The organism is Tatumella morbirosei, from assembly GCF_000757425.2.
Taxonomy (GTDB): domain Bacteria; phylum Pseudomonadota; class Gammaproteobacteria; order Enterobacterales; family Enterobacteriaceae; genus Tatumella; species Tatumella morbirosei.
This window is the reverse complement of sequence record NZ_JPKR02000001.1, coordinates 1-230,686: the sequence shown is the minus strand read 5'-3', so window position 1 is coordinate 230,686 and position 230,686 is coordinate 1. Positions and strand designations below refer to the sequence as shown.

The 230,686-nt window shown below is 51.4% G+C and carries 194 protein-coding genes, 1 tRNA gene and 8 pseudogenes (1 of these 203 cut by a window edge); 92 read left to right on the top strand and 111 right to left on the bottom strand.

Features of this window, described 5'->3' with window-relative positions; all coding sequences use genetic code 11:
- The 3 genes from rbsK to HA49_RS01040 form a co-directional block, all read right to left on the bottom strand.
- Positions 1-756: the 5' portion of a ribokinase gene (rbsK, locus tag HA49_RS01050; RefSeq protein ID WP_038017297.1), read on the bottom strand. It extends 453 nt beyond the left edge of the window; 756 of the gene's 1,209 nt are visible here — the first part of the coding sequence; it begins with the start codon at positions 754-756; its stop codon lies beyond the left edge, outside the window.
- Between the two features lie 415 nt (positions 757-1,171).
- Positions 1,172-1,339, bottom strand: coding sequence for a DUF1427 family protein (locus HA49_RS01045; protein WP_038017295.1), 168 nt, complete (start codon positions 1,337-1,339; stop codon positions 1,172-1,174).
- Positions 1,336-1,902 (bottom strand): NADPH-dependent FMN reductase, encoded by a 567-nt coding sequence (locus tag HA49_RS01040; protein WP_038017292.1) that lies wholly within the window; start codon positions 1,900-1,902, stop codon positions 1,336-1,338. Before HA49_RS01040 ends, HA49_RS01045 begins: the two co-directional genes overlap by 4 nt.
- Before the next feature lie 136 nt (positions 1,903-2,038).
- On the opposite strand from HA49_RS01040, the gene HA49_RS01035 reads away from it, so the two are divergent.
- Positions 2,039-2,791: a helix-turn-helix domain-containing protein gene (locus tag HA49_RS01035; protein ID WP_038017409.1), complete on the top strand. Its 753-nt coding sequence runs from the start codon at positions 2,039-2,041 to the stop codon at positions 2,789-2,791.
- A gap of 36 nt (positions 2,792-2,827) precedes the next feature.
- Here the strand turns inward: HA49_RS01035 and lpxP are convergent, their stop codons facing one another.
- On the bottom strand, positions 2,828-3,748 hold the full coding sequence (gene lpxP / locus HA49_RS01030; protein ID WP_038017291.1) for a kdo(2)-lipid IV(A) palmitoleoyltransferase: 921 nt from the start codon (positions 3,746-3,748) through the stop codon (positions 2,828-2,830).
- A gap of 537 nt (positions 3,749-4,285) precedes the next feature.
- Between lpxP and HA49_RS01025 the strand changes: the two genes are divergently transcribed.
- Positions 4,286-5,524 carry a chloride channel protein gene (locus tag HA49_RS01025; RefSeq protein ID WP_038017289.1) on the top strand — a complete coding sequence of 413 codons (1,239 nt, stop codon included), beginning with the start codon at positions 4,286-4,288 and terminating at the stop codon, positions 5,522-5,524.
- A gap of 175 nt (positions 5,525-5,699) precedes the next feature.
- On the opposite strand, the gene HA49_RS01020 is transcribed toward HA49_RS01025, so the two are convergent.
- The 4 genes from HA49_RS01020 to HA49_RS01005 all read right to left on the bottom strand — a co-directional run bounded on the left by HA49_RS01020 (position 5,700) and on the right by HA49_RS01005 (position 12,977).
- Entirely contained in the window at positions 5,700-7,115 is a 1,416-nt protein-coding gene (locus tag HA49_RS01020; RefSeq protein ID WP_156994495.1) for an efflux transporter outer membrane subunit, read from the bottom strand.
- Positions 7,105-10,242, bottom strand: a complete 3,138-nt coding sequence (locus HA49_RS01015) for an efflux RND transporter permease subunit (protein ID WP_038017287.1) — start codon at positions 10,240-10,242, stop codon at positions 7,105-7,107. Before HA49_RS01015 ends, HA49_RS01020 begins: the two co-directional genes overlap by 11 nt.
- A gap of 9 nt (positions 10,243-10,251) precedes the next feature.
- Positions 10,252-11,388, bottom strand: coding sequence for an efflux RND transporter periplasmic adaptor subunit (locus tag HA49_RS01010; protein ID WP_038017285.1), 1,137 nt, complete (start codon positions 11,386-11,388; stop codon positions 10,252-10,254).
- A gap of 875 nt (positions 11,389-12,263) precedes the next feature.
- Positions 12,264-12,977 (bottom strand): DsbA family protein, encoded by a 714-nt coding sequence (locus HA49_RS01005; protein WP_084706337.1) that lies wholly within the window; start codon positions 12,975-12,977, stop codon positions 12,264-12,266.
- A gap of 316 nt (positions 12,978-13,293) precedes the next feature.
- Between HA49_RS01005 and HA49_RS01000 the strand changes: the two genes are divergently transcribed.
- The 9 genes from HA49_RS01000 to HA49_RS00960 all read left to right on the top strand — a co-directional run bounded on the left by HA49_RS01000 (position 13,294) and on the right by HA49_RS00960 (position 22,515).
- Complete coding sequence (locus HA49_RS01000) at positions 13,294-14,406, top strand: metallophosphoesterase (RefSeq protein WP_211259034.1); 1,113 nt, start codon at positions 13,294-13,296, stop codon at positions 14,404-14,406.
- A 108-nt stretch (positions 14,407-14,514) separates the two neighbouring features.
- Positions 14,515-15,309: an SDR family NAD(P)-dependent oxidoreductase gene (locus tag HA49_RS00995; protein ID WP_038017281.1), complete on the top strand. Its 795-nt coding sequence runs from the start codon at positions 14,515-14,517 to the stop codon at positions 15,307-15,309.
- 286 nt (positions 15,310-15,595) lie between these two features.
- Positions 15,596-16,462 (top strand): MurR/RpiR family transcriptional regulator, encoded by an 867-nt coding sequence (locus HA49_RS00990; RefSeq protein ID WP_038017279.1) that lies wholly within the window; start codon positions 15,596-15,598, stop codon positions 16,460-16,462.
- Between the two features lie 18 nt (positions 16,463-16,480).
- A complete protein-coding gene (ddpX, locus tag HA49_RS00985) occupies positions 16,481-17,065 on the top strand; it encodes a D-alanyl-D-alanine dipeptidase (protein ID WP_038017277.1) in 585 nt (194 codons plus the stop codon).
- Positions 17,062-18,624, top strand: coding sequence for an ABC transporter substrate-binding protein (locus HA49_RS00980; protein ID WP_038017275.1), 1,563 nt, complete (start codon positions 17,062-17,064; stop codon positions 18,622-18,624). The genes ddpX and HA49_RS00980 overlap by 4 nt, the downstream gene beginning before the upstream one ends.
- A gap of 64 nt (positions 18,625-18,688) precedes the next feature.
- A complete protein-coding gene (locus tag HA49_RS00975; RefSeq protein ID WP_038017273.1) occupies positions 18,689-19,711 on the top strand; it encodes an ABC transporter permease in 1,023 nt (340 codons plus the stop codon).
- Positions 19,708-20,601: a D,D-dipeptide ABC transporter permease gene (ddpC, locus tag HA49_RS00970; RefSeq protein WP_038017271.1), complete on the top strand. Its 894-nt coding sequence runs from the start codon at positions 19,708-19,710 to the stop codon at positions 20,599-20,601. The genes HA49_RS00975 and ddpC overlap by 4 nt, the downstream gene beginning before the upstream one ends.
- The gene (locus tag HA49_RS00965; protein WP_038017269.1) at positions 20,601-21,587 is read left to right on the top strand and encodes an ABC transporter ATP-binding protein; all 987 of its coding nucleotides are present in this window, start codon (positions 20,601-20,603) and stop codon (positions 21,585-21,587) included. The genes ddpC and HA49_RS00965 overlap by 1 nt, the downstream gene beginning before the upstream one ends.
- Positions 21,580-22,515: an oligopeptide/dipeptide ABC transporter ATP-binding protein gene (locus HA49_RS00960; protein WP_038017268.1), complete on the top strand. Its 936-nt coding sequence runs from the start codon at positions 21,580-21,582 to the stop codon at positions 22,513-22,515. Before HA49_RS00965 ends, HA49_RS00960 begins: the two co-directional genes overlap by 8 nt.
- Before the next feature lie 30 nt (positions 22,516-22,545).
- On the opposite strand, the gene HA49_RS00955 is transcribed toward HA49_RS00960, so the two are convergent.
- Positions 22,546-23,307, bottom strand: coding sequence for a GntR family transcriptional regulator (locus HA49_RS00955; protein WP_038017266.1), 762 nt, complete (start codon positions 23,305-23,307; stop codon positions 22,546-22,548).
- Positions 23,308-23,540: 233 nt separating this feature from the next.
- Between HA49_RS00955 and HA49_RS00950 the strand changes: the two genes are divergently transcribed.
- Genes HA49_RS00950 through HA49_RS00940 form a run of 3 tightly spaced genes read left to right on the top strand, consistent with a single transcriptional unit; the run spans position 23,541 to position 26,129 of the window.
- Complete coding sequence (locus HA49_RS00950; RefSeq protein WP_038017402.1) at positions 23,541-24,317, top strand: ABC transporter substrate-binding protein; 777 nt, start codon at positions 23,541-23,543, stop codon at positions 24,315-24,317.
- 3 nt (positions 24,318-24,320) lie between these two features.
- On the top strand, positions 24,321-25,298 hold the full coding sequence (locus HA49_RS00945) for an SIS domain-containing protein (RefSeq protein ID WP_038017264.1): 978 nt from the start codon (positions 24,321-24,323) through the stop codon (positions 25,296-25,298).
- Between the two features lie 9 nt (positions 25,299-25,307).
- Entirely contained in the window at positions 25,308-26,129 is an 822-nt protein-coding gene (locus tag HA49_RS00940) for a PfkB family carbohydrate kinase (RefSeq protein ID WP_038017263.1), read from the top strand.
- Between the two features lie 47 nt (positions 26,130-26,176).
- Here HA49_RS00940 and HA49_RS00935 read toward each other — a convergent pair whose 3' ends face one another.
- Positions 26,177-27,118: an FAD:protein FMN transferase gene (locus HA49_RS00935; protein ID WP_038017261.1), complete on the bottom strand. Its 942-nt coding sequence runs from the start codon at positions 27,116-27,118 to the stop codon at positions 26,177-26,179.
- Positions 27,115-29,910 carry a flavocytochrome c gene (locus tag HA49_RS00930; RefSeq protein ID WP_046791619.1) on the bottom strand — a complete coding sequence of 932 codons (2,796 nt, stop codon included), beginning with the start codon at positions 29,908-29,910 and terminating at the stop codon, positions 27,115-27,117. Before HA49_RS00930 ends, HA49_RS00935 begins: the two co-directional genes overlap by 4 nt.
- Positions 29,911-30,524: 614 nt before the next feature.
- On the opposite strand from HA49_RS00930, the gene HA49_RS00925 reads away from it, so the two are divergent.
- The 3 genes from HA49_RS00925 (at position 30,525) to ahr (ending at position 35,011) form a co-directional block, all read left to right on the top strand.
- Positions 30,525-32,039: an anion permease gene (locus HA49_RS00925; RefSeq protein ID WP_038017259.1), complete on the top strand. Its 1,515-nt coding sequence runs from the start codon at positions 30,525-30,527 to the stop codon at positions 32,037-32,039.
- Between the two features lie 150 nt (positions 32,040-32,189).
- Positions 32,190-33,836 (top strand): class I fumarate hydratase FumA, encoded by a 1,647-nt coding sequence (gene fumA / locus HA49_RS00920; protein ID WP_038017257.1) that lies wholly within the window; start codon positions 32,190-32,192, stop codon positions 33,834-33,836.
- 155 nt (positions 33,837-33,991) lie between these two features.
- On the top strand, positions 33,992-35,011 hold the full coding sequence (gene ahr / locus HA49_RS00915; protein ID WP_038017254.1) for an NADPH-dependent aldehyde reductase Ahr: 1,020 nt from the start codon (positions 33,992-33,994) through the stop codon (positions 35,009-35,011).
- A gap of 50 nt (positions 35,012-35,061) precedes the next feature.
- On the opposite strand, the gene HA49_RS00910 is transcribed toward ahr, so the two are convergent.
- From HA49_RS00910 to HA49_RS21920, 14 genes are all read right to left on the bottom strand, one after another.
- Positions 35,062-36,165: an oxidoreductase gene (locus HA49_RS00910; RefSeq protein ID WP_038017252.1), complete on the bottom strand. Its 1,104-nt coding sequence runs from the start codon at positions 36,163-36,165 to the stop codon at positions 35,062-35,064.
- A 33-nt stretch (positions 36,166-36,198) separates the two neighbouring features.
- Positions 36,199-37,671: an MFS transporter gene (locus HA49_RS00905; protein WP_038017250.1), complete on the bottom strand. Its 1,473-nt coding sequence runs from the start codon at positions 37,669-37,671 to the stop codon at positions 36,199-36,201.
- A 434-nt stretch (positions 37,672-38,105) separates the two neighbouring features.
- The gene (locus tag HA49_RS00900) at positions 38,106-38,918 is read right to left on the bottom strand and encodes a hypothetical protein (RefSeq protein WP_038017248.1); all 813 of its coding nucleotides are present in this window, start codon (positions 38,916-38,918) and stop codon (positions 38,106-38,108) included.
- 273 nt (positions 38,919-39,191) lie between these two features.
- On the bottom strand, positions 39,192-39,857 hold the full coding sequence (locus HA49_RS00895; RefSeq protein WP_046791618.1) for a DUF799 domain-containing protein: 666 nt from the start codon (positions 39,855-39,857) through the stop codon (positions 39,192-39,194).
- A gap of 1 nt (position 39,858) precedes the next feature.
- Positions 39,859-40,215, bottom strand: a complete 357-nt coding sequence (locus HA49_RS00890) for a DUF4810 domain-containing protein (protein ID WP_038017246.1) — start codon at positions 40,213-40,215, stop codon at positions 39,859-39,861.
- 12 nt (positions 40,216-40,227) lie between these two features.
- Positions 40,228-40,905 (bottom strand): CsgG/HfaB family protein, encoded by a 678-nt coding sequence (locus tag HA49_RS00885; protein WP_038017244.1) that lies wholly within the window; start codon positions 40,903-40,905, stop codon positions 40,228-40,230.
- Between the two features lie 446 nt (positions 40,906-41,351).
- Entirely contained in the window at positions 41,352-41,588 is a 237-nt protein-coding gene (locus HA49_RS00875) for a hypothetical protein (RefSeq protein WP_052752413.1), read from the bottom strand.
- 89 nt (positions 41,589-41,677) lie between these two features.
- The gene (locus HA49_RS00870; protein ID WP_038017241.1) at positions 41,678-41,962 is read right to left on the bottom strand and encodes a hypothetical protein; all 285 of its coding nucleotides are present in this window, start codon (positions 41,960-41,962) and stop codon (positions 41,678-41,680) included.
- Positions 41,934-48,995 carry a two-partner secretion domain-containing protein gene (locus HA49_RS00865; protein ID WP_046791626.1) on the bottom strand — a complete coding sequence of 2,354 codons (7,062 nt, stop codon included), beginning with the start codon at positions 48,993-48,995 and terminating at the stop codon, positions 41,934-41,936. Before HA49_RS00865 ends, HA49_RS00870 begins: the two co-directional genes overlap by 29 nt.
- 135 nt (positions 48,996-49,130) lie before the next feature.
- The gene (locus HA49_RS00860; protein WP_038017239.1) at positions 49,131-49,697 is read right to left on the bottom strand and encodes an Ail/Lom family outer membrane beta-barrel protein; all 567 of its coding nucleotides are present in this window, start codon (positions 49,695-49,697) and stop codon (positions 49,131-49,133) included.
- A gap of 855 nt (positions 49,698-50,552) precedes the next feature.
- A complete protein-coding gene (gene mtlR, locus HA49_RS00855) occupies positions 50,553-51,089 on the bottom strand; it encodes a mannitol operon repressor MtlR (RefSeq protein WP_072055901.1) in 537 nt (178 codons plus the stop codon).
- Between the two features lie 82 nt (positions 51,090-51,171).
- Positions 51,172-52,320 carry a mannitol-1-phosphate 5-dehydrogenase gene (locus HA49_RS00850; protein ID WP_038017237.1) on the bottom strand — a complete coding sequence of 383 codons (1,149 nt, stop codon included), beginning with the start codon at positions 52,318-52,320 and terminating at the stop codon, positions 51,172-51,174.
- A 96-nt stretch (positions 52,321-52,416) separates the two neighbouring features.
- Positions 52,417-54,342, bottom strand: a complete 1,926-nt coding sequence (locus HA49_RS00845) for a PTS mannitol transporter subunit IICBA (RefSeq protein WP_038017235.1) — start codon at positions 54,340-54,342, stop codon at positions 52,417-52,419.
- 399 nt (positions 54,343-54,741) lie between these two features.
- Positions 54,742-54,870 carry a hypothetical protein gene (locus HA49_RS21920; protein ID WP_281177677.1) on the bottom strand — a complete coding sequence of 43 codons (129 nt, stop codon included), beginning with the start codon at positions 54,868-54,870 and terminating at the stop codon, positions 54,742-54,744.
- A gap of 241 nt (positions 54,871-55,111) precedes the next feature.
- Here HA49_RS21920 and HA49_RS00840 point away from each other — a divergent pair, with 241 nt between their 5' ends.
- From HA49_RS00840 to yjiA, 3 genes are read left to right on the top strand one after another with little or no spacing between them, the layout of a single operon-like run.
- A complete protein-coding gene (locus tag HA49_RS00840) occupies positions 55,112-57,262 on the top strand; it encodes a carbon starvation CstA family protein (protein WP_038017233.1) in 2,151 nt (716 codons plus the stop codon).
- A gap of 49 nt (positions 57,263-57,311) precedes the next feature.
- Positions 57,312-57,515 (top strand): YbdD/YjiX family protein, encoded by a 204-nt coding sequence (locus HA49_RS00835; RefSeq protein ID WP_038017231.1) that lies wholly within the window; start codon positions 57,312-57,314, stop codon positions 57,513-57,515.
- Positions 57,516-57,528: 13 nt separating this feature from the next.
- Positions 57,529-58,494, top strand: a complete 966-nt coding sequence (gene yjiA, locus HA49_RS00830) for a GTPase (RefSeq protein WP_038017229.1) — start codon at positions 57,529-57,531, stop codon at positions 58,492-58,494.
- Here the strand turns inward: yjiA and btsR are convergent.
- Complete coding sequence (btsR, locus tag HA49_RS00825) at positions 58,489-59,205, bottom strand: two-component system response regulator BtsR (RefSeq protein ID WP_038017228.1); 717 nt, start codon at positions 59,203-59,205, stop codon at positions 58,489-58,491. The two genes, yjiA and btsR, sit on opposite strands and share 6 nt — an antisense overlap.
- Positions 59,205-60,893, bottom strand: a complete 1,689-nt coding sequence (locus HA49_RS00820; protein WP_038017226.1) for a sensor histidine kinase — start codon at positions 60,891-60,893, stop codon at positions 59,205-59,207. Before HA49_RS00820 ends, btsR begins: the two co-directional genes overlap by 1 nt.
- 337 nt (positions 60,894-61,230) lie before the next feature.
- Between HA49_RS00820 and HA49_RS00815 the strand changes: the two genes are divergently transcribed.
- The 4 genes from HA49_RS00815 (at position 61,231) to HA49_RS00800 (ending at position 65,845) form a co-directional block, all read left to right on the top strand.
- Positions 61,231-61,749, top strand: a complete 519-nt coding sequence (locus tag HA49_RS00815; protein WP_038017225.1) for a GNAT family N-acetyltransferase — start codon at positions 61,231-61,233, stop codon at positions 61,747-61,749.
- Positions 61,750-62,019: 270 nt separating this feature from the next.
- Entirely contained in the window at positions 62,020-63,537 is a 1,518-nt protein-coding gene (locus tag HA49_RS00810; protein WP_038017223.1) for an AAA family ATPase, read from the top strand.
- Positions 63,537-64,394 carry an HNH endonuclease gene (locus tag HA49_RS00805; RefSeq protein WP_038017221.1) on the top strand — a complete coding sequence of 286 codons (858 nt, stop codon included), beginning with the start codon at positions 63,537-63,539 and terminating at the stop codon, positions 64,392-64,394. The genes HA49_RS00810 and HA49_RS00805 overlap by 1 nt, the downstream gene beginning before the upstream one ends.
- A 593-nt stretch (positions 64,395-64,987) precedes the next feature.
- On the top strand, positions 64,988-65,845 hold the full coding sequence (locus tag HA49_RS00800; RefSeq protein WP_038017220.1) for a PhzF family phenazine biosynthesis protein: 858 nt from the start codon (positions 64,988-64,990) through the stop codon (positions 65,843-65,845).
- 82 nt (positions 65,846-65,927) lie between these two features.
- On the opposite strand, the gene HA49_RS00795 is transcribed toward HA49_RS00800, so the two are convergent.
- Positions 65,928-67,136 carry a pyridoxal phosphate-dependent aminotransferase gene (locus tag HA49_RS00795; RefSeq protein WP_038017218.1) on the bottom strand — a complete coding sequence of 403 codons (1,209 nt, stop codon included), beginning with the start codon at positions 67,134-67,136 and terminating at the stop codon, positions 65,928-65,930.
- A gap of 69 nt (positions 67,137-67,205) precedes the next feature.
- Between HA49_RS00795 and HA49_RS00790 the strand changes: the two genes are divergently transcribed.
- Positions 67,206-68,300 carry a glutamine amidotransferase-related protein gene (locus tag HA49_RS00790; protein WP_038017215.1) on the top strand — a complete coding sequence of 365 codons (1,095 nt, stop codon included), beginning with the start codon at positions 67,206-67,208 and terminating at the stop codon, positions 68,298-68,300.
- Here HA49_RS00790 and HA49_RS00785 read toward each other — a convergent pair.
- The 7 genes and pseudogenes from HA49_RS00785 to HA49_RS00755 form a co-directional block, all read right to left on the bottom strand.
- A complete protein-coding gene (locus HA49_RS00785; protein WP_038017212.1) occupies positions 68,284-69,207 on the bottom strand; it encodes a dihydrodipicolinate synthase family protein in 924 nt (307 codons plus the stop codon). The genes HA49_RS00790 and HA49_RS00785 overlap by 17 nt on opposite strands.
- Positions 69,208-69,216: 9 nt before the next feature.
- Positions 69,217-70,387: pseudogene (locus HA49_RS21995) on the bottom strand (M24 family metallopeptidase).
- Positions 70,371-71,474 carry a mandelate racemase/muconate lactonizing enzyme family protein gene (locus tag HA49_RS00775; RefSeq protein WP_038017209.1) on the bottom strand — a complete coding sequence of 368 codons (1,104 nt, stop codon included), beginning with the start codon at positions 71,472-71,474 and terminating at the stop codon, positions 70,371-70,373. The pseudogene HA49_RS21995 and the gene HA49_RS00775 overlap by 17 nt, the downstream one beginning before the upstream one ends.
- Entirely contained in the window at positions 71,471-72,646 is a 1,176-nt protein-coding gene (locus HA49_RS00770; protein WP_038017207.1) for a M20 family metallopeptidase, read from the bottom strand. Before HA49_RS00770 ends, HA49_RS00775 begins: the two co-directional genes overlap by 4 nt.
- Positions 72,647-72,659: 13 nt before the next feature.
- The gene (locus HA49_RS00765) at positions 72,660-73,406 is read right to left on the bottom strand and encodes an amino acid ABC transporter ATP-binding protein (protein WP_038017205.1); all 747 of its coding nucleotides are present in this window, start codon (positions 73,404-73,406) and stop codon (positions 72,660-72,662) included.
- A gap of 37 nt (positions 73,407-73,443) precedes the next feature.
- On the bottom strand, positions 73,444-74,127 hold the full coding sequence (locus tag HA49_RS00760; protein ID WP_038017204.1) for an amino acid ABC transporter permease: 684 nt from the start codon (positions 74,125-74,127) through the stop codon (positions 73,444-73,446).
- Positions 74,128-74,154: 27 nt separating this feature from the next.
- Complete coding sequence (locus HA49_RS00755) at positions 74,155-74,967, bottom strand: ABC transporter substrate-binding protein (RefSeq protein WP_038017202.1); 813 nt, start codon at positions 74,965-74,967, stop codon at positions 74,155-74,157.
- A gap of 185 nt (positions 74,968-75,152) precedes the next feature.
- Here HA49_RS00755 and HA49_RS00750 point away from each other — a divergent pair, with 185 nt between their 5' ends.
- Together HA49_RS00750 and HA49_RS00745 are read left to right on the top strand one after the other, a co-directional pair.
- Positions 75,153-76,052, top strand: coding sequence for a GntR family transcriptional regulator (locus HA49_RS00750; RefSeq protein WP_038017199.1), 900 nt, complete (start codon positions 75,153-75,155; stop codon positions 76,050-76,052).
- 51 nt (positions 76,053-76,103) lie between these two features.
- Complete coding sequence (locus HA49_RS00745) at positions 76,104-76,889, top strand: SDR family oxidoreductase (protein WP_038017198.1); 786 nt, start codon at positions 76,104-76,106, stop codon at positions 76,887-76,889.
- Positions 76,890-77,037: 148 nt separating this feature from the next.
- Here the strand turns inward: HA49_RS00745 and HA49_RS00740 are convergent, their stop codons facing one another.
- Together HA49_RS00740 and parS are read right to left on the bottom strand one after the other, a co-directional pair.
- Positions 77,038-77,496: an RES family NAD+ phosphorylase gene (locus HA49_RS00740; protein ID WP_038017196.1), complete on the bottom strand. Its 459-nt coding sequence runs from the start codon at positions 77,494-77,496 to the stop codon at positions 77,038-77,040.
- Positions 77,493-77,936: a type II RES/Xre toxin-antitoxin system antitoxin gene (gene parS / locus HA49_RS00735; protein WP_038017387.1), complete on the bottom strand. Its 444-nt coding sequence runs from the start codon at positions 77,934-77,936 to the stop codon at positions 77,493-77,495. Before parS ends, HA49_RS00740 begins: the two co-directional genes overlap by 4 nt.
- 179 nt (positions 77,937-78,115) lie before the next feature.
- On the opposite strand from parS, the gene HA49_RS00730 reads away from it, so the two are divergent.
- Positions 78,116-78,628: a GNAT family N-acetyltransferase gene (locus HA49_RS00730; protein WP_038017194.1), complete on the top strand. Its 513-nt coding sequence runs from the start codon at positions 78,116-78,118 to the stop codon at positions 78,626-78,628.
- 89 nt (positions 78,629-78,717) lie between these two features.
- Here HA49_RS00730 and HA49_RS00725 read toward each other — a convergent pair whose 3' ends face one another.
- On the bottom strand, positions 78,718-79,617 hold the full coding sequence (locus HA49_RS00725) for a LysR family transcriptional regulator (RefSeq protein WP_038017192.1): 900 nt from the start codon (positions 79,615-79,617) through the stop codon (positions 78,718-78,720).
- 230 nt (positions 79,618-79,847) lie between these two features.
- Between HA49_RS00725 and HA49_RS00720 the strand changes: the two genes are divergently transcribed.
- The 5 genes from HA49_RS00720 to HA49_RS00700 all read left to right on the top strand — a co-directional run bounded on the left by HA49_RS00720 (position 79,848) and on the right by HA49_RS00700 (position 84,194).
- The gene (locus tag HA49_RS00720) at positions 79,848-80,198 is read left to right on the top strand and encodes a cyclophilin-like fold protein (protein ID WP_084706342.1); all 351 of its coding nucleotides are present in this window, start codon (positions 79,848-79,850) and stop codon (positions 80,196-80,198) included.
- Positions 80,199-80,411: 213 nt separating this feature from the next.
- A complete protein-coding gene (locus HA49_RS00715) occupies positions 80,412-81,548 on the top strand; it encodes an MFS transporter (protein ID WP_038017381.1) in 1,137 nt (378 codons plus the stop codon).
- Between the two features lie 16 nt (positions 81,549-81,564).
- The gene (locus HA49_RS00710) at positions 81,565-82,611 is read left to right on the top strand and encodes an NAD(P)-dependent alcohol dehydrogenase (protein ID WP_038017190.1); all 1,047 of its coding nucleotides are present in this window, start codon (positions 81,565-81,567) and stop codon (positions 82,609-82,611) included.
- Positions 82,612-82,629: 18 nt separating this feature from the next.
- Positions 82,630-83,616, top strand: coding sequence for an aldo/keto reductase (locus HA49_RS00705; RefSeq protein ID WP_038017188.1), 987 nt, complete (start codon positions 82,630-82,632; stop codon positions 83,614-83,616).
- A 263-nt stretch (positions 83,617-83,879) separates the two neighbouring features.
- Complete coding sequence (locus HA49_RS00700) at positions 83,880-84,194, top strand: hypothetical protein (protein WP_038017186.1); 315 nt, start codon at positions 83,880-83,882, stop codon at positions 84,192-84,194.
- On the opposite strand, the pseudogene HA49_RS22025 reads toward HA49_RS00700, so the two are convergent.
- The 7 genes and pseudogenes from HA49_RS22025 to HA49_RS00665 all read right to left on the bottom strand — a co-directional run.
- Positions 84,191-84,321 (bottom strand): annotated as a pseudogene (locus tag HA49_RS22025) (DUF4225 domain-containing protein); the annotation flags it as partial. The gene HA49_RS00700 and the pseudogene HA49_RS22025 sit on opposite strands and share 4 nt — an antisense overlap.
- Before the next feature lie 103 nt (positions 84,322-84,424).
- Positions 84,425-85,462, bottom strand: a pseudogene (locus HA49_RS00695) (IS3 family transposase).
- A 217-nt stretch (positions 85,463-85,679) separates the two neighbouring features.
- Positions 85,680-86,033 (bottom strand): RidA family protein, encoded by a 354-nt coding sequence (locus HA49_RS00685; protein WP_072055900.1) that lies wholly within the window; start codon positions 86,031-86,033, stop codon positions 85,680-85,682.
- Between the two features lie 132 nt (positions 86,034-86,165).
- On the bottom strand, positions 86,166-86,885 hold the full coding sequence (locus HA49_RS00680; RefSeq protein WP_038017182.1) for an MBL fold metallo-hydrolase: 720 nt from the start codon (positions 86,883-86,885) through the stop codon (positions 86,166-86,168).
- A 33-nt stretch (positions 86,886-86,918) separates the two neighbouring features.
- Positions 86,919-88,250 carry an MFS transporter gene (locus tag HA49_RS00675; RefSeq protein ID WP_038017180.1) on the bottom strand — a complete coding sequence of 444 codons (1,332 nt, stop codon included), beginning with the start codon at positions 88,248-88,250 and terminating at the stop codon, positions 86,919-86,921.
- A gap of 26 nt (positions 88,251-88,276) precedes the next feature.
- A complete protein-coding gene (locus HA49_RS00670) occupies positions 88,277-89,287 on the bottom strand; it encodes a succinylglutamate desuccinylase/aspartoacylase family protein (protein ID WP_038017178.1) in 1,011 nt (336 codons plus the stop codon).
- 107 nt (positions 89,288-89,394) lie between these two features.
- Entirely contained in the window at positions 89,395-90,300 is a 906-nt protein-coding gene (locus HA49_RS00665; protein ID WP_038017176.1) for a LysR family transcriptional regulator, read from the bottom strand.
- Between the two features lie 737 nt (positions 90,301-91,037).
- Here HA49_RS00665 and HA49_RS00660 point away from each other — a divergent pair.
- The 6 genes from HA49_RS00660 to HA49_RS00635 all read left to right on the top strand — a co-directional run bounded on the left by HA49_RS00660 (position 91,038) and on the right by HA49_RS00635 (position 99,898).
- Entirely contained in the window at positions 91,038-91,586 is a 549-nt protein-coding gene (locus HA49_RS00660; RefSeq protein WP_038017174.1) for a hypothetical protein, read from the top strand.
- A gap of 172 nt (positions 91,587-91,758) precedes the next feature.
- Positions 91,759-92,730: a hypothetical protein gene (locus tag HA49_RS00655; protein WP_052752411.1), complete on the top strand. Its 972-nt coding sequence runs from the start codon at positions 91,759-91,761 to the stop codon at positions 92,728-92,730.
- Positions 92,731-92,808: 78 nt separating this feature from the next.
- On the top strand, positions 92,809-93,891 hold the full coding sequence (locus tag HA49_RS00650; RefSeq protein WP_038017172.1) for a LacI family DNA-binding transcriptional regulator: 1,083 nt from the start codon (positions 92,809-92,811) through the stop codon (positions 93,889-93,891).
- 110 nt (positions 93,892-94,001) lie between these two features.
- Positions 94,002-97,094, top strand: coding sequence for a beta-galactosidase (locus HA49_RS00645; protein ID WP_038017171.1), 3,093 nt, complete (start codon positions 94,002-94,004; stop codon positions 97,092-97,094).
- A 53-nt stretch (positions 97,095-97,147) separates the two neighbouring features.
- Entirely contained in the window at positions 97,148-98,398 is a 1,251-nt protein-coding gene (locus tag HA49_RS00640) for an MFS transporter (RefSeq protein ID WP_046791616.1), read from the top strand.
- Between the two features lie 237 nt (positions 98,399-98,635).
- Positions 98,636-99,898 carry an SfnB family sulfur acquisition oxidoreductase gene (locus tag HA49_RS00635; protein ID WP_038017169.1) on the top strand — a complete coding sequence of 421 codons (1,263 nt, stop codon included), beginning with the start codon at positions 98,636-98,638 and terminating at the stop codon, positions 99,896-99,898.
- A gap of 36 nt (positions 99,899-99,934) precedes the next feature.
- Here the strand turns inward: HA49_RS00635 and HA49_RS00630 are convergent, their stop codons facing one another.
- The 12 genes from HA49_RS00630 to ssuD all read right to left on the bottom strand — a co-directional run bounded on the left by HA49_RS00630 (position 99,935) and on the right by ssuD (position 113,482).
- Positions 99,935-101,287, bottom strand: a complete 1,353-nt coding sequence (locus HA49_RS00630; RefSeq protein ID WP_038017166.1) for an LLM class flavin-dependent oxidoreductase — start codon at positions 101,285-101,287, stop codon at positions 99,935-99,937.
- Entirely contained in the window at positions 101,284-102,492 is a 1,209-nt protein-coding gene (locus tag HA49_RS00625) for an SfnB family sulfur acquisition oxidoreductase (RefSeq protein ID WP_046791615.1), read from the bottom strand. Before HA49_RS00625 ends, HA49_RS00630 begins: the two co-directional genes overlap by 4 nt.
- Before the next feature lie 10 nt (positions 102,493-102,502).
- On the bottom strand, positions 102,503-103,714 hold the full coding sequence (locus HA49_RS00620; RefSeq protein WP_038017165.1) for an SfnB family sulfur acquisition oxidoreductase: 1,212 nt from the start codon (positions 103,712-103,714) through the stop codon (positions 102,503-102,505).
- Between the two features lie 10 nt (positions 103,715-103,724).
- Positions 103,725-104,933 (bottom strand): acyl-CoA dehydrogenase family protein, encoded by a 1,209-nt coding sequence (locus tag HA49_RS00615; RefSeq protein ID WP_038017163.1) that lies wholly within the window; start codon positions 104,931-104,933, stop codon positions 103,725-103,727.
- Entirely contained in the window at positions 104,926-106,389 is a 1,464-nt protein-coding gene (locus HA49_RS00610) for an MFS transporter (RefSeq protein ID WP_038017162.1), read from the bottom strand. Before HA49_RS00610 ends, HA49_RS00615 begins: the two co-directional genes overlap by 8 nt.
- Before the next feature lie 211 nt (positions 106,390-106,600).
- Complete coding sequence (locus HA49_RS00605; protein ID WP_038017160.1) at positions 106,601-107,476, bottom strand: MetQ/NlpA family ABC transporter substrate-binding protein; 876 nt, start codon at positions 107,474-107,476, stop codon at positions 106,601-106,603.
- Positions 107,473-108,177, bottom strand: coding sequence for a methionine ABC transporter permease (locus HA49_RS00600; RefSeq protein WP_038017158.1), 705 nt, complete (start codon positions 108,175-108,177; stop codon positions 107,473-107,475). The genes HA49_RS00605 and HA49_RS00600 overlap by 4 nt, the downstream gene beginning before the upstream one ends.
- Entirely contained in the window at positions 108,174-109,187 is a 1,014-nt protein-coding gene (locus HA49_RS00595) for a methionine ABC transporter ATP-binding protein (RefSeq protein ID WP_038017157.1), read from the bottom strand. Before HA49_RS00595 ends, HA49_RS00600 begins: the two co-directional genes overlap by 4 nt.
- 11 nt (positions 109,188-109,198) lie before the next feature.
- Positions 109,199-110,575, bottom strand: coding sequence for an LLM class flavin-dependent oxidoreductase (locus HA49_RS00590; RefSeq protein WP_038017154.1), 1,377 nt, complete (start codon positions 110,573-110,575; stop codon positions 109,199-109,201).
- A gap of 92 nt (positions 110,576-110,667) precedes the next feature.
- Entirely contained in the window at positions 110,668-112,083 is a 1,416-nt protein-coding gene (locus tag HA49_RS00585) for an FAD/NAD(P)-binding protein (RefSeq protein WP_038017152.1), read from the bottom strand.
- A 2-nt stretch (positions 112,084-112,085) separates the two neighbouring features.
- Complete coding sequence (locus tag HA49_RS00580) at positions 112,086-112,298, bottom strand: hypothetical protein (RefSeq protein ID WP_038017149.1); 213 nt, start codon at positions 112,296-112,298, stop codon at positions 112,086-112,088.
- Entirely contained in the window at positions 112,298-113,482 is a 1,185-nt protein-coding gene (gene ssuD / locus HA49_RS00575) for an FMNH2-dependent alkanesulfonate monooxygenase (RefSeq protein WP_038017146.1), read from the bottom strand. The genes HA49_RS00580 and ssuD overlap by 1 nt, the downstream gene beginning before the upstream one ends.
- A gap of 273 nt (positions 113,483-113,755) precedes the next feature.
- Between ssuD and HA49_RS00570 the strand changes: the two genes are divergently transcribed.
- Positions 113,756-115,663 carry a sigma-54-dependent Fis family transcriptional regulator gene (locus HA49_RS00570; RefSeq protein ID WP_038017145.1) on the top strand — a complete coding sequence of 636 codons (1,908 nt, stop codon included), beginning with the start codon at positions 113,756-113,758 and terminating at the stop codon, positions 115,661-115,663.
- A gap of 59 nt (positions 115,664-115,722) precedes the next feature.
- Here HA49_RS00570 and HA49_RS00565 read toward each other — a convergent pair whose 3' ends face one another.
- Both HA49_RS00565 and HA49_RS00560 read right to left on the bottom strand, forming a co-directional pair.
- Positions 115,723-116,061 carry a hypothetical protein gene (locus HA49_RS00565; protein ID WP_156994491.1) on the bottom strand — a complete coding sequence of 113 codons (339 nt, stop codon included), beginning with the start codon at positions 116,059-116,061 and terminating at the stop codon, positions 115,723-115,725.
- A gap of 66 nt (positions 116,062-116,127) precedes the next feature.
- Positions 116,128-117,225, bottom strand: coding sequence for a hypothetical protein (locus tag HA49_RS00560; RefSeq protein WP_046791614.1), 1,098 nt, complete (start codon positions 117,223-117,225; stop codon positions 116,128-116,130).
- A 950-nt stretch (positions 117,226-118,175) separates the two neighbouring features.
- Here HA49_RS00560 and HA49_RS00555 point away from each other — a divergent pair.
- The gene (locus HA49_RS00555; RefSeq protein ID WP_038017139.1) at positions 118,176-118,946 is read left to right on the top strand and encodes a carbon-nitrogen hydrolase family protein; all 771 of its coding nucleotides are present in this window, start codon (positions 118,176-118,178) and stop codon (positions 118,944-118,946) included.
- 26 nt (positions 118,947-118,972) lie between these two features.
- Positions 118,973-120,403: an APC family permease gene (locus HA49_RS00550; RefSeq protein WP_038017137.1), complete on the top strand. Its 1,431-nt coding sequence runs from the start codon at positions 118,973-118,975 to the stop codon at positions 120,401-120,403.
- 209 nt (positions 120,404-120,612) lie between these two features.
- On the opposite strand, the gene HA49_RS00545 is transcribed toward HA49_RS00550, so the two are convergent.
- The 3 genes from HA49_RS00545 to HA49_RS00535 all read right to left on the bottom strand — a co-directional run bounded on the left by HA49_RS00545 (position 120,613) and on the right by HA49_RS00535 (position 123,239).
- On the bottom strand, positions 120,613-121,338 hold the full coding sequence (locus HA49_RS00545; RefSeq protein ID WP_038017134.1) for a pirin family protein: 726 nt from the start codon (positions 121,336-121,338) through the stop codon (positions 120,613-120,615).
- Positions 121,339-121,578: 240 nt separating this feature from the next.
- A complete protein-coding gene (locus tag HA49_RS00540) occupies positions 121,579-122,472 on the bottom strand; it encodes a LysR family transcriptional regulator ArgP (RefSeq protein WP_072055899.1) in 894 nt (297 codons plus the stop codon).
- Positions 122,473-122,657: 185 nt separating this feature from the next.
- Positions 122,658-123,239: a CGNR zinc finger domain-containing protein gene (locus tag HA49_RS00535; protein WP_038017133.1), complete on the bottom strand. Its 582-nt coding sequence runs from the start codon at positions 123,237-123,239 to the stop codon at positions 122,658-122,660.
- A 91-nt stretch (positions 123,240-123,330) separates the two neighbouring features.
- On the opposite strand from HA49_RS00535, the gene HA49_RS00530 reads away from it, so the two are divergent.
- Positions 123,331-124,287: an alpha/beta fold hydrolase gene (locus HA49_RS00530; RefSeq protein WP_038017131.1), complete on the top strand. Its 957-nt coding sequence runs from the start codon at positions 123,331-123,333 to the stop codon at positions 124,285-124,287.
- Between the two features lie 486 nt (positions 124,288-124,773).
- Complete coding sequence (locus HA49_RS00525; protein WP_038017120.1) at positions 124,774-124,983, top strand: YdgH/BhsA/McbA-like domain containing protein; 210 nt, start codon at positions 124,774-124,776, stop codon at positions 124,981-124,983.
- 91 nt (positions 124,984-125,074) lie between these two features.
- On the opposite strand, the gene HA49_RS00520 is transcribed toward HA49_RS00525, so the two are convergent.
- Genes HA49_RS00520 through HA49_RS00510 form a run of 3 tightly spaced genes read right to left on the bottom strand, consistent with a single transcriptional unit; the run spans position 125,075 to position 126,845 of the window.
- Positions 125,075-125,536: a DUF943 family protein gene (locus HA49_RS00520; RefSeq protein WP_052752410.1), complete on the bottom strand. Its 462-nt coding sequence runs from the start codon at positions 125,534-125,536 to the stop codon at positions 125,075-125,077.
- A 26-nt stretch (positions 125,537-125,562) separates the two neighbouring features.
- Entirely contained in the window at positions 125,563-126,024 is a 462-nt protein-coding gene (locus HA49_RS00515) for a DUF943 family protein (protein WP_038017128.1), read from the bottom strand.
- Entirely contained in the window at positions 126,021-126,845 is an 825-nt protein-coding gene (locus HA49_RS00510) for a YPO3983 family protein (RefSeq protein WP_245610131.1), read from the bottom strand. Before HA49_RS00510 ends, HA49_RS00515 begins: the two co-directional genes overlap by 4 nt.
- A gap of 222 nt (positions 126,846-127,067) precedes the next feature.
- Between HA49_RS00510 and HA49_RS00505 the strand changes: the two genes are divergently transcribed.
- From HA49_RS00505 to HA49_RS00490, 4 genes are all read left to right on the top strand, one after another.
- Positions 127,068-127,277, top strand: a complete 210-nt coding sequence (locus HA49_RS00505) for a YdgH/BhsA/McbA-like domain containing protein (protein WP_038017126.1) — start codon at positions 127,068-127,070, stop codon at positions 127,275-127,277.
- A gap of 250 nt (positions 127,278-127,527) precedes the next feature.
- A complete protein-coding gene (locus HA49_RS00500) occupies positions 127,528-129,306 on the top strand; it encodes a hypothetical protein (protein WP_038017124.1) in 1,779 nt (592 codons plus the stop codon).
- Positions 129,307-129,327: 21 nt separating this feature from the next.
- Entirely contained in the window at positions 129,328-132,165 is a 2,838-nt protein-coding gene (locus HA49_RS00495) for a DUF4062 domain-containing protein (protein ID WP_038017122.1), read from the top strand.
- A 216-nt stretch (positions 132,166-132,381) separates the two neighbouring features.
- Complete coding sequence (locus HA49_RS00490) at positions 132,382-132,591, top strand: YdgH/BhsA/McbA-like domain containing protein (protein WP_038017120.1); 210 nt, start codon at positions 132,382-132,384, stop codon at positions 132,589-132,591.
- Positions 132,592-132,671: 80 nt separating this feature from the next.
- Here the strand turns inward: HA49_RS00490 and HA49_RS00485 are convergent, their stop codons facing one another.
- Complete coding sequence (locus tag HA49_RS00485; protein ID WP_038017118.1) at positions 132,672-132,992, bottom strand: darcynin family protein; 321 nt, start codon at positions 132,990-132,992, stop codon at positions 132,672-132,674.
- Between the two features lie 381 nt (positions 132,993-133,373).
- Here HA49_RS00485 and HA49_RS00480 point away from each other — a divergent pair, with 381 nt between their 5' ends.
- A complete protein-coding gene (locus HA49_RS00480; RefSeq protein ID WP_046791613.1) occupies positions 133,374-135,056 on the top strand; it encodes a DnaJ-like cysteine-rich domain-containing protein in 1,683 nt (560 codons plus the stop codon).
- Between the two features lie 61 nt (positions 135,057-135,117).
- Here HA49_RS00480 and HA49_RS00475 read toward each other — a convergent pair whose 3' ends face one another.
- Positions 135,118-136,536, bottom strand: coding sequence for a sugar porter family MFS transporter (locus HA49_RS00475; RefSeq protein WP_038017116.1), 1,419 nt, complete (start codon positions 136,534-136,536; stop codon positions 135,118-135,120).
- Between the two features lie 996 nt (positions 136,537-137,532).
- Here HA49_RS00475 and HA49_RS00465 point away from each other — a divergent pair.
- A complete protein-coding gene (locus tag HA49_RS00465) occupies positions 137,533-137,997 on the top strand; it encodes a helix-turn-helix domain-containing protein (protein WP_052752409.1) in 465 nt (154 codons plus the stop codon).
- Positions 137,998-138,244: 247 nt separating this feature from the next.
- Positions 138,245-138,562 (top strand): YdgH/BhsA/McbA-like domain containing protein, encoded by a 318-nt coding sequence (locus HA49_RS00460; protein WP_038017112.1) that lies wholly within the window; start codon positions 138,245-138,247, stop codon positions 138,560-138,562.
- A 206-nt stretch (positions 138,563-138,768) separates the two neighbouring features.
- On the opposite strand, the gene larB is transcribed toward HA49_RS00460, so the two are convergent.
- The 7 genes from larB to HA49_RS00425 form a co-directional block, all read right to left on the bottom strand.
- The gene (larB, locus tag HA49_RS00455) at positions 138,769-139,455 is read right to left on the bottom strand and encodes a nickel pincer cofactor biosynthesis protein LarB (protein ID WP_038017110.1); all 687 of its coding nucleotides are present in this window, start codon (positions 139,453-139,455) and stop codon (positions 138,769-138,771) included.
- A 3-nt stretch (positions 139,456-139,458) separates the two neighbouring features.
- Positions 139,459-140,307, bottom strand: a complete 849-nt coding sequence (gene larE, locus HA49_RS00450) for an ATP-dependent sacrificial sulfur transferase LarE (RefSeq protein WP_052752407.1) — start codon at positions 140,305-140,307, stop codon at positions 139,459-139,461.
- A complete protein-coding gene (gene larC / locus HA49_RS00445; RefSeq protein ID WP_038017107.1) occupies positions 140,307-141,590 on the bottom strand; it encodes a nickel pincer cofactor biosynthesis protein LarC in 1,284 nt (427 codons plus the stop codon). Before larC ends, larE begins: the two co-directional genes overlap by 1 nt.
- Positions 141,591-141,970: 380 nt before the next feature.
- Positions 141,971-142,954, bottom strand: a complete 984-nt coding sequence (locus HA49_RS00440; RefSeq protein WP_038017104.1) for a 2-keto-3-deoxygluconate permease — start codon at positions 142,952-142,954, stop codon at positions 141,971-141,973.
- Positions 142,955-143,047: 93 nt separating this feature from the next.
- A complete protein-coding gene (larA, locus tag HA49_RS00435; protein ID WP_038017101.1) occupies positions 143,048-144,331 on the bottom strand; it encodes a nickel-dependent lactate racemase in 1,284 nt (427 codons plus the stop codon).
- A 370-nt stretch (positions 144,332-144,701) separates the two neighbouring features.
- Positions 144,702-145,859, bottom strand: coding sequence for a CdaR family transcriptional regulator (locus HA49_RS00430; RefSeq protein ID WP_038017099.1), 1,158 nt, complete (start codon positions 145,857-145,859; stop codon positions 144,702-144,704).
- Between the two features lie 201 nt (positions 145,860-146,060).
- Positions 146,061-149,579 (bottom strand): AAA domain-containing protein, encoded by a 3,519-nt coding sequence (locus HA49_RS00425; protein WP_038017097.1) that lies wholly within the window; start codon positions 149,577-149,579, stop codon positions 146,061-146,063.
- 313 nt (positions 149,580-149,892) lie between these two features.
- On the opposite strand from HA49_RS00425, the gene HA49_RS20525 reads away from it, so the two are divergent.
- Complete coding sequence (locus HA49_RS20525; RefSeq protein WP_169748760.1) at positions 149,893-150,096, top strand: metallophosphoesterase family protein; 204 nt, start codon at positions 149,893-149,895, stop codon at positions 150,094-150,096.
- A gap of 215 nt (positions 150,097-150,311) precedes the next feature.
- Here HA49_RS20525 and HA49_RS00415 read toward each other — a convergent pair whose 3' ends face one another.
- From HA49_RS00415 to HA49_RS21705, 8 genes are all read right to left on the bottom strand, one after another.
- Complete coding sequence (locus HA49_RS00415; RefSeq protein WP_038017095.1) at positions 150,312-150,779, bottom strand: DUF943 family protein; 468 nt, start codon at positions 150,777-150,779, stop codon at positions 150,312-150,314.
- 222 nt (positions 150,780-151,001) lie between these two features.
- Positions 151,002-151,469, bottom strand: a complete 468-nt coding sequence (locus HA49_RS00410; RefSeq protein ID WP_038017093.1) for a DUF943 family protein — start codon at positions 151,467-151,469, stop codon at positions 151,002-151,004.
- Between the two features lie 222 nt (positions 151,470-151,691).
- Positions 151,692-152,159 carry a DUF943 family protein gene (locus HA49_RS00405; RefSeq protein WP_038017091.1) on the bottom strand — a complete coding sequence of 156 codons (468 nt, stop codon included), beginning with the start codon at positions 152,157-152,159 and terminating at the stop codon, positions 151,692-151,694.
- Positions 152,160-152,265: 106 nt separating this feature from the next.
- A complete protein-coding gene (locus HA49_RS00400) occupies positions 152,266-152,727 on the bottom strand; it encodes a DUF943 family protein (protein ID WP_038017089.1) in 462 nt (153 codons plus the stop codon).
- Complete coding sequence (locus tag HA49_RS00395; RefSeq protein WP_038017087.1) at positions 152,717-153,559, bottom strand: YPO3983 family protein; 843 nt, start codon at positions 153,557-153,559, stop codon at positions 152,717-152,719. The genes HA49_RS00400 and HA49_RS00395 overlap by 11 nt, the downstream gene beginning before the upstream one ends.
- Before the next feature lie 622 nt (positions 153,560-154,181).
- Positions 154,182-154,616, bottom strand: a complete 435-nt coding sequence (locus HA49_RS00390; RefSeq protein ID WP_038017084.1) for a hypothetical protein — start codon at positions 154,614-154,616, stop codon at positions 154,182-154,184.
- Positions 154,613-154,804 carry a hypothetical protein gene (locus HA49_RS00385; protein WP_038017082.1) on the bottom strand — a complete coding sequence of 64 codons (192 nt, stop codon included), beginning with the start codon at positions 154,802-154,804 and terminating at the stop codon, positions 154,613-154,615. The genes HA49_RS00390 and HA49_RS00385 overlap by 4 nt, the downstream gene beginning before the upstream one ends.
- 171 nt (positions 154,805-154,975) lie before the next feature.
- Positions 154,976-155,230 carry a DUF943 family protein gene (locus HA49_RS21705; protein WP_052752405.1) on the bottom strand — a complete coding sequence of 85 codons (255 nt, stop codon included), beginning with the start codon at positions 155,228-155,230 and terminating at the stop codon, positions 154,976-154,978.
- Positions 155,231-155,383: 153 nt separating this feature from the next.
- Here HA49_RS21705 and HA49_RS00375 point away from each other — a divergent pair.
- Both HA49_RS00375 and HA49_RS00370 read left to right on the top strand, forming a co-directional pair.
- Positions 155,384-155,515: pseudogene (locus HA49_RS00375) on the top strand (type VI secretion system tube protein Hcp); the annotation flags it as partial.
- A gap of 66 nt (positions 155,516-155,581) precedes the next feature.
- Positions 155,582-156,007 (top strand): hypothetical protein, encoded by a 426-nt coding sequence (locus HA49_RS00370; RefSeq protein WP_038017078.1) that lies wholly within the window; start codon positions 155,582-155,584, stop codon positions 156,005-156,007.
- A 269-nt stretch (positions 156,008-156,276) separates the two neighbouring features.
- Here the strand turns inward: HA49_RS00370 and fucP are convergent, their stop codons facing one another.
- Genes fucP through HA49_RS00335 form a run of 7 tightly spaced genes read right to left on the bottom strand, consistent with a single transcriptional unit; the run spans position 156,277 to position 162,391 of the window.
- Positions 156,277-157,503, bottom strand: coding sequence for an L-fucose:H+ symporter permease (gene fucP, locus HA49_RS00365; RefSeq protein ID WP_038017076.1), 1,227 nt, complete (start codon positions 157,501-157,503; stop codon positions 156,277-156,279).
- 40 nt (positions 157,504-157,543) lie between these two features.
- The gene (locus HA49_RS00360) at positions 157,544-157,894 is read right to left on the bottom strand and encodes an L-rhamnose mutarotase (protein ID WP_038017074.1); all 351 of its coding nucleotides are present in this window, start codon (positions 157,892-157,894) and stop codon (positions 157,544-157,546) included.
- Positions 157,891-158,667 carry an L-fucose dehydrogenase gene (locus tag HA49_RS00355; protein WP_038017072.1) on the bottom strand — a complete coding sequence of 259 codons (777 nt, stop codon included), beginning with the start codon at positions 158,665-158,667 and terminating at the stop codon, positions 157,891-157,893. The genes HA49_RS00360 and HA49_RS00355 overlap by 4 nt, the downstream gene beginning before the upstream one ends.
- A complete protein-coding gene (locus HA49_RS00350) occupies positions 158,645-159,502 on the bottom strand; it encodes an amidohydrolase family protein (RefSeq protein WP_038017070.1) in 858 nt (285 codons plus the stop codon). Before HA49_RS00350 ends, HA49_RS00355 begins: the two co-directional genes overlap by 23 nt.
- A 2-nt stretch (positions 159,503-159,504) precedes the next feature.
- Positions 159,505-160,791, bottom strand: coding sequence for an L-fuconate dehydratase (locus tag HA49_RS00345; RefSeq protein WP_038017068.1), 1,287 nt, complete (start codon positions 160,789-160,791; stop codon positions 159,505-159,507).
- The gene (locus HA49_RS00340) at positions 160,788-161,636 is read right to left on the bottom strand and encodes a fumarylacetoacetate hydrolase family protein (RefSeq protein ID WP_038017066.1); all 849 of its coding nucleotides are present in this window, start codon (positions 161,634-161,636) and stop codon (positions 160,788-160,790) included. Before HA49_RS00340 ends, HA49_RS00345 begins: the two co-directional genes overlap by 4 nt.
- 14 nt (positions 161,637-161,650) lie before the next feature.
- Complete coding sequence (locus HA49_RS00335) at positions 161,651-162,391, bottom strand: SDR family oxidoreductase (protein WP_038017065.1); 741 nt, start codon at positions 162,389-162,391, stop codon at positions 161,651-161,653.
- A 195-nt stretch (positions 162,392-162,586) separates the two neighbouring features.
- On the opposite strand from HA49_RS00335, the gene HA49_RS00330 reads away from it, so the two are divergent.
- Both HA49_RS00330 and HA49_RS00320 read left to right on the top strand, forming a co-directional pair.
- A complete protein-coding gene (locus HA49_RS00330; RefSeq protein ID WP_038017063.1) occupies positions 162,587-163,339 on the top strand; it encodes a FadR/GntR family transcriptional regulator in 753 nt (250 codons plus the stop codon).
- A gap of 1,250 nt (positions 163,340-164,589) precedes the next feature.
- Positions 164,590-165,105, top strand: a complete 516-nt coding sequence (locus tag HA49_RS00320; protein WP_046791612.1) for a hypothetical protein — start codon at positions 164,590-164,592, stop codon at positions 165,103-165,105.
- A 713-nt stretch (positions 165,106-165,818) separates the two neighbouring features.
- Here HA49_RS00320 and HA49_RS21340 read toward each other — a convergent pair.
- Positions 165,819-165,941: pseudogene (locus tag HA49_RS21340) on the bottom strand (antirestriction protein); the annotation flags it as partial.
- A gap of 101 nt (positions 165,942-166,042) precedes the next feature.
- Between HA49_RS21340 and HA49_RS00315 the strand changes: the two are divergent.
- From HA49_RS00315 to HA49_RS21335, 3 genes and pseudogenes are all read left to right on the top strand, one after another.
- Positions 166,043-169,246, top strand: a complete 3,204-nt coding sequence (locus HA49_RS00315) for an Eco57I restriction-modification methylase domain-containing protein (RefSeq protein ID WP_038017058.1) — start codon at positions 166,043-166,045, stop codon at positions 169,244-169,246.
- Between the two features lie 414 nt (positions 169,247-169,660).
- Positions 169,661-170,470 (top strand): annotated as a pseudogene (locus HA49_RS21095) (transposase); the annotation flags it as partial.
- 119 nt (positions 170,471-170,589) lie between these two features.
- Positions 170,590-170,887 (top strand): annotated as a pseudogene (locus HA49_RS21335) (integrase core domain-containing protein); the annotation flags it as partial.
- A 339-nt stretch (positions 170,888-171,226) separates the two neighbouring features.
- Here the strand turns inward: HA49_RS21335 and HA49_RS00300 are convergent.
- The 6 genes from HA49_RS00300 to HA49_RS00275 all read right to left on the bottom strand — a co-directional run bounded on the left by HA49_RS00300 (position 171,227) and on the right by HA49_RS00275 (position 177,447).
- On the bottom strand, positions 171,227-172,078 hold the full coding sequence (locus HA49_RS00300; RefSeq protein ID WP_052752403.1) for a hypothetical protein: 852 nt from the start codon (positions 172,076-172,078) through the stop codon (positions 171,227-171,229).
- 940 nt (positions 172,079-173,018) lie between these two features.
- Entirely contained in the window at positions 173,019-174,785 is a 1,767-nt protein-coding gene (locus HA49_RS00295; protein WP_038017054.1) for an ATP-binding protein, read from the bottom strand.
- On the bottom strand, positions 174,775-175,953 hold the full coding sequence (locus tag HA49_RS00290) for a hypothetical protein (RefSeq protein ID WP_038017052.1): 1,179 nt from the start codon (positions 175,951-175,953) through the stop codon (positions 174,775-174,777). Before HA49_RS00290 ends, HA49_RS00295 begins: the two co-directional genes overlap by 11 nt.
- A gap of 339 nt (positions 175,954-176,292) precedes the next feature.
- Complete coding sequence (locus tag HA49_RS00285) at positions 176,293-176,616, bottom strand: helix-turn-helix domain-containing protein (RefSeq protein ID WP_038017051.1); 324 nt, start codon at positions 176,614-176,616, stop codon at positions 176,293-176,295.
- Positions 176,600-176,959 (bottom strand): type II toxin-antitoxin system RelE/ParE family toxin, encoded by a 360-nt coding sequence (locus HA49_RS00280; RefSeq protein WP_038017049.1) that lies wholly within the window; start codon positions 176,957-176,959, stop codon positions 176,600-176,602. The genes HA49_RS00285 and HA49_RS00280 overlap by 17 nt, the downstream gene beginning before the upstream one ends.
- A gap of 403 nt (positions 176,960-177,362) precedes the next feature.
- A tRNA-Leu gene (locus tag HA49_RS00275) sits at positions 177,363-177,447 on the bottom strand.
- A 307-nt stretch (positions 177,448-177,754) separates the two neighbouring features.
- On the opposite strand from HA49_RS00275, the gene HA49_RS00270 reads away from it, so the two are divergent.
- A complete protein-coding gene (locus HA49_RS00270; RefSeq protein ID WP_038017348.1) occupies positions 177,755-178,270 on the top strand; it encodes a YjjA family protein in 516 nt (171 codons plus the stop codon).
- A gap of 249 nt (positions 178,271-178,519) precedes the next feature.
- Positions 178,520-179,194 (top strand): MarC family NAAT transporter, encoded by a 675-nt coding sequence (locus tag HA49_RS00265; protein WP_038017047.1) that lies wholly within the window; start codon positions 178,520-178,522, stop codon positions 179,192-179,194.
- Positions 179,195-179,242: 48 nt separating this feature from the next.
- Here HA49_RS00265 and HA49_RS00260 read toward each other — a convergent pair whose 3' ends face one another.
- From HA49_RS00260 to HA49_RS00250, 3 genes are read right to left on the bottom strand one after another with little or no spacing between them, the layout of a single operon-like run.
- On the bottom strand, positions 179,243-180,511 hold the full coding sequence (locus HA49_RS00260; protein ID WP_156994499.1) for a c-type cytochrome: 1,269 nt from the start codon (positions 180,509-180,511) through the stop codon (positions 179,243-179,245).
- Positions 180,512-180,524: 13 nt separating this feature from the next.
- The gene (locus HA49_RS00255; RefSeq protein ID WP_038017043.1) at positions 180,525-182,294 is read right to left on the bottom strand and encodes a GMC family oxidoreductase; all 1,770 of its coding nucleotides are present in this window, start codon (positions 182,292-182,294) and stop codon (positions 180,525-180,527) included.
- A gap of 31 nt (positions 182,295-182,325) precedes the next feature.
- Positions 182,326-183,054: a gluconate 2-dehydrogenase subunit 3 family protein gene (locus HA49_RS00250; protein ID WP_038017041.1), complete on the bottom strand. Its 729-nt coding sequence runs from the start codon at positions 183,052-183,054 to the stop codon at positions 182,326-182,328.
- A gap of 387 nt (positions 183,055-183,441) precedes the next feature.
- Here HA49_RS00250 and HA49_RS00245 point away from each other — a divergent pair, with 387 nt between their 5' ends.
- Complete coding sequence (locus tag HA49_RS00245; protein WP_038017039.1) at positions 183,442-184,941, top strand: helicase HerA-like C-terminal domain-containing protein; 1,500 nt, start codon at positions 183,442-183,444, stop codon at positions 184,939-184,941.
- 48 nt (positions 184,942-184,989) lie between these two features.
- Here the strand turns inward: HA49_RS00245 and HA49_RS00240 are convergent, their stop codons facing one another.
- Positions 184,990-186,252, bottom strand: coding sequence for an MFS transporter (locus HA49_RS00240; protein ID WP_038017037.1), 1,263 nt, complete (start codon positions 186,250-186,252; stop codon positions 184,990-184,992).
- Positions 186,249-187,679: a M20 family metallopeptidase gene (locus tag HA49_RS00235; RefSeq protein WP_038017035.1), complete on the bottom strand. Its 1,431-nt coding sequence runs from the start codon at positions 187,677-187,679 to the stop codon at positions 186,249-186,251. The genes HA49_RS00240 and HA49_RS00235 overlap by 4 nt, the downstream gene beginning before the upstream one ends.
- A gap of 154 nt (positions 187,680-187,833) precedes the next feature.
- Between HA49_RS00235 and HA49_RS00230 the strand changes: the two genes are divergently transcribed.
- The 3 genes from HA49_RS00230 to HA49_RS00220 all read left to right on the top strand — a co-directional run bounded on the left by HA49_RS00230 (position 187,834) and on the right by HA49_RS00220 (position 193,983).
- Positions 187,834-188,766, top strand: coding sequence for a LysR family transcriptional regulator (locus HA49_RS00230; RefSeq protein WP_038017033.1), 933 nt, complete (start codon positions 187,834-187,836; stop codon positions 188,764-188,766).
- Between the two features lie 98 nt (positions 188,767-188,864).
- Positions 188,865-190,157: a DUF445 domain-containing protein gene (locus tag HA49_RS00225; protein ID WP_038017031.1), complete on the top strand. Its 1,293-nt coding sequence runs from the start codon at positions 188,865-188,867 to the stop codon at positions 190,155-190,157.
- A gap of 187 nt (positions 190,158-190,344) precedes the next feature.
- Complete coding sequence (locus HA49_RS00220; protein WP_169748759.1) at positions 190,345-193,983, top strand: S6 family peptidase; 3,639 nt, start codon at positions 190,345-190,347, stop codon at positions 193,981-193,983.
- A 60-nt stretch (positions 193,984-194,043) separates the two neighbouring features.
- Here HA49_RS00220 and lptG read toward each other — a convergent pair whose 3' ends face one another.
- On the bottom strand, positions 194,044-195,120 hold the full coding sequence (lptG, locus tag HA49_RS00215) for an LPS export ABC transporter permease LptG (RefSeq protein WP_038017029.1): 1,077 nt from the start codon (positions 195,118-195,120) through the stop codon (positions 194,044-194,046).
- Entirely contained in the window at positions 195,120-196,220 is a 1,101-nt protein-coding gene (lptF, locus tag HA49_RS00210) for an LPS export ABC transporter permease LptF (RefSeq protein ID WP_038017028.1), read from the bottom strand. The genes lptG and lptF overlap by 1 nt, the downstream gene beginning before the upstream one ends.
- Before the next feature lie 266 nt (positions 196,221-196,486).
- On the opposite strand from lptF, the gene pepA reads away from it, so the two are divergent.
- From pepA to HA49_RS00150, 12 genes are all read left to right on the top strand, one after another.
- Complete coding sequence (pepA, locus tag HA49_RS00205) at positions 196,487-197,998, top strand: leucyl aminopeptidase (protein WP_038017025.1); 1,512 nt, start codon at positions 196,487-196,489, stop codon at positions 197,996-197,998.
- A gap of 121 nt (positions 197,999-198,119) precedes the next feature.
- Positions 198,120-198,578, top strand: coding sequence for a DNA polymerase III subunit chi (locus HA49_RS00200; protein WP_038017023.1), 459 nt, complete (start codon positions 198,120-198,122; stop codon positions 198,576-198,578).
- A 5-nt stretch (positions 198,579-198,583) separates the two neighbouring features.
- Entirely contained in the window at positions 198,584-201,439 is a 2,856-nt protein-coding gene (locus HA49_RS00195; RefSeq protein ID WP_038017021.1) for a valine--tRNA ligase, read from the top strand.
- A gap of 174 nt (positions 201,440-201,613) precedes the next feature.
- A complete protein-coding gene (locus HA49_RS00190) occupies positions 201,614-202,468 on the top strand; it encodes a MurR/RpiR family transcriptional regulator (RefSeq protein ID WP_038017019.1) in 855 nt (284 codons plus the stop codon).
- Positions 202,469-202,646: 178 nt separating this feature from the next.
- Positions 202,647-203,984 carry an aspartate aminotransferase family protein gene (locus HA49_RS00185; RefSeq protein ID WP_038017017.1) on the top strand — a complete coding sequence of 446 codons (1,338 nt, stop codon included), beginning with the start codon at positions 202,647-202,649 and terminating at the stop codon, positions 203,982-203,984.
- Between the two features lie 3 nt (positions 203,985-203,987).
- A complete protein-coding gene (locus HA49_RS00180) occupies positions 203,988-204,545 on the top strand; it encodes a carboxymuconolactone decarboxylase family protein (RefSeq protein ID WP_038017014.1) in 558 nt (185 codons plus the stop codon).
- Positions 204,546-204,817: 272 nt separating this feature from the next.
- A complete protein-coding gene (gene glnH, locus HA49_RS00175; RefSeq protein WP_084706328.1) occupies positions 204,818-205,570 on the top strand; it encodes a glutamine ABC transporter substrate-binding protein GlnH in 753 nt (250 codons plus the stop codon).
- A gap of 60 nt (positions 205,571-205,630) precedes the next feature.
- Positions 205,631-206,287 (top strand): glutamine ABC transporter permease GlnP, encoded by a 657-nt coding sequence (gene glnP / locus HA49_RS00170; RefSeq protein ID WP_038017012.1) that lies wholly within the window; start codon positions 205,631-205,633, stop codon positions 206,285-206,287.
- A gap of 2 nt (positions 206,288-206,289) precedes the next feature.
- Complete coding sequence (gene glnQ, locus HA49_RS00165; RefSeq protein WP_038017340.1) at positions 206,290-207,015, top strand: glutamine ABC transporter ATP-binding protein GlnQ; 726 nt, start codon at positions 206,290-206,292, stop codon at positions 207,013-207,015.
- Positions 207,016-207,036: 21 nt separating this feature from the next.
- Entirely contained in the window at positions 207,037-208,056 is a 1,020-nt protein-coding gene (locus HA49_RS00160) for an acyl-CoA--6-aminopenicillanic acid acyl-transferase (protein ID WP_038017010.1), read from the top strand.
- A gap of 177 nt (positions 208,057-208,233) precedes the next feature.
- Positions 208,234-208,503, top strand: coding sequence for a helix-turn-helix domain-containing protein (locus HA49_RS00155; protein WP_245610134.1), 270 nt, complete (start codon positions 208,234-208,236; stop codon positions 208,501-208,503).
- Positions 208,504-208,521: 18 nt separating this feature from the next.
- Positions 208,522-209,367, top strand: a complete 846-nt coding sequence (locus tag HA49_RS00150; protein ID WP_038017008.1) for a DUF4225 domain-containing protein — start codon at positions 208,522-208,524, stop codon at positions 209,365-209,367.
- Here HA49_RS00150 and HA49_RS00145 read toward each other — a convergent pair.
- The 4 genes from HA49_RS00145 to rraB form a co-directional block, all read right to left on the bottom strand.
- Positions 209,315-209,644, bottom strand: a complete 330-nt coding sequence (locus HA49_RS00145) for a hypothetical protein (protein WP_038017006.1) — start codon at positions 209,642-209,644, stop codon at positions 209,315-209,317. The genes HA49_RS00150 and HA49_RS00145 overlap by 53 nt on opposite strands.
- Positions 209,645-210,212: 568 nt before the next feature.
- Complete coding sequence (locus HA49_RS00140; RefSeq protein ID WP_038017005.1) at positions 210,213-210,422, bottom strand: YdgH/BhsA/McbA-like domain containing protein; 210 nt, start codon at positions 210,420-210,422, stop codon at positions 210,213-210,215.
- Positions 210,423-210,701: 279 nt separating this feature from the next.
- Positions 210,702-211,466: a tRNA isopentenyl-2-thiomethyl-A-37 hydroxylase MiaE gene (miaE, locus tag HA49_RS00135; RefSeq protein WP_038017003.1), complete on the bottom strand. Its 765-nt coding sequence runs from the start codon at positions 211,464-211,466 to the stop codon at positions 210,702-210,704.
- Between the two features lie 98 nt (positions 211,467-211,564).
- Complete coding sequence (gene rraB / locus HA49_RS00130; RefSeq protein WP_038017001.1) at positions 211,565-211,990, bottom strand: ribonuclease E inhibitor RraB; 426 nt, start codon at positions 211,988-211,990, stop codon at positions 211,565-211,567.
- Positions 211,991-212,168: 178 nt separating this feature from the next.
- Between rraB and argF (HA49_RS00125) the strand changes: the two genes are divergently transcribed.
- From argF (HA49_RS00125) to nrdG, 11 genes and pseudogenes are all read left to right on the top strand, one after another.
- Positions 212,169-213,176 (top strand): ornithine carbamoyltransferase, encoded by a 1,008-nt coding sequence (gene argF, locus HA49_RS00125; RefSeq protein ID WP_038016999.1) that lies wholly within the window; start codon positions 212,169-212,171, stop codon positions 213,174-213,176.
- Positions 213,177-213,790: 614 nt separating this feature from the next.
- A complete protein-coding gene (gene arcA, locus HA49_RS00120; protein WP_038016997.1) occupies positions 213,791-215,011 on the top strand; it encodes an arginine deiminase in 1,221 nt (406 codons plus the stop codon).
- Positions 215,012-215,028: 17 nt separating this feature from the next.
- Positions 215,029-215,943, top strand: coding sequence for a carbamate kinase (gene arcC / locus HA49_RS00115; protein ID WP_038016995.1), 915 nt, complete (start codon positions 215,029-215,031; stop codon positions 215,941-215,943).
- Positions 215,944-216,029: 86 nt separating this feature from the next.
- Positions 216,030-217,034: pseudogene (argF, locus tag HA49_RS00110) on the top strand (ornithine carbamoyltransferase).
- Between the two features lie 48 nt (positions 217,035-217,082).
- A complete protein-coding gene (locus tag HA49_RS00105; protein WP_038016993.1) occupies positions 217,083-218,486 on the top strand; it encodes a YfcC family protein in 1,404 nt (467 codons plus the stop codon).
- Positions 218,487-218,596: 110 nt separating this feature from the next.
- The gene (locus tag HA49_RS00100; protein ID WP_038017334.1) at positions 218,597-219,076 is read left to right on the top strand and encodes an arginine repressor; all 480 of its coding nucleotides are present in this window, start codon (positions 218,597-218,599) and stop codon (positions 219,074-219,076) included.
- A 247-nt stretch (positions 219,077-219,323) separates the two neighbouring features.
- The gene (gene pyrB, locus HA49_RS00095) at positions 219,324-220,259 is read left to right on the top strand and encodes an aspartate carbamoyltransferase (RefSeq protein WP_038016991.1); all 936 of its coding nucleotides are present in this window, start codon (positions 219,324-219,326) and stop codon (positions 220,257-220,259) included.
- Between the two features lie 15 nt (positions 220,260-220,274).
- Positions 220,275-220,739: an aspartate carbamoyltransferase regulatory subunit gene (gene pyrI, locus HA49_RS00090; protein ID WP_038016989.1), complete on the top strand. Its 465-nt coding sequence runs from the start codon at positions 220,275-220,277 to the stop codon at positions 220,737-220,739.
- A 78-nt stretch (positions 220,740-220,817) separates the two neighbouring features.
- Positions 220,818-221,204 (top strand): 2-iminobutanoate/2-iminopropanoate deaminase, encoded by a 387-nt coding sequence (gene ridA / locus HA49_RS00085; RefSeq protein ID WP_038016988.1) that lies wholly within the window; start codon positions 220,818-220,820, stop codon positions 221,202-221,204.
- Between the two features lie 184 nt (positions 221,205-221,388).
- Positions 221,389-223,527 (top strand): anaerobic ribonucleoside-triphosphate reductase, encoded by a 2,139-nt coding sequence (gene nrdD, locus HA49_RS00080; RefSeq protein WP_038016987.1) that lies wholly within the window; start codon positions 221,389-221,391, stop codon positions 223,525-223,527.
- Between the two features lie 4 nt (positions 223,528-223,531).
- Positions 223,532-223,996 (top strand): anaerobic ribonucleoside-triphosphate reductase-activating protein, encoded by a 465-nt coding sequence (gene nrdG / locus HA49_RS00075; protein ID WP_038016985.1) that lies wholly within the window; start codon positions 223,532-223,534, stop codon positions 223,994-223,996.
- Between the two features lie 54 nt (positions 223,997-224,050).
- Here nrdG and HA49_RS00070 read toward each other — a convergent pair whose 3' ends face one another.
- A complete protein-coding gene (locus HA49_RS00070) occupies positions 224,051-225,253 on the bottom strand; it encodes an acyltransferase family protein (RefSeq protein ID WP_052752401.1) in 1,203 nt (400 codons plus the stop codon).
- Positions 225,254-225,666: 413 nt separating this feature from the next.
- Positions 225,667-226,095, bottom strand: a complete 429-nt coding sequence (locus HA49_RS00065; protein ID WP_038016983.1) for a YhbP family protein — start codon at positions 226,093-226,095, stop codon at positions 225,667-225,669.
- Positions 226,096-226,175: 80 nt separating this feature from the next.
- On the opposite strand from HA49_RS00065, the gene HA49_RS00060 reads away from it, so the two are divergent.
- Positions 226,176-226,472, top strand: a complete 297-nt coding sequence (locus tag HA49_RS00060; protein ID WP_038016981.1) for a GIY-YIG nuclease family protein — start codon at positions 226,176-226,178, stop codon at positions 226,470-226,472.
- Here HA49_RS00060 and HA49_RS00055 read toward each other — a convergent pair.
- Together HA49_RS00055 and ubiT are read right to left on the bottom strand one after the other, a co-directional pair.
- A complete protein-coding gene (locus tag HA49_RS00055) occupies positions 226,463-226,963 on the bottom strand; it encodes a GNAT family N-acetyltransferase (protein WP_038016979.1) in 501 nt (166 codons plus the stop codon). The two genes, HA49_RS00060 and HA49_RS00055, sit on opposite strands and share 10 nt — an antisense overlap.
- Entirely contained in the window at positions 226,957-227,481 is a 525-nt protein-coding gene (gene ubiT, locus HA49_RS00050) for a ubiquinone anaerobic biosynthesis accessory factor UbiT (protein WP_038016978.1), read from the bottom strand. Before ubiT ends, HA49_RS00055 begins: the two co-directional genes overlap by 7 nt.
- 153 nt (positions 227,482-227,634) lie before the next feature.
- Here ubiT and ubiU point away from each other — a divergent pair, with 153 nt between their 5' ends.
- The 3 genes from ubiU to HA49_RS00035 all read left to right on the top strand — a co-directional run bounded on the left by ubiU (position 227,635) and on the right by HA49_RS00035 (position 230,644).
- Positions 227,635-228,630, top strand: coding sequence for a ubiquinone anaerobic biosynthesis protein UbiU (gene ubiU, locus HA49_RS00045; RefSeq protein WP_038016977.1), 996 nt, complete (start codon positions 227,635-227,637; stop codon positions 228,628-228,630).
- 8 nt (positions 228,631-228,638) lie between these two features.
- On the top strand, positions 228,639-229,541 hold the full coding sequence (locus HA49_RS00040) for a U32 family peptidase (protein ID WP_038017326.1): 903 nt from the start codon (positions 228,639-228,641) through the stop codon (positions 229,539-229,541).
- Between the two features lie 92 nt (positions 229,542-229,633).
- On the top strand, positions 229,634-230,644 hold the full coding sequence (locus HA49_RS00035) for a luciferase-like monooxygenase (protein ID WP_038017324.1): 1,011 nt from the start codon (positions 229,634-229,636) through the stop codon (positions 230,642-230,644).
- The last annotated feature ends 42 nt before the right edge of the window (positions 230,645-230,686 follow it).

Here is a 230,686-nt window from a genome sequence, read left to right as displayed (position 1 = left end):
TTTTGCCAGGCGAATCGCATTCAGGGTGGCATCGAAATTGTTTTCCAGCTGTACCAGTAATATTTCTGAACTTGCCAGCTCTTCGGCCATATCGGCAATTTCATCACTGGTCAGGGTTTTGTTCGCCCCCGGATAAATGGCAATCATATTTTCGCCATTGGCTTCAGAAACATAGATAATGGCGTTACCGGTCGGTTCCTTTTCTGACTGCCAGAGCCGCAGTGAATGAATGTCAGACGCTGTCAGGTGGTCAAAGGCAAACTGGCTGAACTGGTCGCTGCCCACTTTAGACACAAAATGGACTTTTGCCCCGGCACAGCTGGCAGCCAGTGCCTGGTTAGCGCCTTTGCCGCCCGGCCCCAGTGAACTCCCTTTTGCCAGCAGTGACTCACCGCCTTTGGGAAAACGCTCCACTCTGGCCACGATATCGACATTAAATGACCCAAGAATGCAGACCTTGCCGTTCATAGCTTCCCCTTGCAGTTTTTTCCGTGATTGTTGTTGATGATTAATTCTGGCCAGCAGTACTTCGAAGGTCTCTCCGGATTCTGCAATCAGCCGACTGTTCAGTGAGCGACGGATCACGGTAGCGCCGCCGTGGCAGCGTTCGATCCGTCCTTCCATCGCCAGCGCGTTCAGATCACTGCGGATAGTTTCTTTCGTCACGCCGAACTGCTCTGCAAGACCGGTGACCGTGGCCCGTTCATATTCTTCCAGCCATGCATAAATTTTCTGGCGTCTTTCGGACTGAAACATAATGACCTCTGTAGTTTTCAAAACAGACTAGGGGGTTAGAAGATGCAGTAAAGTGACTCCCTTCATAACTTACGGGGCAAAACGGAAACAAACAAAAATTGGCAAAAATTAGCGTAATAATATCCGGCGTCTTAAGTAATACCTGCCAGGAGAATAGTATGGTCGTTGAAGAGATGTGCTGCGGGTTTCAGGCGGGGACATTCCGGGCTCTGGCGGAATTATCCCGCCAGACAGCCCTGAAGGAGAACAGGAATTACAGGGAAGGTCATAAGGAGTAAGTACTCACCGGGTAGAGCTTCAGCCAGTGGCAAGACCGGGCCAACCCGAACAGAAACAGGCCCGACGCAGAACACGCTCTGCGACAGGCCCTTCGCGCAGACCCGCATTATCGGCTGTCACACCGGCGGCGGTCAGATCAATGAAAGTAACTGCTCAATGTGCGGAAAATAACGCTGCCAGCAAATACGCCAAAAGCCCCGACAATCCCGGTCATCGTCGGAGGGGCCGGCAAGGGGAGTTTCAGCCAGGTGAAGAATAATCCGACCGACAAGCCCGCCATCAATGCATAAAATAGCTGCATCATTGCGCTCCTCGGGCGGCATTCACCTGGCGCAGAAACTGCTGCAGGATTTTATCCAGATGCAGACAAGTGGCCTCATCTGTCAGTCGTCCTTGCGTCACCTTTTGACCGGCATAGGTAATCGCGACTTCCGGCAACGGATAGAGCTGGCACAGCATCGACGCCAGAGTTTCACGCATCTGATACTGTGCCCGCACTCCACCCAGCATCCCCTGCGACAGAGTGACAAAGAACACCGGTTTTCCGGCCATCACGCTATGAAAAGCCGGTCGGGATAACCAGTCGAGGGCATTCTTCAATACCCCCGGGATACCATGATTGAACTCTGGCACGACCATCAGCAATGCATCTGCTTCAGCCACCTGACGGCGAGCCCGGATGACCTGCGCCGGGCCATCAGCTGTTTCCAAATCCTGATTATAAAAAGGGAAATCACCAATGCAGAGGGCTTCGGTTTGGGTGCCTGCAGGTAGCATGCTGAACAGAGCGTTCAGCACTATCTTACTCAAAGAGTCCTGGCGCAGGCTGCCGGCATATCCGGCAATTCGTAAAGGGGTCGTTGTCATCGCTTAATCTCCCGGTTGGTTTTTCACCGTTCACTGTGACTGGCATTATGACGAAATAAGTGATAAAAACATTCGCGAATCGGACAAATTTTGCCGCGAGACAGCCATGTTGCCAGCTTTGCCGGAAATCAGGGAAGTGTTTCACCCTGCAGGCACCTCTCTCAGCCTTCATCAGCATCCTGAAGGACAGTTGACCTTTGTCATACAGGGAACGTCAACCATTATGACCCGTGAAGGCTGGTGGCTGGCCTCTCCGGGCCAGGCTATCTGGATCATTCCGCAATGTCCTCACCGTGCCTCGTACAGCGAATCTTCACAGGTGATTCAGTTGATGTTGCCAGAGTCGCTGGCAGGCGGCCTGCCCGCAGGCTGTAAGACACTGAATGTTTCCAGCTTGCTGCGGGAACTGTTACTGGAAGCCCTGACGTTTCGTCGCCCGGGACGTGACAGCAGTGATACCAGCCTTGTCTGGCAACTGATACTGCATCAGGTCACCCATGCTCCGGAGACCCTGACCCTGTTTATTCCCCAGGGGCAGGACCGGCGGTTACAACAAGTCACCTGGCATCTGAAGCAGAACCCGGGGAATGAGCAAACCCTGTCGGAACTGGCGGAGCAACATGGTTGCAGTAGCCGGACACTGGCACGGCTATTTCGTTCTGAAACCGGCATGACATTTACCCGCTGGCGCGATCATTTGCGGGTCATTACGGCGGTAGACAGGCTGAGCCAGGGACAACCCCTGCACAGGGTAGCAACAGAGCTGGGATATCAGTCAGCCAACAGCTTTTCGACCATGTTTAGCCGCTTGCTGGGGGCACCACCGGGGCGCTATATGAGACAACTGGCGGTCACAGAATCAATATCCGGCCGCCAGTCAGAGCGATAAAGCAGATTCCGGCAGAAAGGCTCTGCCGGAGGAAGATTAGACATACAGAGAGGCTTCACCCAGCGGTCGGGTTTTAAACCGCCGGTGGACCCACATGTACTGCTCAGGGGCACGCATGATCTCTTTCTCGATCACCCGGTTCATATAAGCCGCTGCCATCATTTCGCTGGATGGAAAATCCTGCAATGGTGCTTCGATGTGCAACTTATAGCCTTTACCATCCGGTTTACGCACCAGGGTAATGGTCAGCAGCGCGGCATGTGACAGTCGTGACAGCACATAAGTCCCGTTGGTCGTCGCCACATTATTCACCCCGAAGAACGGGACGAATGAACTGCCTTTACTGCCATAATCCTGATCAGGGGCAAACCAGACAGCTTCGCCCTGTTTTAATTTTCCGACCATGCCACGCAAATCACGGCGGTCAATCATCTCTTTATTGGAACGTAACCGGCCACGGGTCTGTACCCACTCCATCAGCGGATTATTGTGCGGACGGTAGGTGGCCATCATGGGCTGACAAATCCCCATCACCCTGCCGCCGAGTTCCAGCGACATAAAGTGAACACCCACACACATCACACCCCGCCGCCCGGACTGGGCATCACGCAGATTTTGCAGGCCTTCGACATCAAACCATTTGCGGATCCGTTTGTCGGACCAAAACCACGCCATGCCGGTTTCGATCAGTCCGAGACCGAGAGACTCAAAATTTCGTTGCAGAAAAATATCCTGATCCTGCTGACTCATGCCGGGAAAGCACAACCGGATATTCTGGCTGGCGATAGATTTTCGCCGTTTAAGAAAAGGCTGCGACCAGGAACCCAGCCGTTTGCCGAGAGCCAGCAGCAACGGATAAGGGAGCTTCACCAGACACCACAGAAAGCCAATGCCCAGCCACAACATTAAATACTTTGGATTCAAAAAGCTGAACCTGAACCCTTTACTCTTTTTCATACCACTACCACCAATTCATAAGCAGACATCGAGCTATGTCCGGTAACTCAGACAAACTGGCGGATAAATAATTCAGGAACCATAATGTAACAATTTAGGTCAGCAACTATATTGGCCAGCAATTCATGGTAGGTTTTTTAGCGAACAGAGGGAACTGGAAAAGTGAGTACTTACGCAGAATTACTGTTTTTTTACTTTATCCCTAACATTTGTGCTGATAATTGTAAAAAACAGCAGCAGAACAGGGCGAAACACTTGTCACTTCTGTAGCCAACCGCCGCTCTTTCAGTTCAAAATTTTTGCCGTTAATTGCCCTAAAAACAGATTTTTCTGTATGACCGGTTCACTCAGTGAGCTGTGATTTCAGTCAGTTTTCTCTGAGGGGCTGTTTATCATTCCGAAGCCGAAATGCATTAGAACAATAACTGTTTTTTCAGACTTTACCGGGATTCACCCACGTCGTTGTTTCCGGGTTGAGGCTAAAGCTGCGATAATCCCGTCCACTCAATGATTTTCCCCGGATAAAAAGGTGGCTGGATGACAAAGTCTGTTAAATTCGCCGGAGCTGTCGTACTGACAGGGATCATTTCCGGTGTGGGGGGAATGCTGCTGGCAATGTTATTACATGTCATTCAGCATCTGGCCTTTGGTTACAGTCCGGACACGATTATCAGTGCCGAAAGTTTTTTACAGGGTGTCAGTGACGCCAGCCCCCAACGCCGGGTCATTGCACTTCTCTGTGGCGGGCTGATCGCAGGGATTGGCTGGTGGTTACTGGCCCGTTATGGTAAACCCCGGGTGTCTGTGGATGCGGCAGTAAAAGATGTCAGCCGGCCAATGCCATTGATAACCACCTTTATCCATGCCCTGTTGCAGATTATCACTGTCGCCCTGGGGTCTCCGTTGGGCCGTGAAGTCGCCCCGCGCGAAATCGGCGCTCTGGGGGCCACTTCGCTCACCCGGGGACTGAAGCTGGATGCCGGACAGAGCAAAGTGCTTATCGCCTGCGGGGCCGGGGCTGGTCTGGCCGCCGTGTATAACGTGCCGCTGGCCGGGGCGATTTTTACTTTGGAAGTCCTGCTGATCTCATTTCGCTGGAACTACGTGCTGCCTGCGATGGTGACCTCATCGGTTGCGGCACTGGTCGCCAGCTTTGGTCTGGGAACTGGCTCCCAATATCACTTTTCTGCGCCCACTGCCGATACCACGCTGATTGTCTGGGCCATCGTGACTTCGCCGATTTTTGGTTATGCCGCACATCTGTTTCGTCGCTATACCGCTCATGCCCGCAAAGGTATTAAAACTAACTGGCAGATGCCAGTGCTGTGTCTGGTCAGCTTCGGCCTGACCGGCCTGCTCTCCGTATGGTTTCCGCAATTACCGGGCAACGGTAAAGGTCCGACTCAGCTGGCCCTGCACGGTGATTTACAGGGGATGCTGCCAGTGTTGCTGCTGCTGTTTAAACTGGTGCTGGTCTGGGGAGTGTTACGTGCCGGCGCCGAAGGTGGGGTGCTGACTCCGGGTTTTACGGTGGGTGCCTTGCTGGCCAGTATACTGTTTAGTCTGTGTTCCGGATTTCTGCCAGCGGCTGATCAAGGGTCGATAGCGCTGATCGGTGCTGCCGCGTTTCTGGCATCCTCGATGCAGATGCCATTAACTACGGTGCTACTGGCCGCAGAATTCACCCGCATGGACAGCTCGCTGGTCATCCCGGTCGTACTGGCCGTGGGCGGTTCATTTGCTGTCTGCTGTGCGATAGAAAAACGGGCCAAATAACCCGGGCACCCTGCCCCGGATAATCCCCTGTTGTCCGGGTGACAAAAATTAACCTCAGGGAATGGTGAAAAAACCAACGGGTAAAAAATAAAAGGCCTGACGGCAAGGAACAGTCCTTTTGGTCAGGCCTTAAGAGTGCAGTACGGGGCGCTAAGCGCTAAGCCCCGCTCTCCGGTCACTGGCGGGTTTGGGTCCAGCCACCACCCAGTACTTTATACAGGGTAATTTTCTGAGTCAGCATGCCCAGGTGTGCCGCAATCTGTGACTGCTCAGCAGTATACCAGGAACGCTGAGCCACCAGCACGGCCAGATAATCATCAATCCCTTCCCGGTAGCGTAGCTGTGAATAACGGTAATCACGCTCTCCGGCATCCGCTTCCTGAGTCACGGCCTGTAACTGGCTTGCCCAGGTATCCTGACCTGCCAGCTGGTCGTTAACTTCCTGGAACGCAGTCTGGATGGTTTTCTCGTAGTTCGCGATATCCACCCGTTTTTCCAGATTGGCGATATTCAGGTTCGCCTGGTTCACACCACCGTCAAAGATGGGCAGGCTGATGGTTGGCAGGAATTCCCAGGCACCGGTACCGCCCCCCAGAAGATGGCTTAATGAACCACTGGTCGATCCGCCGCTGGCGGTCAGGCTGATACTTGGGAAGAACGCTGCCCTGGCCGCACCAATATTGGCATTGGCCGCTTTCAGGGTATGTTCTGCCGCAATAATATCCGGGCGACGGGTCAGCAAATCAGAAGGCAGTCCGGCTGGCGTCGGCGGGAAGTTCCAGTGGTTGTTCAGTGTCGCCCCTGCCAAAAGCGTTGGAGGCAGGTCAGTACCCACCAACAACCGCAGGGCATCCACATCCTGACGCACCTGGCGGGTATAATTCGCGACATCTGCCTGAGCACTTCGCAGTGTCATTTCAGCTTCGGCCAGATCCTGATCACTGCTGACCCCGCCGTCATAACTCATTTTGGTCAGACGGTACGAGTCTTGCTGACTCTGCACGGTTTCCTGTGCCAGATGCAATAAATCGTTATCTGAACAAAGTGTCAGCCATGAGGTCGCCACTTCCGCAATCAACGAAATACGGGTGGCCTGCTCAGTGGCGGCTGTCGAAAGATAAGTTTCCTGTGCTTCATCTTTCAGGCTGCGTAAACGGCCGAAGAAGTCCAGCTCCCAGGAAGAGACCCCCAGTCCTGCATTCAGTTCATGGTCTGTGACCGCACCGGTACTCTTAGTGCTGTACAGGCCGGCCGGCAGGTGTTCGGTGGTAGAGGAAGCGTTGGCGGTAATAGTTGGCATTAACGCAGCGCGGTTGATGGTGACCTCATTGCGTGCCTCCTCCACATTCAGCGCCGCTACCCGCAGATCACGATTGTTATCCAGCGCCAGCTGAATCAGGTTCTGCAACTTCGGATCAGTAAAGAATTGCTGCCAGGACAAATCGGCCACATTACCTACCGGCGTTGCCATGTTGTAAGTGGCATCTACCGGCATGGCCGGACGTTTATAATCGGGCTGCAAAGAGCAACCCGCCAGCCCCAGGGCGGCTACCATCGGCAGCAGCTTCCATGAGAGAGGTTTAATCATCATGTTTACTCACCTCAACAGGGTGTTTGTTCTTCCTGCCAGAGAAAAATTGCGACACCACGACATAGAACATAGGCACAAAGAAGATTGCCAGGAAAGTTGCCGTCAGCATCCCCCCGACAACCGCTGTACCGATCGAATGCTGGCTACCGGCACCGGCGCCATCGGAGATAGTCAGTGGGAATACCCCAAGAATAAAGGCCATTGAAGTCATGATAATTGGCCGGATACGCATCTGAGCAGCATCTTTTGCGGCCTCAATAAACGACTTACCTTCCCGTTCATGAGCTTCTTTCGCAAATTCCACAATCAGGATGGCGTTTTTCGCCGCCAGCCCGATGGTAGTCAGCAACCCTACCTGGAAGAATACGTCATTACTCAGCCCACGAATTAACACGGCGGCAATGGTTCCCAGTACCCCTAACGGGACCACCAGGATCACCGAGAACGGAATTGACCAGCTCTCATACAGTGCTGCCAGGCACAGGAAGACCACCAGGATAGACAGCCCGTACAGCGCATAGGTCTGGTTACCGGAAGCCTGTTCCTCGTAAGAGATGCCGTACCACTGAACACGGAAACCAGACGGCAGTTGTTTCGCTATCTGCTCCATCGCTTTCATGGCCTCACCCGTACTGTAGCCGGGTGCCGGAGAGCCCTGAATCTCTTCAGACTGCAGACCGTTAAACCGTTCATAGTGCGGAGAACCACTGACCCATTTACCACTGCCGAAGGCAGACCACGGAACCATATCGCCGGCACTGTTACGGAAGTACCACTTATTCAGATCTTCAGGCGTGACACGGGAACTCGCTTTCCCCATCAGATAGACTTTTTTCACCCGTCCGTGATACATGAACTGGTCTACATAGCTGGAGCCCCAGGCGACGGAAATGGTGTTGTTAATATCCGTCAGACTTAGCCCCAGCGCGCTGGCACGTTCATCATCGATGATTAACTGGTACTGTGGCTCATCTTCCATACCGTTAAGGCGAACACCTGCAAGGCGTGGATCTTTGTTCGCCAGTTCAATCAGCTTATTCGCCGCAGCCATCATCTGCAGGTGACTGTGCGCGCCGGTATCCTGCAGGTACATGTCGAACCCGGTAGCATTACCCAGTTCCAGTACCGCAGGCGGAACCATCGCGATAATCTTCGCATTTTTATAATTGGCGAAATGCGCGGTCGTCCTGGCGGCCACATTGAACACACTGTCTCCGGCTTTAGTGCGCTTGCTCCAGTCTTTCAACAATACGAAGGCCATACCACTGTTCTGACCACGACCGGCAAAGTTAAAGCCGTTCACCCCAAATACACTGCCGACCAGACCCCCTTCATCCTTGAGCAAATATGCGTTCAGATCGTTGATCACCTGCTGAGTCCGTTGTGCGGATGCGTTGACGGGCAGCGTCATCTGCACCATCATCAGCCCCTGGTCCTCGTTAGGCAGGAAGGTGGTGGGTACCCGGGTAAACAGGAAGCCAGTCACTCCGACAATGACCAGATAGACCAGCATAAACAGACCACGGCGTGACAAAATACCGTTCACACCACGCCGGTACTGCAGAGTCCCGCGTTCAAAGTTGCGGTTGAACCAGCCGGCCAACCCACGGGTTTTGGTTTCTGCCGCGGTGGGTTTCAGGATAGTTGCACAGAGTGCCGGGGTAAAAATCAGCGCCATCAGCACCGACAGACCCATCGCCGAAACGATAGTTACGGAGAACTGGCGGTAAATGACCCCGGTCGATCCGGAGAAAAAGGCCATCGGTAATAATACCGCCGACAAAACCAGTGCAATCCCGAACAGTGCCCCCTGGATCTGTTGCATCGATTTTATGGTGGCAGCCTTCGGATCCAGGTGCTCTTCATGCATCACCCTCTCAACGTTTTCCACCACCACGATGGCATCATCCACCAGCAAACCTATCGCCAGCACCATACCGAACATCGTCAGGGTGTTGATGCTGTAGCCGAAGATTTCCAGGATACCGAAAGTTCCCAGCAGTACGACCGGAACCACCAGAGTAGTAATCATGGTAGCGCGCAGATTCTGCAGGAAGATCAACATCACGAAGAAGACCAGCACAATCGCTTCAATCAGCGTGTGTACCACATCTTTGATTGAGGCGCTCACCACCGGAGCGGTGGTGTACGGGTAAACCACCTGGACACCCGCAGGCAGCGAACTTTTCAGACCCTCGACCGTTTGTTGTACCGCTTTCGAGGTATCCAGCTCATTAGCTCCGGTCGCCAGTTCAATCGCAATACCGGCGGAAGGCATACCATTCAGTGTGGCGTTAATGGTATAGGCCTGCGGACCTAACGACACATTTGCCACGTCTTTCAGGCGGATTTGCGAACCGTCAGAATTGACTTTCAGCAGCACATTCCGGAACTGATTCACCGTAGTAAAACGGGACTTACCAAGAATGGTAGCCTGAGTTTTAGCGCCGGGAATGGTCGGTAAACCTCCTAACTGTCCCGCAGAGACCTGTACGTTCTGGTTGTCTATCGCGGTGCTGACATCGCTGGGAATCAGGTTGTATTTATACAGTTTGGCCGGGTCCAGCCAGATACGCATCGCATATTCGGCCCCCATCACCATAAAGTCACCCACCCCGGGGGTCCGGGAAATCGGGTCTTCCAGTTTAGACACCAGCAGGTCCGCCAGGTCACCATTACTCAGCTTGCCGTCTTTGGAAATCAGACCAACCACCATCATGTAGTTTTTCTGATACTTACGGATACGAATACCCTGATCCGTTACACTGCTTGGTAACTGCGATTCGGCCAGCGACACACGGTCCTGTACCTGCACCTGAGCGATATCGGGATTGGTTCCCTGATTAAAGGTGGCGATAATCTGGGCGCTACCATCACTGCTGGTCGTCGATTCCAGATAACGTAAACCATCCAGACCGTTTAGCTGCTGCTCAATAACCTGAACGACAGTGTTCTGGGTGGTTTCGGCGCTGGCACCCGGGTAAGTCACCGATACTGATATCGCCGGAGCAGCAATATTCGGATACTGGTTAACCGGCAGATTGAGCGTAGAAATCGCCCCCACCAGCATGACGATAATCGCAATGACCCAGGCGAAGACAGGCCGTTCAATAAAGAACTTAGACATCAGGCCTCCTTATTGTGCCGCAGCATCAGTCATCGACAAATTGACTTTGCCCGCCACCGGAGTGTCATTGGTATCCGCTGCCACCGTTTTGACTTTGCCGCCGACGTGTACACTCTGCAACCCGTTGACAATCACCTGCTGCCCGGCAGATAACCCCTGAGTGATCAGCCATTTCTCGCCAATCATCTCGCCGGTAGTCACACTCTGCTGAGCCACGGTGCCATCCTTCTGCACCAGATAAACATAAGGCAGCCCTTTGTCATCATGCATGATGGATTCCTGAGGCACCAAAATCCCCTGTTGCTGGATGGCCTGTGGCAGGCTGGCATGCACAAACATACCGGGTAATAACTCATCATGTGGGTTCGGGAAGACAGCCCTCAGCACGACGGTGCCGGTGGCCTCATTGACGTTAACTTCAGAGAAGGCCAGCTTGCCTTCCAGAGGATATTCGCTGCCATCTTCCAGTTGCAGACGAACTGCCGCTTCGTTATCTCCCACTTTCTCCAGTTTGCCTTCCGCCTGAGCACGGCGCAGACGCAGCAGATCGGCAGAGGATTCACTCACATCCACGTAAATCGGATTGAGTTGTTGGATAGTGGCCAGATAATCGGTCTGGCCGTTTGTGACCAGGGCACCTTCGGTATACAACGAACGACTGATATGGCCGGAGAACGGTGCTCTGACCTGAGTGTAATTCAGGTTAACACGGGCCGTTTCCAGATCAGCCTTCGCCTCACGTTCGGCGGCTACAGCATCCTGATATGTTTGCTGGCTGACTGCATGGGCGGCGGCCAGCGGCTGATAACGTTTGCTAAGCATCTCATCATTTTGCCAGGTAGCCAGGGCTTTATCATAAGCCGCCTGGTAAGTCGCCGGGTCAATCTGATACAAAGGCTGGCCCTGCTTAACTTCGCCCCCTTCGGTAAACAGGATTTTTTGAATGACACCACTGACCTGGGGTCTGACTTCAGCGGTTTTCACGGCATCTGTCCGGCCCGGTAACCGGGTAAATAAAGTCACTGGCTCACTTTTCAGGGTGATCGTACCAACCTCGGGTGGTGCCGAAGAAGCTGGCTGTGAAGCCCCCTGGTCACAGGCTGTCAGTAAAAATACCGCACTGACAGAAAGAAATTTCAATCTCATAATTTATCTCAACATGGACAGGGAAAGGAAAATGACCTGATTTTTTTCATGATATGCCATCAGAAAAAGGTAAATTTGACGCCTGTTGTAAAGATTTCGTGAAGCATCGTTGCAAAAAGAAACCATTCACAGACGGTCTCTGAAACGGCCGGATATGTCCGAAAAGACCGCCAGGAATAAGCTTTATCGTGATAATCCTGCGTTCAGGCATGATAATAAGCGGGTGTTATTATTTACGGGCAAGCTGAATTTACCGCTTACCTGATGGCAGAAATAAAATAACCTACATGAGTTGGCTGGCCGATGTCTCACATAAAACATCAAGCTTTTGATAATAAATATGAACAACTAAGAATTATGTTAATAGCCAGATATTGCGGGTGAATAATACAGCAGGTGTCGGGTGTGGGGATATTCAGGGGATTTATCGAAAAAAAATAACCCGGATGGCCGGAGGCTCCCTTAAACAGGATTCACCTAAAAATGACAGGTATTAGCGTATCCTGACGAGTTTCGTGGAGTTCATTTGTAACCACATTCACTTTTCGCTACATTTACTCTTATCATTTTACCGGTGATAGTTATCCCCCGGTTGTCCGCACCACTTATTACCGGCGCACACCCAAAACCTGAAAAAATAATCAGCAAGCCGTCATCAAGTAAAACAAAATCGATAAAGATGTAGCGATAAAGTAAAAATAAAACGTAAAGATGAATATCGCATTAAATGAAAAAATAAATTCTGATAATCAGTCTATACCGGTTCATTCAGAATTTCAGAAACAATAATCAGTTAAATGAAATAAGAAAATAATATCGCCGTCGGGTAAACTCATATTTACCCGACAGCCAGCAGATTATTATCCTGTCCCGCCTTATTCCTGCGCTTTTTTAATCGCTGCCCGAATAATATCTGCAGGGACAAATCCGGGGATCACTGTGACCTGGTCTGCTTTCGCATTACCGCCGGAAGGCATCACGACCATCGCCGGGGTGCCGCCAAATCCCAGCTTCAATGCGAGGCTGTTCACTGACTCCAGTTCCTTATCCACAACCGGTGCTATTTGCCCGGCAAATCCTGTGGCTTGTGCGGCCACACGGATATCATTGTCTGTCAGAGTACCCTCGGTTTTCCCGGAGGAAAACACTGCCTGGTGATACTGTATGTAGGCATCGTTCCCTTTCTGCCGCCAGATTTGCAACCCGGTTTTGGCGGCAGCCAACGAGGCAGGCCAGCGACTGGCAAAAATCGGCCAGTCCTTAAACACCACCCGAAGTTGAGGATTATTACGGGTCACTTCGCTGATTTCATTTTGCAACCGGCCACAATACATACACTGATAGTCAAAAAACACTACCAAAGTCACAGGGGCATCTGCCGGCCCCACCACCGGCGACACCGTTTCTCCGGTTAATAATTGTTGTTGTTCCACTGCAACTTTTAGCTGCCCGGGGTTGTTGTCCCGGTATTCCCATAACTGTGCGGCAGCGTCCTCAGACGCGCCATAGGCAAGTGGCATCAGGGTCAGACAACCTAACCCCGCCATCAGGGCAATACACAATCGCTGTATTCCTGTCACTTTATTCATTACTGATATTCTCGCTGTTGCCGGACTCAGCCTGTCGGCAGGCCCTGTGAAGAAAAATAGGTATAAACTGCTGCTATTTCGCAGGAATTTCACAGGATTGTAACTTATCTGTCGTTCGCCAATCCCTGCCGGGATCAAATTATGTTTAAAAATCACCCGGCAGAGCCCTGAAAACAGACAGTGGCTTAGCGGAAACGCCAGCAGGGAACCGGCAACATGAGTTAACCGATTGGGGGATCAGGGTCTGCGGATTTGTCCCTGTTATGGAAGGGCATGCTACTATGAATAGATGTCAGGCATTTTTACAGGAGTAGCCGTGCTTTCATTCGTTACCCCGATAATGGCGCTGGTGATTGGCTGGCGTTTTATCTTACATCTACCACTTCCTGCCACCCTCAGAGTTTTAATTTTTGTTTTTGTCCTGCTGATTGCGGAATGCCATCTGATCTACCGTCGGCTGTTCGGCAATATGTTTTCGCCGGAATTTCCACAACCGGTGATGGTGGCCATCAATGCACTGTTTGGCGCAGAAATTCTGTTTACTCTGCTGCTGGCGATTCAGGCATTGTGCAGTCTGGTTGCATGGCTGGCAGGACACCCGCTGTTACGCACCCAACAAATCAACGGTGTGTTGTTGCTGATTTCACTGGTGGTGGCCGGTTATGCCGCCTGGCAGGCGGTAAAGGTCCCGGCAGTAAAACAGGTGACCGTGAAAATCGCCCACCTGCCGGCAGCCTTTGAAGGCTATCGTCTGGTTCAACTGACAGACCTGCACGCCAGTTCCCTGTTGCGTAGCCAGTGGATGACACAGGTGGTGCAGCGGACTAATGCCCTGAACGCCGATTTAATTACCATGACAGGAGACATTGCCGACGGTACCGTAGAAAACCGCCGTCAGGACGTCGCCCCGCTGAAAGCGTTAAGGGCTAAAGATGGCGTTCTCGCCATTCCCGGCAATCACGAATATTACGTCGACTTTGACGGATGGATGAAAGAGGTCGCATCGCTGGGTATGCAGGAACTGCAAAACCAGTCGGTACGAATCTTCCGCGGCAGTGACAGTATTGTGGTGGCAGGTGTCACCGATGAAGCGGCTCTGCGTTTTTCAAAGCCAGGCCCCTCATTAGATGAAGCACTGCAGGGAGTTACGGCAGAGGATACAGTGATTCTGATGGATCACCGGCCAGTCAATGCCAGACAGAATGCGGAGGCCGGGGTAGATCTACAACTGTCGGGGCATACCCATGGCGGAATGGTGCCGGGGCTGGATTTACTGGTGAAGCGAGCCAATCATGGATTTTATTCCGGCGAATACCGGTTGGGCCGCATGCTGCTGTATGTCAGTAACGGCACCGGACTGTGGAATGGCTTTGCCTTGCGGCTCGGACATCCCTCAGAAATCACGCTATTTACTCTGCAAAAAGGCTAACGCACTGCCGCTTTTTTTACCGCTCAGTGCTGCTTTTTGTTAAGTCATTTTACTGCATCCTGCCAGGATGAAGGTTCCCGATGCCATCAATACTCAGAGGAACAGCTAATGAACATTGATCTTTCTGGAAAAACTGCTCTGGTCACCGCCTCCACCGGCGGTATTGGTTTCGCCATCGCCCGGGGGCTGGCCGAAAGTGGCGCCGAAGTGGTGATTAATAGCCGCAGCGAACAGCGGGTGCAACAGGCCATTGCCGACCTTCGGTCCCGCCTGCCGTCAGCAAAACTGCGGGGTATTGCGGCAGACTTAAGCCAGCCCGAAGGTGTGGAGCAACTGACGGCAGCACTGCCACACACCGATATTCTGGTGAATAATGCCGGGATCTACGGTCCTCAGGATTTTTTTGAGACCGATGATGCACTGTGGGAGAGTTACTGGCAGACCAACGTGATGTCCGGGGTGCGTCTGTCCCGCCATTATTTGCCGGCAATGACCGCGAATCAGTGGGGCCGGGTGGTATTTATCTCATCTGAATCCGCACGTAATATCCCTGCTGACATGATCCATTATGGGGTCAGTAAAACGGCGCAACTGGCTCTGTCCCGCGGTCTGGCGAAACGGGTGGCCGGCAGCGGTGTCACGGTGAACAGCGTCCTGCCCGGACCGACATTGTCTGAAGGTTTTCACGACATGCTGGCGGAAGAAGCCCGGCGTACCGGTAAAACTATCGAAGAGTTTGGCAAAGAATTTGTCATGGCTAACCGCCCTTCCTCGGTAATTCAACGTCCGGCAAGCGTCGATGAAGTCGCCAGCATGGTGATCTATATCTGTTCTTTGCAGGCATCGGCCACCTCCGGTGCCGCGTTACGGGTGGATGGTGGTGTGGTGGATGATATTCTCTGACATCGTCTGATACCTGCCCGCCCTGTCCTGGTGACTGGGCGGTTATCCCGTCACTTTTATCCCCTTGCTGTCCGTTTTTATCCATTTCCGCTGCACTACGTTGATTCAGTTGCACCGAAGCATGCTCTTTCTCCTGACCAGCCTCTCTGTTTTCATCCGACAGCAAAAACTCATCCCTATGATTTTAAATAATTTTAGCTCTTTTTTTAAAACTGGCATATATCCTGCTTTGTTAGCGGAGTGACAGAGTGCCACCGAATGACAGCTAACTAACATTGGGTCTGTAATGAACACCAGCTCCGGATTTTTCAAAACGATCGAAGAGGCTTTCAGCCATCAGACGCCGAGCGATAAGCGGATCAGTGCCTGGCTGCTCAGCAATCGCGAACAGATCCCGTATGAAACGGCCGATAGTATCGCCCGTGCCACCGGCACCAGTGGCATCACCGTTGGGCGGTATCTGAGAAAACTGGGATTCAGAAACCTGGAGGATGTAAAAAACATTCTGCGTGAAGTTCCGCAAACCTCCTACAAACCCTGGGGAGTGATCGACAGGCTGGACTCCTGGGAACAACAGAAGTCATTGCCGGACCGCGCCAGCCAGTCATTACAAATGGAGTTGGATGCGATTAAATATGTTTATCAGCTGGCGCAGTCTGAAATCTTTAGCCGCGTCAGCCAGCAGATCGCCACTGCCGATGCAGTCATCGTGTTAGGGGTGCAGTCCACCCGGGGTCTTGCCCATACCTTCTTCAGCCACCTGGAATACCTGCGACCCCGCGTCAGTTATGCCGATGGCAGTTCCGGTAGCTGGCTGGAATCGCTGAATTCTGAATATAAAAATCCGTATGTGATTCTGACCGACACCCGCGCTTATTCTGCGGCCGCCCGCCAGTTTTGTGAGGTCGCTTCAAGGTCTGGTGTTCCGACCGCGCTGGTTACCGATATCTGGTGCCCGTGGGCGCGGGATTACAGCGTCGATCTTCTGCAGGTAAAAACCGATACCGGCAACTTCTGGGACTCTCTGGCCCCCATAAGCTGCCTGTTTAATCTTCTGCTGTCGGCAGTGGTCGGACAAATCGGGCCGGGTATTTCAGACCGGCTTGCCCGCAACCGCCGTCTACAACAGGAATTTGGTCAGTTCGAACGCTAACCTCTCAGGGACTTTTAGATGACTCAGGAAACACAACTTGTCGATATTGCAGAGAAATTTCCGCAACTGCTGATCGATATGAAATATGCCACCGCCGATAATATTACCCATCAGCCGATTTACAGTACTTCGCAGTGTCTGCTGCATCCTGAAGCTGCCGCAGCGCTGTCCCGCAGCATCAATATCGCTGAGCTGTCAGGCTTCAGAATTCTGGTACTGGATGCCTACCGGCCACAACAGGCCCAGCAACTGCTGTGGGATGCCTGCCCGAATCAGGACTATGTGGTACCACTATCACAGGGTTCAAATCACAGCCGTGGCACGGCCATCGATGTCACCCTGGTGGATGACAGCGGGCAGATTCTCGATATGGGAACCGGCTTCGACGAAATGAATGAACTGTCTCACCCTTACCATCCGGCACTCAGCCAGAGATTCCAGCGTAATCGCCTGCTGCTCAACGCCATCATGTTCGGCGGGGGATTTACCGGAATAGCCACTGAATGGTGGCATTTCGAATTACCGGGAGCGGCGGCCTATCCGCTTATCGATGATGTTTTCCCTTGTATTAGCCCGGCACAGACTGACGGAGTATTTCCATGAAAATTAAGTTCACCGCTACCGGGGGCGTATTGCCTCTGCTTATCGCCGCTATCATCACCTCAGCGACTGCGCCGGTTCTGGCCGCAGTGCCAAAAAATATGTTGGTGATCGGTAAAGCCGCCGATCCTCAGACGCTCGACCCGGCAGTCACTATTGATAACAACGACTGGACCGTCACCTACCCGGCCTATCAGCGGCTGGTAAAATATAAAACCGAAAATGGCAAAGGAGCGACCGATGTCGAAGGTGACCTGGCACAAAGCTGGAAGAGTTCAGCAGATGGTAAGGTCTGGACCTTTACTTTACGTAAAGGGGAAGAGTTTGATGACGGGACCCCGGTGACCGCCGAAGCCGTTAAACTGTCCTTTGATCGCCTGATGCGACTAAAACAAGGTCCTTCGGAAGCCTTCCCTGACGGGCTGAAAGTGGAAGCCCTGGATCCGCAGACGGTGCAGTTTACTCTGCCTGCCCCATTTGCCCCCTTCCTGTTCACCCTGGCCAACGACGGTGCTTCAGTCATTAACCCGGCGGTCCTGAAAGCTAATGCCGCCGATGATGCCCGTGGCTACCTGGCAGAACATACCGCCGGTTCCGGAGCCTATATGCTGCAACGCTGGCAGAAAGGTCAGCAGTTGGTATTAGTCCCTAACCCACATTTTGCCGGACCGAAACCTGCCTTTAAACGGGTTGCAGTGAAAATCATCAGTGAAAGCGCCGCCCGTCGTCTGCAACTGGAGAAAGGCGATATTGATGTTGCCGACTCATTGCCGGTGGATCAGTTTGCCGCACTGAAGAAGCAAAATGAGGTGGCGGTGTATGACTATCCTGCCTTGCGGGTGACCTATCTCTATCTCAATAACAGCAAAGCCCCGTTAAACCAGCCGGATTTACGCCGCGCCATCTCCTGGGCTACCGACTATCAGGGCATGGTTTCCGGTATTCTCGGTGGCAATGGCAAACAGATGCGGGGCCCTATCCCGGAAGGGATGTGGGGTTATGATGCCAGTGCGATGCAGTACTCTCTGGATCTGACTAAGGCCAAAGCAGAGATGGCCAAAGTCTCCGATAAACCGGCCAGCCTGTCATTCCTTTATTCCGACAATGATCCGAACTGGGAGCCTATCGCTTTATCCATGCAGGCAAACCTGAAAAAACTGGGTATCGACGTGAAGCTGGAAAAACTGGCCAATGCCACCATGCGCGATCGTATTGGTAAAGGTGACTACGATATCGCCATTGGTAACTGGAGCCCGGACTTTGCTGACCCCTATATGTTTATGAACTACTGGTTCGAATCCGATAAAAAGGGCCTGCCTGGCAACCGTTCGTTTTATTCCAATCCACAGGTGGATGCGCTGCTAAAACAGGCAGTGGCAACCTCTGACCAGGCAAAACGTACCGCGTTATATCAGCAGGCGGAAAAAACGGTGATTGCTGATGCGGCCTACGTTTACCTGTTCCAGAAAAACTATCAGGTCGGTATGAACAAATCGGTAAAAGGCTACGTATTCAACCCGATGCTGGAACAAATTTTTAATATTGCAGAGATGAGCAAATAAAAAAATCTTAAGCAATTCGTCCTGATGGTTCGGGGCCGGCTTCGGCCCCGCTAAGGAAGCAATGATGAATTTCTGGAGTTTAATCAGACAACGGAGCTGGGGGTTACTGCTGGTTGTCGCCGGGGTGTGCGTGATTACCTTTATTATCTCGCATCTTATTCCCGGCGACCCGGCCCGTCTGCTGGCAGGAGATCGCGCCAGTGACGAAATTGTTCAGCATATCCGTGAACAGCTGGGGCTGAACCTGCCGCTCTGGCAACAGTTTCTCAGATACGTGGAGCAACTGCTGCACGGTGATCTCGGCACCTCAATCCGTACCGGACGACCGGTGCTGGAAGATCTAAAAACCTATTTTCCGGCCACGCTGGAACTGGCCTGTTGTGCATTGTTCATCGCCCTGCTGGTGGGTATTCCGTTAGGAGTGCTGTCTGCCGTGTATAAAAATCGCTGGCTGGACCATCTGGTGCGGTTGCTCGCCCTGACCGGCATTTCCACCCCCGCCTTCTGGCTGGGACTGGGAGTGATTGTGTTGTTCTACGGCAAACTGAATCTGCTGCCCGGAGGGGGGCGGTTGGATGACTGGTTAGATCCACCGCACCGGGTCACCGGTTTTTACCTGATTGATTCACTGATTAGCGGCGATATGGACGTGTTCGTCAATGCGCTGCAACATTTGATTTTACCGGCCACGACTCTGGCTTTTGTGCATCTCGGTATCGTCGCGCGGCAGATCCGTTCCGCCATGCTCGAACAACTGAGTGAAGACTATATCCGTACAGCACGGGCCAGTGGCCTGAGCCAGTTTAGCGTGGTGGTGCGTTATGCCTTACCTAATGCTTTGATCCCTTCGGTGACCGTGCTGGGACTGGCGCTGGGGGATTTGCTGTACGGTGCGGTACTGACCGAAACCGTGTTCGCCTGGCCCGGGATGGGGGCTTATGTCGTCAGTTCTATTCAGGCGCTGGATTTTCCGGCGGTGATGGGCTTTGCGATTGTCGTCTCGTTTGCTTATGTGCTGGTCAACCTGCTGGTCGACCTGTTGTATCTATGGATTGACCCGCGTATGGGTCGGGGAGCAGAGAAATGACCGTATCCGGCCCGTCAGTCGCCATCAAAAGCCCGTGCCGGCGTAATGGTGTCTGGAGACGACGATTCTGGCTTATCAGCAGAAGTCCGCTGACCCTGGTCGGCGGCGCGATTATTGCCATCATGTTGTTACTGATGATCTTTGGGCCGTGGATCGTTCCTCAGGATCCCGATGCCATTAACCTGGCGGCCCGTTTACAGCCGCCCGGCAGTGCACACTGGTTCGGCACCGATGAAGTGGGACGTGATCTGTTTAGCCGGGTGATTGCCGGCGCGCAGCAGTCCGTGGCCGCCGGGCTGGCCGTGGTATTGATTGCCGGGATAAGCGGGTCACTGCTTGGCTGTTTGTCCGGCGTACTGGGAGGGCGCGGCGATGCACTGATTATGCGGCTGATGGATATCATGTTATCCATTCCGTCGCTGGTACTGACGATGGCGCTGGCGGCAGCCCTGGGTCCAAGCCTGTTTAATGCCATGCTGGCAATCGCGATTGTCCGGATTCCGTTTTATGTCCGGCTGGCGCGAGGTCAGACTCTGATTGTCAGGCAGCATACCTTCGTCGAAGCAGCGAAAACCTTTGGCGCTTCCCGCTGGCACCTGATCAGCTGGCATATTCTACGCAATGCTCTGCCCCCGTTGGTGGTTCAGGCCTCGCTGGATATCGGCAGCGCCATTCTGATGGCCGCGACATTAGGATTTATTGGTCTGGGGGCCCAGCAACCCACGGCGGAATGGGGGGCGATGGTGGCCGTAGGCCGTAATTATGTGCTTGATCAATGGTGGTATTGTACCTTCCCGGGCGCCGCGATTCTGATTACCGCCATCGGCTTCAATCTGTTTGGCGACGGGATTCAGGATCTGCTTGATCCTAAATCCGGAGGGCGGAATTAATGAATCACAGAGTGTTAACCATCGAAAATCTGCGGCTGAGTTTTCCCGTTTATCAGGGTGAAGTCAGCGTACTCAATAATGTGTCATTGCATATTAATGCCGGAGAAATTGTCGGTGTGGTCGGTGAGTCCGGTTCAGGAAAATCAGTGACCGCCATGCTGTCTATGCGACTGATCCCACAAAACAGCTACCGGGTTCACAGTGGCAGTATAGAACTGCTGGGGACTGATGTGCTGCGGGCCAGCGAAACCGAAATGCGTAAACTGCGTGGCAATAAAGTCGCCATGATATTTCAGGAACCGATGACCGCCCTCAATCCGACACGACGTATCGGTCGGCAGATGGAAGACGTTATCCGCCAGCACCGCCCCCTGAACCGGAAACAGGCGCGGGAACGGGCGATAGAATTGTTAAGTGATATGCAGATTGCAGACCCGACCACCGTTATGCAACGTTACCCGTTTGAATTATCCGGCGGGATGCGTCAGCGGGTGATGATAGCTCTGGCCTTCTCCTGCGATCCTGAACTGCTGATTGCCGATGAACCCACCACGGCACTGGACGTCACAGTTCAGCGCCAGGTACTGCGTTTACTCAAACAAAAAGCCACAGCCACCGGAACCGCCGTGCTGTTTATCAGCCATGATATGGCGGTGGTCTCTCAGGTCTGTGACCGACTGTATGTAATGTATGCCGGTTCAGTGATAGAAAGCGGCCCGACCGCTCCCCTGCTCAGTACCCCTGCTCACCCCTATTCTGCCGGGTTACTGAGTTGTTCACCGGAAGGCAGCACTCCCCGGGCGGAACTGACCTCTATTCCCGGGACGGTCCCCAACCTGGCTAAGCTGCCGTCGGGCTGTGCTTTCCGCGAGCGCTGTTTTGCCGCCGGTACCGCCTGCGGTTCGATTCCGGCATTACAGCCGCAGACATCACCTGCCAGACAGGTTGCCTGCTGGTATCCTCAACCGGAGAACCCTCATGTCTGATACCTTATTAGCACTCAGTAACGTACAGGTTAATTTTCCGGCCAAAACCAACTGGCGGGGAAAAGCGACAGAATTTGTGCACGCCCTTAACGGACTGGATATGCAGATCCGGCGTGGCGAAACCTTAGGGATTGTCGGTGAGTCAGGATGTGGGAAAAGTACCCTGGCAAAATTGCTGATGGGCATGCTAAAGCCAAGCTCCGGCACGGTAGAACTCACCCGAACCCCAAACTCCTGGCTGGGGCGGGGAATGCAGATGGTATTTCAGGATCCACTGTCCTCGTTAGATCCAAGGCTGCCGGTCTGGCGAACCATAACCGAACCGGTGTGGATACAGTCTCACAGTTCTGAAAAACAGCGCCGGGCCCTGGCCGCCGAACTGGCGGAGAAAGTGGGAATACGTCCCGAGTATCTGGACCGGCCGCCGCACGCTTTCTCCGGCGGTCAACGGCAACGCATTGCCATCGCACGCGCCCTTTCAGGCCAGCCTGACATTATGGTGCTGGATGAACCCACTTCCGCGCTGGATATTTCGGTACAGGCACAGATACTGAATTTGCTGGTTGAACTGCAACAACAACGGAATCTCACCTACGTCCTGATTTCCCACAATGTGTCGGTGGTTCGCCATATGAGTGACCGGGTCGCGGTGATGTACCTGGGCCAGATCGTCGAAATTGGCGAGGCGGCTCAGGTGCTGGATTCCCCGCAACACCCCTACACCCGGCTGCTGATGGATTCTGTGCCACGCATTGGCGCAAGTCTGGAAGGCGTACCGGATAACAGCGAACTCCCGGGTAACCGTCACCTGCCGGAAGGATGCTATTTCAGGGAACGCTGCCCGTATGCCAGCGCTCAGTGCAGGCAACCGCAGCCGCTGCGTAACCTGTCTGACGGGCATGCGGTTCGTTGCCATTTACCGGAGTAAACGGCCTGAACATCACCAGCCCGCGACTGGCTAAGCGTTGATATCAGTCAGCGGCTGGTGAATCCGGAAAGCGACCTTATCAGGATGATTGACGGATACCAGATACTCCAGTGGAACCCCTGCAGAATCGCTGATTACGCCTTTATAAATCAGCGCAGGCGAATCGGGCGGAGCCTGTAATAATGACAACTCTTCCTCGTTCATCTTGCCGGCCCGAATCGTACCTTCATCCGCCGCAATAGTGACGCCGTAGTGCCCGGTCAGCAAGCGATACAGTGACCCATGTTGTTCCAGTATCTCTGCCGTCAGACCAGGCACCCGCTCTGCAGGCAGATAACTGGTTTCGATACAAAAGGGCACCCCATCCGCCATTCTCAGTCGTTTCAGCATAATGACCGGTGCAGTCAGCGGAATATGCAGGATTCTGGCCATGCCCTGACTGGCGGGAATCTGTTGGAAGTAAAGTAACCGGCTGCCTGCGGAGGCGCCATTGACGGTAGCTATCTGACTGATCCCCTGGATTACCGGCTGAATGAGTGGCCGCTCAAACATAATATTCTTCAGCCATGTTCCCTGATTGCCTCGTCGTTCGAGCACCCCCTGGTCAACTAACTCTGTTATCAGCTTACGCAGCGTTGCACGACTGACACCGATGAGTTCCGCCAGTTCGCGTTCGGCGGGGATCTGGTCTCCCGGGTTAAATTCGGTCCCGGATAGCAAGGCATGAATTTTTTCTCTGGCATCGAGATAACTTTTTCTGAGCCGACGCGGGGAATTCTGTGGGGTCATCATGGTCTGTTTTCAGTATCTGTCTGAAGGTTAAACGGCCCCCCATGGTCTGATTTAATTCCCTCTGTTGCAACTCTTTTTTTGGCCATCCCGGCACCCTCTACGCTCACCCAATCCAGACCACGATTCATATTAATTCCTTATATTTTAATATGTTATAAAATTTAATTGCATCTTACCCGGTGAAATAATATAACCACATGGTACTTTTTATGGTTCATTTTATGGAACTAAAAATGAAAAGATTATTATCTGTTATTACTCTGAGTATTGCCTGCCTGACATCCACCTCTGCCTTCAGTGCGGCATCTGAACTGAGGTTGGGCGTCGACGCGACCTTTCCTCCCTTTGAAAGCAAAGATGCCAGTGGTCACCTGCAAGGTTTTGATATTGATCTGGGCAATGCCATTTGCCAGCAGCTTCAGAGGAAATGTGTCTGGGTAGAAAATAGTTTTGACGGCCTGATCCCGGCACTTCAGGCCCGGAAATTCGATGCCATTATTTCTTCACTCTCCATCACTCCGGAAAGAGAGAAATCGATTAATTTCAGTGACAAACTTTTTAATACTCCCGCCTGGCTGGTCGCCGCAAAAGGGGGAAGCATTACCGATAATCCCGCCACACTGAAAGGAAAACGTGTTGGTGTGCAGCAGGGTTCGGTATTCGAAACCTATGCCAATACCTACTGGCGCCCGGCCGGGGTGGATGTCATTGCTTACCCGGATGCTAACTCGGTTTATGCCGATCTGGTGGCTGGACGATTAGATGCCACGCTGGATGACTCCAGTGTGATCAGCCAGACCCTGCTAAATCAGCCACAGGGCAAAGCATTTACCCGTATTCGTCAAATCAGGGATGACGCCATCTTTGGCCCCGGAACCGGCATCGGTATTCGCAAAAATGACACCGCACTGCAGACGCAACTGAATAATGCCATCCGTGCAATCCGTGCAGATGGAACCTATGAGCGTATCGCGAAAAAATACTTCAATTTCAATATTTATGGTGATTAACCTATGAATCCAGCCACTGTGATTAACGCCTTACTCGGGCAACATTTTCCTGATGACCGCCCATTAAAGCAGATAGCTTTAGTGGCCTGCGGCGGCTCGCTGGTCGATATGTATCCGGCTCACTATTTTTTAAATCGTGAATCCATTCAGCTCCGTAGTTACATGATGACAGCCAATGAATTTGTTCATGCGCCGCCCAAAACGCTGGGTTCTCAGACGTTAACTATCATCTGCTCACATGGCGGCAATACCCCGGAATCGGTGGCGGCCGCCCGGCTGGCAAAACAGAACGGAAGTATTACCATTACGCTGACGCACAACCCAGAGGCAGAATTACTCAAATGGTCAGACAGTAATGTGCTCTACGAATGGGGTGACGACAGCCAGGTCATCAATAATCCTATGGCTCAGATCCTCTGCTACTGTGTGGAAGCCCTGCAACAAACAGAAGGTTTTAAGGGTTATGATGCCTTTATGCAGGGACTGGAACAGATAGATGCCATCATTGCTGCCGCCTGTGAGAAAAATCAGACGGCCTGCCTGAGCTTTGCCCGGCGTTATCAGCACGAGAAGCTGTTTTATATCCTGTCCAGCGGTGCCTCTTATGGCCATGCTTATGGTTTTGCCATCTGTTCTTTAATGGAAATGCAATGGCTGAATGCTGCCAGTATACACAGCGGCGAATACTTTCATGGTCCGTTTGAAGTCACCGATGCGCAGACGCCCTGGATTGTCATGGTGAACGAAGGACAGACCCGGGCGCTTGATTTACGGGTCACCGAATTTTTACCGCGTTACGCCGAAAAAATTGAAGTGGTTGATGCACGGGCTCTGGGGCTGTCGGCGATTGATCCCGCAGTGGTTGATTATTTCAATCCGGTATTATTCTACAGCGTCATGTGTGGCTACCGGGCAGCCCTGGCCGATATCCGTCAGCATCCGTTGGAAACCCGGCGGTATATGGGTAAGACTCATTATTGAGGAGTGTCAATGAAAGTATTGGGTGTCGGCGACAATGTTATCGATCGCTATTGCCATATCGGAATGGGCTACCCCGGCGGCAATGCGCTGAATTTCAGTGTGTATGCGGCCATGCTGGCAGCAGACTCTGCTTACCTGGGGATTTTTGGCAATGATTTGCAGGCCCAACATCTGCAACAGGTGCTGACTCGTCGACAGGTAGATATCAGCCATTGTTTACAGGCAGAAGGTGAAACGGGCCATGCCAACCTGACATCGGTCGACGGTGAACGCATCTTTCTCGATTCAAACCAGGGCGGATTACGACGTCATATTGCCATGGATTTTATCCTGCAGTCTGCCGACTGGCTGGAACAGTTTGACCTGATGCACACCAGTGCCTACAGCTATATGGATCATCTGCTGCCTCAGTTGGCTGCACTCCCCGGAAAATTATCTTACGATTTTTCAGATGATTTCGACCTGCATCAGGTACTGCCGTTGTGTCGCTGGCTGGATTTCGCCTTTTTCTCATGCGCGGAGCATGATGATGAAGCCATCGTAAAATTGCTGACCGAAGTCCATCGTCAGGGATGTCCGGTAGTGGTTGCCACTCGTGGTGCAAAGGGCGCGCTGCTGTTTGATGGTGAGCACTGGCTGCAGCAGGCTCCACAGCCACTGATTCCGGTGGATACCCTCGGGGCAGGAGATGCATTTATCACCGCTTTCCTGCTACAACAACTGTCCGGGGCTGGGCTAACCGAAAGCCTGAAGTCCGCCAGCGATTTTGCCGGAAAAATCTGTGCACTGAACGGCTCTTTTGGTGACCCTCTGCCACTGGATTCACTGTGATCTGCCAGACGAATTGCGGTTGATACTGCAATGGGTAACCTGCTCCCCTATATTGGCCGGAAACTAAACTGTCGCTGCGACGGGCAAACTACCTGCCCGTCGCGGGTGATAAACAGCGCTTCCATTGACGGATGGTCAGACAGCCAGTCGCAGGCAGCCCGGAGTCCCATGCCATATAGCTGGGAACTGTAAATCTCGCCTTCTGTCGAACATTCGCTAATCACGGTCACACTGAGCAGATCGTTATCCAGAGGATAGCCGGTACGCGGGTCAAGGATATGGTGGTAATGGCGGCCCTGGTAAACAAAAAAGCGTTCGCCCACCCCGGAAGTCACCACCGAACGGTTGGCCACCTTGATTACACCGCACAATGCATTACTGGCAGAAAAAGGTTGCCGTACCCCGACACTCCAGCGTCCGGACGAACTTCCGTCAGGGGATCCCATCACCCGGAGATTGCCTCCCAGGTTGATCAGTGCGTTTTCTACCCCGCGAACCGCCAAACAGCCACACAACACATCGGCAATGTAACCTTTAGCAATCGCCCCGGCATCAATTTCCATGCCCGGCAGGGTGAGAAACAGCGAGCTGTTCTCCCGGTCAGCAATCACTGCCCGGGGATCTGTCAGTGCCAGCAGCGCCTTAATCTCAGCGGCCGGGGGCAGTGAATCACCGCCAAACCCTATTTTCCAGCGTTTGACCAGCGGACCGATCGCCAGGTTAAAGCAGCCGCCCTGCAGGCTGGCCTGCAGGGCAGTTTCAGTCAGCGAAAATACCTGAGGGTCCACCACCACCGGATGCTTACCCGCGGCACGATTGACCGCCATCAGCTGTGAATCCGGCCGGTTAACCGTCAGCAGATCTTCCAGTTGCTTAATTTTGGCAAATAACTGGCGTGCAAGTTGCGGGTTGTGTTGCGTAAGCTGTATTTCGATATCGGTGCCCATCAGCACCGCACGATAACTGCAACGGCCCTGCCCGTCGGTCATTTTTCCTCCCGGGCACGGCGACGGACATAATCTGCCGCACTGTCACCCGCAACACGCCCAAAAATCACGATATCGGCCACCGCATTACCGCCAATCCGGTTACCGCCATGGATTCCACCCACCACTTCACCGGCAGCAAACACCCCGGCCAGCGGTTGTTGTTGCTGATCAAGGACTTCAGCCCGGGTGTTTATGGTAACGCCCCCCATCGTGTGATGAACCCCTGGCGCAATACGGATAGCATAATAAGGTCCGTGATCCAGCGGTTGTCGCAGTGCGGTGGTCCGGCCAAACACATCCGGCTGTTGTTTCAGTACCACCCGGTTGTAATCTGCCATTGTCTCCTGCAATGCAGCGGCATCCATCTTCAGAGCATCGGCCAGTGCTGCCGGGCTGTCCGCGCTGATGACAAATCCCCGCGAAATATAGGTTTCGGTGGCTTTATTCTGTTCGCGAATCTGCTGGTCGAAGATAATCCACGCCGAATGCTCTGCTAAACCGATAATTTTTGCTGAGACTTTATCGCGGGTGTCCATTTCATTAATAAAGCGTTTCCCCTGCTGACTCACCAGTATCGCCCCGCCACCGCGAATCGCTTCTGAGATAAGGTAAGAGGTAGTCTGTTCGACCGTGGGGTGAATCTGAATTTCCCCCATATCTACCGTACCGGCACCCAGCGCCTGCAACAGCGCGATACCACTGCCAGTGGCTCCGGCATGGTTGGTGGTCACAAATCCTGCCAGTTCCGGACGGTAATGCACCACCATCTGCGGGTTAGCACTGAATCCACCGGTCGCCACAATTACACTGCGGGCCGGTATTTGCAGGGTTTCATTCTGAGCGGTTTGCACTGTGACGGCAGAGACTTTACCGGACTGGCAGTGGATTTCTGTCACACTGCTCTCCGTCATGATCTCAACCGAGGGCTGCTGCTGGACATTTTTTAGTAATCCGCTGACCAGATAGCCCCCGACCGCCGAGGCATCTGCCGGACGGTGAGTCCTGTCGATGCTCATGCCGCCGGTAATAGTGATATCACTTAATACAATGCCGTGGTCTGCCAGCCAGTCGATAGCCAGCGGTGCCTGTTCGACAAACGCGCGCAGCAATACGGTGTTATTCTTGCCCTGCCCGCCTTTCAGTGTTTCCTCATAGAACAGCTCTTTGCTGTCACGGATTCCCTTCACTGTCTGGAAACGGGTTTCAGCCGCATTCATGCCGACCGAAGCCTTCAGAGTATTCCCGCCCGGCACCGGCATTTTCTCGACGATCAGGACTCTGGCCCCCTGTTCACTGGCCTGAATCGCTGCGGTCAGCCCGGCACCACCGCTGCCGACCACCACCACGTCATAGCCGGAAGCGTCTTCCCCTCCTTCCTGCTTCTGCCGCTGGCGCGCCGACGCCATCATGACTCTGGCTACCGCTTGTTTCACTGCCTCACTCTGGGTGGTCGCGCCGGTGACTGCATCGACATAAGGGCTGTTGGCATCGATGATGCGTGAGCGTAACTCCATAAAATGGGTGGTAAATTCAACATCCGCCGTCTCAGGCAGTTCCATTGACAGATCGGTGATTCGCTCATCGGACAGGGTCACCGTCAGCCGACAATCCCCCTGTTGATCCTGCAATATCTCACTGAATTCTCCGGCGGCAAATTTCCCCCCCGCCAGACTCATATCCCGTACCATGGCCGCCACCTGCGGGAAGTACCACAGCGGCTCCGGAATAAACAACGCCTCGCGCTGACGACTGTCAATGGCAAATGCCAGACGTTGTCCGGCCAGCAGTTTCCTGCACCAGTCAGGGCTGGCAATGGCAGCCCTGCCGACAGCCACCAGCGCATAGCCATGTTCCAGCGCCTGTCTGGCCATTTCGCCACTGATAATCCCGCCGACCCCTATCACCGGCACCCGCTTCAGGGTGTCTGTACCCTCTGCCATATATTTATCAATCAGGGGCCGGGGATCATCGATATCGTTCAGAGAGCTGCGCAGCGTGTTGTTCATGGAGAAATGCAGGTAATCCAGCCCCTGAGCAGACAGCTTGTCCAGCAGATACAGGGTATCGGCAAAACGGATCCCCGGCTGTTCGGTCTCTTCCGGAGAAAAGCGATAGCCGATAATAAAACCGTCAGCGGCATATTGCCGGGCCATTTTCCTGGCCACCGCCAGCACCGCCAGCGGAAAGCGGGTGCGTTTTTCCAGGCTGCCGCCCCACTCGTCCTCACGGCGGTTAGCATGAGGAGAGAAAAACTGCTGAATCAGGTAAGTATTGGCGCCGTGCAGTTCTACGCCGTCAAAACCTGCACTAATGGCCCGGCGTACCGCCTGACCAAATTTATCCACCATCTCACTGACTTCTTCACCGCTCAGTGCCCGCGGCACCGCCATCCCTTCTCTCGGCATCGCCACCGCTGACGGGGCCACCGGCTGGCGCCCCCCAATCAGGAAAGGTTCGCTCATCCGTCCGCCATGATATATCTGCAACACGGCTTTAGATCCACGTTCTTTTATCGCCGTAGCAATTTTCTGTAAACCGGCAATTTTATTATCATTGTCGATACCCAGCGCCCCCGGAAAAGCCGGGCCGTTATCCTCAACATAACAGCATTCCACAATCACTGCGGCGGCATCACCGGCCCGCTGGCGATAGTATTCCACCAGTTCAGAGGTGACACTGCCATCATGAAATCCGGCACAGGTGGTCATCGGGGCCATTACAAAACGGTTTTTCAGGGTGGCGCCACAGGACAGGATTAACGGTTCTGAAGGCTGCAAATCAGGATGGGGCATGGGTTACTCCACAAAAGGTCAGATGCTTTAAATTTTAAGATCGCGGGATGGCATAATGCTTATCCATCCCTGTGACAGATATCAGAATTCAACCACAGACCAACCACCAGACATATGACGTAAATTAATTAAAACCGCAAAAAATGGAAAAAATAAACCCTCGATGCACATCAGGGTCGCTCATCTTTATCCGCGAGCTAATCTTAGCGGCGAATAATTTTAACAATTAATAAAAACATTAATAACAATAGCGGGGAATGATAAAAATACCTACCAAAACAAGTCATTATTTATTTACGGCTTTCAAATTTGCGGCAAGAAGATTTTTATTCTGTAACAGAATCAATCACTAATAATTAAAATGATATTTCACGGCCACCCTCAGTTTAATTTAAAAAATAAAAAATAATTATGTTTCGTTGATCCGGATCAACCGTAAAAAACAGAGAGCTACGATGATAGAAATACTTTATCCGTCAGTCAGATGAGGTACTATGCCAGCGTTAATCATCGCCTTTGGAAACACGGATAACCTGTGAAACCCGGCCGGCTCCAGACATAAAAATAATCTGTACGCTGCTCCCTGAATAATTAAACCACCTACAGAAAAGACTATGAACGTAAAATTAACCACTCCGCCGCCGGTGACAGGGACTCCCCCCTCCGCAGGCAAAAAAAATCGTCTGTTATTGCTGCTTCTGCCGGTCGTTGTCGCACTGCTGATATTATGTGTGCCGGTGCCCGAAGGATTACCGCCTTATGCCTGGCATTTCTTCGCCATTTTTGTCGGAGTGATCGTCGGTTTAATCTTTGAACCTCTGCCAGGTGCGGTGATCGGCCTGACCGGAGTGGTTGTGATAGCCCTGTTTAGCCAGTGGCTACTGTTCAGCCCGCAACAACTGGCCACCCCTGGCTTTAAACTGGCCAGTCAGTCGTTTAAATGGGCGGTCAGTGGTTTTGGCAACTCTACGGTCTGGCTGATTTTCGGGGCGTTTATGTTTGCCGCTGGCTATGACAAAACCCGGTTTGGTCGTCGGCTGGCCCTGATTCTGGTGAAATATCTGGGTCGCCGCAGCCTGACTCTGGGTTACGCGATTACCTTTGCCGATTTATTACTAGCCCCGTTTACTCCGTCTAATACCGCCCGCAGCGGTGGCACCATCTATCCGATTATTGCCAACCTGCCGCCACTGTATGGATCCAAACCTAATGACCCCAGCGCCCGGCGCATCGGTTCATATCTGATGTGGGTGGCCATTACTGCCGCCTGTATTACCAGTTCGATGTTTTTATCGGCTCTGGCCCCTAACCTGCTGGCCCTCGCGCTGGTGAAAAGCATTACCGGGATTACCATCAGTTGGGGCAACTGGTTTATTGCCTTCCTGCCGCTGGGGGTGATCCTGATACTGGTGATGCCGCTGCTGGCTTACCTGTTTTATCCGCCGGAAGTGAAACTGAACGACGAAGTCCCACGTTGGGCTACCCGCGAGCTGGAGAAACTGGGTAAGTTGTCCCGCAACGAAATCCTGCTGTTGGTATTCGTCTGTTGTGCGCTGGCGATGTGGATTTTTGCGGCCAGCTGGATTGAACCCGCCATGGCGGCACTGCTGGTCATTACCCTGATGCTGTGGACCGGCGTGCTGAACTGGAATGATATCACCGGCAACAAGGCCGCCTGGAATACCTTTACCTGGTTTGCCACCCTGGTGGCGCTGGCCGACGGCCTCTCATCGACCGGATTTATCGGCTGGCTGGGTAAAGAAGGTGGCGCACTGATGGGCGGGATCTCTCCCGGTGTAGCCTGCATTGTGTTAGTGGTGGCGTTCTACCTGCTGCACTATCTGTTTGCCAGTACCACCGCGCATACCACCGCCCTGCTGCCCGCCATGCTGACTATCGCCGCTACCATCCCGGGCATGGATATGCAGGTATTTTGTCTGCTGATGGTCACATCTTTGGGTGTAATGGGCATTATCACCCCTTACGGGACCGGGCCAAGCCCGATATACTATGGCAGCGGCTATCTGCCCACCGCCGATTACTGGCGCCTGGGGACCATTTTTGGTGCGATTTTCCTCGTCGCATTACTGGTCATCGGCTATCCATGGATGGTTATGGTGTTTGGCTGACAGAGCAGGTTTATCGCTGCAGGTATTCATGCGTTAAGAGATTATCCCCCCGCGGCAGGCTGAAGCCGTCAGACGGGGGGAAATAATAATTACCATCAGTATTTTGCGAAGCGCAACGGTGTTCCGTTGCCACCGGTTAAGTGAGAAAACATGTCGAATACACCGTTCCATTATCAGGACCCTTTCCCGTTAGCCAAAGACGATACCGACTATTACCTGCTGAGCAGTGATTATGTGTCGGTTGCTGAATTTGACGGCCGGGAAATCGTTAAAGTTGAACCACAGGCACTGACCCTGCTGGCACAACAAGCCTTTCATGATGCCTCTTTTATGCTGCGTACCGCGCATCAACAGCAGGTCGCGGCGATTCTGGATGACCCGGAAGCCAGCAAAAACGATCACTATGTCGCGTTGCAGTTTCTGCGCAATTCAGAAATTGCGGCCAAAGGCGTGCTGCCGACCTGTCAGGATACCGGTACCGCCATTATTATGGGTAAAAAAGGCCAGCAGGTCTGGACCGGCGGTGGTGATGAACGGCATCTGACTGAGGGTGTGTTTAATACCTTTCAGCAGGACAACCTGCGTTATTCACAGAACGCCGCACTGGATATGTATAAAGAGGTGAACACCGGCACCAACCTGCCGGCTCAGATTGATCTCTACAGTGTGGATGGTGACGAGTACAAATTTCTTTGTATTGCCAAGGGTGGCGGTTCCGCCAACAAAACTTACCTGTATCAGGAAACCAAGGCGCTACTTAGCCCGGGCAAACTACAACAATATCTGACCGACAAAATGCGTACCCTGGGAACGGCCGCCTGCCCGCCTTACCACATCGCGTTTGTGATTGGCGGCACCTCGGCCGAAAGTACCCTGAAAACAGTGAAACTGGCTTCAACCCATTACTACGACGAACTGCCGACCGAAGGTAATCAGTATGGTCAGGCATTCCGCGATACCGAACTGGAACAGGCATTGCTGAAAGAAGCTCAGAACCTTGGGCTGGGTGCACAGTTTGGGGGTAAATATTTTGCCCACGATATCCGGGTTATTCGTCTGCCTCGCCACGGCGCATCCTGTCCGATTGGGATGGGCGTCTCCTGTTCGGCCGACCGGAATATCAAAGCTAAGATTAACCGTGAAGGTATCTGGATTGAGAAGCTGGAGCATAATCCGGCACGTCTGATTCCTGAGCATCTGCGCGAGGCCGGGGAAAGCACTGTTGTTGAGGTAGACCTTAACCGACCGATGCCACAGATTCTGGCCCAGCTGTCTGAATATCCGGCCTCCACCCGCCTGTCACTCAACGGTACGATTATTGTGGCCCGCGATATCGCCCACGCCAAACTGAAAGAGCGGCTGGAAAACGGTGAAGGTCTGCCGCAGTACATTAAAGATCATCCGGTTTACTACGCCGGCCCGGCCAAAACCCCCGAAGGCTATGCCTCCGGCTCTCTCGGCCCGACCACGGCAGGGCGGATGGATTCTTACGTGGATCTGTTGCAGTCTCACGGCGGCAGCATGATTATGCTGGCGAAAGGTAACCGTAGCCAGCAAGTGACCGATGCCTGCCGTAAACATGGCGGTTTTTATCTGGGCAGCATCGGTGGCCCGGCCGCGGTACTGGCACAACAGAGTATAAAAAGCCTGGAATGTGTCGAGTATCCGGAACTGGGGATGGAAGCTATCTGGAAAATCGAAGTGGAAAATTTCCCGGCGTTTATCCTGGTGGATGACAAAGGCAATGATTTCTTCAGCCAGATTCTGCAGAATCAGTGTGCCGCCTGCACAAAATAACCGCAAACACTCCCGGCCTGCGACCTGCGCAGGCCATTTCCGCAATAACGGATAACCCTTCAGTTAACGAATGTCATACTCTCAGCGGCGATTTTTTTTGGTGGCTGTTGCACAATGTCCTACACTGACAGCCACATCCCCGACAGGAGAACATCATGAGCAAGATTAAAAGCTATGCCGCCGCACAAGCGGGTGCAGAACTTGAACTGTACGAATTTGACGCCGGCGAGCTGGCTGCCGAAGATGTTGAAGTGAAGGTGGAATACTGCGGTATCTGCCATTCTGACTTATCAATGATCGATAATGAGTGGGGCATTTCACAATACCCGCTGGTTGCCGGTCATGAAATTGTTGGCCGTGTCCATGCCCTGGGGAGTTCCGCGCAGAGCAAAGGCCTGAAAGTGGGCCAGCGGGTGGGTATTGGCTGGACAGCACACAGCTGTGGTCACTGCGATGCCTGTATCAGCGGCAGCCAGAGTAACTGTCAGCAGGGCACAGTACCCACTATTCTGAACCGTGGCGGTTTTGCAGAAAAAATCCGCGCCAACTGGCAATGGGTGATCCCGCTGCCTGAAGCTCTGGATATTGAATCAGCGGGGCCGCTGCTGTGCGGTGGTATCACGGTATTTAAACCGCTGTTGCAGCATAATATTACGGCTACCAGCCGTGTCGGAGTGATTGGTATTGGCGGTCTGGGCCATATTGCCATCAAACTGCTGCACGCCATGGGTTGTGAAGTCACAGCCTTCAGTTCTTCCCCGTCGAAAGAACAGGAAGTACTGGCGATGGGTGCCGATAAAGTGGTTAACAGCCGCGATCCACAGGCGCTGACCGCACTGGCAGGTCAGTTTGATCTGATTATTAACACCATTAACGTCGATCTGGACTGGATGCCCTACTTCCAGGCGCTGGCCTATAATGGTAGCTTCCATACCGTGGGTGCAGTGATGAAGCCATTCCAGGTTCCGGCATTTACCCTGATTTCCGGTGACCGCAGTGTTTCTGGTTCATCGACCGGTTCACCGCATGAACTGCGCAGCCTGGTGAAACTGGCGGCCCGCGCCGGAGTGAAACCACAGACTGAACTGTTCCCGATGTCGAAAATTAATGATGCGATTCAGCATGTTCGTGACGGTAAAGCCCGTTATCGCGCCGTGTTAAAAGCCGATTTTTGAGCCAACGAAAAAGGCCCGTGATACGGGCCTTTTTTTCAGCGGTTTGCCGGTTATTCGCCGGTTTTACCCGCCTGCTCTATCGCGGCCATCGCCTGATACAGGCTGTCGGCAGTCACTTTCACTGGCAGTAAATGGATGGTTTCATGCGAACGCAAAGTATGGGCAATCATCCGGTCCATCTCATCACGCTGATGCAAATTAACCCCCAACTCCGCCAGGGTGACCGGCAGTTTCAACTGACGATAAAAATGCAGCAGTTTGCGGATATCCTGTTGCTGGTTCAGTAACGCTGCCTGCACCAGAATCCCGTAAGCCACCTTAATCCCGTGCAGGATGGTATGCGTCTGCGGCAGTACCGTCAGTCCGTTATGCACGGCATGAGCGGCCGCCACCCGGGTAAAGCGTTCGCCCAGGCCACCAATCAGTCCGCCACCGGCAATAATGGCATCCACGACCGCAATAAAACGCGCGGTTAGCTGCTGTTGTTGCTGATCACGCAGTGCTCCGGCGCTGTCGCTGAACAACAGATCACGTAATCCTTCGGCCATTTTTAAGGCGGTTTTAGCCAGATAAGGCACACTGTCTGCCTGCTCATCCGGCAGCAGCACCCGCGCTTCGTACCATTTCGCCAGCGTATCACCAATCCCCGCCAACAAATATTCGGCAGGCGCCTGCAATATGATTTCCGGCTCGACCAGTACCAGATGATTAGACTGTTTGAAAATTTCGTACCCGACATTGCTGCCCGCGGCGTTGTACCAGACAGATAATGGCGTCCAGGCGGCACAGGTCGCGGCAATGGTCGGTATCAGAACCACCGGCAGTTTCAGCCGGTCGGCCAGTGCTTTGGCGGTATCCATCACGGTTCCGCCGCCGATACCAATAATCACTTTACGGCTGTCACCGGCCTGTGCAATCAGCTGGCTGATTAACGGTTCACTGCAATGCTCCCGTACACAATGCTTCTCTGCGGTAACGGCAGACCAGACCGGAGGCAGAAACGATTCTGTGGCCGCAATGGCACGCTCGCCATACAACCAGAAAGCCTGCTGCAGATCAGACTCTGAATAGAAGTTTTCCAGCTCACGTAATGCGTCGGGAAAGCAGTAATAGTTTGCCGGACCCGGGACAACCTGAATTTCTGTAAATGACATCATTAACTCCGTAACAGGTGTTTTTTATTAATTTTATTGAGTCACTTGCTGATAATCTTCAGCATCAACATCATAACCCGACGGTTCCCAGCGGATGACAAACAGCGCCAGCAGACCGATGACCGGGGACAATGCAATCACCCAGAACAACCCGGTATCCAGGTTAGCGGTCAGAATCGGGAACAGGAACAGGGCCAGCGTAGAGCTGAAACGGGTAATGGTCTGATTAAGCCCGACACCGGTACCGCGAATAGATGCCGGGTAGCTGAGAGAGGCGTATACCATGGTGTGAGCCCCCGGACCAAAGCCCTGGCCCAGCAGAAACAGCGCAAGGAAAGCACAGCAAATCATCGCCTGAGCGGTATCTTCCGGACGCCCTGCCAGCGCCAGTCCCAGTAAAGCCACTAACTGACATCCGTAACCGGCAATCGTCATACTGCGGGCACCCAGTTTCGGTACCAGCCGAACTGCGGCCATGCCGCCGGTAAAGGCGAACAACAGATTCAGTGCCAGTGATACCAGAATGGTGGTCAGCATCGACTGCTTAAATAGCGTCGAGATAATGATGGGCAGGCCGAAAGCGATAGCAGCATAGGCAAAAGGTGAAACAAACGACATCACACTGGTCAGAATGGTACGGCTCAGATAGCGCCCCTGTAACAACACCCCGTAGCTCTTCCAGCCCGCTTTACGGGAAGTCACCGGTGCACTGCTCTGCTGCGGAATATCCGCCGCCACTGTCGCCGGGATATTATAGGCCGTCTGAAGAATTTTCGCGGCTGAGGCTAAATCGCCCTGCTGTGCGGCCCATACCGGTGATTCTGTCATATAGCGTTTACGTACCGTCAGGATAATCAGGGCAGGCACTGCGCCGAACCCGACAATATAACGCCACAGATATTCACTCTGGGTGGCCGGCAGCAGATAGAATAAGCCGAGCACCAGCAGATAAGAGACCGAGATGGCGGCGTACCAGGTGGGGCACCACATTGCCACACTGGCGGCTTTATTCCCCCGCCCTTTAAGACGAGAAAACTCAGCGAGAAAGGCCATCGCCACCGGTAAGTCGATACCAATGCCCAGCCCCATAATAAAGCGACTGATCCCCAGCACCTCGGCATTCGGGGCCAACGCCCCCAGCAGAGCAGCGAACACGAAGAAGAACATATCGGCCATAAACACACGATAACGGCCGATTTTATCGGTCAGATAACCCCCGATCACCGCCCCGACAATTGCACCGATGGTGATGGCGGAAACCACCAGCCCGATACCTTCCGGAGAAAGGCCAAACTGGCGGGTGATATCTTTAACCCCGAACGCCAGTGCCCCAAGGTCATAAGCGTCCAGGAATACCCCGCCTAAAGCGATAGCCACGATGATCCGTGCGTTGGTTTTGGCATGAGTTGAATTGTTAACCAGCTGGCTGACATCCGCCGCGCTGCGAATAATATTACTGCCTGGTGTGGCGATATCCGGCGATAAGCCGGCAGAAAGTTGCGTCATAGTTTGCGAGTTTTATCAGTTATATTTTATCGGAAGAAGGTAAATCAAGACGTTTGGACGTCTTAATGTCCAGATTTCCATAATTCGCAAAAAATCGCAAGTTTTTTGGCCAGTGGCAAACGTTATTTAACGCTGATTCACCAGAGTTATCCTCATCAGTTCTGCCTGGCAATGGCTTAAACAAACCCGAACCGAGAGAGGATTTGCCGGGTTCCCCCCCCCTCACCCCCGGGGAGTACCACTCCATGAGTCACCGTACCTGTATCCTCGCAGGGATATTCGGGTAATCTCAGGCCTTTCGATGATTTCTGCAGAATGGAGTTATTTCCGTTATTTTTTAAGCACCAGGAGTGATTGCCTGAGCAGGCTGGACATCATTCTAAATACCCTGAAGCTGAAAGATCCCACCACCTTCGGGAAATGACTATTTTAAATTAATAAGATGACATCATCATGCGAGCAACACCCGCTGAGTTCTCATTGGGAAGGGCTAACATATAGCTCAGTAAATCCTGGTTAATTTCACAGGCAAGCTTATATTTACCCACACCTCGCTTAGGATCATAAATTATCTCTGTATCACTGCCATATTTTATCCTTAGCTTATTGAGTATATTAGCAAAATCACCCCTTGCCCTGAATAACTCATCATCCGTCACTATGTGTTTTTTCCTGCCGTATGAATTCTTAATCATTTCTGCATGTACAGATAATATTTTTGATTTCATTTTTTCAGGAAATATCTTCACAGAGTTAATATTGACAGAGGCTTCAGGGTAGAGTATTCGATAACATAATTCACCACTAATCCCTTTAGCATAGGCAAGCTGCTCCATATTTATTCTAAGAACAGAGACGATATCTTTATTGGTAGCAAACTTATATCGTTTACGTTGTATTCTTTCGATATCACTTTGTAAATCATCGATGTAACTTTGTTGATTTTTATTATCCGCAATCATTCTGGTGATTTTTTCCTTCATTTTATCAAATGACTCCGGATCATATTTTTTTATCACTGCCAGGATCGGTGTACGAAGCATCTGAGCCTCAATACCCTTGATATTCTGCTGTTGCCTGTTTACCTTTACCCGATAGAAATCACCGACATTCCATAAAACCACAAAGACTATAACGACAGAATATACTGTTTTATGACTTATCCATCCTTTTCGTCTGAACGCATCAAATACCAAAAACACTACCATTGCAGAAACCCCTGCAAGATAAATCCGTGTAAAATCCATAAAAAATCCTTTTTAATTTATTCAAAAACAATGAAGTACGTTCCGTAAGGCTCATCTGCGAAGGGGCGTTGGTGAATTTAACCACCACGACGTCATTAAGTTAGTCCGCATTTTCCAGCTTAATCAGTTCATCACAGGCGGATATGGATTTATCGCCCTGGTTAATCTTTTCGATAACTTCATCGGGTTTGTCAGAGGATGTCGTACTGAGGAAATTATTTTCATCAGGGTCACCAAAACATGGCTGACCCTGATGATGAAACGCAGTTAATTTTACAACTGCGTTTTATTATAATTTGGCGACCGGGGACCATACAACAGACCACCGTTTGAGCCTGCACTGAACATACGTGCAACAGTAATCTCTGCAATATCATGGGCTTTATCAGTGGATGAATTTGCAATTTGTGTGATGGCTGCCGCCAGCAAAACGCTAATCACCCCGCCACTACTATTATTCTGATTTTCATTGCTGGATGCCGTTGCCCCGCCAGTCCATAGCTCTTTACCAGTACGGGAATCCACCAGACGTGCAGTTGCTGTCACTCGTGTATCGCTATTCACCACCTGATAAGAGGTACCGTAATCGGTAATTGAGATATACATCACGGCATCGGCACCAAAAGTATCGTGCAATTTTTTAAGCGGGATAGAGCGAATGTCATCCGGGTGAGTCACTCCATTCTGTTTGAAGGTTTCGCTGACCAACGCAACCGGAAATACATAGTATCCGGACTCAGCCAGTGGCATCGTAACCACGCTGAGCAAACTGTTGCTGGCATCGACATCCGGTGACTGATTTTTAGGGGGCAACACCAGAATGCTGCGCGGCTTGCTCTCACGGAATGCCGAATAGTCTGTCGGTTTTTTATTTCCGGTAGTACAGCCGGTAATTAATAGTGCCAGAGCAAGAGTAAATAATGCAGATAATCCTTTCATATTATTGTCCTTTTATTTTCCTGGCCGTCAGGAAGTTAATATAAGATGCCGACTCCGGATACTGACTTTTTTCCGCATTAAACTCCTGCACAGCCAGTTCTGCATTTCCGGTATTACCGTAAAGCATTCCCAGTTGCGCATGAACACCCGGTGGAACTGGCTTATTGTTTGACTTCGACTGTTCAACCAACTTCTGCAAGGTCGCGATTTGTTGCTGCGGACTGGTTTCATTGGTGTAGAATTGATAAATAGCATCCTGATAGCCATTCCAGTTATAAATTTTTGGTGGCGTTTTTGCAGCACAGCCGGTCAGAATTAATATCGCGGTGTAAAGCATGACCTTATTCATTTTTCCCATTTTCAATTCCTTTTAATGAGTATTTCCTGGATTCCATGTGTTGTTGCCAATCGCCGCTACCAGGTTATTTACCGACTCCCGGATAGCCAGATCCAATACCTTGCCATTTAACGTCGAGTCGTAGCTGGCGGTACCGCCAAAGCCAAGGATTTCGCGATTAGACAGCTGATATTCTCCTGCCCCCTGAGTGGTAAATACCACTTCGGACGTTTTGACATTGACGACAGCAAGCGCCACTTTGGCATAGGCAACCTGCGATTTGCCTCGCCCTAAAATACCAAACAGCGCTCTGTCGCCGGTTTCTTTACGACCAAATTCAGTGATATCGCCAGTAATAACATAGGTCGCACCTTTCAGTGTCTGGCCTTTACCACTGATGTTTGCTTCGGTTTTAATCTCATCCATATTGGATCGATCCAGGATATTAAAGCGACCTGTTTGTTCCAGATGGGTGACCAAAATTGTTTTCGACTGATTACCCAGTCGATCCATGCCATCTGAAAATATGCCATTCATGTAGCCTGAGCGGTTATCGAATTTCCCCACCGCTATAAGAGTACGTTGCCCCTGCCAGACTGTTTGCGCTGTTTCAACTTTAGCGACTTCCACAGAGCGAGATGATTCTGTAGCACAACCGACCAGAAGTAACACGGTTAAGCTTAAAGAACCTGCTATCTTTTTTTTAATCATAGAGATAATTCCTTTTATATATTAGTAAAAAAATCCTTATTCATCCATTAATTATAATGATGTTTCAGTGTGAATTTTTCCGAACCAGTGTGAGTTCGATAAGTGGTAATCGCTGAACGGATAATTTCCGCAGAACTGTACACCAGTATTAACTCCCACATCAGTCTCGGCCCTAAAACCAGCATTATTATGCTATCGGTTCCTATTTTTTCTGCAATGCTGGTAGTAAATCCACCAACAACCTATTGCTCCGACGATGCCTCCTGCGATACTTCCTTTCAAAATTTTCAGATAGTCAATAGAAGATAAACCCAGAGTTGTTCCTTGAAAGAAAAAATAAAACAGTTTGATTAAAATCTGTGTAGTTGCAGAGGCAAAAAATATGCCAGAAGGCAGGAAAATAATCAGATAAATAAAAATTAAACACCATTTTGAGCCTGAAATTCTCATTTATCTCCTCCCAGTTTTTTGCCTGCCTGATCATTTCCATATTCAGTTTTTACAGAGCCAGCTATGTTTCCTGTAATACCTGGTGCTGGACTACCAGGTAAAGGCTTAGATATTCCCATACCAATATCAACCCATTCCCAGTTCTTCCAGTTTGGATTAAGCACCTTATCGAGCTGCCCTTGAACCAACTTACCTGCACCATAGCCCAGTCCCGATGCTTTACAGGCCTGCATCTCATTATCAAGCTGACGCGCTTCTGTTGAACTCAGATAGTTATTCTCAACAACAGCTCAATCACGGCCTGATGGGTGAGGATTGCAGTTTACTCATTTGGAGCTTTTTTAACCTGTTGCTCTTGCAATTTAGTTTTTACCCAAACACCTATGCCAGTCAAAACACCTGCAGAAATACCTATTCTTAAGGAATAAAAGAGGTCTTTGTCCCAATTCAAAAACCAAGCCCCTATTTTGATATAGGCTATAGCTCTGCCTAATAAACAACTTATTAACATAAGAACAGTAAAAGATAAGCAACAGATAATTATCAAAAAAATCAAGGTCATGACAGTAGCACCACCCTTATTTTTTATTGGATTTTTCAGCTTCATCAAGTACTCCTTTTACTGTATTCCCAACAGCTTCACCTGCAAGCGAACCACCAATGGAACTTATAGCTTCTGATGCGCCAGCTTTTACAGAAGAGCCTAAAACACCAGATATAACTGAACTCGTGCCACTTCCGCCTAAACTACCAAATCCAGCACCAATAATAGAATTAACTGGATCCTCCCCTTTAATTCCACTCCCTATTGCAGCACCACCCATATTGATTGCTGCCGATGCACCGATACCTTTACCGGTTGTCGCCGCTGAGGTTATCCCGGCCATAATCATATCGACGTAACTGAACGGATCTTTCCCTGTAAGCTGAACTCCGGAATTCACACCCACACCAATTGCCGCATTTAACGCCATACCTTCTTTTATCGTAGTACCCAGGACATTAGTACTAAACATCAGCGGCGCATCGCCAATGCTGGCATTCGATTTATGGTAACCCCAGGTATTCATAATGGTCTGAGCCTTTGCCATAGCCTCAGAATCAGGACTGCGTTTCATGTAATCCTGTCCGGAAAGCAGGCCTTTCACCAGTTCCTGTGATACCGCAGAGCCGTATTCCTTTTCCATCTCAGCGGCGTATACACGCAGATAACCCGCCAGTTCAGCCCGCTCAGTAGTACTCATTTGTGAAGGGTTTTTAGTAAATTTATCTACCAGCGCATCACTGCGCTTATCAGCATTTTCCAGCTTAATCAGCTCATTCGCGGCAGCCAGTGACTTATCACCCTGTTTTATTTTTTCCACGGCTTTATCCAGTTTTGCCGAAGAGGTATTCCCAAGGAAGTTATTCTCAACCGTAGTTTTCCCAGCCTGTGCTGCGGAAAGTGCTGCGCTGCTGCTGTCTCCGGTTACACCGCCCGCCAGTCCGGCGGCGAGGGTCGCCAGCGCGCTAACGGTTTGTTTTTCACCTTCACTCAGTTCACTCACCGGTTTGCCATAGGCATCGGTGGCAATAATCCCTGTGATCTCGCCGGCGGCGGCTCCCACAGCGCCGGCCAGTGCATTGTTGCCCTGTACTGCTGAGAATGCGGCATTTACCGCCGCATGGGCCAGGGTTTTGCCGGTAATGTCCAGCCCGCTGTTACCTATGACCCCGGCAATATAGGGCGCAGCGCCTCCGGCGACCGCCTGGCCGATATCGCCCCCTGCCAGTCCCTGAACAGCCGCAGCAGCGGCCTGAATCACTTTTTGAATGCCGCCACCGGTCCCCATTCCACTTTGGTTAAGTGACTGGTTATAAAAGTCATTATACAGCTGACCACTGATGTCCTGTTCGCTGGCAGTACTGCCAGGATTTTTTTGCTCCCAGCGGGCTTTGGCTTGCTCCCGTTGTTCAGGCGTTGCTGCAGCAGATTGCTGGCTGGCATCTTTACTGGCCATAATCGCCCCTTGTATCAGGACAATATCACTGATCTGCATGCCAATTTCGCTAATCAACTGAGCGGCTTTTAGCCGTTCCTGTTGCTGTTCTTTATTAAAGATCACTGATAATGCCTGATGCGCATTAGCAACATCACGACTGAGCGTATCAGGGTCCTGTGACTGCTGTTGAGTATCACGAATACTGAGAGTCCCGGCGCTGACAGCAGAACCAGTCACTGAGCTGTCACTGTCCGAATCGTTCATGCCACTCAGTAACTGGCTGGCCATGCTGGTGACCAGTTGTCCTGCCACCAGTTGCCCGGGATTGATACCGACACCTCCGGCAGCCCCACTTGCCTGATGACTCACACGGTATTCGGCCTGGTTTTGTATGTCGGAAAAACCCAGAGTACCGGTATTCAGGCTATTTTTTTCGGCCGATGCAGTGGAACTTATCACGGCACCGTTCAGCTGAGTATGTCCGCCGGTATCAATGGTAAATCCTCCCTGACCGGCAAAGATCCCGGTCTGCTCCTGTACCGACTGATAACGGCTACGCATGCTATCTTTGCTGGCGGTATATGACGCGCTGGCCGAGCCGCTACCGGCACTGGCTCCGGCACTGATATTTTTCTGCTGCATATCATAGTCATCACTGTCCTGTTCACTGCTCAGTGTCAGATGACTGCCCGCCCTGACGGTAACTGCATCTGCACTGGCCTGTGCCCCCTGCAGGGTAATATCACGACCACTACTGATATTCAGCGCATGCCCGGCATTTATTACCGTCTCACTGTGGGAGACTCCCTGCCCGTTCTCATGCCCTTTTCCCCGGTTCACCGAAGCATTAATCGTGAATCCGCCGCCGGTCACCGCAGCCCCCACCGAACTGCCATGACTCTCATTCCGGCCTTGCTGTTGCCAGCTGTTTTCTGCGGAGATTAAATTCACATCACGTTGCGCCTGCAGGTCGAGGGTATTTCCCGCCTGCAAACGGCTGCCCTGTATATTGATATCGCCGCCGGTGGCCTGAATTGTCAGATGATTTGCGGCGGCGAGGCTACTGCCCTCACTCACCACCTGTTGACTGGTCTGTTCCGAGGTTGAAGACTGGCTGCCATAAGAGAGATTTAGCCCAATCACACTGGTCACCCCGCCACCACTGGCCTCCGCCAGCCGGACACTCTGAACCGCCTGTGTCGCACTCAGGGCCGTTTTCATATTTTCCAGAACGGCAACCCGCCCGCTGCTTTGCTCTGTGGCTTGCTTAATCCCCGAAATCGCGGAATTCACCAGACTGCCTGCGGCGCCTGATATAGCCAGAGTAAAACCACTCTGTTTTTGTTCAACAGTACGCTTCTGCTGGCTGCGGGTTTCTTCCGCCAGAATATCGACCTGGCGGGCTGACAAACTAAGATCATTTCCGGCCAGTAAGTCAGCGCCACTCACAGTCAGAGTGTCACCGGCCCTCAGGTTGAGGTCCCCGTCGATACTGCCCAGCATACTGGCTTTGCTACCCTCAGAGGCTCCGCTATCGGTTATCTTCAGGCTTTGCGATCCTATGCTTACCCCTACGCCACCGGTACCGGACAGACCACTGCTCTTGAGTTTGCTCCAGTGAGTTTCTTCACGGCTTTCCGCCGCACCGCTCAGGATCAGAGAAGTCCCTGCAGAAAGACTGACATTGTTATCTCCGGCAACACGGCTTCCCTGAACTTTCAGCGATTGCCCCGAACGCAACTCGACCGAATGACCGCTAAACTGCGAGCCGGTTGCCTGACTGACCTGTATTTCATCGTGACTTTCGCGGGTTTCTTTGCTGATAGCGGAGCCACTGCTCTGCTTACTGTGTTCGGTCAGATGCCAGCGGGTATTCCCGGCCAGCAGTTGTAAATCCTGTCCGGCCGCTGCCGACAAATGCCCCCCGGCAATAACCTCTGCGGCCTGCGCCGTCAGATTACGCCCGGCAGAGAGTGTCATATCGCCACCACTGCTGACAGCCGTTGCTTTATCCTGTTGCCAGCTCAGGCTGCGGGTATTACTTCCGCCAAAATCACTGTATTCGCTGCCGGTGATGGTTAGCACATCCAGCAACAGGTCCTGTCCGGCCTGCAATACCACATTGCCGGCGCTGTTCAGCTGGCTGGCGGTCAGCCGGAGAGTATCTGCTGCCGATAAACGTAGTGTCCCTTCGGCATCCTGCAGATAAATGCCGGCCTGCCGGTCAATCATCTGTTGATCCTCTGTACTCGCCAGCGTACTACGGCTGATAAGATTGCCACCCGCCGCTATCTGCAGGGCTTTCCCTGCCTCCAATACTCCGCCCTGATTTATGACATCCCCCTGGCTGGTCAGGGTTAGCTGTTGTGCGGTCATCCTCCCGAGGTTAACCACCGAAGCGGCCTTAATGCTCAGATCCTGTTGTGCCAGCAGATTGCCACTGTTGATCAATGCCTGCCCGGTATCCATCACCAGCTGTTTCCCGGAGATAACTGCGCTGGTCAGAGGATGCCCGCGGGTAGTTTGCAGATAAAGCTGCGGCGTCAGTACGGTCTGCCGGCTGCCATCCGCAAGGGTTACCTCGCGTTTTACCATCCAGACCATATCACTGGTCAGTAGCGCCATCTGTTCAGCGGTGAGAGCTACCCCGGGAACCAGAGAATATTGCCCGGCAAAAGTTATCCCGGCATTCATCAGAGCCTTAAACTGGTCGTTATCATTGTGATAACCGTTAAGGTAACGCTGGCCGGTTTGTTGGGTTATCTGTTCGCGCAGTAGCTGTTGTTCGTAATAGCCATCCCCAAGCCGTTTAAGAACCTGATTGTGATCCTGTTTCAGCGCACTGAGCATGTAGTCACTGCCAATCCACTGCTGGCGTTGGGTAAAACGCGGATCGGTTTCCACCAGATAGCCGTTCAGCGCATCTGGCTGAACACGAAACAGACTACTTTCGGGTAAACGGGCAATTTCCAGCACCTCAGCCACAGAACGATCGCCAGGGATCCCTGCGCTACCCGCCACTGACTGATTCCCGACGATCCGGCTGACCCCGGGATCGATGGTCTCAGTGACCGCTTCCGGGTGATAACTGGTGCGCTTTTTACCCTGGGAGGTTTTTACCGATCCATTTTTTCGTTTTTTCTTTTTGGCGTACCAGTGAGTCAGCGATCCGCTATCACGGGTGATCCGCACTCCGGTCGTCGCGATATTGTTCATCGCCAGCCCCGCAGCTGCATTCAGCGAGCCACCGGCGATGATCTGGCTGTCATAATTATCCAGTTGTCCTCCGGACAACAGTAAATTGCCGCCCGCCAGAATCTTGCCGGGATCACTGAAAGTGACTTCAGTCTCTGTCACCACCCGCTGATAGTCATACTCGTAAAAATCATTATTCCGGCTGCCATCCGGCATAATGGCATCCTGAACGTTATATTTATTTTTATAGCTGGTATCAATATCGTCCCAGTGATAGCGGGTAATTTCGCCCTTCAGCACTGCCTCGTGATAACGGGCATTTTCTGTGACGGTCAGTTGAGTCTCCAGCCCCGCATTCCGGTTAACGATACTGTCTGCCGCCAGTGACAGGTTCCCCATGGCTTCCAGGGTTGCCGCATGATTCACCAGTGAAACAGCTGCACCTTCTGCCTGTCCGTGGGTATTCAGCCAGCCACCTATCCGCAGATCCCCGCCGCTATAGATCAGTGAATGGTTATCGTTATTAATCTGCTGTGCGCCAATATCCAGCTGCTGACGACCTGCCAGAGTGGCGGCAGTGTTATTCCGGGCCAGATTATCCAGAGTTACGGTGGCAACCGACAACCGGTCAGCGTAGATCCGGCCACTGCCCTGATTTATCAGATGCCCGCTCTGCACCCAGCTGTCTCCGCCATCAATCAGACCCTGGTTGGTGAGGGTGGAAACCGTGGTGATACGGGTGTGATTGCCAGTGATTTCACCCGCAATATCATTCATCAGCTCAGCAGAATTCACCTTCAGTCCCTCAGCGGCGGTGATTTTTCCGCGATTATCCAGCAGTCCGCTGACCGAAACTTCCGCACTGCCTGCTGTATTCAACTGGCTACGGTCGTTCAGCAAAGCGCCCCGGCTGGTCACTACAAGCTGGCGATGCGCCTGTACCAGGGTTTGGTTGCTGAGCCGCAGCCCCTGTTCACCGCTGTCAATTACTACCCTGTCCGCTGAAGTTTCGCTGCCATTCAGTACTATCTGCTGACCCCTGAGCGCCAGCTCGCCCCCCGCCAGCAATCGTCCTTCAGACTGCAGTTGATCACTGGCCAGAATACTGAGATTCCCGGTACGGTTAACCTGCCCGTCGGCACCCGCCCCTGCTGCTATCGCACTGCCCTGACGGGCGGCAAAGGTGGTACTACGCACCTGCAGATCACCCTTCGCCTTCAGTGTGCCGGAATTATCCAGCATCCTCTGACTGCTCAGTTGCGCATTACCGTTGGCATACATACTGCCGCTGTTGCTGATGTCAGACGCAGAACTCAGGCTTAACTGACTATCGCTGTAGATTGTTCCCTGGTTGCTAATTTTGCCGTCTGCAGATAACCCGACGTTGCCTGCGGCATACACCGCACCACTGTTGCTGATTCCCGTTGCAGAACTCAGGGCCAGGTTACCGCTGCTGTCAATATTTCCGCGGTTAACAATTTTCCCGTCCGCGGTCAGTTCGACATTCCCGGCGGAGACACCGATATTACCGGCATTATGGACACCAACCCCTTTTTCGGTGCCCAACAGTTTGATCTTATTGGCATACATTCCGCCCAGCAGCGCAACATCGATCGCCAGTGCCGGTCGGGTGCCAGAGTCACCCTGCAGGCTGGAAACCTGCCGGTTTCCTGCGTCCACCTGGTTACGCCCCGCAGTGATCCGCAGATCCTTTGCCCAGAGTGCCGCATTAATTTTGACGGTACGGGAGATCAGATCGGTATGATCCTGACGGCTGGTATCCATTCCCCCCGGACCAATGGCGATCTCACCCTGAGACACCCGATAGCCCGTCAGATTCCCCTCACTGATTTGTACCTGACCGGTAGTTAATGTGGCGCGGTTGGCGTTAATAAATCCGCAGCCACTGCAGGTAATGCCGGCCGGATTAGCGATCACTACCTGTGCCTGCTTACCGGCGACTTCGATAAAGCCGTTAAGCTGGCTGGGATCGCGGGCATTTACCTCATTGAGAATAATTTTAGCTTCGCCCCCGGCGAGCCAGGGATTGGCGGTGACCATTCCGGCAATACTGGTACGGGTATCGGCATGCGAATTGTTCAGCACGACCCCTTTACTGTCGACATCAAAACGGCTGAAGACATTGCGGGACACACCTCCGGCCCCCGGAGTACGAATATTTACCTGCTCCACACCGCTGGCAGTGCTAATCACCGTGGGTTGCTGGCCGGCAGGCGCCGTTCTGTCGGCAATAATCGCAGCCTGCGGGGTAAAACTGACGCAGTTCAGAGTCAGCAATATCGCAAACCGGAGACGACTTAGCAGACAAAGGCGGGAGGAGTCTCTGAGTGCTCGTCCGAAGGAAGATGAAGGAGAACGCCCCGCCAGACCGGCGATATCAGCCACCACCATTAACGACTGACGAGGCTGGCTGAAAATAATGCGATAACGTTGTTTATTCATGGTCGCATCCTGCGAAAAAAACCGCCGCTTCCGGGCCGGAGGGATCAAAAATGTTGACCAGACCGCCCGGAGCAGGAGCGGTCTGGTCATCACTTTAGCTTAAGGATAATCCCGGCTTACACCGGGATTTGAGGATCAGAAACGGTAGCCCACACCGAGGTTAAATCCATTAATCGACAACGTTTTTTCTGTATCTTTAAAGCTTGAACCTTCGTATCCGATATCGATGGAGACATTTTCCATCGGGTTTATCTGTACTCCGGCCCCGTACATTAACGCCGCTTTTTTGCTGCTGCCGGAGCTTTCCCAGCTACTGCCAGACAGCGTGGAGCTGCTGTAAGAGAAATCAGCCTTGTCATAGTTCACCCCTAACAGGCCATAGATACTGATATACGAATTGAACCGGTAGGCCGGGCCTGCCGACAGTGAATAATATTTCATGCTGGCATGGCTGCTATCGCTGCCCACTCCCGGAATGTCAATACTGCTGTTGCGCTTGCCACTCATATAGGTCAGTGAGCCGATAATACTCACCGGAGAATCCCATTCGTAACGATACTTCGCATTAACACCGCGGATATTTTTAAAATCCTGAACCTTACTCTGGGCATAGCCCAGTGAGAACGTCTGAGAATCTGCCATCGCTGGCAGGCTGCAGCCCAGAGTCGCGATGATAAGGGAGGATAAAATAGCTGACTTCATGGTTAAGTCCTTTTAGTTAAGGTGCTGTTATCAGCACTGTTTAATACTGTTTCCCTCCCACCTCAGAGTGGCCAGGATAGCGGAAACAGTTCCTTAAATGTCCGTAACGGACGGGGTCCGGCCGGCAAATCAATAAGGCCGGTCGGTCATACTGCCAGCAGCAACAGCGTTGGCACTGCCTGGAAATACGGAGTTTAGTGCCTGAATCCCCGGTTCTGATATCCCTGTTTCAGGGTAGGTCATTCCCCCGAAAATCAGGGGTTGGCTGCCCGCTATAAACACTATTCTGAGTTCGGTTTAGCGGCTTCAGTAGTCACTCCTGCGAGCGATAACCCTGGCGAACAAAAATCAGCTTCTGCGTCAGATAGCTACCGCAGATAGTCCGGATGACGGCAAAAAGCGGAAGACGACCCGGGCCCGGAAGAAAGCCATTGCCGGTTGGGCCACCGTGGTTTACTCATCATCAGTAGGCTTACTAAGAAAGCAGTGTAGATCTGCTCTGGTGACACCGGCATGCTATATCCTTATATCATGCTGTAAGGGATTATTTTTAAGCCAGACTCCGCTCGCCGTGGTGCATTAATACAAATTCCAGGTGGTCTTCACAAGCAAAAAACTCAGGTTTGTGAGCGATATCATATGTCGCGATGAATTTTGAGAAAATTACAATTTTACTGTAAAAATCAAAGCATTATAAAGTGCTGTCAGCAGAAAATAAGATCATTGCATTGAGCCAATGCTAATGGCTGGTAGTGTCGGTGACTGAGCGTGATAAGGACATTCTGAGGTATCTCTGATAATGGACTCAGGCTGCGCCATAAAAACCGGTGACCGGCAGGCAAAAAACAGCAGAGGTTACTTCGTAAAGGCGGGTTTCTGGCTGATACGGGCAATCAATGCGGTCAGGGAGAGCACCATGGTGGAACGGACAATCTGCTGATAGCGTTGCTGCTGCATGGCACGCAGGCCGGTATCATCACTGACAAAATCCGGTGGCGGCGGTAAGTCTTCAACACAATGGAGCTCACCAAACGGACCCAGAATTTCGTCATCAGTAAAACGATATTCGCTGCCATCATGATTCAGTTCTTCGCGAAGAGCCATCAGCAATTCACAGTCTTCATATTCATTACGGTTAATCACCCCCAGGCCATAAATCAGTTTAAGACGCACTGATAATTCCCCCAGCGGACCATCGCCCAGTAACAACGGTTCTACCGCATACTTCACCGCGTAATCATCTTTGCGGAACACCTTAACCACCAGAACATTCACCGCTTCTGCCAGCATTTCGACGGTCGCTATCAGAAAGCTTCTTACCGATTGCCCGGCATTCAGGCGCTCAAGCACCCGATTTTCAAAAGCCTGTGATTGTTCCATTTGTGCCTGCATATCAATAGTATCACCTGATAACACCCGCGCGGGCACAGCCAGGCTGTGCCCTGATATTTCGTCCCTTGGGAGCGTGGGGCCATTATACCATAGCGTTCCAGGCCTTAACTACCGCCCTGACCACAGGGCTGTCGGCATCCAGCCCGGAAATTTCAGCCAGAGCCGCGGCAACATTCTGCTGAGTGAGTAAACCCGCCAGTTCCTGCGATTGCGGGTCCTGCTCACTGCGAAAATGCAACGCCGCAGCAATCCCCGTCACCAGATGATCCTGAGATAACTCATATTCCAGAGTGCCGAGTGTCGGTTTGATCAGACGATCCCCGGCACTCAGTTTACGTAACGGCTGACGCCCTACCCGCTCGACATCATCTTTCAGATAAGGGTTTTCAAAGCGGCTGATAATTTTGTGGATATAAGCAGTATGTTTTTCGCGGTCAAAACCATAGCGGCGGATCAACACTTCACCGCTCTCCCGCATCGCCCCTTCCACCACATGACGAATTTTTTCGTCAAGGATCGCATCACGAATCGTTTTATGGCCCGCAAGATGTCCCAGGTAAGCCGTAATGGCGTGACCGGTGTTCAGGGTAAAGAGCTTTCTTTCGACAAACGCCATCAGGTTGTCGGTCAGTTCCATGCCCGGAATCGACGGCAGAGGCCCGACAAACTGGGTTTTATCGACAATCCACTCACTGAAGGTTTCAACGGTCACTTCCAGCGGGTCATGGCTGCCGGCTTCCGATGGCGGCACAATCCGGTCCACGGCAGAATCGACAAAACCGACATGTTGTTCCACCCAGTCATGATATTCCGCCGGCAGCGCCTTCAGCACATGGCCCTTGAGCTGGCTGGTCCCACGCACCATATTTTCGCAGGCTATAATATTCAGCGGTTGGCTATTGCCGTTGTCTTTACGTTTAACCAGTCCTTTGGCGAGGGTCCCGGCAATCCGTTCGAGGATTTGTGGGCCGACCGCGGTAGTCACCAGATCAACATCTGCCACCAGCGAGATCACCTGATCACTGGTGCTGTTGACCGCACTGACCCCTCTGACCATCTCGATTTTCGACTGCTCACCCACCACATGCACCGGATATTCTCCCCGGGCATTCAGGGCATCGACAACCATCTGATTAACATCGGCAAAAGTCACCGGAATACCCGCATCTGCCAGTAATTTACCGATAAAGCCACGGCCGATATTCCCGGCACCAAAATGTAATGCTTTCATAATTTGTCCCGTATTTTTGACGTAACCACCAGGAAAATCAGGGAGATATCGCCGAAAATGACCTGCGATATCTCCCCCCTGTTAAGCAAGAACGGATTATTCGCCGGCCTGACCGGACAACAGATCCAGCACTTCCTGCACACTGGTGGTGGTGGCCAGTCGGGCAATCACGCTGTCATCATCCAGCGCATTGGTCAGGCTGGTGATCACCTGAATATGTTCGTTATTGCGTGCAGCAATCCCGATGACCAGCCGGGCAATATCTTCCGGCTCTTCACCAAACAGCACACCCGCAGGGTACTGACAGAACACGATGCCGGTTTTCAGTACACGGTCTTTCGCTTCCACGGTGCCGTGCGGTACCGCTATCGACTCGCCCAGGTAAGTTGGGGTGAGTTTTTCGCGCTCCAGCATGGCATCCACATATTCAGGCTCGACATAGCCGCCTTTCACCAGTTGTTCACCGACAAAACGGATAGCCTGTTCTTTGTTATCTGCGTGGTTACCCAGCAACACATTGGCGGCGCTCAGTTTGAATAAGTGCTCAGGTGTAGGCTCGAAACTGTCCGCCAGCGTTTCAGTGACTCTTTCGCGGTGCTCTGCACTGCGGCCTGCCTGTTGCAGGCGTGCTGTCAGGTCGTTGTACAACCCGCTATCAAGGAAGTTAGTCAGCGAAATATGCTGGGCATGAGGTGCTTTGCGCATGGCCCGCTCGGTCAGATCACGGTGAGTAATCACCAGGTCTACATCGTCTGGCAGGCTGTTGATGGCGGTATTGGTGACAGAAATATGTTGCAGACCCGCTTCATTCACTTTTTTCCGCAGCACGCCTGCTCCCATAGCACTGGAACCCATACCGGCGTCACAGGCGACAATGATTTTGCGTACATGGCTCAGGTCATCCTGCACAGGCGCAGCCGCCGCAGCCACTGTCTGACCTTTAGCGGTGGCTTTCATCTCCTGCATACGGCGGGTCGCCGCATCGATATCGTCTTCTTCTTTCACTTTGCTGGTTTTCAGCAGGATAGAAGCCACCACGAATGACACCACAAAGGCCGCGATAATCGCGGAAATATTGGCGAAGTAGGCCCCTTTCGGCGTCATCGCCAGTACCGCCAGTATAGAACCCGGAGAGGCCGGAGAAATCAGCCCGCCATTCAGTACACTCAGGGTAAACACCCCGGTCATTCCACCGAGAATTACCGCCAGCAACAGACGCGGATTCATCAGTACATACGGGAAATAAATTTCGTGGATCCCACCAAAGAAATGGATGATGGCCGCACCGCCCGCAGACTGTTTGGCATTACCCCGGCCAAAGAACATATAGGCCATCAGTACGCCCATCCCGGGACCCGGGTTGGCTTCTATCAGGAAGAAAATCGATTTACCGGCCTGGCTGGCCTGCTGAATGCCCAGCGGCGAGAAGATACCGTGGTTAATCGCATTATTCAGAAACAGAATTTTTGCCGGTTCAACAAAAATAGAGGTCAGTGGCAGCAGGTCATGCTGAACCATGATATTGACCCCGGCAGACAACAGGTGTGATAACGCTTCGACCAGCGGGCCAATCGCCATAAACGACAGTAATGCCAGTAACATACCGATGATGCCGGCAGAAAAGTTATTCACCAGCATTTCAAAGCCGCTTTTAATTTTCCCGTCCACCAGACGGTCAAACGAGCGAATGGCCCAGCCACCCAGCGGCCCGGCAATCATTGAGCCAAGGAACATCGGCATATCTGCACCGACAATCACGCCCATGGTCGTGATAGCACCCACCACGCCACCACGGTCGCCACCCACCAGCCGCCCGCCGGTATAACCGATAAGTAATGGCAGCAAATAGGTGATCATTGGCGCGACCAGCTTAGCCAGCGTTTCGTTAGGTAACCAGCCGGTAGGAATAAACAGCGCGGTGATAATACCCCAGGCGATAAACGCCCCGATATTTGGCATTACCATATTGCTCAGAAAACGACCAAAGCTTTGGACTTTGATCCTGATATCTGATGAGGACATACAAACACCCCTTATTGATACGCGCCGGCAAATAAGAGAGCGCGATGATTTTTTGTTTTGGATCTGACGCTTTGCAGACATCAGAATTGCTCTGCTCAGGCGGACTCTAGCACGCAGATTTCGGCCCGAATATTGAGCAAAAAATTTGTGATCGGTATCACTGTCAGGCATGGGGGATGGGGGTGTTTTTGGTGATCTGAATCACATATATTCTGTAAAAAAATGCAGAATGTGCTTTTCCCTGGCTCAGATCAGAGCCTATATGTGATGTAGATCACATATTCTCACGTCATGTTTGTTTTGTTTTTGTGATCTGCTTAACAATTTATTTTCATCCATAATGCGCCGGATCACAGTTTGATAGCCGGTCGCTCAGCCGTAAATCTGTAGCCGCCTCTTTCATTCTGTCGCCTTTGGACCAGCTTCTGCTGATGACTGACTGTCGGTTAACAGATTAGCGTTAGCGGATAATGACCAGAGGGTCGCTTTACGCTGTCCATTTTCATTCACGTCAGTTGTGCCAGCCACCTGCTTCTGGCTGCGATCTGAATCACAGAAACCGCTGCGCCAGTCGCCCTCAGAAACCGTTCAATGCCTCCGGCAACCGCTCTCTGCGTCATATCGCCACTTAGCCATTTTTCTTCCCGCCTCCCACGAAAAATCGTCAGGATAGAGTCACCGGGAAAGGAAGTTCCGGTGCCAGCTATCTGGCATCTTCAACACGTGACCCCTGTCACCCTATAATTCAATATAAAACAGCAGGTTAAATATGGATAAACACAAAATACTCAGGCACGTTCCCTGGGTTCTCTTAGGGATTGTTGGTGCTTTTTGCCTTGGCGTGCTGGCATTACGGCGGGGTGAGCATATCAGTGCCATGTGGCTGGTCGTTGCCTCGGTGTCGGTCTACCTGGTGGCCTATCGCTACTACAGTCTGTATATCGCGCAGAAAGTGATGCAGCTCGACCCCGGCCGGGCCACCCCGGCAGTATTAAACAATGACGGACTGAACTATGTTCCGACTAACCGCTATGTGCTGTTTGGCCACCATTTTGCCGCCATTGCCGGAGCAGGCCCGTTAGTCGGCCCGGTGCTGGCCGCCCAGATGGGCTACCTGCCAGGCACTTTATGGTTGCTGGCCGGGGTGGTACTGGCCGGCGCAGTGCAGGACTTTATGGTGCTGTTTCTCTCGTCACGACGTAACGGTGAGTCACTCGGTGAGATGATTAAACAGGAGATGGGACGGGTGCCGGGGACTATCGCCCTGTTTGGCTGCTTCCTGATCATGATTATTATTCTCGCGGTACTGGCGCTGATTGTGGTGAAAGCCCTGGCAGAAAGCCCCTGGGGGGTGTTTACGGTCTGTTCGACCATTCCAATCGCGCTGCTGATGGGCATATATATGCGCTATCTGCGGCCGGGTCGCGTGCTGGAAGTTTCGGTGATTGGCCTGGTATTGCTACTGCTTTCCATCTGGTTTGGCGGAGTGATTGCCCGTGATCCCTACTGGGGACCGGCCCTGACCTTTAAAGATACCACCATTACTTTTGCGCTGATTGGCTATGCGTTTATCTCGGCACTGTTGCCGGTATGGTTAATCCTCGCTCCCCGCGATTATCTGGCTACCTTCCTGAAAATCGGTGTCATCGTCGGGCTGGCTATCGGCATTGTGATCCTCAATCCGGATCTGAAAATGCCGGCTCTTACCCCGTTTATTGATGGGACCGGCCCGTTATGGAAAGGCGCACTGTTCCCGTTCCTGTTTATTACCATTGCCTGTGGTGCGGTATCTGGTTTCCATGCACTGATCGCTTCCGGGACTACCCCGAAACTACTGGCAAACGAGCAGGATGCACGCTTTATCGGCTATGGTGCGATGCTGATGGAATCATTTGTCGCCGTCATGGCACTGGTCGCCGCCTCTATCATTGAACCCGGCCTCTATTTCGCCATGAATACCCCGCCAGCCACGCTTGGGATCACAATGCCTAATCTGCATCAGTTGGGCGGAGAGAACGCCCCGATGATTCTGGCGCAACTCAAAGACGTGACCGCCCAGGCGGCAGCCACCGTTAGTAGCTGGGGCTTTGTGATTTCGCCGGAACAGGTGATGCAAACCGCCAGTAATATCGGCGAGCCTTCGCTGCTCAATCGTGCCGGTGGGGCGCCGACCCTGGCGGTGGGAATTGCCGATGTATTCCATAAAATTATGCCGCTGGCTGATATGGGATTCTGGTATCACTTCGGTATCCTGTTCGAAGCGTTGTTTATCCTGACGGCGCTGGATGCCGGTACCCGGTCAGGACGCTTTATGTTGCAGGATCTGCTGGGAAATTTTGTGCCGTTCCTGAAAAAGACCAACTCTTTGCCGGCGTCAGTTGTGGGTACTGCCGGTTGTGTCGGGTTATGGGGCTATCTGCTGTACCAGGGAGTGGTCGATCCGCTGGGTGGCGTAAAAAGCCTGTGGCCGTTGTTCGGTATCTCAAACCAGATGCTGGCCGCGGTGGCGCTGACGCTGGGTGCGGTGATACTGGTTAAGATGAAACGCAGCCGTTACATATGGGTGCCGATGGTTCCGGCAATATGGCTGATTATCTGCACCAGTTGGGCATCACTGATGAAGCTATTCAGCACCAATCCGCAGATGGAAGGTTTTCTCTATATGGCGAGAACTTATCAGGCGCGGATTGATGCCGGTACCAGTCTGACCCCGGAGCAGATCAGCAATATGCGACAAATCGTGCTGAATAACTACACCAACGCCGCACTGAGTATTCTGTTCCTGGTGGTGGTCTACAGTATCCTGATATACGGAATAAAAATCTGGCGCCAGGCGGACAAAAATCCGCAGCGCACAGACCAGGAGACCCCTTATGTGCCGGTGCCGGAAGGTGGGGTGAAAACCTCCTCCGGTCACTAAAAACACCAGGGCTGTCAGACAAGGCAGCCCTGCCCCGACAGGAGCCATTATGTTTGGAAAGGCCGGTTCGGCATCAAAATATCTGGGTCAGGCCGCACGTATGCTGGTTGGCCTGCCGGATTATGACAACTACGCAGAGCATATGCGGATCAACCATCCGGACCAACCGGTGATGAGCTATGAGGAGTTCTTTCGTGAACGCCAGCAGGCCCGTTACGGCGGCGATGGTAAAGGAGGTATGCGTTGCTGCTGAAGGAGAATAACGGATGATACCGGTAACCGTCACATTGTTGAGTGGTTTCCTCGGAGCCGGGAAAACCACCTTGCTAAACAGCATTCTGCAGACCGAACACGGAATGCGGATTGCCGTTATCGAGAATGAGTTTGCCGAAGCGGACATCGACCGGCAAATCATCGGTGATCGCGCCAGCCAAATCACGACACTGGCCAATGGCTGTATCTGTTGCAGCCGCGCCAGTGAGCTGGAAAGCACACTGCTGGAGCTGCTGGATTCGCGCCAGTCGGGGTTGCTGAATTTTGACCGGCTAATCATCGAATCCACCGGCATGGCAGACCCGGGCCCGGTGATCCGCACTTTCTTCAGTCATCCCCGGCTGGCGGAAGAATATCAGCTGGATGGTGTGATTACCCTGGTGGATGCGGTTCATGCCGCACAGCAACTGGATAACTACAGCGTGGCACAATCCCAGATAGGTTACGCTGACCGGCTGTTGCTCAGTAAGACCGATATCGCACCGGACACGGCGGCCCTGATCGAAAGACTACAACGGATTAACGCCCGTGCCCCGATTGTCCGGGTGGTGAATGGGGATACCGATATCCGTTCGTTGTTTGATTTACGGGGATTTATGCTGGAACCCGCTACTGCGCCGGTGGTGCAGTACCGTTTTGTGCCGGATACCCCTGACAGGGTCAGATCACTGACACTCACTCTCGATTACCCGCTGGAGCTTAATGCACTTTCTGCGGTGATGGAATCCCTGCTGCTACGCTTTGCAGACAACCTGTTGCGCTATAAAGGCATGCTGTGGGTTAGCGGTGAAACTCACCGCCTGCTGTTTCAGGGCGTGCAACGGCTGTACAGTTCCGGCTGGGACCGTGCCTGGCAGCATGATGAAATTCCTGCCAGTACCCTGATTTTTATCGGTGTTGATCTGCCGGAACAGGAAATCCGCCAGGCCTTCGAAGCATTGCGGCCGGATAATTTATAGTCCCAGCGTCTCTTTAATGCGTTTCAGATAACGGCGGCTGACCGGCACGGTCTGGCCGCTTTTCATCCGCAGTTCCCCCTGACCATTTTCCTCCATGCGGATCTCGCGCAGCTGATCCATATTGATCATATGCTGGCGGTGGCAACGTAACAGAGGAGTCCGCTGTTCCAGCGTCCGCAGGGTCAGCTCAGTCGCACCCTCCTGTCCTGCACTGCTGGTGACAAATACCCCGCCGATACGGCTGCTGACACAGGCTACCTCTTCCATCGGCAACAGCCAGATACGATTCTGTCCGTTACACGGAATATATTTCAGTGGTGTCTGCAACACCGGCAGGCGTGTCAGATCCTGAGGATCACTGACCTGACGCAGCCGTTTCAGGCATTTTTCCAGCCGGGCGGGATCGGTAGGCTTCAGCAGATAATCAAAGGCGTCTTCATCGAAAGCCTGCAAGGCATACTCATCAAAAGCAGTCAGGAAAACAATATGCGGCCGCTGCTGAGGGTCCAGCATTCCGACCATCTCCAGTCCGCTGATGCGCGGCATCTGAATATCCAGAAACACCACCTGCGGCCGCAGCCGGTTAATCGCGGCCATCGCCTCAATGGCATTGGCAGCTTCGCCGGCAATCACAATATCGTCGTACTGCTGTAATAACAGCCGGAGATTTTCCCGCGCCAGTGGCTCATCATCAACAATCAGTACCTCCATTAACTTTGCTCCTCCGTGGGTAGCCGGATAATCACCCGCGTATAGTGGTCGGTGTGATAATCAACATTCAGCCCGCAATCGTCTCCAAAGCGCGCCCGTAAGCGTCGGTCCACCAGGCTCATTCCCATTCCTTGTCCTTTACCGGTCAGTGGCACAAACAGCCCTGCATTATCCTGCACCGAAACCTCCAGATATTGCTGGTGCTGACAGGCAGATATCGTAATTTCACCTGTCCCGAGTAACTGCGAAGTCCCGTGTTTGATAGCATTTTCCACCAGCGGCTGCAGAGTAAATGCCGGCAGCCGGTAATGTCGCAGAGCCTCAGGGATCTGTAAGTCCACCTTCAGCCGTGGCTGAAATCGTGCCTGTTCTATTTGCAGATAGGCGTTTACATGTTCCAGTTCATCTTCCAGCGTAGCCATCTCAGAAGAACGCTTGAGATTTTTGCGAAAAAAAGTGGACAGATACTGCACCAACTGCCCGGCACGCTGGCTGTCATTACGGATTACGGCCTGCAGTGTATTCAGTGCATTAAACAGAAAATGGGGGTTCACCTGAGCATGCAGCAGTTTTATTTCAGACTGTGCCAGCAGGGCTTTTTGCCGTTCATATTGCCCTGCCAGAATTTGTGCTGACAGCAGACGAGCAATCCCCTCACCCAGGGTCCGGTTAATCGAACTGAACAACCGGTTCTTCGCCTCATACAACTTAATAGTGCCAATCACCCGCTGATTTTCACCATGCAAGGGGATCACCAGCGTGGACCCCAGCTTACAGGCCGGATTAACCGAACAGCAGTATGGCACTTCATTCCCGTCAGCATAGACCACTTCTCCGCTGTCTATCGCCCGCCGGGTATAGTGGGAAGAGACCGGTTTACCAGCAATATGGTGATCATCACCAATGCCGGTAAACGCCAGCAGTTTATGACAGTCCGTAATCGCCACCGCGCCGATATCCAGCTCGCGGTGCAGCACCTGAGCCACCTTCAGGCTGTTTTCCTGATTAAACCCCTGGCGCAATATGCCCTCGGTGGCGGCCGCCACCCGTAATGCGGTGGCCGAAAACGCCGAGGTATAGCGGGCGAACATTTCCCGTTTATCCAGCAGAATCCGCATAAACAGCGCCGCGCCCAGGGTATTGGTAATAATCATCGGGGCCGCAATATGGCTCACCAGACGGCTGGCTTCAGGATAGGGCCTCGCAATCAACAGAATAATCACCATCTGTAGGGCTTCGGCCAGTAAAGTGACAGCCCCGGCCGTCAGTGGACTAAAGATCTTATCGGCACGGCCCCGCCGCAACAGCAGGCTGTGGGCGATACCTCCCAACAGCCCCTCGGCAATGGTCGACAGCATACAACTGAAGGCGGTGATACCGCCCAGCGAATAGCGGTGTAATCCGCCGGTGAGCCCGACCAGACCGCCCACCGCCGGCCCGCCCAGCAAACCGCCCATCACCGCCCCAATCGCGCGGGTATTGGCAATCGAATCGTCAATATGCAGCCCGAAATAGCTGCCAAGAATACAGAACACCGAAAAAGTGATGTAACACAGCAGCTTATGGGGGAGCCTGACCGTCACCTGCATCAACGGAATAAACAACCGCGTCTTACTCATCAGCCAGGCAATCACCAGAAACACACACATCTGCTGCAGCAACTGCAACACTAAGCGAAAATCATACATTGCGGGTGACCCAGGCCATCATAAAACCCGCAGCATAGCCGGTTCCGGCCGGAATTTCTTTGAAACAGCACCGAAAACCGGTCTCTGGCGAAGGATAACCAGGAGACGACATTGCAGAGTACCTGATACTTCCGGTAGATCCGCCACAGCAGTACGAGAACTGTCCCGCTTCCCGACTCTTTTTAGATTCTGGTCGGATTTACACTGGGTCAGTAACACATAGCGGTTTAGTGTCATGATCTGACACATCGTATATCTTGATATGTTGATTTATGTGGATAAGTTCAACGAAAGCATTGTTTCCAGGTAAATTGTTTCCAGGTAAGAGGATTTTCAGATGAATTTAGAGACTACGCGTTTAAGTCTTGAACCCTATAATGACTCACACTACGAAGGCTTAAGGGTGATGGATAACAATCCCAGCGTAATGAGGTATATCAGCAAAGGTATTGTTAAAACAGCAGAAGAGACCCGGGGAAGTATAAAAACTGTTCAGGCCCGATGGCATAAATATGGCTTTTCGTGGTGGGCGATTAAAGAGAAGTCCTCCGGAGCGGTTGTTGGAGCAGCATGCCTCCAATACCTGGCAAACATTGAGGGCGCACCCCTGGAGATTGGCTGGCGGCTTATTCCGGAACATAATGGCAAAGGCTATGCAACGGAAGCGGCTAAAGCGATTATTGATTTTGCGGCGGAGCACGTAGGCGCAAATTATTTAGTGGCTGTTGCCGACCCGGAAAATATCCCCTCTCAGCGAGTGATGCAGCGTTTAGGCATGACTTATAAAGCAATAGAACAGCATTACGATGAGCCATGCGTAGTTTATGAACTTACCCTTCAGTGCCCTGAATCGTAGTGGGAATGCATACCGATCGTCCGCTTTGTGGCGGGAGCTGCCTTTGCTAGAATCTTATTATTTCAAAAGTCTGACTGCGTATCATATGTAAATTATTTCAACTAATAATTAGAACTCCTGACGACACTTCCTTTAATTATTAGCGTAACCGAAAAAATAATTTTTGAGTTTTCTTGTATATTTAAGTTTCTCGCAGAATATATTTACACATCTGTTATTGTTTTTGATATAATTAGGTGAGTCTAAACAAAAAAGGTTTTCGGAAATCATATGGAAATCATTATTGTACCCCGAGAGCAACGTATTCCTACCGTAGGCATTAGTACGGCTTACCTGCATGTGGATCGTTGGAATGACTTTTCCTTCATTACAATGTTTTACATGTATCTGTTTGATCAGAAAGGTGAACGGCATGATATTGGGAATGTCAAGATTGGCTTTCAAGGACAAACTACTGAAAAATCAACTTACTCCACGTTAGGGAGTAAGTTTAGAATTCTCTCAGAAGGATATTTTTCCGTTGGTCAGGATGTCGACTATTATCAGAAAATTTCGAATTTACCAGAATCCGTCAAAGTTTCATTACTTGAGGCGCTCAAAGATATAGCTTATGCGCCAGAACTTATAGATCTTGTTAAGGATGAGGAGGTCTTTAAAACGTCTTTACTTCGGTATGTTAGTTTGTCTGTTATTAAAGGGCAGTTTGCGCGAGTGCTTGAGGGAAAGAATCCACTGACTAATTTTGAGTTTAAGTTCATTCGCCCTGCACAAGACAAGATTTCCGATATCGAATTATCATTTAAGGTGAACGTAGGAGAAAAACCAAGCACCAATATTCACGCGATCATAGGTCGTAATGGTGTGGGGAAAACGACAATTCTAAACGGAATGATTGAAGCTGTTACCAGTAAAGGTACGTCGAATGCAAAATTTTATGATCTGGAGGGGTGGAGTAATGATCCGATTGATAATGATTACTTTAGTAGTTTAGTCTCTGTGTCATTTAGCGCATTCGATCCATTCGAGCCACCAAGTGAACAGCCTGATCCATCAAAGGGAACTTGCTACTTCTATATAGGTTTGAAAAAAAAAGGAGAGTCGCTCAAAGGACTAAATGATATTCATGAAGACTTTCTACAAGCTTTGACGCTATGCTTTAGCCAGATTCCTAAGCGTGAAAGATGGCTGCAAGCTATTGATACTTTGGAGTCTGATGAAAATTTTGCAAACATGGAGCTGAAAAATCTAGCCGGATATAATGGTGAGATGCTCGTTAGTAATGCACGGAAACGTATAAAAAGAATGAGCTCCGGTCATGCGGTTGTATTATTAACACTTACACGTTTAGTCGCAACGGTGGAAGAAAAAACGTTAGTGCTAATTGATGAACCAGAGAGCCATCTTCATCCACCGTTGCTGTCTGCTTTTATTCGTGCGCTGTCTGATTTGCTACTTGATAGAAATGGTGTTTCTATTATTGCAACTCACTCACCTGTGGTACTTCAAGAGGTTCCTAAACGATGTGTTTGGAAAATCAATCGTTCAAGATTGTCTACCGAATCTCGCAGGCCAGACATTGAAACATTTGGTGAGAATGTAGGAATCTTAACAAGAGAAGTATTTGGTCTTGAAGTAGTCAAATCCGGTTTTCACGATTTATTAGTCCAATCAGTTATGTCAGGTGGAACATATGAGGATATAGTCGATGAGTATCGTAACCAGCTTGGTGTTGAAGCCCGAGCTCTATTGAAAGTGCTTGTCACACATAGAGATCGGAGTGTTAAGTGATGTTGAAACTTAAACAACCTGCTTATACATATAGCGATATGCTGACTAGCTGCCGCGAAGGCATAACTGGCAATCCGGGCTTGTTACTGAAAGTGGATGAAGCAATAACTGATTTGCAAACATTGGCAGCTTCATACCAAGCATCGGCATTAACTGGTGAACTTTATACAATACAACCACTGCAAAACAAAGATGAGGAAGACCCTATTGTTGTAGGTCGGTTAAAGAAATCTGACTTTGTTAAGCTTTATGGACATTATGTTGTTGGGAAGAAAAAACCTGCTCGAACTATTTATGATGCCCTGATGACTGCTGCTAATGAAAAATGCCCATTTTGTGGTGGGATTGGGCGCCCTCGAAATTTAGATCATTATTTGCCTAAAGCTCACTATCCTCAGTTTTCTATATTTCCTGTTAATCTTGTGCCAGCTTGTCGAGATTGTAATATGGATGGTAAAGGGGAAACTTTTGCAAGAAATGAAGCAGAACAGATATTACATCCCTATTTAGACGATAGCCGTTATTATGATGAGCAGTGGATATCGGCTAGATACTTGGTTGGCAAAAATGATGAACCTGGAGTTATTGAGTATTTTGTTTCTCCACCTGCTGATTGGGATAATGCACATAAACAAAGAGTGGAAAAACATTTTAACGATTTTGATTTATCTTTAAGATACTCGAAAGAAGCTGGTGCGAGGTTAGTTGTGCTTTTAGCTCTATATAACTCAGTACTACCAATCTCCGTAGATAAAAATGCTGCTAAAGACCTTATATTTCAAACAATAATAAATAAATCACCTTTTGTGAATCACTGGGAACGGATTATGTGTTTGGCTCTTATGTCAGACTTGTAGTAATGCTTGGAGTTTTTATTTCTGTTCTTATTGATCTGCTCTTCATTGATTAACACACCGCAATGTGAGTAATGCAACTATTTAGCTGTGAGATTAACTGCGGAGTTCCGCTTCTCGCTCAAAGCTGCCAGTCAACTTAGCAGGTGCTCTTCACTCATGATTTGTTGGCGATGCCCGGGTCATTTGCAATCGGGCAATCAGGAAAAATGCAATCACTCATCAACCACATTCTTTGACATTACTTCGTGCAGCGTGTCATTTGCCGGGCTGTTTGCCGAAATAAGCCTCAGACTATGAACAGCAATGAGCAGAGAGTTGTTCACCAGAGCGTCCTTCATTAAAACCACAGACCATTATTTCTGCGCTGTGCATCACGACTCAGGGGTTACATCCAACCAGCGAGCCCGCGCAATCGCCGCTGCTCCGGATGCGATTTCCGTTAAATAGCGCTTTCCAGCCATCATTCGCCAAAACAACAGCGAGCTCAGTGCATTAGAAAATTTTCCCTCACTGCCAGACCCTTTGATGCTATCTCCGCAAACATCAGTTATGGTAAAGCTTACCCCACCTGTTGCTTAACTTACGGAGTACTTATGCAATACCCTGCGTCAGAACTGGTTCATATTGCGGCGTTTTCAGATACCGGACAAGGCGGTAACCCGGCGGGAGTCTGGGTGGGAACGCAGTTCCCTACCGATGAAGAGATGCAGAAAATTGCCGCAGATGTAGGGTTTTCAGAAACCGCCTTTGCCGTACCGCTCGATGACACCCACAGACTGTGGCGGGTACGTTATTTTTCACCGGAAGCTGAAGTTCCGTTTTGCGGTCACGCCACTATCGCCACCACCACCGGCATTGCCGGGCGTTATGGTGCCGGGGATTACCAGTTTCAGCTCAACCTGACCAGCATTCCGGTCTCGGCACAGCCCGATGAATCCGGTAACTGGCAGGCCACGTTGCTTTCCCCGCCGACCCACAGTCAGCCGGTTGACCCGTCTCTGGTGGATCAGGCACTGCAACTGTTTGGCTATACCCGTGAAGATTTAGATCAGCGAATCCCCCCTGCCCGTATCCACGGCGGTGCCGACCACCTGATACTGACACTAAAACAACGCAGTCAGTTAGCCGCGATGCATTATTCGCAGGCAGAAGGCGGAGTATTGATGAGGGATAACGGCTGGGTCACTATTCTGCTGGTGGTGGCAGAGGACGAGCAACACTTTCATACCCGTAATCCGTTTGCTTACGGCGGGGTCTACGAAGATCCGGCCACCGGAGCGGCATCAGCCGCCTTTGCCGGTTATCTGCGCGATATCGGCTGGCCGCACCACGGGGAAATAGAGATTATCCAGGGCGAAGATATGGGAATACGCTCACGGATTATTGCGAAGATCACCGAACAGCCAGGCAGCCCGATTGCCGTATCCGGCCAGGCACGGCTGATGGAGTAACAACCTCAGTCCGGCCGGAATCGCCGCGCCACAATGCCCTGTCGCGCGGCTGCCCCGGCCGGTTTATCACCTGCCCTCAGACTTAGCTCAGTCGCGAAATCGCCTGTGACAACCGCTGGCAGGCCGTTTCCAGCACTGTGCTGTCCACCGCATAAGCAATTCGCAGATAACCCGGGGTACCGAACGCCGAACCGTGGATCACGGCGACCTGAGCCTCAGACAGCAGCCAGCTCGCCAGCGCCAGATCATCAGAGATCACCTCACCCTGTGGGGTACGGCGGCCCAGCAATTCACGGCAATTGACGAACAGATAAAATGCCCCCTGCGGCGCACTGGCCGACAGCCCATCGGTATCACTGGCCAGTTGCAGTACCCGCTGGCGGTGTTTATCCAGAACATTTAACCAGCCCGGCAGAAAATCCGCGGGCTGGTTAAGTGCCACCACCGCCGCGGCCTGTGATATCGATGACGGATTAGAAGTACTCTGCGATTGCAGCGTCTGCATGGCAGCAATCAGCCATTCCGGCCCGGCGGCATAGCCGAGTCGCCAGCCGGTCATGGCATGGCTTTTTGAAACACCGTTGACCGTCAGTGTTCTGTCCGCCAGCTCCGGTGCTACCTGGGCAAAGGTATAAAACGCAATGCCGTCATAACGTAATGGCTCATAAATATCATCTGCCATAATCAACACCTGCGGATAATCAGCCAGTACCGCCGCCAGCGCCTGTAACTCTGTTGCGGTGTATACCGCTCCGGTTGGGTTGCCCGGCGAATTAAGGATGATCCAGCGGGTCTGCGGAGTCAGTGCCGCTTTCAGCGTTTCCGGCTGTAGCTTCCAGCCATGCTGTTCTTCACAGGGCACAATCACCGGCTCACCTTCCGCCAGCGTGACCATATCGGGATAGGATACCCAGTAAGGGGCCGGAATAATCACCTGCTGTCCCGCATCGACGGTGGCCAGCAGCGCATTAAAAATAAGCTGCTTAGCTCCGCTACCGGCAATGATCTGTGAGTGGCGGTAATTCAGCTGGTTATCGCGGAGAAATTTAGCCGCAATCGCCTGTTTCAGCACGGCGGTACCGGCCACGGCGGTATATTTGGTCTGATGGCTGATAATTGCCTCAATACCGGCATAACTGATGGCTGGCGGCGTGGCAAAATCCAGCTCCCCTTCGCCCAGATTGATCACTGGCAGGCCTTCGGCCTCCAGACTCCTGACCTGGTCGGAAATAGTGGCGGTGGGAGAAGGACGAACCCGTTGCATTCTCCGCGCGGTCTGATGAGTATTCATAAATCCTCTTTGTATAATTTGATTCAAACAATACAATTACCCTCCCAAAACTACAGCAGGATAGATGCCGTGTTACCGTTCTTCATACTCGATGACTCACCGTTCCCGGCCTGCTTTGGCGTCACTGCCAGCCTGTGGGCTAACCAGTTAAACCTGCCGCTGTGGAGCCTGCGCCCGGAGTTTGAACAGCCGTTTGCCGACAGCCATCAGCATGTGATTTCGGCCGGGTATTGCGTGACCAGTGGTCTGTACCGCAGCAACACCTTGCAGCAGGAAGTCACCGATATCGCACAACTGCCGGACCGGGATGCCGTGATTGTGCTGGCCGCCTCGCAGGAGGCGCTCATTGCTTCATTGCCCGGTCCCCGGCTATATAGCCGTTACCGCCAGGGTGAGCTGAGCCTGGACGGCGCGCAATCGCCTCTGCATTGCTCAGCATCCGCCGACCGCTATGGCCGCTACGATGCAAAGCCTGCGAGCGCAGTGGCGGAATCAGCGCTGACCATCGCCATTGCCGGCCATGAAAAAGACCACCGTCAGGCCTATCCGGCGACACTTGCCGCATTGGGTGACGCCGCAGATGCTCTGGGCCTGTCCCCGGATATCCGCTTTGTTCCGCCGGAGATTTTGTCGTCTGAGCTCAGCGAATTAGCTCCGTTGTCCGGCATCATTCTGCCGGGCGGTTCATCGATGGCCGCCGTTATCGGGCAGATTCGCATTGCAGAGGCGACCCTGAACACTTCGCTGCCGGTGCTCGGACTGTGCCTCGGCATGCAGAGCATGGCCACCGCACTGGTCCGCCAGTCCGACGATTGCCGGCAGGCCATACTGGCGGAGGTCGACCCTGAGGCTGCGCTGCACAGTTTTATCCGCTTTGACGATGGCAGGCATCGCTGCGGTATTTTTCCGTTCAGCACTGCTGACGAGAGTTATCCGATGCATTACAACCATCGCTACCGGTTTAACCCTGCACTGACTGGCCCGCTGACTGTGGCTGGTGCCACCATCACCGCAGCCAGTGGCGATATTATCGAAGGCATTGCCCTGGCATTGGCGCCCTTCTGGCAGGGGGTGCAGGGTCACCCGGAATTACTGTCCCGGCCGGACGCCCCGCACCCGCTGTTTATCGCCTTTTTACAGGCTGCGGTTAACCGGCAAGGGTAACCCCGCTGCGTGGATCACTGGCCAGAGCTTTCATCACTCCGGTCAGTGCCTCGACAGCCTGTGCAGATACCGGCTGCAGAGGAGCCCTGACCGTACCGCCATTAAAGCCACGCAGGGCCATCGCCGCTTTCACCAGCTGGGGCTGACCATGCTGACGTGCCAGTTGGCGGTAATCGAACCATAACTGATGCAGGTCGCGGGCGGTGGCCGCATCGCCCTGCTCCAGCGCACGGTAAGTCGCCAGAATTAATTCCGGTAACGCGCCGCTGTTAGTGGTGCTGATGCCGTCGAATCCGGCCATCATCGGACCGGTAAATGCCAGGTCCGAGGCACAGAACAGGCGCAGACGCCCTTTCAGACGGTTAGCAATCTGATCGATTGCGGTCGGGTTTAAATCACCCTGTTTTATGCCCACCACACCCGGGATATCGGCCAGTTTCTCCAGCAACGCCGGAGAAAGCGTAATCCCGATACCCGGCGCGTTATACACCAGGATACCGGTGACCGACAGCGGCGCCATTTCACGGAAGTAGTTGATAATCTGATCATCGGTAATTTCGCTGACGTAAGGCGCAGTCACCATCGGCAGCCCGCCCAGTTCACCGGCCAGAACTGTCAGGTCACGGGCATCGCGCGGATCGGAACTGGCACTGCACAGCATGACCGGGATACGGTCCTGCACACATTCCATCACGCGGACAAACAGTTCGCGCCGCTCTGCCAGCGACATCACCGGAAACTCGCCGTAAGTGCCACCGATCAGGATGCCGTCATACCCCAGCCCGATCACCCGCTCAATGTTTTCGCACAGGGCGTTAAAGTCAGGTTCGCCCTGCGGGGTGAACGGAGTCACCGTGATGTTGAAAATGCCCTTCAGGCGTTCGCGACTTTCGTTAATATCTTTCATTTCTGTGCCTTACAATAAAGTTAATGGACGGGAGAGGCTGCCAAGCTGACGATAACCGTTATCGGTGACCACCACGGTTTCACTCACCCCGACGGTAAATTCGCCATAAATACGCAGCGCAGGCGGAATATGGAAAGTCATACCCGGTTGCAGTTCTGTGGTAATGCCGCTGTACAGGCTCAGGATGCCGCCTTCGCCCCAGTCAGGCGCAAACGACACCCCGATGGAGTAACCGGTACGTTTTTTGAAGTTATCGGTGAAACCCGCACGGTCGATCACCCGCTGACAGGCGTTATGCGGATCGGCACAGGTGGCTCCGGGGCGAATCGCATCCAGTGCCGCCTGCAAGGCTTCCTGGCAGACCTTTTCCATTTCAATGGCAATCGCCGGAGGTTTGCCGATCCAGGCAGAACGCATTAAGGCTGCGTGGTAGCGGTCATGGGATGCTGCCATTTCAAGGAATACCGGGTCGTTATCCTGCAATACCCGACGCCGCCAGGTACCGTGAGGAATGCCGCTGCGTGGACCACTGGACATCAGCGGCTCCATGCCAACATATTCCGAACCGGCCGCAATCGCGCCGCCCATCATCGCCGACACCACTGCGTTTTCGTCGGCGCCCTGACGAATCGCGCGGATACCGGCCCGCATCCCCTCATCCACATAGCGGGCAGCCTGCGAAATTTTTTTCGATTTCTGCGGCCGATTTCACCGCCCGCAGCGGTTCAATCACCCCGGCAGTATCCGCAATCTCACCCAACTGACTTTGCAGAGCTTCGTAAACCGCGACCGGTAAGAACCAGCCACGCTTATCCAGCCCGATACGTTTGTTTATCCAGCCGCACTGACGGATTTTTTCCACCAGAAATTCCACCGGATTATCACCATCCTGATATACCGCGGCATCGCTGATAAAGGTGTTGGCAATAAAGTTGAAATACTCCAGCTGGCGAATTACAAATACCGGATCCCCTTCCACCGGCAGAATTAACGCCTGAAAGGTGTAATAGCCCGGAGTCTGCTGACCGGTGAGCCAGAAGATGTTTTCCGGCCCGGTGACAATCATCACCTCAACACCGGCCTTGCTGAGCCGCTCACGGGTAAGGCGAATACGTTGCTGATACTCCTCAGCCTGAAACGCAGATTCGCTGCCCTGAATCACATTACCGGGTTTTTGCATCACTAAACTCCTGAAGTAAGGTTGCTGTTGTCATATCGAAGCGCACCCCCAGCCCGGGGATGTCAGAGGCCCGGATACGACCCTGTTGATAAGTTAATCCGCTGGCGGGATCGTCGGTTAATCCGTCAGCACCATAGAGTTCGGCAAAGGCAGGTTGCAGCAGATAACAGAGCTGCAATGCCGCGGCGGTGGCTGCATGCCCCTCGTTCATCTGGCCAATCATAAACGGCACCCCTGCGGCCTTAAGCTGCCTTGCCGCAGACACCAGCGGGGCGATCCCCCCCAGTTTGACCAGCTTCAGATGGCCCCATAACCGGCCTTCTGCCGCCATCAGCCGTTGCAGCGCCGCTTCGCTGTTCAGACTTTCGTCGAGCATCACCGGAATGCCATACTCCTGAAGCGCGGGCAGTTCAGCGTCCTGACTGGCCGCTAACGGTTGTTCGATATAGCTGAGTTGCAGTGGTTGCAGCCTGGCAAACGCCTGCCGGGCCTGCGGCAATGTCCACTGACCATTCACATCCACCGCCAGTGAAATCTGCTGACCGAAGGTGTCACGCAGCAGGGTTAAACGCGCCAGATCGGTGTCAAAATCGCTGATACCGACCCGCAGTTTTAACTGAGTAAATCCACGACTGACGTACTGATGCGCCTGAGTTAACAGTTGTTGTTCACTGCCCCAGAACAGGGTCTGGTTAGTGCTGAATTCCGCGTTACCGGCGGTTCCGCCCAGAAACTCAGCCAGGGTTTGCTGTTGGCTGCGGGCCAGGAAATCGTGGACCGCCATATCCAGCAGCATCCGTCCAGGCGCCAGCAGCGGGCTTTCCGGACCGTGAATCGCACTCAGCAATTCCTGACCAACTGGCAAAGTCTGCCAGTCAGACAGTACCGGCAGCAGGTTAGTGATCACCTGTTCAGCGGTGTAACCGTGCAGATAACTGATATTCAGGCGCACTTCCCCCAACCCGCACTGCCCCTGGTCTTCCAGGGTCAGCCACAGGGTGTCCAGCCCGCTGACCGGCCCGGAAGAGGCGGTATAGAGCGTGACGCCGGAATAGTGCAATTCGCCGCGCCATAAGCGGATTTTCACGATGCGTTCCCCGCAGGCAGCATCGCCAGCGCCACATCCAGGTAGATATAAGCGGCGGCGATAAACTCATCGACCGGGACAAATTCATCCGGTTTATGTGCCACTGCCAGAGCCCCCGGGCCAATCACCACGCCTTTGGCACCCAGTGAACGGAAGTGCACTAAGTCACAACCGCCCTGGAAGCCGTACGGACCAGGATCTGTGTTGCCATGTTTCTGGCAGGCCGCCAGACTGTGTTGAACAATCGCTTCCTGACTGTCAGTTTCGGTCGCGCCACCGGTGGTGGGCTGCCAGCCGATAATCTCCGCCTCGATGCCTTTTTGCTCACGGGCCTGGTCGAGTAACTGTTGGATTTCCTGACGTACCACGGCTTCGTCTTCTCCCGGCACCATCCGCCGATCAATCATCAGCTCACAACTCTCAGGGATCACGTTGTCGGCATGTCCGCCGTGAATACGGGTTACCGTCATGCTGGCATTACCGACCAGGGCATGACAGCGGCAACGCACCTCCTGATGGTGGCTCTGTTCAATCATCTGCAACAGCTGTCCGGCCTGATACACCGCATTCACACCCAGTTCAGGTGTTCCTGAATGGGCAGTCACCCCGTTGACCCGTACTTTCGGACGCAGGCTGCCTTTATGCGCCGAAAAGGTCGCATTCGAGGTGGGTTCACCGATCACCGCAAAGTCGATCGCGGGCGGCGCATCTTTCACATAGAATTTCGCCCCTTCACTGGCGGCTTCTTCATCGGCGGTAAATACCCCCATCAGGGTTCCGGACCATGTTTGCGGGGCAGCGGCCAGCATTCGCAGGGCTTCGACCATGGCCACTAATGGCCCTTTGGCATCACAGGAACCGCGACCATACAGCCGGCCATCGGTTTCGGTCAGGATGAAAGGATCGGTGCTCCAGCCTTCTCCGGCCGGTACCGTGTCCAGGTGGGTATTAAAGGCAAAACAGGGGCCAGGGCCATTTTTCAGTACCGCGATCACGTTGGTCCGGCCCGGCGCATATTCACTGAAGGAGAGATCGAATCCCGCCTGCCGCAACCAGCCAGCCACACACTCTGCCGCTTCACGTTCATGACCCGGCGGATTTTCGGTATTAATGGCGACCAGCGCCGCTAAATCCTGTTTCATCCGTCCACTGTCAGCCTGATAAGTACTCATAGTTGCTCCGTTCTTAATGTAAAATCTGGTCGAGAAAGCGTTTGGCGCGATCACTGACCTGACCAGAGAAGAAGTCGCGGGTATTGGCCCGTTCGATAATTTCCCCCTCCTCCATAAACAGAATCTGATTTGCCGCACTGCGGGCGAAGCCCATCTCATGGGTCACCACCATACTGGTCATCCCTTCAGCGCTCAGTTCAGCCATCACATCCAGCACTTCACGGATCATTTCCGGGTCCAGTGCCGAGGTGGGTTCGTCGTACAACATCAGTTCGGGTTTCATCGCCAGCGCCCGGGCAATAGCGACACGCTGCTGCTGGCCGCCGGAGAGTTCATCCGGAAAATGGTCAGCGCGTTCATTAATCCGCACCTTCGCCAGCAAATTTTCTGCCTGCTTGCGGGCGTCAATCCGGTTCACTCCCAGCACCGTCATCGGTGCCAGCATGATGTTTTCTGCAGCGGTCAGATGGGAGAACAGTTCGTAGTTCTGAAACACCATTCCGATACGCTGGCGCAGTTTATCGGCCGGAATTTCGCCACGGCTGATGTTCTGGTTACCAAAAAACACATCACCACTGTCGGCCGGGGCCAGCAGATTTACGCAACGCAGCAGGGTCGATTTTCCGGAGCCGGAAGGGCCAATCAGCACCACCGTGTCGCCACGTTCCACCGTCAGGGAGCAGTTTTTCAGCACTTTCTGGCGGCCAAAGGTTTTATCGATGCCGATCATTTCCAGCAGGGGTTTATCGGGGTGTTTCATAGCACCTCCCGGGTGTCACTGTTCAGGCCTGGCGGCACTAAGCGCAGCTTTTTGTTTTTTTACGACGGAGTTTCGGGTCCAGTACGCTTTCCAGCCACGACTGGAACAGCATGAAAAATGAGGTCAGAACGAGGTAGTAGATGCCTGCGGCACACAGCGCCTCAAAGTAACGGAAGCTGGCACTGGCCGCCTGGTTTGCCACCAGCAGCAGGTCCTGTACGGCAATCACCGACACCAGCGCGCTCGATTTCAGCATGCTGATCATCTGGTTACCCATTGGTGGCAGCACAATTCTGGCCGCCTGTGGCAGCACAATCTTGCGCATGATTTGTGCGCTGTTCATGCCCAGCGCCATACCGGCAGTGCGCTGGCCACTTTTCACTGCCTGCAATCCGGAACGCAGGATTTCCGCCATATAGGCGCCTTCATTCAGAGAAAGCGCCAGCACCGCGCAGGTAAAGGCGGAAAAACGGATGCCGAAACCTGGCAGGACGTTATAGACAAAAATAATCTGAAACAGCACCGGAGTGCCGCGAAACAGCCACAGATAGAAGAAGGCCAGCCATTTTCCGGGACGAAACGGAGCTTCCTGCAGCAATGCCAGAACCAGCCCCATAACCACACCGCACAGCAGTGAACAAAGGGTGATTAACAGCGTCATCCATGCACCTCTGAAAAACTCAGGTGAGATGAAGTACTGCCACATCAGATCAATCGACATAGTATTCTCCTGGAGTGCGGGTTCGGTTTAGAAAATGGAGACGGAGCCCGGGAAGTTCCATTTAGCAATCAGCTTGTGGTAAGTCCCGTCCTGCACCACCTCTTTCAGCCCCTTTTCCAGCAACTGACGGGTGTGGTTGTCGCCTTTACGGATGGCAAAAGCGATTTGGGTATTGTTTTCAAACTCAGGTCCGGTGGCCTCAAACACGCCGGGTTTTTCGCTGAACAGCGCAACGGTTCCCGGGGTAGACAGAAATTCTGCATCGGCACGGCCCTGCGCTACTGCCACTGCGGAGTCTGTCGCTGCAGGGAAGGTCATCACATTGATCGCGGCTTTTTTCGCGGCCAGACACTGGGTGTTATTCTCACGGGCTTCGCTCTCTTCGATACCGCCCAGAGTGACGGCGATATTTTTGCCGCACAGCGAGAGATCACGACCGGTAATGCCGGATGGGTTGCCTTTACGCACCACCACGCGGCTGCCGATTTTCAGGTAAGGAATAAAATCGACCTGAGCGGCACGCGTCGGATTGACATACATGGCCGAGTTAATCATATCCAGACGTTTACCCTGCAACGCCGGAATCAGCCCCTGGAAAGACATCTGCTGAGGCGCAGGGGTCAGACCAATTTTTTTGCTCAGCGCGGTGATCAGGTCAATATCAAACCCGGTCAGCTGGCCGTTTTTAACAAACTCAAACGGCATAAAGGTGGCGGCTGTACCATAGGTTAACTGCCCCGGGGTGACACTCTGGTCAGCGGCAACGGCGGCCAGTGGCCCAATCGCCAGGGCCAGTAACAGATTGCCGGCTACCCATTTGCGCAAAGATAATTTGTTCATGCTTGTCTCCTGGTGATTAAATTGGATTTTCTGACACTAAAAATACAATTAAAGAGATAACAAAATGCTTTCCTGTGGTGCATGGTGCACAAAATACGTGCATCAGAACCGCTTATTTAGCTGCAACCTGGTGAGTTATTATTGTATATTGAGCCGACAATAATACACTCCAGGGAACATGCTCCATGACACTGACTGACTCAACTGCCAGTAGTCGCCGGATAGCCCGGCAAATCCTTGACCTGATATATGATGCAAGATTCGATCCAGGTCACCATTTGCGTGAACAACATCTCGCAGATGCGCTGGGTGTTTCACGCAGCCCGGTCCGGGCGGGACTGAAGGAGCTGACCCGTCTGGGGGCCGTGGAAGCGCGGCCAAATCAGGGGTTTTTCCTGCTGAAAAGCATCGAAGAACTGCAGCGTCTGACCATTGAGCAGACCAAAAATAATGATCAGGAATTGTATGAACGGCTGGTCAGAGACCGGATTGCCGGAGTGCTACCGGAATCCTTTACCCAGACCGAAATCAGCCAGCGCTATGATGTTGATCGCGGGGTATTATCGCGGGCACTGGTAATGCTTTCCGAAGACGGGCTGATAGCCCGTAATGCGGGGCATGGCTGGCGATTTTTGCAGACCATAAATTCCGATGTGGCATTACAGAACAGCTACGGATTCCGGCTGATGATTGAACCGGCGGCCCTGCTGTCACCACGGCTGAGAATTGACCGCCAGCAACTGAAACGCCTGAGGGCTCAGCATCTGCGGCTGATCGGTCACGACGATATTACCCGGGTCCCGGCCAAAGAAATCTTTGAAACTGACGCTTCTTTCCATGAAATTCTGGCGGAAGCCAGCGGTAACCTGTTTGTATTACAGGCGATTCAACAGCAAAACCGTTTACGCCGCCTGCTGGAATTTGGCAGCTACCATAATAAACGTCGCGTAAAAGAGTGGTGTGAAGAGCATGTCGCGATCCTTGATGCGCTGCGCGATCATAAGCCGCAACTGGCCGCCGAACTGATGCGTAAACATCTGCAGTTTGCGTTTGACCAGGTCAGTTTTTCAAAACCGGACGCATAACCGGCATCAATTTTGCACATACTGATCCTGAAAATACAATCAGGAGAAGTTATGGACTTAAAAATAGCACAGCGTGTCGCACTGGTTTGTGGTGCAGGCAGCGGTCTGGGCCGGGCAATCGCCCTTTCGCTGGCACAGGAAGGTGTCAGGGTGGCCGTCACCGGTCGCAATGCCGATAAACTGGCAGAGACTGTCAGCCTGATCACGGCACAGGGTGGCACCGCACAGGCCTGGATTCTGGACCTGGCGGCACCACAGGATTTTGACCAGACTCTGGAGAGTATCCGCCAGCAGTGGGGCAATATTGATATTCTGGTCAATAACTCCGGTGGGCCACCACCGGCCCGCGCCACCGGAACCGATGCCGCCGTCTGGCAAAGCCAGTTTTCGCTGATGGTGGGTTCACTGATTCAACTGACAGATAAGGTGTTACCGGCCATGCTGGAACAGGGCTGGGGACGCATTATCACCAGCACCTCCTCCGGGGTGATTGCCCCGATTCCTAACCTGGCGCTGTCTAATGCCTTGCGCATGAGCCTGCTTGGCTGGTCAAAAACCCTCGCCAGTGAAGTGGCTGCAAAAGGGGTCACGGTAAACGTGATGGTTCCGGGGCGTATCGCCACCGACCGTGTCGGCCAGCTGGATGCACTGAAAGCGGGACGTGAAAATACCACCGCCGAACAGGTGGCTGAACAGAGCCGCAAAACCATTCCAGCCGGACGTTACGGCGACCCGGTGGAATATGGTGCGACTGCCGCCTTCCTTGCCGGAGAACCGGCGGGCTATATCACCGGCAGCGTTATCCGCGTCGATGGCGGATTAATCCCTTCCGTCTGATTAAACTGGCAGCCCGCAATGCCGGGTCTGCCGCTGTTATTGTGGCTTTTCTGCCGTTAACCGACAGAGAGGCCACGGCTCTAAAACTCCCCTCTTTCGGTTAACGGTTTATTGATGCCAGGCTGCGGCTTACCAGCCGTAAAACGGACTATTTCAGGCGGGAATCAAAACTAAACGGGATGGCCCGCACAGTGGGCATCAGACCAGCCACTGCCGGATGAAGTGGATTGAACAGAAAGTTAAATTCGACCGGGGAAAGTGCGCTGGGGATACGCAGCGCCACCGACTGAGCGCCCGCTGCCCAGTCGTCGCCGTATTGCGCCAGAGTAGCCGGGGCATCTTCGGCAGCCCAGTCCTCCGGCAGCATATCCTGATCAAATATCATTATCTGATTATCCGGCACCTCAATACTCAGCAGAGTAAAGGATCCGAGTAATTGGGGGGCATTCAGATGCACCAGCGTTTCCAGCATGGTCAGTGACGCCGTCTCCGACAGATAAACCATCGCAGTGCCGACACTGTTCCAACGGCCACCGGCTTCTTTCGCCCCCTGCCCGGACCAGGCAGATGACAAATAGCGGGTTTTGGTGAGCCGGTAGAGGATCATGAATAAACGCCGTGCTCAATCCGCGTAATCAGTCGCATCACCTCCAGCGCCCCGGTCTCTGACGACAGAACATCCGCAGGCTTCTGCCAGTTAAGGGCACGGTTTTTTTCATTCAGCCATTGGTTAGCGGCTTCCTTGTCCCCTTCAAACAGTTCAATGGCCCGCGCCAGCACCCGGATTACACGGATAATTCGCTCGCTCTGATCGGCGGTAAACCGGGCCTTAATGCTGCGGTTAAAGGTAGTATTAGGGATACCCGACATTTTACGCAGTTCACTGGCCGGAATATTGGTCCAGTCAGAAAAACGCCTGGCGATATCCCCTTCCAGACCCTCGCTGATTCTGCCCATCAGCGCGATCCCATCCTGTACCTCCAGCCCGACGACGCTCCACAGGTCAGCCGGCGGAACCCGGGCCACCGAAGGCGAAAACACTTTCATAGTCATAGCGAACCCTCCATTTGGTTTTTTAATTATACCATATGGAACAGAAGTGATGGAGTTTTAGTGGGTATGATGTGGGGTTATGTGCCAGAAGCGTATACTGCTGATATCGTGCTATGTTGTTTTATGTGGAGAAATTAACCGAACGTATTGTTTCCATGTAAAAGGATTGTCAGATGAATTTAGAGACTACGCGTTTAAAGCTGGAACCCTATAATGACTCACACTATGAAGGCTTAAGGGTGATGGATAACGATTCCGAAGTAATGCGGTATATCAACAAGGGTATTGTTAAAACGCCAGAAGAGACCAGGGAAAATATAAGACGTGTTCAGTCCCGATGGCATAAATATGGATTTTCATGGTGGGCTATCAAAGAAAAAGCCTCCGGAGTTGTTGTTGGAGCAGCCTGTCTCCAATACCTGGCAAACGTTGAAGGTGCCCCCCTGGAGATTGGTTGGCGGCTTATTCCGGAACATAATGGCAAAGGCTATGCAACCGAAGCGGCTGAAGCGATTATTGATTATGCGGCAGAGCACATAGGCGCAGATTATTTAGTGGCTGTTGCCGACCCCGAAAATATCCCCTCTCAGCGAGTGATGCAACGCTTAGGCATGACCTATAAGGCAATAGAACAGCATTACGATGAGCCATGCGTCGTTTATGAACTTAGCATTCCGCGCCCTTAACTGTAGTGGGAATGTGTGTAAATCGTCCGCATGGTGCCGGGAGCGGACGTTTACGTTCGTTCCTGAAATATTGGCCCGATAATTCAGCGTTAAATTTTCCGGTTAATACGCAACGCATCCACAACCAGTGAAAACGCCGGGGAAGGCTGTTTACGGCTGGGGTAATAAAGATAGTAACCGGGAAAAGGCCTGCACCAATCTTCAAGCACCCGGATTAGTTTTCCTTCCCGCAGACAGGTACCGAACTCCTCTTCAGGTAAAAAGGCAATTCCCAGTCCGGCAAGAGCTGCGTCAACAACGTGTTCCGATGTGTTAAACGTCAGTTGCCCTTCAACCCGAACATGAAATTTGCCGTTTTCCTGCTCAAACTCCCAGGCGTAAATTTTCCCCGATTGAACCATTCGCTCATTAATACAGCAGTGTTGCATAAGATCGCGTGGCGTCTGAGGGGCTGCACACCGGGCAAAATACTCAGGAGAAGCTGCAGCCGCCATGCGCAGTTTCGGGCCAATGGGTACGGCTATCATGTCCTTGTCGATGGTGTCTCCGAGCCTCACACCGGCATCAAACCGATCAGCAACGATATCCCTAAACCCGTGGTTGGCGTCAAACTCAATCTGAATATCCGGATATTCGCGTAATAGTGGTGTCAGCTTTGGCAGTAGCGTGGTCTTCAGGACATTGGGTCCACAGGTAATACGGACGGTCCCCGCAGGCTTATCACGCAATGCCGTCAACATGTCCAGTTCGGCTTCAATCTCATCAATACGATGGCCCACCGACTGCAGCAGACGCTCCCCGGCGGCAGTCACCGACACGCTGCGCGTGGTCCGGGTCAACAAGCGGATTTGCATCTTTTCTTCCAGTCCGGAAATCGCCTGGCTCAGTGCAGGTTGGGTCACCCCAAGCTGCGCAGCAGCGCGTGTAAAACTGCCTTCCCGTGCCACGGTGATGAAAGAGAGTAAGTCGTTGAGATTGCGTCTGGCCATGTTCGTTTCCGATCTATTTATAAAATTAACTTATAAGGTCATTAAGTATTCATTAGCTAGTTAACCCGCTGCATATTGGTAACAATAATGCGATGAAAAAGTCAACGCTAACCCTTATGCAAAACGCTTACCGCAGAACGTCACTGCTACTGCTCCTTGCCGGCCTGCTTTACCTCACGCAGTCCGCTATGGCGGGTGACAACGATCGGGGAGTGGCGCAGGAGACGCTTATGAAAATAGAGATCATTGTGGAGGGAGAAACCGCCATCGCCACCCTCTTTGACACCCCGACAGGCCGGGACTTTGCGTCTTTGCTTCCCCTCAGCCTGACGCTGGAAGACTATGACGTTATTGAGCGTATAAGCGACTTGCCGCGCAGACTTTCTACGGCACAGGCACCGGACGGCATGACGCCAGAAGCCGGAGATATCACTTACTACGCGCCCTGGGGTAACCTGGCTGTTTTTGCCGAGGGCAGAGCTTACGCCCGTTCACTGATCCCGTTAGGGAAAGTGGATTCCGGACTGCCTGTCCTGCAACGCCACGGACCTCTTGCGGTGCAAATCAGGGTCGCCAACTGACCCGCAGCACCTTCCGCACCGCGATTATCCCTGTTATCACAGTCCCGTCCCAGTATGCCGTTTCAGCTCTTACTGCAGCGATGAAGGCTCCCGGGCGCAGACTTCATGTTATCTACTAAAAAGAAATCCCTGAATGAGTAATAAGACAGACGAGAACAGAAAAAAATCCCCGAAAGCGGGAAACATCCCGCGCATTGGAGTGGCGTCTTTGCCATGACGCTGTGCGTCTTCGCCCTGATCGCTTCTGAATTTATGCCAGTCAGCCTGCTGACACCGATGGCGCAGACCCTGCATGTCACCGAAGGTATGACCGGACAGGGCATCGCTATTTCCGGGGCATTTGCAGTGGTAACCAGCCTGTTTATTTCCGTGTTGGCAGGCACGCTTAACCGGAAAACGCTGCTGCTCGGCCTGACCTGTATTATGGCGATTTCCGGTGCTGTTATTGCAATGGCACCCAATTACCTGACCTATATGGCGGGCAGAGCCCTGATTGGTATCGTGGTTGGCGGGTTCTGGTCGATGTCGGCCGCGACGGCAATGCGTCTGGTCCCGGTGCATCGTGTTCCACTGGCGCTGGCTATTTTCAACAGTGGCAATGCCCTGGCTACCGTCGTGGCTGCCCCTCTGGGCAGTTGGCTCGGATCGATGGTTGGCTGGCAGGGGGCCTTCTTCTGCCTGGTGCCGGTCGCCATCATCGCGTTTATCTGGCAATTGCTCAGCCTGCCTTCCATGCCGGTCACCCGTGAGGTGGCGGCTTCCCGCAACGTATTCACGCTGTTTCGTCGTCGGGTGGTCAGGCTGGGCATGATGGGTGTGGGGATCTTCTTTATGGGGCAATTCACGCTCTTTACCTACATTCGGCCTTTCCTTGAGACGGTGACACGAGTGGATGCCGCAACGGTGACCCTGGTCCTGCTGGTTATCGGTGTCGCAGGTTTTATCGGCACCACCCTGATTGCCCGGGTGCTGAAACGCGGGTTCTACCCAACCCTGATGGCTATCCCGGTGCTGATGGCCATCACCGCGATGGCACTGATTGCCTTCGGCAGTCAGGTGGCTATCGTGACCGCACTGCTCGGGCTGTGGGGGCTGATTTCCACTGCCGCACCGGTGGGATGGTGGGCATGGGTTCCGCGTACCTTCCCGCAGAACGCCGAAGCGGGCGGCGGACTGATGGTAGCGATGGTGCAGCTGTCCATTGCTCTCGGTTCGACGGTGGGCGGCCTGCTTTTCGACCATCACGGCTACCAGAGCACCTTCCTGGCCAGCGCCGCGATGCTGATTATCGCAACCGTACTGATCTTTCTGACCTCGCGCGCAGACACTTCTGCCGCAGACCATTCATAAACCCAGGAGTAATGCCATGACAGTTAAAGCTTATGGTGCCCATGCGGGCACACTGCCGCTGGAGCCGATGGATATCACCCGTCGTGTCCCCGGTGCCCATGATGTGCAAATTGATATCGCGTACTGCGGAGTCTGCCATTCGGATATCCACCAGGTACGCGCTGAATGGGCTGGAACGCTCTATCCCTGCGTACCGGGACATGAAATTGTCGGTCGTGTAGTGGCCGTTGGCGATCACGTCTCCGGTTTTTGTGCAGGGGATCTGGTGGGGGTCGGCTGCATTGTCGACAGCTGCCGGCACTGCGGTGACTGTGACGACGGGCTGGAGAACTACTGCGACCATATGACAGGGACATACAATTTCCCGACGCCGGACGCGCCTGGCCACACGCTGGGCGGATATTCGCAGCAGATTGTGGTGCATGAACGCTATGTCCTGCGCGTCACTCACCCGGAAGCGCAACTGGCCGCCGTGGCACCGCTGCTGTGCGCGGGTATCACCACGTACTCACCGCTGCGTCACTGGCAGGCGGGCCCCGGCAAGAAGGTCGGGGTGGTCGGTATTGGCGGACTGGGGCATATGGGGATCAAGCTTGCGCACGCCATGGGCGCGCATGTCGTGGCCTTTACCACATCTGAGTCCAAACGTGATGCCGCCAGGGCGCTTGGTGCAGATGAGGTGGTGGTCTCCCGTCACGCCAGTGAAATGGAAGCCCATGTAAAGAGCTTCGATTTTATCCTCAACACCGTTGCTGCGCCGCATAACCTCGACGTGTTCACCGCGCTACTGAAACGCGATGGCACGATGACCCTGGTGGGTGCGCCGGCCACGCCGCATGACTCACCGGAAGTGTTCAACCTCATCATGAAGCGCAGGTCGATTGCCGGGTCGATGATTGGCGGCATTCCTGAAACGCAGGAGATGCTCGATTTCTGCGCTGAACATGGCATTGTCGCCGACATTGAGCTTATCCGCGCCGATCAGATTAACGACGCCTATGAGCGCATGCTCATAGGCGATGTGCATTACCGGTTTGTCATGGATAACACCACCCTGGCTTAATGATAAGGAGCATCTGACATGAACTACCAACATCTGGGTCGTACCGGCCTGCGGGTAAGCCGCATCGGTCTCGGTACCATGAATTTCGGTGAGCTGACCGATGAGCCAACCAGCTTCAGGATCATGGATGAAGCCATGGATGCGGGTGTCAACTTTTTCGATACCGCTGACGTCTATGGCGGGCCGCAGTCACCGGATATGGCAAAAGGGTACGGGACATCCGAAGAAATCATCGGTAACTGGCTGGCACGCAGCGGCCAGCGTGACCGGATAGTGCTGGCCACAAAAGTGTACCAGCCGATGGACACGGGTCCGAACGACAAGTACCTGTCCGCCTACCATATCCGCCGGGCCTGTGAGGCCAGCCTGAGAAGACTGAAAACGGACCATATTGATCTCTACCAGATGCACCATATCGACCGAAACACCCCCTGGGAGGAGATTTGGCAGGCTATGGAGCAGTTAATCCGTGAGGGTAAAGTCAGCTACGTGGGCAGCAGTAACTTTGCCAGCTGGGATATTGCCACTGCACAGTGCAAGGCTGGCGCGCGCAATCTTCTGGGGCTGGCCTCTGAGCAGAGTCTGTATAACCTGACCCAGCGCACGGTTGAGCTGGAAGTCATTCCGGCGCTGCGTCATTACGGCATTGGCCTGATCCCTTGGAGCCCGGTCGGAATGGGGATGCTGGGTGGAGTTCTGAAGAAAATTGCGGGTGGCCGTCGGGCAACACCGCAACTGCAGGCGCAAATCAACCGCCTGCGGTCGCAACTGCAGGCCTGGGAAACACTGTGTGATGAGCTGGGGGAAACACCATCAGACGTCGCGCTGGCCTGGCTACTGCAGAACCCGGTAGTTAGCGCCGTGCTCAGTGGCCCGCGTACAGCTGAACAGCTCCGTCAGAATCTCAATGCCCTGACGCTGTCTCTTTCAGATGATACGCTCAAAAGGCTGGATACCATCTGGCCGGGACCGGGCGGGGAAGCACCTGAAGCCTACGCATGGTAAACTTTTATCAGGGTTAACCACTACCGGCCTTCGGGTCGGTAATTAGGTTATTTCAGCCAAATTGGTTACATGAAGATGTTGTACTTTTCCTTAATTCTTAGATGTCCGCTTCATGCTCTAAGCTGATGCTATGAATCAGTTGCAAGCTGGATGACTGAAGAACGAAGGCCTGATAAAGAGTATCCTTTTGTCGCCCTGCTGGCATGCAGATGTATAATTACGGCACAATAACGGCATATTTTCAGGATGAAAGGTGCAGGATTATGGAAGTTAGTGAAGCAGAGTTGCTGAGCTCGGGTTTTACTGACGTTGATCTGAGAAAAATTAAAAACAACGTTGAAAGCTATGGCGGAAGTCTTGGTGAGGCGGTCGTGGACCTGAAGAACAAATTCAGTGTGCTGCTCTGGATAGCTTCAGGTTGTGCAGTAGCGTTTGTCTTTTTACTGTGTTTTTCAACTAAGGCATATATTTTAGGGGGAGGCCTGTCTCTGCTATGTGGAGTCGCCCTCACGACATTGATTCAACCGCCAGTGCTGGCCTGGAAGTCCTGGCGTTACTGCCGGTTGAATAAACGCTAATGCGAGTGCTCATTTAGGTTGATTAAATCAAATATCACCTTAGCCTTAACACCCCAGCCAACGATTTTCATAGTTGCTTCGGTCGGCTCATAGTGTCAACTTTACGAATGTAATCCCGGGGCATCCACAACGCACCACTGATCTCCTCCCAATATCCCTGCCAGGCTAAATCAGAGAATCTGACCTTTTTGATGACTTCGGGCAAATTCCGCCGGAGTCAGGTTATTTAATTATGAATGCGGCCGGTAATGATTATATTCTTGTCGCCACTGTTCGATTTTTCCCGGGCATCCTCAGGCGACAGGAACCAGTGAACGTTCAGTCATTCATCCCTCAGGCTGCCATTAAAAGATTCGGCAAGTGCATTATCTGTGGGTTTTCCCGGACGGGAGAAGTCCATGATGACTCCGTTTTCACAGGCCCATCTGTCCATCGGTTTTGAGATAAACTCGCTGCCGTTATCCGTCTGCAGCCTTTGCGGGATACGCCCTGAGGACTGCTTTAAACGCTCCATTACGGCAACCACATCATCACCCCGTAGCCCCTTACCGACCTCGACCACCAGACATTCACGACTAAAATTATCCACTACAGTCAGCACCCTGATCCGGCGTCCGTTGAACAGATTATCAGCAACGAAATCCATGCTCCGGCACTGTTCAGCAGCAACCACTTGCGGCCGTGATTTCCTGTGCCTGCCGGTGACATGCCTGCGGGGACGTTTTGACCGTAAATTCAGTCCTTCCGGGCAGTAAATTCGGTGGGTTTTCTTATGGTTAACCCGCCAGCCCTCACGGCGAAGGAGGATATGAATACGCTCACAGCCATAGCGTATCCGGGTCTCTGCAATTGCCCTTATTCGCTGCGTCAGTGCCCGGTCGTCACGGCAACTGAGGTAGTGGTAAACCGTACGGTTCTGCATCATCAGTTCGCATCCCCGGCGACCCCCGACACGGTACGCTGCAAGCAGATATTCCACGGCCTCACGCTTCTGCACCGGCCTCAGAACTTTTTTCGGATGACATCCTGCAGCATTTCCTTGTCCAGGCTCAAATCAGCCACCAGACGTTTCAGGCGGTGATTCTCTTCCTCCACCAGCCTTAGACGGCGTAATTCAGTCCCCCCATGCCGCCGAATTTCTTCTTCCAGTTGTAAAAAGTCGCCTCAGATATCCCCATCTTTCTGCAGACTTCCTCCACCCGGATGCCGATTTCTGCCTGTTTCAGCGCAAAAGCTACCTGTTCTTCCGTATAACGTATCTTTTTCATGCCGGATGACCTCATTTACTGAGAGAAAGAAAAGCCGGAAACTCCACTTTATACTGGGACTGAACAAAGGGAAGAGATCAAACCAAAAGATATTCTGAACCGAAAGTTAAGGCCTTTAAATCTATAAATAATGACCTTTTTCTTAACGTCGTTTTTTTAATTATTGGCCTCGCCCCTCTATTACCACTGGGGTCCAGGACCTACATGCTCTTACGCTTCAAACCTTCGCTGCAACTACCTGAATTTCGATGAGATAATGGGGTTTGGCAAAGGCCGATTGTGTACATGCCCTGACTGGTGGTATTACATCTTTCAACCAAGCCTCCCAAATTTCATTCATCGCATCGAAATCATGCATATTTTTAAGCCAAATCTGTGCAGAGAGTAAATGGCTCTTGCTGCTTTGTGCTTCAGCCAGCAGATTATCAATACTTTGCAATATCTCCATCGTTTGCTGGTGAATATCTCCCTCATTTCGTGCTGTTTTACCGGAAAGATAAATCGTGCCGTTATGGATGACAACTTGGCTCATTCGCGAGTTACTGTGCATTTTTATTGTTGTATTCATCATTAATTACCGTTCAAACTTCAAGCTAAAATGGTCATTTTTTTCCGTGACGTAGCCTACGGAACTCTTATTGAAGTGACTTGTAAACACCGCTGCGCGATGAGTGTTGGCTAAATCTAGTAGCCAATTTCGAGATTAATTAGCCAGCACACAATCGCGGCCAAATACTGAACTCAAAGTGTTATGCTCAACCTGTAGTGGTGTGTGCATTATGTCGCCACAGAAGATGGATGTTTCCGCTTCACTTTCTAGCACAATACTCATGTGACCAATGCTGTGGCCGGGCGTCGGATAGAACGTTATTCCTAAAAAAAATATCGTGGCTGTATTTGGCAGAGTCACAACAGGCCCGCACTCAATGATTGGCGCGATACTGTCACCGAACACCACTTCCCTCGCAATACTCTGCTGTGACATAACAAAGTCGAGCACAACTTGTGGACATACCCAAGTTGCATGGATAAAAGCAGGGACCCACTGTTTACCATTCCATACGGTATTCCTACCGACAAGGTCAGTATGTAAATGGGGGTGCAAGACATAATCAATATCGTCTGGCCCAATAACAGTGCGTTTTAAATTATCCATCCATGGAGAATTCCGTTGATTGAACAGCGGGCTGAAAGAGCGATCTTTGCCATCCCCCATTGCAGTATCAATCAATACGCGCCCCTCTGGCCCATCGATGAACCAGCTGTTAACGCTCATTTCAACCTGAGCATCAACCTCCACGCCAACTGGCGAAAGATTGTTCTGACCTTCTGGCAGCAGTTTCACCAACTGCATACTAAAAAATTGTTCGGTAACTCGCTTGATTGCCACATTGCTGAGGTGATAAGAGTCTGCTGTCATCATAAATATTCCATAACTTGAATACACTGTTGAGAGTTAATCATTAGTGACAATATCAGGACAGTATTTGACGGACAGTGAGTAGAGAACCGCTGCTGCAATCGCGGCACCCGCACAGACTATTGCTAGTGCAATACCGAGTGCATTGGTGGTTCCATGCAATTGCTGACTTAAATAACCCACCAGAAGAGGTCCGCTTCCTCCTCCCAGTAAGTTAGTCATGAAAACAAGCAACGATATGGCGCGACCACGCATACGGTTTGGAACAGCAATTTGCAGCGGAATGGGGGCCAGCGCCATAACAATACTGGCGCAAAACAGAGTAACACCGTAAAAAGCAATAGCTGTAGAAAAAGGCATAATCGGTGCAATTGCAGAAAAAACAACCAGCCCCCCCGAAGCATAAGCTGACACTTTCAGTGCGCTTCTCAACAGATTTGCTTGCCATTTCATACTGACGAGCTTCCCGGCTAACAGCACGCCCGCTATACCCGCAAACATATAAGTAGGGCCACTGACCTGCCCAACATGTCCAGCCGTCAGACTGAAATGTCGGATCATGACAGTAGGAAACCAGGCCGTGAGCGAATAAAACAACATGATGAGACAGGAATAGGCAAAATAATAAGGCAGACAAAAGCGGTTTTTTACCACCAGCTCATGGACTACCGCCCGAAAACTCGGCACGTCGACCTCTGCCAGAGTATACTTGGCGTAAGGATTAAGTCGAGCTGGCTCACGGACAGTGAAAAACACTAATGCAGCCAGCAGTAACCCCGGAAAACCGACAAGTAAAAATACCAATTGCCAGGGATACATACCCACGAAACTGTTTTGAGCATTGAGCATATTACCTAACCAACCCAACAGCATTCCACCTCCGGTCAATGCCAGGCCGCTACCAATATAGGGACCTAGCATAAAGATCCCCGTTGCTCGGGTTAACCGGCTGGCGATGAACATATCCGCAAAAATCGACAAAACAGCCGGACTGAGAGCGGCTTCGGCAATGGCGGTACCTCCACGCCATATCAACAGCTCGGTAAAGCTGCTGGCCGTAGCACATAACATGGTTGAACAAGCCCAAATAGCAATGCATACCGCGATTAATTTAACGCGATTTGCACTATCCACCATTCGGGATATCATTACGCCAGCAGTGGCATAACAGAGAGTAAAAGAGAATCCTTGAAGGATCCCTATCTGGATATCTGAAATATTTAGCGTGGTTTTCAGGGACTCGACGAGAATGCTCAAAATTTGGCGGTCAAGATACGAGAATGCAAAGCACGCGAGAAATAACCCAATAGCATAGGCGCCACCACGAGAAGCGTTATTTATTACTTTCGTTATCGTTTCAGTGTTCATATGTCATGCCCTAGGAGAAAAATTAATCAGCACCATGACGAAGGTGACGCGATAACGGCCAGACAATCACCCGCAACGACATGAGAGAAAGTTCGCGTAACCATGATCTCACCTTCTTGGCTGAAATAATGCTCTGTCGCTGCCTCCCATGGAGCATCGATGTTAAAGAGTCGTCCTGCAAGCTGCCCGGGATGTACGTGATCGCCGAGCTTGAAACAGGGTTCAAAAACACCGCGTCCGCGGGAGAATAGATAGTGTCCGGCTCCTTTAACTTTCATGAGTCGCGTTTCACTCTGTTGTTGCGCGGGAGCATGGCTGATCACGTCCAAAGCCTGCAAAACGCGTCTTAATCCGGCTTCGACAATCTGGAGGTAATCAGGATTGCAGGATGCCCCACCGCCAAACTCACCGCAGAGGAAAAGTTTGCCATGACTCTCTGCCGCCGCGCCGTAAGTTCGATCTTCTCCCAGTAAATCCATGATCATGGTTGTAGGTGCATTGAAGGCGTTAACCAGCTTAATGTAATCATCATGCTGCGCCGTATCCTCAGGCAGGGCTGCCAATAGAACCGGAGCATGATTGAATGACGCTCCCCCCGCATGCATATCCAGAATGACGTCAGAGATCGGAAATAGTTCTGTGTCAACGTAATGGGCTATCATTTCGGTCAGACTTCCATTGCGATTACCTGGGAACATTCGGTTTAAATTGCCTTTATCCAGAGGAGATGTCCGTGTACCTTTTTGAAACGCAGGAAAGTTCAGGCCAGGGATCACAATAATTCTGCCGTTTATTTTCCAATTTTCCATCTCTTGCATGATTTTCATCAGGGCAATAGGCCCCTCTAATTCATCACCGTGATTACCGCCCGTCATTAAAACCGTAGGGCCGTTTCCTTGCTTCAATACGGCTACAGGGATGGGAATTCGCCCGTAGGCAGATGTATCATGTGAGTGGGGAAGCAGCAGAACACCCGTTTGATAACCATCGGCATCCCAATCTACCGTTGCACTGATAAGAGAACGTTGTGAGGTCATTTTATCTTCCTGAACTAGGTCGTTTGTAAATGAGACTCAGTATGGGATTACACTAGGTATTAATAAAAATACTAAATAGTAGATCTGCTGATGCCTTATGGGCATCACTAAGGATTAGATAAGGCTTTATGAGAAATATGTAGTGAATCTAAGAAGCGATTTAGCAATGGCGCATTATTTTTAGCCAGAAAGGAAAAACTCAGTGGCATCATAATATTTAGATCTGACAGTTTGATCAAATCTACCCCTACAGGCTGGCGAGAGATATTGGCAGAGTTGACCAATGCGGCACCAATGCCTGCGCTCACCAATGCCAGAATCGCTGACTCAGTTTGTTCTTCCTGTACAATCTTTAACGTCACGCCCAAATTGTGGCACGCAGACATGAGATGATCGTAATAGGCAGGATAAATTCGACGAGATGATGTGATAAAAGGCAGATGTGCAACGCGGTGTAATGATACGCTGTCACTCTCATCACACAATGCCCACGTCTTTGGCAGCGCTAACCTGATATCATGCTGGTGTAACTTAATAACCCTGCACTGATCAGACTGGGCTCCAAACTCATAAATAAAACCGCCATCAAGATTGCCCTTTTCAATAAGTGAGACCTGTTCAGGTGTATTTAACGGAATTAGCTCAAGTGTAGCCTGTGGGACTAACTGCTGAAAGTGGCGAAGTGTCGCGGGCACCACACCATCCCAACTGCTGTTTTCGACAAACCCGAGACGCAGATGCCCTTCGAAACCGCTGTCAATACGTTGGGCGTTTTCAATAGAAACATCCAGATCGGCCATTAGTTTTTTTACATCATGATAAAAGGTCTCTCCAGCAGGTGTGAGATCGAGTCCGCGCGGATGACGAATAAAGAGGTTAAATCCAACTTCTCTCTCCATATCCTGCAGTTGTCGTGAAATAGCAGGTTGAGTCACGTGCACATAATTTGATGCGAGACGGATACTTTTATGTTCAGCAACACTCAGAAAATAACGTAACTGCCGTAATTCCATGATTTATTCCAGAATGAAAATTAGGATTAACTAGAGAAGATTTGAACCGTTAATTTTTGTAATGATTTAAACCTACCAAGTTACGTTCACACCATGTCTGAGAGCTCCAGCCAGATCACAAAAAATATTAACCTGTGGGGTAATATTGGCCGACAGATTGTTGACAGAGGATACTCCGACACCAGCGCCTTGTTTGGGGTAAAAGTTAACATCTGATTTGAATGTTCATAACGTATAGGGAAAAGTAGATGTAAACGCTGATTACTTAAAGTGACCATCATTTTTTTAGAGGATTTTACTAAGCCTCTTATCAGCAGCATTCTCAAGTAATTCGCCAGGTCGTACCCCGGATAAACCAAGCACCGCCTTATCGCGATTGCCTTCCTTAGCGAGGCGACCGTGGCACTACTATGTTACTAATATGCGACTGCGAAAGTAAATCGTTTACATGCATTTGTTAACAGCGAACACCCGCTATTCGCTCAATGCAGAATTTCAACCATTTAGATCCCCAATCGTAATCATTTTCACCGGTCCACCTCAATAACACCTTATCGAGCCATTAAACCAACCTGCACTCCCGGGTATCCCGCTAATCCCACTCCCCCACTCCCCCTCATTTGCCTTCCGCTATAGGCCATGCGATGATTTGCCGACAACCATAAAACGCTTTTCGTTCCGGCAGCTACAGGCCGGGCTTTCACTGAGCCAGTCTCACGCTTCAGAAAGGATGTTGCATGCAAACCTGCCCCAAATGTCATCAGCAGATCATTAATGATTATTGCCCGTCCTGTGCCGAAAATGAACGTGCCGCTGACCGGCATGATAACCTGGGGAATTGGGCCGGTGAGCCTGATACCCGCCTGCCATCACAGAGTCCATCGCCGTCTCCGGCACCTTCTGCACAGCCCGCTCGCAGGTCAGCCCCGAAGCGCCCCCCGCTGCCTTTGGATAATTTCGCGGCCAGATTTATCTATGCCCGCATAACGCCGTTTATACTGATGCTGTTGCTGGCGTTTGAAATTGTCAGCAGCCTGAAATTCCTGCAAAGTTACCGGGATTACTACGGGCTTGGGCTGTTCACTATGCCGTTCCCGAAACTGTACGCGCCGCTGCTGGTACTATTGCTGGTAAATTTGCTGATGATGTTTAAATTCCGGGAGTTTCATCAGGCGAAAAGCCGTGAGCGTGGTCACCCGACCTTCTGCCTGTTTGTGTTCTTCTGGTTCTTTAACATGCGCAGTTTTGGCCTGACGGCCGGGTTCTGGCTGATTAACCACTTCTGATCTTATCCCCTTTGATTAGGTACTGCCGGTGTGCAACAGCCCCGGCAGTACTCTGCGATTGTTCTGCCATGCGGCGGATTATCACACAACCTCAGTTTCCGGGGGCTGCCCCCTACCACCGGTTAATCGGCTCTGCTAAGGTGTTGGTACTGTCCTCAGCGGGAACCACACTATGATGGAAGGCCGTCTTTATTTTTGTGCAGACCAGATTTTGCGTTTTAAATCTGACTTCGACGACGCCACCGCCCTGCCTCTGCTGTCTGTTCTGCGGACCCAGCCCGCTGATGACCCCTGGTTTTTGTTACGCTTCTTTCGGCACCCGGTGGTGATTGAACAGGGCACCACCCTGGCGGCAATCCTGATTGCGGTGGAAGCCTGGCAGGATCTGTTAACCGCCCTGCTGGACCGTGATGTCGCCGCTTATATCCGTGAAATGAAAAAACCGGCCCCATCGGCCAGCAACGGGCCTGACTGGATATGTATCCGCCGTCACAGCGCGGTGGTTCGTAGTTATCAGTATCTGCAACCGGGAGAAGAGGAAGACCTTAACGACTATTTTTCCCGTGAACTGGCACCCGCCGATGATTTCGATATCGAAACCGAATGTAGCGCTTTTGGCATCCGCTTTGACTCTGCACAACACTGGAGCCTGAGCGAAAATATCCATGATATTAAAAACCTGCCGGTAGTGATTGATAACCGACAGGCGCTGGAATTCCTGCCACAGGACGGGTTACTTCAGAAAGGGGTTACCGGTATTGACTATGATACCCACCGCCACCGGCTCTACAGCGAAACCGAATTAAGTTTTCGTGAACTGCTGGAAGCCATTTTTATCAGCGGGCTGTTTTATTACAGCCCGGCGGTGGCCGAACATAATACCCGGCAACTGCAACAGCTGCTGGCTGAACGGGATGAAGATCCGGACGAAGAACAAGAAGACGCAGAGCCCTTATCCGAAGACGACCCGCAGATAGCGGGGGAGTTCAGTATCGAATTCTCTGAAGAAGCCTTTGATTCCCTGACTGCCCACAATCGCCAGCAGACAGAAGAGTGGCAGGCGCTGAAAAAACGCTGTCGGCAATATTCGGGGCTGCCGGTGCGTATCGGTAATATTGCCCCGGCGCGCCCGCCGGAACCCTGACCCAACCACCGGACATAGCGACTCTGCAGAGAACTGTGGCATGATAGCCAGCGGACAGCCGGTAATCAGGGAGAACTCATGAAACCAGTCACACTGTATGATGTTGCAGACCTTGCGGGGGTCTCATACCAGACCGTCTCAAGGGTGGTTAATCAGGCCAGCCATGTTTCGGCCCGGACCCGCGAGAAAGTCGAAGCGGCGATGGCTGAACTGAACTATATCCCCAACCGGGTCGCTCAGCAGTTGGCAGGAAAACAATCCCCGCTGATTGGCGTGGCAACCACCCACCTGGCACTGCATGCCCCCTCCCAGATTGTCGCCGCCATTAAATCCCGCGCTGACCACTGTTCTGCCAGTGTGGTTATCTCCATGATTGAACATGCCGGATTGCAGGCCTGTAAAGCAGCCATTTATCATCTGCTGGCACAACGGGTGACCGGTATTATCGTTAACTTTCCACTGGATGATGATGATGCGCGGGAAGTGGCCAATGCCTGCGGCAACGTCCCGGTGCTGTTCCTGGATGTTTCAGACAGTGCCCCGGTCAACAGCATCATTTTCTCTCACCAGCAGGGACCGCAACTGGCAGCAGAATATCTGTTATCCCGGGGCCATCAGCAGATTGCACTGCTCAGTGGCCCGGAAAGTTCGGTCTCCGCCAGGCTAAGACGCAGCGGCTGGCTGTCATCCCTTGCCCGCCAACAGCTGCAACCGGTCGCCGAATTGCAGGGTGACTGGAGCGCCATGTCGGGGTTTTTACAAACCCGGCAGATGCTGGAGCGAGGTATCCTGCCGGGTGCCATGCTGGTTGCCAATGATCAGATGGCGCTCGGTGCCATGCGGGCTATCAGCGAATATGGTCTGCAGGTTCCGGCCGATATTTCGGTGATTGGCTACGATGATACCGATGACAGCTGCTGCTATATTCCGCCTCTCACCACCATTCGTCAGGACTTTCCGTTGCTCGGCAAAACCAGCGTTGACCGGCTGCTGCAGTTATCGCGTGGCGAACAAGGCACTGAAAACCAGCAACTGCCCGTCAGCCTGGTGGTACGTCATACCGTACAGCCACCGGGCCGTGATGCCGTCTCTGCCAGAGAGCTTTCCGCTTCACTGATCCGTCTGGCCCGCCAGGTCTCGCGCCTTCCCTCCGGTGAATAAATTAATGTGAGTCAGTTCACTGACCGGGCAGTTGCTGCTTTACAGAAAATAGTACCGGCATTTATGTTTTAAGAATTGTGAGCGGATAACAATTTTTAAGGATTGCGGTAATGACACAGAACAGTGACTCTCTGGACGCGGTGCTGGCCCTGAACCACTGGCAAAATCCAGCCATCACCCAGCTCAACCGGCTGGCGGCACACCCGCCCTTTAGCAGCTGGCGTTCCGCGGAGGCAGCGGCAGAAGATCGGCCGTCAGACAGTCTGCGCAGCCTGAATGGCCAGTGGCAGTTCCGCCTGTTTGACCGGCCGCAGGATGTCCCCGATAGCTGGCGGCTGGCCGATCTGCCTGACAGCCGCGAGATCCCTGTGCCTTCTAACTGGCAGATGCAGGGCTACGACACCCCAATTTACACCAATGTCACCTACCCGTTTCCGGTCGATCCTCCCCGGGTGCCGGAGCACAACCCGACAGGTTGTTACTCGCTCACATTTAAAGCCGATGCGCAGTGGTTGCAGCAGGGCCAGACAAGAATCATCTTTGAAGGGGTGAATTCGGCATTTTATCTGTGGTGTAACGGCCGACTTGTCGGCTACGGCCAGGACAGCCGTCTGCCTTCTGAATTTGACCTCACTGATTTTCTGCAACAGGGCGACAACCGGCTGGCGGTGATGGTGCTGCGCTGGTGTGACGGCAGCTATCTTGAAGACCAGGATATGTGGCGAATGAGCGGTATTTTCCGCGATGTCACCCTGCTGCATAAGCCGGAAACCCGGATCAGTGATTACCGGATCACCACCCGACTGAATAACGATTTCAGCGCCGCAGAGCTGGCAGCGGAGATCCATTTGCAGGGGAATATCAGCCCTGATCTGCAACTGACCCTGCAACTCTGGCAGCAGGATCAGTTGATTGGCGAGGTCAGCGGGGTTCCCGGCAGCGATATTGTGGATGAACGTGGCCGCTATGCCGAACGTACCACGCTGCGGATTCCGGTCACGCAACCGGCCTTGTGGAGTGCCGAAGACCCGCAACTGTACCGTGCCGTGATCCTGTTAGCGTCCGCCGACGGGCAACTGGCTGAGGCCGAAGCCTGCGATGTCGGGTTCCGTGAAGTGACCATCCGCAACGGTCTGTTATTACTCAACGGGCAACCGCTACTGATCCGCGGGACCAATCGCCACGAACATCACCCGCTCAACGGCCAGGTGATGGACAGAGAGACCATGGTTACCGATATTTTGCTGATGAAGCAGCATAACTTTAATGCGGTGCGCTGCTCCCACTACCCTAACCATCCTTTGTGGTACCGGCTGTGTGATTACTATGGCCTGTATGTGGTGGATGAAGCGAATATCGAAACTCACGGTATGGTGCCGATGAACCGGCTGACCGATGATCCGGACTGGTTACCGGCGATGAGCCAGCGCGTCACGCGAATGGTACAGCGGGATCGTAACCATCCCTGCATTATTATCTGGTCACTGGGTAACGAGTCCGGACATGGTGTCAACCACGATGCGCTGTACCGTTGGATCAAATCTGAAGATACGTCACGACCGGTACAGTACGAAGGCGGCGGCGCAGACACCGCAGCCACCGATATTATCTGCCCGATGTACGCGCGGGTGGATCAGGATCAACCTTTCCCGGCGGTGCCTAAATGGTCGATCAGGAAATGGCTGTCTCTGCCGGGCGAACATCGCCCGCTGATCCTGTGTGAATACGCCCATGCGATGGGCAACAGCCTGGGAGGCTTCGCCCGTTACTGGCAGGCATTTCGTCAGTATCCCCGGTTACAGGGAGGATTCGTCTGGGACTGGGTGGATCAGTCACTGATTAAATACGATGACCAGGGTCAACCCTGGTCAGCCTACGGCGGAGATTTTGGGGATATGCCCAATGACCGGCAGTTCTGTATGGATGGTCTGGTCTTCGCCGATCGTACGCCGCACCCTTCGCTATATGAAGCGAAGCATGCACAACAATTTTTTAGTTTTCATCTGCTGCCGGGCCAGCCACGTCGCCTGCAAATCGACAGTGAGTACCTGTTCCGTCATACCAGTAACGAACTACTGCGGTGGCGTTTCGCTCAGGATGGACAGACCCTGGCCGAAGGTGAGCTGACACTGGATATCGAGCCACAGGGTAGCCAGATAATTGAACTGCCGGATGTTTCACTGGCAAAGGGTAACGGTCAGCTGTGGCTGAATGTCGAAGTTGTCCAGCCACAGGCCACCCGCTGGTCAGAAGCCTTGCATATCAGCGGCTGGCAGCAGTGGCTACTGGAAGAGAGTGTGGCGGAACCCCTGAGTACCACTGACGGCCAGGCCCCGCAACTGAGTACTACTGACACTAAGTTCAGCGTGACTGCCGGGAACCGCCGCTGGGAATTCAGCCGTGAAGCCGGGGTTCTCAGCCAGTATTTTATCGATGCACAACCGCAGTTACTGAGCGCCCTGACAGACCAGTTTACCCGGGCGCCGCTGGATAATGATATCGGGGTCAGTGAAGCCCACCGGATTGACCCTAATGCCTGGGCTGAGCGCTGGAAAGCGGCCGGGCACTACGCCGCAGAACCGGTATTACTGCAGTGTAGCGCTGAACAACTGAGCGACGCGGTGCTGATAACTACCCTGCATCGCTGGCAGCATCAGCACACCACCCTGTTTATCAGCCGCAAACAGTGGCGGATCGATGCGGCGGGTGACCTGCAAATTACCGTCGATGTTGACCTGCCTGGCGGTGGCACCCCGCCGGCCAGAATCGGCCTGACGTGCCAGTTGTCACAGGTGGCTGAACGGGTTAACTGGCTGGGACTCGGACCACATGAAAACTATCCGGATCGTCTCAGTTCAGCCCGCGTTGATCGCTGGGATCTGCCGCTGGATGCCCTGTATACCCCTTATGTTTTTCCATCGGAGAACGGTCTGCGCTGTGCAACCCGGCAACTAGGCTATGGCAACCATCAGTGGCAGGGAGATTTTCAGTTCAACCTGAGCCGATACAGCCAACAACAGCTGGCAGAGACCAGCCATCGCCATCTGCTGTCTCCGGAGGCGGGAAGCTGGCTGAATATTGATGGTTTCCACATGGGGATCGGTGGTGATGACTCCTGGAGCCCGTCAGTCGCGCCTGAGTATTTGCTCACGGCTCGTCATTACCATTATCAGATTGTCTGGGGCAGAAATAATCACCATTAATCCTTTGCCGGCAGTGTTCAGCACTGCCGGCAGTGCGGCGCAAGGAAACGATTATGTACTATTTACGCAACACTAATTTCTGGATCTTCGGCAGCTTCTTTTTCTTCTATTTCTTTATTATGGGAGCCTACTTTCCGTTCTTCCCGATCTGGCTGCACGATATCAACCATATCAGTCAGGAAGATACCGGGATGATCTTTGCCTCGATTTCACTGTTCTCGCTGTTGTTTCAGCCGGTGTTTGGCCTGCTGTCAGACAAATTAGGGCTGCGTAAACATCTGCTGTGGGTGATTACCGGCATGCTGGTGATGTTTGCCCCGTTCTTTATTTATGTGTTCGGCCCCCTGCTGCAATACAACGTATTACTGGGTTCGGTGGTCGGCGGGATTTACCTCGGTTTTATCTACAATGCCGGTGGCCCGTCGATTGAGGCCTATATCGAGAAAGTCAGCCGCCGCAGCCAGTTCGAGTTTGGTCGTGCGCGGATGTTTGTCTGTGTGGGCTGGGCTATCTGCGCCTCGATCACGGGAATAATGTTTACCATTAATAATCAGTTTGTGTTCTGGCTGGGGTCGGGTTGTGCGGTAATCCTCGCACTGTTGCTGTTTTTCTCACGGACCACCAGCTCCTCTTCTGCCGTGGTCGCCAATGCGGTGGGGGCTAACCCGTCGGCATTCAGCCTGAAGCTGGCACTGGAGTTATTTAAACAACCGAAGCTGTGGTTCCTGTCGTTATACGTGATTGGCGTGTCCTGTACCTACGACGTTTTCGATCAGCAGTTTGCTAATTTCTTTACCGGATTTTTTAGCAGCCCCGCCAAAGGCACCCAGGTGTTTGGCTATGTCACGACGCTGGGCGAACTGCTGAACGGATTGATCATGTTTTTTGCGCCGTTGATTGTGAACCGGATTGGCGGGAAAAATGCCCTATTGCTGGCGGGAGCCATTATGTCCGTCAGGATCGTCGGTTCGTCATTTGCCACCAATGCCGTAGAAGTGGTGGTGCTGAAAACGCTGCATATGTTCGAGATCCCTTTCCTGATTGTCGGCTGTTTTAAATACATTACCAGTCAGTTTGAAGTCCGGTTTTCGGCGACTATCTATCTGGTCTGTTTCTGTTTCTTCAAACAGCTGGCGATGATTTTTATGTCTTATCTGGCCGGCGTGATGTACCAGAATATCGGCTTTAAAGGGGCCTATCTGGTACTGGGGCTGATTGCGCTGAGCTTTACCCTGTTGTCACTGTTTACTCTGAGCCAGAATAAAAATGTCAATCTGACTGCCGCCCCTCTCCCCGGGAAATAGTCCCCGGCCCCCGGTCTCGGTGGAAGCGTTCCGGGGCCGACCGGAACCTCAGACGCCCGGGGATGACCCCCTCCCCCGGAAGCGTCAATAGAATTTAAAATACCTGTTTAATTTCATATTCTTATCGTTATTCATCTGCCGCAAATCGATTGCCGGAATTGTTCTAATTTGTCGCGGAAAAACTGTGCCACTATGGGGATTCTGCGCAATGCGCGACATGTCTGGTAAGGAGAAGTGATGAGCACATTAGAGGTTCCACAGGCCGCCGATATTTACGTGAATTCTTCTGAACCCCTGGCTCCGTTGCCACTGCCGTCGGTCCCGGCACAGATTATCCGTAGTGACCAGCAGGCGATTGAGGTTGCAGAACAACTGGCAGAACAATTCGCCGTTGGAGCCGCCCGGCGTGACCGCGAAGGGATACTGCCGGTGGCCGAACTGGAGGCATTTTCACAAAGCGGATTGTGGGGTATCAATGTGCCAAAAGCTTATGGCGGCGCGGAAGTCTCTTACGCGACCGTGGCACGGGTGATTTCCATTATCTCGGCGGCAGATTCCGCATTAGGGCAAATCCCGCAGAACCATCTGGCGGGGGTGGCCCATCTGATTGCTGATGGCAGCGAAAGCCAGAAACAACGGCTGCTGGCCGGCGTATTACGCGGTGAACGCTGGGGTAATGCCTTTTCCGAAAAAGGCTCAAAAACCGTTGCCGATTTCCGGACCACCCTGACAAGGCACGGTGATCATCTGCGGGTGAATGGCGAGAAATTTTATGCCACCGGCGCCCTGCTGGCCCACAAGGTACATACCGTGGCGGTCGATGAACAGGGGCTGGTGCAACTGGTGGTTCTGAACCGCGACAGTGCAGGGCTGACGGTCATTAATAACTGGTCCTCGTTTGGCCAGCGTACCACCGCGTCCGGCAGCGTCGTGCTGGATAATGTCCGGGCTACAGAGGAAGATGTGATTCCGGTCTGGAAAGCCTTTGACCGGCCTACCGCCGCCGGCGCGATCTCGCAGATTATCCAGGCGGCGGTCGATGCCGGTATCGCCCGTGGCACCCTCACTGATACCGTGAAATTTATTAATGAAAAATCCCGCCCGTGGATCGACAGTGGTCAGGAAAAGGCCTCGCAGGATATCTTCACCATCGCGGCGATTGGTGACCTGAAAATCCGGCTGCATGCCGCAGAGTCGCTGTTATGGCGGGCAGGACAACTGATTGATGAAGCCTTAAAACAGCCGAATGAGCAGACCGTGGCGGCAGCTTCTGTAGCAACCGCCGAAGCCAAAGTGCTGACCACCGAAGTGGCATTACAGGCCGGAAATAAACTGTTTGAGCTGGCAGGAACACGCTCAACCCTGGAGGAATTTAATCTGGATCGCCACTGGCGTAATGCGCGTACCCATACGCTGCACGACCCGGTGCGCTGGAAATATTTCCATGTGGGAAACTACTATCTGAACAATATTAACCCGCCACGCCATGCCTGGAACTGAATCATCACCACCGCCCCGCAGGGCGGTGTTTCAGGTTCAGCGCCGCGCTTGTGCGGCCGGATGAGTCGCCGGTAACCGCGCAGACTGACCAAACAACTTTTCGCGGAAAGTCCCCGGCGGGTAAGCCGTTTTGTAACGGCCACGCTGCTGCAATTCCGGAACCACCAGATCGATAAAATCAATATAACTCTGCGGATTAACGATCCGCGTCAGATTAAAACCATCGATCCCGGTCTCATCCACCCATTTCAGCAACTGATCCGCTACCTGCGAAGGAGATCCGACGATCAGCGTATAGCGCCCGCCCAGAGCGTGCTGTTCCAGTAAGCGCCTGGGCGTCCAGCCATCAAAGGCTTTGCTGACCGATTCAATCGCCCGTGTAGGACCACTGCTGACCGGTTGGTCGAGGCCGAATTGTGCAAAATCGATACCCACGGAACTGGAAAAATGGGCCAGACCTGCCTCCGGGCTGGCATAACGCAGATATTCCTGGTGTTTGCTGCGAGCCTCCGCCTCGGTGGCGGCAACAATCACCGAAACGCCCATAAACACCTTGATATCCTCCGGCTGTCGTCCCTGTTCGCGGGCGGCCTGACGCAGTTTTTCAACCTGAGCCCGGGTTCCCTGCAAGCTACCTCCACTGACAAAAGTGCATTCCGCATGTTGTGCGGCAAACCGGCTGCCCCGTTCGGAACTGCCGGCCTGGAACAACAACGGTGTGCGCTGCGGTGAAGGCGATGACAGGTGATAACCCTCCAGCTGATAAAATTCCCCATGATGGCGGATCGAATGAATTTTTTGACTGTCGGCGTACAACCGCCGCTGCTTATCGGCCAGTACCGCATCATCCTCCCAACTTCCCTCCCACAGCTGATAACTCACCTCAAGGAACTCATCGGCCTGATCATAACGGCGATCGTGCCCCGCCAGCTGAGCCTGACCCATCGCCCGTGCCGCGCTGTCCAGATAGCCGGTGACAATATTCCAGCCAATCCGCCCCCCGGTCAGATGGTCGAGCGTCGAGAAACGCCGGGCAAACGGATAAGGCGCTTCATAACTCAGGTTAGCGGTGACCCCGAACCCAAGGTGTTGCGTCACACTGGCCATCGCCGGGATGAGCAGTAACGGGTCATTGACCGGCAACTGGATAGATTCACTGGCCGTCAGGGCAATCCCCTGCTGATAAACGTCATAAACCCCGAGAATGTCGGCAATAAACAACCCGTCGAACAATCCCCGCTCCAGGGTTTTTGCCAGTTCCAGCCAGTAATTCAGCGAGTTAAAATCCACCGACTGATCCAGTGGATGGGTCCACATCCCGTGATGAATATGGCCGACACAGTTCATACTGAATGCATTAAGCAGTACCTGTTTTCCGGGCTGACTCATATTGTTCCCCTGCGTGGCGGCAACACACCGTTCAACAGATAGTTACCGATAATCGGATACTTCCAGCGGACCGGATCATGCAGCGTATGGGTACGGGCATTGCGCCAGTGACGGTCCAGGTTGTGTTCACGCAATGCAGAACGGGTGCCGGACAGTTCAAACAACAGGTTACCGGCCTGCAGAGAGACTTCGGTCGTCCAGGCCCGCGCGGCCGCCACCTGCAGCGAGGCCTCGGCCACACTACCGGCATCCGGATCTGCCTGTGCAGCGTCCACCGCCAGACCTGCCGTACTGAGCAGTGCATCGCCCCCCTGCAACCGGGCAGCCAGCAGACCGATTCTGTCAAGGGTCAATGGGTCATCGGCGGCCCGTTCCAGCCCGGAGTCCGGCCAGGGCCGGGCCTGCTGACGGATAAAACCAAGCATGTCGTTAAATGCCGCCCGGGCAATCCCCTGGCCTATCGCCGCGTGAATAATCTGGGCGAACGGCCCGACCGTGGTGGGCCGTTCAAAGGCGGAGGAAAATGGCACGATATCTTCGCCTCCAATCAGCACCTGCTCAAAGACCACGGTACCGCTGCCGGTGGTGCGCTGACCAAAGCCAGACCAGTCATCGATCACCGTGACCCCGGACTGATGACGGGGCACAAATACCAGCTGATCGTTGCCATTTTCGTCCCGTGCGGCTGTCGGAATGCGGTCCGCGAACAACGCCCCGGTGGCATAAAATTTTCGACCCTGTAGTCGGTAGTGATCGCCCTGCGGCAGGATAGAGGTGGAACGTTGATGAGCAGCCGGGGAGCTGAACTCTGCCAGCGCATTTCCCAGATGGACCCCGGCCAGCACTTCGGCATACAGCCGTTGCTGTTGCTGAGGGCTGCCGTTAACCCGCAGCACTTCCAGCGCATAATAATGATTTTGCGGCACCTGACCGATAGCACTGTCGGCCTCGCTGATAATCGACGTCACCTCTGCCAGCGTGGCGGTCGGCACCCCGGCTCCGCCAAAGCTTTTCGGAACGGTGATGCCCCCCAGGCCGGAGGCAAAAAACTGTTCCAGCTCACGGAGCGGCAGAATTCTGTCCCGATCACGTACCGCCGATCCGCTGCGGATAGCATCCGCCAGTTCCCGGGCGACGCTGACGGCCTGCTGCGGGGAGGTAATCACTGCGGCGGGGTGTTTCGGGCTTACCTGACTCACTGTCATGATGGCGTCCTTATATCCAGGCATGGCGTACAGGTTCAACGCCGTTAAGGTAATAATTTCCAAGGGTATGCTGCTTCCAGCGCACCGGATCGTGCAGGGTATGAGTGCGGGCATTGCGCCAGTGGCGATCTAAGCCATGCTGTTCCAGGGTCGCGCGGCTGCCACCCCATTCCAGGAGTTTTTCACTCACCTGTAACGCCGCTGCGGTGGTCAGTACCTTGGCACCGGCCACCGCAATCGATGCCCGTGCGGCGGTCGCGGCATCCAGTTGCGCAGGGTCAATGCTATCCAGCACTGCGGCGGCCTGTCGGAGTGTGGCCTCTGCCGCCAGTAAGTCGACATACACCCGTCCGACATCCGCCTGCAACTGGCTATCGTCTGCATTACGATCTACCCCGGCATCCACCCACGGCCGTGACTGGTGAAGGATAAATTCCCGGGCTTCTTCAAACGCACCACGCGCAATACCGGCATCTATCGCGGCCTGAATCAGCTGAGAAACCGGACCTCGCAGCGAAGGCTTATCGGTAGCGGGAACCGCCACCAGCCAGTTGGGATCGACTGCCACCTCCTGCAAGCGCATGGTGCCGCTGGCAGTGGTACGCTGACCGATGCCTGACCAGTCGTCGATGATTTGCAGCCCCTCAGCAGGTAGCGGAATAAAGGCCAGCAAGGCTTTACCCTGGTCATCAATGGCGGTGGTGGCCGCGATATCCGCAAATAACGCTCCGGTAGAGTAAAACTTTTCACCGGTCAGTCGCGGCCCCTCCGCGGTATAACGCAGCCTGGCCAGCACCTCACGGGTATGACGGGCCCCTTTTTCCGGACCACCATTACCAATGCGGTAGCCCGCGACCACCCGGTCAAATAGCTGTTGTTTTTGCAGTTCTGTGCCTTCATCCCGCAGATACTGAATCAGACCAAAATGATTCTGTGGAATCTGTCCCAGCGAAGGATCGACGGCGGAGATGATGCGGAACACCTCCGCCACCGTGGCGTAAGATAATCCGCCTCCGCCATAGTGGCGCGGTACCAGAATGCTCCCCAGCCCAGAACTACTGAATAGTGCCAGTGCTTCTTGCGGGTAAATTCGTTGGCGATCCCGTTTCACCACATCGGTTGCCGCCAGCGCCGCGACGGCCCGGGCCGCCTCGATCGCCTGCTGCTCACCGGTAATCACTGTGGCCGGTTCCGGCAGCCGCCGGGTTTGCTGTTGTGTCATCTGTAATCCCCTACTCACCGTTACCGATTTGCCAGATAAAGGTGGGCTGATGCGAGTTCACTTCCCAGTCCCCCACGTTACGGGCTTTATAAATCACCGGATTGTGGGAAGAGACTGTGCGGGCATTGCGCCAGTGGCGATCCAGCGCCTTACTGACCCGGGTATCTGAAGCTCCCAGAGCGTTAAACAGTTCGGTCGCCGCCCGTGGCACCAGTTCGGAGGCAATCACCTGGGCCCTGGCCGCATCGACTTCGGCATCGATATTCGCCTGTAAAACAGCCGCTTCATCAGCACTGTCGTGCAGTTCCCAGGCACGTTGCAGGGAAAGCGCCGCCTGGTGTACCGCGGCCTCCACGGCGAATGACCAGGACGAAATTTGTCCCACCACCTGTAATACCTGCGGATCCTGTCTCACCTGAGGGGCATTACCGTGGCTGTAGATACGTTTCCGGGCAGCGACACCTTGTGCAGCATCGCGGGTGACAGCGCGACCAATACCGGCCAGGGTGGCTAATAACACATGCTGGTAAAAGGCGGTCTGATAACGGAAACGATCGGCAAAATCATAGACATGTTCAGCTTCGACCCTGGCCTGATTAAACCGGGTGGTGCCGCTGCCGGTCAGACGCTGTCCAAAACCGTCCCAGTCATCTTCCCGCTCCACCGCTGACTGGTGGGTACTGACTATCGCGATCACATCGCCGTTATTGTCATTGCGCCGTGCAAAAACATCGATCCAGTCGGCGTACAGTGTGCCGGTGCTGTAAAATTTATGGCCATCAAGCTGCCAGTCCTGCTCTGTCTTTGTTACCCGGGTCACCACTTCCCCCAGCTTAATGTCACCGGTTTCCGTCCAGCCACTTCCCACCAGTTCCCCGTCGGTAAAACGGCCGAACCAGCGGCGCCGGTCTTCGCTGTCCGGCTGATTCAGCCGGTCTTCGACAAAGGCAAAATGGGCACGTAGTGCCTGGGGCAGGTTTGAGTCGGCTTCCGCCAGTTCGGTCAGCAGCCGGAAGAGTTGCGGCAAGCTGACGCCAAAACCGCCCTGTTCCACCGGAATCCGCAGTGCACCGAACCCAGCCTCTTTCAGCCAGCGTACCGGTTCATTCGCCAGTTGGCGGTTGATTTCACGTTCGGCCGCCCCGGCGGCTATCCGGGTAAAAATCGGGCGGAATTTTGCCGCAATGGTTTCATAATCAGGAATCTGTGGTTCAGACATGGGATTCTCCTTGTACAGCATGATCATCAATGTCATGACGGGTAGGTTCAAAACGGACAGCCAGTAGGAAAATAATCGGAATAATGGCCGCCAGAGAGACAATCCAGAACATATTGGTGCCAAACGATGCCTGCAAAATCGGCAGAATAAACAGCGCCAGCGCACTGCCAATCCCGGATAGTGAACGTGCGAAGCCCACTCCGGTGGCACGGATATGTGTCGGGTAAGAGAGAGCCGGATAAATCATCATCTGTGCTCCGGGACCGAATCCTTCCGCGAACAGCCACAGACCGAGCATCAGAATGGCAAACACCACCCCGACCAGTACTGTGGGGTGCCCGATCAGTGCCAGCGAAACCAACGCAATAAACTGCAGGGCAAATCCGGCAATCGCCACATGGCGGGAAGGAAATTTCCAGGCCAGGCGCATCCCCAGCAATCCGCCGGTAAAGGCAAACAAGGCATTCAGCCCCAGCGAGGCCGAAATGGTTTCAAACACCCCGGCACCAAGGAACTGTGCCAGGATCGATGGCAGGAAGAAGGCGATGGCGGTGTATTCGAAGGAGATACAGATGTTCATTACCGCAGCGACCAGGGTACGTTCACGATACGGTTTCTGAAACAACACACGAAAGCTGACTTTAGGCGGAGATTTTTTCTCTGCCTGCGGCGGGGCGGCTTCATGAGCCTTGATACCGTAAGAATCACGCAGGATGCGTACCGCACCACTCAGATCCCCCTGGTTGGCGGCCCACAATGGCGATTCGTTCATAAACTTGCTGCGTACGGCAATAATTAATAACGCCGGTACCGCCCCGAACAACAGCGAAGCCCGCCACAGCCAGTCGATATGCGCCTGTGGCAGCACAAAATAGAGTCCGAAGATAATCAGGAAACAGACCGAAGAGGCGGCGTACCACATCGGACACCAGGCGGCGAGCCGTGAGGCTTTGTTACCTTTGCCGGTGAATTTCGAGAACTCGGCCAGATAAGCCATGGCGACCGGCAGGTCAATGCCGACACCAATCCCCATCAGAAAACGGGCGCCGATCAGTACCCAGACATTGGGTGCCAGTCCTGCGGCTATCGCAGATACCACAAAGAACAGCATATCGGCCATAAATACCGAATAGCGGCCATATTTATCGGTTAGCCAGCCGCCGAGCAGATTACCGATGATGGTGCCCACCATAATTGAAGAGGTCACCACGCCGGTCAGAGTGGGTGTCAGCCCAAACTCTTTCACCACATCATCAATGCCGTAGGAGAGCGTTGTCAGGTCATAGGCGTCGAGGAAAACACCGCCCAGTGCCAGAAAAACGATGAATCTGGCATAGCTGTTTTTCCGGCTGCCCGCATGACGGTTAATCAGCCTTGCTACATCACCGACCGAGCTGACGGGCGATGAATGAGATGACGGCACCAGCAGACCGTCATCAGTGTTTATTGTGCTCATAGAACCCTCGTCTTTTTGTAATGGGCTGTCTGCAAGGCGCAGAAGCTGCAGATGATAAGACGATTTATAAGCTGCAAGACCCGGAAAGACAAACAACAAATATTGCTATTAAATACAATATAATCAATAAGTTAATTGATATTTTAGCCACAGGAAAACGCCGGGCGACCTATCCGGTCACCCGCGATTAACTGACTGTCCTTAAAGGGGTTTAGTCACCGGAAACGGGGACCAGAACTCCATGAACCAGTGGATCATCGGTCTGCTTCAGCCACTGTTGCAGGCGCGGATCGGCAAAGGCTTTCTCCAGCTGAATAATATTTTTGTCTTTCAGATACGGGGTGCCAATCACCAGTTGTGAGGCAAAGGTTTTTGGCGCCGGAGGGAATAAAATACCCTTGTCGCGCGGGACCTTACCGGCATCAAACTGCGACACATAACCGATAGCCGCATCCACCGAATTCAGCGCCCGGGGGATGGTCAGCAGATCCAGTTCCTTAAATACAAAATGATGTGGATTCTGCTTAATATCGGCCAGTTTTGCCGTACGCGGCTCTACCGACGGGTCCAGGCCGATCAGGCCGATACGGCTAAGCAGCCACAGTGCCTGCCCCTGGTTGGCACCATCATTCGGCACCACGATCACCGCACCGTCCGGTAACGCCTGCACCGACGGATATTTGTCGGAATAGAGACCGAACGCCCACTGGAACAGCGGCTCCGTCGGGGTCAGCGCGAAATTATTCGCCTCGGCCACCTGCTTAAGCCACCACTTATGTTCATGAACAGTGGCAGCATATTGCCCGTCCGCCACCGCCCGGTTGGCCTGCACTGAATCCTGCAATCCTACCGCGACGATTTTGATGCCATAGTCCGGGGCAATATGCTGAGCCACGTACTCAATCACTTTCTGTTCTCCGGCCATCGCCGGTTCAAAGTGAACTTTCAGTGTGCTGCCAAAGGTCACCGTTTGCTGCTGGCGGGAGGTAAAGTGCCAGGCGAGGGCAGCTATCACTATCACCGCCACCAGCAGCACGATTTTCGGCCAGGTTTTCTTCTGTTTAATTTCAAAGTTGTGCTGAGTCATGATGAATGGCTGCCTTTCGCATGCTGGAGAGCGGCGACCAGTCGGTCACCGGTAAACTGAATAATCTGAATCGTGGCAATCAGCACGATAATGGTGGCTATCATGATGTGATGGTCAAAACGCTGATAGCCATATACCACCGCCAGATAGCCGATGCCTCCGGCACCGATGGTCCCGGCAATCGCCGAATACTCAATCATCGAGATCAGGTTGAGTACAATTCCGGCCACAATGGCCGGCAGGGCCTCACTTAGCTGGGCTCCACAGATGATCTGCCAGGGAGATCCTCCCGAGACCAGGCCAACGGCCGTCACTTCTGCCGGCAGTTCGCGCAGCGCGTTCTCTACCAGCCGGGCAAAAAACGGGGTGCCGGCGACAATCATCGGTACCACCGCCGCAGGAATTCCGATGGTGGTGCCGGTCAGCCAGTAAGTGAACGGGATAATCGCCGCCATCAACACCAGAAACGGCAGCGAACGTCCCATATTCACCAGCCAGCTCAGCACATGATTGAGTCGTGGCCGCGGGAATAACCCGTGGCGGGAGGTATTAAATAACACCACACCGGTCAGACCGCCGAGGCTAACCACAAATAACATCACAATCCCCACCATCAGCCAGGTTTGCAGATAAGCCGGGACCATCAGGGTATGGATCTGGCTCCAGGGGGTATCCTGGCTCATTACATCAACCGGTTTCATACCGCCTCCTGTAACGCATTTCGGGTCTGAATCACCCCAGCATTGATCCCCAGCCGGAACAGATGACGTAGCAGTTGCTCTGTGTCGATGTTGTGACGGGTAAAACGCACAGCGACCTGCATCCGTCCCGCCAGCCGGCCATCGACCTGTTCAACATGGGCTGCCAGCAGATCGATGTATAACCCATACTGCTGACTCAGCTGGCTTATCCAGTCTGCGGCCAGCGGGCGGTCGCCATAACTAAGCTGCAACAGTAAATCCCCCTGCCCGTCTGCCGGTGTCAGTGGAAATAACTGACGACTCAGCCGTGACCCGGGATCGGCCAGTAACTGAGTTAACGGCCCCTGCTGAATCAACCGGCCATCCTGAATCTCTGCCACGGCATCCGCAGTACTGCGCACCACATCCATTTCATGAGTGATCAGCACAATCGCCAGACCGTACTGATCACGCAGTTGCCTCAGCAGACCAAGGATTGCAGCGGTTGACTGTGGGTCCAGGCCGGAGGTAGCTTCATCGGCCAACAGTACCCGGGGTTGCAGCGCCAGTGCCCGCGCGATGCCTACCCGTTGTCGCTGGCCCCCGGAAAGTTGCGCCGGATAATGTTGTGCCTTGTCAGCCAGACCGACATTCTCCAGCAACTCACCGACATGCCTTTTGATATCTCGCGGGACCACCCCCAGCCATTCCAGCGGCAGAGCCACGTTTTGCCACACCGTTTTACATTGCAATAACGCGGAGGACTGGAATACCGTGCCGATAGCACGTCGTTCACGACGCAACGCTTCTCCTGACAGCCGCGACAAATCATTGCCGTTGACCCGGATACTGCCGGAAGTGGGCTGTTCCAGCAGACTGATGCAGCGGGCAAGTGTTGATTTCCCGGCACCACTCGGCCCCAGTACCGCAGTAATAGAAGCCGGGGGTACCGTCAGCGAAATACCTTTCAGCACTTCGGTAACACCATTCGCACTGAGGTACTGCTTATGCAGATTGTCAATTTCGATCATTGGCAGATTCCTCAGGAGGCAGAAACCCGGTAACCGGCACCCGGATGGGGTGCCTGCAACCTTGGTCCCTGACTAAACAGCTTTTCACGCAACGTACCGGGCTGGTAATCCTGTTTGTATACCCCACGTTTTTGCAGCTCCGGCACCAACAGTTCCACCACGTCGCTGAAGGTTTCATGGGTCAGTGCATAGGCCAGATTGAAACCATCAACATCGGTTTCCTCTACCCAGCTTTGCAGTTCATCGGCCACCGTTTCGGCGCTGCCCACCAGTAGCGGACCGAACCCGCCAATACCCACCCAGTCAGCCAGTGCTTCGACCGTCCACTGCCGGTCGGGATCGGCGGTCGAAAAGGTTTCTACTGCCGACTGAATGGCATTGGTATGCAGGTGTTTCAGCACCTGGTCCGGCCGGTATTCACTGAAATCGATCCCTGTCCAGCCGGAGATCAGCGTCAGAGCCCCTTCGTAGCTGACATACTTTTTGTAGTCCTGCCATTTGGCCCGTGCCTGCTGATCGGTTTCACCGACGATGACGGTCTGCAGATTAAAAATCAGCACACTGCGCGGGTCCCGACCGGCCTCTTCGGCCCTGCGGCGGATATCTGCTACCGTTTTTTTCAGCAACACCTTCGAGGGTGCGGCGACAAACACACATTCGGCATGTTCGGCGGCGAACTGTTTACCCCGGCTGGAGGCGCCTGCCTGATAGAGCACCGGAGTGCGCTGCGGTGAGGGTTCACACAGATGAATGCCCGGCACCTGGAAAAAATGTCCCTGGTGGTTAATCGGGTGGATTTTCTGCGGATCGCTGAAAATGCCGCGCTGCCGGTCACGCAGTACCGCGTCATCTTCCCAGCTCCCTTCCAGCAGTTTGTAGACCACCTGCAAATACTCGTCGGCATAATCGTAACGGGCATCATGTCCGGTCTGCGCTTTATGGCCGATATTGCGGGCGCCACTCTCCAGGTAAGAGGTAACAATGTTCCAGCCCACACGGCCTTTGGTCAGGTGGTCGAGCGTTGAAAGACGGCGGGCAAACGGATAGGGATGTTCAAACGAGAGTGAAGCCGTCAGGCCGAAACCAAGATGTTCGGTCACCAGCGCCATCGGGGTGATCAGCGCCAGAGGATCATTGACCGGCACCTGGGTGGCGTTACGAATCGCGGCATCGGAAGTGCCGTTATAAACATCGTAAATGCCCAGTACATCGGCAATAAACAGCCCGTCGAATTTACCGCGTTCCAGCAGACGTGCCAGATCGGTCCAGTATTCCAGATCTTTGTATTGCCATGAGCGATCCCGCGGATGGGCCCACAGTCCCGGTGACTGGTGACCGACACAGTTCATATCAAAGGCATTAATGCGGATTTCACGTTGCGAAGGCATAAGTACTCCCCGGGCCGAAACGGGCAGCACTCAGCCGCCGGTTCACCCGTAATTGTTGTTGTCAGGAAAATGCAGGTTATTCAGGAAAGTCGCTATCCGGCTGGCGGTAACTTCCGACATCGCTCAGTGTCGGGTGGGCCCTGAATGGTCAGCAGATAACGGGCCAGGGCTTCGGCATGATCGGCGACCTGAGGGAGCCCCATCAGTTCACCAAAACGGGCGCGTGCCGCAGGCCCGGCCACATACACCCTGGCAGAGGTTTCTCCCCGGACATTGACAGCCTGCGAATGCTGATTCACCTGAATGCCCAGTCCGAGGGGGTCGGCACAGATCACCCCATCGTGGGCCAGCTGACTTAACAGTTCATCACTGCTCAGCAGAGAGCCATGGGCAGGGCCGGTGGTGACGATCAGTTTATCCACGGTCAGGCGCTGTTCAGCGGTACAACGCGGCCGTAACGCCAGGGTCAGGGTTTGCTCATCCGCAGTGACTGCGGTTAAGTGTGCGGCGATAACCTGCAACTGTCCGCTGGTCTGCCATTGTTCCAGTACCGCATTAATCTGCGGGGCAATCCGGTATCGATGAACATCCCACCACGGCCGTAAATAGCGCAGAAAACGTTGTTGTTCGGCAAGCGGAAGTTGTTGCCAGATGCTCTGGCCATTCCTGCGGATATCATCAAGGATCAGTTGCCAGGGCAATTGTTGCTGTCCTGCAGCCGCCACTTCCTGACGGATACGCCGCAGCCAGCCCCGGGCTGTCGCCGGCTGAGGTCTGGCGTAGTCGAGGGTCAGGGTGGGGAAACTACCGCTAAGATTCGGACGCGGCAGCAAACCACGCCGTGAAAAGGCCACGATATTGCCGCGGTGCCCCTGTCGGTGCAGTGATGCCACCACATCGGACATAGTCAGACCGCTGCCGATAATCGCGACACGGTCATCGGGTTTTACCCCGGCCAGTGCATTTGCCTGCCACGGGTCGGCGATCAGTGCCGGCGAATGGCGAAAAGGTTTAAGCAGTGAGGGCAGCGCCGGAGGGGGATGGCTGATCGCCAGCACCAGGTCATCGGCCGGGAAATGTCGTCCGTCCGCGGTAACCACCTCACCCTGTTGCAGCGCAACCGCTTTAGACTGCACAAATCGGATGCTGGCTGATGATACTTCGCTCGCCTTACTGAACTGTTCTCCGACCCAGGTACCGAACTGTGAGCGTTGTGGATAGACGCTACCGTCATGCCACAGCGCCTGTGGATCGTCGTGAAAAGCCGGTGAAGCACGGAACCAGCGATCAAACTCCCCCTCTTCGGCCGCACTCAGGTACATACGTGTTGCCGGCACATTAATACGATGAGAGGGATCGATACTGCCATAAGCCACTCCGCGCCCGGGAGACGGACGAGGTTCAATCAACGTGACGTCCAGTCCGGCACTGCCATAACGGGCCAGATGGATCGCTAACGCCGTGCCACTAAAACCCCCGCCCACAATAACAATATGCCGCTTAGCCATAGTCAGTCTCTGTCAAACGCGGCGCAGACCGCCGATAAACGAATATGTGTCAGCGAACTGCCGATCCCCGCCGGCTCAGCCAGTATCGCTGGCGAAAGCTCTACCGGCTGTCCGGCCGGTAACGGCCTTGCCAGGCTGCTAATCATTTGCCCGCCAGGCACATTGGGCACCCAGCCCGTTGCTGGTGCGCTCTGTGAATCACTGCGATAACGCATTACGCCTCCTTCACCCGGACACTGGCCGGTTTACCCGGACGCAGATCTCCCCCAATGGTTTCGCCGAATGGCCCGGTATTCACCGTTTGCTGCTGCCGCGCCGTATTGGCCGCCAGTGGCAATAACGGCATCACCAGTTCCGCAAAACGATAGGCTTCCTCAAGATGCGGATAACCGGAGAAAATAAAATTGGTGATCCCCAGCGCCTGATATTCACGGATACGTTCGGCCACCTGCTGCGGATTGCCTACCAGCGCGGTGCCTGCCCCGCCGCGCACCAGCCCCACGCCGGCCCACAGGTTCGGGCCAATACGCAGTGATTCACGGGAGCCACGGTGTAATGCACTCATCCGCGCCTGGCCCGCAGAATCCATGCGGGAGAAGATTTTCTGAGCGGCGGCAATCGTATCGTCATCCAGATGAGCAATCAGTTGGTCGGCAGCCGCCCACGCCTGCTCTTCGGTTTCCCGCACGATGACATGCAGACGAATACCAAACTCCAGGGTCCGTCCCTGCTCTGCCGCCCGCTGACGGACTACCGCCAGCTTTTCTGCCACCTGATCAACCGGTTCACCCCAGGTCAGATAAGTATCAATCTGGCTGGCGGCAACCTCGATAGCATCGTCAGAAGAGCCACCAAAGAACAGCGGCGGACCTTCCGGTTGCACCGGCGGAAACAGCACTTCAGCACCCTCAACACGGATATACTCGCCGTGAAAATCCACTTTCTCACGCTTCAGCAACCGCGAATAGACCTCAAGAAACTCTCTGGTCACTTTATAACGTTCCGCATGGCTCAGGAAAATACCGTCACCTTTATTTTCCACCGGATCGCCGCCGGTCACCACATTGATCAGCAAGCGACCTTCTGACAGGCGGTCCAGCGTTGCTGCCATACGCGCGGCCAGTGATGGCGGCTGTAATCCAGGGCGAACCGCCACCAGATAACGCAGCTTTTTGGTCAGCGGGGCCAGTGCGGCCGCCACCAGCCAGGAATCTTCACAACTTTTGCCGGTCGGGATCAGTACCCCGTAGTAACCCAGATTATCTGCCGCCAGCGCGACCTGTTGCAGATAAGGAAGATCTACCGGACGGCCGCCTTCAGTGGTGCCTAGGTAACGGCCGTCGCCATGGGTCGGCAGAAACCAGAATACGTTGATATTTTCCTGTGCGGAATCGCTCATTATCCATTTCCTATATAACTATATCTAAAAATATCAGATAGAAATTCGATGCTTTGGTTATAAAAAGCAAAGCAGGAAATATGCCAAAATTAAAAGGAAAATTTTCATTAAAAATCATAAAGATAATTTTTTTCGACTGACCGGAAAATGTTGCATTCGCAGCATCTGACATCATCATTCTGCTGCAAATGCAGCAAACCGGCCTTTGGCCATCTCGCCGTCGAGGCCGGGACAGGGTATGGTGACTTTTTGACATTTTGCGGAAATGACCCGATGACAACTCAGGGCCCTGCGCTGATCGATCCTGCATCGATAGCCTTTCAGAGTGTGCTGGACCGGCTGGCTCCAACCGACGCCACGGTGCTGATCATTGGCGAAACCGGCACCGGCAAAGAGGTGGTCGCGCGCTATCTGCATCACAACAGTCCACGCCGCCAACAACCGTTCCTGGCGGTGAACTGTGGCGCACTGACTGAAAGCCTGGCGGAGTCGGAACTGTTTGGTCATGAAAAAGGCGCGTTTACCGGGGCCGGAGAGCGCCACCCTGGTTGGTTTGAAGCCGCAGAAGGTGGCACGTTGTTACTGGATGAAATTGGTGAACTGAGTCTGCCGTTGCAGGTGAAACTGCTGCGGGTATTGCAGGAACGCGAAGTGGCCCGTATTGGGTCCCGTAAACCGGTGCGGGTCAATGTGCGGGTGATTGCCGCGACGCACGTTGATTTGGCGCAGGCGATTCGTGAACGACGTTTTCGTGAGGACCTCTATTACCGGCTGAATGTTGCCGCGGTGACTCTGCCGCCGCTGCGCCAACGGCGTGAAGATATTCCGTTGCTGGCGGAACATTTTTTGCGGCTATATGCACGCCGCCTTGGCCGCCCGCAGTTACAGATGACCGATGAAACGATGGCTGCACTGATGAATTACCCCTGGCCCGGTAATATCCGTGAACTGGAAAATACGCTGCATAACGCGGTGTTACTCAGCAAAGATCCGGTCATTCACCCGCAACAGCTGCGACTGACGGCGGCTGAACCCCTGCAACAGCCTCCGGGAGAAGCCGCGCTGGATGACTTTATGCGTCAGCAACTGACCGACGGCGGCACCAGACTCTATCAGCGGGTGCTGGATACGCTGGTACGTAATGCCTACGAACTAAGTGGCAGTAATCAGCTACAAACGGCGCAGCTGTTAGGGATTAGCCGTAACACCTTACGCACCCACCTCGCCCATCTCGGGCTGATTAAGCCCAGACGCAGCCTGACGGTTCAACGGCAACCGGCATCACCACACCGCCTGCAACATGAGCGGGAGCTGCGTATTGGTTATCAGAAGTTTGGCAATCTCGGAATACTCAAGGCCCGTCAGTCGCTGGAACAACAACTGGCTGGCAGCGGCGTCAGTGTTCTGTGGAGTGAATTCCCTGCCGGGCCGCAGTTACTGCATGCACTCAGTCATGGCGAAATCGACTTTGGTACCACCGGCGAAGTCCCGCCTCTGTTTGCTCAGGCGGGAGAAAACCGGGTGTTGTATGTTGCCTGGGAACCGGCAGCCCCGGAGGGCGTGGCACTGATGGTACCGGGTGACAGCGCGGTTAGCACCATCGCCGGTTTACGCGGTAAACGGATTGCGGTGAATAAAGGTTCTAACGTTCATTATCTGCTGGTGCAGATTCTCGATGAAGCGGGCCTGACTCTGGATGATGTCAGAGTCGTCTACTCCCCCCCTAAATATCCCCTGACTCCGAGTGATTATCTGGCTGTCGATGCCTGGATGATGTGGGACCCGCTGTTAAGCGCTGCCGCACTGGACGGTCAGTTACGGATGCTCGCCGATGGCCGGGGACGGGTCAAAAATCACCAGTTTTATCTGGCACACCGTGAATTTGCAGCCCATTCCTCTGACCTGCTGCACCAACTGATCGAGGCATTATCCCGCACCGGACGCTACATCAATACCCATCGTGAAGACGCAGCCAACCTGCTGTCTGCTGAACTGGGGTTATCTGCAGAATCGATGAGTCACGCCCTGGCCAGACGCAGTCACCTGACGCAAAAAATGGATTTGACCATCATCCGTGATCAACAGGCGATTGCCGACCGCTTTTATGCTCTGGGGCTGCTGCCACGGGCCATTAATGTCCGGGAAGCGGTATGGAAGGATGAGTTCTCCGCGGGGAAATAGAGTCGCGGTATCACAGTGGCAGATTCTGGCCTGAATTCAGGCCAGAATCTGCGCCATAATTACTGTACGACGTCCCAGCCGTCGTTATCTTTCACCAGGCTAATCTGGGAAACCGTTTTACGCTCTCCCACAAACGGGGCGGTAATATCAACTTCCACTTTACAGTTGTATTGTTCGCCTTTACCCGTCTGATCGCATGAAATTTTGCGCAATGAATGCAGTTTGGTCATAAAGCCATCCGTCTGAATGGCACTACCGGCCATTTTTTGCACCTGGGCATTCGCCTGATCGATATTTTTCTGTACTGCCTGAGTGATTTCGGTTTCGGAAGGTTCGCTGTTACAGCCAGCCAGCGCAAATACGATAGCAGCCGCAGAAAGGATACGTAATTTTTTCATCGGTTCTGGTTCCGTCAGTAGCGGGTAAGAGATTCCGGCCGCCATTACGGCAGCCGGTGCAGGGAGTTATTTCAGCGTCCAGGTGAGGACCGGCGGCTTGTCGGTAAACGCATCGTAATTGTTATGGTAGAACTGCACGTCAGTTCGGATCAGTGTCGTGTTCACCGTCACTTTATTGGCATCATAGCCACTGATCAGTAAATAGGCTGTGGCATCTGCGGTGAATACCGCCGGAGACATGGCCGTGAATAAGCCGGAGATCCTGCGGGCATCGTCTTCATCTTTCGGCGTCAGGGCGCAGGTGGCGACATTTTTCACCATCGCGATGGTCACATTCTGCGTACTGCTATAGATCGACATCGGACCGTATTTCAGGGTGTCGTTACAACCCGACATAGTGATTGGGAAAGATTTTTTAGTGAAGTCATAATCACCCGGCTTACGAATTCCCAGATAAGCACTGGTAATAATTTGTTTGGCGACCACGTTTTGTCTGCCATTCATCCGCGGATTCATTCTGCTTACCTGAATCAGCTTAACGCCCTTCCAGGCATCCAGTTCCTGATTAATCCGCGCCAGTTCCGCCGCTTTCATATCATTTTTCTTAAACGGATCTTTCTCTGAATTCCAGGCCGCACTCAGCAGGCTGAGTTTCTCGTCGTCGCTGACCTGACGGCCAGAATTCGCCAGGAAGAGCAGCATCAGTTGTTGCTGGTTCACCGGTTTAAAATCACTGTCCGGCGCGCTTTGGGCGGCGGTAATCTCTTTTTCCAGCGCCGCATCCGCTGCGGCCTGGCGGGCTTTAGCTTCGGCTTCGGCTTTGGCTTTTTCCGCGGCGGCTTGTTCCTGTTTCAGACGCCAGGTTTTCTGTTCCGGCGTTTCATCAATCTTCACGACTTTAAACGCGTCCTGGCGGGTACCTTCATAGACAGAATGGTTGTCCAGCACGATATGCCCGGAGCTGTCTTTACTCAGCGAATAGCTGACCTGACCTTTCAGGGCGACTCCGGAATTACGCTCATCAGTCAGCGTGGCATTGACCTTACACTGAGAAATTTCTTTGGTGGACTGGTCTTCATCCTGAGTAAATCCGTCCAGCGCCACTTTCGCGTGGCTCAGTGCATCCGGATCATTTCCCAGAGCACCGGTTTTTTCGGCAATCACATTCAGAATGCGCTGTGCCAGATTTTGCTGAATATCGGCTGAACCACAGTCAATATCAGTTTTTTTTACAGCCAGAGAGGGCCGCGACGGCGACCACCAGTAATGCCAGTTTAAATTTCATAGCGCCTTTCCATGTCAGAAAATCCCTGAATCAGGGATAAAAGTTAAAAACAGCAACGGTTTTTCTGTGGTACTGATGCGGGTATTTCGCTGCCGGCAGCAGCCTCCGGCATTGCTACAGATCGCGACCCGGCCAGATAATTCATTAGAATTACTCACCAGATTGCAGATATTTTTTATGATGAAAGCCCGGCCAGGCTGCTGTGAGTAATACCAGAGGTGAACAACACACAGCCCGAAATGGTTGATTTTAAAGCATCACCAACTGATGAACCCTAAGCTGGCTGTTAAGAAACCGAAAGGATAATAATTCAGAGTTAATTTATTCGTAACGAAAAAAAATGTTTTTAAGTAATTTTTTTCATCTGAACATTTTTACTCATCAATTAATCACGACGGGGAAAAGGGATGTCCCGGGAGTGGAGCGGCCTGCTACTCCCTGGCAGAGACCGCGTCAGAGAGCGCTGTTGTCGGGTGAACAGTCAGCAGTCATAAACTGACGTTTTGTTCAGGCCAGAACCCTGGCATCACCGGCTTTGCCCCGGGATCGCAACAGCACAGCAGCAGAATTATCTGCGGAAATATATGCCACTTATCGACGTGAACCACTAAGATTAGCGGTTATTCATGACTCCTTTCACTGCTCACAACACCCACCCCCTGATTATGCACTATTACCGTGCAAGATCTGCACCGTCTGTCGCACCCCGGGGCGGGTCTTAACGCCGTTTTATCCGGGTAAAAAAACGAAAAGCATGAAAATCATGTGGTCTGATGACTGGCACAGTTATTGCTGATTTAACGGTTAATAGCAGTCAAAGAGGATCCTGATGAAAATTGCAATCTGGCAGGCACAAAGCAGTTACTGCGATTATGACGCTAATCTGGTCAGGCTGAGCCATGCATTAAAGCAGGCTAAAGCGCAGCAGGCAGAATTGCTTATCACCCCGGAAATGTTTATGTCCGGTTATGTATTACGCCACCATTTGCCGGCACTGGCTGACAGCTTTCCGCTGACAGCGTTGCAAGCACTGGCCCGGGAGCAACAGATGGCGATGGTCATCACCGGGCCGCTGGCCGAAAACGGTAATATCTATAATGCGGCGTGGCTGATTAGCGATCAGGGTGACGTGCTGGCCGTATACCGTAAAACTCATCTGTTCGGTGAACTGGATAAGCAACAGTTCACTGCCGGTGATGAGCCAGTCTGCATCGCCCATTATAAGGGGCTGAATATCGCCATGCTGATCTGCTACGACGTTGAGTTTCCGGAGACGGTCCGAGCCGCGGCCAGAGCGGGCGCCCATCTTATCGCGGTGGCTACCGCACAAATGAAACCCTTCACTTTTGTAAACCAACACCTGATTGCCACCCGCGCCTGGGAAAACCAGCTGTATGTCGCTTATGTCAATCAGATCGGCAGTGAACAACACCTGGAGTATGTCGGGCTGAGCCTGGTGGCCGCTCCGGATGGTTCAGTGATTAGTCAGGCATCGGAAGCCGAAGAACAGTTGCTCTGTGCGGAGATAGATCCTTTACAGGTCGTCAGAGCGCAGCGCGACAACCCTTACCTGAAAGATTTACGGACCGACATTTTCTAAACTCAACACCATATAAGGAATTCACTATGACTGAGGCTAATACCCGCCATCGCCCCGCCAGACTCAGCGGTAATCTGGGCGTGGGTAGTATTGTATTTATGGTGATTGCCGCCGCGGCTCCGCTCACCGTGATTGGTGGTAATGTGCCACTGGCTATCGGTACCGGCAATGGTATCGGCGCTCCCTTCGGCTTTCTGATAGCCTCGCTGATCCTGCTGGTTTTTGCCGTGGGTTTTGTGGCAATGACACCGCATGTTAAACAGGCAGGTGCTTTCTACTCCTATGTAACTCAGGGGCTGGGGTTGCGTGCCGGAATGGGTTCGGCGTATCTGGCACTGGTCACCTACACGGCTATCCAGGCCGGGGTTTATGGGTATATGGGTTGGGCGGTGAATGACCTGGTGGTGCATTATGGTGGCAACGCTCACCCATGGTGGATCTACTCTCTGCTGGCGATTGCTGCCGTCGCTATCCTGGGTTACCGGCACATTGAACTCAGTTCGAAAATTCTTGGTATCGCGCTGGTGCTGGAAATGGGTGTTGTACTGGTGATGAATTTTTCAATTCTGCATAAAGGCGGTGCCGAAGGGATTAGTCTGGTCTCTTTTGAACCTTCAGCCGCGTTTAGCCATGGTCTGGGTATTGCCGTATTGTTTGCTCTGACCGGGTTTATTGGTTTTGAATCCACCGCTATTTTCCGTGACGAATCACGGAATCCGGAAAAAACCATTCCCCGGGCGACCTATCTGGCGGTAGTCATTATCGGCGTCTTTTACACCTTCTCAACCTGGGCGATGATCGTCGGCAGTGGTTACTCCCATGCGGTGAGCGTGGCTAACAATACGCTGAGCGGCAACGGCAATATGCTACTGGACATCGCCCGTCAGTATGACGGTGCCCTGCTGAGCAACACCATTCAGGTGCTACTGATCAGCAGTATTTTTGCCTGTGTACTGAGTTTCCACAACGTACTCGCTCGTTATCAGTATGTTCTGGCCGGACAGGGCTTTATGCCTAAATTCTTATCTGCTGTTCACGGAGAACATCAGTCACCGGCTAATTCGTCACTGGTACAGTCAATGACGGCACTGTTACTGATCATTGTCTGTGCGCTTTGTAAACTGGAACCCCTGACTCAGGTGTTTGGGTTTATGGCCGGTATCTCGACCGTCGGTATCGTATTACTGATGTTACTGACCAGTATCTCGGTAGTGGTGTTCTTTAAGAAAAATACTGCCCTGTCTCAGGGGAAACGCCTGAGGACTCTGTGGATCCCTGCACTGGCCGTCTTCGCACTGGCGGTTTCTCTGCTGATGGTACTGTCTAACTTTACCACCCTCACCGGAGGCAGCCTGTTTATCAGCACCCTGCTGGCCGTCATTCCGGTGGCAGCGCTGGTGATTGGATATTCGGTGATTAATAAGCGTCAGATGCTGGTGAGAGGGATGAGTTCCTGACAGCAAGCCTGGCTACCGGGCGGTGAATGGTGACCGTGTTATTGCTTTTATCCGTCGGGGGCTGCGTAATGACAGGGCTCAGTTTATCTGTAAGTTACTTGCGTTGCTTAAAGCCCTCTGAGCAACATTGCCGGAGATATTCTTCTGACAAAAAAAACAGCCATACCCTGAGGTATGGCTGTAACTGGCTGATCAATTAACCCGACGGTTTAGCGGGTCGGGTGATTCACTTCAACCGGACGCAGGTCAAACAGCAACACTTCGGCCTGCTCACCCTGAGTAAAACTCAGCGCGGTTTCATTACGTACCCGGGCGCCGTCACCGGCAGAAAACTTCACGCCGTTTACCGTAATACTGCCGCGGGCCACGTGAATATAGGCATAACGATCCTCCGGCAGTGTGACAGTCTGTTGCTCATCACCATCAAACAGTCCCGCGTAAATACGCACATCCTGTTTGATTTTCAGTGAATCACCGGCGCCATCCGGAGAAATAATCAGTTTAAACTGACCCCGTTTCTCTGCTTCCGCCACCGACACCTGCTGATAGCCTGGTGTGGTCCCTTTTTCTGCCGGGACCACCCAGATTTGCAGAAAATGCACCCCTTCCTGCCGCGAATGGTTAAATTCGCTATGCGTCACGCCGGTACCGGCACTCATTAACTGCACATCGCCCGGGACAATCACCGAACCGGTTCCCATGGAATCTTTATGTTCCAGTGCGCCTTCCAGTACATAGGAGATGATTTCCATGTTGCTGTGAGGGTGGGCACCAAAACCACGTCCCTCAGCCACCTGGTCATCGTTAATCACCAACAGATCAGAGAAACCGGTCTGCTGTGGATCCCAGTAATTTGCGAACGAAAAGGTATGACGTGAGTACAACCAACCGTGATCACCCAGTCCGCGTTTTTCTGACAGTCTTTGTTCAATCATGATGTTATCCTCTGAATTTAGTGAGACAGGCCACTGCCCTGTCGATGTATTCAGATTATTGTAAATCCGGACAACCATCAATATTCCAAAACAGTAATTACTGTCACATATAAGTGGACAATGAAAATAAGTCCCGGAACCGGAGAATCCGGCATTTATGCCGGTGTACTGCCCCCCTGAGGGACAGAATCGGGGTCAGAGGTGTGAAGGGTAGCGGATTATCTGAACCGTGCCGGCGGGTCAGTCCGGCGGATTCTGATGCAACTCAGTGCGGGCTACGGCATGCACGCTGCGGGTTAATGTTTCCAGCAACCGTAGTGTCAGGCTCCAGCGATGCCAGTACAAAGGGGTATCTACCGGACAATCCTCCGCCAGGTCGACCAGCCTGCCCTCCGCCAGCAAAGGCGCAGACAGATGTTCCGGCAGCATACCCCAGCCTAATCCGCGAACAATCGCCTGCAGGTAAGCATAGGTTGAAGGGACAAACTGCTGTGGCGGCGAGACTTCCTGCCGGGTAAAGCAACGGATAAATTTATTCTGCAAATCATCTTTGTGATTAAACATCATGACCGGGGCCAGACTCAATGTTTCGGCCGACACTCCGCGACTAAAACAACGCTGATAAAATTCCACTGAGGCACAGGCCTTATAGCGCATGGTTCCCAGAAATTCGGTTTTACACCCCTGCAACAGCGTCGGATCTGCACTGACAGCGGCCATGACCTCACCACTTTGCAATAACGAGGCACTGAAATCCTGATCCTCAACCCGGACATCGAGGATAATGCCGTGATCCCGATAGACAGCTTCGATAACGCTTAAAAACCAGCCGTCTACCGAATCTGCGTTTACCGCAATCACCGCTTTTTCGCGGTGTAGCTCCTGCTGGTTCAGTAAAAAATCATTCTCCAGCAACTCAATTTTTTCGGCATAACGATAGAGTTCCTGTCCCGATCGGGTCGCTTTGCATGGGCTGCCACGGATAATCAGCACCTGCCCCATCAGTTCTTCCAGCGCGCGGATACGCTGGCTGACGGCGGAAGGAGTGATATGCAGCTTGCCGGAAGCCTTTTCGAAGGTCCCGCAGCGAATAATCTCCATAAAGGTTTCAAGAAAGGAATAATTAAGTTTCATCGTTAGTTTATCTTAAGCAACAGAGATTGCGTTAATCTGCCTTAACTCTGTGGTTCAGGCAACCGGTCGGCCCACAGGCCCCACGCCACCATTCCGATAATCATCGGGGCGCAGGGTGGATTCCGCACTGGTCTGTCCATGTCGAAATTATTCAGCAGTCAGCCCGGTGAGTAGTGTCACCAGCCTTACTCAGGTTTGTTTCTGGAACGGAATGCGGCGACCTTCATTCGATTACCGCAGGTTGCCATGCTACACCAGCGCCGGCGATGAGATTTACTCAGGTCATGGAACAGCAGGATACAGTCATCAGCTTCGCACTGACGTACAAACTGAAATTTATCGCTGCTTACCAGGTTTATAAGCGCCTCAGCAACCGGCCAGAGAAGACCGGATGCATCTGCGGAAGTTTGATAAACCGCAGTCCGGTATTGCCGCATATCGTCATCCCATTCAAGCCGGGTGATCGGCTGACCTGCCTTAAGCAGCTGGTTGATAACGGTCAGATCCACCGCGACACGATTCATGGCTGCGTTGACAATTTTCCTTGCTGTGTCACGAAGTTCGCGAGCTTCGGCCAGTAATTCCTCCGGAAGCTGCTGATGAATATCGTGCAACAGTCCGGCGCGTATCAGCCAGTTGGCAATACTCTGTTCATCCCTCAGACAGTCATGAGGCTGACCATCAACCCTGTATTCACTGTTAATAAAATCGAGCGCCAGGTTATCCCCTACAAACGGGGCATCGGTATAAGAATGATTCAGAACCATGATTCTATGTAACCCATAAAAATTTATTTGTCAGGTTACCAAAAATACTGTAACCTTCAAATTCACACTTTACAGGTTACAAGGAATAATCATGATTATCTCTGATTCAACTACCGCCACAGCAGCCACCTGTCAGCATAACCACAGTGCAGATTCTGTCTCTGCGGCGAACCCGGTGCATTACCGCTATGAGCAGGTGAATAACGTCAGAATTTTCTACCGGGAAGCCGGTAATCCAACATCGCCAACAATATTGCTGCTTCATGGATTTGCAGCCTCATCTTTTATGTTCCGCGACCTGATCCCCAAACTCGCAAGCCGCTATCACGTCATTGCCCCCGACCTGCCAGCCTTTGGCTTTACTGAAACCCCTTCAGGGAGTGAATATTCTTATACTTTCAGCCAGTTGGCGAAGACCATCGGGCAATTCACCGAACAACTTATGCTCGATTCTTATGCACTTGTGGTTCACGACTACGGAGCCCCGGTCGGCTGGCGACTGGCAGTCGCTCATCCGGAGCGGGTGACTGCCATTGTTTCTCAGAATGGCAACGCTTATGAGGAAGGACTCGGCGAGAGCTGGGCGCCTATCCGGAAATACTGGCAGCACCCCACACAACAGCACCGGGAGAACCTGCATGACTTCCCGACACCGGCGTCGATACAATGGCAATATCTTGAAGGTGTTACCGACAAAAATTTGGTTTCACCAGATGGATATACGCTCGAAGGGTTGCAAATTTCGCGTCCGGGAATGGCAGAGATTCAACTGGATCTGCTGCTGGATTACGCCTCAAATGTGGCACTGTATCCTGCTTTTCAGAAGTACTTCCGGGATTATCAGCCGCCACTGTTAGCCGTTTGGGGTAAAAACGATCCTTTTTTCCTTCCGGCTGGTGCACTGGCATGGAAACGCGATATTCCTGATGCGGAAATCCACTTCTATGATACCGGCCACTTCGCGCTGGAAACCCATAGCAGAGAAATTATTCCGGTTATTGAACAGTTCCTGGAAAAAACATTTCGTAAAGGTCCCGACGCTATATAGCCGCGAAGGCCAGCAAGACTGATAAACAGGGATATTACGGGTCATTTCCCAGGCCCGTAATATTGAGTACTTCAGTCAGCGGTCTTTTGTTTCCACCGCTTTTATTTTGAATCAATCCCCCTTTTGACGGGAAAATCCCCCCGAAGCGATCACGCGCTTCCTGACGAGGGCTCTGCTCTTCTGTTATTGAGTACCGCAGTTGGCAGCTTAGTATTACCGCCTGCCCCCTCGTCACTTCTCTTTGAGCGGGTCATCACCGCCCGGAACAATCAACGTCAGTGTCCGGTTTGTTTTTCAGATAATATCCATTAATACACTGATTTAAAGAGGCTTTATCAGAAATCACCCTCATGATTGTTTATTGTTCAGTTTTTTTGAATCGATACAACAATAAGCTTAGCTATTCACTGAGCGTTTCCGGGCGTAGCATCACTTCCATCGGGACAGAACGTCCCACTCCACCAAATTTACGCTGAGGAAATACTCATGAAAACCATCAAAAATATTGCTGCTGTTGCGCTGTTATCTGTTATTTCTGCCGGTGCTTTCGCTCAGACGGTGACCGCGACCGCCTCAACGCTGGACGGTGCCGAAGCGAAAATTGCCGCTCAGGCTAAAGCCGCAGGTACCGGCTACAGCATTACCGAAGCACGGGACGGTAACCAGGTGCATATGACTGCCGAACTGACTAAATAATTGAATCTCTGAACCGTGCAAAAGGCCGCCTGCGGGTGGCTTTTGCTGGTGCGGTATCATCCGCTGTGATTCCGGAAGCAGAGACTGGCTGTTAGTTTTCCCGCCGGACCAACCGGCCATCCTCTTTGACCTGATAGTATCCGGAAGAAACGACCACCGTCAGTCCCCGGTTCGGGGTATTTCTTACCCACATCAGGCTGTTTTTATCAATGCAGTTCGCTGGCGGCTTTAATTCCGGAAAACAGATCGAGTCGTCAATTTTCTCCGGCTTTAATCCTCCGGCGAGGTCCCAGAAAATCATTGTGAAATTGCCATTTTCATCGGTCTGCGGCAGATTATACTGGTGTTTTAACCGCTCCCGGTTGTCCAGCCACCAACGAATCATTCCGCTCTCCGTCAGGGGAGGATTTTTCAGTAAGACATCACTAAATCTACCCTCGGTATGGGTGGCTATAATTTCCACCGGACGAAGTGACAGCCAGCTAATAATACCTGCGACCATGATTGCCGCGCTAACCAGACCACAAAGTATTTTATTTCGGTATTTCTTCACTGGCCTCACCTTTGTTCAGTGGTACTTTAGTATTCCCGCCTGACCAGTCCGCCATCCTCTTTGACCTGATAGTACCCGGAGGAATTGACTACCGTCAGCCCCAGGTTCTGGCTATTACTGACCCACAGCCTTTTGTTCTTATCAATACAGTTCGCTGGCGGCTTTAATTCCGGAAAACAGATCGAGTCGTCAATTTTTTCCGGCTTTAATCCTCCGGCCAGATCCCAGAAAATCATTTCATAATTGCCGTTTTCATCGGTTTGCGGCAGATTATACTGTTGTTTCAGCCGCTCCCGGTTGTCCTGCCACCAGCGAACCATTCCGCGATTAGTCAGTGGGGGATTTTTTAGCAAGACATCACTAAAAATACCCTCGGTATGGGTGGCAATAATTTCCACCGGATGCACATACAGCCAGATAATAAAACCAGAAACTAATGTATATGCTAAAAGCAGCCCACTGAGAATTTTATATTTGTATATTTTCATCGACGTCCCCCTGTGATTTCTATCGTGGCTTCCATATTGGTCATAAACGGTTGGAAGGAAAAATCTGCTGAGCGCTGTAATAAAAACCAGATCCTGAATAAATTAAACTGGCAGAATTTACTATTAAGAATATCATTATCATCCAGGCCAAAATGGTCCTGAACCCGGTAGCGAATACGGGCATGATAATAGTGATCTGTCACCGACAGTGATGTCACTGAAATATCCGTAGCCCAGGTATCATGAACCGTAATCCCCAGGCCGTTAAAATTGTCCTGAAGTCTGTCAAATTTTGGTAAACGGCCCTTATTGATTTCTCCGGAAATAATTTGGCAGGCGTTTTCTTTTAACGACTTGCTCTGCCAGTCAATCACCTCACGAAAATACGTAGCTAAAATATATCGGGTACTGTTTTTCTCTGACCGGTCATTAAGAATATGCTGTTCTAACTCCCTGTTCAGACTGCCACTGCGAAATACCGCACCATTGCTGTACTGCATATGTGTGATCATTGTTTTAATCACATGTTTATAAGGCCCGAACCAGGCAAAGGCTGCTGAAAGATGTCTGAATTCATCGAATAAAATTGCGGCACACTGCTGCCGGGTCATCGGGTCACCCTGAGGACGGGTGCCATGAAACATAGATTGTGGCTGATTAAATCCGCTGATCTTTCTCAGCGTGTAGGGATCGACCCTGGCCGACACATGAGACAAATGATAGTCACGGATTAACTGGTGACGGGTAATCCTGTTCCGGTCATGGTCATACGCTCCGTGTATGTTAAACCTGCACAGAGAATATACAGCCAACCACCGCACTACAACACTACAGTCTCCCCGGGGAGCTTTTTCAGATTTTCGCTCGTAATATTCTGATTCAAATGATCTTTATCAGAACTACTGTCATGATTTTTTATTGTTCAGTTTTTTTGAATCGATACAACAATAAGCTTAGCTATTCACTGAGCGTTTCCGGGCGTAGCATTACTTTCATCGGGACAGAACGTCCCACTCCACCCAATTTACGCTGAGGAAATACTTATGAAAACCATCAAAAATATTGCTGCTGTTGCGCTGTTATCTGTTATTTCTGCCGGTGCTTTCGCTCAGACGGTGACCGCGACCGCCTCAACGCTGGACGGTGCCGAAGCGAAAATTGCCGCTCAGGCTAAAGCCGCAGGTGCCGGCTACAGCATTACCGAAGCACGGGACGGTAACCAGGTACATATGACTGCCGAACTGACTAAATAATTGAATCTCTGAACCGTGCAAAAGGCCGCCTGCGGGCGGCTTTTGCTTATCCACTTTTGCCCTTTCGCGTACTTTCCTTTGTTACCGTTTTCCCGGCCGCGGGTAACAATTCTGCTCTCAGCCAATCAGCACGGATATTGCAGTGAAAATTCCTTTGCCTGAAGGGTAACGGTAAAAACTGTTAATGGTTTATCTGGTAAATATTTGAAGGTATATTCAAATATATCTACATGTTTCACTATAGCTGACCATGATAATCGACTCCCCTGCTTTACCCATTACTATCGGCGTGACCGGGCACCGTGATGTCCAGGATAGCGATCAGTTGCTGCTATTGCTTGAACAGGAAATTAACGCCATCCGTTCCCGTTATCCTGATTCGCCGTTGCTGGCACTCTCTTCTCTGGCCGAAGGAGCAGATCGCCTGTTTGCACGGGTAGCCATGCAACTGCACATTCCGCTGCATGTTGTGCTGCCCTTTAACCAACAGGAATATGAAAAGGATTTTATTTCTGAAGATAATCCGTCAGGCAGCGTAGCGGAATTCCGTGAACTGTATGACTACGCCCTCAGAACCGGTGATGTTTATTGCATCGATACTGTGGTGCCGGGTTCAGAGCCGATGATCAGTGATACCAGCAATCCCCGGGGGCCTCTCTACCGGGATCTGCAATATGCCAAAGCCGGGATGTATCTGGCTGAACGTTGTCATATTTTGTTTGCCTTGTGGGATGGTGCTGATGCCCGTGGGTTGGGAGGAACCGCCCAGGTCGTGAGTTTCCGCCGCTATGGCAGACTCCAGGATCGTGATATGGCCGCACTGAATCAGCAGTTACCAGGGATTAAGCGTTACCTGGGGCAGTCTGGCTTGCTGGACATTCCGGATACCGGTCTGGTCTGCCATATTCATGTCCGCAGGAAAAACGGCCGCTATGCAGGAGAACAGCAAACGCCTTCCGTCAGCTGGTATCCGCCTCTGCCAGCCACCCGCGGCGGCACAAAGAAAACCGCCTCTGCCAGTGACAGCTGGTATGACAGTCTGCAAAAGCTTAATCAACTGAATGCCGCCATTGCGCAACAGGAACAGCATCACCCTTCGGCCGGTGGCGATCATTTCTCACTTTCCGCGTTTAACCACATCGACCGGCTGGCTAACCGGCAGATGTCAGGCATTCGTCAGCGTTACAGCCGGATATTTTTGCTGGCTGCCCTGACGGCACTGGCGGGTAACCGGGTTCCCGGTGATCCGGAGAGTTGGGTCATTATTTCACTGTTTGCCAGCCTGCTACTGCTGTTGTTACTTGCTATCTCCCTATGGAACACCCACCGTTCAGAGACTAAGGCCGAAGCGACGGCTATGCGGGCACTGGCCGAAGGGTTGCGGGTACAAAATGTCTGGCGCAGGGCAGGCATTTCCCGCCCGGTCAGCCTGCACTATCTGCGGCGCAGTCATCCACGGCTGGCATGGGTTCGCCGTGCGTTGCTGGGAAGCAGTGTTTATCCGCGTCCGGCACCACAACAACTGACCGCCGGTTTAGCCGATATCAGACAGGAATGGGTGGCCGGACAACAGCACTACCTGGAAACCAACACCGAAAAGAAAGAGCAGCGTTTCCGGCGTTTCAGAAAAATGGCGGGCACATTATTTGGATCTGGCATAGGCCTGACCGCGCTGGTTCTGCTGTCCAGTCTGACGGCCATCAGTAACGAATCTCTTGCCCATGAGCTTCACCTGCATGCATTCAATATGTGGGGAGAACATCTGGCAGAATTCCTGATTGCCAGTGCCGCATTGTGTGCCGGTTACGCGAAATTCCTCGGATTCGAGGACGATATTACCGACTACCAGCGATCTGCGGCACTCTTCGCGGCGGCAGAAAAGCGCATGTCCGATACCACCCAACATTATGTCCCTGACGAGGAAGATATCCGCGAAACGCTTTACGCTTTAGGCTGCGAAACGTTACAGGAAAATGCCCGTTGGGTGGCGCGTGAAACCAGCCGTGACGTCGAACTTATCGGCGGCTGACCGTTCTGTATGGAGATCCCCATGAATACCAGAATTCCTCGTGAAATCAGAGTGTTTCTTTCCTCCACCTTCCGCGATATGGATGCAGAAAGGGATTACCTGGTGACACGGGTTTTCCCGGAGATCCGTCGGTTGTGTTATGAGCGCATGGTCACTTTCAGTGAGATTGACCTGCGGTGGGGAATTACCGAGCAGGCCGCGAAAAATGGCCGGACGGTACAGATTTGTCTGGAAGAGATAGAACGTTGCAGGCAATTGGGCATTCCCCCCTTTTTTATCGGTTTTCTCGGGGAACGGTACGGCTGGGTTCCGCAGCCCAACGATTTATCGGAATACTGGCAAAATTCGCCGGACCAACAGTATGCAGACATTATCCGTCAGGCTCTGACGGCGGGAATTAGCGTTACCGAGCTGGAAATCCGCTTTGCCTTCCTTGAACCTCCCCGGGAGTTCAGCCTGACCTCTGCTGAACATGGCTTACCCCGGGTGCAAATGTATCTGCGTGACCCGGCACTGACCGTTAAACTACAGCAGCAGGCTCAGGATAAAAATGGCTGGTTTGACAGGTTAGCAGACGGCACACCGGACACCGTGTCGGCGCAAAAGCAGCAATCGCTGAAACAACGCCTGCGTCGTGATTTTTCCGGGGTGATTGCGATTGACCACTACGCCTCGGTTGAAGCCTTTGGGGAATCGGTCAGCCACTATCTGCGCGAGGCGATTGATACACTTTACCCGGCGGAGTCGGTACCGGATAGCTGGCAACAAAAAACACGGGAACATAACCTGTATGCCATGGTCAGGCGACGTGGCTATATTCCATTGGAAGATTTTCGTCAGCAGTTGATTCGCCAACTCAACCGGACAGCAGGGTATATCGAACCAGCCCCCATACTGATCACCGCCACTTCCGGTATGGGAAAAAGCGCCTTTATGGCCGATCTGGAAACTGATTTACTCAGCCGCAACAAACCCTATGAGTGGCCAGATGAAGACGTTTTTAAAAATGAATCGATTGAAGATATTCTGAATAAAGACCAGAATTTTCGCGTATTCAGCCACTACACCGGGGCTGACGGAGACCAGAGCCTGGAGAACTTCCGTCACCGGCTATTTCATTTTCTGGCATTTGCCGGAGATAACGATGAACTCTCGCCGGATGACGCTCTGGCGTGGGAGCAGCTTGATCAACGCCTTGCCCGTTTTATCAGTCAACAGACTGTCACGCTGGTACTGCTACTGGATGCGGTAAATCAGTTAATGCCTGCCGAAAATAGCCTCAGGCGCCTTTATCAACGAACCTGGCCACGCAGGGTGTTACTGGTGGTCAGCGGGACACCGGAAGCCTCAGCGCTGATAAGTCAGCTTAATCAAGAACCGGAAGCTTCCCGCTGGCAACTTTCGGAATTACCGGCACTGACAGAAGACCAACGCAGAGCCTTGTGCAGCGCACGTCTTTCCGGCGTCAGCAAAACACTCTCAGACCCGCTGACGCAGCGTCTGATCACCGCCGATGCCTGCCGTAACCCATTATTTCTTCATCTGATTCTGGAAGAATTATGCCTGCATGCCCGTCATGAAGCCCTGCCCTCGTTACTGGACGATCTCCTTACCAGTCAGACCCCGGGGGCACTGTTTTTACGCGTGTTACAGGCCGCAGATCACGATTATGCACTGCCGCAACTGGCCACCCGCACTGCCTGTTGCATTGCCTGCTCAAGACGCGGGCTGACCCATTCAGAACTCGCCGGAGCACTGGCTGAATATCCGGAAATCCGGGTCGCCGATCAGGAGTTATTACCGTTGCTGGCGCGGCTGGCCCCTTATTGTATTAACAGTGAAGGACGCCTGCGGTTACTGCACAGCAGTTTTGAAGAGGCAATGCAGCACAGTCCGGTAACAGAACGCTGCCGTGAAGCGTTGATCAGCCAATTTATTGACGATAATCAGAATGATTATGCCCTGGCAGAACGTAGCTGGCAGTGGCTGGCCCTTGACGAACCTGATGCTGTGGTCAGGGAGCTGTCAGTCGCCCGAAATGTCATCAGTCTGTATCGCACCGATGCCGGTCTGTTACACCGGGTCTGGCAGGCCTCCGGGGTCTATCAGGTCAATCCGCTGAGCGGTAAATTACTTCAGCCATTCAGCTGGGAGCCACTGCCGGCTGACCTGCCGGATGAAGATACGGTCACCGCACTGAATATCTTTACCTGGCTACGGCAGGCCGGTGCGACAACCGCTGCCAGTGACTGGGCTGAAGCTATCAGACCCTTAGTTGATTCACCGGAGACTTCAGACAGCAGTAAAGCGGCGTTCTACAACACGTTGTCGGTACTGCAAACCGATCTTGGTCACGGGCCGCAGGCCGGTTTAGCCATTGATAAAGCTATCGATCATGGGCTGGGGCTGATGAATCCGGAATTTATGGCGGGAGCATTGGCCAACAAGGCCAGCGTACTCGAAAAATCGGGAAATTCTGGTCAGGCGCTGGAACTGTTTGAAAAAGCCAGGCTGATGGCGCAGATACCTCCCGGCAATCCGGTTATTGAAGCCATTATTATTATGCGAATTGCCCAGTTAAAGGCATCGCTGAATATCGCCAGCAGCAAAGAAACCGAACAACAAATTAATCTGTCGATCAGTATGATTCGACAGCTACCGCCTTACGATAAGCAACAGAAACATCTGTGCGAGCTATACCAGGAACTGGCCTCGGTCTTTATGGAACGTGAAGATTTCTCTGCGGCTGCAGATACCTACCTCCTTGCCATTGCGGCGGGCAGCCATTTGTATGAGCCCGATGAGGGACCTATGCCCGAATTGTTAGAAATCTGCCAGTGGTGTTTACAACGTCTCTGACCGGCAAATAGTGAATCGGGATGGCTGAGTTTCCGGCCGGAATGACGGGATGATTTCCGTTCTTCGGTTGCTGGCCTCCCCTCTATTTAACTAATTCAGTTTTTTTGAACCGATACAACAATAAGCTTAGCTGTTCACTGAGTGTTTCCGGGCGTAGCATTACTTTCATCGGGACAGAACGTCCCACTCCAACCAATTTACGCTGAGGAAATACTTATGAAAACCATCAAAAATATTGCTGCTGTTGCGCTGTTATCTGTCATCTCTGCCGGTGCTTTTGCCCAGACGGTAACCGCGACCGCCTCAACACTGGACGGTGCCGAAGCGAAAATTGCCGCTCAGGCTAAAGCCGCAGGTACCGGCTACAGCATCACCGAAGCACGGGACGGTAACCAGGTGCATATGACTGCCGAACTGACTAAATAGTTGAATCTCTGAACCGTGCAAAAGGCCGCCACGGGCGGCCTTTGCTGGTGCAGGAATGGCTGTCTGGTTCGAGGGGGATATCAGTGAGTCTGCTTTTCAAACGCTTTAAAGCCATCTTCAATGGTCGGGATAATTTCGGCAATTTCAAAGTATGGCGTGGTAATCAACTCTGAATCACGCAGCCTTTCAATTGCGTAGTAAAACGACTGCATATCCTCCGCCTGAAACATCGCAACATCGGTACAACGTGCAGTAAATGCCTCCGCGTCGAACATTCTGAGGGTCACTTTCCCGTCACTCAGCACCTCTGCCAGTACCCTGTCGGCAATCCGGTTTCTTTCTTTGCGTGGCAACCGCAGCCAGGCCGTGGTCGTTTTCAGCAAAACAAATACCGTTATCATTAATGCTCCTGTTATGTAGTTTTCCCCAGGGTATCAGAGCGTTGTTACATAATCCCTCACCGAAACGGCGGGGTTTGTAACAACCGGTGTTTTCGACAGGCCAGCCACACCCATCCGCTAACTCAGAAACTGACTTACTGAGTTAACAGCCCACCGTACAAAACTTATCCATAATTCGTCTGTAAATTCAGAGTGATAAATAATTGCCTGATCCGGCCCCGGACAGTATTGTAAAGAAATAGTTAACTATATAGTCAGAAAACTATCCGGTAACAATACGTTTTCCTTCACCGGACAGGGGTCACTGATTCCCCCTCCGGCTGAAGCGACTGATACAACGACTGGCTACCGATAACTTTTCAGTGAAAACGGGACATGATCATGGAACAAGAAGCCTGGCTTACGGTCGGGAAAAAAGTAATACAGGACTTTACTGAAAATTCTACCCGGTTGGTTCCGGAGAAAATCGAACTGACCGTCAAAGAGTTTGTAAATTTTGCCTTCCGGATCCATCTGCAGCTGGGATTTCGCCTGCAGGAACAACGCACCACCCAGCCAGGGTACATTTCTGCCAGTGACAACCACCGGGTTTTCACCCATGCCGGTGACTATTCACAGGCCCTGAAAGCTGAGAGCAGTGCCGTGTGGTCACGGACAGAAACGTTACGTGAAGCCAGGGCGCTGGTACTCTCACAACATTATGGGGAGTTACGCAAACCCACGGTCATCTATTCCCATCCACGACAACTGTGCCATACCGAAGATTGTCGTCACTGCCACGGCCGTGGCAGGGTGAGTTGTTCCGGCTGTTCCGGTTCCGGTAAGAATAGCTGTCACGGCTGCGGCGGCAGTGGTCAGGTTACAGAACAGCGGACACATTACGACCATTACACCAAACAAAACCGTTACGAAAACGTCTATGTCTCCTGCTCATCCTGCTATGGCAGTGGAAAAATCAGTTGCCGTCAGTGTGGCGGTTCAGGCCATCAGAGCTGCTCCCCCTGCAACGGTACCGGTGTGCTCAGTGAAATCACCCGCCTGCAGACCGTCGCTGTTCCTGACTATCAGCTGGTCTACTTTACCGGGGATGTTCCGCAGTATATTAAAGACGGCTTATACAAAACCGGCCTGCCGGATCTTGAGCAGGTGGGGAATATTACGCTGCTCTCCAACGACATCGATGAAGAACATCGTCAGGTAAAATTTTTGTTCGATGCGACTGTTCCGTTTGCGCGGCTGGACAGCCCGCTGCCGCAACTACACAGTGCTGATCAGGTCATCCACTGGATAATCTATGGGAGTCAGCCACAAATTCTTGATTCCGGCCATGTGGTTGAGCGAATGCTGAAAGGCGACCTGGATGATCTGGTCCGTGTCAGCAAAAATAGCCGACTGCTGAACCCGTTTATCGCCGGTTTCAGCCGCAAGACGCTCCGGACATTTATGGAATCAGAATCCCATCAACAGATGTTGCAGGGTAACGCTAAAGGTCTGAGCGGGAAATTGCTGAGTGAGAAACTGAGCCGGAGTTTATCAGAACCTTACATCGAAGAGTCACTCACCAGCCTCCGTTCGCTGAGCCGGGCGATTCAGAACTGGTCAGTGATCAAATGGATTATTTTCGGCAGCCTGTTCAGTTGGCTGTTGATGCCGTTGTTTACCGCATGGAATCATGCCTGGTTTCCTGATCTGGAAACCGGCAGAAGCTACCTGACCCCTTTTACCCGCTGGGACAGTCAGCAACATATTCTGATCTCTCTGGAAGTGTTAGGGCGCTATTGTGGAGTATTTGTGGCGGCAGCGGGTTTGATGATTCCCGCACTGGGCTATGGCTGGCGCCGATTTTGGGCCAGACGGCGCCTTGGCCGAGAATGGTCACTGTGGAGTCGGGCAAAAGGCGGGGTACGCCATCGCTGGTGGCTCAGCCTGGTGGCCATCCTGTTACTGAGCGGGGTATTGCTGGCCGTGTTGCCGATTTGGCTAACGCCGTCGGGAGCGCTGTTTAATGTGGTCCCCTTTAAGACTCAGGCCCTGCAGATTTTACATTTTACCGGTCAGCGTTAGAGCGATTGTTTATGGCGTTGCACTAACTCTGCAACGCCATAAAACGTCCCGCATAAGGCGATTACTGCCCCAGATCGCGCAATTTTTTCCCAGCCATCAGGTTTCTTTCGATATGTTCCAGCGTAATGCCTTTGGTTTCCGGCACCAACAGGAAGGTGATCACGATAAACAGCAGATTAAAACCGGTGTACAGCCAGAAGGTCCCGGCAGCCCCTATCGAACCCAGTAAAGAGAGGAAGGTCGCTCCGATAATCATGTTCGCCACCCAGTTAGTGGTGGTAGAACAGGTGATTCCGAAGTCGCGACATTTCAGCGGCTGAATCTCGGAACAGAGGATCCACACCACCGGGGCAGCACTCATCGCGTAACCACCAATACACAGCATGGTCATACCGACAGAGACCCATGACAATCCGGAGCTTACCTGCCCTTCCCCGGCTTTCATCAGGCAATAACCCAGTACCAGGGTGGCAAATGCCATCACACTAAAGCCAATTTTGAGGATAGGTTTTCTGCCGGCCTTATCCACAGTAAACACGGCAATAAAAGTGGCAAACATAAAGGTCAGCCCGACCACCACGGTGGCAATCATCTGCTGCTGGGTGCTCTGGAATCCGGCCATTTTGAAAATCTGCGGTGCGTAATACATGATGATATTCATCCCGGTAAACTGCTGCATACCCTGCAACAACATCCCCAGAAACACCACCCGCCGGACATTCCGGTTACTCCTGAACAGGGCAAAACCACTCTGTTTCATCCGCAGGCTTTCCCTGATTTCGTTCAGCTCCTGACGGGCTTTTTCAGAGGTGTCACGCAACATCCGTAACACTTCTTCCGCTTCTACATGCAGCCCTTTGGCTGCCAGCCAGCGCGGGCTGTTAGGCAAAAAGATCACCATAAACAATAATACCACCGCAGGAATGGCCAGAACCCCCAGCATGGCACGCCAGTTGCCGCTGTAGCTGAATACCGTATCTGACAGAAATGCCACTACAATCCCAAAGGTGATCATTAGCTGATACAGGCTAATCATCTTGCCGCGTACCTGTTCAGTGGCCATTTCTGAGAGATACAGGGGGGCGCTGTAAGACGCGATGCCCACGGCCAGGCCCAGTAACACCCTGAAAGTCAGCAACATATCCACTCCGCTGGCAAAAGCGGAGCCGAGAGATCCAATGATAAACAGCACGGCCCCCGCCATCAGGCTGTATTTGCGCCCCAGACGATGTGAAACCCAGCCGTTGCACAACGCCCCCAATGCCGCCCCCAGCATCATACTGCTGACCACCCACTCCTGCAGATGACTGGAAAGCTGAAAGTGTTCGGTAATAAAGGGTAATGCGCCGGAAATCACCCCGATATCCAGTCCGAACAGCAACCCGGCCAGTGCCGCAGACACCGAGACGAACAGATTCATTTTTCTGACTTTTGACTGGTGGTCAGCATCAAAACCTACCACATGGTTTACCTGAGACATCGTTAAGCCCCGCTTATTCAGCATCTATTGGGCCAGCTTACAAAGCAGATATCGCGGGGGGTTAGAGACTAAGCATCCGTGGATATGGACAATTTAACTGAAACAGATCCTCCTGTGACGAAGATCTCACTCACCCTGTGGGGAATTACACAAACTCTGTAACATAATGACATATTTAGCGGTTCTGCTGCCGACGCGCGGAGCACTGTCGCAGAGACGAGGTTCAGAACAATAAAAAGCGCCATACCCTCTGACGCGCAGCCCGTTGGATATGGAGTATTTTCCTGAGCCACGGTAAGCCAGTGGATGAATGACGGGAGTCAGGCAGGGGATGAGCTGCCCTTCTGTTTTATGGCCAGCGGTCAGCGTAATCAGCAGTAGCTTATTGCTAACAGCCGATCCGGCCTCCCTAAAAAAACCGTGGGTTATGAGATGTGAAGCCTCCAGGGCAGATAACCACTCCCCTCCCGGAATCATCCTGTTAATTATCAATGTAAATCATTAACTTAAGTTACTCCGGCGAATCAACAAAAAAACCAGATATGTGAAAATGCTGAAGACTTCACACCTTTTTGTTACATTTGTACATCTTTGAACGCAATTAAGTTACAAAAAAGGCAAGGTCAGAGTATTCTGTTGGGTATATAGTTTGTTTTTAACATCGAAATGATGCGTTTGAAAAATGAAGTTGTTTATTAAAATTGCTTGTTGGCTTGCGGTTAAAATCAATACACTGCCCACTAATGCATTGCTTATTCTTCCCCAAAATAATAATAAAACAGCCCTGTCTTCAGTATTTATCTGCAGATTTACCTGGTTAATATCCTCATCTCCTCCCTCTGGCTTTACTGTCTGACCGATAATTCCCCTCTCCGGCCTCGCCTTTATTTTAAGGTCACCGCCTGTCAGGTGAAATAATTAAAATATTGCACTGAAATGACTATTTATGGGTGATTTCCTGGTGCTCACAGCTCATTTTCTCTGATGGAGGAGTCAGTGAATAGTAACATCATTCGTGATCTTGTGGTATGGGTTGAATCTCATCTTGAAGATAACCTGCAGCTCGACGATATTGCAGAAAAATCCGGCTATTCTAAATGGCATTTACAACGGGTTTTTAAGGAAACGACCAGTATGACTCTCGGGAATTATGTACGACAACGCCGTTTATCCCGGGTAGCGATCGATTTAAGATTAACCAGTCATAGTATTATTAATATTGCGGAAAAATATTGTTTTGACTCCCCACAGTCATTTTCGCGGGCCTTTAAAAGCCATTTTAAAATCTCGCCCGGGGGTTACCGGCGTTCGGAATATTGGATAACCCAGGGGATTTTACCTGCGCTCTACACCAGTGTTCATCATGCTTCGACCCGCGTAAACCCCGGATTTGTCGCTTCTCTGCCTTGTCGCCACATCGGGCCACTGCACTGTGATGTTATTCCGGTGAAATTTTATTAAATGACTGACAGAAAGTGATACACAGCCATGGAATTAATGGTTATTTATCAGGGGGGAAAATAATAGAGTGCCAGTGATTAATGACAGGGAACGCTTTTCGATGCATCTGGTTAAAATTCCCGGATTACCGCCAGTATTTGCATTTACGACACTCATTAGCGGATACAGAGAATAGCCATAAATGTTAATTTCCACGTAAAAAACTCGTTGTCCCCGTTATGGCAGAGGACTAAGATCCGTTTCGCAGATGATGCAGACAATTAAATTTAAAAACAGTGGTATTAAAAAAATGAAACCTGTACGGTTCGCAGCAATAGCAGTCGCGTTATTTACTATCAGCTCCACCTCGTTTGCCGCCACAGAAATCAGTAAGAATGAGTCATCCGGCCTGAAAAACCTGGGAAATATAAATGTGATACAAAATATGGAAGATATCCATGAGAATGACATTTCCCGTAAAGCCGATGCCGCTGGTGCTGATTATTATGTGATTAACACCGCCGGTTCTATTGGAAATGGGTCAAACAGTATAATTAGCGCGACAATCTTTGCTAAGAATAAATAGTTACTCACTGTTATCAATAATATTGAGTGAGATATGGCCACCTGCGGGTGGCTTTTATATTTTGGCCGCAACAGATAATCAATAAGATGATGAAAAACGTCTCTCCGGCCAGGTAACTGATCGCCGGAATTCACTATAGTTAAGTGGCATCATCCCGAAATCATTCCCTCTGACCCCGCCACATTCCCCCCTGTCAGCCCAACTTCTTAACGATCATTTTGCCGGCGTTCTGCTTTATAAATCTTATGGTAGATTTTGATGGCCGCGCAGGCGGCACCATAGCCATTGTCGATATTCATGGTCATGATGGCGCCACTGCAACTGGCCAGACAGGAAGATAACGCCACCTGACCACCGGCAGCCACGCCGTATCCCACAGGGGCTGGCACCGCGATAATCGGGGCGTCAATGAGTCCGGCCAGCACGGTCGGCAGAGCCGCTTCCATTCCTGCCACCGCGATAATGATGTCATAGCGCTGTAACTCCGGCAGGATACGTTGCAGTCGCCAGAGCGCCGCCACCCCGACATCCTGATACATATCGCAGCTGATGCCGTGATAGTTAAGGGTTATCTGGATTTCATGGCACAGTCTGGCATCTGAAGCCCCGCCGGAAAGCACCGCGATACAGGCCTCCCCGGTAGGTGTTACCTGTTCTCCAAGCACCGCACAGGCGGCCAGTGGGTCATAGCTAAGTTGTGACTGCAATTCCAGCGGTAACTGCGCTAATTTATCGGACGACAGACGGGTTAACAGTAACCGGCGTTGCCGCTGCAGTGCCTGCTCTGCCACTGCACTAATCTGGGCGGCAGTTTTCGATTCGCAGAACACGGCCTCTTCGATACCACAGCGCTGATAGCGTTCAAAATCCATCACAATGTCAGACTTAATCATCCCTTAACCCCCAACATTTTTGACGCCGACAAAGGCACTGCCTTGTTTGTAACTGGTGACGGTTACCGGCAACAGGCCGAGTGCCGGGGTCAGCAACCTTGTCACACCATCAATCAGGGCCAATTTTTTCTGCTCATCGAGTTTCTGGCAAACCGCCGGCGACAGCTGGATCTCGTGCTGCTGATGGCGAATACGGAAACGGACCACATCCGTATTCAGTTGCTGTTTGATAAAGGTTTCGACATTATCCACTACCTGCAAATCCTGCGGCTTGATGGCAATACCGGTCTCGATGCGGCTGGCCAGGCAGGGAGAGGCCGGCAGATCTTTAAGATCATCAAGCCCGAAATGGCTGGCGATCTGGCGGATCATCCGTTTATCGATCTCCAGCTCAACATAAGGCTGCAACACATTATTCTCACGGGCGGCAATCAGCCCCGGGCGATAATCACCCAGATCGTCAAGGTTGGTGCCGGTCACCAGGTGTCCGGCATCCAGACCGGTCATTTTTTCGAACAGGCTGCTTTTGCAGTAATAACAACGATTGACCGGGTTCGCTTTATAGTCTGAATTCTCGATCTCGTTGCTGGTAATAATCTTCAGGTTCCAGTGGTAGCGACGGGCATAGTCCGCCACCCGTTGCGCATCGGCGGAAGGAACCGCCGCAGACGTCGAATGGACCACCATAAATTCCCCGCCATCAATCTGACTGGCAACAAAGGCCAGTAACATACTGTCAATACCGCCACTTGTGGCAATGGTACAAGGCTGGTGCGCCCTGAACCACTCAGTCAGCCGGGTGATTTTTCCGGTGACTGACTCAGTGTTTGCTGTGACTACCTCTGTGTTCATCAGTCGGTACCTCTGTTGCTTTTACGGTTAACGGCCAGCATTTCTACATGATATTTTAGCTCCGCTGACGCGGCGTAATTGTGTAGCACCTGCTGCCAGGCATCGGCTTCCAGTTTGGCGGTGAAACTGCCGTCGGGCCGTGTGGCAATTTTTACCGGCCATTGCTGGTGCTGGTATTCCACTTCGCTGGCCTGACGCGGCAGTTTAAAACGGGAACTGAGCCAGTAACGAACCCCCAGCGTCGTGGTCAGCAGCAAGATTTGCTGGCAGATATGCTGCAGTTTCTCCGGCACACACAGCAGTTCAGTCCGGAACAGCATGCGTTGTTTCTTACCGGTCAGACAACTGGCAGACAGTTCGATCACCTCAGGGATCTCCCTCAGCTTCTGCTGTGCTATCGCCAGCGCTTCTCCGCTCATATCATCGATATCAAACTGGACGATCATGACCTGATCCTGCAACTCATCCTGAGGGGCAGGTTGATCAGTCGTAAACACACAGATCCGCAGAATATTGGCCAGCCGGGTAAACTGACGTTTGCCGCATCCGTAACCATCCCGGTATAAACCGCCGACGGGCCGGACCGACTGGTGCTCCGCCAGCCAGGAGAGTATGGCCGCTCCGGTCGGAGTGACCCGTTCCCCGGTTTCGTCGTCATGGCTCCAGCGAAAGGTCTTCAATAATTTCACCGTGGCGGGTGCCGGTACCGGCAAATCACCATGAGCACAATGGACGGTGCCATTCCCCCACGGCAAAGGCGAGAAAGACCAGCTACGAGCCCCACTACGCAACACCAGAAAAACAGCACTGATAATATCGATAAGCGCATCATCAGCCCCGACTTCATGCAGGTGTATCTGATCGACCGGAATACCATGCACTTCACTTTCGGCCTGGATTAACCGCCGGTAAATCTCCGAGACTCCCTGACGGATTTGTGGATCACTGACCTGCTGTATCCGCCGGTCAATATCCGCAAACGAGTAGTGGTGATGATCAGTGGCAGTAGCATGCCGGCTCAGTGACGACGATGAGGTAGTCTGCGGGGTAAAAATAATGTGGTTTTTGTCATCAAAAACTGCATTTTTTTTCATCACCAGGAAGCGCTTGCCACAGATGTCCTTCTGTGTCGCCGGCCGGGTCGTTATCTGGTAGCTTTCGAAAAACGCTAAGCCCGACAGTTGCTGCTGCAAAGGTTCCGTCAGTTCGGGAAAGGCATCCAGCATTGCGGCACAGAACATATCTCCTGCCATGCCACCAATAAAGTCCATATGTACATGCATCTCAGCTCCCTCCCGAACATTGATACTGATTCTGATCGCCATTACTGGCCATTATAGTTCTGAAGGCGACAAAATGCGGACCTGCCGGCATGCTTCCTGAGCAGCAACGCTTAGCCAAAAATGACCCGCGATACCGGAAAATCTGCGTCAGGCTCGCTGCCGCCATAAATGGCGTACCGCAGTTTACCCACTGGTACGCCAGTATCATTCTGTGTTCTGCGGCTGCCTGCCTGGTATCAGGCCTGCGCCCGTCAGCCACGAAGATTAGTATTAGTATAGGCTCTGACTTTAGTCGTTGCCGTGTCAGCGTGTATTGGTGAATCCCTGGTGTTGACGATGTCCGGACCGGCGGCGATGTTTTGCCGGCCGGAAGGTACTCTTTATAACGGTTGGTTGTCGGCCGTCAGTTGTGCCAGCTGTTTTTTACGACGTCTGCTTAGCCAGGCGACAATCATCGGCATACACAGCGCCGTAATAATTACCGAGGTCGCGACCTGAGCCGTTGCAATTTTTTCATAGGGAGCCCAACTGGGATCGATAAGAGCCATCGCCGCAGGGGTCGCTACCGCATTACCGGCAGTGGTTCCGATAAAGGCCCCGGACAGCACCGGCAAACTTTTACCTTTGCGGGCAAAGATCCAGTTCATAATGAAATAGCCGAGTATTCCGGTCACCAGCATAGTGAGTACTCCCAGCAAAATACCTGAGATCCCGGCTTCAAAGATATTTTCGACATGCATACCCGCGCCAATCGGGAACGAGAAGAACGGGATGGTCAGCTTCTGGCCCGGACGGAAAAAGGCACGCAGTTCAGGGTCCAGGTTACCGAGAATGAATCCCAGCACCAGCGGAATCAAAATAGCTACGAAGTAGGTGGCAGGAATAACCGAAATGCCGGTAATCCCGAAGGTCAGCATAGTAAAGAATGGACCTTCGTTCAGCGATACCACAGACACCGCCCCGCGGTCACTTTCGTCGCCGTAAGCGTCAGCCAGGGCCGCATAAACACCGGCATTGGCATTACTCATGGCAGCCACCATCGCCAGCGGAGTCAGGCCCAGGATACCGACATGCCCATAGAAATAAGCGGTCAACAACCCAACAATTGAACCAAAGAACAGTTTAATCAGAGTTAAAGAAAAGCCTTTTGCCATCGGCATTTTGGCTTCTTTTATTTTAATCTGTGAACCCGCGAAGAAAATAAACAGTGATAATATAGTGTAACCACCGGTTTTAAATAAGGCAGTAGTAAATAACCCTACATTTAACACTTCCGGGAAAAAAGTATTAGTGAGCATTCCCAGAATCAGGGGAACGACCATTAACCCGCCAGGTATACGTTCAACAGCTCTTAATATCTTCATCGGGGCACCTGTTATTATGTAGGGGTTAGCACCGGAGTAATATCCGGTGCATAGGTAAGACTTTCCAGTATTTATTAAAGGGTCTTAGTGCCGTTACTCAATAATGACAGATACACCGTCCGGTATTACCGTCACTTTGGCATTCTCGCCCTGGAGTGAGAATGCTTTATTAATGGCTTCCTGCAAAGACGGACTGTGATCCAGTTTCATATCCAGTATAATTTGTGGCGAAATTAAATCGGTGACAAAAATAACATGGAAACGTGACATTACCCTGGCCAGAATTTGTGACTGCCATTGGTCGGGAATAGTTTTATCGGCCGGCGTTTTCTTCGCTTCATCGATAATATCCCGGACATCTTTGGCATCCTTAAACGTATTAAAAAATCCACTACCGCCATGACCGTCACGCGCTCCGGCCACCATGATAATCACTCCGCCAGGTTTGGTGGTGGCTTCCGCCGCCGTCATCCCTTTCACAGCCTGATAAATATTCTGGTCCAGCGGATAACCCCCATTACAGGTAATCGTAATATCGCTTTCCAGTTTACTGGCGCTCATGGTTTTACGCACAAACTGGCAGCCTTGCTCATGGGCAGTCACCGAATCACCGGAGAAACAACCTATAATTCTTTTATCGTGATCCAGCACGACATTCACAATGAACTGCAATGCCGACAGTTTTGCGGCATAGACCATATCCTGATGAATCGGGTTGCCCGTCAGGTTACCGGTACGGGCTTTCAGTGAATCGATAAACAGGCCGTTATGGTTACCGACGACCGAGGTATAACCGGCAACGCCCGGAAATACCGCCTTGCGCCCTCCGGAGAATCCGGCAAAAAAGTGTGGTTCAATAAAACCTTCTGCCACCAACAGATCACATTCGGCTGCCAGTTTATTGATGACACAACGGGCACCGGAAGGTAAAACCCCGATATCCGTCAGGCTGCTGTCATCGCGGGAATCATGGATAATGATTTTCTCGTTATCAAAAATTTCCTGCCCATACTTGGCAATCAGTTCCTGTTCGGTAGAGGCGCGATGGGTACCGGTAGCAATCAGGATGGTAATTTGCGCATCAGGGCTCACACTGCGAATACGCCGTAAAATGATGGGCATAATGATGGCAGAAGGTACCGGTCGGGTATGATCGGAACTGATAATGACAATATCTTTTTTACCGGTCGCTAACCGCTCCAGCGTGGGGGAGTCAATCGGGTTATCCAGTGAGTTTTCAACCAGTTGTTGCTCACTGGTCTGGTAACTGAATTGCAGAAACTCTGAGTTATCAACGACGATCGTGCCGTTAAAGTTATGATCCGGAATTTCACCCGTCTGGTAGCCGTGATCATATTTTAATTTGATATCAACCATAACGCCCTCTTTCGATACTTATTGCAACCATTTATCGGCTCGATGGTATTTCGCTAAATGACAGGCACGAATGCTGGTGAGCTCTGGTTAGCGGTGATAAATTAATTATGGCTCTGACATTGCAGAGTGTAATTATTAATCGGCACAGAAATTAATCCTAATTTGCAGTAATTTTTGTGGGATTCTACAACCCCCTGTCTGGTCGATCACATTTCCTGACCGACGGTGATGTAGCCCGCGATTATCTTAAAAAAATCAGATTTTTCGCCAGAATTCGACTCACGTCACAAATATCGGCCGCACTCCTCTTCGCAGTTATTGCCAGAGTTATGTTTCCACGAATACCGGTGAATACCGGCCTGACGGCGGGTTATTTTTCGCTGTCCAGCTGAAGTGCGACATACAACAACAGACGGTCATCGAACTTACCTAAATCGAGCCCTGTCAGTTCAGAGATACGATTAAGCCGATACTCCAGCGTATTACGGTGGATAAACAGTGCTTTTGCCGTGGCCCCCGCCTGGACATTACAACTGAACCAGCAGTCCAGCGTCCGGCGCAGTAGCCCGTTATTATCCGAGACTTTCAGCTGGTTAAGCGGGATAGCCAGTTCTTTGGCCTGCCAGCCGCCCCGCAGACTATCGAGCAGTACCGGCAAAATCAGGTCCTGGTAACAGTAACAACGCTGTGACGGCATGCGCTGCTTACCAACATTCATGGTCGCACGGGCGGTCCGGTACGAACGGGCCAGGCCGCCCGAACCGGTAAAATAGTTACCCAGTGAAAAACGCACCCGCAGTTGGCTGTTCTTCCCGATACGCGCCACCAGACTTTCGATACGCCTGCGTTGCTCTTCGGCGTCCCACCGACCATGGCTGTTCAGTGCCGGCCTGAGTACCACAATTTCGGTCAGCGACACTATCGCTATCAGGTTATTTTGCTCCGGGGTCATCAGCAGCGTCTGTAACTGCTGCAACTCCTCCATTGCACTGCCGACACCCAACTGGCCGCTGTCGACCTCGACCACCGCCGCGACCCGCGGCAGGTTCAGGTCTATGCCCAGTCTCTGTGCCCACTCCACCAACACGGAGGGCAGTTCATCGGAACGGATCAGGTTCAGTACCAGCTCTTCGCGCAGGCGGCTGTCGCGGGCTAACATATGCAACAGCCGTGACTGCTCCAGCATCATCTCTGCCGCCATCTGCACCAGTTCACCGTACTGGCGTAATTGCGCGGGATTACCGGTGAGCCCGATCACCCCGACAATTTCCTTATCGACCCGCAGCGGGAAATTCACCCCCGGCTTAACCCCGTGCAAACGCCCAGCCACCGCCTCATCAATATCGACAATCCGTCCCTGTGACAGCACCAGCAACGCCCCTTCGTGCATTTCCCCTACCCGTTCTGGGTCACCGCTGCCGATAATCCGCCCGGCGGAATCCATAACATTGATATTGCAATCAATGATCTGCATGGTACGTACCACAATATCCTGTGCCAGTCTGGCCGTCAGATGATATGACGCCATAGATACCTCACTCGCTGAACCGCTTAATGCTCCAGCTTATAGTTGAGACCATGTTGTGCATTTATACAAATTTACGCGGGAGAAAGTCGGGGGGCAGAGGGCAAAAAGTTACAGACGGCAGCAATTCCGGAGATACCCTCTGTTAACCGGTGAATACCGAAAATATGCCCGGTATTCCGGGCATATTAAACAAAGGTGTGATTATTTCAGACGTTGGGCGAGGCTGGCGTGAATGGTTTTGATTTCCCCTTTCGCGCCTTCGCCCCGGTAGACCATCGAGGTATCATAGCGCTGGTATTTATCCTCCCGCGCCGCACTGAACCAGTTAAATGAGCCTATACACAGCATGGCATCGTCACCCACCACAATTTTACTGTGCACACGGTCCACCAGCCGGGTCACTATTCCCTGTTCATTCAGCCGGTTCAACGCCTCAGTCAACCTTTGCTGTTTCTCGCGATATTTTACTTCGTCATCGTCTTCAGTATTAAAACTTTCATCTGTCACCACGGTGACAGAGACTCCCCGTGCGATGGCCCGGATCATCGATTCCAGAAAACCGGTCTGCTCCAGCCTTCTCCAGCGCAACCACGGAGAGACAATCAGGATGCTGCGAGTCACACCGGCGAACGAGTCATGAAGGAATTCATCATGTTGTTCTACCCCATGCAAGGTGGTGACTGGCGTGTGATCATCGATTAAGTCCTGACGCTCGGGGAATTCGAAGACCAGGGCGTTACCGGCTACTGCAAACAGGTATTTTGCCAGTAATCCACGCGGCGAGGATGGCGGCTGAATCTCAAACAGGTCCATATCACCAAACACCAGGAAGCTGTCTTTGGCGCGAGAGACAGCAACGTTCAGCATGCTGTTGCTGCTGTCGATAAAACCACCATCGTCATGCTTGGAATACACCGGCGAGAACAACACAATGGCCCGCTCAGCCCCCTGCAGAGAATGCACCGTACCGACAGTCAGCGAGCTTTCCCCCCCGTCAACGGTGATACCCCGGGCAGCCAGAGCAGATTTTATTGCTGTGACCTGTGCCGCAAACGGGGTCACTACGCCGACCAGACTATGTATTGGCTTGCCGTAGTAGTCTTCAATACCCTGCTGATTTTCAGAAAGCCAGGCCGCAATAATCTCAGCTTCAAAGCTGTTATATCGGCTGCCACTGGTCGCCTGCTGACACAGGCCGTCAATGTGTAAATACCCCATCGCCGGGAACAATGTCTCTTTTTGCGTGCCCCGTTTAGGCTGTAACTTACCGTGATAACTCAGTTCATTACAGTAACCGATAATATTGTCGAAACAACGGCGGTGTTCATACAGATACATGCCCCGGGCCAGGTCCTGATCGTAGTGATAGCGGGAAGCAAACTGGGCTATTTTCATCACACTGCCGGAAGCCGAACTTTTCCCCGAATCACCTGCCCGCCGGTAGGCTTCAGCCAGATGTTCCTGAGTGTCGCCCTGCAGGATACCCGCTTCCAGCATATTGCCTATATCAATGGCCGGGGTGCTGCTCCAGATTGGGGCGATTTGTTCCGTGTCGCCTATTATCAGCGCTTTTTTTGCCAGCGCAAAAGATGCCGCCGCGACTTCCGGCAGAACCTGGCCGGCTTCATCGACAATCAGTAAATCGGCCAGGTTATAAAAATAGCTTTTATCAAACGGCAGCCCCTGTCCGGCAAATTCGCTGGTTTTCATATGATTAGGCAGCATATAGCAGGTCATCACCACACAGGGCGTGAGTTTCATTCTGCGCTGCCAACGGGCCTGGACACTTTTTGCCCCGGTACGGGTTTTCTCTTTGGCAGGATTGTCAATGTCGGCCATATCCTGCAGCCAGCGCCCTTCCCAGTAGTGGGTCGCCAGCAGAAAGGCAGGGAAACGAATCTTTAAATCAGCAAGTTCATCTGCCTGCGCGAGGTTCAGTTCCTGATCACCGGTATGCCCCAGTGTCTGGCAAATCTCCTGCCAGTTCCGGACGGCCGCCTGTTCCTCTGCGATAGCCTGCTTTGCATGATCAATCTGCTGCTGATACTGCTGCTGATGGTTCTGGCTTTGAACAATCAGGGAATCAATATAGGCATCGACACCTTCCGGTAATTTGCCCTGAAAACCCGCCATCCGATCCCCGAGAATTTCATCCAGTAACAGTTTAATCTGGTAACCACGGCGGGTACGAATGGAAGGAAGCCAGCCGAACAGCGTAAAAATCATCGATTCACTGGCCCGGTATTCCTGCCATTTTCTACGGCTGAGGATGAACTGTTCGGTTTCACGGCTACTCTGGAGTAACAGCTGCTGTTTATCAGCAATATAGTGTTGAGGATTTTCACTGACCGCCATTAACTGCTGGCGGGCTTGTTGCAGAAGCTGCCATTGCTGGCCGACAGACTGTAACCGTTCAGACAAAGCGGTTAACTGCTGGTGTAGCAACTCAGTGACCTGTCCGGCGGACTCACATTTCTCCTGCGGGAAAGCGGCGCGGGCTTTTTGCAGATAGTAAGCCTGAGCGGTTTCGGTATAAACCTTAGATTCCACAGAGTTGAAGAAGTCTTCGGTCTGGTATTTTTTTGCTGCTTCGGCCTTACCCCGTGAAGAGGGGAAATAAGCGCCATAGCTCTGCAAACCGGGCAGCCAGCGTCCTGCCATCGCGCCATTGCCGGTCCCAAAGTCTTTACCAAAGGCTTCAATAATATTAGTGACGGCCTGATTATTGGTTGAGGTGGCAATCACTATCGGTGGTTCGGATTTATTAAGCGCCGCATTGGCCCATTCAGTCGCGATAATCGACAGAACCAGTGTTGTTTTGCCGGTTCCCGGCGGGCCGTTCACCGCAAGAATATCGCCGGTTTGTTGGGTCAGATAATGGCTGAGCGCATCCCGCTGGGCCATCGCCAGAGGAAACTTATCGCCGGAGTGTCCCAGCCGCCGGGCAAACTGAGCATTGTCACCCAGCAACGGTTCAGACGGAGAGGGTTCCGTGGCGGCAAAGCGCGACAATAACGGAACCTCTTTTTTAGATTTCAGCAGATGATCATACAGACCAAGGATATGAAAACCTGCCCCCGCCGCCTGGCTTTCCTTGATTACATAGCCGTATTCGGCCTGCTCATAATGTTCATGTGCATCCAGCCATTTTCCGGCCACATGTGCCAGCAGTTGTTCTGACTGTTGAAGATATGCCTGCCACTGCCGCTGATAGCCGGCATGTCTTTGTAACTGCTGCTGTTCTGTTTCGGTTTCCGGCGGGGTTTGTCCTTCGTCTGCAGAATAGTCAGAACTATGGGTGGTCTGGTACTTATCATACTGCGCCATCTCGCCAACCGAGAACACGCCCTGCGGCAGGGGTTCCAGCAGATCACGAGGGATGGAGGCATCTGCGGCAGGGATTAAAAAACCCTCACGATTTAACCGGGCGGAAAGCACCAGTGGCGTGACCACATCCGGAGCCCCGGCCGCTGGCTTTTTACCATGCTGTCGTTGCAGCATCCACGCCTGTGGCCTGAGCATCACCTCAACCGTCATGACATCAGTATCTTCACCGGCAAAGTAATCACGGACAATATCCTCTGTGAGTCGTCCGCTTTCGGCATCCCGCCACTGGCTGAATTTATCTGCGTCACCAGACCTGAATCCCCCTTTACAGGAATCTGCATCCGCTAAAGTATTCCGCCAGTAGGAAGTAAATCCTTTAGTATTACTGTCCATTAACCATCCCATATCTTTTATAAATCTGTTGATTTTATTGGTATAAATACAAGTTATGGCTAACTATTGTCCATGCCATGGGGCCGAACGCAACAATTTATTTACACTAATCTCCTTCGGAGATCGCGCGGCGAATCATTTATCGGCCGGTAGATTCCCGCGGCTCACTAACGGGGATTCCGTTGGGTAGCACTGTTATCAGCAGTGCAGAGTGGATAATCTCCCCCGTAGCAAACGGCCAGCCGGGGATTGACTCCGCACCTGAAACCGGTGACTACCGGCTCACGCCAAAATGATAACCGAAGAGGAATTAATGACGAGGCTGGCCGTTATTTCTGATATTCACAACAATATAGTCTCGCTGGATGCAATGCTAAAGGATATTGCCGCTCAGGGCGCTGACCTGATGATTAACCACGGTGATATTATCTCTGGCTGCCTGTGTCCTGGCGAAACCGCCTACCGTTCGATGCCGCCTGATTTTCCGACCATTAAAGACCACCACTTGCGCAAGTGACTGGAATCTGACCCTTAACAGATGAGCCTTTCTGACAACATGCGTATCAGCAACTGATACCTGAACACTGGCAGTCGCTGAAGCTGAGGCCGGCAGAAATGATCCTGAAAAATGAAGTTCTGAGGGAACATAGTATTCCCGCAATGACCGGAGTTATCTGGCAGAAGATTTTTAGCTACCTGTTCAGTATCTACAATATTCTGTTTATGAGCCGGCTACTGATAGGTGAATTTAACGATATTTCCGTTATCCTTTAACCGATAGTGCCCATCATAGGTTGCAAAGATAGTATCCCGATGCCGGTTATTTCTGACAGTAAACACAGCATCTTTATCAATACAGTTTATCGGCGGTAACATATCATTAAAGCATAACCGTTCATATTTACCTTCTTCTTTGTAGCCCTCACCAAACCGCCAGAAAGTCACAGTAAAATAACCGTCCTCGGTATAATTAGGTATATTGTATTTCTCTTTTAACATAGCCCGATTTTTTAGCCACCAGTGGATTTTTCCTGTATCGGTCAACGGAAAACTTTTGACTAACACCGCACTAAACCCATTTCCCCGGTGATGAACAGCAACAATCTCCACCGGGCGTAGTGACAGCCACAGGCAATAACCTGAAATCACCGCCCCGGCCAATAGAAGCACAATGAAGATATTTTTAATTTTTCCTGTCATTACGGTTCCCTTTAATTTCAATGGTGGTTTCCATACTGGTCATAAAGAATCTGAAAACCAGGTCTGCCGGCATCCGTATCTTAGACGCTAAACCGGGTTTTTAGGCCCACCCTGGATTAATACAGTATTCCTTATCCCCTGCTGCTGTTGGTACAATATATATTTTGACTCTCTTTAAATCAGAACAGTTCTGAACCTGGTTATGTACTATTTATGAGCCGGCTACTGATAGGTAAATTTAACGATATCCCCGTTTTCCTTTAACCGATAGCGCCCATCATAAGTTTCAAAGGTCATCCCCAGATTCCTGCTATTATTGACAGAAAAAACAGCATCTTTATCAATACAGTTTATCGGCGGTAGCATATCATTAAAGCATAACCTGTCATATTTACCCTCTTCTTTGTAGCCATCACCAAACAACCAGAAAGTCACGTGAAAAGAAGCATCCTGAGAATAATTTGGCGTATTGTATTTCTCTTTTAACATAGCCTGATTTTTTAGCCACCAGTGGATTTTTCCTGTGTCGGTCAACGGAAAACTTTTGACTAACACCGCACTAAACCCATTTCCCCGGTGATGAACAGCAACAATCTCCACCGGGCGCAGTGACAGCCACAGGCAATAACCTGAAATCCCCGCCCCGGCCAGTAGCAGCACAATCAAGAATTTTTTAATTTTTCCTGTCATTACGGTTCCCTGTAATTTCAATGGTGGTTTCCATACTGGTCATAAATAATCTGAAAGCAGGTCTGCCAGTATCCGTATCTTAGATCCTAAACCGGGTTTTTAAGCCCGCCCCGGATTAATACATCATTCCATATCCCCAGCTGTTTTTGGTGCAGTAAAAATTTTGCACTCTCTTTAAATCAGAACAGTTCTTCACCTGGTTATATTCTGTTTATGAGCCGGCTACTGATAGGTAAATTTAACGATATTTCCGTTTTCCTTTAACCGATAGCGCCCATCATAGGTTGCAAAGATAGTATCCCGATGTCGGTTATTCCAGACAGAAAATACAGCATCTTTTTCAATACAGTTTATCGGGGGTAACATATCATTAAAGCATAACCTGTCATATTTACCCTCTTCTTTGTAGCCCTCACCAAACCGCCAGAAAGTCACGGTAAAATAACCGTCCTCAGGATAATTAGGTATATTGTATTTCTCTTTTAACATAGCCTGATTCTTCAGCCACCAGTGAATTTTTCCTGTGTCGGTCAACGGAAAACTTTTGACTAACACCGCACTAAACCCATTTCCCCGGTGATGAACAGCAACAATCTCCACCGGGCGCAGTGACAGCCACAGGCAATAACCTGAAATCACCGCCCCGGCCAGTAGCAGCACAATGAAGAATTTTTTAATTTTTCCTGTCATTACGGTTCCCTGTAATTTCAATGGTGGTTTCCATATTGGTATAAAGGGCAGTATATTGCACCGCTGCAATACAAGCCGGATACGGTAAAAACTAGCGTAAATGAACCTATTCACGACGGACTTTTATGATCTTACCTGCATCCGACAATTTATAGCGCCCCTCATAGGTAATAAATATTTCTGATTCATAGCCAAATCGTTTAACAGTAAACAGTGGGGTTTTATCGATGCAGTTAATTTTCGTGGGCATATCATCGAAGCAGAGCATATCGTATTTATCTTCTTTATACCCATCACCAAAATCCCAAAAAGTAACATTATAACTTCCATAACCAGCTGGCTTTGGAATGTCATAACGTTTTCCAATTAAATCTTTATTTTTCAACCACCAGGAAATCTTTCCTCTGTCTGTTATGGGAAAACCTTTCACTAAAACATAACTGTAGTTTCCATCGCCATGAACTGCAATAATTTCTACCGGGCGGTATATAAACCACAAAAAGAATCCTGAAAGAACACCTCCAATGATACAGAGAATACGCAGATTATTTTTCATATTAATGTTCATTCCGGCCTCCAGTAATTTCTACCGTAGCTTCCATATTGGTCATATATGGCTTAAATCCAAACTGATTATATCGCTGGAGTACAAACCATATCCGGAAGAAATTGAACTGGCTGAATTTTGCTTTCAGAATATCATCGTTATCCAGGCCAAAATGATCCTGCACTTTGTAATGCACTACAGCCCGATAACGTTCGTTACTTATATGCAGCGATTTCAGGGTGATATGGGTAGCCCAGGTATCATGAACCGTAATCCCCATCCCGTTAAGGTTATCCCGGAGTCGGTCGAATTTTGGAAGTTTGCCATCAGATATTGCTTTAATTAATTCCCATTTATTTTCAACCCGATAAGTTCCACTCCTCCAGTCTATGTTTTTATTAATTACCTCTTTAATGCGCAGTAATGTACTTTCTTCTGTTATGTCATTAAGGATTTGTTCATACAACGCTCTGTCCAGACTTATATTTCTAAATGGCTGGCCATTACCATATTGCATATGAGTGATCATCTTCTCGATCAGGTGCCTGTAAGGGCCATATACCGAGAATACACGTGATAAATCCCTGAATTCATCGAACAGGATTTGGGTGCATTGCTGACGGGTAATCTTTTCCCCTTCCGCATGTGAACCATGAAACATCGACTGCGGCCGGGAAAATGGGGTTATTTTTGTCAGAGAATAAGGGTTGACTCTGGCCGAAACATTGGTGAGATGAAAATTCGCTTTTAACTGAGATTCAGATAAATCACCGTAGCGCATATCGCGGGCGCTGTAATCATTCATTCTCTTTTGGGTTTCGAACAGCGTACAGGGAAACTGTAATGTGGCCATAATTATACATTCCTTGTATATTTATCCGGTAACTTCCTCGCAGGAAATCATACGCCAGAAAATGACAGGGTGTAAATAGCATGGAGAAAACGACTGTCACATTCTTAGCATTACTTTTAGTGGGTAAGTAATAATCCTAAGTTAATCCGGCCATGATTTAACAGATAAACCATAACAGAAAACTACGGAAAAAGAACTTAAAGTGCAGGAAATATCGACATCGGTGCTCCGGAGTTTGCTTATTATTTCCTGTTTCCGGATTACTACAATCAGGGCTACGATTAAGGTATTTATCAGGGTTGAGCAGGATTAGCTGATGTTAAGACGATATGCTGTTACTGCACCATCGAAAGCAAGCTGATTTCTGTGATCTTTGACTTCTGGTCAACCTAACTCATTCACTGGTCATTTTTATTATTCTGCCATTTTTTAAACGGTATTCACCACCATCTACGATAAACAGAGTTCCCAAAATGGCACTATTATATACAAGAAATCATTCCGTAACTTCTGATCAGAGATTAATTTAACTATGCCTCTTTTATCACCTGTCATAAGTTTTTTGCCATCAATATTATTAATTAATAATTTACATAACCGGAAGATACGGCTCTTCAGAATATTAGTTATTCAGGACTTTTGTCAGCTCAGCTTCACCTGTAACGGCATTAAAGTATATATAAAAAAGGTTACTGTTTAACTGATCGGGTTTTGACCATATTTCTCTTCCTCCTAAGTTACGCTGTTGCCTGGTGTACCCCAGCGTTTCAAGGTAACAGCGCAACGATGCTGTCCCGGAGGCACCCGCGAAAATAATACTATTTGAAGGCGCATAACCATCCCCCGGGTGCGATTCGAAATAGAAATTTTCCGTGATTCGCGGGGCATTTTGTATCTCACTGTCAGTGAGGATGTGGTAACTGAGGAAATTATCTTGTTTATAGACCACTGTTTTATCCGAGCCAGAGGCGAGCATCCAGACAAACAGCCCAACGAGAATAAACGAGGTGACCGCCAGTAATACGCACCACTTTACACCTTTTAGCAGGATCGTCATGACTTCGTCCCAGTGACCGAAGATGGCTTACCGCTACTCTCCCCCTCATCGAACCGGCGTTTAAGTGCTGCCACGTCATTACCACGGGCATGCCCCATATCAATCCAGCCCAAAACCTCTGTATAGACAATTCCTCTGTCAAGTAAGTCAAATAATGCCCCGTCCTTTATCTCTGTTCTGGTGCTCATTCGTTTATCTCCCTATAAACTCTGACAGCCCATGCTATAGCCTGGTTTTTATACAGTCCAGTGGTCAGTGATGGGATTGTGCAGGATTAGCTGATGGTAAGACGATATGCTGTTACTGCACCATCGAAAGTAATCTGGTTTCTGTGATCTTTGACTGACAGTCAACCAAACTCATTCACTGGTCACTTTTATTATTCTGCCATTCTTTAAACGGTATTCACCACCGTCTACGATAAATAGAGTTCCGAAAACCTCACTATTATATACCGAAAAAATAGCATTCTTTTCAATACAATTTACCGGAGCGGGCATATCGTCAAAACAGAGCCTGTCACTGTCTCCTTCTTCTTTATAACCCTCACCAAACAACCAGAAAACTGTAGTACCATAATAAACATTTAATGTAATGTGAACTGATAACGGCACTCTTCCCCACCATAAGATGCAATATTTTTCAGAAATTCGTGCTGTGGTTTGATTTAACGAAAATAACCTCCCTGCTCTGATTATTTACTCATTATTACCGGTTAAGTACAATTATCTTATGGACGTTAGTCACAATAAACAGGGAAAGGAAAAATGGCTATTCCGGCTTACTTATGGCTTAACGATGATGGTGGCGCTGATATTAAAGGTTCTGTTGATGTTGATGACCATGAGGGAAGTATCGAGGTCACAGGGTTTTCTCATAATCTGAGCCTACCTACCGACGGTATGGTTCCGCTCCCTATGGAGATGATCCGGACGATCAATTTTGGATTAAGACGGGTATAGACTATGCAAAACGCTCCGGCTTTTAAGAAGCGCTATTTACTCTTCATCTTGCTGGCAGCAATTGCTTTTGTGGTTTACAAGACATTGAACTTTTCACCGCTAGGACAGGAAATTATCAGGAAAGTGAAGGTTAACAAACTGGTCAATCTGTATATAACAGAAGCAAATGCAGGAGCCACCACGGATTTTTCATATCGTTTCTATCTGTATGATTCATCTAAAGATGATAAAAAGTTTATGGCGAGTCTGGATGACGATTTATCGCCTTTTATGATAACCGCAGATAATGACGCATTAGATAAAGTTGAAAATGATGCGATTTATTTATCAGTAAAGGGCAATATTTATACCTTTCGAAGCCCTGCGACTTATATTATACGCGGTTCGATATACTACATTCCCATATATATCACTGCCTCACCGTTCTAAGAATTTGTCCGGCTTTAGTGCTGATTATTTTTCTGTTTTTAGGAGCCATGTTTAGTGCTGGTGTAATTATACCTGTATGAGTCCCGGACACTATTTGAGGTTTCCGGTTGTAATAGCTGGCTTATGAAATGGCGGCCTCGCGGCAGACATCCTTCACCGGACAGATGGCCGCTGTATGAGTCACGGCTGAAAGGAAAGCTGCACGTTTAGTAAGCAGTTGCCCAAGGGATTTCTCAGGCAACGCAAACCAGGAGAGGAAAAGGAGAAGGTTACCGGCTGTTGCGCTGACTTAGCGCATAAAATAACACTACCGCAAAGCAAACCAGTGGCAGGCCATAGGCCAGTGCTGTGCTGGAGTTATCCGAAATACGCCCCATGAACCACGGCATGATAGCCCCGCCCACAATCGCCATAATCATAAAAGAGCTGGCTTGCTTGGTGGCCGGCCCCAGGTTCTTCACCCCCATGGCAAAAATTGTCGGGAACATAGTGGACATAAAGAAGAAGATGGCCACCAGCGCGATCACTGAAACATCGCCCATACCCAGCATCACCACTGCACAAAGCACAATATTAATCAGCGCATAGGCTGCGAGAATTAACGCAGGTGAAACGCGGCCCATCAGCCAGGTAGAGAAGAATCGTCCCAGCATGAAACACACCATGCCCACCGATAACATATATGCCGCACTCTGATTGGTAACGCCGTGCCAGTGTTCAGTTGTGTAGTTAATAAAGAAGGCACCGACCCCCACCTGCGCGGCGACATAAAAGAATTGCGCAATAACACCACCGACAAAATGTTTATGCTGCAATAGCGTTTGGCCCGAATGTATTGAACCCGCCTCTTCGGCTTCGCGAATATCCGGCAATGCCGTGCGTTTAAATAACAGCGCGATGCCGATGACCACGCAGGCAATAACCACATAGGTGATTTTAACGGTACTTTGCGCCTCATCTGCGCTGGCATGGCTGAAAAACAGCGTACCGCCGATCATCGGTCCCATAAATTGGCCGAGACCGTTAAAGGATTGCGCCAGATTCAGGCGTCGCTCAGCGCCCTGAGCGTCACCCAGCACCGTGGCATAAGGATTGGCCGCCGTTTCCAGGCAGCCTAACCCGCATGCCAGCACAAACAACGCAAACAAAAACATCATGAAATTGTTGACCATGGCTGCCGGGACAAACAATAAAGCACCAATGGCATAGAGTGCCAACCCGGCCAAAATACCGGCTTTATACCCGTGACGGCTCATAAAATAGCCGGCAGGCATGGCAACCAAAAAATAAGCGCCAAAATAGGCACCCTGTAATAATCCCGACTGTGCTTTGGTGACGTGCAGTGTTTCCTGAAAATGCTTATTCAGGACATCCAACAGGCCATAAGACACACCCCACATAAAAAACAGCGTGGTAATGAGCATAAATGCCCAACGCAGGCTGACAGCGCCCCCGACACCGGCATTATCCGGTGTCCCGAATTGTTTAACAGACATGGTTATATCCTCGTAGCGTACTGTAGGTAAGTGTTATTATTTATTGGTCGTGCAAAGAGAATATTCGCTCCATCGCCACCCATTTTTCGCCTGCGGGTGTCCAGGGTGTAGGTTGTTGAAATTGCCACATCAACGCCTCCCAGCGTTGAATATTGGGATCTCGCAGCGAAGCTTCGGCAAATTTCGCCGCATCAAACTGTTGATTCACCTCCATCACCATAAACAGACGATTACCCAGCCGATAAATTTCCATATTCACCACATCGTGTTGACGCAGATGTGTGGCGACTTCCGGCCATATCTGCTGATGTAGCCGCTGGTATTCCGCGATTTTTTCTGGCGAATCGACCAAATCCAACGCCAGATAATGAAACTGCGTAGCGCCGTTCATGACAGCGCCCGGTCAAGATGAAGATAGCCACCATCCACACTCAACCATTCGCCGGTGGTATGGGATGCCCGCGCCGACAGCAAGAACACCACGGTGTTCGCCACCTCTTCAGGTGTGGTCATCCGTTGGCCGAGTGGAATTCGTTGGGTGATGTTGGCAAGTGCCTGCCCCGGTTCCGGGAAAGTGGCAAGCCAGCGTTCATAAAGAGGGGTCATCACTTCGGCAGGCACCACCGCATTCACCCGGACACCACTCTCCCGTAGTGAAACCGCCCATTCCCGCGTCAGCGCAAGAATCGCGCCCTTTGCGGCACAATATCCACTGGTACCCCCCTGCCCGCTCAGCGCCGTTTTTGAGGCGATATTCACGATAGCCCCCCGGCTGCTTTCTAACGCCTGTTGGCAGAAGTGTGTCATCTGATAATAGTGGATCAGGTTTTTCTCCAGAGAGGCGACAAAGGCCGAGCGTCCGGCCTCTAATCCCACACCATCATTCACACCCGCGTTATTCACCAAACCATCAATGCGGCCAAATTGTTGCAGTACCGTTTTCACCGCGTGCCGACAATTCTCTTCGTCACACAAATCGACAATCACCGTTTCGGCCCGGGGCTGCCGTTGGCGCAATTCAGATAACCAGATTTCATCGGGCTGAGCGTTGGTGACCATGACCGGGATAGCACCCTCTTCGGCCAGTAAAGATGAAATGGCTGCACCAATGCCCGATCCGCCCCCGGTCACGATGATGACCTTATCCTGTAAAAACAGATTCATGTTTTTCTCCCAAAAGCTGATAGACCTGTGCCGCGGTATTACCCCAGATGCTGGCCTGTTCATCCGGTGACAACGTTTCAATAGCCTGACGGGTGAGCTGCGCGACCTCGTGATACTCCGCAGCCAACAGGCAAACCGGCCAGTCAGAGCCAAACATCAGGCGTTGTGGCCCGAATCGCGCCAGCGCTTCCTCTATAAAAGGGCGCAGTTGCGCGGCTTGCCACTGCCCCTGTGGCGCTTCTGTCACCAAACCTGATAGCTTGCACACCACGTGCGGCATCGCCGCCAAACCGGCAATCTGCAATCCCCAGGCTTTAGCGCCCTGGCGAATATCCGGCTTACCCAGATGATTAAGTACCAGCCAGTGGTGATCATGCCGTGCCGCAAATTCGGTTAAGGCAGGCAGATGACGCCAGGTCACCAGAATGTCCCAGACATATTGCTGTTGCTGTAACAGGGTGATACCGGCTGACACCGAAGGGTGTTGCAGCCAGGCGGCAGGATCGCGTTCATCCTGGACCTGATGGCGAAACCCGCGCAGTAGCGGATGTTGCATAGCGTTCAACCGTGCAGGGAGATTGGCCGCCATGATATCGATCCATCCGACGACCGCATGCTCCCCTTCAGATTCCTCAGCCCATTGCAGCAATTGTGCTGTTTCTTCATCGCACTGCCGCGCCTGGACGGTGATCGATCCCTGTAATTGCTGCCTCTCCAGCAATGGGGACAGATCGCCTGGCAGATAATCGCGCTGTAATATCCCCATTTCGCTGCTCATCCAGGGATAATCTTTGGCGCGATAACGCCAGAAATGCTGATGTGAATCGATTCGCACCCTTAAACTCCTTGCGCGCGATAGCGATATTTATCCAGCGAGGCAGGGAACATTTCGATGGAAAAACCCGCAGCCTTTGGCGGCAGATAGGCGGCACCGCGGATCTCACAAGGGTTCAGGAAGTGTTCATGTAAGTGATCGACATACTCGATCACCCTGCCTTCATGTGTGCCGGCAATACAGACGAAATCAATCATCGAAAGATGCTGAACGTATTCACACAGTCCAACGCCTCCGGCATGTGGACATACCGGTAACTGGTATTTAGCCGCCATTAGCATCACTGCCAGCACTTCATTGACACCGCCTAAACGACACGCATCGATCTGCACCACATCTATCGCTTCGCGCATGATGAACTGCTTGAAAAGAATACGGTTCTGACACATCTCGCCGGTGGCCACCTTAATCGGCTCAACCCCCTGACGAATCTTGCGATGCCCTTCCACATCGTCCGGACTGGTCGGTTCTTCGATAAACCAGGGCTTAGCAAACGCCAGTTGCTGTACCCAGTTCACCGCATCTTTCACCTCCCACACCTGGTTGGCATCAATCATCAAATGGCGATCCGGCCCCAGGACTTCCCGCGCTATCCTGACGCGACGTTTGTCATCCTCCAGATCACGCCCGACTTTCAGCTTGATATGCGAGAATCCCGCATCGACAGCCTGCTGACAGAGCCGACGCAGTTTTTCATCGTCATAGCCCAGCCAGCCAGCTGAAGTGGTGTAGCACGGATAACCTTCCCGTTCTAACTGCTGAATACGCTGTGCTTTACCCCCGGCTTGCGCAGTGAGTAGCGCCAGAGCTTCGTCAGGCGTGATGCAGTCGGTGAGATAGCGGAAGTCGATACAGCGGACCAGTTCCTCTGGCGACATGTCAGCCACCAGCCGCCACAACGGTTTTTCCTGAGATTTTGCCCACAGATCCCAGATTGCATTTACCACCGCCCCCGTCGCCAGATGGATGGCACCTTTGTCCGGGCCTATCCAGCGTAACTGGCTATCACTGGTGATATCACGCCAGAATTGCCCCATATTGGCAGTGATAGTGTCCAGCTGACGCCCCACGATTAAATGCTCCAGCGCGCGGATAGCGGCACAGCAGATTTCATTGCCGCGTCCAATGGTGAATGTTAAACCGTGACCACTGAGCGCGGCATTGTCCGTCTCAATAATCACATAAGCAGCGGAGTAGTCAGGATCGGGGTTCATCGCATCCGATCCATCCAAATGTTCTGAGGTAGGAAAACGAATGTCTTCGACACGCATCGCCGTCAGTTTAGTCATTGTGCTGAACCCTCAGTGATTTGACGCTGTTCACCCAAACCCGCAATGCCCAGGGTGATGGTTTGTCCTGGTCGCAAATAAACCGGCGGTTTCTGTCCCATACCCACGCCTGGTGGTGTCCCGGTGGAGATCACATCCCCGGGTTGCAGGCTCATAAACTGGCTGAGGTAGCTAATAATGTGAGCGACAGAAAAAATCATGGTACGTGTATTACCGTTTTGATAACGCTTGCCGTCGACTTCGAGCCATAAATCCAGCTGCTGCGGGTCCGCGATTTCATCCGCAGTAACCAGCCAGGGGCCAATAGGGCCGAAGGTGTCACAGCCTTTGCCTTTGTCCCAGGTGCCGCCTCGTTCAATTTGATATTCCCGTTCGGAGACATCGTTAACCACGCAATAGCCTGCAACATGCGCCAGCGCATCCTCTTCACGAATGTAGCTACCGCCTTTGCCAATCACCACACCCAGCTCAACTTCCCAATCGGTTTTGACAGAACCCCGTGGAATGCGTACGGCATCATTTGGCCCCACTACCGCGCTGGTCCATTTGCTAAACACCACCGGCTCTTTAGGTATGTCGGCACCGGTTTCCGCGGCGTGGTCGGCGTAGTTCAGGCCAATGCAGATAAATTTGCCAATATGTCCCACGCAAGCGCCAATACGGGGCTGTCCGGATATTTTTGGCAGCTCGTTCAGGGCCAGATGACGTAACTTGTCCAGTGACGCAGGCAACAATTGCTCCCCTGCGATATCATCGATGTATTGAGACAAATCACGCAGTTGACCCTGCTCATCAACTATCGCCGGTCGTTCTTTTCCCACTTCACCCACGCGAACTAATTTCATGTAAGACTCCTTGGTTAATTGCTCCAACCGCCATCAATCACCTGCGCCGTGCCGGTGGTGTAGTTGCTGGCATCAGAGGCAAGATAAGCGGCGAGATAAGCGATCTCTTCTGGCGTACCGATGCGGCCAATCGGTTGGCGTGCGACAAAAGCCGCATACACCTCCTGTTCGCTTTTGCCTTCTGCTTGTGCCTGGGTGGCAATGCGCTGACGCAGCGAGGGAGAATCCACCGTGCCGGGACAGATAGCATTGCAACGAATGCCGTCGGCAATAAAATCGGCTGCGACAGAGCGCGTCAGGCCAATCACCGCCGCTTTGGTGGCGCTGTAAGCAAAGCGATTCGTTACCCCTTTCACGCTGGAGGCCACGGACGACATATTGATGATGGAACCTTTTTTCTGAGCGAGCATGCCGGGCAAAAATGCCTGGATCATGTGAAACATCGCGCTGACATTGAGGTCGAGCGCGAACTGCCACTCCTGCTCAGTGCACGCCAGCAGATTGCCGCTGTGCACCACCCCTGCACAGTTAAACAGGACATCTACCGGCCCCAGTTCTTCTGCCGCTGCCTGAATGGCCGCCCGGTCAGTCACATCTAACCGGTAAGGGATTATATTCTGCAGACCCTGTAACGCCGTGATATTGATATCGCTCGCCACCACACTCGCCCCCTGTTCGGCAAAATAGCGGGCGCTGGCAAGACCGATTCCTTGCCCGGCAGCAGTGATCAATACGCGTTTTCCGTGTAAATTCATTGCATCCTCTCTGGTATAAAGATCTAATGGTCAGGCCATTAAAAGCGAAGTTTTTAGCGTTGTTTCCTGGCAAATAACGCTGGTCACATTATCGATGGCGTATTACTTTTTATTGACAAACACGTAACATTGACAAGCTGATTGACGTTTTTTTGTGCATCTGGTCACTTAATTTATTTAACAGGTAGCTGTAACATGCCCATAAAAAAGATGGAAAACCCAAGGCTTTACAGACAGATAGCCGACCAACTGATTAAACTGATTGATAACAACGAATTTCCACCGGGCAGTCGTCTGCCTGCCGAGCGTGAACTGGCCGAACAACTTCAGGTGAGCCGGGCATCTGTGCGAGAGGCACTGATTGCGCTCGAGGTGATTGGATTAGTCGATGTAAAAGTAGGGAATGGCGTGATTGTAAAGTCGCGCCCGGGTTCACAGGAGCCGGTGATGGCACAGGCTGGCCGCGATCAATGGAACGAGCCAGATGATGAGTTAGGCATCCGGCTGGATTTTTCCACTGAGTTACCGCCATTTTCACTGTTGCAGGCACGTCAGTTGATTGAGCCAGAAGCCGCAGCCTTAGCCGCCATTAACGCCAGCCAGCAGGAACTGGAGCAAATTCGCCAGGCCTATCAACAGAACTGTGCTGACAACCGTGCCGGATCGCGCACCCACCCCGGTGACCGTTTATTCCATATCCGGATTGCGCAGGCCAGCGGTAACCTTGCCTATGGTTTTATCATTGGTCACCTTCTGGGGCACCGCTATGGCAGCATGTTTAAAATGCTGCAGGCCCATTACACCCCGAGTGATATGCCTGATGTGTCGGAGCATGAGCACCTCGCGATTTTAACCGCGCTTGAAAAGCGCGACGCCAAAGCAGCACGGGCTGCGATGAAAGCCCATATTGCCCGCGTTATAGCAACCTTTGAACGGGCCCAGGAGTAGGAAAAGAACAGGTGCGGTGACAGGAGTCGGGGCTGTGACCTTTGCATTACGAATGCGCTGCCCTGCCAACCGGGAGATACCGGCATGAGGGTGGAGACGACGAGGAAAGACTTCAGGAAAATCGGCAATATGCGTCAATTTTGTGCCGAAAAATGGAAATGGCAGGCGCAGTCACTGATAAAACCCTGTGATTTCACCGCAAATGGTTTTTGCTAAAATTTATCGGGTCTTATCATTGAGCCGGTGATGGTTAGCTTAAGGGATACAGCCTGTTCCGCGCGGCGGTTTAGGTATATTTGCAGCACTAATCACCTGAGGGTAATTTTTGAACAAAGTTTATATAGTCATAAATTGAAGCAGGGATTGGGATAATTGTATGTCGAGTATGGGATATATACGAAGATTTCATTAGATACGAAGAGAATAAAAACGAGCAAAAAATAAGTAATTCACTGAATTTTCTAAAAAAATACGATGCCGGGTGACTTAATTACGTATATGATGCAAAGGCAGGGCTCGAATTTCACACCCAATAGACTGATATCAATGTAGTTTTCAAGCAGGAATAATTATTTTTACCCCCACTTGTACCCACAAGTTAAAATCCGTATAAAAAATAGACATCGCGAGTAGGTATAAAGCCATACCAGTAGAACACCGATATGGCTGTCAAAGCAAGATTCAGGCAGGCAGGAACGTTTTCTTCAGAGATATCAATTCCCATCCACTCAGAACAAAGTCAGATTTGGCTGCGAAATGTATGTTAATACTTGCTTTGCTATGCTAGTTCCCATGGCAAATCTCTGCGTCTATTTACTGGTTTTAGAGTACCCTCGTTTCTCAATTGTTGAGCGGCCCAACGAATGTCATATTGCCACGTATACAACATATCGCCGGAATCCCTAAGCTCGGCCTCGTAGCTGTCGCATACGTACTTTGAAACTTCACGTGGCCAAGCACTACCACTACGTTCCTGAAGACACTCAATGATCCATAGTTTCATGCTTTCTCTGGTTACCATCATTTCTCCTGACGTTCGCCCATTTATCGATACATCCAAATTTTAACATCGGTATCCTTTGACACAAGACGAGCTGTATCGAAGAACTCGTTGTCTCAATGAGCGAGGACGGGCCCATCATGAGTTCCATTTGTTCCCATAATCGGAAGAGTAATAGCAGTTTAACATTGCCTTAAAAATTAATTGTGATAAATTTCTGTATGCAATATTAAACTAAAAGGAAATGACGGTGAGTCTACTTGAATTGATTGAATCAAAGAGGGCACATATCGCCAGATATTCTTCAGAAAATGGAATGTTAGGGGAACGAAGCCTACTTGACTCACAAACTTCATGGATAAAAAGACCTAAAGGGAAAGATATGAAAAATCTGCTAGCTGCATTGAAGCAGTTTGAAGATATTGAAATAAAGGCATCAAGCTTTGATTTTATTTCTATCCCTGAAAATGTAAGTGTTGACTTTAGTGATTTTACCTCTTTGGCCAGAATTTTAAAATCATTAACATTTATTGAACTTAAAACCTGCAATCAAAAAAGGGTTACCACACCTGACTTCAAGAATTTCTTCTTTGCCATTACTGAGAATGAAATAGTAGCATCAGAACTTCTCGGCGACAGGCATATAGTTGTACTACACAACAAAATAACGGGAGATAAACTGGTGACAACAATACCTGAAATAATAAATAGGGCCAACTCTGAGAACTGGCAGCTGTCTGTAAGTCTTGGGTCGATAAAAGTTTAGTTTTTTATTTCAGCAAAAAAATCACTAAATAAAGACAGATATAATTTAATTAGCACTAACACACCCCAAAACATGAAACATGCGGCGTAAAAGGAAGCTAAAGCAATGGCGAAGCTCCCTATTAAAATAATATACTATAATCATAACAAGATTTTCTTTACTATTTTATCTCGCACTTCATGACTTTAAATTTGTATTTATCATCATTCTTAGTCGCAACCAGAATATTGCCATCACCTAAAAATGAAACCTTAGAGTTATTAATGTTGGCACATGAATTCTTATCAAGAATATCTAGCTTGGAGTCAAAGTCTACAAGTTTATTAACGGTTGTTTTATTTATTATCTCATACTCTTCTTTGTTTTAACTTATACCACAAGCACAGTATTTTATACCAACTAAAAATATCAAACGACATACCAATTAACTGAATTAATTAATATTTTCATCCATTTTTATTTTACTAATCTCATAATGAAATTACTAGATATCAGCACAATCATTTTGTGATACATCTGGAGTTTACAGAGTAATGTTACAGTAGAAATGTTGCTAATACTTTGAAACTAACCGGGTCCTTTTTCCACATTGATGCAATCCTGAGTCTACCAATACCACTATTATCTCTGGTATCCCGACAAGTCAGCAACGACCACTTACGGTAGGCAGCAGCAGCCCTGCCAAGCTTAGATTTCAATCAACTCCGGGATCTCTAACGTACCATTGACTTCAATGCCAAGATTGCGCTGAACTCTGGATGGTTCAGCATGAAGTCGCGTAAGCGATAATAGAGTTCAGTCATCGCGTCACATTCGGTACGAATAGCGAGGTGGCTCTATACCACCAAACATACCAAAGCAATAAATCTTGAAGCTGGCCTCTGTAGAGATCATAATGCACGGTTGCACACTTTTCCTTGCTACTAGGCCTCATTACATGAAGCAATCCGCATACAACTCCATTCAAGAAAAACGTCTTCAGCCATGGAAGGGTGAAGAAGAAATCCGGTTTGCTTGGAACAAAGCTTTGGAAGACGCAACTGGATTGCATATATTTGCCGAGCGTGATCGTAATGATGCTAGTTACAATCACGTCATAATCGAATACAAAGCACCTGGATACTTTAAAGGCAAAAAAGACAGTCCCGCGTTCCTCAATGCCACTAAAGAGCGACTGCTACCTTATATAGTGAAAAAGGCAGCTGAGACAAAAATCCCTGAGTCAGACTTTATCGGTATTGCGATAGATGGAGAACATATTTGTTTTGCACAAGTTATTAATGGTGAGATCAATACTCAACACTTAATGCCATTTTCTTCCGAATCCGTAGAAATGGTAGTTGATGCTCTTAGATCAGATACTCGTAAAGGACTTACTACAGAAAACTTACTCACTGATTTTGGTCATGGCTCTGCTAACGCTAGAGCTTTCATGCAGCAACTCTCCGATGGGCTTGCTCAACAACTTGCCATCAGCGGAAATAACAAATTAAAAATGCTCTTTTCAGAGTGGCGTACTTTATACGGTCAGGTTGCTGACCTCTCCATAGTACAAGCTGAAGCCATTGCGAAAGAACTGAAATTTACCTGGTCTGGATCACCATCAGATTCTATCTCTGCGCGGCTCTTCGTTCTTCATACCTACAACTCCATGTTGATAAAACTGCTGGCAGCGGAGATAGTCTCAGCACATGGGCTGACGTCAATAGAACAGCCAGCGCAAAGCATGGCTGCATTGAAGAATGATGCTCAGATGCTTGAATTCCTAAGTTCAGCGATAGAACGCTCCACTCTTTTCCAAGAGGCAGGAATTAATGGCTTCGTTGAGGAAGCCATTTTCAGTTGGTATCTCGACGTAGCCAGCTTGAATACGGTCCCTGAATTGTTACCAACCCTAAGACGCTTACTTTCTGTCTTATCACTTTATCGTCTTGATCAGCTCTCTCAAACACGTGACGTGTTACGTGATTTGTATCAAGGATTAGTGCCGGGTAAATTGCGTCAGAGTCTAGGTGAGTTTTATACACCAGACTGGCTAGTTGACTTTACCTTGAATAAAGTCAGTGATCCGAGCCTTATGACAAAAAGAGTCCTTGATCCAACATGTGGGTCGGGGGCCTTTTTACTGGCTGTTATTCGCAATAAGCGTCAATTAGCCAAAGAGAAAAATCTGAGCGCTAAAGAAACATTGAAACTTGTCTGTGACACCGTATGGGGTTTTGATCTCAATCCACTAGCTGTACAGACGGCAAGAGTAAACTTTCTTATTGAAGTCGCCGATTTATTATCGCAATGCCCGGGCCAAGAATTGGAGGTCCCTGTTCTAATGGCTGATGCGATATATTCCCCAGCGTCGACACCTAAAGCAACTGACTCCATCATTCAGTATCGTATTGGCAGCCAGTTTGCAAAACTTGATATTCACTTGCCAGCTGCACTAGCGCTTGATCGCAAAAACCTTGATATCATGTTTAATCGCATGGGTAAAGATGTCGAACTGGGACTCGATTTTGATGAGTCTATGGAGAAGGTTAGGAAAGGGAATTACTTTTCCGATGATAAGCTAAAAGAATGGGATGCTCCTCTGCGTTACACATACGATCAAATATTGAATCTGCATCGTCAGAATTGGAACGGAATATGGTTCAGGATTGTAAGGAACTTTTTCTGGTCAGCTACTGCAGGACATTTCGACATAGTGATTGGTAATCCGCCATGGGTGAGATGGTCTAAATTACCAGACTTATATCGCGAGCGTGTAAAACCGACCTGCGAGCAATACGGGATTTTCTCGAATACTCGAATGCACGGTGGCAATGAACTAGATATTTCCGCTATGATCACCTATACAGTCGCAGACAAATGGCTTAACAATGGTGGACGTTTGGCATTTGTCATCACAGGTACATTATTTAAGAATCCATCATCAGCTGGTTTCAGAACATTCAAAATCGAGCCTTCTCGTGAGGATTCATTATATATTCAACCGATATCTGTTGATGATATGAAAGGTCTCAAGCCTTTTGAAGATGCCAGTAACCACACAACAATTGCTATTTTTGAAAAGTCAAAAAATACGCCTGAATATCCCGTCTCATATCGAGTATGGGGTCCTAGCGTCGGTAAAAAACGGGCTATAAAATCTTCGCAGACTCTTGAAGAGGTCATGGGCACTATCCAGTATGAAGAAAAAGAGGCCTTTCCTGTTAATGAACCCGGTTCACCATGGGCGATATTAGCACCAGACCGATTTGAATCGATAAAATATTTATCTCGTCAATGCTCATGGACCAAGGGCAGGAAGGGAATTACGACCGATCTTAACGGTGTTTTCTTTGTACCTATCCTCAATGTGAATGAAACACATGTTCAAATTCGAAGTCGACCAGAGGCTGGTAAAAAAGACATAGGCCCGGTTAAACAGGCTTGGGTAGAGCCTACAGATCTCTACCCCCTTATTAAAGGGGCAGGTGATTTTGAAGAGTGCTATCTCAAAATCAATGCACCTAATTTTGACAACAAAGACCGTCTTTACACATTTGTGCCCAATACTGGGATATCAGCTGCCGAGTATGCTGAAGCAGAAGAACGTCTAAATAGGCATGAGCTAAGAAAAACTGCAGCCTGGTTCGATTCATTTCAATCAATTCTGCAAGCACGTTCAACTTATCGCAGACAAATGAAAGGAGCACCTTTCCATGCCGTATATAACGTTGGTGATTACACATTTAAACCATGGAAGGTTATCTGGCCTGAAATGTCTTCGTCATTCTATGCAGCCGTAGCTGGAAGCGCTGATGTTCCCTTGCTAGGTAATCGCCCCTACATACCTGATCATAAAGTTTATTTTTCAGCTTTTGATGACAAAGAAAGTGCTTACTATTTATGCGGGCTTTTGAATTCACAAACAGTTCAAGAGTGGATTAATGCACATAATGTTTCTATACAGGTTGCTGACGTGTTCAAACACTTAGATTTACCTGAGTTTCGAAATGAAGACCATCAACATATCGCTCTGGCACAAAAAGTAATGTCTGCTCATCAGGAGCACAATAATGAGAAACGTAACTTTATCGTGGAAGAAGCAAAACAATTGGCTGAAAAAATATTGACAAAATGGAGTAACAAACTTCCCGAATAATTTCCTTTCCTCATAGATTAAATATTTATAGTCAAAACGCCATAATGTAGCGTTTTGACTATCTTACCAGTTCCCCGCGATAAGTATGATGTGATATCAGCACTTTTCCCTTAAGAACCAGCGCTCGAGAATACATTCGGTATTGACGCTCATCTTTTGGACAAGTATTGTGATGTCATAATGACTCTTCGATATTGGTGCCATGAATCAAACAAGCTCGTCAATTACTAAATTTTGCAGGGCGTAGTGTTAAAGATGATGATGAGATTGGCATGATTCACTCTGCATCAAAAAGAAAAAAAAATGAAATGTAGCCCCCAAAAGCAAGTTACAATTGTAAAATCCCTGCAAAAAGAACTGTTCACTTTTAGAGATCTTCGGACGTACTGAATATGTTTCCTGAAAGAGCTCGCTATGCGTAAAGCCCGATTTACTGAACACAGATTATCGCCGTTCTGAAGTCTGTAGAAGTCGGCCGGAGGGTAAAAGATGTCTGCTGAGAGACCGCAATTTCAGCAGCCGGCTATTACAACCAGAAAGCGAAATATGGCGGGATGGAAGCTTCTGATATCAGGAAAATGAAAGACCTGGAAGATGAGAACCGGTGTCTCAAACAGATGTTCGTTAATCTGAGTCCTGAGAACCGTGCACTGAAAGACGTTATCGAAAAAAGCTTTAAAACCAGTGATAAAGCGTGAACTCTCCCATTATCTGATCTCGCAGCATAAAATGAGCGCGCGCAAGGCTTACAGGACATTATCACTGAGCAGGACGGTATTTTTTTACCAGCCGGATACACAGCGCAATGACCCAGTCATCGGGGTCCTGATAGAACTGGCTAAGCTCTATCCGCGATACGGTTTTAAGAAACTATTTCAGGTCATTCGCCGTCAGGGCCATATATGGAATCATAAGCGGGTTCACCGGATTTACTGCCTGCTGAAACTGCACTCTCGGCGTAAAGGAAAGCAACATTTGCCGGTACGTAATTCGGCGCGGCTGGCGACACCTGAGGCAATAAAACAGAGCTGGTCGGTTGATTTTATGAATGATGGACTGGTCAGTGTCAGACATTTCTGGGCATTCAATGGGGCAAATGACTATAATCGTGAGGCACTGTCCATAGAAATTAACCTGAGTTTTCCGGCTCAGCATGTCATCAGAGTGTTGGGTCGGATCGGTGCTCACCGTGGTTACCCGCTGAAACTGAGGATGGATAACGGACTACCGTCTGAGTCAACTATTTTACGCGCAGGGATACTCCCCTCTAATAACGAGATGATAGCCATTTTTGTATCCGATACTGATCATTACTTCTGGCTTATAGATATGCTTACCACAGGCCGGAATTTATCTCACTGACACTGGCTCAATGGGCTGAAGAGCATGGTGTACATCTGGAGTTTATTCTGCCCAGGAAACCCACTCAGAATGCTTTTATTGAACAATTTAACCGGACATACAGAACTGAAATACTCGATTTTATCTGTTCAGAACACTGAATGAAGTGCGGGAAATCACAATCGCTGGCTGACAGAATATAACAGCGAGCGACCTCATGAATCCCTTAATAACCTGACGCCGGAAGAATACCGGTTGATGACTGAAAAACCGGAAAGCTTAAAAAGTGTCTGGAACTAAAAACAGGTATGCTTACAGGACGACTTGGAAACTTAATAGACGAAAATTAGCTAAGATATTTCGCACAAATTTCGCACAATCGTTTGCGGGGGGAATTGACGGCGCTTGATAGTACGGCCTTTGAAATGGTGGGATACAGTCCACGTCTAAGTGATAATTTGCTACAAAGATGTAATAGTATTGATACGGTTCCCAGCGTTTAATATGAGAAGCGTATTTTCACAGTATCTAGATTCGATTTTTCTTATTACTATGTATCTCTTAATAAATAATTTTTAAATTACAATTTTAACTACTGATTAACTCCAAATGTTGAATACTTTATAGTTCCTTCAAGCTCTAATTTTCGTCAGCTTGTTCTTCATATTTCGATGTAATAACTTTACACCTAATCTGCCTACTTCCGCTCATCATCTGTTGATAAAAATACGCTAGGTCAACTTCTTCATTGTCATTTTCGATCAACTCGTTGAAATCCTCATTAAAAGGCGCGAATCTTGCTGTACCATAACTTCCAATGTATACATCTTCAGTTTCTTCTGCTTCCCTAATTGGATCCCAAAAGACAAAACCATCAAATTCGTACTTATAAATTGCTTTTAAAATAGCAATCTTGTTCTCAAATGGCAAAAAATTACTCACAGAAACAACCCAGTTTTTAGGTAGATCCGCTTTGTTTCCAAAAAAAGTTTTAAGGGGGATTTTTGATTCTCTGAGCGACATTCTTATTTCTTTGAAACGTGGGTGCAATATATTAAGAGCAACTGCCCATCCTTTCCAATCGACCTCATCTATGCTTTCACAATTAGTACAAGCAATGCCAGTAGAAATAGGATGTTGGGAAATCTGATTCTCAATCCTTTCTAGCCTGGTCTTTGTATCTAATTTTTTATCAACAAGTATTGTTGTTGATGTTTTTTTACTTAAATACTCTGAATAAAAGGTATCTTCTTGCAATTCCGCCCTAAATCGAGTTTGAAGTAGGAATAAAGCAAAAAGAAAAATCGGGACATTACAAATCGAAGCGACAACTAAAGCTCCCTTTTCCCAGCTGTTAGCATCCATTTGAATTGATGCTATTAGGAATGAGCTATTCGTAATTACAAGGCCAACCATCCAAGCAGCTAAAAGCTGAATCGGCTTCGTAACTTTATGAGGATCAATACGATTTTCGCTGATTTTATCAAGCAAGGTAAACTTCCTTATCAATAAATGCTATCACCATACAACGCACGCTAGAGACTTTCGTGCTAAGGGACATTCGCTTTTTGTAATACCAAATTTATTTACTAGTGATGTTACTTGCAAACACTCTGCTCATCAACTTCTGTGTGTTTTTATAGCTTAATTAAATGGTCCTTGTAAAAAGCAATAGTAGCCATAAAGCCCCGTTGGTGGTACTAACAACAAGTGGAGCGTAGTGACTTCCTCAACTGTCCAGAGTGATCACACCTTATCAGGATAACCGTGTACCTTTTCGGGAGCGTAGCTGAGACTCTGGCAGAGCCTGCATTTCGTGTGCAGGTAAGCTTACCACCATAGACCTGTTTTGGGCTGAACAACGCCACGCATCGGGCTTGAATGCGTGATATAAAACTGTTTTGGGATATTTAGAGACGTGGTTAACGTCATAGCTGTTCAAGTTAACAAACTGTACGTGTTTGAAGCTTGGAACGACACGCCGCTATGAGTTAGTATTCCCGATATCTACTACTACTAAACTAAGCGGCAATTTCTGGTGAAACTTTAAATCATTTCTTACATATAAGAGAGATAGAAATTTACATATAACTTGCTGTTTTATAAGGAATTAAACTGAATTATGCGAAGACCTGACTTGTTATAAATATCATTGAATTGATTTTTATGGTTTTTAATAAAATGATTATTTTATTGACCACCATAATGACCCCCATATTGATTTATATAATGTGGAATTCGCCAGTCTTTACAACGGATAAGAGGGAAGATCAGCTTTCTTCATACAAAATAGGTTAGCAAATCTGACGGACCGCTAAGAGCGAATAATGGACATTGCTAACAGCATTCTGTGTGAATCAAGGGGGAGCAGGTCAAGCTGGCCCTGCCCCCAAATCCGGCTCCTTTAAGAAAAAGAATTCCGGCATGATATTCACTTTCTCCATCGTTCGATGACCTTTGCGAAAGCCACATCGCGCCAAAGCGTTTGCCACTCATTATGAACTTTAACGCTTTGGGAGTGAGGTTCTGGCACCGGAAGTGGCATTTTGATAACTGCAGGCAGTAGCACCGCATCACCCACTACCACACATTCACCAGGAGCCAGGTTTGGTAAAATCTCGGTGATACCATTAGAATTATCAGGAAATAGTCGTCGAACATAGGACTGATCGGCATCATTTGTCAGACGCAGCGAGATGAAGTTGTTGCATTGAGCAAAAATGGTTTCTGAGACCTCTGAGGGACGCTGGCTTACTACCATAAGGCACAAGCCATATTTTCTGCCTTCTTTTGCTATGCGTTCAATAGATTTTCTTGATGCCCGATAAGATGCGTGTCCGTCCCTAGGTACATAGTTATGTGCCTCTTCACAAACCAACATCACCGGGATGTCATTAAGCTTGTGGCTGGCATGCTGCAACTTTGAATAATGGAAGCAAAAATCGAAAATCAGGCGAGAGATCAGACTGACTGTAACGCTGAGAACTTCAAATGGCACCCCGCTCAAATCGATGACAGTGACGTTCGATTTATCCAGATAGCCAATGAATTGCTTCATCAGCGTCTCGAAATCCTCTGTGACATGTGTATTCCCGTCAGCCTTCTTGGCATTCAACAGAAATCGGAGACGTTTATCTGTTAGTTTGGCCTCAAGCCGCGAGGCGAACCTGTTGAACTCGCCAGTAAAAGGCCCGTTGGTAGCCTTGGCTCCCCCGGAGTTCGAGGTTGCGATAAAATCGTATATTTTGTCAAAATAAATAGATCTATCGGTGACCAGAGTTCCATCAGCCAGCTTCGGTTTATCCTCCCCCGCAATCCTACCAATAACCTCTCGATTCATGTTTTCAATGTAGTAATAGACTTCATTAATTGAGAAGTACACTGGCGTGTCATACGTTACTTCCGGAACTGCTGGGTTATACTTTTCTTTATTTAATACAACGGCATGCTTGAACTGACTAACCTGATTATGGGAGTTGTTCTCATTACTTTCGATGAACATGCTTTCAAGTTCTTCTGCGTTCATTAGCCAGTAGGGTAGTTGTAAGGTATCAATATCCAGCCGAGAGAGAGTGAACGATTCCTCTTCATGCAAATCGAATGCGGCAGAATACTCATCGTGAATATCGAAAATCACCACATGCGAGTTATTCTGCCGATCTTTATTGCTGTTTTTACACTCAGTAATTCCAACAATCCTCTGCAAAACGCTTGCAACAGTGCATGACTTACCAGACCCCGTGGAACCTACGATAGCAATGTGTTTACTGAAGAATCTGTTACCGCTGATCATGAGGTCGGTATCTTTATTCATAGAAAGTTTGCCGAGAGGGAAGTCGTGCTCACTATCAGCTGAAAAGATTTTGTCTAAAGTGTCATTTTCAGCAATGAATGCATGCTCAGTTGGGACTGGCAGCAGCAGACTACTGCGGTCAAAATTTTTATCATCCACCAACGTTCCGATAGCCTGACACTCTATTTGGAAGCTCCAGTCTGGCTTGCCTTCTGGATCAGTGGTGTTAGTACCTTTGATATTACGGATGGTGACAATTGTAAAATCGTGATTACCTTGGGCAATTTTCAGAAAGCGCCCAACCTGAAGGTTTTCTTTATTTGCTTCAAATGTTTCAAGACTATCTATTGCAACGATGACAGCCTCTGGTGCGCACGATAGTACAGCTCCAATTTTAGTAGCCATTACTGATCCCCATCATATATTTAATTTCATCAAATTTTTCGGCACCCAAAGCCTCAAGATTTACATCCCGAAGATCCAGCTCTGTCACATCTCCATCTCCAATTACAAAAAAATCATCCGCCTTAACTTTGGGATGAAGATTTTTGTAATCATCCCAGCGAATAAAGCGAAGAACAAATTCTTTTTTATCTCGGGTAACTATAGGTTCACTGAAAAACTTTTTTTCGGAGAAGGATTTAACATGGCGTCCGATATTTGGGATCACATCTTTGCTGTATAATCGTTCTGCAATATCATCAAATTCGGATTGAGAAACATCCAATATAAAAATGGGAGTGTGGGTGTGAGCTTGTTTAAAATGATATTTATCAATAAATGATTTTATAAAAAGAACTATCTGGTTATCGAACTCTTCAAGGAGTTCGGGGAATACAACTAGGAAACGCAGGCGAGCATTTAAACTTAGATTTTCTTTCAGTTGCTTTCGTCGTGAATCCAAAACCTTCTGTCGCGTTTTTAATGCAAGGGTCCATTGTGAAATAGCTGTAGATCTAATGCGACGCAATTCTTCCAGAAAGAATTTTTTAGTGATTTTCCTCAAACTTTCATCATGTTTGATACTTCGATCACCAATTATCTGAATGGCATTAGGATAAAATAATGCTTCAACCTCACTCTTACTGAATCCCAAATCGATGAGAAGTTTAGTGTTTTGCTCCATCAAATCGTCATATTTTGGTGTAATAGTAATGGAGAATACGTCAAGAAACTTTTTAATATCAACACCTTTTGCATCAGCTATAAGTGTTTTTAAATTTTGATTACTTGAGTTCAGAGCACTTTTAAGTTCAACATCGGTTATAGTCACCGTGGGACTGTTTGGGAAGTGCGCGAAGAGGTGATATTTTATTTTTGCAGTTGGATTTGACTTAAAGTGTTTCATCATCTGAAGCAAAGGGTCATAAAGTATGCTTATGGAATACTTAGACTGCGTCTCATGGTATTTACATTGTATGGCTTTAGTACCTGAAAATGTAGCCACCTCAATATCTTCTACAATTCCTTCAATTGTAATTTCTGCCTCGTCTGCCGCTTTAAGCAGTTCACAGAGCGTCATATTGAACTGATACAGAAACCCTTGGATGGTGTAATCGGCCGAACGTCCCATTTTGACCTCAGTATGTAACAACGTCAGATGCTGGCTGCACTTTCACATTGCGTAACACTATAATCTGACAACTCAGATTTTGCCAGATTGACATTAATAATATTAATAAATTTTTGGATCTGGTGCTCTGAGTAATGGAAACTTCAGCACTGTCATTTAAGACTCCATTGTCCTCAGAGCCTGCCATAGCGAAAACCACCATAGCAATAGATAAAAACAAGCTCTAGTGTGACTGCGCCCCAGTTATCAAAAAAACTGATGTCAGCAACGTCCTCTTCTGACACTAAACCGCTCGTCAATTCACCTTAAAAATATTTTCCAAATAACCAGCGCTCTAACTCAAACCAACACCTTCAACCCATGCTTCTGAACCACAGTAAGCAGTTTAAGGGATACCCCACTTGGGCGTTTTGCACCACTTTCCCATTTCTGCACCGTTGAAAGGCTGGTGTTCAGGTAACTGGCAAAAACCGGCTGACTGACGTTCAGCTTCTCGCGCAATGCCTTAATTTCAACAGGCTGTAAGTCATCCACGTTATTAAGGCACGCTTTATCAAAGTTGCGCATTGTTTCCTGCGGGATAGCATCGACGCTGAATAATCCGGAAGCCGCGCTGTGGATGGCCTCAAATGCAGGACTCTTAAACTTACTTTTTGCAGTCATGGCAAATCTCCACCAGTTCTTTATTCTTAATCAGTGCCGTAATCTTTTCATCAGCAAGGGCAGCGTAGTGCTTTGCTAACTCGCGGAATCCGGCCAGTTCGCGATTATCGATGTTTGCCATATCCTGTTTGGCATACAGGAACGTGTAAAACCAATGCTTTCCGCCTTTAGCCAGGATAATGGCACGATCACGATTCTGGTTTAGTCGTTTCTTGTAAACACCACCGCCAAAATCATCAGCCTTTCCCTGCATTACCGTCTCCATAGCCTGGCATAACTCACTATCTTTAATTGCGTGAGCTTTAGCTGCTTTGCTGAACCATTTTGTTTTAAAAATTCGCATAAGGCTGACATCCTGTTACCTTATATGTAGCACCTGGTGTTATACTACTCCTGTTATCCGCTAATGGAAAGCACATAAAGTCAGCAAATTTCTGCCTTATTTTTAACCGGGCAATCCCTGCCATCATCAGCCCGTCAGGGTTAAAAATATCCGGAGGGGATGGAGTAACTGTTGGTAATTCATCAGGATGCCACTTAAACCAGGCCATAAAGAGGATTCACAAGTCCGGTAACCAAATTGACAGCTCTTAACGGCAGGTCTGAACTTAGACAGTCCAACAACCTAAGGGATATCTACATTTTACGAGGCTGTACATTGTGCAATAAACAATAAAATTCTGATGGAGGAGGGAGATTTCAGACACAAAAAAAGCCGCTCCTGAGCGACTTACTTTGCATACTTATGGTGCCGAAGGCCGGACTCGAACCGGCACGTATTTCTACGGTTGATTTTGAATCAACTGCGTCTACCGATTTCGCCACTTCGGCACTGAAGGGTATGCGGAAAACAACGGGATTATACCCTGAGTCGTGGCGGGTGCAAGGTGAATCCGTGCAGTTGTCGGTTAACTGCCGAAAAAACAATCACTCACCCTGTTCCACCCTCCGCTGAGACTACACCGCCTCGCCAGATCTCCCTTGCCCTTGCCCTACAGCACAAATGCACATTTTGTGCGTCGAAGTGGTCGGAGATTTCCGATTCGCGGGGCAGAAACCGGAAAAAGGAACTTACGGTGGGGGTGACGGACTAAAATAGCGAGCAATGCAAAAAAATAACCTGAATGAGGCTGTTTTAATGAAAAAAATGACACACACACCGTTGCTGGCAATGGGTTTAGTTGCCGCACTGATCAGCGGAGCGGCCAGTGCGGCCAGCTGGCAGGATAAGCTGAGCAGCAGCGCATCAGACCTGATGAATTCTTCTTCTGCTACCTCCGGCCAGTCTGCAGGTTCTGAAGGCGGGTTGTCTCTGTCCTCGATTACTGGCCTGCTGAATGGCGGTAATAATGCAGTCAGTTCAAACAGCATGAGTAATGTCACCGGTATTCTGCAGTACTGTGCTGAGAATAACCTGGTGAAAAACAACGTTTCCTCGGTCACTGACCAGTTGAAAAGTAAGCTGGGCCTGACCGATACCTCTGAACAGACACAGGAAACCGGTTATGCGCAGGGTCTGGAAGGTCTGCTGAATACCGGTAAGGGTCAGCAGATTAGCCTGAAAAGCCTGAGCAATACCCCGATGGGTGAAAAACTGAAAACCAAGGCCTGTAACGTGGTGTTGGAACAGGGTAAAAAATACCTCGGTATGTAATTCCCCCCTCCCCTTGCCGGAGCCGGTCAGTGACCGGTTCCGGACTCTTTCTTCCTGTTTATTCTCTGTTCATTCCTTCCCTTTTCCTGTTACTGCTACACTTTAGCTGCCGGAGCAACTTTCGCCCCTGTCGGTTATTCACTAACCACTATACTGTGCGCCGCACAGGCAACTGCCTGCTGATGTTATTAATCGTACCGCGCCGCAGCATTAGCAGCGGACGGAGCAAAGAATAATTTGAGGGTTAATATGCAGGAACTCATCAAGGCTGTCGGGCTGGGGTTGGTGGTGCTGTTGCCACTGGCGAACCCGCTGACCAGTGTCGCACTGTTCCTCGGCTTATCTGGCGAGATGAATTTTACCGAACGTAATCGCCAGGCATTTCAGGCTTCAGTGTACGTTTTTCTGATTATGATGGTGGCGTGGTACGCCGGTAATGCGGTGCTGGATACCTTTGGCATCTCCATTCCGGGGCTGCGAATTGCCGGGGGGCTGATTGTCGCCTTTATCGGTTTCCGGATGCTGTTTCCGGTGCAGAAGCTGCACGATACCCTGGAAGTTCAGCATAAACAGGAAGAGATAGATGCCGCAGAGCATCAGGATACCCAGGTCAATATCGCTTTTGTGCCGATTGCTATGCCAAGTACTGCCGGGCCCGGTACCATTGCGATGATTATCAGTACTGCCTCTACCGTGAAAACCGGGGATTTCCCGGCATGGGTACTGCATGTCGCCCCTGTGCTGACTTTTCTGCTGGTCGCAGTCATTCTCTGGCTGTGTCTGCGCAGTTCCGGGGCCATTATGCGGCTGGTCGGTAAAGGAGGGATCGAAGCAATTTCCCGCCTGATGGGCTTCCTGCTGGTTTGTATGGGAGTTCAGTTCGTGATTAACGGCGTTCTGGATGTGGCGACCCATCTGAAATAACAAAAAAACCGGGGCATTGCCCCGGTTTTTACTGCACAGCTTTCTGAATCAGTGTTGTTCCAGTCCGGCACGGACTTTTTTCACCTGGTCGGCCGTCACTGCCGATGCATCGTTACTCCAGCCCTGACGTACAAAGGTCGCCAGTTTAGCCACCTGGTCGTCAGACAAACGATGTCCGAAGCCAGGCATTTTCAGCATGGAGGGTGATTTGGCGGTGGCCGGTAACTGCGCCCCTTGCAGAATAATGTGAATCAGCCCCTGTGGATCTTTGGCATTCACGATGGATGCCTGATCCAGCTGCGGGAAGGCCCGTGCAGCACCCAGTCCGTTCACAAAGTGGCAGGCACCACAGTTGTTCAGGTAGAGAGTCTGCCCTTCACTCAGATCCACCGCCGCCGTCAGTTTGGCGGTGGTAGCCTGATTTTTCTGCTGATCATAGGCCTGCAACGGCGGGTTGCCGCCAAGGAATTTCAGATAAGCAGCAATCGCCTGCAGGTCGTCATCGGTCATGTGCGAAGTACTGTTTTTCACCACCGAAGTCATCTCACCGGCAACCCCCGCCTTGTCGTTACGGCCGCTTTGCAGGTAATCGACAATCTCTGCCGGGCTCCAGCGGGCAATACCCCGTAACGATGGCACATCCCAGCCATTCAGGTTGCCGCCCGACAGGAAGTTGTTGTCGCTGCTGTCCAGTGCTTTCTCTTCCATCGCCACACCCCGCGGTGTATGGCAACTGCCACAGTGGCCCAGAGACTCCACAATATAAGCCCCGCGATTGACCTGTTCAGAAGCCCCGCCAATCGGCTGGAATGGCTTATCGGAGGTAAACACCATATTCCAGAAACGCATCCCCCAACGCTGGCTGAACGGAAAACTAAGGTCGGTCTGTGGCGGCTGGCTGTTGCTGGCGGTCACACCGTGCATAAAGTAGCTGTACAGGGCATGAATATCAGCATCACTGATTTTGGCATAGTCCGGATAAGGCATGGCCGGATAGAGGAAACTGCCATCCGGACGAACCCCTTTGCGTACCGCATCGGCAAACTGCTGTTCGGTGTAATTACCGATCCCGTACTGTTTATCCGGGGTGATATTGGTGGAATAAATGGTCCCGAGATCTGATTTTATCGCCAGACCGCCGGCATAATCCGGTCGTCCGGACGCGGTGTGGCAGGCCATACAATCCCCGAGCCGCGCCAGGTACTCTCCCTGTTTTACCAGCTGATCCTGATTGGGTGCGTCGGCAGCCTGTGCTGCCCCTGCCAGCCCGCAGGCCAGCACTACCGTATTCGCCAATAACAGGCGTTTAAATGTCATCTTTTTCATGATGTTACACCTGTACCATTGGGCCGGGATTTTTCAGATACTGTTCTTTAATGGCATTGGCTGCCATCAGCGTAATTGCCCCGATAGTGTTGGTCGGGTTGGACTGGAAGTTCTGCGGGAATGCATTACCTCCGGGCACAAATACGTTATGAACATCCCAGCTTTGCAGATAACGGTTCAGGGCCGAGGTTTTCGGATCATCACCCATAATGGCCCCGCCCACGTTATGGGTAGAGACATACTTGGTCAGGTCAAAGTCCGCGCCCATCGGCAGGAAACTCATACTGTAACTGTCAGGGTTCATCTCTTTAACAATGTTGCCGACAATCCCTTTCAGGTATTGCTGGAGCTGCAGTTCGTTGCGTTTCCAGTTAAAAGTCATTCGCAGCAGTGGCTGGCCGTGGCGGTCTTTATAGGTCGGGTCCAGGTCCAGATAAACATCGCGGTAAGACATGCAGGAGGTGGTGATACCCACTTTCATCGAATGGCCGTACCAGTTTTCCAGCCCCTCTTTCCAGCCAGCCCCCCACGACGGGGTACCCGGTGGCAGTGCGGTGCTGATCGGTGTGCCGGTGGACTGCGCACTCTGAATTTTAGCCCCGCCAATAATGCCCAGCCCCGGGCCATCAAAGTTACCCGGCGAGATATCGTTAAACTGCATCCCGGTCGGGCCTGAGGTGGCAAACGGATTAAAGTTTTTGTCTTTAAAGAACAGGGTCGCCGCACCGTTACTCAGGAAGGCATAGTTACGACCAATCACCCCTTCTTCGGTAATCGGGTTATACGGCTGACCGATGCCGGACAGTAACATCAGGCGCACATTGTAGAACTGGAAGCTACTGAGGATGACAATCTTCGCCGGCTGGAAACGCTCGTTGCCCTGCTCATCGATGTAGATCACGCCTTTGGCGGTCTTTTTGTCATCGTGCAGTACGACCCGCAACACTTCGGCATTCACTTCATAAGAGAAGTTTTTCATCTGCTTCAGTGAATCCAGCACCGCCGTCTGTGGCGAAGCTTTGGAGTAGTTAAGGCAGGGATATTTCGAGCAGTAACCGCAATAGTTACATGGTGCAATGGTGTTACCGTACGGGTTAGTCCAGACGCGGGAAGCCGCAGCCGACGGAATGGTAAACGGGTGGTAGCCCATTTTTTTGACCGTATCGCCAAACATCACGTTATTTAGCGTGTTTTCCAGCGCCGGCAATGGCATCGGGTTCGCCCGGGGGCCTTCAAACGGGTCACCGCCTTCCATAATCTGACCGCGCAGGTTACCGGTGTTGCCGGATAATCCGCAGATACGCTCAAACTTTTCAAACCAGGGTTCAATTTCATCCCAGGTAAACGGGAAATCTTTGACCCGCATATCTTCCTGTAATACGCCGGGTTTGTAAGCCTCATCGGCATAGGTTTTGAGCTTGATATCGGTCGGGGTGGGTCGCAGCAATACCCCGGTCCAGTGCATACCGGCACCACCCACACCACCGCCAGGCACAAAAGCCCCCCACTTACGGGTCGGCAGCGCGGTGTCCTGCATGGTGTAACGCACCGTGACCGCTGAGTCAGCCGGAGTGGTCATGACCTTGTTACGTACCGCGTAGGCATATTCATCCGCCGGTTTTGGGTAGGCGAAAGCTTCATAATCGCGTTCCGGACCCTTTTCCAGTGCATGCACTGTCAGCCCCGCCATGGCCAGTTCAATGCTCATCAGTGAACCTGCCCAGCCGAATCCGCAAACCACGACATCGACTTCTTTATTTGTTATCTGAGCCATAAAAAACCCTGTTATTCAGAAAAAACGGCAATCACGCAGTCTCACCCAGCAGGCTGACCGGCCCGAGGGGATACTTCACATTGTGTTGTTTTACCCATTCCAGGTAGCTGGCGCGGGCCCCGGGGAAACCGATGGCAATCCACGCTTTCATCCCCTTATTGCCGCCATACATCGGGTCGGCGAGGTAACCGTGTTTGGTTTCTCCCAGCAACTGGCTGAAAAACAGTGAGCCTTTCAGGGTGTTTTCACCCAGAGCTGCGAAATCGAGGGTATTTTTCTGTAATGCGGTCAGCACCTTGTCCTTATCTGCCTCTGAAAGCTGATGGAAAGGTTTCTGCAGGTTTTGCTGGCTCCACTGGTTAGTCAGTCGGATGCCGGTCTGATAAATCTGTTGCGGATAGAGTGGCACCTGATAGCCCATGGTGGCAGGGGCATGAGGGTTAAATGGCCCTTCCATGTAGATTTCTTTACCGAATTGCTCGTCATGGAGTTGCTGGTCGATAAATATCGGGACGTTAGTTTCCAGTGCACCCGGGGCTTTGCCCGGGCCACCCGCAGGGATAATGCGATCGGTGGCGGCCAGAATAAACTGCCATTCGTCAGCGGTGAAAAAAACCGGTTTATAGCTGGTCAGTTCAGGCGCGGCCATTTCCGCTGCCTGTGCCGCAGTCAAACCCTTAAGCACCAGTTCGGTGAGTGGCAAAGCCATCAGCGAACCGAGCAGGAATTTGCGGCGCGTGGTGTTTTTTTGCAAAAGCATAATTAACGACTCTCATTGGCTCACAGTGTATTTATTATTTACCTGGTAGAAACAGGAATGTGGTAACGATTACATCGCAATGATAGCGCTTACAATACAGCATAATTATAACAATATTAATAATTACCCAACAAGTGAAGGGATTTTGCGCACAAAATGCCGGGCAGTAGTGCGCAAGGCGCAGCCTTTTAACGGCAAAATGCTCACTATCTGTGTGAAAATGTTGGGTATATTTTTTCCCCGTCCCTGACTATAGTTTGCATTATAACCACGGGGCTGGAGCGGAACTGCTCCCCCTTACCGCCAAAGATTGCGGATAATACCGATTGAAGGCTGGCTCCCGTTGCGGGATGCTGACAACTGCTAACTTCCAGAGACTGACACCGTATGACTGCACCCTTACTGATTGCCCGAACCCCGGAACTGACCCTGAATCTGTTGCCGGCCATGTCTAACCGCCACGGCCTGATTACCGGCGCGACCGGCACCGGAAAAACCGTCACACTCCAAAAAATAGCTGAGTCGTTCTCGGCCATTGGCGTGCCGGTGTTTATGGCCGATGTGAAAGGGGATTTAAGCGGCATTGCCAAAGCCGGCGAAAGCTCAGAGAAACTGCAGGCGCGGCTGGAAAAAATCGGCGTGACTGACTGGCAGCCACAGGATAATCCGGTGGTGCTGTGGGATATTTTCGGTGAAAAGGGGCATCCGGTGCGGGCTACCGTGTCGGATCTCGGCCCGCTGCTGCTGGCACGGCTGTTAAACCTTAACGAGATCCAGTCCGGGGTGTTACAGATAATCTTCCGGATCGCCGACGATCAGGGCATGTTACTGCTGGATTTCAAAGATCTTCGTGCGATGGTGCAGTATATCGGTGATAACGCGAAGGCGTTTACCACCGAATACGGCAATATCAGTACCACTTCTGTCGGGGCGATTCAGCGTGGTCTGCTGGCACTGGAACAACAGGGAGCCGAATACTTCTTTGGCGAACCGATGCTGGATATTAAAGACTGGATGCGTACCGACGATCAGGGACGTGGCATCATTAATATCCTGAGCGCCGAAAAGCTTTATCAGATGCCAAAACTGTATGCCACCAGCCTGCTGTGGATGCTGTCAGAACTGTATGAGCAGTTGCCGGAAGTCGGGGATGTCGAAAAACCTAAACTGGTGTTTTTCTTCGATGAAGCCCATCTGCTGTTTGATGATGTTCCTGACGTATTACTGGAAAAAATTCAGCAGGTGATTCGCTTAATCCGCTCCAAAGGGGTGGGCGTCTGGTTTGTCACCCAGAATCCTTCCGATGTGCCGGATACCGTGCTGGGTCAGTTGGGTAACCGCGTGCAGCATGCACTGCGGGCCTTTACTCCTAAAGATCAGAAAGCGGTGAAAGCCGCCGCGACCACCATGCGCGCTAATCCGGCGTTTAATACCGAAGAAGCTATCCAGTCACTGGGCACCGGCGAAGCCCTGATTTCTTTCCTGGACGAAAAAGGCAGCCCGTCAGTGGTGGAGCGGGCGATGGTGATTGCCCCCGGTTCCAGGATGGGGCCATTGAACAGTGATGAACGTAACAGCCTGATTAACCATTCAGCGCTGTACGGCAAGTACGATGATGTGGTGGACAGAGAGTCCGCTTATGAACTGCTGCAGAAAGGGATTCAGAATGCGCCTCAGCAGTCGGATGCACCGCAGGCCAAAGGCAATGACAGTGGCGTGGAAAATACGGTGATGGATGGTCTGAAAAATATCCTGTTTGGATATACCGGCCCCCGTGGCGGTAAACACGACGGCGTGGTGCAGACCATGGCGAAAACCGCGACCCGCCAGGTAACTAACCAGATTCTGCGCGGCGTGCTGGGCAGTTTGTTTGGCGGACGTAAGTAATCACTTCGGATACTCTGCGGAGCCATCGCTCCGCAGAGTAAGCGGCTATCAGTTTGCCTGGTAGCGTTTACTTCGCGCCAACGCCCCACAACTCAGCACTGCCAGTGCCATCAGATAATATCCCGGAGCCAGGCGGGTTCCGGTGGCCGTAATCAGCAGGCTACAAATCAGCGGGGCAAATCCGCCAAATACCGTCACCGCAATATTGTAGCTGACAGACATTCCGCTGGCCCGGGTGCTGACCGGAAACAGATCCGCCATCATCGACGGCACCGTGGCAAAGTAACAGGATTTTAGTAACGCCAGCCAGCAGACCAGCAAAATCAGCATACCGCCATCCGGATGGCGAACCACCAGCAGAAACGCCGGATAAATCGTCACCAGCAGCAATACCAGAGCTGTCCACATCAGCGGCCGGCGGCCGGTTTTCTCAGCCAGTAGCCCCGCCAGCGGGGTCACAACCGTCAGAATCACCCCGGCCAGCAGGGTGGCGGTAAAGGCCGTTTTTCCCGCCAGATGCAGGTTTTTGGTGGCATAGGTCGGGACATAATTCAGCATGTAGTTAATCCCGGTAGAGATCACCATCAGCCCGACCGCCAGCAATAACAGATGGCTCTGGCCGGAAAACAGCTGTTTCAACGGAGAATGTGTCGCCCGCTGTTGTACCGACTGTTCAGGTTCATAGACATGGCGGCGGATATACAGCCCTACCGGGCCTATCAGCAGCCCGAACAGAAACGGAATACGCCAGCCCCATTGCTGAATCTGCGCGTCCGTCAGCCACTGGGTCAGACCAAGCCCGAACGCCGAGGCCAGTAAGGTGCTGGCCCCCTGGGTGGCAAACTGCCAACTGGCAATAAAGGCTTTACGTTGAGGGAAATGCTCCACCAGAAAAGCCGTCGAACTGCCAAACTCACCACCGGCCGAAAAGCCCTGAATCAGCCTGGCCAGCAGGATCAATACCGGGGCAGCCAGACCGAGGGTGGCATAACCCGGCATAAAGACAATCATCGCGCAGCCGAGAGTCATCAGCGCTATCGACAGCAGCAGCGCGTTCTTACGGCCATGCCGGTCGGCATAGCTGCCGAGTACGATAGCGCCTAACGGGCGGATCAGGAACGACACCCCGAAGCTGCCGAAGGTCAGCAGCAGTGAGACAGAAGGATCCTCGGTAGGGAAAAACTCATGGGCAATGTAGCGGGCAAAAAAGGCATACACCGCAATATCGAACCATTCCAGAGCATTGCCGACACAGGTCGAGAACAGGGTTTTATACAGATTCGGTGCTGGCCGGGCCATCGCGCCACTCATGAATGCGGCTCCTGAGTCTGACGGTAAGCCTGCTGGCTGGCAATCAGTTGAGTCCCCTGCTCACCGAAATCCCATAACAGATGCGTCATCATCAGCAGTCCTTCACGGGCTATCGATTTCAGCATATGTTCATCCGCCGCGTGTTGTCCGCAGGCCGGATAAGAGTGCGGAACCCACAGAGTCGGCAGTTGCAGAATATTGGCAAACACATCATTAGGTAGCGAGCCGCCCAGGTTCGGCAGCAGCGCCGGTTTTTTACCGCTGCTCTGTTGCAGCGAATCCAACGCCCAACCGACCAGCGGCGAACGGGGATCCAGCCGGGTCGCCGGGGAACCACGTAGCAGTTCCACCTGCACATCCGCGAATCCCTGTGCGGCCAGGTAGGCGCTCAGATGTGTGTCGATATTTTCCCAGTCAGTCCCCACCACAAACCGTAGCTGACACACCGCGGTGGCACTGCCGGGAATGGCGTTCATCGGTCGTTGCGGATTGCCGCTGACCATCGCCAAAATTTCCAGGGTATTCCAGCCATACAGCCGTTCTACTGGCGTCAGGCCGGCCTCTCCCCACTGCTCATCGATCTGCGGATCACCGTCAACCGGTTGCAACTGAATATCACTGAGAATTTCCCGCACCTGCGCAGAAATCTCCGGCGGTTTCAGGGCACTGACCTGCAACTGTCCATGCTGATTCACCAGCGTCGACAGGGCATTTGTCAGCCGGATGGCCGGATTTGTCAGCAGACCGCCCCAGTTACCGGAATGGTAATCGCGCTCACGGGCATTGATGGTCAGGCGCACATTGACCGCCCCGCGTGACCCCAGAAACAGCGTCGGACGTTCGGCCGACAAGCGTGGTCCGTCAGAGGCGATAAAGACATCTGCCGCCAGCAATGCCTGGTGTTGCCGGCAAATCTCTGCCAGCCCCGGGGAACTGATCTCTTCCCCCATCTCAAACAGGAATTTGCAGTTAAATCCCAGACTGCCGTGGCGGGCGGCAAAAATTTGCTCCAGCGCGGCGATATTCACCGAATGCTGACCTTTGTTATCGGCGCTGCCACGTCCGTACCAGCGGTCGCCCTCTTCGGTCAGTTGCCACGGATTCAGCCCCTGGCGCCAGTTGTCATCATCACCAAACACCACATCGCCGTGTCCGTAACACAGTACCGTCGGCAGTGCCGGATCTTCAATGCGGGTGGCCAGCAGCATCGGGCGCAATGGTGCCGCCGGGTTGACCAGTTCTGTCAGAGTAAAGCCCATGGCGGTCATGGCCGGGGAGATTTCCTCGTTCAGATAGCGGCGGATCTCTTCATCACGGTCGTCCCGCTGGCTTTCGGAATGGATAGCGACGCGTCGCGCCAGAGTGGTTTTAAACTCCCCGCTGTCAAACCAGGCCGCTGCGGCGGCCATTACTTTTTCTGCTGTCATTTGTCTGTCCGGTATCGTTTGTTTATTTTGTTATACCGTCAATCTAAGCTACTCTTCTGCTTTGCCACAATTATCAAAATATCAAACAAGCTTTGCTTTGAAAGCAACGTTTGACTGCACAAAAAGGCAGCACGCACCGTGATGAGGCAACCGCATGCTAAGTACCGAAATCCGTTATTTCCTGGCGGTCGCTGACTGCGGTTCGCTGACCGCCGCCAGCCAGCAATTATTTGTCGCGACCTCCGCCATCAGCCGACAAATTCAGCGACTGGAACAGGATACCGGCGTGACGTTATTTGAACGTCATGCCCGGGGGATGGTTCTGACCGATGCCGGGCGGATGTTTGAACACCGGATACGTCAGAGCATGCGGGAAATGGACAGCACCCTGTCGGAGATTAAAGGTCTGACCGCCATCCGCCGTACCGCAATCCGCATTGTCTGTACCGACGGGCTGGCATGGCATCTGTTACCGGCCCTCTGTTCTCAGTTTCGACAGCAATATCCTTCGGTGAGCTTTCATTTGCAGGTGGGAAATACCCGCCAGGTGGCCGAGAGCCTGCATCGTGGTGAGTGCGACCTGGCGTTGCAGTTCTGTCTGCACGCCGAACGCGGGGTACAGGTGGCCGGTAGCTGGCCCGCCCCGATACTGGTGGTGATGTCTGCCAGCCATCCGCTGGCTGGTAAGGCGTTTCAGTTACAGGACCTCAGCAGCTATCCGGTGGCGCTGCCAGATCAGAGTACTACCGTGCGCCAGTTATTTGATTTGTCCTGTCAGATGAACGGGGTATTTATCGAACCCACCATCACCTGCAATAATTTTGGCTCGCTGTACCACTTCTTAACCCTGAATCCACTGACCGTCACTCTGTGCAGTCGTTATTCCCTGCTGTATCACCCGGCCGGACACCCACTGGCGGTCCGTAGCCTGGCGATTAATGCGCTGACCCAGCGTACACTGCAGATCCATCTGTTGCCCGGACGTCAGCAGTCTGCCGCACTTAAACTGTTTCTCGGCTTTATCACTGATCAGTTGCAGCAGCAGCATGAACAATTTTCCGCCGACTCTGACGTCACCGGCGGCTGAATCACCTATTTTCCCGGTAAACCAGCCCGTTGATTGCTATGCTAAAAAACAATAACCGCCAGTGAATGGCTTCACTTTATGATTTTCCGGGCCTTTCTATGGATAAAACTTCCGGCTTAAAGAAAACCAAACGGCTGGCGTTATGCCTGTTAATCATTGCCAGTATCGTCTTCATTAGCACGCTGTTTCTGCCGCAGAGCCTGGTGGTACAGGCGATTAAATCGGTGGCTGAAGCTTCGATGGTCGGTGCACTGGCAGACTGGTTTGCCGTCAGTGCCCTGTTCCACCGTATTCCTCTGCCGCTGATCGGCCGGCATACCGCGATTATTCCGCGCAATAAACAGCGGATTGCCGATAATCTCGGGCGCTTTGTCGAGGAGAAATTTCTCAGTACCGACAGTATGATTGCCCTGTTGCGACGCCAGGCACCGGCAGAAAAACTGGCGGGCTGGTTAGTCATTCCCGACAATGCCGGACGGTTAAGCCGCCTGACGTGTCAGCTGATTGCCGGTTTCCTGAATGCCGGTAACGACCAGCATATCCGGCGCTTTCTGCGCCAGGGGATCCTGCGGGCTATCGATAGTGTCGATTTCCGGCATACTGCGGTGCTGTTGCTGGAAAGTATGACCCGCGAGAACCGCCATCAGGCGTTGCTGGATGCACTGATTGAGCAGGTGGTGCGGGTGCTGGATAATCCTGAGTCGCGGCAGTTTATTGCCGGGCAGATCAGCCGCTGGTTCCGCCAGGAGTACCCGACGATGGCACGACTGGTCTCGGTGGAATGGCTGGGGGAAAAAGGCGCCGATAAAGTCACCTCCATGGTCGATGCTTTGTTGCTGGATGTGGCACAGGATCAGCATCACCAGCTACGGGACGGGGTTAACCGCAGTGTGAACCGCTTTATTGATGCCCTGAAAAACGACCCGCAAATGCAGCGCCGTGCAGAGCAGCTAAAAACCTGGCTGAAAGAGGACGAGACCTTCAGTCAGTACACCGTCGGACTGTGGGATGATTTACGTCGCTGGCTGACGGAAGATATGCAACGCGAGGATTCCGCCACTGCCAGACAAATTAGCCAGGCCACACAATGGGCCGGCAAAGCACTGCAAAATGATCCACAGCTGCGGGCCTCGCTAAATCAGCATCTGGAACAGGCGGCATTGCAGGCCGGGCCTGAGTTTGCCCGGTTCCTGACCCGGCACATCAGCGATACCATAAAGAGCTGGGATAACCGCCAGTTGTCGGCACAGATTGAGCAAAATATTGGGCGTGATTTACAGTTTATCCGGATTAACGGCACGCTGGTCGGCGGCATACTCGGATTATTACTGTTTGGGGTCTCACAACTGCCGTTGTTTATTCAATATTTCCGCCAGTGGCTGCCAGGATAATAAAAATAACCGACGCCGGTGATCAGAGAAAAATATCCGATAAATAAATGATTAATAAAAATGATATTATTAACTCCCGATATAATATTATTTTTTCGTGATCGTAGTCGCTGGACTATTTTTGCATTATCCGTTATAAATCCGCGAGGTCAGGATGACCTCTACCCCAATGATAAGGATATCAGTTGTGAAACGACTCTCTTTGACATTGTTGTGTTCAGCTTCAATGCTACCTGCCACCGGCAATGCCGGAATTATGCGCGAAGATGTCCCCGTCCAGGAATACCGTGATTTTGCAGAGAATCTGGGGAAATATCGCCCGGGTCGCGAAAATATCAGTGTGTTAAAAAAAGATGGCAGCGTCGCCGGAATACTGCAATATCCAATGCCCGATTTCTCGGCCGTGAATACTGAAGGATACGCCACCGTTATCGGTCCCTCTTATATTGTCAGTGTGGAACATAATGGCGGCTATAAAGAAGTTGATTTTGGTAATAACGCGAAATTTAAAACCACCTATAAATTAATTAACCGCAATGACTCCCAGACCAGGGATTTTCATGTTCCCCGGCTGAATAAAGTGGTCACCGAAGCCGTGCCACTCACCTGGGTCAGGGGGAGTGACCTGGCCAGTAATACTGACCGTTATCAATGGTATGCGCGGGTTGGCTCTGGCTATCAGTATCAGGTTGATGCTGAAACCCAGACCCCTGTCTGGCTGGCCGGTGCTTACCAATGGAAAAGCGGGGGAACCATCACTAAACCGACCTTCGAAGCATGGCGTTTTCGCTGGTATAACTATGCTCCGGATGACCCGCGGGTTCAGCCATTAGATTCCGCTCTGCGCCCGGGTGACAGTGGCAGTCCGGTCTACGTGTATGACAGTCTGGAAAAGACCTGGAAACTGGCCGGAGTCTCAAGCGCGACGGCCGGAAATCCTCCTTATAATATGCGGGCCTATGTTCAGTTCATCCAGGAAGAACTGATTGCTGCGGTTCAGCAAAATAATACCGACCCGGCCGTCACGGACCAAAAATCACAGGGTGACATTCTGTGGAGTGCAGACCAGATTACTCAGGGCAACCAGCAGTGGCAATGGCACGGCGTTGATACCCTGCTGCCATCACAAGCCAGTAACGCGCAACTGGATGCCAGTAAAGACCTGCGGTTTAACGGTGACGGCGGCACCATTGTGTTGCAGCAGGCCGTAAACCACGGTGCGGCAAAATTACAGTTCTCCGCAGATTATCAAGTGACCGGCAAAGATGCCGACAGTGCGCACTGGGTCGGCGGCGGAGTTGAAGTGGACGAAAACGCGACGGTTGACTGGCAGGTCAACGGCCAGGCCGGAGATACTCTGCATAAAATCGGGGCGGGAACATTGTGGGTCCATGCCAGCGGTGAAAACCAGGGAGCACTGAATACCGGTGATGGTACGGTGATCCTCGATCAGCAGGCAGATGCCGACGGTAAGAAACAGGCCTTTTCCTCTGTCACCCTGGTCAGCGGTCGCCCGACAGTCATTCTGAACAGTGCCGATCAGGTCAGCACTGAGAATATTCAGTTTGGCTACCGTGGCGGAACACTGGATATGAACGGCCAGTCGCTCAGCTTTAGTGAGATTAAGCACAATGATAGCGGCGCCCGGTTATTAAATAACAATGCCGGTCAGGTTTCTGAACTGATACTGGACGGGAAAAACCAGTCGTTTGCCGGCAACCTGGGTGATGCTCAGGCCACCGGAAAACTGAATGTGACCACCGAGGGTAACTGGACGCTGAGCGGCGGTGCTTATCTGGCACAACTGACAGCCGATACGGGAACGTTATCGCTGGGTGGCGAGCAGGTGTTACATGCTGGCGGTGTTGTGTACGCCAATGACTGGCAGGAAAAAACCTATACGGCTGAAACCATCAGAACCAACAACGGGGCTACGCTGATACTGGCAGAACATGCCACCCTGAATTCCGACATCGTGCTCACTGAAGGCTTCCTGCAGATGCAATCACGAACCACTCTGAATGGCAGCCTGCAGTTATCCGAATATTCATATATGTTGGCGGATATCAGCCAACGGATCAGTACCCAGGGGGAAATGTCTTCACAAATCAATGCCTCTATCAGCGGCCAGGGCATATTGCACAAATCTGGTGACGGACGTCTGACACTGACGGGTGACGTGACCAATACCGGGGGAATTGACTTTGGAGAAGGGGATCTGGAAGTCCGCTCTACCGTCTCCGGGCCAGTGCGCATGGGTAGTGATACTACCCTCTCAGGAGCAGGATCTTTCGGTGAGGTGACCAGCTTATCGGAAGCGACTTTTAGTCCGGGTAAGTATCGTCAGTCAGACAATGAATGGTCGGTAATGAAGATAGGCAGGCTGGTCGCCGGGCGGGATAACCAGTTAATCCTGAACTCCGCCTTTACAAAGGATGCCACTGACCGGCTGCTGATTGATGGTGATTTAGTCACTGCCGACGACTCCCCGCTGATGGTGAGTGTTTACTCACAAAGTAGCTGGCAGAACAGTGATACCAACAACAATAATCATGCCGATAACAATGAAGGTATCTCGCTGGTTCAGGTCGGCGGCTCATCGACCGCCAACAGTGTGAAACTGGCGGGTGGTTATGTTGCCCGGGGTGCCTGGGCTTATGATCTGTATGCTTTTGCCCCCGGAAAATCGGCCTCAGGTGAACGCTTACTTACCGGAGAGGGTAATCAGTACTGGGATTACCGCTTACAGAATATCTTACTGAATAGTGACGGAAATACTGAGCCGGCGGTTGATCCTGCACCTTCACCCGAGCCATCACCTTCTCCGTCACCCTCGCCTTCTCCGTCACCCACTCCGGTGCCGGACCCTGTGCCGTCGCCGGTCCCCTCACCGCTGCCGGTACGCCCGGCAACCACCCCTCAGGTGGCTTCTTACGTTTCTCTGCCCGCGGCTTTCCGTAATTTCAGTGACAGCCTGCAGGACATGTTCAGTGACAGTGTCCGGGACCCGGGTCGCGGTATGTTTGTTTACGGCTATCACAGCGAAGACCGCTATCACTCTGCGGGTGGCTTTTCAGACTATGGCTACAACTTTACCAGTAAATCCAATGGCTGGATGCTGGGCAGCCGCTGGCAGTTCTCTGTTGCGGATCAACAGGTGCTCAGTGCCGGCCTGGCAGTGAGTAAAGGCTCACTTTCAGTAAAACCTTCCGCCGCTGATGGTTTCAGCCATAGTAATTTTAATACGCTGGGTGTGCATGCCCTGTTACGCTGGCTGCATCCTGAGGGATGGTGGCTGGAAAGCCCGGTAGCTTATACAAGGTTCCGTGGCGATATCTCCACGGACTTGCGCGGCCAGGTCGCCAGGCCCAAAGCAGGCAGCTGGCTTGCCGGGCTGGACGCAGGAAAACGCTGGCAGTTTGGGGCCCACAGCATCTCACCCCTGCTGGGCATACGCTGGCAATACCAGAATATCGATGCGTTTACCGATGAAGATCAGGCTCAGGTAAGTTACCGGATGCAGTACGCGCCTGATATCAGTACCGGCGTCAACTACCAGTTAGATCTGGGGGCCCTGGTCCTGGGTGCGGATGTCCGGGTGACGCACCGTCCGGGCAAGGCACCACAGCTTATTGTCGGTGACGGTCAGACAGCTTCTCGTTTCAATGCCGGACGTGGTGGTGACAGTGTGCAGTTAAAAACCGATGCAGCGTTGTCCCTGACGCCGCAGACTCGCCTGACGACCCGGCTGCAATACCAGAAACGGCTGGAAAAAGAAGGGATTGATGACTGGAATATACTGGGGGGTCTGGAAGTCAGTTTCTAATCTTTAGGCGTTAAAAAAGGGTTCACTGTCAGGTGAACCCTTTTTACTGTCGCTGACGGGTCAGCGGCGTTTAATCAGCAGGTAGAAACTGATAAAGAAGAATGCCGCACTCGGCAGCACAGCCCCAAGGAATGGCGGCAGCCCATACACCAGGCTGAGCGGTCCAAAGATTTGGTCCAGTACATAGAATAAGAAACCAAAGCTAATCCCTGTCACCACCCGCATTCCCATAGAAACACTACGCAGCGGACCAAAGATAAATGACAGGGCCATCAGCATCATCACCGCGACCGATAACGGCTGAACCACCTTACTCCACAGATTTAGCTGGTAACGACCCGCCTTCTGACCACTCTGTTTCAGGTATTTAATGTAATCATCCAGACCGCGGATCGATAGAGAATCAGGGTCCAGTGCCACCACATTCAGTTTTTCCGGGGTCAGGCTGGTTTTCCAGACGCCACCCACACTTTGTGAACCGGTGATTTGCTGAGGATTGCTGAGGTCAGACTCATCCACCTGCACCAGATTCCACTCATGTTGTTTACTATCCCAGTCAGCCGTGGCGGCAAAACGAACATCCACCAGCCGGCGCTGGTCGTTAAACTGGTAGATACTGACGCCCTTCAGTTGGTTCTGGCTCTGAATGTGTTCAATGAAGATGAAGTTATTCCCGTCTTTGGCCCACAAACCGCCCTGGGTAGAGAGTAACGACCCGCCGAGCATCTGTTGTGCGCGGTAGTTGTGTGCCATCTGGTCACCCTGTGGCGCAACAAATTCCCCAATCGCCATCGAGAGTAATACCAGCGGAATCGCCGTTTTCATCACCGACAGCGCAATCTGCAAGCGTGTAAAACCGGCCGCCTGCATCACCACCAGTTCACTGCGCTGGGCGAGATTCCCCAGCCCCAATAACGCCCCTAACAGGGCAGCCATCGGAAAAAATAGCTCCAGGTCGGAAGGGACACTCAGCAGAGTAAAATAACCGGCATCAAGAGCGGTATAAGCCCCCTGGCCGGTTTTCCTTAACTGCTCGACAAACTTGATAATCCCCGACAGGGACACCAACATGAACAATGTCGCCATGATGGTATTAAAGATGGTTTTGCCGATATAACGGTCCAGAACGCCAAACATCAGACCCCTCCACTACGGCTGAATCGTGCACGGAAGCGACGCATCGGTAAGGTATCCCACAGGTTCAGGACAATGGCCAGCACCAGATAACCCACATTCACCGCCCACATCCAGACCGTCGGGTCCAGACGGCCTTTACTGGCATTCGAACGGAACGAACTCTGAACCAGGAAAAAGATCAGATACAACAGCATGGCCGGCAGCATGGACAGTACCCGCCCCTGACGTGGGTTAACCACGCTGAGCGGAACCACCATCAGTGCCATTACCAGTACCGAGAATACCAGGGTCAGCCGCCAGTTAAGCTCAGCACGGAAAGGCGCGGTAGAGTTATGCCACAAGGTACTGAACGTTGCCTGGTCGGTGTCATTCGGGTCAAGAGTCGCTTCTTTATAACCCATGATCGCCTGGTATTGGGTGAAGTCGGTGATACGGAAATCACGCAACATCGCCGTACCTTCGAAACGGGTACCTTTATCCAGCACTACGGTCTGCGAGCCGTCTGGATGTTGTTCCATATGACCATGATCTGCCAGCACTACCGAAGGCCTGGCATTTCCTTTAGGCCGCAGCTGCGCCAGGAAGACGTTACCAAACTGGTTGCCTTTGACATTTTCGATAAACAGCACCGAATTCCCGTCACTGGAGGTACGGAACTGTCCGGCCGCCAGGGCCGCAGCCCCGGGGTTCGCCCTGGCATTCTGGGTCACCTGATTCTGATAGCGGGCAGACCATGGCCCCAGCCAGGTCACATTGACTGCCGCCAGTACCGCTGTTAACAGCATTAACAGTAATGCCGCTTTCACCAGTACGCTTTTACCCAGACCACAGGCATGCATCACGGTGATTTCACTTTCTGTATACAGCCTGCCCAGCGTCATCAGGATCGCCAGAAACAGGCTTAATGGCAGAATCAGCTCTGCCATTTCTGGTACACCTAACCCCAGCAGGGTCAGAACTAAATTTGTCGGGATGTCGCCGTCTACCGCCGCTCCGAGGATCCTGACCAGCTTCTGACAAAAGAAGATCAGTAGCAGGACAAACAGAATGGCGAATTGACTTTTGAGCGTCTCCCGAACCAGATATCTAATGATAATCACGCTAAATACGCCTGTGAAAACTTGTCTTTTTGCAGGAAAGTCGATAGTTTCAACGCTTATGAGCCATTTTTATTCATCAATGGCTGCCATCATGGCTAAAATTGTATGACCACCTTCTCAGGATACTGAGGTATCAGACCTCAGGATCTTAACTTATTATGACGCCGATATGGTGTTTGTCATGGTACAACTGTTTCATAATAAGAATAAGAGTTGTACATTCTAGCGATAGCCAACGCTGTTGTCTTTAAGATTCAGGAGAATACATGGAGTTCAGTGTAAAAAGCGGTAGCCCGGAAAAACAACGCAGTGCCTGTATTGTTGTCGGCGTGTTTGAACCTCGTCGTTTGTCGCCTATAGCCGAACAACTCGACAAGATCAGCGACGGTTACATCAGTGCTTTGCTGCGCCGTGGTGAACTGGAAGGAAAAGTGGGCCAGACCCTGTTACTGCACCATGTGCCGAACATTCTCTCTGAGCGTATTCTGCTGATTGGTTGTGGTAAAGAGCGTGAACTGGACGAACGTCAGTACAAGCAAATTATCCAGAAAACCATCAATACCCTGAACGACACCGGTTCAATGGAAGCCGTCTGTTTCCTGACCGAATTGCATGTTAAAAGCCGCAATAACTACTGGAAAGTGCGCCAGGCTGTCGAGACGGCCAAAGAATCGCTGTACAGCTTCGACCAGCTGAAAAGCAATAAAGCTGAACCGCGCCGTCCGTTACGTAAAATGGTGTTTAACGTACCCACCCGCCGTGAACTGACCAGTGGTGAACGTGCTATTCAGCACGGGCTGGCAGTGTCCGCCGGTGTGAAAGCTGCCAAAGATCTCAGCAATATGCCACCGAATATCTGTAATCCGGCTTATCTGGCTTCTCAGGCCCGCCAGCTGGCCGATGCCTACAGCCAGAACATCACCACCCGGGTGATTGGTGAGCAGCAGATGAAAGAGCTGGGCATGAATGCCTACCTGGCGGTGGGTGCCGGTTCGCAGAATGAATCGCTGATGTCAGTAATTGAATATAAAGGCCATCCGGATGCCGATGCCCGGCCGATTGTGCTGGTCGGTAAGGGTCTGACCTTTGATGCTGGCGGCATTTCGCTGAAGCCGGCTGAAGCGATGGACGAAATGAAGTATGATATGTGCGGCGCCGCGACAGTTTACGGAGTCATGCGCATGGTGGCCGAACTGAAGCTGCCACTGAATGTGGTGGGCATTCTGGCTGGCTGTGAAAATATGCCTGATGGTCGCGCTATGCGTCCCGGCGATATCCTGACCACCATGTCGGGTCAGACCGTAGAGGTTCTGAATACTGACGCCGAAGGACGTCTGGTACTGTGTGATGCACTGACTTATGTTGAGCGTTTCGATCCGGATGTCGTGATTGACGTGGCCACCCTGACCGGTGCCTGTGTGATTGCTCTGGGTCACCATATCAGTGGACTGCTTTCCAACCATAACCCACTGGCCCATGAACTGATCAGTGCATCGGAGCAGTCCGGTGACCGTGCATGGCGTCTGCCAATGGCGGATGAGTACCAGGAGCAGCTGGAATCCAACTTTGCTGATATGGCCAACATTGGTGGCCGCCCTGGTGGCGCCATTACTGCCGGCTGTTATCTGGCCCGGTTTGCCCGTAAATTTAACTGGGCCCATCTGGACATTGCCGGCACCGCCTGGCGTTCAGGTAAAGCCAAAGGCGCGACCGGACGTCCGGTACCGTTACTGTCACAGTTCCTGCTGAACCGTGCCGGACTGGGGACTGACGAATAACCGGCCCGTCGCCGACACTCCGCTTTGCGGAGTGTTTTGTTAACTGCCGCGATTGCTGGCAGTACTGATTCACTGAGTGGCTCCGGTCACTCTTTTTACTTCATGGAACACAGGCAACCGCATGAAAAATGCCACGTTTTACCTTCCGGGCCCCGATCTACAACAGGGGACTCTGTCAGCGACAGAAGCACTGGCCTGCGAGCTGGCCGCCGCACGCTGGCGTGAAGGTAAGCGTATTCTGGTCGCCTGTGAAAATGAGCAACAGGCAATCCGGCTGGATGAAGCATTATGGCAGCGCCCTGCTGAGGCGTTTGTGCCACATAATCTTGCTGGTGAAGGGCCACGCTACGGAGCGCCGGTCGAGCTGGCCTGGCCGGAAAAACGTGGCAGTGCATCCCGCGATTTACTGATCAGTCTGTTGCCGTGGTTCGCAGATTTTGCTACCGCTTTCCATGAAGTGATAGACTTTGTTCCTGATGAAGAATCTTTGAAGCAGCTGGCGCGTGAACGTTATAAAGCGTATCGCAGCGTCGGTTTCCAATTGAATACGGCAACGCACCCCGCGCCATCAACGACATAGCAGACATGGAAAAAACATATAATCCGCAAGAGATAGAACAGCCGCTTTACGAGCACTGGGAAAAGCAAGGCTATTTCAAACCGAATGGCGATACCCGTCAGGAAAGCTATTGCATCATGATACCGCCGCCGAATGTCACCGGCAGCCTGCACATGGGACATGCATTCCAGCAGACCATCATGGATACCATGATCCGTTACCAGCGTATGCAGGGTAAAAATACCCTGTGGCAGGCAGGGACTGACCATGCCGGTATCGCAACCCAGATGGTGGTTGAACGTAAAATTGCTGCGGAAGAAGGTAAGACCCGCCAGGACTATGGTCGTGATGCGTTTATCGACAAAATCTGGCAATGGAAAGGCGAATCCGGTGGCACCATCACCCGCCAGATGCGTCGGCTGGGCAACTCCGTGGACTGGGAACGTGAACGTTTCACCATGGATGAAGGCCTCTCTAATGCCGTAAAAGAAGTCTTCGTCCGGCTGCACAAAGAAAACCTGATTTATCGTGGCAAACGTCTGGTTAACTGGGATCCGAAACTGCGGACTGCAATTTCAGATCTGGAAGTGGAAAACCGCGAATCGAAAGGTTCGATGTGGCATATCCGCTATCCACTGGCCGATGGTGCCAAAACGGCTGAAGGTAAAGATTACCTGGTGGTCGCCACCACCCGTCCGGAAACCCTGCTGGGTGATACCGGCGTAGCGGTAAACCCGGAAGATCCTCGCTATAAAGATCTGATCGGTCACTACCTGGTGTTACCGCTGATCAACCGCCGTATTCCGATTGTTGGCGATGAACACGCCGATATGGAAAAAGGGACCGGTTGTGTAAAAATCACCCCGGCCCACGATTTTAATGACTACGAAGTCGGACGTCGTCATCAGTTGCCGATGATCAATATCCTGACCTTTGATGGCGATATCCGCCAACTGGCCCAGGTGTATGATACCAACGGTGAAGAAAGCAACGTCTACGATGCCACCATTCCGGCCGAATTCGCCGGACTGGAGCGTTTTGCCGCACGTAAAGCGATTGTGGCCGCGGTAGATGCTGCCGGATTACTGGAAGAGATTAAGCCTCATGACCTGACCGTGCCTTATGGCGATCGTGGCGGCGTGGTTATCGAACCGATGCTGACTGACCAGTGGTATGTGCGTACTGCCCCACTGGCTAAAGTCGCGGTCGAAGCCGTAGAAAACGGTGACATCCAGTTTGTTCCGAAACAGTACGAAAATATGTACTTCTCCTGGATGCGTGATATTCAGGACTGGTGTATTTCCCGTCAGCTGTGGTGGGGGCACCGTATTCCTGCATGGTACGATGATCACGGTAATGTGTTTGTCGGCCGCAGCGAAGCCGAAGTTCGCGCCGAAAATAACCTGGGTGATGATGTTGCCCTGCGCCAGGACGAAGACGTTCTGGATACCTGGTTCTCTTCCGGGCTGTGGACCTTCTCTACCCTCGGCTGGCCGGAAAATACCGAAGCCTTACGCACCTTCCACCCGACCAGCGTGGTGGTGAGTGGTTTCGATATTATCTTCTTCTGGATTGCCCGCATGATCATGCTGACCATGCACTTTATGAAAGATGAGAACGGGAAACCACAGGTTCCTTTCAAAACCGTCTATATGACCGGACTTATCCGTGATGACGAAGGGCAGAAGATGTCCAAGTCGAAAGGTAACGTGATCGATCCGCTGGATATGGTGGACGGGATTTCGCTGGAAGAGCTGCTGGAAAAACGTACCGGTAATATGATGCAGCCACAGCTGGCGGAAAAAATCCGTAAGCGTACGGAGAAACAGTTCCCGAACGGTATTGAACCCTCAGGTACCGATGCGCTGCGCTTTACCCTGGCGGCACTGGCCTCTACCGGTCGTGATATCAACTGGGATATGAAACGTCTGGAAGGTTACCGCAACTTCTGTAATAAGCTGTGGAATGCCAGCCGGTTCGTGTTGATGAATACCGAAGAGCAGGATTGTGGCTTTAACGGCGGAGAGAAAGTGCTATCGCTAGCCGATCGCTGGATCCTGACCGAATTCAACAACACCGTGAAAGCCTATCGTGAAGCGCTGGATACCTATCGTTTCGATATCGCCGCCGGTCTGCTGTATGACTTTACCTGGAACCAATTCTGTGACTGGTACCTGGAACTGACTAAACCGGTAATGAACAACGGTAGCGAAGCTGAACTGCGCGGTACCCGGCATACCCTGGTAACAGTACTGGAAGCATTGCTGCGTCTTGCGCATCCAATTATTCCGTTTATTACCGAAACCATCTGGCAACGGGTGAAAGTACTGACCGGGAACAGTGACGATACCATTATGCTGCAACCCTTCCCTGCCTACGATGCCGCGAAAGAAGATGCCGCAGCGCTGGCAGATATTGAATGGATTAAGCAGGCGATTGTGGCGGTACGTAATATCCGTGCCGAAATGGGTATTGCACTCAGCAAGCCACTGGCACTGTTACTGCGTGGCGCCACCCCGGAAGTGGTTCGTCGTGTTGAAGCTAACCGTAACTTCCTGCAGCGTCTGGCCCGTCTGGAGAGTCTGACTCTGCTGGCTGCCGACGATAAAGGACCGGTCTCTGTCACCAAACTGGTGGACGGTGCGGAGTTGCTGATTCCGATGGCGGGTCTGGTAGACAAAGACGCTGAACTGGAGCGTCTGGCAAAAGAGCTGACCAAGGTGGATGTCGAGATAGAAAAACTCGACGCTAAGTTGTCCAACGAAGGTTTTGTCGCCCGTGCCCCTGCTGCGGTGGTGGAAAAAGAACGTGAGCGTCTGGCCGAACTGCAACAGGCCAAAGTGAAGATTAATGACCAGCAGGCAGTTATCGCTGCCCTGTAATATTCGGGAATTAATCTGCTCAACAAGCCGGGTCTGTCCCGGCTTTTTTTTGCCTGTGACTTTGTGATATGGCCGGTAACCGGGTAAAAACATGGTCGCGGATCCTGTTTATACAAAAGGTGTTTCGCAAGGTATTATCAGCCTTAAGCTAATGACCCAAAAGGAAAGCCCGATATGGACCCGCGCAAAATTATTGTTGACCATTACCCTGAGCTGACGCCGGAATTACAGAAAGCGGCTGAATTTGTACTGGAGCATAATAATGAACTGGTCGTTTTGTCGATGCGGGCTTTTGCCTCAAATGCCGGAGTCAAACCCGCGACCTTGCTGCGTCTGGCCAAACGTCTGGGGTTTTCCGGCTGGGGGGACCTGAAAGACGCGATGATCCGCTCTCTGGGGCTGGCCGGTGACAGCTATGCTTCCCGGGCCAGTGGTTTGCAGGATAAGCAGCAACATCCGGCACTCTATGATGAAGTGTTCACCACGTTTACCGCCAATTTGCAGCAGACCCACGAAAATAACCGTCAGTCGCTGGAACAGGCGGTCAGTCTGCTGGATCAGGCCGATCAGATCTATATTTGTGGTTTTCGTGCCAGTTTTCCGGTGGCCTGGTCAATTTACTATATTTACCGGTTATTTCATCGCCAGGTGTCGTTGATAGACGGGCTGGCAAATAATCAGGAAATATTTACCCGTGAAATATCCGCCGGTGATGTGCTGGTTATTGTCGGATTCGCGCCCTATTCACGGGAAACCCTGCAGATTATTGCCTACGCCGAGGCTGCCAGGGCCACCGTGATTGCGGTGACTGATTCGCCGGTTTCACCGCTGGCTCAGGCAGCGCGTTGCAGTCTGCTTTTTTCCACCCACAGCCCGTCATTTTTTCCTTCGGTGGTGTCCGGAATGGGGATTGCTGAGTGCCTGATGGCGACGCTGGTGGCAAAGCATGGTGAAGACGCCATCCGCCGGATTGAGAGTGCAGAACGCTATCTGATTAATTCCGGCGCCTACATACTGCCCGGAAAATAGCCCTCCCCCGTAGCTGACATTCTGCTGACAGAATACATTCCTTACCGGCCTTTTTGAGGTATTACTGTCGCCCATCAATGATGCATATGAATCATTATTAGATTGAATGATTCATTTGAATCTGAGAATATAGCCTTTATCGGGGGTTTTCCCCTGCTACCTCAGTGTCGGGATTATCATGAGCCATATTATTCACCGCAGTCTGAGTTTTACCCCACCGGTTGCCGTTGCGGCGCAAGGTGCTTATATCACCGATATTTCCGGAAAACGTTATCTGGATGCCAGTGGCGGTGCTGCTGTCTCCTGCCTGGGCCATGCTCACCCGGATATTCTGGCGGCTATGCATCGCCAGATTGATACCCTGGCTTATGCGCATACCGGGTTCTTTACCAGCGAAGCCGCAGAGAGCCTGGCGGATCAACTGGTGCGGACCGCCCCTGGTTCCCTAAATTCGGTCTATTTTGTCTCCGGGGGGTCAGAAGCGGTAGAAACAGCCCTGAAGCTGGCGCGTCAGTACTGCGTGGAAACCGGACAGCCACAGAAAACCACCTTTATTGGCCGTCGTCAGAGCTATCACGGCAATACCCTGGGTGCACTGGCGGTCGGGGGGAACGAATGGCGCCGTAAACAATTTGCGCCATTGCTGATGGATGTCGCACGGGTATCTGCCTGTAATGCTTACCGTGATCAGCGCCCGGATGAAACAGAACAACAATATACGCAGCGGTTGCTGAACGAACTCGAGCAGACCATTCTGGAAACCGGTGCGGATAAAATTATCGGTTTTGTCGCCGAAACCGTTAGCGGAGCCACTACCGGTGCCGTACCTCCGACCCGGGGTTATTTTTCCGGAGTCAGGAAACTGTGTGACCAATATGGCCTGTTGTACATCGCTGATGAAGTGATGTGTGGAATGGGTCGTACCGGAACGCTTCACTCCTTTGAGCAGGATGATGTGGTTCCGGATATCGTGACCATTGCTAAAGGCCTGGGCGGCGGTTATCAGCCGATTGGTGCCGTATTGGTCAGCGATAAAGTCATCGAGCCGCTTCGGCGCGGCAGCGGCTTATTCCAGCACGGTCATACCTACATCTGTCACCCTACTGCGGCCGCGGCTGCGCTGGCGGTACAGCAGGTAATAGAGCGGGACAATTTGTTAAGTCAGGTGCAACAGCAGGGAAATTATTTACTCCAAAAATTAGAAAAAGAGTTAGCCGGACTGGAATTTGTCGGTAACACCCGCGGACGCGGACTGTTTGCCGGTGTTGAACTGGTCAGAGATAAGCAGACTAAGGCCGCTTTTGATCCGGCCCTGAAACTGCACGCGTCAATTAAACGTGCTTGTCTGGAAAAAGGACTGATGGTCTACCCTATGGGCGGCACTATCGATGGTCAGCAGGGAGATCATATCCTGATCGCTCCCCCATTTATCGTGACAGAACAGCAGCTGGATTTTGTGGTGGAGACCCTGAAGCAGGTGATACAGCAGGAAACCCATCGGGCAGCAGGAGTCTGATTCATGACCGACAATAACCGTTTACCGCCACTCTCACAGGAACAGTGGAGTGAGGAGCAACGGGTGCTGGCCGAAGAGGTAATTAAGGGGCCACGCGGCGGGTTATTACCCCCTTTTCAGGTTCTGCTCCGCAGCCCTGAGCTGATGTCACATGCTCAGCGAATGGGCGAATATCTGCGCTACCGCAGTGCAATAGGTCTTCGTCTGTCAGAACTGGCCATTCTTCTGACCGCCCGTTACTGGAACCAGCCAGTGGAATGGGAAATCCATGCGCCCATTGCCCGTCAGCAAGGTATTTCAGAACAGGCAATTCTTGCGATTCGCCAGCAGCAACAACCGCAGGAAAATTCGCTAAAACAGGACGAATGGCTGGTTTATTATTTCTGCCAGCAACTGCACCAGCAAAAGCAGGTCAGTGACGAGATATGGCAACAGGTTATCCGCCAGTTTGGTGAAACCGCAGTGATCGATTTAACCGGGATTAATGGTTATTACGCCTTGCTGGCCATGATGATGAATGTCGCCCGCACTCCACCACACTCCCCGCCGGAAGATTTTTGATTCCCAGCCGATATTTCGCACCAAAAAAGTGCTCCGGGTACCAAAATGGAGCACCAAATAAGTGCGCCCCATATCCGGTGTGCTATAAGAAAATCTGATTACCCGCCGTTTTATGTTTCTGTTAAGCATTAACAGCCAGATAACATGATTATCTTTTTTAAATCAGTGAGTTAACTTATTTTTAGTTGAAAATAATTTATTACAACTTCTGGCATAGTTATTGCTTTTTAGAATACGACTACACACATCCGATCTTATAAAAAGGATTCGTTATGCTGAAAACAATTAATACTGTTGGTATCTCACTGGCTTTACTGGCAAGTGCGTTCAGTTTTAGTGCTATGGCACAAGACAAGCTGACCGTCGGTGTCGATACCGCATTTGTTCCTTTTGAATTTAAACAAGGGGACAAATACGTCGGTTTTGATATTGACCTGTGGAATGCCATCGCCAAAAAAATGGGCGTGGAATATACACTGCAGCCAATGGATTTCGGTGGTCTAATCCCAGGCCTGCAATCGCGTAATATCGATGTGGCAATGGCGGGTATTACTATTACTCCGGTACGTGCCCAGGCCGTTGATTTCAGCGACCCGTACTACAATGCGGACCTGCTGATGGCAGTCAAAAGTTCAGCGACCGGTATCAATAAATTCAGCGACCTGGCAGGTAAGAAAGTCGGTCTGAAACAGGGTACTGCCGCAGCAACCTACATGAAAGCTCATGTGAAAGCAGACTATGTTGAATTCCCGAACATTGATAACGCCTACCTGGATCTGCAGGCCGGAAATATCGATGCCGTAGTTCACGACTCGCCTAACGTGCTGTACTACGTGAAAACTGCGGGTGACGGCAAAATTAAAGCCACCGGCGAGAACGACAGCGTTCTGCCACAACAGTACGGTTTCGCTCTGCAGAAAAACAGCCCTTACACCAAACGTGTTAACGAAGCTCTGAAAGCGTTACGTGCTGACGGCACCTATAACAAGATTTACCTGAAATGGTTCGACAAAGAACCTAAATAAGTTGTCGTTTTGGGCCAGCCCTGCTGGCCCCTTTTCTCTTTGACCGTGCGGATAACCATTATGAATTTTGATATCAGTTATGTCTGGCAAGCCGTGCCAATTCTGTTGCAGGGGCTGAAGCTCACCCTGTTTATCTCAGTCATCGGCTTAATTGGAGGATTTGTCATTGGCCTGGTGGCCGGTGTCAGCCGTGCATTAGGGGGCAGGATATCAAAAACCATCTCTTTGATTTTTGTAGAACTTATCCGCGGAACACCGATTATGGTTCAGGTGATGTTTATCTACTTCGCCCTGCCGTTAGCTCTGCCGGTGCATATTGAGCCAATTACTGCGGCCGTTGTCACCATTATGATTAACTCCGGGGCCTATATTGCCGAAATTACCCGCGGAGCACTATTGTCTATCAATAAAGGCTTCCGTGAAGCCGGTCTGGCGATGGGGCTCTCTTCCCGCGAGACACTGTGGTACATCATCATGCCGCTGGCGTTACGCCGCATGATCCCGGCGCTGGGTAACCAGTGGATCATTAGTATTAAAGATACCTCATTATTTATCGTGATTGGGGTTGCCGAACTGACCCGTCAGGGCCAGGAAATTATTGCCGGTAACTTCCGTGCACTTGAAGTATGGACCGCAGTTGCAGCACTTTACCTGATTGTTACTCTGTGTCTGAGCTTCCTGCTAAAAACTCTGGAAAAAAGGATGCATATCTTATGAGTATGGTTGAATTTCAAAATGTCTCGAAAAATTTTGGCTCAACGCAGGTGCTGCACGATATCAATCTGAAAATTGATGCCGGTGAAGTTGTGGTGATCATCGGGCCTTCCGGGTCAGGAAAATCGACGCTGCTGCGTTGCATTAACAAACTGGAAGAAATCTCTTCCGGGAACCTGATGGTAGCCGGTATGCATCTGACCGATCCCCATGTTAATGAGCGTGATATTCGCCGTGAAGCAGGCATGGTGTTTCAGCAGTTTCACCTGTTCCCGCATCTGACTGCGCTGGAAAACGTGATGTTCGGACCTATCAAGGTGCGTCATACCAGTAAAGACGAAGCCCGCAAGCAGGCCATGGAGCTGCTGACGCGGGTGGGCCTGGCGGCCCGTGCTGACCATTACCCTTCTGAACTGTCAGGCGGTCAGCAACAACGTGTGGCGATTGCCCGGGCACTGGCGGTAAAACCGCAAATGATGCTGTTTGATGAGCCAACCTCAGCCCTGGACCCGGAACTGCGTCATGAAGTACTGCAGGTTATGCGGTCACTGGCGGAGGAAGGTATGACCATGGTAATTGTGACTCATGAAATTGGTTTTGCCCGTGATGTGGCTTCCCGTCTAATCTTTATCGATGGCGGAACCATTGCCGAAGATGGTTCACCGGTTGAGCTGATTGAAGGCGGTAATGGTTGTGCCCGTTTGCAGGAATTCCTGCAGCACGTGTCCTGACAGAGAACTGACGTACATTTTATGAAAAAACTCACCCTCCGGGGTCATGCCTTTGCCATCGGCGAACAACTCGGTATCACCGGACGAGCGGCATGGCATCAGAAACTGACGCAGACTGCGTTGTGGCAGACGGTAATCCGCCTGAAAAACTCGCCAGAGGCGCAGTCCATGGCTCTGGCGGTACAACGTGATTACCCGCTGATCTGGCAGGAATTACAGGGGCTGGCCTATGGTCTGGAAGCCTCGCCAGAGGAAGTTTTTGCCTGGAACTGCCGGGGAGACCTGGTGCGTTCGACCTCGGATGGTTGTACCACCCTGGCCGGTCGCGACAGCGCTGGTCAGGGCTTTATTGCTCATAACGAAGATGGTTTTCCCCAACTTCGTGATGATTGCTTTATTGCCGAAATTTTCCCGCAGCAAGGTACCGCTTTTACCAGCTTTGCTTATCCGGGTTCGATTTGCGGCCATACCTTTGCTGTCAATCAGTATGGCATCGTGAATGCGGTCAATAACATTCGTGCCGTGGAACGTCCGGCAGGGCTTCCCCGCCAGGTGTTGGCCAGAGCATCACTGAACGCCGAACGGCTGGATGATGCGGTCGCTATACTCAGCCAGTCGCCACGCGCCGGCGCATTTCACCATACGCTGGGCCAGGCGGGCGATCACCGAATATTCAGCGTGGAAGCTACCGGCACCGGCAGCAGTGTTATCGAAATGGCGGGTTACCGCGGTCATGCCAATCATCTTATTCATCCGCAACAGCAGGAGACCCGTCAGGTCATCACCGACAGCTCCGGGGCGCGGCAACAGACCATCGACCGACAGTTAGCAGAGGCTACAAATCTGTCCGCGGTACAGGTTCTGTCGATCCTGTCTGATGATGTGGGTGAACTGCCGGTCTACCGGCTGGCAGAAGATGATCCGGACCAGGAAAATACCCTGGCAACGGCTTTCTTCCATATCGGTGATAATGTGGTGCACTGGTCAGTTTACGGACTGGATCGCCCACAGGTAGCGCTGAGTGGTCAGACCGTACGCTAAGCTTTACTGCTAAACCTCCGGTCGTTAAGGTACCTTCCTTGTCACAGGTCTCTTCACTTCAGAGGCCTGTTTTTCTTTGCGAAAACGGTTTATTGATTCAGCTCCGCCGTCATATGCACTTCGTTATTCATGGTCGCTTCGGTGAATGGTCTCAGTACCGAAGGCACGCTCGGGAAGATGGTCATTCAGATCCTGGCTGCTGTGGCAGAAGCCGGGCGTGAGCGCATTCTGGAACGAACCAATGAAGGACGGGTTTCTGCAATGGCCTCTGGTGTTCGGTTCGGCAGGAAGCCCCATCCGGCGACAGCTTCGGCTCTGACTCTTATTCGGCAGGGCGTTTCATTTAAGGCCGTATCGGAGAAAACAGGCATATCGAGATCCACTTATTTCAGACTAAAACGACGGTTGTTTACAGCTGAAAACAAAGGAGTATTATCGGCGATATAATATACAGGGAGAACAAAAATGGATGCTGCATTATCTGATATGATGCGCTCAGGCAGGAATAAAAACTGGGCAGAAACAATGGTTAATCTTGAGGCCAGAAAGCTGATTAATACAGCGAATACGCTGTCCTCCTTCCATCTTCGGGATAGTCTGACCCGGATGAAGTTTGTGCAGGAAATAAAAGAGGTTGTTGAGCAGCAGTTTGCTGCAGTCCGGCGCGCAAAATCAGATCAAGAATGCATGGCCTGTGTAAAAAAACTCAGGGCAGAGACCGAAAATCTTGAAGTACAGGGTCGAATGCTGCGCACGAAAGCGGCGAAACTTTATGCCAAAGTGGAGTTCGTCCGGGAAAATAATAAAATCGTTGGGTATGTAATTTCTGCTGTGAATGTGGTGCTTTCGGGAACAGAGATAGCTTTAGGAACAACGCTACTTGCCAGCGCTAATCCATTAGGTGTACTGGCTGGAGCAATACTCGTTGTGGATGGATTCAATGGGCTAAGCAAAGAATTTAGCCATCAGGTACTTCATGATTCTACATCTGAAGGGTTTGCTGCTAATGCAGCTATGTCTACGGCTGAATTTATGGGGTTTAGTTCTAAAAGTGGATTAGGCTTGTATAAATCAATCTCACTTGTTGCTAATGCTTACAGCATTTTTGGTTTAATAAGAAAGCAAGGAACATGGAGACTATTTCGCTATATCCCAGTCGATTATTACAGGAAAGTCAGTATGTTAAGCCGACCAAAACTAACCATGAAAATTGTTGGATACGGCGTAAAGGCTAAAGTTATTTTTGATCTGATGACAATTACTGATCGCCCTCAATCCCGGAAGAATATTGTTTATACCGCCAGGCTTTAAATGCAAGCTTAGCGGGTGTCAAATACCAGATAAAAGGTAATCCTACAATCAACGAAAAAGCCAGAGAGAGTGTGTTATTTTTTGTAGATAAAACAGATGTAAAAATCAGGATGACAAAAGCAACAATAGTTATCCACTTAGCTACATTAAATCGTTTTGCTAAATCCTGAATCACTTCATCAAGAGTTCCCCCGAAATTTTCCACATTGCTTTTAATTTTCTGGAGATCAGAATGACTGAAGCCGGACTCCAGCAGGGTTTCTTCGCTCACTTTCATGGATTTTATCCTTAAAATAACCAGAATATCACAGGCAAGTCTACCCGAAATCAGGTGATAAATCGCCACTTACAAGTCCAATTTGGATGTTGATCATTTTCCTTTTAAAACATTAAGTTATTTCGTTATCGTGGTCTTTTACACTATTGGCCGTCAAACCCCTTTTATAAAACTCATGGTGTTCTCCTGGCTTCGTAAGAGGATTCACCAGCCGTGAAGTATTCTTCCCCTGCCCGCGATATTTTCCGGATTCTGGCCTGTTAATAAAATGAGGAGTTTCCCGCAAAGAGGGATTGCTGATGAGGTTAACTGCACTTTAGCGGTAAATGCTGGCCAGTCACCGCCAGAACAACCGCGACATCGCCACTCTGTTTAGCCGGTAAACGACAGGGGCCCGGTTCCGTTACGACAGACAGGTATCTCAGGAGTCACGGTGCTGCTTGTCATTAATGAAAAACCGCTGTTTAGCCGAAAGTATGGGCTTACTATGGAAGGATGGAGACGTGGGATACTGGCAGACCATCACAGCCCATGCGGCCGGAGCCACGATGAGCTGTAGTGACAGGAGTTATTTTCTCAGTTCCGCAGTCATATGTACGCCATTTTTATAGGTAGCTTCGGTGATTTTATAAGAAGCACCCGCTTTATGGGCCTGAGCTGCGATCTGCGCTTCTGCGGCATCCAGAGTATCCGCACAGGCAGTGATACTTTGTGCAAAGCTTCCGAAAGACACCAGGGAAAGAGCAGCAACAGCGACGAAAGTTTTGATAGATTTCATGAGTTCACCTTAATTCATTTATTTGTCAGAAGGCCGGTTTGCCTTGATGGAACGAATCATAGGCCTGTAACCGACAAGACAAAAGCTGAACAAATTGCTCATCTTATTCAAAATAAATGAATAACAATGGTTATCAGTCACAAACTGACAAACATTCAGATAAAAACACAAGAATTACGACAAACTACCAGAATTTTATTTTTTAAAATAACAACAATATGAAACTAACGACCGTAAATTTTTACGTTAGCCACAAAAACCTAAAAGAATCATCAGCTTTTAAATTTTTGCCAACGGTCCGCTATGGAAACGTAATTGCCGGTCAGCAGAGGTGATCAGCTCGGCTTCGGTTTCTCCAATTTTCCGGATACGGGCGGTGATATCGTACGGCGAGATCTGACGCGCCAGAGAAAGATAATCCTGATAATGGCGCGCTTCAGAACGCAGTAATGAACGATAAAACTTTGCCAGTTCAGCATCCAGGCAGGGAGCCAGTGCCGCAAAACGTTCACAGGAACGGGCCTCAATATAGGCGCCACAAATCAGCTTATCCACCAGCGTATCGGGTTCATGGGTGGTCACCTCCCGCAACAGCCCTTTGGCATAGCGGCTGGCGGTGATCTTCCGGTAGACCACTCCCCGGGCCTGCATAATCTCCCAGACCTGATAAAAATGATGCAGCTCTTCCTTAATCAGCAGCACCATCTTATCAATCAGTTCATCCGACCAGGGAAAGGTTTCTTTACGGTGAATATTTTTGCCCAGACTGCGATGAGCCTGAATAAAATCGCTGTCCGGATGTTCGCGGTAAATAAAATTCTCATAAGGTATCAGCCACTGATTCAGCGCTTCCCCGCCTGGTTTATCCGTTGCATATTTTCGAATTAACCAGGCGGCCGTCTGAGCGGCTTTGAGTTCACAGGTCAGATGGTCGGTCAGCAGCAGCGGCAAATTTTCCGGTTTGCTGGCTTCATCAATCCAGGCTTGCGGGGTACGGCAATGCAGAAACTGTAACAGCGGTTCAACCAGGGCAGCGTAATTCATAACTCAGCGACTTTCAGCGAAAAAACCAGCAAACAAAAACACCCCGGCCCGGCAGCCAGCTCAGGCAGGGGGTAGCTTTCAGGAGAGATCGGTCACCCTCAGTGACGAACGCCGGTATCACCTTGTTCCGGGCCGGCGTCATCCTCATCGTCCTCTTCGTCTTCGGCGTCCGGGTCTTCGAAGTAAGTTCCCCAGCCATCGTAATCGACGTTGTGTTTACCGGCCATTTTCACCAGCTGTTCGATCTGGGCATTAATCAGATCTTCTTTCAGGGCGACTTCACTGATGATATCCACGCACATGACAGTGGTGCCGTCTTCCAGTTCCAGCTCTTCAGGGTCGGTCACTTCATAGCCCAGCTTGAATGCGTCAACGGCAGCTTTTTCCAGCGCATCAAAACTGTCACAGGACAAATGGTGTTCGATGGTATAGAGCGCATCAGGATCGCTGCCATCTTCCAGTAATTCTTCAATAATTTCGCGTGTTTCTTCGCGCTGTTCTTCCATAAAGGATTCAAAAGTCATCGGATGTTCCTCAGGTGCACTCAGGGGTCAGCCCCCTTCGCTAAACGGCTATTTTCCCACAGCCTCCGACGCGGCACTACACTAAAGCACCAGATAACTGAAAATAAGGTTGAAAATGAATATTCATACATATAGATTGAATATTAATTCATATTATTTTTACTATCCGGAGCGATGTATGAGTAAGCTGTATCAGCGTCATTTTCTGAGACTGTTAGATTTTACCCCCGCCGAACTCGAACAACTGCTGAGCCTGGCTGCCCGCCTGAAAAAAGAAAAAAAACAGGGCACAGAAAAACCTGCCTTGCAGGGAAAAAACATCGCGCTCATCTTCGAAAAAGATTCGACCCGTACCCGTTGCTCTTTCGAAGTTGCCGCTTATGACCAGGGCGCACGTGTCACCTGGCTGGGTGCCAGTGGCAGCCAGATTGGACATAAAGAATCGATTAAAGACACGGCTCGGGTGCTGGGCAGAATGTATGACGGTATTCAGTACCGGGGTTACGGTCAGGATATTGTTGAAACGCTGGCAGAATTTGCCGGTGTTCCGGTCTGGAACGGCCTGACCACCGAATTTCACCCGACCCAGTTGCTGGCCGATCTGCTGACGATGCAGGAACATCTGCCTGGTAAAAAGTTCTCTGAGATGACCCTGGTCTATGTCGGGGATGCACGAAATAACATGGGAAATTCAATGCTGGAAGCTGCCGCACTGACCGGGCTGAATTTACGGCTGGTCGCACCCAAAGCCTGCTGGCCTGAAGACGGTTTGGTGGAAGAGTGCCAGGCAGCGGCAGCGCAAACCGGCGGTAAAATTACCCTGACTGAATCAGTCGCTGACGGGGTGAAAGGCGCTGACTTTATCTATACCGATGTCTGGGTCTCCATGGGGGAAGCCAAAGAAGCTTGGGCTGAACGTATTGCCCTGCTACGCCCTTATCAGGTCAATCAACAGATGCTGGCACTGAGCGGCAATCCCGGAGTTAAGTTTCTGCACTGTCTGCCTGCCTTCCACGATGATCAAACTTCGGTGGGTAAACAGATGGCTGAGCAGTACGGGTTTACCGACGGCATTGAAGTGACTAACGAGGTTTTTGAATCGGAACACAGTATTGTGTTTGATCAGGCAGAAAACCGCATGCACACCATCAAAGCGGTCATGGTTGCCACCCTGGGTCAGCAGTAACTGGTTGGCTGTGGTCTCCGGCTCCCTGAGGGGTTGCCGGAGCCCTGTTCCTGCCCGTGCAGATATAATTATTTATCCGCGACCGGAAATTTCTGTTTGGCGTCGGTAATTTTATTCATCAGTAATGCATACCCTGGCAACCGATGATACTGCATGGTTTTTTAACCCTCTGTTTTCCTGCAGTTATGATTAATAATCAGGCGCAGGTCATAAATATAACTTTTCAGATATTCCACTGAGAATGAATAAATATCCTTCCTTAACCACTGTCAAAAAAATAACCAGCCACACAAATGTATAAATATGCAAAATAAAAAATAAATTGATATTTATCATCAAGATAAAAATAATCCTGACAGGAGACTTTTGCTATAAATCCGGAAAATACAAATAATTATCGCAATAATTTATTTTTAATTTCACTTTCTGATAATCAGCAAATCACCACTTAATGATCTCTCTCATCAAATAGTTTATCCGCCGTCAGTTTATTTCACTCTTTGAATATCATCACATTTTCACCTGACGCCTTTTGGTTATTTTCAAACTGTTTTCAGGAGCAGTGTCAGGGTTACTTTCCCTGATGCTGTTTATTCCACCGATAAGGAGCATCTATGGAAAAGCATTATGTCGGTTCCGAAATAGGCACATTACGCACTGTACTGCTACATCGTCCCAATCTCAGTCTGAAGAGACTGACTCCCAGCAACTGCCAGGATCTGTTATTTGACGATGTTTTGTCGGTAGAACGGGCCGGAGAGGAACATGATAAATTTGCCGATACGCTACGTCAGCAAGGTGTGGATGTCCTGCTGCTGACTGATTTACTGACCAGAACTCTGGACGTTCCTGAAGCCAAAAACTGGCTGTTGAAAACTCAGATTTCTGACTATCGCCTGGGCCCATGTTTTGCCGCTGACATCCGTGACTGGCTGGGACAGATGCCGCACCGGGAACTGTCCCGACACCTGACCGGAGGACTGACCTGTGATGAACTGCCTCCTGAGATCAGAAATATCGCCGGCCGTCAGACCGATCAGGATGATTTTATTACCCGTCCGCTGCCTAACCACCTGTTTACCCGCGATACTTCCTGCTGGATTTACCAGGGGGTAAGTATTAACCCGATGGCCAAAGTCGCCAGACAACGTGAAACCCATAACCTGAGAGCCATTTATCGCTGGCATCCGGCCTTCAGCAACGGTGATTTCATCCGCTATTACGGTGACGATAACCTGAATTATGATCACGCCACCCTGGAAGGCGGTGATGTGCTGGTGATTGGACGAGGGACCGTCCTGATTGGTTTGTCGGAAAGAACCACGGCGCAGGGCATAGAATTTCTCGCCAGTTCGCTGTTTAAACACCAACAGGCCAGCCGTGTCATTGTACTGGAGCTGCCACAGCAACGCTCCTGCATGCATCTCGATACTGTCATGACCCATCTGGATATTGATACGTTTTCTGTCTATCCACAAGTCATTAATCAGAATATGACCTGCTGGACCCTGACCCCGGACGGCCATGGAGGCCTGTGTCGCACGGCGGAAAGCAGTTTCCTGAAAGCACTGGAGCAGGCGTTGGGCATTGACCAGATCCGGTTAATAACTACCGGAGGCGACCGCTTTGAGGCAGAACGCGAACAGTGGAACGACGCGAATAATGTTCTGACCGTTCGTCCGGGGGTCGTCATTGGTTATGAGCGCAACGTCTGGACTAACGAAAAATATGATAAGGCCGGGATTACCGTGCTGCCGATTGCCGGTGATGAGCTGGGCAGAGGACGTGGTGGTGCCAGATGTATGAGTTGTCCGCTGGAACGGGACGGAATTTAACCACAGGGAGAATCACAGTGAAAAATAAACCCACGCTGGTTGTCGCACTGGGGGGAAACGCGTTACTGAAGCGCGGTGACCCTCTGGAAGCTGAAATTCAGCAAAAAAATATCCTGACCGCTGCGGAAGTCATTGCCGGACTGACGGCAGACTGGCGTGTTGTGCTGGTCCATGGCAACGGGCCACAGGTCGGTCTGCTGGCTTTACAGAACGCAGCCTATCCGGCGGTGAAACCCTATCCGCTGGATGTGCTGGGCGCAGAAACTCAGGGGATGATCGGTTATATGCTGCAACAGGCCCTGAAAAACTGCCTGCCACATCAGCAGGTCACGACTCTTTTGACGCAGGTCAGAGTCGATCCTGAAGATCCGGCATTCCTCGACCCGTGCAAATATATCGGCCCGATGTATACCGAAGAACAGGCGATTAAGTTATCCGCAGAGAAACACTGGGCCGTCAAACCGGATGGCAGCGGATTTCGCCGTGTCGTCGCTTCTCCGCAGCCGGTCAGTATTGTCGAAAATGCGGCCATTACCGCCTTGCTGGCAGAAGATCATCTGGTGATCTGTAATGGCGGAGGCGGGATCCCGGTCACCGAACACGGTCAGGGATTGCAGGGGGTTGAGGCAGTTATTGATAAAGATCTCTCTGCCGCCATGCTGGCCCGCCAGCTAAAAGCCGATGCGCTGCTGATTCTGACCGATGCCGATGCCGTCTACCTGAACTGGAATACCCCGGCACAAAAGGCCATTGGCAAGACCAGCGTCAGCTCTCTGGAGGAGTTGCAGTTTGATGCAGGTTCGATGGGGCCGAAAGTTTCGGCTTGCTGCCGCTTTGTTCGGGATTGTCAGGGTATTGCCGGTATCGGCTCATTACAGGATGGCCGCATGATCCTCAATGGTAAAAAAGGCACGCTGATTATGCCGGGCTGAATGCCCGTCTGCACCAACCCAATCAACGCCGGTTCGCCACTCAGGGCAAGGACCGGCCCACGGATAATTTAAATAAGGACTTTGATATGTCAGTGACTCTGAAACAACGCCATTTTCTGAAACTGCTGGATTACACCGCCGAAGAGATCCATTACCTGTTGAATCTGGCCCGCCAACTGAAACAGGATAAACAACAAGGAACTGAACAACCGAAACTCAGTGGCAGAAATATTGCGCTGATTTTTGAAAAAAGTTCGACCCGAACCCGATGTGCTTTTGAGGTTGCTGCATTCGACCAGGGCGCCTGTGTGACTTATCTGGGCCCTTCCGGATCTCAGATAGGCCATAAAGAATCGATGAAAGACACCGCCAGAGTACTGGGCCGGATGTATGACGGTATCGAATACCGGGGCTTCGGTCAGAATATTGTTGAAGAGCTGGCGGAATTTGCCGGGGTTCCGGTCTGGAACGGACTGACCGATGAGTTCCATCCCACTCAGATTCTGGCGGATTTGATGACCATGCAGGAACATGCGCCGGGCAGAGAGTTGTCTTCACTGAGCTTTGCTTACCTGGGTGATGCAAGGAACAATATGGGAAATTCGCTAATGGTCGGCGCCGCTATCATGGGAATGGATATCCGGCTGGTCGCTCCCCGCTCATTCTGGCCCGACGAGGCGCTGGTGAAGTAGTGTCAGGCCATTGCCGCCACCAGCGGTGCCAAAATCAGCCTGACCGAATCGGTCAGCGAAGGAGTGAAAGGCGTGGACTTCCTGTATACCGATGTCTGGGTCTCGATGGGTGAAGCCAAAGAAGCCTGGGAACAACGTGTCAGCCTGATGAAACCTTACCAGATTAACCAGCAGGTGATTGAGGCCACCGGAAACCCGTCGGTGAAATTTATGCACTGTCTGCCCGCTTTCCATAATGAACACACCACCGTCGGCCGTGAAATCGAGGCAACTTACGGCCTGAAAGGACTGGAAGTGACGGAAGAGGTTTTCGAATCGGCACATTCTATTGTGTTTGATGAAGCAGAAAACCGGATGCACACCATCAAAGCGGTGATGGTCGCAACACTGGCAGACTAACTGACCGCAGGTACGCCGTGATGGCGTACCTCTCCGGGAGAGAGTGCAATGAAGACGTTTAAATTCCCCTCCGCATATACCATTCTGTTTGTGCTGATTATTCTGGTGGCGGCCCTCAGTTGGCTGATTCCTGCCGGACAGTATCAGATGGCAATGAATGAGAGTCTGGGCAAAGAAGTGCCAGTGGCCGGAACTTATCATACGGTCGCCCCCAGCCCGCAAGGCCTCAGCGATATTCTGCTGGCTCCGATTGACGGTCTCTGGGACCACAAAACCGGCCAGGCCGGTGCCATTGATGTTGCGCTGTTTATCCTGATTATTGGCGGGTTTCTCGGTGTCACCAATAAAACCGGCGCTATCGATGCCGGGATACAGCGGGTTACCCTGAAACTGCATGGCAAAGAAGAGTGGATGATCCCGATACTCATGGGGCTGTTTGCTCTGGGTGGCACCATTTACGGGATGGCTGAAGAGTCATTGCCGTTCTACTCACTGCTGGTGCCCGTGATGATGGCGGCTCGCTTCGATCCCCTGGTCGCTGCCGCAACGGTTTTGCTGGGAGCCGGTATTGGCACTTTGGGTTCCACGATTAATCCGTTCGCCACGGTGATTGCCGCTAATGCCGCAGGGATTCCGTTTACCGAAGGTATTACGCTGCGCATTATCATGCTTATCAGTGGCTGGCTGGTGTGTGTCTGGTGGGTACGTCGCTATGCCATTCGTGTACGCGAAAATCCGCAACTATCATTGCTGGCCGATCATGCTGAAGAAAACCGGCGCTACTTTTTATCTCAGCAGAGTGATGAGCCATTACCTTTTACCCTGACACGTAAAATTATTCTCGGTCTGTTTGCTGTGGCCTTTGTGATTATGATTTATGGGGTTTCGGTAAAGGGCTGGTGGATGGCCGAAATATCTGCCATGTTCCTTGCGGCCTCGATTCTGGTCGGACTGGTAGCACGGATGAGTGAGGAAAACTTTACCTCGACGTTTATCGATGGTGCCCGCGATTTGCTGGGCGTTGCCCTGATCATCGGTATTGCCCGTGGCATTGTAGTCATCATGGATAATGGCATGATTACCCATTCATTACTGAATGCCGCCGAACAACTGGTCAGCGGATTACCGTCAGTCGTATTTATCAATGTGACCTGGCTGATTGAAGTGGTGCTGTCATTCCTGATCCCCTCATCCTCAGGACTGGCGGTGCTCAGCATGCCGATTCTGGCGCCGTTGGCAGACTTTGCCGGTACCGGCCGTGATTTGGTCGTGACGGTCTATCAGTCAGCCTCAGGGCTGGTTAATCTGATCACACCCACTTCCGGTGTAGTGATGGGCGGCCTGGCCATTGCCAGAGTCCCATACATTCGTTATCTGAAATGGGTCGCTCCGTTACTGGCCATTCTTGTGATAATGAACATAGTTATGCTCAGTGTCTCCGCGTTACTATAATGGCCGGCGTACTGCCTGATAGAGGAAAGCAATTATTCAGGCAGTCTCTGCCGGCATGGAATAACTTCTGCCGGCAGATCTCATCAGGCCCGACAACGGAGATGTCCTCTATGCCTATTACCTCCCCCGCCACCAGCAGGGAGCTTCAACAGCTGGCACTGTGCCAGCGGCTGATTCTGCAAAACAGCTATATTTCCCAGGAAGCATTACGCCAGGATGTCCGACGTTCCGGATTTCCGATGGTCAGTCAGTCCACCATATCCAGGTTACTGAAAACACTGGGGGTGATTAAAATACGCAACAGCCGCGGACAACGCATCTATACCCTCAATCCACTGGCACAACCCTTACCCAGGGCAAGTCGTACCATTGCCGAAATGGTCGTGGATATCGTTTATAATCAGGAGTTTATCCTGGTACATACTGCCGCCGGCTATGGACGGGCGGTCGCAAGAGTTATCGATTGTCAGCAACTGCCACAGATGATGGGAGTGGTGGCAGGCAGTGATAACGTCTGGATTGCCCCGGTACATCGCCAGCAGATCGGTCCTTTGTATCAGCAAATCCGCCACCTGCTCAGTGCCGGGTAACCGGGAGACGAATATGAAAGCAGGATTAACCGCCCGCTACTCTTGTCAGAAACTGTCAGGCCGGTATAATGCGCGGAAAATTTGCAGGGGAAAAACATGCCGCAGGTAATCACACAATCTGATGCCCGTATCCGCCTGACTGCGGGTGGTAGCCCTTTTTTTTCCTGTGAAGACCCCTATTCTGTTAAAGCCCCTGTTTCAGGGGCTTTTTTTTGCCTGTCATCTGTTCGTGCCGAGGATATAACTCATGGCTAACCCTCTCTATCGAAAGCATATTATCTCCATCAATGACCTCTCCCGCGAGGAGCTGGAGCTGGTATTAGATACTGCCGCCCGGCTGAAGGCTTCACCCCGGCCGGAATTACTGAAGCATAAAGTCATTGCCAGCTGCTTCTTCGAAGCTTCCACCCGCACCCGGTTATCTTTTGAAACAGCCATTCACCGCTTAGGTGCCTCGGTCGTCGGTTTCGCTGATGGCGGAAATACCTCTCTGGGTAAAAAAGGTGAAACCCTGGCAGATACCATTTCGGTGATTAGTACCTATGTGGATGCTATTGTTATGCGCCATCCGCAGGAAGGTGCTGCGAGGCTGGCGACCGAATTTTCCGGTGATATTCCGGTACTGAATGCCGGTGATGGCGCTAACCAGCACCCAACTCAGACCCTGTTGGATCTGTTCACCATCAGTGAAACACAGCAACGACTGGATAATCTGAATATTGCCATGGTGGGTGATTTAAAATACGGCCGTACTGTTCATTCACTGACCCAGGCATTAGCTAAGTTCAGTAATAACCGTTTCTTCTTTATCGCCCCGGATGCGCTGGCAATGCCTTCCTATATCACCGATTTGCTGGATGAAAAAGATATCGCCTGGTCCCGCCATGCATCCATCGAAGAAGTGATACCACAGACCGATATTTTGTATATGACCCGGGTGCAGAAAGAGCGCCTGGACCCGTCTGAGTATGCCAACGTTAAGGCACAGTTTGTCTTACGAGCCGCTGATCTGACCGGTGCCCGCGAGACGATGAAAGTGCTGCATCCGCTGCCACGTGTGGATGAAATTGATACCGATGTTGACAGTACTCCGCATGCCTGGTACTTCCAGCAGGCAGGCAACGGTATCTATGCCCGCCAGGCTTTGCTGGCATTAGTACTCAATGAACAACTGACAGCATAACGGGGAGAGACAGCCATGACTCAGGATAATAAATTACAGGTAGAAGCGATTAAATGCGGTACGGTGATTGACCATATCCCTGCCCGTGTCGGCTTCCGGCTGCTGTCACTGTTTCGCCTCACCGAAACCGATCAACGTATTACCATTGGCCTGAATCTGCCGTCCGGTGAAATGCAGCGCAAAGATTTGATCAAAATAGAAAATACTTTCCTGACCGATGACCAAATCAATCAGCTGGCTATCTATGCACCACAGGCTACGGTAAACCGAATTGATAACTATGACGTGGTCGCCAAAATTGTGCCGGCACTGCCGGAACGAATTGAGCGGGTTCTGACCTGTCCGAACAGCAACTGCATCAGCCATAATGAGCCGGTTAATTCCGAGTTTACCGTTCGCCAGCGGGCACAGGATATCTCATTGAAATGCAAATACTGTGAAAAAGAATTTGCGCATCATGTTGTTATCGGACACTGGTAATCACCACTGACCCTTCTATAATGGGGAAAACATCGACAGAGGGCTTGTTGCCCTCGAAACTATCATTAAGGGGAATTTATGTCTCGCGTCATCAGCACAGATAAAGCGCCTGCCGCTATCGGCCCGTATGTACAGGCTGTCGATCTCGGCAATATGATCATTACCTCCGGACAGATCCCTGTTGATCCTGCCACCGGTGACGTTGCAGACGATGTCGCGGCGCAAACCCGCCAGTCTCTGGCTAATGTTAAGGCAATTATTGAGCAGGCGGGTCTGACTGTCGGTGATATTGTGAAAACCACCGTGTTCGTCAAAGATTTAAATGACTTTGCCACCGTCAACGCGACCTATGAAGCCTTCTTCACTGAGCACCAGGCAAGTTTCCCTGCACGTTCCTGTGTGGAAGTAGCCCGTTTACCGAAAGACGTGAAAATCGAAATCGAAGCGATCGCCGTACGCCGCTAATTTCACGACACTGTTCCCGGCACTCTTACCGGGGACGGTTATCCCCCCACCCCGGGTCATTTATTCGCTCCATCCTTCCTTTCCGCGCTTCTTTGTCCTGAATCAAACTCTCACCAACTATTCCACAGAAAACACTATATGTTGTGTTTAAAATGACAAAAAACGCCACATATGGGTGAGTGAGATGATTAACTTCGTTATTAAACGGGATGGCTGCAAGGTAGCTTTTTGTCGCCAAAGGATCTTCAATGCAATTTGTGCGGCGGCCCGGGCTGCCGGGGTGTCAGATAATAACTATTGTGAAACGATTACCACAAAAATCTGTGAGGAACTCAGCCAGTTTCCGGAACTGGATATCAGCCGGATACAACAAACAGTCGAAAACGGCTTAATGGCTGGCTGTTACCCGGCCATCGCCAGAAGCTATATTGAATACCGCCATGACCGTGATAAAGCCAGGGAACAGCGCGGCCGCCTGCATCAGGAAATTCAGGGACTGGTCGAACAGACTAATGCAGCCCTGCTGAACGAAAATGCTAATAAGGACAGCAAAGTGATTCCTACCCAGCGGGATTTGCTGGCAGGGATTGTGGCAAAGCATTACGCCAGGCAGCATATTTTACCTGCGTCAGTCATGCAGGCCCATGATCGCGGCGATATCCACTACCACGATCTGGATTATTCACCGTTCTTCCCGATGTTTAACTGCATGTTGATTGATCTGCAGGGCATGCTTACCCGCGGATTCAAAATGGGTAATGCCGAAATCACTCCACCGAAATCGATAGCCACCGCCACCGCGGTCACTGCGCAAATCATTGCCCAGGTCGCCAGCCATATTTATGGCGGCACCACCATCAACCGGATTGATGAAGTACTGGCCCCGTATGTTGAAGCCAGCCTGCAACGGCATCGTGAAATTGCCAGGGAATGGCAAATTCATGATGTGGAAGGCTATGCCGATGCCCGTACCCGTAAAGAGTGTTTTGATGCTTTTCAGTCGCTGGAATATGAAGTGAATACCCTGCACACGGCCAATGGTCAGACCCCCTTTGTCACCTTTGGCTTCGGTTTGGGCACCACCCGGGCTTCCCGGCTGATACAGATATCCATCCTGCAAAACCGGATTAACGGGTTAGGAAAAAATCATAAAACCGCGGTTTTCCCTAAACTGGTGTTCGCGATTCGGGAAGGAGTGAATCATCGCCCCGAAGATATCAATTATGATATTAAGCAACTGGCTCTGGAGTGCGCCAGCCAGCGAATGTACCCCGATATCCTGAATTATGATCAGGTCGTCAAAGTGACGGGGTCATTTAAAACCCCTATGGGCTGCCGGAGCTTTTTGGGAGTCTATGAAGAAAACGGTCAGCAAATCCATGAAGGACGAAATAATATTGGGGTGGTCAGCCTGAATTTGCCACGTATCGCGTTGCAGGCTGAAGGCGATGAAACCCGCTTCTGGTCTCTGCTGGAGAGTCGGCTGGAAGTAGCACGGCAGGCGCTGATGACACGTATCAGTCGTCTGGAAAACACCTGTGCACGGGTGGCTCCTATTCTGTATATGGAAGGTGCCTGTGGTGTCCGGTTACAGGCAGATGAGAAAGTCGGTAAGATTTTCCGCAATGGCCGGGCCTCCATTTCGCTGGGCTATATTGGCCTGCATGAGACCATTAATGCCCTGACCGGCAACCGGCAACATCTGTTCGATTCCACTGAACTACAACAGAAAGCACAGGCTATCGTGCACCGGTTACGTCAGGCGACCGATCAATGGAAAACTGACACCGGTTACGGATTCAGTCTTTACAGTACACCCAGCGAAAACCTGTGCGACCGTTTTTGCCGGCTGGATGCCGCTGAATTTGGGGTGATTCAGGGTGTGACCGACAAAGGCTATTACACCAACAGTTTCCATCTGGATGTGGAAAAAACAGCGAACCCGTACGATAAAATTGATTTCGAAGCCCCTTATCCGGAAATCGCTAATGGCGGATTTATCTGTTACGGCGAATATCCTAATCTGCGCCATAACCTGAAAGCCCTGGAAGATGTCTGGGACTACAGCTATTCCCGGATTCCTTACTATGGTACCAATACACCGATTGATGAATGTTACGACTGCGGTTTCAAAGGAGAATTTAGCTGTACCAGTAAAGGATTTACCTGCCCGCAATGCGGTAATCATAATTCGGCCAGAGTATCAGTGACCCGCAGAGTCTGCGGATACCTAGGTAGCCCGGATGCCAGGCCGTTTAATGCCGGTAAACAGGAAGAGGTTAAACGTCGGGTGAAACATTTGCAGAATGGTTTCCCGGGGTAGTGACATGAATTACCACCGTTATTATCCACTGGATGTGATTAACGGGCCCGGTACCCGCTGTACGCTGTTTGTTGCCGGCTGCGAGCACCATTGCCGGGGATGCTACAACCAGTCTACCTGGCGGGTGGATTCCGGCCACCCGTTCACCCATGAGCTGGAAGACCAGATTATTGCCGATCTTAACGATACCCGGATTCGTCGTCAGGGCCTGTCGCTCTCCGGCGGCGATCCTTTACATCCGGCCAATCTGAGTGCGGTGCGACAACTGGTCAGCCGGGTGGTGGATGAATGCCCTGGCAAAGATATCTGGTTATGGACTGGCTATCGTTTTCACTGGCTAAGTGACACACAACGCGACATCATCCGCCGCGTTAACGTATTGATCGATGGTAAATTTATAGAAAGCCAGAAAGATCTGACGCTCAAATGGCGCGGCAGTAAAAACCAACGCATCTGGTATCTGCGCTGAGCCGCCGGCCCGATTCCGGGCCGACGGGGTGGCATGCAACTGCCGATATTGCCGTCAGCCCGCTTCAGTCATGGTGCGTGCAGTTTTTTTGCCTTTGGTCAGTGAGTTAAGATAATTGCCACAGGGAATTTCCACATACTTATACAGCGCCCAGCCGAGTAGCACACTGACCACTGCGGCCAACGCCACCAGCAGGATCCCATGAGAAAAATCATATTTTGTGTCACCACTCCAGCGCTTCAACACGATCAGTACGGAAAAATGAATCATATAGAAGCCGAACGATATGTTGCCCAACCACTGCATGACCGGTAAATTGAGGAATGACCGCTTCCCACGCACATCCCCGACCGCCAGCGAGCCCAGCAGGAAGACTAAAGGATACAACGTGATCAGGTTATAACTGAACTGGAAAGGCAGGTTCACATCAATCACATAGCTTGCCAGCAGCAACAAGGTACTGGTGACAACGCTGATCCGGATAAAGTAACCCTCAAGAATAATCCTGGATAAAACCAGTCCAATAACAAACTCAAAAACGCGGGTCAGTGGAAAGGTGTAGGAAATCCACCATTGAATTTCACCGACCCGGAATGGCCAGCCCGGCAACGGCGCTTCGTTATGTGTGAAATAATAAATAATTAACTGACTCAGGATCATACCTGCATAGCAGAGGAAAATGGTGGTCCATAGTTTGTCGGCCGGAATGGCTTTGACCCAGCGATAAACCACCGGGAAGATCACATAAAACAGGATAATAGCGCAGAGGAACCAGCTGGGGGTATTTCCGCCAATATAATTCTCAGCACGCGGGATCCAGGTTTGCACCAGTAACAGGTTGGGAAACCAGATATCCGGCCGATGAAAACTAATCACTCCTGTCACCAGCGTTATCAGCATCACCACCACATTCACCGGGTAAATTTTTGCGAAACGGCGCATGTAAAAGCGGATGGGATGATCGACCGGCCGGGATGACCAGCCCATCACGAAACCGCTAAGAATGAAAAACATCGACACACTGACCCAACCGGTCTTACTAAAAATGACATAATACCAGTCGCTGACCGCCGGATTTGAGAACGGCGCGAGAATTGGTGTCAGTGATGAATGAAACAGAAATACACTTATGGCGGCTATAAACCTGATACCGTTCAGTGAGGTCAGGTTAGGTAACATTCCTTTCTCATTACGCTGAACGATATGGTGGGCAGTCGATGACCAGGCAGACTGCTCAGAAGATGTACTGTTTTGCATATATCCCCCCCTTCCTCAAAACAGATGGTTGTGAATAAATCATTGTTCAATAAACATTAAATAATGAAATAAATTACTGTTTTACATTTAGCAGGTGAATTGCTCACAGCGCCTGAATTCTCAGGCGAAAAAAAATTATAATAAGTTATACAGGTTAAATCAGGGATCAAGGCCATCCGATGGCTGAGCCGGAGTTAACTAATATATAACACAGTCGATGATTGCAAATGAAATTAGTTAATAATATTTAACTTTATGAATGCTATAAACTTATTCTTGTTAAAAAAATGTTTTTTAAGTAAGATAAAACCAGGATGACAGGAGGTGTGTGTTGCAGGGAAGGACCAGCAGATGACATAACCCACCGGCTTAAAGATCGTTATGTCATCGGGCAGGAACTGAGCAGAAAACCATTAGGAGGAGCGTTGCCAGTGAATTTTTTTACCAAATCCGAGGGTGTTGTTGGTCATTTTTAGTTCATCAAGACGAATTTCCCACAACGGAGCTTTCATGGCTTTAGCTATCGGAAATTTCTTCTGATAACTGGCCAGCGCCTGCTGTTCTCTTTGGCCCTGCGGGCGAAAAATCTCGCCGGCATACTGGACCCCTTTAATCAGCATGACGGATTTAGGTGTCGCCGTGACTGTACCCACCACCCGCGGGTTTTCCAACATCAGTTGTCCGTGTCGGGTGGTATCTTCGGTCATCAGCCAGAAACAGACGCTCTGTTCATCAAAGACATAAAAACAATTTGCGGCCCACAGCGTTTCGCCACTCCCGGCACACAGGGTCAGTACATGGTTTTTTTTCAGATAGTCAATGCAATGCTTTAAATCAGACAAATTCAGAACCTTAGCCACTCACCAATGGCATCGTTACAAACAGCACGCTACACTGCCTGCTCTGATCAGGACGGAAAAAGATGCAGACAACAGAAGATTGCTGGTTCCTTTACATGGTGCGTACCGCATCAGGTGCGCTGTATACCGGGATCACTACCGATGTTGCCCGGCGTTTTTTGCAGCATCAGCAGGGCACCGGCGCAAAAGCCTTACGGGGTAAAGGGCCACTGACGCTGGTTTTCCAGTGTCCTGCCGGTGACCGGTCGCGGGCATCGAAACTTGAATACCGGCTTAAACAACAGCCACGGGCAGATAAACTGCGACTGGTGGAGCAGCAACCTGACAATCTGTTACTCTGGCTGACAGGTCAGCCATAAAAAGGGGCTGAGAACTGTAGTTCCCCACTGAGAGTATCGGTAGGGCCATTGGCCAACGGATAAACCAGCAGAGTTTGCGGCGAATGCCCCTTCGGGCACTGGTAGTTCAGCCCCTGTGAAACAGTGAACCCGACCGGAATCAGACAGTCCATGTTGTTTTCGGCAATGACCGCGCTGTAGCCAAATTCATTCAGGGTATCCAGGGCTTCGCAGACCAGTTGTTGGTCGAGTGTCTGCTGTTGAAACTCATGGCTCACCGCGAGTGGGTACAATGCAACCCAGCCACTGTCTTCGCCGTCCGACGTGACGGGGCTGAAAGCCGCGTAACCCAGTACCTGCCCCTCATCATCGGTCGCCACAATCCCCAGGGTAAGCAGCCCCTGCTCACGCAGTTCTCTGACCCGTTTAGCTTCCTGATCTGAAGGGAAACTGTCTTTTAATAAACGGTCGATGCCTGGTGCATCAATACCAATTTCAGTTCGAATTAGCATGAGTTCTCTTCGCGCACCGTAATAACGCTGGCGTCCTGTGTCATTCCTGCTTCTGTAAATGCAGCCAGATGCTGCAACCCGTTACGTAATAACACCGGCATAGACTCTGGTTCAATAGCATCCATCAGGTTTTTTACCGCTAATCCCAACTCTGTATCTCCCTCAACTACCAGCCGGCGTTGGAAGAATAACATATCCGGGTCTTTCCGACCTGCCGCGAGTAATATCAGGTCATTAATTCCTGCTCTGAACCACACATCGGCGACAGTATCATCGGTAATAATGATCCGACCTTGCTGCAGGGTCATCACCCATTGCAGACGCAGATCGCGAATATCGATCCCTAACCGACGGTCCTGCAAAAAGTCAACATCACCGGCCGCAATCAGTTGCTGGTATTGCCAGTTTATCAGTTGTCTGAGAAACATTTTCTTGCAGGAAAAAGGCAGAATACCCAGCGGGCCTGCCACTAATTTGGGTAACCCGGTAACCAGTTGATGATGTAACCGTTGCAACATAGTCTTCCTTTCCTCTTGACTCAAAACAGAAGCACTATTTTATCTGCCCGGACGACGATTTTTTTGACTATCCGGTCATACACTGCCCTGAATCAACTTTCAGGCTGATAAATTTCCCTACACTTTTTCACCGGCTTTTATCTGGAGATATCTATGGAATTGTTGTGTCCGGCAGGTAACCTTCCCGCACTGAAAGCAGCGGCGGAAAACGGTGCCGACGCAGTCTATGTTGGCCTGAAAGATGACACTAATGCACGGCATTTCACGGGGCTGAACTTTACCCCTGAACGACTGGAACAGGCCGCAAAATATCTGCATCAGCAACGCAAAAAATTACATGTTGCTATTAATACCTTTGCCCATCCCGGAGGGTTCAGGCGCTGGCAACAGGCGGTAGATATTGCGGTAAACAGCGGCGCCGATGCATTAATCATGGCCGACCCGGCACTGCTCGACTATGCCTGTTGCCGCTATCCACAGACTGAACGTCACCTTTCCGTTCAGGCCTCCGTCACTAACACCGAAGCTATCCGCTTTTATCAGCGTGAATTCTCTGTGCACCGTGTGGTTTTGCCGCGGGTTTTGTCATTGCATCAGGTTCGTCAGTTGGCACGCGAAACCACTGTCCCGCTTGAGGTCTTCGCTTTTGGCAGCCTGTGTATTATGGCTGAAGGTCGCTGTTACCTTTCCTCCTGGATGACCGGTGAATCCCCAAACACCGTAGGTGCCTGCTCTCCGGCCAGATTTGTCCGCTGGGAAGAGACCACTCAGGGGATGGAGTCGCGGCTTAATAATGTGCTGATTGACCGGTTCAGCCCGCAGGAAAATACCGGCTATCCGACGCTGTGCAAGGGGCGTTATCAGGTGGAGGGGCAGCGCTACCACGTGCTGGAAGAACCCACCAGCCTGAACACCCTGGCCCTGCTACCGGAACTGCAACGAATGGGTATTGTGTCGGTAAAAATTGAAGGCCGCCAGCGCAGTCCGGCATATGTCCGTCAGGTGTCTTCGGTATGGCGACAAGCGATTGACCGTTGCCTTCACGCCCCCAATAACTTCGCCATTGACCCCCGCTGGCTGCAACAACTGAGCGAACTGGCCGAAGGAACACAAACTACCCTCGGTGCTTTGCACCGCCAATGGCAATAGGAACCACCATGAAATATGCACTCGGGCCAGTGCTCTGGTACTGGCCAACCGATACTCTGAATGAATTTTATCGTGCTGCCGCGACCTGCGATGCTGAGATTATTTATCTTGGGGAAGCGGTGTGTAGTAAACGGCGTGCTACTTCTTTTTCGCAGTGGATGGAGATGGCCCGCCAACTGGCCGCTGCCGGTAAGCAGGTGGTTTTGAGTACCCTGGCCTTACTGCAATCACCTTCAGAACTGAAAGAGCTGAAACGCTATGTTACTAATGGTGAGTTTATGATTGAAGCCAGTGATATGGGCACCGTGAATCTTGCCGCAGAGCACCGGCTGCCGTTTGTCGCCGGGCATTCGCTGAATATATACAACGCAGCCAGTCTGAAAATATTACTGAAACAAGGAATGGTGCGCTGGTGCATGCCGGTAGAATTGTCCCGTGACTGGCTGGAGACACTACTGAAGGAGTGCGAAGATGCAGGTTTCAGAGACAGGTTTGAAGTAGAGGTGTTTGGTTATGGGCATCTGCCACTGGCCTTGTCGGCACGCTGCTTTACTGCCCGTTCAGAAAACCGCGATAAAGATCATTGTGAGACCTGCTGCCTTCATTATCCACAGGGCAGAAAGGTACTTTCTCAGGAAGGACAGCCGGTGTTTGTGCTGAACGGAATTCAGACCATGAGTGGCTATTGCTACCACCTGGGGAATGAGCAAAAAGGCATGCAGTCAATGGTTGATGTGTTGCGCCTGTCGCCGGAAGATATGCAAACACCGGCGCTGACACAGCAGTTTAGAGATAATCAGCAAGGAACAATGCCTTTTGATCTTACCGACGCAACTCACTGCAATGGCTACTGGCGTAATATTGAAGGGATGGCATTGCAGACAGCGACGGGGCACAATCCGCTTAGCTGATCCGACAGAAAAACCGATACATTGAGAGTGATGCGTTTTGCATCACTCTGCCGGTAATACGCCAGAGATCCCGGTGTGATAAAGGTATGAATATGTCTGACCTCAAGCCCTTCAAACTTTCGGTACTGGATCTGTCTCCGATTCCGGAACAGTCTGATCCGCGTGCCGCGTTTACCAATTCACTGGCATTAGCCAGATTTGCCGAGTCTGCCGGGTATCATCGCTACTGGCTGGCCGAACATCACAATATGACCGGGATTGCCAGCGCGGCCACTTCGGTACTGATTGGCTACCTTGCGGCAAATACTCAACACTTACACCTCGGTTCAGGCGGCGTAATGCTACCTAACCACGCGCCTCTGGTGATTGCTGAGCAGTTTGGTACCCTTGCCACCTTATATCCGGGAAGAATTGATTTAGGTATCGGCCGTGCGCCTGGTTCAGACCAACGGACTATGATGGCGTTACGCCGCCATATGAGTGGCAGCGCAGAAGACAGCTTTCCGCAGGATATTGAACAACTGATCCGCTGGTTTGATGCACCGGCTGGCAGCCATTTTGACGTTCAGCCGGTGCCAGGTACTGACCTGCAGATCCCGTTATGGTTGCTGGGTTCCAGTCTGTACAGTGCACAGCTGGCAGCACATCTGGGACTGCCGTTTGCTTTCGCCTCTCATTTTGCTCCGGACATGCTGTCGCAGGCAGTGACTCTCTACCGGGAGAAATTCCGTCCGTCAGCGCGGCTGGCTGAGCCTTATGTGATGATCGGAGTGAATGTGATTGCCGCGGAAAGTAAAGCCAGAGCGCGTTATCTGTTCACCTCACAGCAGCAGCAATTTATTAACCTGCGCCGTGGTATGCCCGGCCCGTTACCGGCTCCGGTGGAAAATATGGATCATATCTGGTCGCCGGCAGAAAAATACGGTGTCGACCGTGCTCTGGGTATGTCACTGGTCGGCGATCAGGTGTCCGTAGCTCAGGGACTGGCGTCTCTTCAGCAACAATATCAGGCCGATGAGTTTATGGTTAACGGGCAAATCTTCGATATTGATGCACGTATCTACTCGTTCTCACTGGCGATGGCTGCGGCACAATCTCTGTAAATCATTCCTGACAGCTCATTACAGACATAAAAAAACGCGATG

Coding starts and splice junctions, on each gene's coding strand:
- HA49_RS00765 (WP_038017205.1), bottom strand. CDS start 73,406: ATGAAACACCCCGATAAACCCCTGCTGGAAATGATCGGCATCGATAAA.
- HA49_RS00140 (WP_038017005.1), bottom strand. CDS start 210,422: ATGAAATCTATCAAAACTTTCGTCGCTGTTGCTGCTCTTTCCCTGGTG.
- HA49_RS00500 (WP_038017124.1), top strand. CDS start 127,528: ATGATAATCGACTCCCCTGCTTTACCCATTACTATCGGCGTGACCGGG.
- HA49_RS00815 (WP_038017225.1), top strand. CDS start 61,231: ATGAATTTAGAGACTACGCGTTTAAGTCTTGAACCCTATAATGACTCA.
- HA49_RS00280 (WP_038017049.1), bottom strand. CDS start 176,959: ATGCGAATTTTTAAAACAAAATGGTTCAGCAAAGCAGCTAAAGCTCAC.
- HA49_RS00605 (WP_038017160.1), bottom strand. CDS start 107,476: ATGACTCAGCACAACTTTGAAATTAAACAGAAGAAAACCTGGCCGAAA.
- HA49_RS00515 (WP_038017128.1), bottom strand. CDS start 126,024: ATGAAAATATACAAATATAAAATTCTCAGTGGGCTGCTTTTAGCATAT.
- HA49_RS00105 (WP_038016993.1), top strand. CDS start 217,083: ATGAAGACGTTTAAATTCCCCTCCGCATATACCATTCTGTTTGTGCTG.
- HA49_RS00150 (WP_038017008.1), top strand. CDS start 208,522: ATGGATGCTGCATTATCTGATATGATGCGCTCAGGCAGGAATAAAAAC.
- HA49_RS00665 (WP_038017176.1), bottom strand. CDS start 90,300: ATGGAATTACGGCAGTTACGTTATTTTCTGAGTGTTGCTGAACATAAA.
- HA49_RS00185 (WP_038017017.1), top strand. CDS start 202,647: ATGAGCCATATTATTCACCGCAGTCTGAGTTTTACCCCACCGGTTGCC.
- HA49_RS00405 (WP_038017091.1), bottom strand. CDS start 152,159: ATGACAGGAAAAATTAAAAAATTCTTCATTGTGCTGCTACTGGCCGGG.
- HA49_RS00290 (WP_038017052.1), bottom strand. CDS start 175,953: ATGGGACGTTCGGCCGATTACACCATCCAAGGGTTTCTGTATCAGTTC.
- HA49_RS00485 (WP_038017118.1), bottom strand. CDS start 132,992: ATGATAACGGTATTTGTTTTGCTGAAAACGACCACGGCCTGGCTGCGG.
- HA49_RS00355 (WP_038017072.1), bottom strand. CDS start 158,667: ATGAATCTGTTTTTACAGGATAAGGTCATCATCGTGACCGGGGGCGGA.
- HA49_RS00770 (WP_038017207.1), bottom strand. CDS start 72,646: ATGAGTACTTATCAGGCTGACAGTGGACGGATGAAACAGGATTTAGCG.
- HA49_RS00960 (WP_038017268.1), top strand. CDS start 21,580: ATGTCTGATACCTTATTAGCACTCAGTAACGTACAGGTTAATTTTCCG.
- HA49_RS00490 (WP_038017120.1), top strand. CDS start 132,382: ATGAAAACCATCAAAAATATTGCTGCTGTTGCGCTGTTATCTGTCATC.
- HA49_RS00980 (WP_038017275.1), top strand. CDS start 17,062: ATGAAAATTAAGTTCACCGCTACCGGGGGCGTATTGCCTCTGCTTATC.
- HA49_RS00060 (WP_038016981.1), top strand. CDS start 226,176: ATGCAGACAACAGAAGATTGCTGGTTCCTTTACATGGTGCGTACCGCA.
- HA49_RS00595 (WP_038017157.1), bottom strand. CDS start 109,187: ATGATCGAAATTGACAATCTGCATAAGCAGTACCTCAGTGCGAATGGT.
- HA49_RS00940 (WP_038017263.1), top strand. CDS start 25,308: ATGAAAGTATTGGGTGTCGGCGACAATGTTATCGATCGCTATTGCCAT.
- HA49_RS00835 (WP_038017231.1), top strand. CDS start 57,312: ATGTTTGGAAAGGCCGGTTCGGCATCAAAATATCTGGGTCAGGCCGCA.
- HA49_RS00620 (WP_038017165.1), bottom strand. CDS start 103,714: ATGACACAACAGCAAACCCGGCGGCTGCCGGAACCGGCCACAGTGATT.
- HA49_RS00625 (WP_046791615.1), bottom strand. CDS start 102,492: ATGACAGTGAGTCAGGTAAGCCCGAAACACCCCGCCGCAGTGATTACC.
- HA49_RS00820 (WP_038017226.1), bottom strand. CDS start 60,893: ATGTATGATTTTCGCTTAGTGTTGCAGTTGCTGCAGCAGATGTGTGTG.
- lpxP (WP_038017291.1), bottom strand. CDS start 3,748: ATGAAAAAGAGTAAAGGGTTCAGGTTCAGCTTTTTGAATCCAAAGTAT.
- HA49_RS00910 (WP_038017252.1), bottom strand. CDS start 36,165: ATGTCATTTACAGAAATTCAGGTTGTCCCGGGTCCGGCAAACTATTAC.
- ddpX (WP_038017277.1), top strand. CDS start 16,481: ATGACTCAGGAAACACAACTTGTCGATATTGCAGAGAAATTTCCGCAA.
- HA49_RS00160 (WP_038017010.1), top strand. CDS start 207,037: ATGAAAAAACTCACCCTCCGGGGTCATGCCTTTGCCATCGGCGAACAA.
- HA49_RS00975 (WP_038017273.1), top strand. CDS start 18,689: ATGAATTTCTGGAGTTTAATCAGACAACGGAGCTGGGGGTTACTGCTG.
- yjiA (WP_038017229.1), top strand. CDS start 57,529: ATGATACCGGTAACCGTCACATTGTTGAGTGGTTTCCTCGGAGCCGGG.
- HA49_RS00995 (WP_038017281.1), top strand. CDS start 14,515: ATGAACATTGATCTTTCTGGAAAAACTGCTCTGGTCACCGCCTCCACC.
- glnQ (WP_038017340.1), top strand. CDS start 206,290: ATGGTTGAATTTCAAAATGTCTCGAAAAATTTTGGCTCAACGCAGGTG.
- HA49_RS00905 (WP_038017250.1), bottom strand. CDS start 37,671: ATGACGCAACTTTCTGCCGGCTTATCGCCGGATATCGCCACACCAGGC.
- HA49_RS00155 (WP_245610134.1), top strand. CDS start 208,234: ATGGTCATTCAGATCCTGGCTGCTGTGGCAGAAGCCGGGCGTGAGCGC.
- HA49_RS00730 (WP_038017194.1), top strand. CDS start 78,116: ATGAATTTAGAGACTACGCGTTTAAAGCTGGAACCCTATAATGACTCA.
- HA49_RS00570 (WP_038017145.1), top strand. CDS start 113,756: ATGACAACTCAGGGCCCTGCGCTGATCGATCCTGCATCGATAGCCTTT.
- HA49_RS00260 (WP_156994499.1), bottom strand. CDS start 180,511: ATGACATTTAAACGCCTGTTATTGGCGAATACGGTAGTGCTGGCCTGC.
- ridA (WP_038016988.1), top strand. CDS start 220,818: ATGTCTCGCGTCATCAGCACAGATAAAGCGCCTGCCGCTATCGGCCCG.
- glnP (WP_038017012.1), top strand. CDS start 205,631: ATGAATTTTGATATCAGTTATGTCTGGCAAGCCGTGCCAATTCTGTTG.
- HA49_RS00615 (WP_038017163.1), bottom strand. CDS start 104,933: ATGTCTGAACCACAGATTCCTGATTATGAAACCATTGCGGCAAAATTC.
- fumA (WP_038017257.1), top strand. CDS start 32,190: ATGTCGAATACACCGTTCCATTATCAGGACCCTTTCCCGTTAGCCAAA.
- HA49_RS00425 (WP_038017097.1), bottom strand. CDS start 149,579: ATGGACAGTAATACTAAAGGATTTACTTCCTACTGGCGGAATACTTTA.
- HA49_RS00875 (WP_052752413.1), bottom strand. CDS start 41,588: ATGCAGGCCTGTAAAGCATCGGGACTGGGCTATGGTGCAGGTAAGTTG.
- HA49_RS00965 (WP_038017269.1), top strand. CDS start 20,601: ATGAATCACAGAGTGTTAACCATCGAAAATCTGCGGCTGAGTTTTCCC.
- HA49_RS00055 (WP_038016979.1), bottom strand. CDS start 226,963: ATGCTAATTCGAACTGAAATTGGTATTGATGCACCAGGCATCGACCGT.
- btsR (WP_038017228.1), bottom strand. CDS start 59,205: ATGGAGGTACTGATTGTTGATGATGAGCCACTGGCGCGGGAAAATCTC.
- HA49_RS00550 (WP_038017137.1), top strand. CDS start 118,973: ATGACTGAGGCTAATACCCGCCATCGCCCCGCCAGACTCAGCGGTAAT.
- lptG (WP_038017029.1), bottom strand. CDS start 195,120: ATGTTTGGCGTTCTGGACCGTTATATCGGCAAAACCATCTTTAATACC.
- HA49_RS01025 (WP_038017289.1), top strand. CDS start 4,286: ATGACAAAGTCTGTTAAATTCGCCGGAGCTGTCGTACTGACAGGGATC.
- HA49_RS01005 (WP_084706337.1), bottom strand. CDS start 12,977: ATGAATAAAGTGACAGGAATACAGCGATTGTGTATTGCCCTGATGGCG.
- HA49_RS00295 (WP_038017054.1), bottom strand. CDS start 174,785: ATGGCTACTAAAATTGGAGCTGTACTATCGTGCGCACCAGAGGCTGTC.
- HA49_RS20525 (WP_169748760.1), top strand. CDS start 149,893: ATGACGAGGCTGGCCGTTATTTCTGATATTCACAACAATATAGTCTCG.
- HA49_RS00270 (WP_038017348.1), top strand. CDS start 177,755: ATGAAAAAAATGACACACACACCGTTGCTGGCAATGGGTTTAGTTGCC.
- parS (WP_038017387.1), bottom strand. CDS start 77,936: ATGAAAGTGTTTTCGCCTTCGGTGGCCCGGGTTCCGCCGGCTGACCTG.
- HA49_RS00845 (WP_038017235.1), bottom strand. CDS start 54,342: ATGTCCTCATCAGATATCAGGATCAAAGTCCAAAGCTTTGGTCGTTTT.
- HA49_RS00400 (WP_038017089.1), bottom strand. CDS start 152,727: ATGAACATTAATATGAAAAATAATCTGCGTATTCTCTGTATCATTGGA.
- HA49_RS00760 (WP_038017204.1), bottom strand. CDS start 74,127: ATGTCGATTGATCTGATGTGGCAGTACTTCATCTCACCTGAGTTTTTC.
- HA49_RS00040 (WP_038017326.1), top strand. CDS start 228,639: ATGAAATATGCACTCGGGCCAGTGCTCTGGTACTGGCCAACCGATACT.
- HA49_RS00865 (WP_046791626.1), bottom strand. CDS start 48,995: ATGAATAAACAACGTTATCGCATTATTTTCAGCCAGCCTCGTCAGTCG.
- HA49_RS01040 (WP_038017292.1), bottom strand. CDS start 1,902: ATGACAACGACCCCTTTACGAATTGCCGGATATGCCGGCAGCCTGCGC.
- HA49_RS00580 (WP_038017149.1), bottom strand. CDS start 112,298: ATGCGTTATCGCAGTGATTCACAGAGCGCACCAGCAACGGGCTGGGTG.
- HA49_RS00630 (WP_038017166.1), bottom strand. CDS start 101,287: ATGAGTCAGCCCGGAAAACAGGTACTGCTTAATGCATTCAGTATGAAC.
- HA49_RS00535 (WP_038017133.1), bottom strand. CDS start 123,239: ATGGTTCTGAATCATTCTTATACCGATGCCCCGTTTGTAGGGGATAAC.
- HA49_RS00475 (WP_038017116.1), bottom strand. CDS start 136,536: ATGTCTCAGGTAAACCATGTGGTAGGTTTTGATGCTGACCACCAGTCA.
- HA49_RS00225 (WP_038017031.1), top strand. CDS start 188,865: ATGGATAAAACTTCCGGCTTAAAGAAAACCAAACGGCTGGCGTTATGC.
- HA49_RS00725 (WP_038017192.1), bottom strand. CDS start 79,617: ATGGCCAGACGCAATCTCAACGACTTACTCTCTTTCATCACCGTGGCA.
- fucP (WP_038017076.1), bottom strand. CDS start 157,503: ATGTCTGTTAAACAATTCGGGACACCGGATAATGCCGGTGTCGGGGGC.
- HA49_RS00955 (WP_038017266.1), bottom strand. CDS start 23,307: ATGATGACCCCACAGAATTCCCCGCGTCGGCTCAGAAAAAGTTATCTC.
- larB (WP_038017110.1), bottom strand. CDS start 139,455: ATGATTAAGTCTGACATTGTGATGGATTTTGAACGCTATCAGCGCTGT.
- HA49_RS00495 (WP_038017122.1), top strand. CDS start 129,328: ATGAATACCAGAATTCCTCGTGAAATCAGAGTGTTTCTTTCCTCCACC.
- HA49_RS00635 (WP_038017169.1), top strand. CDS start 98,636: ATGAGCACATTAGAGGTTCCACAGGCCGCCGATATTTACGTGAATTCT.
- HA49_RS00870 (WP_038017241.1), bottom strand. CDS start 41,962: ATGAAGCTGAAAAATCCAATAAAAAATAAGGGTGGTGCTACTGTCATG.
- HA49_RS00370 (WP_038017078.1), top strand. CDS start 155,582: ATGCAAAACGCTCCGGCTTTTAAGAAGCGCTATTTACTCTTCATCTTG.
- HA49_RS00565 (WP_156994491.1), bottom strand. CDS start 116,061: ATGAAAAAATTACGTATCCTTTCTGCGGCTGCTATCGTATTTGCGCTG.
- HA49_RS00545 (WP_038017134.1), bottom strand. CDS start 121,338: ATGATTGAACAAAGACTGTCAGAAAAACGCGGACTGGGTGATCACGGT.
- HA49_RS00180 (WP_038017014.1), top strand. CDS start 203,988: ATGACCGACAATAACCGTTTACCGCCACTCTCACAGGAACAGTGGAGT.
- ddpC (WP_038017271.1), top strand. CDS start 19,708: ATGACCGTATCCGGCCCGTCAGTCGCCATCAAAAGCCCGTGCCGGCGT.
- rraB (WP_038017001.1), bottom strand. CDS start 211,990: ATGACTTTTGAATCCTTTATGGAAGAACAGCGCGAAGAAACACGCGAA.
- mtlR (WP_072055901.1), bottom strand. CDS start 51,089: ATGCAGGCACAAATGGAACAATCACAGGCTTTTGAAAATCGGGTGCTT.
- HA49_RS00145 (WP_038017006.1), bottom strand. CDS start 209,644: ATGAAAGTGAGCGAAGAAACCCTGCTGGAGTCCGGCTTCAGTCATTCT.
- larC (WP_038017107.1), bottom strand. CDS start 141,590: ATGCATGTACATATGGACTTTATTGGTGGCATGGCAGGAGATATGTTC.
- pyrI (WP_038016989.1), top strand. CDS start 220,275: ATGACTCAGGATAATAAATTACAGGTAGAAGCGATTAAATGCGGTACG.
- HA49_RS00795 (WP_038017218.1), bottom strand. CDS start 67,136: ATGAATACTCATCAGACCGCGCGGAGAATGCAACGGGTTCGTCCTTCT.
- HA49_RS00610 (WP_038017162.1), bottom strand. CDS start 106,389: ATGAGCACAATAAACACTGATGACGGTCTGCTGGTGCCGTCATCTCAT.
- argF (WP_038016999.1), top strand. CDS start 212,169: ATGAGTAAGCTGTATCAGCGTCATTTTCTGAGACTGTTAGATTTTACC.
- HA49_RS00255 (WP_038017043.1), bottom strand. CDS start 182,294: ATGGCTCAGATAACAAATAAAGAAGTCGATGTCGTGGTTTGCGGATTC.
- HA49_RS00680 (WP_038017182.1), bottom strand. CDS start 86,885: ATGATGACAGCAGACTCTTATCACCTCAGCAATGTGGCAATCAAGCGA.
- HA49_RS00655 (WP_052752411.1), top strand. CDS start 91,759: ATGATGGAAGGCCGTCTTTATTTTTGTGCAGACCAGATTTTGCGTTTT.
- HA49_RS01015 (WP_038017287.1), bottom strand. CDS start 10,242: ATGTCTAAGTTCTTTATTGAACGGCCTGTCTTCGCCTGGGTCATTGCG.
- HA49_RS00285 (WP_038017051.1), bottom strand. CDS start 176,616: ATGACTGCAAAAAGTAAGTTTAAGAGTCCTGCATTTGAGGCCATCCAC.
- HA49_RS00710 (WP_038017190.1), top strand. CDS start 81,565: ATGACAGTTAAAGCTTATGGTGCCCATGCGGGCACACTGCCGCTGGAG.
- HA49_RS00640 (WP_046791616.1), top strand. CDS start 97,148: ATGTACTATTTACGCAACACTAATTTCTGGATCTTCGGCAGCTTCTTT.
- HA49_RS00945 (WP_038017264.1), top strand. CDS start 24,321: ATGAATCCAGCCACTGTGATTAACGCCTTACTCGGGCAACATTTTCCT.
- HA49_RS00430 (WP_038017099.1), bottom strand. CDS start 145,859: ATGGCGTCATATCATCTGACGGCCAGACTGGCACAGGATATTGTGGTA.
- HA49_RS00265 (WP_038017047.1), top strand. CDS start 178,520: ATGCAGGAACTCATCAAGGCTGTCGGGCTGGGGTTGGTGGTGCTGTTG.
- HA49_RS00195 (WP_038017021.1), top strand. CDS start 198,584: ATGGAAAAAACATATAATCCGCAAGAGATAGAACAGCCGCTTTACGAG.
- nrdD (WP_038016987.1), top strand. CDS start 221,389: ATGATTAACTTCGTTATTAAACGGGATGGCTGCAAGGTAGCTTTTTGT.
- HA49_RS00950 (WP_038017402.1), top strand. CDS start 23,541: ATGAAAAGATTATTATCTGTTATTACTCTGAGTATTGCCTGCCTGACA.
- HA49_RS00410 (WP_038017093.1), bottom strand. CDS start 151,469: ATGACAGGAAAAATTAAAAAATTCTTGATTGTGCTGCTACTGGCCGGG.
- HA49_RS00035 (WP_038017324.1), top strand. CDS start 229,634: ATGTCTGACCTCAAGCCCTTCAAACTTTCGGTACTGGATCTGTCTCCG.
- HA49_RS00895 (WP_046791618.1), bottom strand. CDS start 39,857: ATGAAAGGATTATCTGCATTATTTACTCTTGCTCTGGCACTATTAATT.
- HA49_RS00645 (WP_038017171.1), top strand. CDS start 94,002: ATGACACAGAACAGTGACTCTCTGGACGCGGTGCTGGCCCTGAACCAC.
- HA49_RS00740 (WP_038017196.1), bottom strand. CDS start 77,496: ATGATCCTCTACCGGCTCACCAAAACCCGCTATTTGTCATCTGCCTGG.
- arcA (WP_038016997.1), top strand. CDS start 213,791: ATGGAAAAGCATTATGTCGGTTCCGAAATAGGCACATTACGCACTGTA.
- HA49_RS00505 (WP_038017126.1), top strand. CDS start 127,068: ATGAAAACCATCAAAAATATTGCTGCTGTTGCGCTGTTATCTGTTATT.
- HA49_RS00525 (WP_038017120.1), top strand. CDS start 124,774: ATGAAAACCATCAAAAATATTGCTGCTGTTGCGCTGTTATCTGTTATT.
- HA49_RS00335 (WP_038017065.1), bottom strand. CDS start 162,391: ATGAATTTACACGGAAAACGCGTATTGATCACTGCTGCCGGGCAAGGA.
- HA49_RS00925 (WP_038017259.1), top strand. CDS start 30,525: ATGAACGTAAAATTAACCACTCCGCCGCCGGTGACAGGGACTCCCCCC.
- HA49_RS01010 (WP_038017285.1), bottom strand. CDS start 11,388: ATGAGATTGAAATTTCTTTCTGTCAGTGCGGTATTTTTACTGACAGCC.
- HA49_RS00395 (WP_038017087.1), bottom strand. CDS start 153,559: ATGGCCACATTACAGTTTCCCTGTACGCTGTTCGAAACCCAAAAGAGA.
- HA49_RS00745 (WP_038017198.1), top strand. CDS start 76,104: ATGGACTTAAAAATAGCACAGCGTGTCGCACTGGTTTGTGGTGCAGGC.
- HA49_RS01045 (WP_038017295.1), bottom strand. CDS start 1,339: ATGATGCAGCTATTTTATGCATTGATGGCGGGCTTGTCGGTCGGATTA.
- pyrB (WP_038016991.1), top strand. CDS start 219,324: ATGGCTAACCCTCTCTATCGAAAGCATATTATCTCCATCAATGACCTC.
- HA49_RS00245 (WP_038017039.1), top strand. CDS start 183,442: ATGACTGCACCCTTACTGATTGCCCGAACCCCGGAACTGACCCTGAAT.
- HA49_RS00385 (WP_038017082.1), bottom strand. CDS start 154,804: ATGAGCACCAGAACAGAGATAAAGGACGGGGCATTATTTGACTTACTT.
- HA49_RS00590 (WP_038017154.1), bottom strand. CDS start 110,575: ATGCCTTCGCAACGTGAAATCCGCATTAATGCCTTTGATATGAACTGT.
- HA49_RS00100 (WP_038017334.1), top strand. CDS start 218,597: ATGCCTATTACCTCCCCCGCCACCAGCAGGGAGCTTCAACAGCTGGCA.
- HA49_RS00345 (WP_038017068.1), bottom strand. CDS start 160,791: ATGACTAAACTGACGGCGATGCGTGTCGAAGACATTCGTTTTCCTACC.
- HA49_RS00700 (WP_038017186.1), top strand. CDS start 83,880: ATGGAAGTTAGTGAAGCAGAGTTGCTGAGCTCGGGTTTTACTGACGTT.
- HA49_RS00480 (WP_046791613.1), top strand. CDS start 133,374: ATGGAACAAGAAGCCTGGCTTACGGTCGGGAAAAAAGTAATACAGGAC.
- HA49_RS00670 (WP_038017178.1), bottom strand. CDS start 89,287: ATGACCTCACAACGTTCTCTTATCAGTGCAACGGTAGATTGGGATGCC.
- HA49_RS00250 (WP_038017041.1), bottom strand. CDS start 183,054: ATGCTTTTGCAAAAAAACACCACGCGCCGCAAATTCCTGCTCGGTTCG.
- HA49_RS00530 (WP_038017131.1), top strand. CDS start 123,331: ATGATTATCTCTGATTCAACTACCGCCACAGCAGCCACCTGTCAGCAT.
- HA49_RS00935 (WP_038017261.1), bottom strand. CDS start 27,118: ATGACCGACGGGCAGGGCCGTTGCAGTTATCGTGCGGTGCTGATGGGC.
- HA49_RS00190 (WP_038017019.1), top strand. CDS start 201,614: ATGGACCCGCGCAAAATTATTGTTGACCATTACCCTGAGCTGACGCCG.
- glnH (WP_084706328.1), top strand. CDS start 204,818: ATGCTGAAAACAATTAATACTGTTGGTATCTCACTGGCTTTACTGGCA.
- ssuD (WP_038017146.1), bottom strand. CDS start 113,482: ATGAGCGATTCCGCACAGGAAAATATCAACGTATTCTGGTTTCTGCCG.
- HA49_RS00900 (WP_038017248.1), bottom strand. CDS start 38,918: ATGGATTTTACACGGATTTATCTTGCAGGGGTTTCTGCAATGGTAGTG.
- HA49_RS00930 (WP_046791619.1), bottom strand. CDS start 29,910: ATGCCCCATCCTGATTTGCAGCCTTCAGAACCGTTAATCCTGTCCTGT.
- HA49_RS00885 (WP_038017244.1), bottom strand. CDS start 40,905: ATGATTAAAAAAAAGATAGCAGGTTCTTTAAGCTTAACCGTGTTACTT.
- HA49_RS00850 (WP_038017237.1), bottom strand. CDS start 52,320: ATGAAAGCATTACATTTTGGTGCCGGGAATATCGGCCGTGGCTTTATC.
- HA49_RS00660 (WP_038017174.1), top strand. CDS start 91,038: ATGCAAACCTGCCCCAAATGTCATCAGCAGATCATTAATGATTATTGC.
- HA49_RS00330 (WP_038017063.1), top strand. CDS start 162,587: ATGCCCATAAAAAAGATGGAAAACCCAAGGCTTTACAGACAGATAGCC.
- pepA (WP_038017025.1), top strand. CDS start 196,487: ATGGAGTTCAGTGTAAAAAGCGGTAGCCCGGAAAAACAACGCAGTGCC.
- HA49_RS00460 (WP_038017112.1), top strand. CDS start 138,245: ATGATGCAGACAATTAAATTTAAAAACAGTGGTATTAAAAAAATGAAA.
- HA49_RS00720 (WP_084706342.1), top strand. CDS start 79,848: ATGAAAATAGAGATCATTGTGGAGGGAGAAACCGCCATCGCCACCCTC.
- HA49_RS00755 (WP_038017202.1), bottom strand. CDS start 74,967: ATGAACAAATTATCTTTGCGCAAATGGGTAGCCGGCAATCTGTTACTG.
- nrdG (WP_038016985.1), top strand. CDS start 223,532: ATGAATTACCACCGTTATTATCCACTGGATGTGATTAACGGGCCCGGT.
- miaE (WP_038017003.1), bottom strand. CDS start 211,466: ATGAATTACGCTGCCCTGGTTGAACCGCTGTTACAGTTTCTGCATTGC.
- HA49_RS00585 (WP_038017152.1), bottom strand. CDS start 112,083: ATGGCTAAGCGGCATATTGTTATTGTGGGCGGGGGTTTTAGTGGCACG.
- HA49_RS00235 (WP_038017035.1), bottom strand. CDS start 187,679: ATGACAGCAGAAAAAGTAATGGCCGCCGCAGCGGCCTGGTTTGACAGC.
- HA49_RS00600 (WP_038017158.1), bottom strand. CDS start 108,177: ATGAAACCGGTTGATGTAATGAGCCAGGATACCCCCTGGAGCCAGATC.
- HA49_RS00200 (WP_038017023.1), top strand. CDS start 198,120: ATGAAAAATGCCACGTTTTACCTTCCGGGCCCCGATCTACAACAGGGG.
- HA49_RS00390 (WP_038017084.1), bottom strand. CDS start 154,616: ATGACGATCCTGCTAAAAGGTGTAAAGTGGTGCGTATTACTGGCGGTC.
- ahr (WP_038017254.1), top strand. CDS start 33,992: ATGAGCAAGATTAAAAGCTATGCCGCCGCACAAGCGGGTGCAGAACTT.
- HA49_RS00440 (WP_038017104.1), bottom strand. CDS start 142,954: ATGAAGATATTAAGAGCTGTTGAACGTATACCTGGCGGGTTAATGGTC.
- HA49_RS00070 (WP_052752401.1), bottom strand. CDS start 225,253: ATGCAAAACAGTACATCTTCTGAGCAGTCTGCCTGGTCATCGACTGCC.
- HA49_RS00340 (WP_038017066.1), bottom strand. CDS start 161,636: ATGAAATTAGTTCGCGTGGGTGAAGTGGGAAAAGAACGACCGGCGATA.
- HA49_RS00315 (WP_038017058.1), top strand. CDS start 166,043: ATGAAGCAATCCGCATACAACTCCATTCAAGAAAAACGTCTTCAGCCA.
- HA49_RS00705 (WP_038017188.1), top strand. CDS start 82,630: ATGAACTACCAACATCTGGGTCGTACCGGCCTGCGGGTAAGCCGCATC.
- HA49_RS00750 (WP_038017199.1), top strand. CDS start 75,153: ATGACACTGACTGACTCAACTGCCAGTAGTCGCCGGATAGCCCGGCAA.
- larA (WP_038017101.1), bottom strand. CDS start 144,331: ATGGTTGATATCAAATTAAAATATGATCACGGCTACCAGACGGGTGAA.
- HA49_RS00990 (WP_038017279.1), top strand. CDS start 15,596: ATGAACACCAGCTCCGGATTTTTCAAAACGATCGAAGAGGCTTTCAGC.
- larE (WP_052752407.1), bottom strand. CDS start 140,307: ATGAACACAGAGGTAGTCACAGCAAACACTGAGTCAGTCACCGGAAAA.
- HA49_RS00540 (WP_072055899.1), bottom strand. CDS start 122,472: ATGAAACTTAATTATTCCTTTCTTGAAACCTTTATGGAGATTATTCGC.
- HA49_RS00555 (WP_038017139.1), top strand. CDS start 118,176: ATGAAAATTGCAATCTGGCAGGCACAAAGCAGTTACTGCGATTATGAC.
- HA49_RS00890 (WP_038017246.1), bottom strand. CDS start 40,215: ATGGGAAAAATGAATAAGGTCATGCTTTACACCGCGATATTAATTCTG.
- HA49_RS00415 (WP_038017095.1), bottom strand. CDS start 150,779: ATGACAGGAAAAATTAAAAATATCTTCATTGTGCTTCTATTGGCCGGG.
- HA49_RS00675 (WP_038017180.1), bottom strand. CDS start 88,250: ATGAACACTGAAACGATAACGAAAGTAATAAATAACGCTTCTCGTGGT.
- HA49_RS00650 (WP_038017172.1), top strand. CDS start 92,809: ATGAAACCAGTCACACTGTATGATGTTGCAGACCTTGCGGGGGTCTCA.
- HA49_RS00715 (WP_038017381.1), top strand. CDS start 80,412: ATGACGCTGTGCGTCTTCGCCCTGATCGCTTCTGAATTTATGCCAGTC.
- HA49_RS00230 (WP_038017033.1), top strand. CDS start 187,834: ATGCTAAGTACCGAAATCCGTTATTTCCTGGCGGTCGCTGACTGCGGT.
- HA49_RS00800 (WP_038017220.1), top strand. CDS start 64,988: ATGCAATACCCTGCGTCAGAACTGGTTCATATTGCGGCGTTTTCAGAT.
- ubiU (WP_038016977.1), top strand. CDS start 227,635: ATGGAATTGTTGTGTCCGGCAGGTAACCTTCCCGCACTGAAAGCAGCG.
- HA49_RS00860 (WP_038017239.1), bottom strand. CDS start 49,697: ATGAAGTCAGCTATTTTATCCTCCCTTATCATCGCGACTCTGGGCTGC.
- HA49_RS00785 (WP_038017212.1), bottom strand. CDS start 69,207: ATGAAAGATATTAACGAAAGTCGCGAACGCCTGAAGGGCATTTTCAAC.
- HA49_RS01020 (WP_156994495.1), bottom strand. CDS start 7,115: ATGATGATTAAACCTCTCTCATGGAAGCTGCTGCCGATGGTAGCCGCC.
- HA49_RS00805 (WP_038017221.1), top strand. CDS start 63,537: ATGTTGAAACTTAAACAACCTGCTTATACATATAGCGATATGCTGACT.
- HA49_RS00360 (WP_038017074.1), bottom strand. CDS start 157,894: ATGAACGGCGCTACGCAGTTTCATTATCTGGCGTTGGATTTGGTCGAT.
- HA49_RS00685 (WP_072055900.1), bottom strand. CDS start 86,033: ATGATGAATACAACAATAAAAATGCACAGTAACTCGCGAATGAGCCAA.
- ubiT (WP_038016978.1), bottom strand. CDS start 227,481: ATGTTGCAACGGTTACATCATCAACTGGTTACCGGGTTACCCAAATTA.
- HA49_RS00240 (WP_038017037.1), bottom strand. CDS start 186,252: ATGAGTGGCGCGATGGCCCGGCCAGCACCGAATCTGTATAAAACCCTG.
- HA49_RS00810 (WP_038017223.1), top strand. CDS start 62,020: ATGGAAATCATTATTGTACCCCGAGAGCAACGTATTCCTACCGTAGGC.
- HA49_RS00840 (WP_038017233.1), top strand. CDS start 55,112: ATGGATAAACACAAAATACTCAGGCACGTTCCCTGGGTTCTCTTAGGG.